This is a genomic window from Edwardsiella tarda ATCC 15947 = NBRC 105688, from assembly GCF_003113495.2.
GTDB classification, from domain to species: domain Bacteria; phylum Pseudomonadota; class Gammaproteobacteria; order Enterobacterales; family Enterobacteriaceae; genus Edwardsiella; species Edwardsiella tarda.
Genome location: NZ_CP084506.1, coordinates 2,992,796 through 3,220,373, shown reverse-complemented (window position 1 = coordinate 3,220,373; position 227,578 = coordinate 2,992,796). Strand labels below are relative to the sequence as shown.

217 protein-coding genes, 10 tRNA genes, 1 other RNA gene and 1 riboswitch (2 of these 229 cut by a window edge) are annotated in these 227,578 nt (G+C 57.7%); of the genes, 121 read left to right on the top strand and 107 right to left on the bottom strand.

What is annotated here, in order from left to right; translation table 11 throughout:
• From DCL27_RS14970 to epmB, 5 genes are all read right to left on the bottom strand, one after another.
• On the bottom strand, window positions 1-229 hold the 5' portion of the coding sequence (locus DCL27_RS14970) for a LutC/YkgG family protein (RefSeq protein WP_035600109.1). The gene continues 467 nt to the left of window position 1, outside the view; 229 of the gene's 696 nt are visible here — the first part of the coding sequence; its start codon is at window positions 227-229; the stop codon falls past the left edge of the window.
• Window positions 229-1,650 (bottom strand): LutB/LldF family L-lactate oxidation iron-sulfur protein, encoded by a 1,422-nt coding sequence (locus DCL27_RS14965; RefSeq protein WP_005281107.1) that lies wholly within the window; start codon window positions 1,648-1,650, stop codon window positions 229-231. Before DCL27_RS14965 ends, DCL27_RS14970 begins: the two co-directional genes overlap by 1 nt.
• Before the next feature lie 10 nt (window positions 1,651-1,660).
• Window positions 1,661-2,380: a (Fe-S)-binding protein gene (locus tag DCL27_RS14960; RefSeq protein ID WP_005296026.1), complete on the bottom strand. Its 720-nt coding sequence runs from the start codon at window positions 2,378-2,380 to the stop codon at window positions 1,661-1,663.
• 48 nt (window positions 2,381-2,428) lie between these two features.
• Window positions 2,429-3,982 carry an L-lactate permease gene (locus DCL27_RS14955; protein ID WP_035600098.1) on the bottom strand — a complete coding sequence of 518 codons (1,554 nt, stop codon included), beginning with the start codon at window positions 3,980-3,982 and terminating at the stop codon, window positions 2,429-2,431.
• Between the two features lie 281 nt (window positions 3,983-4,263).
• Window positions 4,264-5,292, bottom strand: coding sequence for an EF-P beta-lysylation protein EpmB (epmB, locus tag DCL27_RS14950; protein WP_228594441.1), 1,029 nt, complete (start codon window positions 5,290-5,292; stop codon window positions 4,264-4,266).
• Window positions 5,293-5,334: 42 nt separating this feature from the next.
• Between epmB and efp the strand changes: the two genes are divergently transcribed.
• Window positions 5,335-5,901: an elongation factor P gene (gene efp, locus DCL27_RS14945; protein WP_005281117.1), complete on the top strand. Its 567-nt coding sequence runs from the start codon at window positions 5,335-5,337 to the stop codon at window positions 5,899-5,901.
• Between the two features lie 189 nt (window positions 5,902-6,090).
• Window positions 6,091-6,408, top strand: coding sequence for a quaternary ammonium compound efflux SMR transporter SugE (gene sugE / locus DCL27_RS14940; RefSeq protein WP_035599398.1), 318 nt, complete (start codon window positions 6,091-6,093; stop codon window positions 6,406-6,408).
• Window positions 6,409-6,462: 54 nt separating this feature from the next.
• On the opposite strand, the gene frdD is transcribed toward sugE, so the two are convergent.
• From frdD to frdA, 4 genes are read right to left on the bottom strand one after another with little or no spacing between them, the layout of a single operon-like run.
• Window positions 6,463-6,819, bottom strand: coding sequence for a fumarate reductase subunit FrdD (gene frdD / locus DCL27_RS14935; RefSeq protein ID WP_005281123.1), 357 nt, complete (start codon window positions 6,817-6,819; stop codon window positions 6,463-6,465).
• A gap of 15 nt (window positions 6,820-6,834) precedes the next feature.
• Window positions 6,835-7,233 carry a fumarate reductase subunit FrdC gene (frdC, locus tag DCL27_RS14930; RefSeq protein WP_005296021.1) on the bottom strand — a complete coding sequence of 133 codons (399 nt, stop codon included), beginning with the start codon at window positions 7,231-7,233 and terminating at the stop codon, window positions 6,835-6,837.
• Between the two features lie 16 nt (window positions 7,234-7,249).
• Complete coding sequence (locus DCL27_RS14925; RefSeq protein ID WP_005281129.1) at window positions 7,250-7,984, bottom strand: succinate dehydrogenase/fumarate reductase iron-sulfur subunit; 735 nt, start codon at window positions 7,982-7,984, stop codon at window positions 7,250-7,252.
• The gene (gene frdA, locus DCL27_RS14920; protein WP_005281132.1) at window positions 7,977-9,776 is read right to left on the bottom strand and encodes a fumarate reductase (quinol) flavoprotein subunit; all 1,800 of its coding nucleotides are present in this window, start codon (window positions 9,774-9,776) and stop codon (window positions 7,977-7,979) included. The genes DCL27_RS14925 and frdA overlap by 8 nt, the downstream gene beginning before the upstream one ends.
• Before the next feature lie 421 nt (window positions 9,777-10,197).
• Between frdA and epmA the strand changes: the two genes are divergently transcribed.
• The gene (gene epmA / locus DCL27_RS14915) at window positions 10,198-11,175 is read left to right on the top strand and encodes an elongation factor P--(R)-beta-lysine ligase (RefSeq protein ID WP_005281140.1); all 978 of its coding nucleotides are present in this window, start codon (window positions 10,198-10,200) and stop codon (window positions 11,173-11,175) included.
• A 63-nt stretch (window positions 11,176-11,238) separates the two neighbouring features.
• On the opposite strand, the gene mscM is transcribed toward epmA, so the two are convergent.
• The 3 genes from mscM to rsgA all read right to left on the bottom strand — a co-directional run bounded on the left by mscM (window position 11,239) and on the right by rsgA (window position 16,690).
• Entirely contained in the window at window positions 11,239-14,556 is a 3,318-nt protein-coding gene (gene mscM, locus DCL27_RS14910) for a miniconductance mechanosensitive channel MscM (RefSeq protein ID WP_035599395.1), read from the bottom strand.
• A gap of 58 nt (window positions 14,557-14,614) precedes the next feature.
• Window positions 14,615-15,508 (bottom strand): archaetidylserine decarboxylase, encoded by an 894-nt coding sequence (gene asd, locus DCL27_RS14905; RefSeq protein WP_035599393.1) that lies wholly within the window; start codon window positions 15,506-15,508, stop codon window positions 14,615-14,617.
• A 138-nt stretch (window positions 15,509-15,646) separates the two neighbouring features.
• The gene (gene rsgA, locus DCL27_RS14900) at window positions 15,647-16,690 is read right to left on the bottom strand and encodes a small ribosomal subunit biogenesis GTPase RsgA (RefSeq protein ID WP_005296015.1); all 1,044 of its coding nucleotides are present in this window, start codon (window positions 16,688-16,690) and stop codon (window positions 15,647-15,649) included.
• A 151-nt stretch (window positions 16,691-16,841) separates the two neighbouring features.
• Here rsgA and orn point away from each other — a divergent pair, with 151 nt between their 5' ends.
• The 5 genes from orn to DCL27_RS14875 all read left to right on the top strand — a co-directional run bounded on the left by orn (window position 16,842) and on the right by DCL27_RS14875 (window position 18,012).
• Window positions 16,842-17,387, top strand: a complete 546-nt coding sequence (orn, locus tag DCL27_RS14895) for an oligoribonuclease (protein WP_035599391.1) — start codon at window positions 16,842-16,844, stop codon at window positions 17,385-17,387.
• Window positions 17,388-17,559: 172 nt separating this feature from the next.
• Window positions 17,560-17,635, top strand: a tRNA-Gly gene (locus DCL27_RS14890).
• A 47-nt stretch (window positions 17,636-17,682) separates the two neighbouring features.
• A tRNA-Gly gene (locus DCL27_RS14885) sits at window positions 17,683-17,758 on the top strand.
• A 51-nt stretch (window positions 17,759-17,809) separates the two neighbouring features.
• A tRNA-Gly gene (locus DCL27_RS14880) sits at window positions 17,810-17,885 on the top strand.
• Between the two features lie 51 nt (window positions 17,886-17,936).
• Window positions 17,937-18,012: transfer RNA gene (locus tag DCL27_RS14875), tRNA-Gly, on the top strand.
• Between the two features lie 293 nt (window positions 18,013-18,305).
• Here the strand turns inward: DCL27_RS14875 and queG are convergent.
• Complete coding sequence (queG, locus tag DCL27_RS14870; RefSeq protein WP_005281159.1) at window positions 18,306-19,448, bottom strand: tRNA epoxyqueuosine(34) reductase QueG; 1,143 nt, start codon at window positions 19,446-19,448, stop codon at window positions 18,306-18,308.
• Between queG and nnr the strand changes: the two genes are divergently transcribed.
• The 9 genes from nnr (at window position 19,447) to hflC (ending at window position 30,207) form a co-directional block, all read left to right on the top strand.
• Window positions 19,447-20,943, top strand: coding sequence for a bifunctional ADP-dependent NAD(P)H-hydrate dehydratase/NAD(P)H-hydrate epimerase (nnr, locus tag DCL27_RS14865; RefSeq protein WP_035598531.1), 1,497 nt, complete (start codon window positions 19,447-19,449; stop codon window positions 20,941-20,943). The two genes, queG and nnr, sit on opposite strands and share 2 nt — an antisense overlap.
• 30 nt (window positions 20,944-20,973) lie before the next feature.
• Window positions 20,974-21,438: a tRNA (adenosine(37)-N6)-threonylcarbamoyltransferase complex ATPase subunit type 1 TsaE gene (tsaE, locus tag DCL27_RS14860; RefSeq protein ID WP_035598528.1), complete on the top strand. Its 465-nt coding sequence runs from the start codon at window positions 20,974-20,976 to the stop codon at window positions 21,436-21,438.
• Between the two features lie 14 nt (window positions 21,439-21,452).
• The gene (gene amiB, locus DCL27_RS14855) at window positions 21,453-23,120 is read left to right on the top strand and encodes an N-acetylmuramoyl-L-alanine amidase AmiB (protein ID WP_109691560.1); all 1,668 of its coding nucleotides are present in this window, start codon (window positions 21,453-21,455) and stop codon (window positions 23,118-23,120) included.
• 16 nt (window positions 23,121-23,136) lie between these two features.
• Window positions 23,137-25,086, top strand: coding sequence for a DNA mismatch repair endonuclease MutL (gene mutL, locus DCL27_RS14850; protein ID WP_035598522.1), 1,950 nt, complete (start codon window positions 23,137-23,139; stop codon window positions 25,084-25,086).
• 14 nt (window positions 25,087-25,100) lie between these two features.
• Window positions 25,101-26,036 (top strand): tRNA (adenosine(37)-N6)-dimethylallyltransferase MiaA, encoded by a 936-nt coding sequence (miaA, locus tag DCL27_RS14845; protein ID WP_035594195.1) that lies wholly within the window; start codon window positions 25,101-25,103, stop codon window positions 26,034-26,036.
• A gap of 164 nt (window positions 26,037-26,200) precedes the next feature.
• On the top strand, window positions 26,201-26,512 hold the full coding sequence (hfq, locus tag DCL27_RS14840; protein WP_005281176.1) for an RNA chaperone Hfq: 312 nt from the start codon (window positions 26,201-26,203) through the stop codon (window positions 26,510-26,512).
• A gap of 98 nt (window positions 26,513-26,610) precedes the next feature.
• Complete coding sequence (hflX, locus tag DCL27_RS14835) at window positions 26,611-27,891, top strand: ribosome rescue GTPase HflX (protein ID WP_005281179.1); 1,281 nt, start codon at window positions 26,611-26,613, stop codon at window positions 27,889-27,891.
• Between the two features lie 58 nt (window positions 27,892-27,949).
• A complete protein-coding gene (gene hflK, locus DCL27_RS14830; protein WP_005296008.1) occupies window positions 27,950-29,206 on the top strand; it encodes an FtsH protease activity modulator HflK in 1,257 nt (418 codons plus the stop codon).
• The gene (hflC, locus tag DCL27_RS14825) at window positions 29,206-30,207 is read left to right on the top strand and encodes a protease modulator HflC (protein ID WP_005281184.1); all 1,002 of its coding nucleotides are present in this window, start codon (window positions 29,206-29,208) and stop codon (window positions 30,205-30,207) included. Before hflK ends, hflC begins: the two co-directional genes overlap by 1 nt.
• Window positions 30,208-30,680: 473 nt before the next feature.
• Here the strand turns inward: hflC and DCL27_RS14820 are convergent, their stop codons facing one another.
• Window positions 30,681-31,793, bottom strand: a complete 1,113-nt coding sequence (locus tag DCL27_RS14820; protein ID WP_035598519.1) for an acyltransferase family protein — start codon at window positions 31,791-31,793, stop codon at window positions 30,681-30,683.
• A 190-nt stretch (window positions 31,794-31,983) separates the two neighbouring features.
• On the opposite strand from DCL27_RS14820, the gene DCL27_RS14815 reads away from it, so the two are divergent.
• The 5 genes from DCL27_RS14815 to rlmB all read left to right on the top strand — a co-directional run bounded on the left by DCL27_RS14815 (window position 31,984) and on the right by rlmB (window position 37,671).
• Window positions 31,984-32,184, top strand: coding sequence for a DUF2065 domain-containing protein (locus tag DCL27_RS14815; protein ID WP_005281191.1), 201 nt, complete (start codon window positions 31,984-31,986; stop codon window positions 32,182-32,184).
• A 99-nt stretch (window positions 32,185-32,283) separates the two neighbouring features.
• Window positions 32,284-33,582, top strand: a complete 1,299-nt coding sequence (locus DCL27_RS14810) for an adenylosuccinate synthase (RefSeq protein WP_035598517.1) — start codon at window positions 32,284-32,286, stop codon at window positions 33,580-33,582.
• 338 nt (window positions 33,583-33,920) lie between these two features.
• Window positions 33,921-34,343 carry a nitric oxide-sensing transcriptional repressor NsrR gene (gene nsrR / locus DCL27_RS14805; protein WP_005281203.1) on the top strand — a complete coding sequence of 141 codons (423 nt, stop codon included), beginning with the start codon at window positions 33,921-33,923 and terminating at the stop codon, window positions 34,341-34,343.
• A 38-nt stretch (window positions 34,344-34,381) separates the two neighbouring features.
• Complete coding sequence (gene rnr / locus DCL27_RS14800) at window positions 34,382-36,832, top strand: ribonuclease R (RefSeq protein WP_035598514.1); 2,451 nt, start codon at window positions 34,382-34,384, stop codon at window positions 36,830-36,832.
• A 95-nt stretch (window positions 36,833-36,927) separates the two neighbouring features.
• Window positions 36,928-37,671: a 23S rRNA (guanosine(2251)-2'-O)-methyltransferase RlmB gene (gene rlmB, locus DCL27_RS14795; protein WP_005296002.1), complete on the top strand. Its 744-nt coding sequence runs from the start codon at window positions 36,928-36,930 to the stop codon at window positions 37,669-37,671.
• Between the two features lie 52 nt (window positions 37,672-37,723).
• Here rlmB and DCL27_RS14790 read toward each other — a convergent pair whose 3' ends face one another.
• Both DCL27_RS14790 and bsmA read right to left on the bottom strand, forming a co-directional pair.
• Window positions 37,724-37,999 carry a YdgH/BhsA/McbA family protein gene (locus tag DCL27_RS14790; RefSeq protein ID WP_005296000.1) on the bottom strand — a complete coding sequence of 92 codons (276 nt, stop codon included), beginning with the start codon at window positions 37,997-37,999 and terminating at the stop codon, window positions 37,724-37,726.
• A gap of 171 nt (window positions 38,000-38,170) precedes the next feature.
• Window positions 38,171-38,482: a biofilm peroxide resistance protein BsmA gene (bsmA, locus tag DCL27_RS14785; protein ID WP_035598511.1), complete on the bottom strand. Its 312-nt coding sequence runs from the start codon at window positions 38,480-38,482 to the stop codon at window positions 38,171-38,173.
• Between the two features lie 170 nt (window positions 38,483-38,652).
• On the opposite strand from bsmA, the gene yjfP reads away from it, so the two are divergent.
• Window positions 38,653-39,402 (top strand): esterase, encoded by a 750-nt coding sequence (yjfP, locus tag DCL27_RS14780; protein WP_035598508.1) that lies wholly within the window; start codon window positions 38,653-38,655, stop codon window positions 39,400-39,402.
• A gap of 45 nt (window positions 39,403-39,447) precedes the next feature.
• Here the strand turns inward: yjfP and DCL27_RS14775 are convergent, their stop codons facing one another.
• Entirely contained in the window at window positions 39,448-39,723 is a 276-nt protein-coding gene (locus DCL27_RS14775; RefSeq protein WP_005295997.1) for a YdgH/BhsA/McbA family protein, read from the bottom strand.
• A 300-nt stretch (window positions 39,724-40,023) separates the two neighbouring features.
• Between DCL27_RS14775 and rpsF the strand changes: the two genes are divergently transcribed.
• The 5 genes from rpsF to DCL27_RS14750 all read left to right on the top strand — a co-directional run bounded on the left by rpsF (window position 40,024) and on the right by DCL27_RS14750 (window position 41,960).
• Window positions 40,024-40,419 carry a 30S ribosomal protein S6 gene (rpsF, locus tag DCL27_RS14770; protein WP_005281225.1) on the top strand — a complete coding sequence of 132 codons (396 nt, stop codon included), beginning with the start codon at window positions 40,024-40,026 and terminating at the stop codon, window positions 40,417-40,419.
• 8 nt (window positions 40,420-40,427) lie between these two features.
• The gene (priB, locus tag DCL27_RS14765; RefSeq protein WP_005295993.1) at window positions 40,428-40,745 is read left to right on the top strand and encodes a primosomal replication protein N; all 318 of its coding nucleotides are present in this window, start codon (window positions 40,428-40,430) and stop codon (window positions 40,743-40,745) included.
• 4 nt (window positions 40,746-40,749) lie between these two features.
• Window positions 40,750-40,977, top strand: coding sequence for a 30S ribosomal protein S18 (gene rpsR, locus DCL27_RS14760; protein ID WP_000135199.1), 228 nt, complete (start codon window positions 40,750-40,752; stop codon window positions 40,975-40,977).
• Window positions 40,978-41,019: 42 nt separating this feature from the next.
• Window positions 41,020-41,469, top strand: a complete 450-nt coding sequence (gene rplI, locus DCL27_RS14755; RefSeq protein ID WP_005281230.1) for a 50S ribosomal protein L9 — start codon at window positions 41,020-41,022, stop codon at window positions 41,467-41,469.
• Between the two features lie 122 nt (window positions 41,470-41,591).
• On the top strand, window positions 41,592-41,960 hold the full coding sequence (locus DCL27_RS14750; protein ID WP_005281231.1) for a DUF488 domain-containing protein: 369 nt from the start codon (window positions 41,592-41,594) through the stop codon (window positions 41,958-41,960).
• Here the strand turns inward: DCL27_RS14750 and DCL27_RS14745 are convergent.
• Window positions 41,944-42,579, bottom strand: coding sequence for a LysM-like peptidoglycan-binding domain-containing protein (locus DCL27_RS14745; RefSeq protein WP_005281234.1), 636 nt, complete (start codon window positions 42,577-42,579; stop codon window positions 41,944-41,946). The genes DCL27_RS14750 and DCL27_RS14745 overlap by 17 nt on opposite strands.
• Before the next feature lie 249 nt (window positions 42,580-42,828).
• Between DCL27_RS14745 and DCL27_RS14740 the strand changes: the two genes are divergently transcribed.
• On the top strand, window positions 42,829-43,449 hold the full coding sequence (locus DCL27_RS14740) for a peptidylprolyl isomerase (protein WP_005281240.1): 621 nt from the start codon (window positions 42,829-42,831) through the stop codon (window positions 43,447-43,449).
• Window positions 43,450-43,509: 60 nt separating this feature from the next.
• Here DCL27_RS14740 and ytfE read toward each other — a convergent pair whose 3' ends face one another.
• Window positions 43,510-44,175 (bottom strand): iron-sulfur cluster repair protein YtfE, encoded by a 666-nt coding sequence (gene ytfE / locus DCL27_RS14735; protein ID WP_035600546.1) that lies wholly within the window; start codon window positions 44,173-44,175, stop codon window positions 43,510-43,512.
• A gap of 239 nt (window positions 44,176-44,414) precedes the next feature.
• Between ytfE and cysQ the strand changes: the two genes are divergently transcribed.
• Together cysQ and DCL27_RS14725 are read left to right on the top strand one after the other, a co-directional pair.
• Entirely contained in the window at window positions 44,415-45,155 is a 741-nt protein-coding gene (gene cysQ, locus DCL27_RS14730) for a 3'(2'),5'-bisphosphate nucleotidase CysQ (RefSeq protein WP_005281250.1), read from the top strand.
• A 354-nt stretch (window positions 45,156-45,509) separates the two neighbouring features.
• Window positions 45,510-45,716 carry a DUF1107 domain-containing protein gene (locus DCL27_RS14725; RefSeq protein ID WP_005295986.1) on the top strand — a complete coding sequence of 69 codons (207 nt, stop codon included), beginning with the start codon at window positions 45,510-45,512 and terminating at the stop codon, window positions 45,714-45,716.
• Window positions 45,717-45,773: 57 nt separating this feature from the next.
• Here the strand turns inward: DCL27_RS14725 and paeA are convergent, their stop codons facing one another.
• Together paeA and msrA are read right to left on the bottom strand one after the other, a co-directional pair.
• Window positions 45,774-47,123 carry a polyamine export protein PaeA gene (gene paeA, locus DCL27_RS14720; protein ID WP_005281256.1) on the bottom strand — a complete coding sequence of 450 codons (1,350 nt, stop codon included), beginning with the start codon at window positions 47,121-47,123 and terminating at the stop codon, window positions 45,774-45,776.
• A 274-nt stretch (window positions 47,124-47,397) separates the two neighbouring features.
• Complete coding sequence (msrA, locus tag DCL27_RS14715; RefSeq protein ID WP_216640850.1) at window positions 47,398-47,964, bottom strand: peptide-methionine (S)-S-oxide reductase MsrA; 567 nt, start codon at window positions 47,962-47,964, stop codon at window positions 47,398-47,400.
• 340 nt (window positions 47,965-48,304) lie between these two features.
• Between msrA and tamA the strand changes: the two genes are divergently transcribed.
• Genes tamA through DCL27_RS14700 form a run of 3 tightly spaced genes read left to right on the top strand, consistent with a single transcriptional unit; the run spans window position 48,305 to window position 54,167 of the window.
• The gene (tamA, locus tag DCL27_RS14710; RefSeq protein WP_005281265.1) at window positions 48,305-50,041 is read left to right on the top strand and encodes an autotransporter assembly complex protein TamA; all 1,737 of its coding nucleotides are present in this window, start codon (window positions 48,305-48,307) and stop codon (window positions 50,039-50,041) included.
• On the top strand, window positions 50,038-53,814 hold the full coding sequence (gene tamB / locus DCL27_RS14705) for an autotransporter assembly complex protein TamB (protein ID WP_005295979.1): 3,777 nt from the start codon (window positions 50,038-50,040) through the stop codon (window positions 53,812-53,814). The genes tamA and tamB overlap by 4 nt, the downstream gene beginning before the upstream one ends.
• Before the next feature lie 2 nt (window positions 53,815-53,816).
• A complete protein-coding gene (locus tag DCL27_RS14700; RefSeq protein WP_005281272.1) occupies window positions 53,817-54,167 on the top strand; it encodes a gamma-glutamylcyclotransferase family protein in 351 nt (116 codons plus the stop codon).
• 50 nt (window positions 54,168-54,217) lie between these two features.
• On the opposite strand, the gene ppa is transcribed toward DCL27_RS14700, so the two are convergent.
• Entirely contained in the window at window positions 54,218-54,748 is a 531-nt protein-coding gene (gene ppa, locus DCL27_RS14695) for an inorganic diphosphatase (RefSeq protein WP_005281275.1), read from the bottom strand.
• A 104-nt stretch (window positions 54,749-54,852) separates the two neighbouring features.
• Window positions 54,853-55,857, bottom strand: a complete 1,005-nt coding sequence (fbp, locus tag DCL27_RS14690; RefSeq protein ID WP_005281278.1) for a class 1 fructose-bisphosphatase — start codon at window positions 55,855-55,857, stop codon at window positions 54,853-54,855.
• 167 nt (window positions 55,858-56,024) lie between these two features.
• Here fbp and mpl point away from each other — a divergent pair, with 167 nt between their 5' ends.
• A complete protein-coding gene (mpl, locus tag DCL27_RS14685) occupies window positions 56,025-57,395 on the top strand; it encodes a UDP-N-acetylmuramate:L-alanyl-gamma-D-glutamyl-meso-diaminopimelate ligase (RefSeq protein ID WP_005281281.1) in 1,371 nt (456 codons plus the stop codon).
• 297 nt (window positions 57,396-57,692) lie between these two features.
• Here the strand turns inward: mpl and DCL27_RS14680 are convergent, their stop codons facing one another.
• Both DCL27_RS14680 and argR read right to left on the bottom strand, forming a co-directional pair.
• Window positions 57,693-57,971, bottom strand: coding sequence for a YdgH/BhsA/McbA-like domain containing protein (locus DCL27_RS14680; RefSeq protein ID WP_005295974.1), 279 nt, complete (start codon window positions 57,969-57,971; stop codon window positions 57,693-57,695).
• Between the two features lie 375 nt (window positions 57,972-58,346).
• Window positions 58,347-58,817: a transcriptional regulator ArgR gene (argR, locus tag DCL27_RS14675; protein ID WP_005281290.1), complete on the bottom strand. Its 471-nt coding sequence runs from the start codon at window positions 58,815-58,817 to the stop codon at window positions 58,347-58,349.
• 455 nt (window positions 58,818-59,272) lie between these two features.
• Here argR and mdh point away from each other — a divergent pair, with 455 nt between their 5' ends.
• Complete coding sequence (gene mdh / locus DCL27_RS14670) at window positions 59,273-60,211, top strand: malate dehydrogenase (RefSeq protein WP_005281293.1); 939 nt, start codon at window positions 59,273-59,275, stop codon at window positions 60,209-60,211.
• Window positions 60,212-60,270: 59 nt separating this feature from the next.
• Here mdh and DCL27_RS14665 read toward each other — a convergent pair whose 3' ends face one another.
• Together DCL27_RS14665 and ispB are read right to left on the bottom strand one after the other, a co-directional pair.
• Entirely contained in the window at window positions 60,271-60,555 is a 285-nt protein-coding gene (locus tag DCL27_RS14665; protein ID WP_005281296.1) for a helix-turn-helix domain-containing protein, read from the bottom strand.
• Between the two features lie 201 nt (window positions 60,556-60,756).
• Entirely contained in the window at window positions 60,757-61,728 is a 972-nt protein-coding gene (gene ispB / locus DCL27_RS14660) for an octaprenyl diphosphate synthase (protein WP_005281299.1), read from the bottom strand.
• A 259-nt stretch (window positions 61,729-61,987) separates the two neighbouring features.
• On the opposite strand from ispB, the gene rplU reads away from it, so the two are divergent.
• From rplU to cgtA, 4 genes are all read left to right on the top strand, one after another.
• A complete protein-coding gene (gene rplU / locus DCL27_RS14655; protein ID WP_005281302.1) occupies window positions 61,988-62,299 on the top strand; it encodes a 50S ribosomal protein L21 in 312 nt (103 codons plus the stop codon).
• An 18-nt stretch (window positions 62,300-62,317) separates the two neighbouring features.
• The gene (rpmA, locus tag DCL27_RS14650; RefSeq protein WP_005281305.1) at window positions 62,318-62,575 is read left to right on the top strand and encodes a 50S ribosomal protein L27; all 258 of its coding nucleotides are present in this window, start codon (window positions 62,318-62,320) and stop codon (window positions 62,573-62,575) included.
• A gap of 87 nt (window positions 62,576-62,662) precedes the next feature.
• Window positions 62,663-63,598 (top strand): DMT family transporter, encoded by a 936-nt coding sequence (locus DCL27_RS14645; protein ID WP_035594156.1) that lies wholly within the window; start codon window positions 62,663-62,665, stop codon window positions 63,596-63,598.
• 48 nt (window positions 63,599-63,646) lie between these two features.
• The gene (gene cgtA / locus DCL27_RS14640) at window positions 63,647-64,822 is read left to right on the top strand and encodes an Obg family GTPase CgtA (RefSeq protein ID WP_005281310.1); all 1,176 of its coding nucleotides are present in this window, start codon (window positions 63,647-63,649) and stop codon (window positions 64,820-64,822) included.
• Window positions 64,823-64,943: 121 nt separating this feature from the next.
• On the opposite strand, the gene pmrB is transcribed toward cgtA, so the two are convergent.
• The 3 genes from pmrB to dacB are packed head-to-tail and all read right to left on the bottom strand — an operon-like array spanning window position 64,944 to window position 68,116.
• Entirely contained in the window at window positions 64,944-66,014 is a 1,071-nt protein-coding gene (gene pmrB / locus DCL27_RS14635; protein ID WP_005281313.1) for a two-component system sensor histidine kinase PmrB, read from the bottom strand.
• Window positions 66,011-66,673, bottom strand: a complete 663-nt coding sequence (pmrA, locus tag DCL27_RS14630) for a two-component system response regulator PmrA (RefSeq protein WP_005281315.1) — start codon at window positions 66,671-66,673, stop codon at window positions 66,011-66,013. Before pmrA ends, pmrB begins: the two co-directional genes overlap by 4 nt.
• Before the next feature lie 9 nt (window positions 66,674-66,682).
• Window positions 66,683-68,116: a serine-type D-Ala-D-Ala carboxypeptidase gene (dacB, locus tag DCL27_RS14625; RefSeq protein WP_035600550.1), complete on the bottom strand. Its 1,434-nt coding sequence runs from the start codon at window positions 68,114-68,116 to the stop codon at window positions 66,683-66,685.
• Window positions 68,117-68,364: 248 nt separating this feature from the next.
• Here dacB and greA point away from each other — a divergent pair, with 248 nt between their 5' ends.
• Complete coding sequence (gene greA, locus DCL27_RS14620) at window positions 68,365-68,841, top strand: transcription elongation factor GreA (protein ID WP_005295955.1); 477 nt, start codon at window positions 68,365-68,367, stop codon at window positions 68,839-68,841.
• Window positions 68,842-68,986: 145 nt separating this feature from the next.
• On the opposite strand, the gene yhbY is transcribed toward greA, so the two are convergent.
• Window positions 68,987-69,280 (bottom strand): ribosome assembly RNA-binding protein YhbY, encoded by a 294-nt coding sequence (yhbY, locus tag DCL27_RS14615; RefSeq protein ID WP_005281323.1) that lies wholly within the window; start codon window positions 69,278-69,280, stop codon window positions 68,987-68,989.
• 130 nt (window positions 69,281-69,410) lie between these two features.
• Here yhbY and rlmE point away from each other — a divergent pair, with 130 nt between their 5' ends.
• The 18 genes from rlmE to DCL27_RS14525 all read left to right on the top strand — a co-directional run bounded on the left by rlmE (window position 69,411) and on the right by DCL27_RS14525 (window position 90,689).
• Window positions 69,411-70,037: a 23S rRNA (uridine(2552)-2'-O)-methyltransferase RlmE gene (gene rlmE / locus DCL27_RS14610; protein WP_005281325.1), complete on the top strand. Its 627-nt coding sequence runs from the start codon at window positions 69,411-69,413 to the stop codon at window positions 70,035-70,037.
• A gap of 56 nt (window positions 70,038-70,093) precedes the next feature.
• The gene (ftsH, locus tag DCL27_RS14605) at window positions 70,094-72,067 is read left to right on the top strand and encodes an ATP-dependent zinc metalloprotease FtsH (RefSeq protein WP_005281327.1); all 1,974 of its coding nucleotides are present in this window, start codon (window positions 70,094-70,096) and stop codon (window positions 72,065-72,067) included.
• A gap of 95 nt (window positions 72,068-72,162) precedes the next feature.
• Window positions 72,163-72,996, top strand: a complete 834-nt coding sequence (gene folP / locus DCL27_RS14600; protein WP_035600553.1) for a dihydropteroate synthase — start codon at window positions 72,163-72,165, stop codon at window positions 72,994-72,996.
• 6 nt (window positions 72,997-73,002) lie between these two features.
• On the top strand, window positions 73,003-74,340 hold the full coding sequence (gene glmM, locus DCL27_RS14595; protein WP_005281333.1) for a phosphoglucosamine mutase: 1,338 nt from the start codon (window positions 73,003-73,005) through the stop codon (window positions 74,338-74,340).
• A gap of 195 nt (window positions 74,341-74,535) precedes the next feature.
• A complete protein-coding gene (gene secG, locus DCL27_RS14590) occupies window positions 74,536-74,871 on the top strand; it encodes a preprotein translocase subunit SecG (protein WP_005295945.1) in 336 nt (111 codons plus the stop codon).
• A gap of 53 nt (window positions 74,872-74,924) precedes the next feature.
• Window positions 74,925-75,011, top strand: a tRNA-Leu gene (locus tag DCL27_RS14585).
• Between the two features lie 56 nt (window positions 75,012-75,067).
• Window positions 75,068-75,144 (top strand) — tRNA-Met (locus tag DCL27_RS14580).
• Between the two features lie 215 nt (window positions 75,145-75,359).
• Window positions 75,360-75,812, top strand: coding sequence for a ribosome maturation factor RimP (rimP, locus tag DCL27_RS14575; RefSeq protein WP_005295942.1), 453 nt, complete (start codon window positions 75,360-75,362; stop codon window positions 75,810-75,812).
• Window positions 75,813-75,833: 21 nt separating this feature from the next.
• Window positions 75,834-77,321, top strand: a complete 1,488-nt coding sequence (nusA, locus tag DCL27_RS14570; RefSeq protein ID WP_035597096.1) for a transcription termination factor NusA — start codon at window positions 75,834-75,836, stop codon at window positions 77,319-77,321.
• A 24-nt stretch (window positions 77,322-77,345) separates the two neighbouring features.
• Complete coding sequence (gene infB, locus DCL27_RS14565; protein WP_005281348.1) at window positions 77,346-80,051, top strand: translation initiation factor IF-2; 2,706 nt, start codon at window positions 77,346-77,348, stop codon at window positions 80,049-80,051.
• A 99-nt stretch (window positions 80,052-80,150) separates the two neighbouring features.
• Window positions 80,151-80,549, top strand: coding sequence for a 30S ribosome-binding factor RbfA (gene rbfA, locus DCL27_RS14560; protein WP_005281352.1), 399 nt, complete (start codon window positions 80,151-80,153; stop codon window positions 80,547-80,549).
• Window positions 80,549-81,511 (top strand): tRNA pseudouridine(55) synthase TruB, encoded by a 963-nt coding sequence (gene truB / locus DCL27_RS14555; protein ID WP_005281356.1) that lies wholly within the window; start codon window positions 80,549-80,551, stop codon window positions 81,509-81,511. Before rbfA ends, truB begins: the two co-directional genes overlap by 1 nt.
• Before the next feature lie 147 nt (window positions 81,512-81,658).
• Entirely contained in the window at window positions 81,659-81,928 is a 270-nt protein-coding gene (rpsO, locus tag DCL27_RS14550; RefSeq protein WP_005281373.1) for a 30S ribosomal protein S15, read from the top strand.
• A 256-nt stretch (window positions 81,929-82,184) separates the two neighbouring features.
• Complete coding sequence (gene pnp / locus DCL27_RS14545; protein ID WP_005295934.1) at window positions 82,185-84,308, top strand: polyribonucleotide nucleotidyltransferase; 2,124 nt, start codon at window positions 82,185-82,187, stop codon at window positions 84,306-84,308.
• A 121-nt stretch (window positions 84,309-84,429) separates the two neighbouring features.
• Complete coding sequence (nlpI, locus tag DCL27_RS14540) at window positions 84,430-85,314, top strand: lipoprotein NlpI (protein WP_005295931.1); 885 nt, start codon at window positions 84,430-84,432, stop codon at window positions 85,312-85,314.
• 178 nt (window positions 85,315-85,492) lie between these two features.
• On the top strand, window positions 85,493-87,409 hold the full coding sequence (locus DCL27_RS14535; RefSeq protein ID WP_005295928.1) for a DEAD/DEAH family ATP-dependent RNA helicase: 1,917 nt from the start codon (window positions 85,493-85,495) through the stop codon (window positions 87,407-87,409).
• Window positions 87,410-88,003: 594 nt separating this feature from the next.
• Window positions 88,004-89,335 (top strand): SLC5/6 family protein, encoded by a 1,332-nt coding sequence (locus DCL27_RS14530; protein WP_005281394.1) that lies wholly within the window; start codon window positions 88,004-88,006, stop codon window positions 89,333-89,335.
• Window positions 89,336-89,375: 40 nt separating this feature from the next.
• Complete coding sequence (locus DCL27_RS14525) at window positions 89,376-90,689, top strand: L-cysteine desulfidase family protein (RefSeq protein WP_035597099.1); 1,314 nt, start codon at window positions 89,376-89,378, stop codon at window positions 90,687-90,689.
• A 62-nt stretch (window positions 90,690-90,751) separates the two neighbouring features.
• Here DCL27_RS14525 and DCL27_RS14520 read toward each other — a convergent pair whose 3' ends face one another.
• Both DCL27_RS14520 and ubiU read right to left on the bottom strand, forming a co-directional pair.
• Entirely contained in the window at window positions 90,752-91,630 is an 879-nt protein-coding gene (locus tag DCL27_RS14520) for a U32 family peptidase (RefSeq protein ID WP_005281400.1), read from the bottom strand.
• Between the two features lie 11 nt (window positions 91,631-91,641).
• Complete coding sequence (ubiU, locus tag DCL27_RS14515) at window positions 91,642-92,637, bottom strand: ubiquinone anaerobic biosynthesis protein UbiU (RefSeq protein WP_005295922.1); 996 nt, start codon at window positions 92,635-92,637, stop codon at window positions 91,642-91,644.
• 285 nt (window positions 92,638-92,922) lie between these two features.
• Here ubiU and ubiT point away from each other — a divergent pair, with 285 nt between their 5' ends.
• The 3 genes from ubiT (at window position 92,923) to putP (ending at window position 95,755) form a co-directional block, all read left to right on the top strand.
• A complete protein-coding gene (gene ubiT, locus DCL27_RS14510) occupies window positions 92,923-93,444 on the top strand; it encodes a ubiquinone anaerobic biosynthesis accessory factor UbiT (protein ID WP_005281405.1) in 522 nt (173 codons plus the stop codon).
• Window positions 93,438-93,941, top strand: a complete 504-nt coding sequence (locus tag DCL27_RS14505) for a GNAT family N-acetyltransferase (protein WP_035597102.1) — start codon at window positions 93,438-93,440, stop codon at window positions 93,939-93,941. The genes ubiT and DCL27_RS14505 overlap by 7 nt, the downstream gene beginning before the upstream one ends.
• Before the next feature lie 329 nt (window positions 93,942-94,270).
• On the top strand, window positions 94,271-95,755 hold the full coding sequence (gene putP / locus DCL27_RS14500; protein WP_005281411.1) for a sodium/proline symporter PutP: 1,485 nt from the start codon (window positions 94,271-94,273) through the stop codon (window positions 95,753-95,755).
• On the opposite strand, the gene DCL27_RS14495 is transcribed toward putP, so the two are convergent.
• Entirely contained in the window at window positions 95,676-96,059 is a 384-nt protein-coding gene (locus DCL27_RS14495) for a GIY-YIG nuclease family protein (protein WP_071526328.1), read from the bottom strand. The genes putP and DCL27_RS14495 overlap by 80 nt on opposite strands.
• Window positions 96,060-96,146: 87 nt before the next feature.
• Between DCL27_RS14495 and DCL27_RS14490 the strand changes: the two genes are divergently transcribed.
• Together DCL27_RS14490 and DCL27_RS14485 are read left to right on the top strand one after the other, a co-directional pair.
• Window positions 96,147-96,599, top strand: a complete 453-nt coding sequence (locus DCL27_RS14490; protein ID WP_035594199.1) for a YhbP family protein — start codon at window positions 96,147-96,149, stop codon at window positions 96,597-96,599.
• A 19-nt stretch (window positions 96,600-96,618) separates the two neighbouring features.
• The gene (locus DCL27_RS14485; RefSeq protein WP_005295908.1) at window positions 96,619-97,263 is read left to right on the top strand and encodes an NAD(P)H-binding protein; all 645 of its coding nucleotides are present in this window, start codon (window positions 96,619-96,621) and stop codon (window positions 97,261-97,263) included.
• Window positions 97,264-97,270: 7 nt separating this feature from the next.
• On the opposite strand, the gene nrdG is transcribed toward DCL27_RS14485, so the two are convergent.
• The 11 genes from nrdG to DCL27_RS14430 all read right to left on the bottom strand — a co-directional run bounded on the left by nrdG (window position 97,271) and on the right by DCL27_RS14430 (window position 106,384).
• Window positions 97,271-97,735: an anaerobic ribonucleoside-triphosphate reductase-activating protein gene (nrdG, locus tag DCL27_RS14480; RefSeq protein ID WP_035597108.1), complete on the bottom strand. Its 465-nt coding sequence runs from the start codon at window positions 97,733-97,735 to the stop codon at window positions 97,271-97,273.
• A 53-nt stretch (window positions 97,736-97,788) separates the two neighbouring features.
• On the bottom strand, window positions 97,789-99,927 hold the full coding sequence (gene nrdD, locus DCL27_RS14475; RefSeq protein WP_005295902.1) for an anaerobic ribonucleoside-triphosphate reductase: 2,139 nt from the start codon (window positions 99,925-99,927) through the stop codon (window positions 97,789-97,791).
• Between the two features lie 422 nt (window positions 99,928-100,349).
• The gene (locus tag DCL27_RS14470) at window positions 100,350-100,637 is read right to left on the bottom strand and encodes a YqjK family protein (RefSeq protein WP_005281432.1); all 288 of its coding nucleotides are present in this window, start codon (window positions 100,635-100,637) and stop codon (window positions 100,350-100,352) included.
• Window positions 100,634-101,038 (bottom strand): phage holin family protein, encoded by a 405-nt coding sequence (locus DCL27_RS14465; RefSeq protein ID WP_035597111.1) that lies wholly within the window; start codon window positions 101,036-101,038, stop codon window positions 100,634-100,636. Before DCL27_RS14465 ends, DCL27_RS14470 begins: the two co-directional genes overlap by 4 nt.
• A complete protein-coding gene (locus tag DCL27_RS14460) occupies window positions 101,038-101,343 on the bottom strand; it encodes a DUF883 family protein (protein ID WP_005281437.1) in 306 nt (101 codons plus the stop codon). The genes DCL27_RS14465 and DCL27_RS14460 overlap by 1 nt, the downstream gene beginning before the upstream one ends.
• A gap of 274 nt (window positions 101,344-101,617) precedes the next feature.
• A complete protein-coding gene (gene mzrA / locus DCL27_RS14455; protein WP_035594201.1) occupies window positions 101,618-101,980 on the bottom strand; it encodes an EnvZ/OmpR regulon moderator MzrA in 363 nt (120 codons plus the stop codon).
• A 52-nt stretch (window positions 101,981-102,032) separates the two neighbouring features.
• Window positions 102,033-102,713: a DedA family protein gene (locus tag DCL27_RS14450; RefSeq protein ID WP_035597113.1), complete on the bottom strand. Its 681-nt coding sequence runs from the start codon at window positions 102,711-102,713 to the stop codon at window positions 102,033-102,035.
• A gap of 101 nt (window positions 102,714-102,814) precedes the next feature.
• Complete coding sequence (locus tag DCL27_RS14445) at window positions 102,815-103,279, bottom strand: hypothetical protein (protein WP_005281448.1); 465 nt, start codon at window positions 103,277-103,279, stop codon at window positions 102,815-102,817.
• Between the two features lie 191 nt (window positions 103,280-103,470).
• Window positions 103,471-103,860, bottom strand: a complete 390-nt coding sequence (gene crcB, locus DCL27_RS14440) for a fluoride efflux transporter CrcB (protein ID WP_005281452.1) — start codon at window positions 103,858-103,860, stop codon at window positions 103,471-103,473.
• 279 nt (window positions 103,861-104,139) lie between these two features.
• The gene (gene exuR, locus DCL27_RS14435; protein WP_005281457.1) at window positions 104,140-104,907 is read right to left on the bottom strand and encodes a transcriptional regulator ExuR; all 768 of its coding nucleotides are present in this window, start codon (window positions 104,905-104,907) and stop codon (window positions 104,140-104,142) included.
• A 181-nt stretch (window positions 104,908-105,088) separates the two neighbouring features.
• A complete protein-coding gene (locus DCL27_RS14430) occupies window positions 105,089-106,384 on the bottom strand; it encodes an MFS transporter (RefSeq protein ID WP_035597115.1) in 1,296 nt (431 codons plus the stop codon).
• 518 nt (window positions 106,385-106,902) lie between these two features.
• On the opposite strand from DCL27_RS14430, the gene uxaC reads away from it, so the two are divergent.
• From uxaC to DCL27_RS14410, 4 genes are all read left to right on the top strand, one after another.
• Window positions 106,903-108,312: a glucuronate isomerase gene (gene uxaC, locus DCL27_RS14425; RefSeq protein ID WP_005281461.1), complete on the top strand. Its 1,410-nt coding sequence runs from the start codon at window positions 106,903-106,905 to the stop codon at window positions 108,310-108,312.
• Between the two features lie 99 nt (window positions 108,313-108,411).
• Window positions 108,412-109,890 carry a tagaturonate reductase gene (locus DCL27_RS14420; RefSeq protein ID WP_035597117.1) on the top strand — a complete coding sequence of 493 codons (1,479 nt, stop codon included), beginning with the start codon at window positions 108,412-108,414 and terminating at the stop codon, window positions 109,888-109,890.
• A gap of 18 nt (window positions 109,891-109,908) precedes the next feature.
• On the top strand, window positions 109,909-111,399 hold the full coding sequence (locus DCL27_RS14415; RefSeq protein WP_035597173.1) for a UxaA family hydrolase: 1,491 nt from the start codon (window positions 109,909-109,911) through the stop codon (window positions 111,397-111,399).
• Between the two features lie 61 nt (window positions 111,400-111,460).
• Window positions 111,461-111,985, top strand: a complete 525-nt coding sequence (locus tag DCL27_RS14410) for a YgjV family protein (RefSeq protein ID WP_005281469.1) — start codon at window positions 111,461-111,463, stop codon at window positions 111,983-111,985.
• A gap of 47 nt (window positions 111,986-112,032) precedes the next feature.
• Here the strand turns inward: DCL27_RS14410 and sstT are convergent, their stop codons facing one another.
• On the bottom strand, window positions 112,033-113,274 hold the full coding sequence (gene sstT, locus DCL27_RS14405) for a serine/threonine transporter SstT (protein WP_005281471.1): 1,242 nt from the start codon (window positions 113,272-113,274) through the stop codon (window positions 112,033-112,035).
• 348 nt (window positions 113,275-113,622) lie between these two features.
• Window positions 113,623-114,591, bottom strand: a complete 969-nt coding sequence (locus DCL27_RS14400) for a TerC family protein (RefSeq protein WP_005281478.1) — start codon at window positions 114,589-114,591, stop codon at window positions 113,623-113,625.
• Between the two features lie 405 nt (window positions 114,592-114,996).
• Between DCL27_RS14400 and DCL27_RS14395 the strand changes: the two genes are divergently transcribed.
• A complete protein-coding gene (locus DCL27_RS14395; RefSeq protein WP_035597119.1) occupies window positions 114,997-115,914 on the top strand; it encodes a DMT family transporter in 918 nt (305 codons plus the stop codon).
• A gap of 13 nt (window positions 115,915-115,927) precedes the next feature.
• Here the strand turns inward: DCL27_RS14395 and DCL27_RS14390 are convergent, their stop codons facing one another.
• Window positions 115,928-116,908 carry a Gfo/Idh/MocA family protein gene (locus DCL27_RS14390; protein WP_035597122.1) on the bottom strand — a complete coding sequence of 327 codons (981 nt, stop codon included), beginning with the start codon at window positions 116,906-116,908 and terminating at the stop codon, window positions 115,928-115,930.
• Between the two features lie 55 nt (window positions 116,909-116,963).
• Entirely contained in the window at window positions 116,964-117,467 is a 504-nt protein-coding gene (locus tag DCL27_RS14385; protein ID WP_005295882.1) for a M48 metallopeptidase family protein, read from the bottom strand.
• A 76-nt stretch (window positions 117,468-117,543) separates the two neighbouring features.
• On the opposite strand from DCL27_RS14385, the gene rlmG reads away from it, so the two are divergent.
• Both rlmG and DCL27_RS14375 read left to right on the top strand, forming a co-directional pair.
• The gene (gene rlmG, locus DCL27_RS14380; RefSeq protein ID WP_035597125.1) at window positions 117,544-118,701 is read left to right on the top strand and encodes a 23S rRNA (guanine(1835)-N(2))-methyltransferase RlmG; all 1,158 of its coding nucleotides are present in this window, start codon (window positions 117,544-117,546) and stop codon (window positions 118,699-118,701) included.
• Between the two features lie 161 nt (window positions 118,702-118,862).
• The gene (locus tag DCL27_RS14375) at window positions 118,863-120,023 is read left to right on the top strand and encodes a pyridoxal phosphate-dependent aminotransferase (protein WP_035597128.1); all 1,161 of its coding nucleotides are present in this window, start codon (window positions 118,863-118,865) and stop codon (window positions 120,021-120,023) included.
• A 10-nt stretch (window positions 120,024-120,033) separates the two neighbouring features.
• On the opposite strand, the gene qseC is transcribed toward DCL27_RS14375, so the two are convergent.
• Both qseC and qseB read right to left on the bottom strand, forming a co-directional pair.
• The gene (gene qseC, locus DCL27_RS14370; protein ID WP_035597132.1) at window positions 120,034-121,398 is read right to left on the bottom strand and encodes a quorum sensing histidine kinase QseC; all 1,365 of its coding nucleotides are present in this window, start codon (window positions 121,396-121,398) and stop codon (window positions 120,034-120,036) included.
• Window positions 121,398-122,057: a quorum sensing response regulator transcription factor QseB gene (gene qseB / locus DCL27_RS14365; protein WP_005295876.1), complete on the bottom strand. Its 660-nt coding sequence runs from the start codon at window positions 122,055-122,057 to the stop codon at window positions 121,398-121,400. The genes qseC and qseB overlap by 1 nt, the downstream gene beginning before the upstream one ends.
• A gap of 213 nt (window positions 122,058-122,270) precedes the next feature.
• Between qseB and DCL27_RS14360 the strand changes: the two genes are divergently transcribed.
• Window positions 122,271-122,669: a YgiW/YdeI family stress tolerance OB fold protein gene (locus DCL27_RS14360; protein WP_005281507.1), complete on the top strand. Its 399-nt coding sequence runs from the start codon at window positions 122,271-122,273 to the stop codon at window positions 122,667-122,669.
• A gap of 57 nt (window positions 122,670-122,726) precedes the next feature.
• Here DCL27_RS14360 and DCL27_RS14355 read toward each other — a convergent pair whose 3' ends face one another.
• Window positions 122,727-125,159, bottom strand: a complete 2,433-nt coding sequence (locus DCL27_RS14355) for a formate C-acetyltransferase/glycerol dehydratase family glycyl radical enzyme (protein WP_109691559.1) — start codon at window positions 125,157-125,159, stop codon at window positions 122,727-122,729.
• A 4-nt stretch (window positions 125,160-125,163) separates the two neighbouring features.
• Window positions 125,164-126,063: a glycyl-radical enzyme activating protein gene (locus tag DCL27_RS14350; protein WP_035597175.1), complete on the bottom strand. Its 900-nt coding sequence runs from the start codon at window positions 126,061-126,063 to the stop codon at window positions 125,164-125,166.
• A gap of 144 nt (window positions 126,064-126,207) precedes the next feature.
• Between DCL27_RS14350 and fsa the strand changes: the two genes are divergently transcribed.
• On the top strand, window positions 126,208-126,870 hold the full coding sequence (gene fsa, locus DCL27_RS14345) for a fructose-6-phosphate aldolase (protein WP_035597139.1): 663 nt from the start codon (window positions 126,208-126,210) through the stop codon (window positions 126,868-126,870).
• A gap of 197 nt (window positions 126,871-127,067) precedes the next feature.
• Here the strand turns inward: fsa and DCL27_RS14340 are convergent.
• A tRNA-Ile gene (locus tag DCL27_RS14340) sits at window positions 127,068-127,143 on the bottom strand.
• A 135-nt stretch (window positions 127,144-127,278) separates the two neighbouring features.
• Here DCL27_RS14340 and mug point away from each other — a divergent pair.
• Entirely contained in the window at window positions 127,279-127,773 is a 495-nt protein-coding gene (mug, locus tag DCL27_RS14335; protein WP_035597142.1) for a G/U mismatch-specific DNA glycosylase, read from the top strand.
• An 88-nt stretch (window positions 127,774-127,861) separates the two neighbouring features.
• Here the strand turns inward: mug and rpoD are convergent, their stop codons facing one another.
• From rpoD to rpsU, 3 genes are all read right to left on the bottom strand, one after another.
• Entirely contained in the window at window positions 127,862-129,703 is a 1,842-nt protein-coding gene (rpoD, locus tag DCL27_RS14330; RefSeq protein WP_035597145.1) for an RNA polymerase sigma factor RpoD, read from the bottom strand.
• A gap of 235 nt (window positions 129,704-129,938) precedes the next feature.
• The gene (dnaG, locus tag DCL27_RS14325) at window positions 129,939-131,687 is read right to left on the bottom strand and encodes a DNA primase (protein ID WP_035597148.1); all 1,749 of its coding nucleotides are present in this window, start codon (window positions 131,685-131,687) and stop codon (window positions 129,939-129,941) included.
• Between the two features lie 190 nt (window positions 131,688-131,877).
• Window positions 131,878-132,093 carry a 30S ribosomal protein S21 gene (gene rpsU, locus DCL27_RS14320; RefSeq protein ID WP_005295814.1) on the bottom strand — a complete coding sequence of 72 codons (216 nt, stop codon included), beginning with the start codon at window positions 132,091-132,093 and terminating at the stop codon, window positions 131,878-131,880.
• Between the two features lie 213 nt (window positions 132,094-132,306).
• Here rpsU and tsaD point away from each other — a divergent pair, with 213 nt between their 5' ends.
• Window positions 132,307-133,332, top strand: a complete 1,026-nt coding sequence (tsaD, locus tag DCL27_RS14315) for a tRNA (adenosine(37)-N6)-threonylcarbamoyltransferase complex transferase subunit TsaD (protein WP_035597151.1) — start codon at window positions 132,307-132,309, stop codon at window positions 133,330-133,332.
• 22 nt (window positions 133,333-133,354) lie between these two features.
• Here the strand turns inward: tsaD and plsY are convergent, their stop codons facing one another.
• On the bottom strand, window positions 133,355-134,038 hold the full coding sequence (plsY, locus tag DCL27_RS14310) for a glycerol-3-phosphate 1-O-acyltransferase PlsY (RefSeq protein ID WP_035597154.1): 684 nt from the start codon (window positions 134,036-134,038) through the stop codon (window positions 133,355-133,357).
• Window positions 134,039-134,214: 176 nt separating this feature from the next.
• On the opposite strand from plsY, the gene folB reads away from it, so the two are divergent.
• Together folB and bacA are read left to right on the top strand one after the other, a co-directional pair.
• Window positions 134,215-134,580 (top strand): bifunctional dihydroneopterin aldolase/7,8-dihydroneopterin epimerase, encoded by a 366-nt coding sequence (gene folB / locus DCL27_RS14305; protein WP_005281654.1) that lies wholly within the window; start codon window positions 134,215-134,217, stop codon window positions 134,578-134,580.
• 36 nt (window positions 134,581-134,616) lie between these two features.
• Window positions 134,617-135,435, top strand: coding sequence for an undecaprenyl-diphosphate phosphatase (gene bacA, locus DCL27_RS14300; protein ID WP_035597157.1), 819 nt, complete (start codon window positions 134,617-134,619; stop codon window positions 135,433-135,435).
• A 25-nt stretch (window positions 135,436-135,460) separates the two neighbouring features.
• Here the strand turns inward: bacA and DCL27_RS14295 are convergent, their stop codons facing one another.
• The 4 genes from DCL27_RS14295 to DCL27_RS14280 form a co-directional block, all read right to left on the bottom strand.
• The gene (locus DCL27_RS14295) at window positions 135,461-136,708 is read right to left on the bottom strand and encodes a multifunctional CCA addition/repair protein (protein WP_005281658.1); all 1,248 of its coding nucleotides are present in this window, start codon (window positions 136,706-136,708) and stop codon (window positions 135,461-135,463) included.
• A 120-nt stretch (window positions 136,709-136,828) separates the two neighbouring features.
• Window positions 136,829-137,446 (bottom strand): TIGR04211 family SH3 domain-containing protein, encoded by a 618-nt coding sequence (locus DCL27_RS14290; RefSeq protein ID WP_005295807.1) that lies wholly within the window; start codon window positions 137,444-137,446, stop codon window positions 136,829-136,831.
• Between the two features lie 207 nt (window positions 137,447-137,653).
• Window positions 137,654-138,919 (bottom strand): inorganic phosphate transporter, encoded by a 1,266-nt coding sequence (locus DCL27_RS14285; RefSeq protein WP_005281664.1) that lies wholly within the window; start codon window positions 138,917-138,919, stop codon window positions 137,654-137,656.
• A gap of 22 nt (window positions 138,920-138,941) precedes the next feature.
• Window positions 138,942-139,622, bottom strand: a complete 681-nt coding sequence (locus tag DCL27_RS14280; RefSeq protein WP_005281666.1) for a TIGR00153 family protein — start codon at window positions 139,620-139,622, stop codon at window positions 138,942-138,944.
• Between the two features lie 150 nt (window positions 139,623-139,772).
• Between DCL27_RS14280 and DCL27_RS14275 the strand changes: the two genes are divergently transcribed.
• A complete protein-coding gene (locus DCL27_RS14275) occupies window positions 139,773-141,077 on the top strand; it encodes a CYTH domain-containing protein (RefSeq protein ID WP_109691558.1) in 1,305 nt (434 codons plus the stop codon).
• 69 nt (window positions 141,078-141,146) lie between these two features.
• Window positions 141,147-143,984: a bifunctional [glutamate--ammonia ligase]-adenylyl-L-tyrosine phosphorylase/[glutamate--ammonia-ligase] adenylyltransferase gene (glnE, locus tag DCL27_RS14270; RefSeq protein WP_080582821.1), complete on the top strand. Its 2,838-nt coding sequence runs from the start codon at window positions 141,147-141,149 to the stop codon at window positions 143,982-143,984.
• A 25-nt stretch (window positions 143,985-144,009) separates the two neighbouring features.
• Here glnE and DCL27_RS14265 read toward each other — a convergent pair whose 3' ends face one another.
• A complete protein-coding gene (locus DCL27_RS14265; RefSeq protein ID WP_005281671.1) occupies window positions 144,010-144,939 on the bottom strand; it encodes a Kdo(2)-lipid IV(A) acyltransferase in 930 nt (309 codons plus the stop codon).
• 105 nt (window positions 144,940-145,044) lie between these two features.
• Between DCL27_RS14265 and hldE the strand changes: the two genes are divergently transcribed.
• Both hldE and yjeH read left to right on the top strand, forming a co-directional pair.
• The gene (hldE, locus tag DCL27_RS14260; RefSeq protein ID WP_035597166.1) at window positions 145,045-146,478 is read left to right on the top strand and encodes a bifunctional D-glycero-beta-D-manno-heptose-7-phosphate kinase/D-glycero-beta-D-manno-heptose 1-phosphate adenylyltransferase HldE; all 1,434 of its coding nucleotides are present in this window, start codon (window positions 145,045-145,047) and stop codon (window positions 146,476-146,478) included.
• A 31-nt stretch (window positions 146,479-146,509) separates the two neighbouring features.
• Window positions 146,510-147,757 (top strand): L-methionine/branched-chain amino acid transporter, encoded by a 1,248-nt coding sequence (gene yjeH, locus DCL27_RS14255; RefSeq protein WP_005281674.1) that lies wholly within the window; start codon window positions 146,510-146,512, stop codon window positions 147,755-147,757.
• Between the two features lie 10 nt (window positions 147,758-147,767).
• Here the strand turns inward: yjeH and ubiK are convergent, their stop codons facing one another.
• Window positions 147,768-148,034 carry a ubiquinone biosynthesis accessory factor UbiK gene (gene ubiK / locus DCL27_RS14250; protein WP_005295796.1) on the bottom strand — a complete coding sequence of 89 codons (267 nt, stop codon included), beginning with the start codon at window positions 148,032-148,034 and terminating at the stop codon, window positions 147,768-147,770.
• 216 nt (window positions 148,035-148,250) lie between these two features.
• Window positions 148,251-148,407: riboswitch (FMN riboswitch) on the top strand.
• Window positions 148,408-148,521: 114 nt separating this feature from the next.
• Between ubiK and ribB the strand changes: the two genes are divergently transcribed.
• The gene (gene ribB / locus DCL27_RS14245; RefSeq protein ID WP_005295793.1) at window positions 148,522-149,181 is read left to right on the top strand and encodes a 3,4-dihydroxy-2-butanone-4-phosphate synthase; all 660 of its coding nucleotides are present in this window, start codon (window positions 148,522-148,524) and stop codon (window positions 149,179-149,181) included.
• A 91-nt stretch (window positions 149,182-149,272) separates the two neighbouring features.
• Here the strand turns inward: ribB and zupT are convergent, their stop codons facing one another.
• Window positions 149,273-150,040: a zinc transporter ZupT gene (gene zupT / locus DCL27_RS14240; RefSeq protein ID WP_005281677.1), complete on the bottom strand. Its 768-nt coding sequence runs from the start codon at window positions 150,038-150,040 to the stop codon at window positions 149,273-149,275.
• Between the two features lie 190 nt (window positions 150,041-150,230).
• Here zupT and ygiD point away from each other — a divergent pair, with 190 nt between their 5' ends.
• Complete coding sequence (ygiD, locus tag DCL27_RS14235; RefSeq protein ID WP_035597169.1) at window positions 150,231-151,016, top strand: 4,5-DOPA-extradiol-dioxygenase; 786 nt, start codon at window positions 150,231-150,233, stop codon at window positions 151,014-151,016.
• Window positions 151,017-151,157: 141 nt separating this feature from the next.
• Here ygiD and DCL27_RS14230 read toward each other — a convergent pair.
• The 4 genes from DCL27_RS14230 to rsmC form a co-directional block, all read right to left on the bottom strand.
• A tRNA-Leu gene (locus tag DCL27_RS14230) sits at window positions 151,158-151,244 on the bottom strand.
• A gap of 32 nt (window positions 151,245-151,276) precedes the next feature.
• Window positions 151,277-151,363, bottom strand: a tRNA-Leu gene (locus DCL27_RS14225).
• A gap of 35 nt (window positions 151,364-151,398) precedes the next feature.
• A tRNA-Leu gene (locus DCL27_RS14220) sits at window positions 151,399-151,485 on the bottom strand.
• Window positions 151,486-151,660: 175 nt separating this feature from the next.
• A complete protein-coding gene (rsmC, locus tag DCL27_RS14215) occupies window positions 151,661-152,704 on the bottom strand; it encodes a 16S rRNA (guanine(1207)-N(2))-methyltransferase RsmC (protein ID WP_035600578.1) in 1,044 nt (347 codons plus the stop codon).
• 173 nt (window positions 152,705-152,877) lie between these two features.
• On the opposite strand from rsmC, the gene DCL27_RS14210 reads away from it, so the two are divergent.
• The 7 genes from DCL27_RS14210 to tnpA all read left to right on the top strand — a co-directional run bounded on the left by DCL27_RS14210 (window position 152,878) and on the right by tnpA (window position 159,693).
• Entirely contained in the window at window positions 152,878-153,288 is a 411-nt protein-coding gene (locus tag DCL27_RS14210; RefSeq protein WP_005281680.1) for a DNA polymerase III subunit psi, read from the top strand.
• Entirely contained in the window at window positions 153,248-153,694 is a 447-nt protein-coding gene (gene rimI / locus DCL27_RS14205) for a ribosomal protein S18-alanine N-acetyltransferase (protein ID WP_035600575.1), read from the top strand. Before DCL27_RS14210 ends, rimI begins: the two co-directional genes overlap by 41 nt.
• Window positions 153,695-153,890: 196 nt before the next feature.
• On the top strand, window positions 153,891-155,480 hold the full coding sequence (gene prfC / locus DCL27_RS14200) for a peptide chain release factor 3 (RefSeq protein WP_035600572.1): 1,590 nt from the start codon (window positions 153,891-153,893) through the stop codon (window positions 155,478-155,480).
• A 224-nt stretch (window positions 155,481-155,704) separates the two neighbouring features.
• Entirely contained in the window at window positions 155,705-156,721 is a 1,017-nt protein-coding gene (locus DCL27_RS14195) for a patatin-like phospholipase family protein (protein WP_035600570.1), read from the top strand.
• Window positions 156,718-157,509, top strand: coding sequence for a metal-dependent hydrolase (locus tag DCL27_RS14190; RefSeq protein ID WP_005281685.1), 792 nt, complete (start codon window positions 156,718-156,720; stop codon window positions 157,507-157,509). Before DCL27_RS14195 ends, DCL27_RS14190 begins: the two co-directional genes overlap by 4 nt.
• Before the next feature lie 305 nt (window positions 157,510-157,814).
• Window positions 157,815-159,080, top strand: coding sequence for a NupC/NupG family nucleoside CNT transporter (locus DCL27_RS14185; RefSeq protein ID WP_172953290.1), 1,266 nt, complete (start codon window positions 157,815-157,817; stop codon window positions 159,078-159,080).
• A gap of 175 nt (window positions 159,081-159,255) precedes the next feature.
• Window positions 159,256-159,693 carry an IS200/IS605 family transposase gene (gene tnpA, locus DCL27_RS14180; RefSeq protein WP_115377641.1) on the top strand — a complete coding sequence of 146 codons (438 nt, stop codon included), beginning with the start codon at window positions 159,256-159,258 and terminating at the stop codon, window positions 159,691-159,693.
• Between the two features lie 61 nt (window positions 159,694-159,754).
• Here tnpA and DCL27_RS14175 read toward each other — a convergent pair whose 3' ends face one another.
• A complete protein-coding gene (locus DCL27_RS14175; RefSeq protein ID WP_005295777.1) occupies window positions 159,755-160,618 on the bottom strand; it encodes a YjjW family glycine radical enzyme activase in 864 nt (287 codons plus the stop codon).
• A complete protein-coding gene (locus DCL27_RS14170; protein ID WP_035597421.1) occupies window positions 160,590-162,140 on the bottom strand; it encodes a YjjI family glycine radical enzyme in 1,551 nt (516 codons plus the stop codon). The genes DCL27_RS14175 and DCL27_RS14170 overlap by 29 nt, the downstream gene beginning before the upstream one ends.
• A 407-nt stretch (window positions 162,141-162,547) precedes the next feature.
• Here DCL27_RS14170 and deoC point away from each other — a divergent pair, with 407 nt between their 5' ends.
• From deoC to DCL27_RS14140, 6 genes are all read left to right on the top strand, one after another.
• Complete coding sequence (deoC, locus tag DCL27_RS14165; protein WP_005295773.1) at window positions 162,548-163,327, top strand: deoxyribose-phosphate aldolase; 780 nt, start codon at window positions 162,548-162,550, stop codon at window positions 163,325-163,327.
• Between the two features lie 106 nt (window positions 163,328-163,433).
• Window positions 163,434-164,756 (top strand): thymidine phosphorylase, encoded by a 1,323-nt coding sequence (gene deoA, locus DCL27_RS14160; RefSeq protein ID WP_035597418.1) that lies wholly within the window; start codon window positions 163,434-163,436, stop codon window positions 164,754-164,756.
• A 98-nt stretch (window positions 164,757-164,854) separates the two neighbouring features.
• Window positions 164,855-166,078, top strand: a complete 1,224-nt coding sequence (gene deoB, locus DCL27_RS14155) for a phosphopentomutase (protein ID WP_005281691.1) — start codon at window positions 164,855-164,857, stop codon at window positions 166,076-166,078.
• Window positions 166,079-166,145: 67 nt separating this feature from the next.
• Window positions 166,146-166,871 (top strand): purine-nucleoside phosphorylase, encoded by a 726-nt coding sequence (gene deoD / locus DCL27_RS14150; protein WP_005281692.1) that lies wholly within the window; start codon window positions 166,146-166,148, stop codon window positions 166,869-166,871.
• A 213-nt stretch (window positions 166,872-167,084) separates the two neighbouring features.
• Entirely contained in the window at window positions 167,085-167,471 is a 387-nt protein-coding gene (cybC, locus tag DCL27_RS14145) for a cytochrome b562 (protein ID WP_035597415.1), read from the top strand.
• Between the two features lie 5 nt (window positions 167,472-167,476).
• Window positions 167,477-167,992: a cytochrome b/b6 domain-containing protein gene (locus tag DCL27_RS14140; RefSeq protein ID WP_035597413.1), complete on the top strand. Its 516-nt coding sequence runs from the start codon at window positions 167,477-167,479 to the stop codon at window positions 167,990-167,992.
• 30 nt (window positions 167,993-168,022) lie between these two features.
• Here DCL27_RS14140 and rnk read toward each other — a convergent pair whose 3' ends face one another.
• The 12 genes from rnk to DCL27_RS14080 form a co-directional block, all read right to left on the bottom strand.
• Entirely contained in the window at window positions 168,023-168,433 is a 411-nt protein-coding gene (rnk, locus tag DCL27_RS14135) for a nucleoside diphosphate kinase regulator (protein ID WP_035597411.1), read from the bottom strand.
• Window positions 168,434-168,609: 176 nt separating this feature from the next.
• A complete protein-coding gene (npr, locus tag DCL27_RS14130) occupies window positions 168,610-168,882 on the bottom strand; it encodes a PTS phosphocarrier protein NPr (protein WP_005281695.1) in 273 nt (90 codons plus the stop codon).
• 7 nt (window positions 168,883-168,889) lie between these two features.
• Window positions 168,890-169,741, bottom strand: coding sequence for an RNase adapter RapZ (gene rapZ / locus DCL27_RS14125; RefSeq protein WP_005281696.1), 852 nt, complete (start codon window positions 169,739-169,741; stop codon window positions 168,890-168,892).
• A 107-nt stretch (window positions 169,742-169,848) separates the two neighbouring features.
• The gene (gene ptsN, locus DCL27_RS14120; protein WP_005281697.1) at window positions 169,849-170,313 is read right to left on the bottom strand and encodes a PTS IIA-like nitrogen regulatory protein PtsN; all 465 of its coding nucleotides are present in this window, start codon (window positions 170,311-170,313) and stop codon (window positions 169,849-169,851) included.
• Window positions 170,314-170,430: 117 nt separating this feature from the next.
• On the bottom strand, window positions 170,431-170,718 hold the full coding sequence (gene hpf, locus DCL27_RS14115) for a ribosome hibernation promoting factor (RefSeq protein ID WP_024524583.1): 288 nt from the start codon (window positions 170,716-170,718) through the stop codon (window positions 170,431-170,433).
• Between the two features lie 21 nt (window positions 170,719-170,739).
• Window positions 170,740-172,209: an RNA polymerase factor sigma-54 gene (rpoN, locus tag DCL27_RS14110; RefSeq protein WP_005281701.1), complete on the bottom strand. Its 1,470-nt coding sequence runs from the start codon at window positions 172,207-172,209 to the stop codon at window positions 170,740-170,742.
• Window positions 172,210-172,335: 126 nt separating this feature from the next.
• Window positions 172,336-173,061: an LPS export ABC transporter ATP-binding protein gene (gene lptB / locus DCL27_RS14105; protein ID WP_005281703.1), complete on the bottom strand. Its 726-nt coding sequence runs from the start codon at window positions 173,059-173,061 to the stop codon at window positions 172,336-172,338.
• A 6-nt stretch (window positions 173,062-173,067) separates the two neighbouring features.
• Window positions 173,068-173,625 carry a lipopolysaccharide ABC transporter substrate-binding protein LptA gene (lptA, locus tag DCL27_RS14100; protein ID WP_005281704.1) on the bottom strand — a complete coding sequence of 186 codons (558 nt, stop codon included), beginning with the start codon at window positions 173,623-173,625 and terminating at the stop codon, window positions 173,068-173,070.
• The gene (gene lptC / locus DCL27_RS14095) at window positions 173,600-174,172 is read right to left on the bottom strand and encodes an LPS export ABC transporter periplasmic protein LptC (RefSeq protein ID WP_035597408.1); all 573 of its coding nucleotides are present in this window, start codon (window positions 174,170-174,172) and stop codon (window positions 173,600-173,602) included. The genes lptA and lptC overlap by 26 nt, the downstream gene beginning before the upstream one ends.
• Window positions 174,169-174,735: a 3-deoxy-manno-octulosonate-8-phosphatase KdsC gene (kdsC, locus tag DCL27_RS14090; protein WP_005297337.1), complete on the bottom strand. Its 567-nt coding sequence runs from the start codon at window positions 174,733-174,735 to the stop codon at window positions 174,169-174,171. The genes lptC and kdsC overlap by 4 nt, the downstream gene beginning before the upstream one ends.
• A 15-nt stretch (window positions 174,736-174,750) precedes the next feature.
• Window positions 174,751-175,737: an arabinose-5-phosphate isomerase KdsD gene (kdsD, locus tag DCL27_RS14085; protein WP_005281707.1), complete on the bottom strand. Its 987-nt coding sequence runs from the start codon at window positions 175,735-175,737 to the stop codon at window positions 174,751-174,753.
• Window positions 175,738-175,789: 52 nt separating this feature from the next.
• Complete coding sequence (locus tag DCL27_RS14080) at window positions 175,790-176,779, bottom strand: calcium/sodium antiporter (protein WP_005281708.1); 990 nt, start codon at window positions 176,777-176,779, stop codon at window positions 175,790-175,792.
• Window positions 176,780-177,055: 276 nt separating this feature from the next.
• On the opposite strand from DCL27_RS14080, the gene mlaF reads away from it, so the two are divergent.
• The 7 genes from mlaF to murA all read left to right on the top strand — a co-directional run bounded on the left by mlaF (window position 177,056) and on the right by murA (window position 181,899).
• The gene (gene mlaF / locus DCL27_RS14075; protein WP_005281709.1) at window positions 177,056-177,886 is read left to right on the top strand and encodes a phospholipid ABC transporter ATP-binding protein MlaF; all 831 of its coding nucleotides are present in this window, start codon (window positions 177,056-177,058) and stop codon (window positions 177,884-177,886) included.
• Window positions 177,876-178,658: a lipid asymmetry maintenance ABC transporter permease subunit MlaE gene (gene mlaE, locus DCL27_RS14070; RefSeq protein ID WP_005281710.1), complete on the top strand. Its 783-nt coding sequence runs from the start codon at window positions 177,876-177,878 to the stop codon at window positions 178,656-178,658. Before mlaF ends, mlaE begins: the two co-directional genes overlap by 11 nt.
• Window positions 178,659-178,662: 4 nt before the next feature.
• A complete protein-coding gene (gene mlaD, locus DCL27_RS14065; RefSeq protein ID WP_035597404.1) occupies window positions 178,663-179,199 on the top strand; it encodes an outer membrane lipid asymmetry maintenance protein MlaD in 537 nt (178 codons plus the stop codon).
• A 20-nt stretch (window positions 179,200-179,219) separates the two neighbouring features.
• Window positions 179,220-179,870 (top strand): phospholipid-binding protein MlaC, encoded by a 651-nt coding sequence (gene mlaC / locus DCL27_RS14060; protein ID WP_005281715.1) that lies wholly within the window; start codon window positions 179,220-179,222, stop codon window positions 179,868-179,870.
• Complete coding sequence (gene mlaB, locus DCL27_RS14055; protein ID WP_035597401.1) at window positions 179,870-180,172, top strand: lipid asymmetry maintenance protein MlaB; 303 nt, start codon at window positions 179,870-179,872, stop codon at window positions 180,170-180,172. The genes mlaC and mlaB overlap by 1 nt, the downstream gene beginning before the upstream one ends.
• Window positions 180,173-180,324: 152 nt before the next feature.
• Window positions 180,325-180,579 (top strand): BolA family iron metabolism protein IbaG, encoded by a 255-nt coding sequence (gene ibaG / locus DCL27_RS14050; protein WP_005281719.1) that lies wholly within the window; start codon window positions 180,325-180,327, stop codon window positions 180,577-180,579.
• Window positions 180,580-180,642: 63 nt separating this feature from the next.
• Window positions 180,643-181,899: a UDP-N-acetylglucosamine 1-carboxyvinyltransferase gene (gene murA / locus DCL27_RS14045; RefSeq protein ID WP_005281720.1), complete on the top strand. Its 1,257-nt coding sequence runs from the start codon at window positions 180,643-180,645 to the stop codon at window positions 181,897-181,899.
• A 106-nt stretch (window positions 181,900-182,005) separates the two neighbouring features.
• Here murA and degS read toward each other — a convergent pair whose 3' ends face one another.
• The 3 genes from degS to zapG form a co-directional block, all read right to left on the bottom strand.
• Entirely contained in the window at window positions 182,006-183,067 is a 1,062-nt protein-coding gene (gene degS, locus DCL27_RS14040) for an outer membrane-stress sensor serine endopeptidase DegS (RefSeq protein WP_035597399.1), read from the bottom strand.
• Window positions 183,068-183,164: 97 nt separating this feature from the next.
• On the bottom strand, window positions 183,165-184,481 hold the full coding sequence (locus DCL27_RS14035) for a Do family serine endopeptidase (RefSeq protein ID WP_035597396.1): 1,317 nt from the start codon (window positions 184,479-184,481) through the stop codon (window positions 183,165-183,167).
• 145 nt (window positions 184,482-184,626) lie between these two features.
• Window positions 184,627-185,019 carry a Z-ring associated protein ZapG gene (zapG, locus tag DCL27_RS14030; RefSeq protein ID WP_005281726.1) on the bottom strand — a complete coding sequence of 131 codons (393 nt, stop codon included), beginning with the start codon at window positions 185,017-185,019 and terminating at the stop codon, window positions 184,627-184,629.
• Window positions 185,020-185,258: 239 nt separating this feature from the next.
• Here zapG and zapE point away from each other — a divergent pair, with 239 nt between their 5' ends.
• The 5 genes from zapE (at window position 185,259) to sspB (ending at window position 188,939) form a co-directional block, all read left to right on the top strand.
• Window positions 185,259-186,377: a cell division protein ZapE gene (gene zapE / locus DCL27_RS14025; protein WP_035597425.1), complete on the top strand. Its 1,119-nt coding sequence runs from the start codon at window positions 185,259-185,261 to the stop codon at window positions 186,375-186,377.
• 261 nt (window positions 186,378-186,638) lie between these two features.
• On the top strand, window positions 186,639-187,067 hold the full coding sequence (gene rplM / locus DCL27_RS14020) for a 50S ribosomal protein L13 (protein ID WP_005281730.1): 429 nt from the start codon (window positions 186,639-186,641) through the stop codon (window positions 187,065-187,067).
• Window positions 187,068-187,081: 14 nt separating this feature from the next.
• The gene (rpsI, locus tag DCL27_RS14015; RefSeq protein ID WP_005281735.1) at window positions 187,082-187,474 is read left to right on the top strand and encodes a 30S ribosomal protein S9; all 393 of its coding nucleotides are present in this window, start codon (window positions 187,082-187,084) and stop codon (window positions 187,472-187,474) included.
• 335 nt (window positions 187,475-187,809) lie between these two features.
• Complete coding sequence (sspA, locus tag DCL27_RS14010; RefSeq protein WP_005281737.1) at window positions 187,810-188,451, top strand: stringent starvation protein SspA; 642 nt, start codon at window positions 187,810-187,812, stop codon at window positions 188,449-188,451.
• Window positions 188,452-188,453: 2 nt separating this feature from the next.
• On the top strand, window positions 188,454-188,939 hold the full coding sequence (sspB, locus tag DCL27_RS14005; RefSeq protein WP_005297348.1) for a ClpXP protease specificity-enhancing factor: 486 nt from the start codon (window positions 188,454-188,456) through the stop codon (window positions 188,937-188,939).
• 423 nt (window positions 188,940-189,362) lie between these two features.
• Here the strand turns inward: sspB and nanK are convergent, their stop codons facing one another.
• The 5 genes from nanK to DCL27_RS13980 form a co-directional block, all read right to left on the bottom strand.
• The gene (nanK, locus tag DCL27_RS14000; protein ID WP_035597391.1) at window positions 189,363-190,238 is read right to left on the bottom strand and encodes an N-acetylmannosamine kinase; all 876 of its coding nucleotides are present in this window, start codon (window positions 190,236-190,238) and stop codon (window positions 189,363-189,365) included.
• The gene (locus DCL27_RS13995; protein WP_005281747.1) at window positions 190,219-190,926 is read right to left on the bottom strand and encodes an N-acetylmannosamine-6-phosphate 2-epimerase; all 708 of its coding nucleotides are present in this window, start codon (window positions 190,924-190,926) and stop codon (window positions 190,219-190,221) included. The genes nanK and DCL27_RS13995 overlap by 20 nt, the downstream gene beginning before the upstream one ends.
• Before the next feature lie 167 nt (window positions 190,927-191,093).
• On the bottom strand, window positions 191,094-191,795 hold the full coding sequence (gene dsbI / locus DCL27_RS13990) for a protein-disulfide oxidoreductase DsbI (protein WP_005297354.1): 702 nt from the start codon (window positions 191,793-191,795) through the stop codon (window positions 191,094-191,096).
• Window positions 191,796-191,811: 16 nt separating this feature from the next.
• Complete coding sequence (locus tag DCL27_RS13985) at window positions 191,812-192,450, bottom strand: thiol:disulfide interchange protein DsbA/DsbL (protein ID WP_223931186.1); 639 nt, start codon at window positions 192,448-192,450, stop codon at window positions 191,812-191,814.
• A gap of 96 nt (window positions 192,451-192,546) precedes the next feature.
• The gene (locus tag DCL27_RS13980; RefSeq protein ID WP_228594440.1) at window positions 192,547-194,343 is read right to left on the bottom strand and encodes an aryl-sulfate sulfotransferase; all 1,797 of its coding nucleotides are present in this window, start codon (window positions 194,341-194,343) and stop codon (window positions 192,547-192,549) included.
• A 385-nt stretch (window positions 194,344-194,728) separates the two neighbouring features.
• On the opposite strand from DCL27_RS13980, the gene DCL27_RS13975 reads away from it, so the two are divergent.
• Window positions 194,729-195,712: a LysR family transcriptional regulator gene (locus tag DCL27_RS13975; RefSeq protein WP_035597423.1), complete on the top strand. Its 984-nt coding sequence runs from the start codon at window positions 194,729-194,731 to the stop codon at window positions 195,710-195,712.
• A 35-nt stretch (window positions 195,713-195,747) separates the two neighbouring features.
• Here DCL27_RS13975 and DCL27_RS13970 read toward each other — a convergent pair whose 3' ends face one another.
• From DCL27_RS13970 to DCL27_RS13960, 3 genes are all read right to left on the bottom strand, one after another.
• Window positions 195,748-197,166: an FAD-dependent oxidoreductase gene (locus DCL27_RS13970; RefSeq protein WP_047060463.1), complete on the bottom strand. Its 1,419-nt coding sequence runs from the start codon at window positions 197,164-197,166 to the stop codon at window positions 195,748-195,750.
• A 15-nt stretch (window positions 197,167-197,181) separates the two neighbouring features.
• Window positions 197,182-201,639: a glutamate synthase large subunit gene (gltB, locus tag DCL27_RS13965; protein WP_005281759.1), complete on the bottom strand. Its 4,458-nt coding sequence runs from the start codon at window positions 201,637-201,639 to the stop codon at window positions 197,182-197,184.
• A gap of 306 nt (window positions 201,640-201,945) precedes the next feature.
• On the bottom strand, window positions 201,946-202,206 hold the full coding sequence (locus tag DCL27_RS13960; protein WP_035599619.1) for a hypothetical protein: 261 nt from the start codon (window positions 202,204-202,206) through the stop codon (window positions 201,946-201,948).
• Between the two features lie 121 nt (window positions 202,207-202,327).
• Here DCL27_RS13960 and DCL27_RS13955 point away from each other — a divergent pair, with 121 nt between their 5' ends.
• From DCL27_RS13955 to mtgA, 4 genes are all read left to right on the top strand, one after another.
• Window positions 202,328-203,230: a TIGR01212 family radical SAM protein gene (locus tag DCL27_RS13955; RefSeq protein ID WP_005297361.1), complete on the top strand. Its 903-nt coding sequence runs from the start codon at window positions 202,328-202,330 to the stop codon at window positions 203,228-203,230.
• An 81-nt stretch (window positions 203,231-203,311) separates the two neighbouring features.
• The gene (arcB, locus tag DCL27_RS13950) at window positions 203,312-205,648 is read left to right on the top strand and encodes an aerobic respiration two-component sensor histidine kinase ArcB (protein ID WP_005281767.1); all 2,337 of its coding nucleotides are present in this window, start codon (window positions 203,312-203,314) and stop codon (window positions 205,646-205,648) included.
• 385 nt (window positions 205,649-206,033) lie between these two features.
• Entirely contained in the window at window positions 206,034-206,687 is a 654-nt protein-coding gene (elbB, locus tag DCL27_RS13945) for an isoprenoid biosynthesis glyoxalase ElbB (protein WP_035599616.1), read from the top strand.
• Window positions 206,684-207,415 (top strand): monofunctional biosynthetic peptidoglycan transglycosylase, encoded by a 732-nt coding sequence (gene mtgA, locus DCL27_RS13940; RefSeq protein ID WP_035599611.1) that lies wholly within the window; start codon window positions 206,684-206,686, stop codon window positions 207,413-207,415. Before elbB ends, mtgA begins: the two co-directional genes overlap by 4 nt.
• Window positions 207,416-207,456: 41 nt before the next feature.
• Here mtgA and dolP read toward each other — a convergent pair whose 3' ends face one another.
• From dolP to DCL27_RS13920, 4 genes are read right to left on the bottom strand one after another with little or no spacing between them, the layout of a single operon-like run.
• Window positions 207,457-208,047 carry a division/outer membrane stress-associated lipid-binding lipoprotein gene (gene dolP / locus DCL27_RS13935; RefSeq protein WP_228594439.1) on the bottom strand — a complete coding sequence of 197 codons (591 nt, stop codon included), beginning with the start codon at window positions 208,045-208,047 and terminating at the stop codon, window positions 207,457-207,459.
• Window positions 208,048-208,057: 10 nt separating this feature from the next.
• The gene (gene diaA / locus DCL27_RS13930) at window positions 208,058-208,648 is read right to left on the bottom strand and encodes a DnaA initiator-associating protein DiaA (protein WP_005297367.1); all 591 of its coding nucleotides are present in this window, start codon (window positions 208,646-208,648) and stop codon (window positions 208,058-208,060) included.
• A 47-nt stretch (window positions 208,649-208,695) separates the two neighbouring features.
• Complete coding sequence (locus DCL27_RS13925; RefSeq protein ID WP_005297370.1) at window positions 208,696-209,082, bottom strand: YraN family protein; 387 nt, start codon at window positions 209,080-209,082, stop codon at window positions 208,696-208,698.
• Complete coding sequence (locus tag DCL27_RS13920) at window positions 209,040-211,139, bottom strand: penicillin-binding protein activator (RefSeq protein WP_035599608.1); 2,100 nt, start codon at window positions 211,137-211,139, stop codon at window positions 209,040-209,042. The genes DCL27_RS13925 and DCL27_RS13920 overlap by 43 nt, the downstream gene beginning before the upstream one ends.
• Window positions 211,140-211,200: 61 nt before the next feature.
• Here DCL27_RS13920 and rsmI point away from each other — a divergent pair, with 61 nt between their 5' ends.
• Window positions 211,201-212,076 (top strand): 16S rRNA (cytidine(1402)-2'-O)-methyltransferase, encoded by an 876-nt coding sequence (gene rsmI, locus DCL27_RS13915; RefSeq protein WP_005281779.1) that lies wholly within the window; start codon window positions 211,201-211,203, stop codon window positions 212,074-212,076.
• Between the two features lie 19 nt (window positions 212,077-212,095).
• An RNA gene (gene rnpB, locus DCL27_RS13910) (RNase P RNA component class A) lies at window positions 212,096-212,474 on the top strand.
• 43 nt (window positions 212,475-212,517) lie between these two features.
• Here the strand turns inward: rnpB and DCL27_RS13905 are convergent.
• Window positions 212,518-213,225 carry a YtjB family periplasmic protein gene (locus DCL27_RS13905; protein ID WP_005281781.1) on the bottom strand — a complete coding sequence of 236 codons (708 nt, stop codon included), beginning with the start codon at window positions 213,223-213,225 and terminating at the stop codon, window positions 212,518-212,520.
• A 107-nt stretch (window positions 213,226-213,332) separates the two neighbouring features.
• Here DCL27_RS13905 and serB point away from each other — a divergent pair, with 107 nt between their 5' ends.
• Together serB and radA are read left to right on the top strand one after the other, a co-directional pair.
• Window positions 213,333-214,310 (top strand): phosphoserine phosphatase, encoded by a 978-nt coding sequence (gene serB, locus DCL27_RS13900; protein WP_035599605.1) that lies wholly within the window; start codon window positions 213,333-213,335, stop codon window positions 214,308-214,310.
• Window positions 214,311-214,455: 145 nt separating this feature from the next.
• Entirely contained in the window at window positions 214,456-215,841 is a 1,386-nt protein-coding gene (gene radA, locus DCL27_RS13895; protein WP_035599602.1) for a DNA repair protein RadA, read from the top strand.
• 57 nt (window positions 215,842-215,898) lie between these two features.
• On the opposite strand, the gene ettA is transcribed toward radA, so the two are convergent.
• Window positions 215,899-217,566: an energy-dependent translational throttle protein EttA gene (gene ettA / locus DCL27_RS13890; RefSeq protein ID WP_035604712.1), complete on the bottom strand. Its 1,668-nt coding sequence runs from the start codon at window positions 217,564-217,566 to the stop codon at window positions 215,899-215,901.
• A gap of 401 nt (window positions 217,567-217,967) precedes the next feature.
• Between ettA and sltY the strand changes: the two genes are divergently transcribed.
• Together sltY and trpR are read left to right on the top strand one after the other, a co-directional pair.
• On the top strand, window positions 217,968-219,887 hold the full coding sequence (gene sltY / locus DCL27_RS13885) for a murein transglycosylase (protein WP_181880790.1): 1,920 nt from the start codon (window positions 217,968-217,970) through the stop codon (window positions 219,885-219,887).
• A 104-nt stretch (window positions 219,888-219,991) separates the two neighbouring features.
• Window positions 219,992-220,324 carry a trp operon repressor gene (gene trpR, locus DCL27_RS13880; protein ID WP_005281790.1) on the top strand — a complete coding sequence of 111 codons (333 nt, stop codon included), beginning with the start codon at window positions 219,992-219,994 and terminating at the stop codon, window positions 220,322-220,324.
• Here trpR and yjjX read toward each other — a convergent pair.
• Window positions 220,294-220,863 carry an inosine/xanthosine triphosphatase gene (gene yjjX, locus DCL27_RS13875; protein ID WP_005281792.1) on the bottom strand — a complete coding sequence of 190 codons (570 nt, stop codon included), beginning with the start codon at window positions 220,861-220,863 and terminating at the stop codon, window positions 220,294-220,296. The two genes, trpR and yjjX, sit on opposite strands and share 31 nt — an antisense overlap.
• Window positions 220,864-221,027: 164 nt before the next feature.
• Here yjjX and gpmB point away from each other — a divergent pair, with 164 nt between their 5' ends.
• Entirely contained in the window at window positions 221,028-221,675 is a 648-nt protein-coding gene (gpmB, locus tag DCL27_RS13870) for a 2,3-diphosphoglycerate-dependent phosphoglycerate mutase GpmB (RefSeq protein WP_005281794.1), read from the top strand.
• 2 nt (window positions 221,676-221,677) lie between these two features.
• Here the strand turns inward: gpmB and robA are convergent, their stop codons facing one another.
• Window positions 221,678-222,562 (bottom strand): MDR efflux pump AcrAB transcriptional activator RobA, encoded by an 885-nt coding sequence (gene robA / locus DCL27_RS13865; protein WP_005281796.1) that lies wholly within the window; start codon window positions 222,560-222,562, stop codon window positions 221,678-221,680.
• A 200-nt stretch (window positions 222,563-222,762) separates the two neighbouring features.
• Here robA and creA point away from each other — a divergent pair, with 200 nt between their 5' ends.
• Window positions 222,763-223,251, top strand: a complete 489-nt coding sequence (gene creA, locus DCL27_RS13860) for a protein CreA (RefSeq protein WP_005281800.1) — start codon at window positions 222,763-222,765, stop codon at window positions 223,249-223,251.
• Window positions 223,252-223,318: 67 nt separating this feature from the next.
• On the opposite strand, the gene proS is transcribed toward creA, so the two are convergent.
• From proS to DCL27_RS13835, 5 genes are all read right to left on the bottom strand, one after another.
• Window positions 223,319-225,037, bottom strand: a complete 1,719-nt coding sequence (gene proS / locus DCL27_RS13855) for a proline--tRNA ligase (RefSeq protein ID WP_035600080.1) — start codon at window positions 225,035-225,037, stop codon at window positions 223,319-223,321.
• A gap of 84 nt (window positions 225,038-225,121) precedes the next feature.
• Window positions 225,122-225,826, bottom strand: coding sequence for a tRNA (N6-threonylcarbamoyladenosine(37)-N6)-methyltransferase TrmO (gene tsaA, locus DCL27_RS13850; protein ID WP_035600078.1), 705 nt, complete (start codon window positions 225,824-225,826; stop codon window positions 225,122-225,124).
• Window positions 225,823-226,245, bottom strand: coding sequence for an Rcs stress response system protein RcsF (rcsF, locus tag DCL27_RS13845; protein WP_035600076.1), 423 nt, complete (start codon window positions 226,243-226,245; stop codon window positions 225,823-225,825). Before rcsF ends, tsaA begins: the two co-directional genes overlap by 4 nt.
• A 110-nt stretch (window positions 226,246-226,355) precedes the next feature.
• Window positions 226,356-227,171 carry a MetQ/NlpA family lipoprotein gene (locus tag DCL27_RS13840; RefSeq protein WP_005281810.1) on the bottom strand — a complete coding sequence of 272 codons (816 nt, stop codon included), beginning with the start codon at window positions 227,169-227,171 and terminating at the stop codon, window positions 226,356-226,358.
• A gap of 72 nt (window positions 227,172-227,243) precedes the next feature.
• Window positions 227,244-227,578, bottom strand: the 3' portion of a protein-coding gene (locus DCL27_RS13835; RefSeq protein WP_005281812.1) for a methionine ABC transporter permease MetI. The gene runs 319 nt beyond the window's last position; the window shows 335 of its 654 coding nt (coding positions 320-654); the start codon falls outside the window, past its right edge; the stop codon is at window positions 227,244-227,246.

Genomic DNA, 227,578 nt, shown 5'->3' with positions numbered 1-227,578 from the left:
GGCGTAGCGCAGCCTGAGGGGCCTCGGCTACGCTACAACGCTCACAGTGCGCCAGCATGACGTTGCTGGCGACATCGATAAAGGCATCACAGCGCTGCTGCAGGCTCAACTCTGTCAGGCGAGTCTGGGCATAGTCGTTGATCGGTTGTGGGCGTGCTAGCGGGGTATGGCGCACCTCACGTCCGAGCTGGCTAGCGATGTTTGCCAGGAATGCATCGCGGGTATTCATCATTTCTTCTCCTGCGCCTGGTGCTGTTTAAACCAACTGCGGAAGCTCTCACCATCGGCTTGCGGTAGATCGCGCGCCTCGGTCCATTCGGCCAGCGCGCCGACGTTGATCGGCGCCTTTCCGCCCTTGATAAACCAGCGGGCGGCATGTGCGCCGGCGATCATCCCCACTTTCCAGATGGCGGGATGACTATTGGCATAAGTGAACAACCGGGTCGCGCGTTGCTCGGCGCGTGGGGGGAGTCCCGCCTCTACCATCGTGCGGCGGTGGCGTAGGATCAGTTGAGAGAGCGGGATCTTCACCGGGCAGACACTGTCGCAGGCGGTGCATAGCGAGCAGGCGTAGGGTAAATCCTTAAAGGCGGCATAGCCGCCGAGCAACGGCGAGATCACCGCCCCGATCGGGCCGGGGTAGATCGATCCGTAGCCGTGCCCACCGATGTGACGATAGGCCGGGCAGGTGTTCATGCAGGCGCCGCAGCGGATGCAGCGTAGTACCGAGCGGAAGGGAGAGGCGAGTACCGCCGAACGGCCATTGTCGACGATCACCAGATGAAACTCTTGCGGGCCGTCGAGCTCATCGGCCAGGCGCGGCCCAGTCAACCAGGTATTATAACCGGTCAACCGGGCACCGACCGCGCTGCGTGCCAGCAGGGTGATCAACACATCCACCTCTTCGAAGGTGGGGGCGATGCGCTCCATCCCCATCACGGCGATATGGGTAGGGGGCAAGGTGGTACACATCCTGGCATTCCCCTCGTTGGTTACCAGGCAGACCGATCCCGTTTCGGCGACGGCGAAGTTGCAGCCGGTGACGCCGATCTCGGCGCTGAGGAAATCTTGGCGGATCTTCTGGCGGATGAACAGTGTCATGGCCTCCGGGGTCTCCGGCCCGTCGTAACCCAGCGTCTCATGCAATACTCGCCGGATTTGATTACGATCCTTGTGGATCGCGGGTACCACCACATGAGAGGGCGGATCCTGATCGAGCTGGAGAATATACTCACCGAGATCGGTTTCCACGACCTGAATACCCGCCTCTTGTAGGACATGGTTCATGCCGATCTCTTCGGTGACCATCGACTTGGCCTTGACCACTTTCTTGGCGTTTTTGGCTTGAGCGACCTGCAGGATGTAGCGTGTGGCCTCCTCTTTCGTCTTGGCGAAGTAGACGTGACCGCCGTTGGCCTCGATTTTCTCCGACAGCTGATACAGGTAGGCATCGAGATTATCCAGGACATGGTCACGGATCTGTTCGGCGCGGTCACGCCACGCTTCCCAGTGGCCGAGTTCATCCACCATCTTCTGCCGGTTGGCACCAATGCGCTCCTGGGCATTAGCCACGGCTTTGCGCATCACGCTATCGTCCAATTGGACTCGGATGCGCTCCTTAAACTTCATTTCGCTGGTTTGTAGCGACATAGCATCCTCCTTAACGGCACATCAAGACTTCGGCGATATGCATCACTTTGACCGGCACCCCTTCACGCTGCATGCGGCCGCCAATATTGATCAGGCAACTGATGTCCGCGCCGATCAGGTAGTCCGGCTGGACCTCCATCATATGGCCGACCTTTTCCTTCACCATTTCGCCGGAGATTTCGGCCATCTTCACGGAGAAGGTGCCGCCAAAGCCACAGCAGGTCTCGGCATCGGCAAAGGGTTGTAGCTCCAATCCTTGTACATGATTGAGCAGGATCAGCGGCTCATCGCGTACCTTCATCTTGCGTAGCAGGCTACAGGAGGGGTGATAGACCGCCCGCCCAGGCAGGCGCGCGCCCACATCTTTAACGCCCAATGTATTGACGATAAAAGAGGTCAGATCCACCATCCGATTGGCGACCCGTTCGGCCCGCAGCGCCCAGTCGGGCTCGGCACTCAGGTAGGTGGGATAGCTCTTGACGGCATAGGTGCACGAACCCGCCGGCGAGATGATCGGATCGTCATTTTCCTCCAGCGCGCGGATCAGGTTTTTCATTCCGGGAATGGCGTCGGCGACATAACCGCCGTTGATGGCAGGTTGCCCACAACATCCCTGTTTTTCGGGGAAATGCACCGTACAACCCAGCTGCTCCAGCAGTAGTACCGAGTCGCGCGCCATGCGCGACTTGAGGACATCGCCTAGACAGGTGACAAAGAAGTTAACGTTCACGACGAAGGCTCTCCATTGTGTAATAGTAAAACATTTAAATTCAATCAATTAAGCCATGAAAAGGTAGTAAACCAGACCGACCTTCAACCCGAGGATCACGATATAGGCGCAGCAATATTTCAGGGTGCCAGACATGATGGCGCTGCCTTGCCCCTCCATTCGGGTGGCCGAGACGGCGATGGCGATGCTCTGCGGCGAGATCATCTTGCCGCCCGTTGCACCGGAGGTGTTGGCCGCCGCCAGCCATAACGGATCGACGTGTAGCCGCTCAGCCGCCATGGTTTGCAGTTTGCCGAACAGCACGTTGGAATTGGTGTCGCTACCGGTGACGAAGGTCCCCAGGGCACCGATGATCGGGGCGATGAACAGGTAGCCGCCGCCGGTGACGTCAACCAGGGTCTGCGCCAAGGTGGCGATCAGGCCGCTGACGTCCATGACGGTCGCCATGGCGACGATGGCGCAGATGGCGATGATCGAGTTCTTCAGTTGCCGTACGGTGGCGGCGAAGACACGGATCATCTGGCTGAAGGTCGCCCCTTGAATGAGACCACCGATCAGGGTTGCGATAATGATCAGTACGCCAGGGGTCGCGATCCAGTCGATCTTCAGGCGCAATGCATGGCCATCGGCGAGCGGGAAGGTGATTACGCTAGCGACCTGGGCGACGGTTGCGCGCAGGGTTGGGAACAACGGTGAACAGAGCAGAATGAAGATAAAGATCAGGATATAGATGGCGCAGGCACGCAGTAGTTGTGCGGCGGAGTAACGGCGACTCCCTGACAGATGAGCGCCGTCGATGCGGTACTCGTCGGCAGTTGCTGTGCGCCGGGCTTTCGCCATCAGGGTAACGACGATCAGGCTGACCAGGCTACCGGCGAAGGCGGGAAGTTCGGCGCCCAGTTTGATGGCCACCAGATACTGTGGGATCAAGGTCGCGATACCGCACATCAGCGTCAGGCCGACCATGCCACGCAGCGCTTTGACTCCACCGCCGATGATGGCGACGATGACGAAGGGCAGCAGGATATTAAATAACGCCAACTGGGCGATGATGGTACCGCTGAGGGCGGTGACGGGCAGATTGACTTGCTCGGCCAGGATCGACACGGGGATTCCGACGGCGCCGAAAGCGGTGGGAACAGTGTTGGCGACCAGGGAGGCGATGGCGGCCTTGAGTGGGTTAAAACCCAGAGCGATCAGGATACCGATAGGAATAGCGACGGCGGTGCCATAGCCCGCAGCAGCCTCGAGGAAACCGCCGAAGCACCACGCGATCAGTAACACTTGAATGCGTTTATCGTCGCTGACGGTGGCGAGTACATCGCGTAGGACATCCATACTGCCGGTCTTCAGCATCAGGTTATAGCTGTAGATGGCGCCGAGGATCACGATGATGATCGGCCACAATCCCTTTAATGCTCCATAGATCAATGCCGAGCCGAGCGTTTGTAATGGCGTATGCCAATACAGCCCGGTGACCGCTAGCGTCAGCGCCAAGGTGAGTAACACGGCGTAATGAATGGGGGTTTTGACTTTGAGGATCAGGATAATCATGACGACGAGCGGCAAGATCCCCAGTAGGAATGGTAGGTAAGCAGGCATAAATTTCCCTATCTAACTCAAGTTACTATTATTGGTATGATGATTTACTGCAATGTGGTTATAACGTAAATGACTGGTTAATGCACGTAGCTGGATCGCTTCAATTTAAATAGAAGTTAAAATTTATAGTGAGATTGGCAACTTAATGGATTGAGTTTAGTGTTTGTTGAGGTTTGGCGGATCAAGGCGAGAAGAGGCGGACAAGTAGCCCGCACAGGGTGGGGCGGGCTACATCATAGAGTAACGCGTCGGTGCGTTATGCTGGAGGCGATAACGAAGCGTTAGCGTTGACGCAGGTGCAGATCAAGTTGGGTTTTACTCGGTTCACCGCCGATCTCGCGCGTCAGGCGTGGAACTAGATAGCCAGATACCCGGGCCAAGAGTCCATGCATCAGAACACGTGCTTCGTCGTCCGGCACCATAAAGTGGGCTCCGCCCTGAACTCTATCCAGTACGTGCAGGTAGTAGGGGAGAATACCGGCGTCGAACAGCGCATTGCTCAGCGCGGCCAGGGTATCGGCATTATCATTGACACCACGCAACAGCACGCTCTGATTCAACAAGGTCACCCCGGCCTGTTTTAGCCGTTGCATGGCGGCGCTGAGCGCCTCATCGATCTCATTAGCGTGATTGATGTGGGTGACCAGTAGCATCTGCAGACGGGACTCGGCCATACGTTGGCATAGTGTCTCGGTGACACGCGCCGGGATCACCACCGGTAGGCGACTATGGATGCGTAGGCGCTTAAGGTGTGGCAACGACTCCAGTTGGCTGAATAGCCAGTCGAGCTCGTGATCTTTCGCCATCAGTGGGTCACCGCCGGAAAAGATGATCTCATCTAACTCTGGGTGTTCGCGGAGGTACTCGAGCGCACGCTGCCAGTTGGCGCGGGTCCCCTGATTCTCTTGGTAGGGGAAGTGGCGGCGGAAGCAGTAGCGACAGTTGACGGCGCAGCCCCCTTTGACCAGCAACAGCGCGCGGTTCTGGTATTTATGCAGCAGGCCGGGTACTACGCTATGCTGCTCTTCTAGGGGATCGGTGGAGAAGCCGGGCGTTTCGATAAACTCGGCGGCATCACTCATCACCTGGCGCAATAGGGGGGCCTGGGGATCGCCGGGGCGCATCCGACGAATGAAGGCACGTGGTACCCGCAAAGGAAACAGGCGGCGTGCCTCACAGCCCGCACGCCATTCGGGATGGTCGGCGAGGCTCAGTTGAGCCAGTAAGTCGGCGGGGTCGGTGACAACGTCGGCAAGTTGTTGCAGCCAATCTTCTCTCGGCTGCCCTTTTTGGGTTACAATATGTGCCATTTTTTTGGCTAAGCTACCAAGTAAATTATTCAGAGGGCCTTTATGGCAACGTATTCTAGCAACGATTTCCGCTCCGGTCTTAAAATCATGATGGATGGCGAACCTTACGCCGTCGAATCCAGTGAGTTCGTCAAACCGGGTAAGGGCCAGGCCTTTGCACGCGTTAAGCTGCGCCGTCTGCTGACTGGCAAGCTGATTGAGAAGACCTTCAAGTCCACCGATAGCGCCGAAGGCGCCGACGTGATGGATGTGAACCTGACTTACCTGTACAACGACGGTGAGTTCTGGCACTTCATGAACAACGATACCTTCGAACAGCTGGCTGCTGACGCCAAAGCCGTTGGCGACAATGCCAAGTGGTTGCTGGATCAGGCTGAGTGCGTAGTGACCCTGTGGAACGGCCAGCCGATCGCCGTTACTCCGCCGAACTTCGTTGAACTGGAGATCGTGGATACCGATCCGGGCCTGAAGGGTGATACCGCCGGTACTGGCGGTAAGCCGGCCACCCTGACCACTGGCGCAGTAGTGAAGGTGCCGTTGTTCGTTCAGATCGGTGAAGTGATCAAGGTTGACACCCGCTCCGGCGAATACGTCTCCCGCGTGAAGTAAGTCATCGTCACGATAAAAACCGCGCTAAGCGCGGTTTTTTTTCGCCGGTCACCTGCTGGTGCTTGGTTTTATCTTGTGCGCGAGGTAGGGTGACAAGGCTCACGGGGCCGCTACGGCTCCTCCTGTCACGGGACGTCCCGTGCAGGCCATTCCTCTCAGGGACGCCCCTGTCACGCGTTGGACCCTATCATGTCGTGGATTGTGTTGTTGATCGCAGGCCTCTTAGAGGTCGTCTGGGCTATCAGTCTGAAGTCTTCCCATGGATTTACCCGTCTGTGGCCCAGCCTCATTACTTTGGTGGCGATGGTAGCCAGCGTACTGCTATTGGCACATGCGATGAAAACCTTACCCGCCGGTACCGCCTATGCAGTCTGGACCGGCATCGGCGCCGTTGGCGCGGCGATAATGGGCATCATCCTACTGGGTGAGCCGGCTAGCCTGTTGCGTCTGTTGAGCTTGGCCCTGATCGTCGCGGGTATCGTGGGCCTGAAGCTGAGTAGCCTCTGATCGCAAGCCATAAAAAAAGCCTCCCGTAGGAGGCTTTTACTGTGCGAGGGCGGATTACAGGGTAAAGATCCCGATCAGCGCCACAACGCTCAGAATAGCGGCCAAGCCATAGAATACCCAGCTACCGGCCGGGACGTGGATCTTCAGGTCATGCATCATATGATGCAGACGGTGCAGACCACACCACAGCGGCAGGATGATCATCAGCAGCCAGAAGATACGGCCGATGATGCTCTGGCTGAAGCTCAGTGCGCGTTCGAAGGTCAGCGCATCCGGGAACATGCCCAGCGGCAACAGGATACCGACGATCAGGATCACGGCCGGGGCAAAGATGGCACCCCACATGCCGCCAGCGCCAAACAGGCCCCAGAAAACCGGCTCGTCAGAACGTTTGTACACTTTATTGTTCATCTGCTTTCTCCTCGGTTACAGCAGGGCCAGGCCCAGAACCACCACGGTTGCGACGATGGTGACAGCCCACAGCGCCTTAATGATCGGTGCCGGACCCATCTTCTCATCGTTGACCACGATGTTGGCCGCTTTCGGCGCCAGCTCAAACCAGGTCTTGGTATGCAGCACGGCCAGCAGCAGGGAGATGATATTCAGGACCAGTACCAGCGGGTTTTGCAGGAAAGCGACAAAGCTTTCCCAGCCAGCGGCCCCGTCTTTCAGCGAGAAGACGCCATAGATCAGCACGATGCTGAACCAGACGTTCTCCAACGCTGAACTCTCGCGCAGCATGTAGAACTTATAGAAACCTAGCTTTTGCCACCAGTTAGATGACATACCCCGCACATAGGGTTTGCGTTTGGTTGAAGTCGTCATTGCAATCGAGTCTCCCTTATTGCGGTTTCAGCATTGCGATCATGAAGTCTTTGGCACTTTCTACCTTGCCCTGCTGGATAGCCGCAGCCGGATCCACGTGTTTCGGGCAAACTTCTGAGCAATAACCGACGAAGGTACAGCTCCAAACACCGTTTTGGGTGTTCAGCACCGGCATACGCTCTTTCTTACCGTGGTCACGGTTGTCCAGGTTGTAGCGGTGAGCCAGGGTGATCGCGGCCGGACCGATGAACTCCGGGTTCAGGCCGAACTGCGGGCAGGCGGCATAGCACAGACCACAGTTGATGCAGCCGGAGAACTGATGGTATTTCTCCATCTCTGCCGGTGTCTGCTTGTTAGTCCCTTCTTCCGGTTTACGATCGTTACCGATGACATACGGCTTGATCGCTTCCAGGCTCTCGATAAAGTGGGTCATATCGACCACCAGATCGCGCTCGACCGGGAAGTTGGCCAACGCTTCAATGCGCATCCCGTTCGGGTAGTCGCGCAGGAAGGTCTTACAGGCCAACTTCGGCACGTTATCGACCATCATCCCGCAGGAGCCGCAGATAGCCATACGGCAGGACCAACGGAAGGAGAGGTCCGGCGCCAGATTGTCCTTCACATACAGCAGGGCATCCAGCAGGGAAGTGGTTTCGTCATACGGTACGTCATAGGTCGCGAAATGCGGCTCAGCATCCTGTTCCGGATTGTAGCGCATGACTTCCATTTTCAGGTTTTTCATCTCAGCCATTCGCTTTTTCCTCTTTCTTCTGCGCTTCCTGAGCTTCTGCGGCGGCACCGTATACACGTTGGGCCGGCGGCAGTTTGGTGATCTTCACATCGCTGTATTCAATGCGCGGTGCGCCACTTTCGTTGAAGTAGGTCAGCGTGTGTTTCAGGAAGTTCACATCATCACGTGCGGTACAGCCTTCATCCAGACGCTGATGGGCGCCACGGGATTCGCGACGGTTGATGGCGGAGTGAGCCATACACTCGGCGACGTTCAAACCATGCTCCAGCTCAATGGCATACAGCAGTTCGGTGTTGAATACGCTGGAGGTATCGGTGATCTTGACGCGTTTGAAGCGTTCTTTCAGCTCGGCCAGCTTATCGACCGTCTTCTGCATCAGGTCGGTGGTACGGTAGATACCGCAACCCTCTTCCATTGAGACACCCATCTCATCACGCAGGGTCGCCCAGTTTTCGTTGCCTTCCTGGTTAACCAGTGCCTTGAGGTTGCCCTCGATGTCTTTCACCTGTGCATCCAGTGCAGCGCCGTTGGCCGGAGTGGCCTGGAGTGCGTGCTGCATGGCGCTTTCACCGGCGACACGGCCGAAGACGACCAGTTCAGCCAGGGAGTTAGAGCCGAGACGGTTAGCCCCATGCAGACCGACAGAGGAGCATTCGCCGACGGCGAACAGGCCCTTGATGCGGGTCTCACAGTGCTGATCGGTTTCGATACCACCCATGGTGTAGTGTGCGGTCGGGCGTACCGGGATCGGTTCGTTGACCGGATCGACGCCGACGTAGGCCTTGGCCAGTTCACAGATGAACGGCAGACGCTCGCGCAGCTTTTTGGCGCCGAGGTGACGCAGGTCGAGGTACACCACATCGCCACGCGGGGTAGAGATGGTGCGGCCTGCACGCCATTCGTGCCAGAAAGCTTGAGAAACTTTGTCGCGCGGACCCAGTTCCATGTATTTGTTCTTCGGCTCGCCCAGCGGTGTTTCCGGCCCGAGACCGTAGTCTTGCAGGTAACGGTAGCCGTCTTTGTTCACCAAGATACCGCCTTCACCGCGGCAGCCTTCAGTCATCAGGATACCTGAGCCCGGTAGGCCGGTCGGGTGATACTGCACGAATTCCATATCACGCAACGGAACACCGTGCTTAAATGCCATCCCCATCCCGTCGCCGGTCACGATACCGCCGTTGGTGTTGTAACGGTAGACGCGTCCAGCACCGCCGGTGGCGAGAACGACCGCATTGGCGCGGATCTGCACCATGGTGCCTTCCATCATGTTGATGGCGACGAGGCCGCGAGCTTGCCCTTCATCTACCAGGATATCCAGCACGAAGTGCTCGTCGAAACGCTGGATCTGCGGGTATTTCAGTGAGGTTTGGAACAGCGTGTGCAGCATGTGGAAGCCGGTCTTATCCGCGGCAAACCAGGTGCGCTCGATCTTCATCCCGCCGAAACGACGGACGTTGACCGAACCGTCAGGCTTACGGCTCCACGGGCAGCCCCACAGTTCCAACTGGGTCATTTCACGCGGGCAGTTATGCACGAAGTGGTCGACGACATCCTGCTCACACAACCAGTCACCACCGGCAACGGTGTCATGGAAGTGGAAATCGAAAGAGTCATGAGCCTGAGTGACGGCCGCGGAACCGCCTTCCGCCGCCACAGTATGGCTGCGCATCGGGTAGACTTTTGAGATTAAGGCAATCTTCAGTTGAGGGTTGGCCTCGGCGGCGGCAATCGCTGCTCGTAAGCCAGCACCCCCAGCCCCGACGATGGCAAGGTCTGCGTTAAAGGTTTGCACTGCATTCCTCCGGGTGTTCAATGGTAAAGTAACATTTAAAAACAAAGAACCATTCCAGACTGCATATTAAAGAAAGGTAGCACATGGGTGGTCGCCGTCTTTAATGAAGCATGGGAATGGTTGTGTTTTTTAAGTTCGAATTCGAAAATTATACCCATATTGAAGTAGTGGAAAATTGATGTGGTTGGGTGTTTTATCCTTTTTAAGGCGGGAAAAAATAGCAAAACGTGATCTTAATAATGTTTCTGTCGTTATATTCTATTTTTAATATGTTTTATTTGCTTTTTAAGCCAATGTATATAGTTCGCTCAATAATCTATTAGTCACCTAGGCATCGGCGGCGCTCTCCCGCCACGAGCGCTGTCATCTATGACGAGAAGCGAGTAGACTGCCCATCCTGTTTTATTTCGGAGTTATCATCATGAGCGATACGGCAAGCTGGCAACCCAGTGCACCTGTGGCCAATTTGTTGAAACGCGCCAGTATCATGGCTACCATCCGGCGCTTTTTCTCGGATCGCGGCGTATTGGAAGTCGACACCCCGTCGATGAGTCAGGCCACGATCACGGATGTTCACTTGGTTCCCTTCCAGACCCACTTTGTCGGTCCCGGCGTGGCGCAGGGAATGACGCTGTATCTGATGACCAGCCCGGAATACCATATGAAGCGCCTGCTGGCTGCCGGTAGTGGGCCGATTTATCAGTTGTGCCGTAGCTTCCGCAACGAAGAGTCTGGTCGTTATCATAACCCGGAATTTACCATGTTAGAGTGGTATCGCCCGCACTATGATATGTATCGCCTGATGAATGAGGTCGATGACTTATTGCAACAGGTACTGGAGTGCGAGAGCGCCGAAACGCTCTCCTATCAACAGGCCTTTATTCGCCATCTGGATGTCGACCCGCTTTCGGCGGATAAAACGCAGTTACGCGAAGCGGCGGCCAAATTAGATTTAAGCAATGTCGCCGATAAAGAAGAGGATCGCGACACGCTGTTGCAGCTGCTGTTCGCCTTCGGCGTCGAGCCGCATATCGGTAAAGAGCGTCCGGCATTCGTTTATCACTTTCCGGCCAGTCAGGCCTCCTTGGCGCAGATCAGTACCGAAGATCATCGGGTCGCGGAGCGTTTCGAGGTTTACTACCGTGGTGTGGAGTTGGCTAACGGCTTCCACGAATTGACCGATGCCGACGAGCAACGTCTGCGTTTCGAGCAGGACAATCGCAAGCGCGCCGCGTTGGGCTTACCGCAACAGCCGCTCGATGAACATCTGCTGGCGGCGTTGGCCCATGGCATGCCGGATAGCTCCGGGGTGGCGTTGGGGGTGGATCGTCTGATCATGCTGGCACTATCGGCCGAGCGTCTCAGCGAGGTGATCGCATTCTCTGTCGATCGCGCCTGAATCCTCGATACGTTTAACGTAAGCTCCCACAACCCGCGCCGAGGCGCGGGTTTTTTATTGCCGCTATAAACCGCCGCTGTTGAAGGCGCGTGATGAGGCGCTACGCGCCGGGCGCAGCGAGTCGCGTCCGATCTGGATCGGTGGGAAGGGCAGTACCAGTTGGTGTTGGCGGTAGGCGGCCAGGATCAGCTGATGCAACTCATGGCGCAGCGGCATGCGGTGCGCCATCTCCGAGGCATAGATGCGCAACTCGAATATCTGTACCCCTTGCTGAATGTCGACCAGATAGGCCTCCGGCGGAGGAGTATCGAGTACCAACGAGCACTGCCCGGCGGCCTGGAGCAGTAACTCTGTCACCTGCTGGCTGTTGGCGCTGGCCTCGGCCGGCACCGTCAACACCACGCGAGTGATGGGATCGCTGAGTGACCAGTTGATGAACTGCTCCATGATGAAGGCCTTATTGGGTACGATGATCTCCTTGCGATCCCAGTCGGAGATGGTGGTGGCCCGGGTGTTGATCCGAGTGATGGTACCCGTCAGATCGCGGATGGTGACCGTATCGCCGATGCGGATCGGCTTTTCGAACAGGATGATCAGGCCAGAGATGAAGTTGCCGAAGATCTCTCCGAGACCAAAGCCCAGACCGACGGTCAGCGCGGCCACCAGCCACTGTAGCTTCGACCATTCGATACCCAGCAGCGAGAAGCCGATCAGCCCACCGACGATCATCAGCAGGTACTTGGTAATGGTGGTGATGGCGTAGCCGGTACCCGGGGTGAGATCCAGATGTTGCAGGAGTCCCAACTCCAGCAACGCGGGTAGGTTTTTCACCAGTTGGATGGTCACCAGGATCACCAGGATGGCGATCAATACGGCCCCCAGGGTGATCGGCTGCAGCGTTTCGCCGCCGACACCGTTGGCGGTCACATCCCACAGGCGGATATTCTCCAGGAAGGCGAAGGCAGAGTGTAACTCTGACCAGAGCCAGATCAGCGAGATCAGCGCGACCAGCGTCAGGATTGAACGCACCAGACGCAGCGATTGATCGCTGATGGCATCCAGATCCACCATGCTCTCTTCTGCCTCCTGGCTACCTTCAATCGCGGCGGGATGCAGGCCATCCTCCTCGTGACGACTCCGTTTCTCGAGCCGTTCGGCGCGCCGCTGCTTGGCGCGATCGAATGCGATGCGCCGGCGTTGGATTAACATCCAGCGCCGGATCACCGAGTAGATCATCAATAAACCGAACCAGATGGCGACGGAGGTCTCTAGGCGTGCCAGCAATACTTGGGCGGTGCCGAGGTAACCGAGCAGAGCGGCGAAGATCGCCGCCAGCGGCGCGCAGAGTAAGCCCCCCCATAGCAGGTAGTTCAGCAGATTCTCCCCCGAGTCGGCGCGGTTGAGGTAGAGCGGGATCCCGGCGCGATACAGGCTTGAGGTCAGCAGCAGTAGGGCGATACACAGCATGATAAAGCAGGCGCGTCCCAGGGTGGCGCTGAAGCTATGGTCAGCCAGATTGTTAAAGGTGACTACGGCCATCAGCAGCGGCACGATGATCCAGATAGACATGCGATAGTAGCGCATCGCCCGCCGTACCTGGCGCTCTCCCCAGCCGAAATGGACGATAAACAGGCCGTCGGGGCGGGAGAAGGCGGCGCTAATCATGAAGGCCCACAACACCGGTAGCGCGGCGCTGACGCCATCGCCGATGGCGACAGCCACCGGATAGGGCCAGGCATTACGTAGTCCATAGCCGAGTGCGGCCCACAGTACTGGCAGTGGCAGCGCCACCAAGATCGACCATAACAGGGTGCGTAGGGTCAGTGAGATATGATCCTGATTGACCTTGCCGACGCGCCCGGCGGCGCGGGCCATGAAGGCGCGGTAGTGACGGCGTGAGTAGATGCTGAAGCCCACCAGGAGTAGGGCGCCGCATAGTGGGAGTAGCGTGCTACGGTCGCTGACCATCATCAGCGCCGCCTGGCTGAGCTGCGCCAGGGTATCCAGCGATAGCAGACGATCCAGATCGCGTAGGGTGGTGAGCAGGTAGCCGAAGCCAACCGGATCGATGTCCGCCGCCCAGAAGAGGTAGCGATGGGTGGCTTCGCGTACCGCCGTCAGGGCATCGATCAACTGAGTATTGGCGACCTTGAGCTTGGTCAGCTCCAGGATCTGACTATCGCAGCCCGACAGCAGGGAATTCAGCAACTCACGCTGCATGGTGAGCTGCGGTGTCAGCAGGCGTTGTTGGGCGGTGCTGAGCGGCTCACCGTCGTTCTGCCGATACTGATCGGCCGGCGTCAGGTCGGCCAGTTGGCTCTCGTAGTGCAGGCGCTGTACGCGGAGGCGAGCCATATCGCTGTCGAGTTGCTGCGGTTTGGGCATCTCCGGCAGGCGTGCCAGGCGGTCGCGTAGCGTCTCACCGAGCGCCGGGGAGACGCTTAGCCATTGCGCCTGCTCGCGCAGGGTGTTTAGCGCCTGGCGCACCTGCTGGGTCTGCCCGGCGATGACGCGTTGGCGGGTGGCGATCTCATCCAGATGTTGTGCCTGTTGATTGAGATCGCGCGACAGGGTCTGGTTTTGCGTCAGCAGCATGATGATGGATTGCGGCAGGTTATCGCTCTGCTCCACCAGGCGTCGTGTCCGTTCCAACGCCTCTTCCGCCTCGCGTTGGCGTTGGCTGTTCAGGCTGTTGCGTAGCCCCTGTAGCTGCAGGTCGAGGCGCTCATGGCGTCTGCTCAACACCTCACTCTGTAAGCGTACTAACTCTTGCCGGTTGCTGGCCGACAATTGTTCCAGCTCCAGCTCATCGACCTGCGCCTTACGCGCGGCCACCTCGGCCTGGAGCTGGGCGGATTGCGCCTGAGAGAGGGCCGTTTCAGTGACGGTAAGTTCCTGTAGGCGGCGCTCGGCCTCGCTGAGTGCCTTGCGCGCCGAGGCTTGGCGCTGTACTACCTGCCCTAGGGAATCGCTGATGTCGCGTGCGCGATCTTGCTCCTGTTGCAGTTGGCGCGCCACCTCCAGCAGTTGACTGCTGATTTGCAGGATCTGCTGCTCCGCCTCGTCGGCAGGGGGCTGGATCGTGGGCGGCGGACTGCTTTCATCGCTCAACTGTTGGCGTAGCTCGCGGGTAAGGCGCGGGAAGTCGCTGATGGTCTTGCGGTACTGTTGGCTACGTTGTTTGGCGGCCTTCGCCTCGTCGATCCAACTCAGCGCACTCTGTAGCGCCTCGACGGTCTCGGTTTGGGCGGGAGCGTTTTTGGCGGCCTCGGCCTGTTTCAGATCGAGGGTGAGTTGGCGTTCGTTGAGCGTAGCCTGAGCGAGTATCGGCAGGCAGAATGCCAGCAGCCCGGTCAGGAGGAGACGGTGGATCAGGCGCATGGTCGACCCTCGCGATGGCATGACGAGCGGCGCGGCGTTTAACGCCGCGCCGAGATGGTTACTCTGTGGCGGGCTGTGCGGCGTGAGTCGCCGTGGGCACATGGCCCAGCTCGCGTCCCATCCGGGTGATGCTCCCTGCACTCAGGGCAGCGTCGAACTGGATACGCCCGGCGGCAAACAGGTTGATCACGGTGGAACCGAGTTTGAAGCGGCCCATCTCTTGCCCTTTCTTCAACGTGATGACACCGTCACCCTCGCTCGGGTAGGTCCAGCGACGGATGATGCCGGCCCGCTCCGGGTTGACGCAGCCGCTCCAGACGGTTTCGATGCTACCGACGATGGTGGCACCGACCAGGATCTGGGCTAGGGGACCGACAGCGGTATCGAAGATACAGATCAGGCGCTCGTTACGGGCAAACAGATTGGCGACGTTGGCGGCGGTCAGTGGATTCACCGAGAACAGATCGCCGGGTACATAGATCATCTCCCGTAGACGGCCATCACAGGGCATATGCACCCGATGATAGTCGCGCGGTGAGAGATAGGTGGTGACGAACTGGCCACTGGTAAACTCCTGTGCTAGTTGGTACTGGCCCGCCAAGAGCGCTTCGAGGGTATAATCGTGCCCCTTGGCTTGCAGCAGACGACCCGCCTCGATCGGCCCTAACTGGCTGATGGCGCCATCGGCGGGAAGCACCACGCCATCGTCGAACTCGGCAATTGGCCGCACGCCGTCGCGTAGCGGGCGAACGAAGAAGTCGTTGAAGGTCTTATAGTGCGCGGGATCGGGGTAAAGCGCCTCCTGCATATTGATGCCGTAGTAACGGGCAAAGCCCTTGATGACGCTCTGCGTCAGCCAGCCGCCCTGTTTGTCGGCGGCCCAACCCGCCAAACGGGTCAGCGCCTGTTTCGGCAGTAAATATTGCAGTTTGATTTTAATGCTATCGAGCACGTTAGCCTCTTTGTCCAACAAGATAGTCTACCGGCGGCCTGGTGTGCCGCCGGGTCGTACAGGGAGTCATAGCGCTTCGCGCAGCGCCGTGTTATGCCCCGCGTCCCTGATTAGGACGCTGGGGGAACGCCGACAGCGTTAATGGCCGCCGCCGGTAAAGTTCTTGCGCAGTTTAACCTGCGTCATGCTATCCAGAATACGATGATAGTTATCAAAACGCGTTTCGGCGATCTCGCCGCGCTCGACGGCCTCGCGCAACGCACAACCCGGATCGTTGTCGTGTTTGCAGTCGCGGAACTTACAGCTACCCAGGTAGTCGCGGAACTCAATGAATCCTTGAGTGATCTGCTCGGCATCCAGATGCCATAGGCCGAACTCACGGACCCCCGGCGAGTCGATCACGTCACCCCCATGGGGGAAGTGATAGAGCCGGGCTGCGGTGGTGGTGTGCTGGCCTAATCCCGAATTGTCGGAGACCGCGCCGACCTCGATCTGGCTCTCCAAGGCTGGCAACAGCGCGTTGAGCAGACTGGATTTCCCCACCCCGGACTGGCCGGCGAAGATGCTGATGCGCTGGGTGAGCAGATCTTGTAACTGTGCCATCCCCTCTCCGCTGTGGCTGGAGACCAGCACCACGCGGTAACCGATGTCGTGGTAGATGGCCATGGCCTCGTCGACGAACTCGCGCCCTTCGGCATCCAACAGATCGACTTTATTCAGTACGATCAGCGGTTCGACGGATAATGTCTCGCAGGCGACCAGGTAACGATCGATGATATTCAGCGAGAGTTCCGGCAGGATCGCCGAAACAATAACGATCTGATCGATATTGGCGGCGATCGGCTTCACGCCATCGTAGTAGTCTGGCCGGGTCAGTACCGAGCTACGCGGATGCACCGCCTCGACGATGCCCTTGCTACCCGCCTGCGTGGCAGGACGCCAGACCACCCGATCGCCGGTGACCAGCGACGGTAGGGTACGGCGGATGTTACAGCGCTGCTGAGTGCCATCTGCGGCCTCAACGTCGGCATGTTTGCCGAAACGGCTGACGACTACCCCCTCCTGGGTGTCACCGAACAGGGTATCGTCCAGCTCCACGCTAGGCTCCGTCTGTTGTAGACGACGCTGGTGGTTGGCGTGCATCCGCCGTTGCTGGCCGTGCGATAGTCTTTTTTTACTCAACTGCGCCTCACTCTCTTGGCTGCGGCACTGTGGCGATCGCCCACAGCGCGGAAAGTGTCTATGATACACGCTGGGCTGTGTCTCGCAATTGAGCATCATAACGATCGTCGTAGACACGCCGCACTAATTCATACTATTTGCCGGGGGAACTATGAGTGCAAGCGAAACACGTCTGATTTGGATCGATCTGGAGATGACCGGATTGGATCCCGAGCGCGACCGGATCATCGAGATCGCCACACTGGTGACCGATGCCGAATTAAACGTGTTAGCCGAGGGGCCGGTGATCGCGGTGCATCAAGACGACGCCCAGCTAGCACTGATGGATGAGTGGAACGTACGCACCCATACTGCTAGCGGCTTGGTGCAGCGGGTGAAGGAGAGCCGCTACGATGCGGCCGCCGCCGAGCAAGCGACGCTGGAATTCCTGCGCCAATGGGTGCCGGCGGGGGTCTCACCGATCTGTGGCAACAGTGTCGGCCAGGATCGCCGCTTCCTGTTCCGCTATATGCCCGAACTGGAACGCTACTTCCATTACCGTTATCTGGATGTCAGTACCCTGAAAGAGCTGGCGCGGCGTTGGAAGCCGGAGATTCTGGCGGGTTTCCACAAACAGAATACCCACCAGGCATTGGATGATATCCGCGAGTCGGTAGCCGAGTTGGCCTATTACCGTAGTAATTTTATTCGCCTGTAAGCCTATTTGCCGATAATGTGTACGCTGCGGCGCTTTTATCGGCAGTCAGTCAATTTATCTGACTTTTTCGTCTTGGGGGGCTTGCGGGAGATAAAAATCTCCGTATAATGCGCTCCCCGTACCGAGACGGAATTGTGAAGTTTTTCAGATGTAGGCCGTTCGGTTACGCGACGCGGGAATAGCTCAGTTGGTAGAGCACAACCTTGCCAAGGTTGGGGTCGCGAGTTCGAGTCTCGTTTCCCGCTCCAAATTTAGAAGGTCGCTGTGCGGCTGGATGAAAAAAAGCAGTACCATTGCGGGAATAGCTCAGTTGGTAGAGCACAACCTTGCCAAGGTTGGGGTCGCGAGTTCGAGTCTCGTTTCCCGCTCCAAACTTCAAAACACCATTACTGTTATGGTGTCGATGCCAGAAGCATCACTCTGCGGGAATAGCTCAGTTGGTAGAGCACAACCTTGCCAAGGTTGGGGTCGCGAGTTCGAGTCTCGTTTCCCGCTCCAAACTTCAAAACACCATTACTGTTATGGTGTCGATGCCAGAAGCATCACTCTGCGGGAATAGCTCAGTTGGTAGAGCACAACCTTGCCAAGGTTGGGGTCGCGAGTTCGAGTCTCGTTTCCCGCTCCAATTTTCTTCTTCGTTTTACCCTATCTCAAGCACATCATCACGATACTCTGCGCAGTCTGCAGTGATTGCTCATACTTCCATTAACAGAGTTATCCACAGGATTTCAGCCACCTCTTCGCCCCTTCGCTTGCGAGCAAAAAAGCATCAAGATTATAACAATTTGATTTATAAGTATAAAAATAAGCAAAAAATCGAGATATGGTTCACTTGCATTTGGCCTGAGGGTTGAATAACAACAAAATTTTATTTTTATACACAGCGGGTCTGTGTAGCTTGTTAGCATGCTCGCGTGACTAGGCGTCGCGCGGCAGCCCCTTCTCGACGGCACGGATCAGTCGACGTTGTTGGTTGCTGATGACCTCAACGTTGTGTGCGTCGCGTTTGGCTAACTGTTGCGCCAACGCCCAGTGAATGTGCTCATCAATGAGTGCACTGATCCCCAGGCGGCGTGTTAATAGCTCGACGATCTCGGCCGTGTAAGGTGCATTGCCCAAGGCGACGCTCAGGTTGCGTAACCAGCGCTGATAGCCGATGCGGCGGATGGGCGAGCCTTCCGTCATGCGTAGGAAGGTGGCCTCGTCCCAGGTGAATAGGGTGGTTAACGCGGGCGCGTGTAGCGCCGTGCGCGGCCGGAAGTCGGCCTCTTCGCTCAATGGCGCCTGGCGGTTCCAGGGGCAGATCATCTGACAATCGTCGCAACCATAGATTCGATTGCCGAGTAACGGGCGTAGATCCTCAGGAATGGCGCCTTCCGCTTCGATAGTCAGATACGAGATACAACGCCGTGCATCCACGGTGTATGGCGCGACGATGGCCCCGGTCGGGCAGGTGGTCATACAGGCGACGCAGCGGCCGCATTGGGCCTCTTGCGCCGTGTCGATAGGTAGCGGCAGATCGACCAAGAGCTCGCCGAGGAAAAACCAGGAGCCAGCCTGCGGATTGATCAGCAGCGAATGCTTTCCGCTCCAGCCGAGACCGGCCTTGGCCGCTAAAGGGCGCTCCAGTAGGGGAGCTGAGTCGACGAAGGGGCGGAAGCCGAGCGTGCCGCCGCAGTGCGCCTGAATCATTTCTCCCAATCGCTTAAGACGGCCACGTAGCACCTTATGGTAGTCGCGTCCCAAGGCATAGCGGCTGATGTAGCCGCGCATCGGATCGTTCAGCGTCGAGGCGAAGGCCGCATGGGGGGGCAGATAGTTCATGCGCACACTGATCACCCGTAGGGTTCCGGGCAACAGCTCGGCGGGGCGAGCGCGCATCATGCCGTGGCGCGCCATCCATGCCATCTCCCCATGATAACCTTGATCCAGCCACGCCTGTAACCGCGCCTCTTCAAGCCGCAAATCCGTATCGGCGATCCCGACCTGCTGGAATCCTAGCGATAGGCCCCATTGCTTGATATGTTGGGCTAACTGATGCAGATCGAGGGGATGAGTCATGATGGGCCATTCTTGCTACGGAAACGCCAGCAGTTTAGCACACTATGTCGCGCCAGCGGATTGGGTACGTGACGCAGAGCAGCACGCCGCGCAGGCGCACGGCATCACGCTGGCGGACCTGATGCAGCGCGCCGGTCAGGCGGCTTTTAATCGGATACGCCAATACTATCCCTGTGCACGTCACTGGCTGATCCTGTGTGGACATGGCAATAACGGTGGCGACGGGTATGTGGTGGCGCGCCTGGCGCGCGCCAGTGGCATTCACGTGACGCTGTTGGCTGTCGCCGGAGATGGGGCGCTCCCGATAGAGGCGCAGCAGGCGCGCACGCAATGGTTGCAGGCGGGCGGATGTGTACAGCCAGCCATGCTGCCGTTGCCGGAAGCAGAGGTGATCGTCGACGCCTTGTTGGGCATTGGTCTACACGCCGCGCCGCGTGCGCCCTATGATGGGTTGATCGCCGCGATCAACGCCCATCCCGCCCCGGTGGTCGCGCTCGATCTCCCCTCGGGATTGAATGCCGACACGGGCATTGCTCTCGGGGCCGTGGTGCAGGCCGAGCATACCCAAAGTTTTATCTGCCTGAAGCCGGGGTTATTGACCGGGCAGGCGCGCGCCGTGGTGGGGCAACTGCATTGCGACCCCCTCGGGCTCTCCGGCTGGCTGGCGGCACAGCGCTGGCCATGGCGTCGTCTGGATGGTCAGGATCTGGCGGGGTGGTTGCCGCCACGCTCGCCGTTGGCTCATAAGGGGGAGCAGGGGCGATTGCTGCTGATCGGCGGCGATCATGGCATGGGGGGGGCGATTCGTCTCGCCGGTCAGGCCGCGTTACGTAGCGGCGCGGGACTGGTGCGGGTACTGACGCGGGCGGAGCATGTCGCGCCGTTATTGGCGGCGTGTCCTGAGCTGATGGTCGAGGCGTGGAGTCCGGCGGCATTACACGAGGCGCTCGCCTGGGCCGATGTGCTCGCGATCGGCCCGGGATTGGGGCGGCGAGACTGGGGACGGCGCGCTCTGGCGGCGATCGTTGACTGTCAGCGGCCGATGCTCTGGGATGCCGATGCCCTTAACCTGCTGGCTGAAGCGCCCTCTACGGATGCGCGTCGGGTGATCACGCCGCATCCCGGTGAGGCGGCCCGCCTATTGGGATGCAGCATCGCCCAGATCGAGCGGGATCGGCCCGCCGCGGTATGCGCATTACAGCGGTGCTACGGTGGGGTCGCGTTGTTGAAGGGGGCGGGCACACTGATTGCCGATGGGACACGGCGTGCGATTGCTGATATTGGTAATCCCGGGATGGCAAGCGGCGGGATGGGTGACATACTCTCTGGTATCATTGGCGGTTTGCTGGCACAAAAGCTCCCGCTGTATGATGCCACCTGCGCAGGCGCTGTCGTGCATGGCGTTGCCGCCGATGTGCTGGCGCAGCGTGAGGGGACGCGCGGCATGTTGGCCAGCGATCTGCTGCCTGAGATCAGGCGTTGGGTAAATCCTTGAACTTGAACGACCAGAACGAACAATACAACTATGACAAGTCTCGTACTGCAACTGCCGGACGAAGCGGCAACCATCGCACTGGGCGACGCGCTGGCGCGCGCCTGTCACTCTGCCACTGTGATTTACCTGTATGGTGATTTAGGGGCGGGTAAGACCACCTTTAGCCGGGGGTTCCTACAGGCCTTGGGGCATCAGGGAACGGTGAAGAGCCCGACCTATACCCTGGTTGAGCCTTATCTGCTGACGCCGCGTCCGGTGTATCACTTCGACCTATATCGCTTAGCCGATCCCGAGGAGCTGGAGTTTATGGGGATCCGTGATTATTTTGCCCAAGATGCGCTGTTGTTGGTGGAGTGGCCGCAGCAAGGGATGGGCTTCCTGCCGGAGCCGGATATTACGCTGCACCTGACCTATAGTGGCGGCGCGCGCCAGGCGGTGATCGAGGCGCACAGCGTACATGGCCAGGCAGTGATGGCCGCCTTGGATCGGCAATAAAGGGACGGGCATTGATGAGGTTGTTGCAGCGGTTTTTGCGTTTTATCTTCCCCCTGACGCTGGGGTGGTGCCTGGCTACGATGGCCTCCGCCGCCCAGTTGACCAATATTCAGGTGAGCAATGGCGATCGCCAGGCGGTGGTCACGCTGAGCTTTAATGCCCCGCCACAATTGACTCAACGTGTCGTGCGTAACCCCGATCGAGTCTTAGTCGAGATCGCCGAGAGTAAGCGTATCACGGGCGGCTTGCCGATGCAGTTTAGTGGGGAGAACATGCTTAGCCGCATTCGTGACGGCGGCGAGCAGCGCGCGGGTAAAGTGTTACTGGTGTTCGATATTACGCAACCCGCCCGGGTCACGCTAAGCCGTAGTGGTCATCGGGCGGTCTTGACCCTTCGGGCGGAGGAGCGTGCCGCGCCTAAGCGCGCCAGCGCGGCGCCAGAGCCCGCCGCGTCGGGTAAGAATCCGTTCCATGCCCGTACCCGCCCGGCGGCACCAGCCCCGGAGGCGAGAGCGGCATCGACACCGGCGGTGCCGGTACAGACGGCCAAGAACCGAGGGCGCTATGATGGTTCCCGTATCGTGGTGGCGATCGATGCCGGGCACGGTGGTCAGGATCCCGGCGCCATCGGTCAGGGCGGACTCCGAGAAAAAGATGTCACCCTGGCGATCGCCCGCCGATTGCAGGGGCTGATGGACGAGGACCCGATGTTTCAGCCGGTACTGACGCGTAGCGGCGATTATTTCATCTCGGTGATGGGGCGTTCTGACGTCGCGCGGCGAGAGAAGGCTAACTTGTTGATTTCGATTCATGCCGATGCCGCGCCGAATCGCAGCGCGAATGGCGCCTCCGTATGGGTGCTCTCTAATCGGCGTGCCAATAGCGAGATGGCCGGCTGGTTGGAGCAACATGAGAAGCAGTCCGAATTGCTGGGCGGCGCCGGCGACGTACTGGCCAACAGTAATCAGGATAAGTACCTCAGCCAGACGGTCTTGGATCTGCAATTCGGCCACTCGCAACGGGTCGGCTACGACGTGGCAGTCCAGGTGTTGCGTCAGATGCAGAGCGTCGGTCGGTTGCACAAGCGTCATCCGGAGCACGCCAGTCTAGGTGTGTTGCGTTCCCCGGATATTCCCTCGTTGCTGGTGGAGACCGGCTTTATCAGTAATAGCGAAGGGGAGCGTCTGCTGGGGAATGGCCAGCATCAGGAGCGGGTCGCCCGCGCGATCTATCTGGGGGTACGCAGTTACTTTCTGGCGCACCCATTGCAAAATGGCCCAAAAGTGGAAAACCGGCCGCTGAAAGCCACCGCGGCCGGTAGCACCACCCGGGCTACGGCGACGACGCCGTCTGCGACACAGATCCATGTGGTACAGCGCGGCGAGACGCTGCTGGGGATCGCCAATCGTTACGGCTCGACCCTGAGCGGCATGATGCGGCTCAATAACCTGAAGAAAGAGGGGGTCTGGGTCGGTCAGCGTCTGAAGGTTCCGGCGCAGGAGCGTGCCGTCTCTCGCCCGGCGGCGAGTCGTGAGTCAGTGACTCATTTGGTGAAGCGTGGCGACACGCTGACGCGTATCGCCGCACAATATGGCGTCAGCATGGAGGCGATTCGCCAGGCGAATAAAATGAAGAGCGACGAGGTGCAGTTGGGGCAACGACTGCGCATCCCGTCGCGTTAACCCAAAGGATAGCGCTATGCCGATTCAGATCTTACCACCACAGTTGGCTAACCAGATTGCCGCCGGTGAGGTGGTCGAGCGTCCGGCATCCGTGGTGAAGGAGTTAGTAGAAAACAGCTTGGATGCGGGCGCGACGCGTATCGACATCGATATCGAGCGCGGCGGCGCTAAGCTGATCCGCATCCGCGACAATGGTGGCGGCATCGGTAAGGCGGAGCTGGCCTTGGCGCTGGCGCGTCACGCCACCAGTAAGATCAGTACGTTGGATGATCTTGAAGCGATCGTGAGTCTGGGGTTTCGCGGTGAGGCGTTGGCGAGCATCAGCTCGGTATCGCGACTGACCATGACGTCGCGGCCCGCCGAGCAGGCTGAGGCATGGCAGGCGTATGCCGAAGGGCGCGAGATGGCGGTGACGGTCAAGCCAGCAGCACACCCCGTGGGTACCACAGTCGAGGTGTTGGATCTGTTCTATAACACCCCGGCGCGGCGTAAGTTCTTGCGTACCGAGAAGACCGAATTCGCGCATATTGATGAGGTGGTGCGGCGTATCGCCTTAGCTCGCTTTGACATTACCCTGAGCCTCCAACATAACGGTAAGACGGTGCGTCAGTATCGAGCGGTACGGGAGGGGGAGGCGCATGAGCGTCGTTTGGCGGCTATTTGCGGTGCACCGTTTATACAGCATGCCTTGGCGGTGACCTGGCGGCACGACGATCTCTCCATTCACGGTTGGGTGGCGGCACCGCAAGGGATGCGTCAGATCGGCGAGCTACAGTACTGTTACGTCAATGGACGCATGATGCGTGACCGCCTGATCACGCATGCCATTCGTCAGGCGTATCAGGATCGGTTGAACGATGAGCATCAGCCCGCTTATGTGCTGTATCTGGAGATCGATCCGCGTCAGGTCGATGTCAATGTGCATCCGGCTAAGCATGAGGTGCGCTTCCATCAGGCGCGTCTGGTGCATGACTTTATCTATCAGGCGGTGGTCGAGGTGTTGCAGCAGGCGTCCCCGACTGCGCTGACGGCCGCTCCCGCTGCCGAACCCACGCTTAGGGAGGCAGAGCCTGCACCGCGTCGAGCGCTCGAAAACCGTGCCTCGGCGGGGGAGAACCGATTTACCCGACCCACGACGGAGGCACCCCTCGCACCGGCCCATGCCGTTACGCGTGGCGGAGCCACTCCGCGCCTGCCCGCCGGCGAGATTTTTCGTCGCCGGGAGGGCGAGCTTTATCAGCGTCTACTGGCGGCGGAGCGGGGGCCGGCCAGTCGTGCGCAGGAGGCCGCCGCGGCGTCATCGCCCGTCTTGACCTCGTCACCGACTCCGGCGAGTGCCGATGCGTCGCCGGTTGCGCCAAGTTTGTGTGTCGCCGATCGCTCCGAGATGACGACAGAGACGCTGGGACGCGTGTTGACCCTGTGCGCCGAGGGGATCGCCTTGACCGAGAGTCGGTCGGGGGTGGCATTGCTCAATCTCGACTATGGCCGCCGCTGCTTGTTGCGGGTACAGCTGTTACCGGCCGCGGATGAGGCGTTGAAGGCGCAGCCGTTGTTGATCCCGGTACGACTGACGCTGGAGGAGGCGGAGCGATGCGCGTTGCAGGCACAAGCGGGCCTGTTACAGCAGCTGGGTATCCAACTGACACTGGAGCGCCAGCATGCCTTATTACACGCGGCTCCACTGCCATTACGGCAACAAAACTTGCCGCGCCTGATCCCGCAACTGTTAGGCTACCTGGCGACGGCAGCGGCGTGTGATCTCGCGAGCGTGGCGACTTGGCTGGCCGATCATTGGCAGGGTGAGGAGGCGGAGAGATGGACACTGGCGCAGGCGGTACAGCTGTTGGCCGATCTTGAACGTCTTGCGCCCCAACTGGTAAAGTCGCCGCCCCTGGCGCTTTTGCAGCCGTTGGATTTACACCCCGCCGTGGCGCGATTACGCCAGGCGGAACAACCCAGTTGAGTAACGACAAGCAGATGCAGAAATTACCTCCGGCAATTTTTCTTATGGGGCCGACCGCCTCGGGCAAGACAGCGTTGGCTATGGCGCTGCGTGAGCGCTTTCCGCTGGAGATTATCAGCGTCGACTCGGCGTTGATCTATCGCGGCATGGATATTGGCACCGCTAAGCCTAGCGCAGAGGAGTTGGCGCGGGCCCCGCATCGACTGATCGATATTCGTGATCCGCTGCAGAGTTACTCTGCCGCTGACTTTCGCGCCGATGCGTTGCGTGAGATGGCCGAGATCACCGCGCAGGGGCGTATTCCGCTACTGGTGGGCGGCACCATGTTGTACTACAAGGCTCTGTTAGAGGGGTTATCTCCGTTACCGCCCGCGGATGCAGGCGTACGTGCGCGCATCGAGCAACAGGCGCGTGAACAGGGCTGGCAGGCCTTGCATCATGAGTTGGCGCGTATCGATCCTGTGGCGGCGGCACGTATTCATCCGAATGATCCACAGAGACTGAGCCGCGCACTGGAAGTTTTTTTCGTTTCGGGTAACACTTTAACTGAACTGACTCGCATTAGCGGGGAAGCGTTGCCTTATAGCGTCAGCCAATTTGCCATCGCGCCGTCGAGTCGTGAATTGCTGCACCAGCGTATCGCGTTGCGCTTTCAGCAAATGTTGGCGGCCGGATTTGAACAGGAAGCCCGTAAGCTATTTGCCCGGGGCGATCTGCATCCCGATCTGCCGTCGGTGCGTTGTGTCGGTTACCGCCAGATGTGGTCCTATTTGGCCGGTGAAATTGATTATGATGAGATGGTTTACCGCGGCATTTGCGCTACCCGTCAGTTGGCGAAGCGGCAGATGACCTGGTTACGTGGATGGGAGTCCGTGCAGTGGCTGGACAGCGACAAGCCCGCTGAGGCACTGGATTGCGTGGCACAGGTTGTTAGTGCATCGCTTGACTGATTGTGTACAATTGGGCTATGGCTGTGCGTTTGCTTGGCCTTTGTGAACCGGATAGTACACCGTGCGCATTTTTTACGCAGTTTATTTTGATTAGAACCATCGGGTTCTTAGTACTGAACGATTGTTATATACAACAAGCAACTAGCAAATAAGGAAAAGATAGAATGGCTAAGGGGCAATCTTTACAAGACCCGTTCTTGAACGCGCTGCGTCGTGAACGTGTCCCAGTTTCGATCTATTTGGTGAATGGTATTAAACTGCAAGGTCAGATTGAATCTTTTGATCAGTTTGTCATTCTGTTGAAGAACACGGTCAGCCAGATGGTCTATAAGCACGCGATTTCTACTGTGGTCCCTTCCCGTCCGGTGTCTCACCATAGCGGTAATGCGGGTGCAGGCAGCACGGGTAGCAGTAACTATCATCACGCCGGTCAGGCCGCTTCCCAGTCCACTCAGGGCAGCGATGACGCTGAATAAGGCGTATTGTTGGTCAGTCCCGTCGGGGAGCCGTGATGGCGAATCGTCATCTGCGCTCTCCGTTCTCATCGGACTATGCCGTTTGAGAGGTTTCTCCTTTGTTTGACCGTTACGAAGCCGGTGAACAGGCCGTATTGGTTCATATCTATTTTTCTCAGGAAAAAGATAGCGAAGATCTGAGTGAGTTTGAATCTCTGGTCTCCTCAGCAGGCGTGCAGGCGTTGCGCGTCATTACGGGTAGCCGTAAGGCACCACATCCCAAATACTTTGTTGGCGAGGGCAAGGCGCAAGAGATCGCCCAAGCTGTCGCCGAGACCGACGCCTCGGTGGTGCTGTTCGACCATCCGTTGTCGCCAGCGCAGGAACGTAACCTGGAGCGGCTATGTCAGTGCCGTGTCATCGATCGCACTGGGCTGATCCTGGATATCTTTGCCCAACGGGCACGTACCCATGAAGGTAAGTTGCAGGTCGAGCTGGCTCAGTTACGCCACTTAGCGACCCGCCTGGTGCGTGGCTGGACCCACCTGGAACGCCAGAAGGGGGGGATCGGCCTGCGTGGGCCGGGCGAGACGCAGTTGGAGACGGACCGTCGTCTGTTGCGCGATCGCATCCATTTGATCCTGGGGCGTCTGGAGAAGGTAGAGAAACAGCGCGAGCAGGGGCGCCGAGCACGAGTGCGCGCCGAGATCCCGACGGTTTCCTTGGTGGGGTATACCAACGCCGGCAAGTCGACGCTGTTTAATACCCTGACGACGGCCAGCGTCTATGCCGCCGATCAGCTGTTCGCCACGCTAGACCCCACCCTGCGTCGGGTCGAGGTCGATGATGTCGGGGCGACGGTATTGGCCGATACCGTCGGCTTTATCCGCCATTTACCGCACGATTTGGTCGCGGCCTTCAAGGCCACGTTGCTGGAAACCCGGCAGGCTTCACTTTTATTACACGTCGTTGATGCATCGGACGCGCGGGTCGATGAGAATATCAACGCGGTCAATACCGTACTGGCAGATATCGGGGCGGATGGCATCCCGGTGTTGTTGGTGATGAACAAGATCGACATGCTGCCGGACTTTGCGCCGCGTATCGATCGTGATGAAGAAAACCGTCCGTGGCGTGTCTGGGTATCGGCCCAGCAGGGCTGCGGGATGGATTTGATATTCCAGGCGTTAAGTGAACGTCTGGGCGGTGAGATCGCCAGCTATACGCTGCGTCTGCCGCCAGCGGCAGGGCGTTTGCGCAGCCGTTTTTACCAGCTTCAGGCAATCGAAAAGGAATGGATTGAAGAGGATGGCAGCATCGGACTCCAGGTCCGTATGCCGGTCGTTGACTGGCGTCGTCTCTGCAAGCAACAACAGGAATTGATAAGCTTTATCGTTTAGCAATTGCCTGCTAGATTGAGTCCTGAGGAACACCAATCAATGAAGAATGGAGCGAAGCATGGCGTGGAATCAGCCCGGTAATAACGGACAGAACCGCGACCCGTGGGGGAGCAGCAATAACAATGGCGGCAACTCCGGCGGAAACAATAATAAGGGGGGGCGCGACCAGGGGCCTCCGGATCTGGATGATCTGTTCCGTAAGATGAGTAAGAAGCTGGGCGGCCTCGGCGGAGGTAAAAGCAATGGCTCGGCGGGCGGCCCACGCTCATCGATCGGTGCGAAGAAGGTGGTCGGCCTCGCCGTAGCTGCCGTGGTGGTGATCTGGGCCGCCAGCGGTTTCTACACCATCAAGGAAGCGGAGCGTGGCGTCGTGACACGTTTTGGTAAGTTCAGCCATCTGGTGCAACCGGGCCTGAACTGGAAGCCGACCTTTATCGATGATGTTATCCCGGTGAACGTCGAGTCGGTGCGTGAACTGGCCGCCTCTGGGGTGATGCTCACCTCCGACGAGAACGTGGTGCGCGTCGAGATGAACGTACAATACCGGGTAACCAATCCGGAAGAGTACCTGTTTAACGTGACCAATGCCGATGACAGCCTGCGCCAGGCGACAGACAGTGCCCTGCGTGCGGTGATCGGCAAGTACACCATGGACACCATCCTGACGGAAGGGCGTACCGTTATCCGTAATGATACCCAGAAGGTGTTGGAGGAGATCATCCGTCCATACCATATGGGGATCACTATCCTGGACGTTAACTTCCAGGCCGCGCGCCCGCCGGAAGAGGTGAAGGCAGCCTTTGATGACGCCATCGCCGCGCGTGAGAACGAGCAGCAGTACATCCGTGAGGCAGAAGCCTACACCAACGAGGTGCAGCCGCGCGCCAATGGTCAGGCACAGCGTATCCTGGAAGACGCCAAGGCGTATAAGGACCGTACCGTGCTTGAGGCCCAGGGTGAGGTCGGGCGTTTCTCTCGTCTGTTGCCGGAGTATAAGGCATCGCCGGAGATCACCCGTGAGCGTTTGTATCTGGAGACCATGGAGCGCGTATTGGGTCAAACCCGTAAGGTGCTGGTCGACGACAAGAGCAACAACCTGATGGTGCTGCCGTTGGATCAGATCATGCGTGGTGGCGATAAGGGCGCGGCGCAGACGAGCGACAGCAAGGATACCAGCCTGATCCGTCTCAACCCGCCGCAGGCCAGTAACAAATCGGCCAGCAGTAGCAGCAGTAGCACGGATAGCAGCGTGATGGACCAGCGTCGCGTCAACGCTCAGCGTAACGATACCACTCGTCTGGGGAGAGATTATTAATGCGTAAGTCTTTGTTAGTGATTCTCATCGTCGTGCTGGTCGCGTTGTATGCTTCTCTGTTCGTGGTACAAGAAGGGCAGCGCGGTATCGTGCTGCGCTTCGGTAAGGTGTTGCGTGATGACGAAAATAAGCCGCTGGTGTATGCGCCGGGTCTGCATCTGAAGATACCGTTTATTGAATCGGTGAAGATGTTGGACGCGCGTATCCAGACCATGGATAACCAGGCGGATCGCTTCGTGACCAAGGAGAAGAAGGATCTGATCGTCGACTCCTATATCAAGTGGCGTATCAGTGACTTCAGTCGTTACTACCTGGCGACGGGCGGTGGCGATATCTCTCAGGCCGAGGTGTTGCTGAAGCGTAAGTTTAGCGACCGTCTGCGTTCCGAGATTGGTCGTCTGGATATCAAGGATATCGTTACCGACTCACGCGGTAAGTTGATGGAAGATGTGCGCAATGCATTGAACACCGGTACGGTAGACGATGCGGCGGCCCCGACCGAAGCCGATGATGCCATCGCCAGCGCGGCGGCGCGTGTGGCGCGGGAGACGAACGGCAAGGCGCCGGCGGTCAACCCGAACAGCATGGCGGCCCTGGGGATCCAGGTGGTGGATGTGCGTATCAAGCAGATCAACCTGCCGACGGAAGTCTCCGACGCTATCTACCAGCGTATGCGTGCTGAGCGTGAGGCGGTAGCCCGCCGTCATCGCTCTCAAGGGCAGGAGGAGGCTGAGAAACTGCGCGCCACCGCCGACTACGAGGTAACGCGTACCCTGGCGGAAGCGGAGCGTGAAGGGCGTATCATTCGGGGTGAGGGGGATGCCGAGGCGGCTAAGCTGTTTGCCGATGCCTTCAGTAAAGATCCCGACTTCTTCGCCTTTATCCGTAGCCTGAAGGCCTATGAGAATAGCTTTAAGGCTGGCCAGGATGTGATGGTGCTGCGCCCGGATAGCGACTTCTTCAAGTACATGAAGTCACCGGATGGTAAAGGCAGCAAGTAAGCCGAATTATGACACCGCGAAGGGATGCCCATGGGCATCCCTTTTTTATGCTCTGGCGTATACCGCGGCGAGGGGCGAGAAGGGGCGACAAGAGGCATCTGGGGCTTTATTTGTGGCCCGCTTGGGTAATGTGCGGCTTGGAGGGATTCTCCGCCCTGCAAGGCGTCAGTCGTCCTAGGGACGCTATCGTGATCAGCCTCAGCGCACATGAGGCCTCCACGTATAGTGATGACCTCCTTGAAGGTCCTCTTGCTAACGTGGTTTGGTTCGTCCGACAACTATTCGCTATCGCCCCCTCTTGCCCGTAGACATGCGTTTATTGCCGGGTTCACCCCGCGGCGTTGGGCGTGTTTGATGTCGCGACTATTCCCAACGAGTCGGCCATGTGGTAAGCGTGCCGGCGTGTTGAGGGGGAATGGCGCATAAAAAGGGATACCCGTAGGTATCCCTGATGATGATGCGAAGCCTAGTGGTCAGGCGGTGGGCAATTGCCCGACATTGCGGCGCAGCGTCTTGCTCATCAGCAGACGCTCGGTCTTCACCGCCAGGGGCTTAAACAGGACCGACAGGCGTTCGATGGCCACCAGTACGATCAGGTATAGGGCGATGGCCTGTGTGGCATTGAGTACCGACATGTCCAGATTGGCACTGAGGAAGATCACCACCACATGTTGCAACAGCATGATGATATAGGCGCGCGAGGCGAGGCTGAGCAGAACCTGACTGACCTGCGGCCGGCTGAGCCAGGGGTGCAGCAGCTGGTAGAGCGCCTGGACGATGAAGAAGAAAGCCACGGCGAACAACAGACTCACCGGCGCCAGGGGGAATAGCACCTCACGCACCGTCTGGTGGCTGAGATGTGCCCAGGTGACGCCGGCGGTGATCAACAACCCAGCCAGCAGCGCCAATGGGCGAGCGTAACGGGTAAACTGGATCTGCAGATGGATAAACAGCATCCCGAAGGTGAAGTCACTGATACGCACCTGCGCCGACCAATAGGGATTCGTGACGCGGGTATCATAGGCGGCCAGTGTGATGGCGACGGTAGCCAGCATGGTCCACATCGGGTAGCGTACCATAGCGCGGTAAATCAATGGTGAGATGGCATACAACAGAATGATGCACCCGATAAACCACTCCCCGGTGAAATAGACCGTCTTGATCTCATACACCCCGTGCAGGTAATGGTCGAAGCCGAGTACCGAGGGCAACATATCCAGCACTGATCGGCTACCGCTCGGCCCGACCTCGGCCAGCGGATTATTGGGGTAAATGAAGAAGGCGCTCAGTGCCAACAGCAGTAGCGCCATACCAAAATAGGCGATGTTGTAAGGGATCAACACCGAATAGACGCGTCGCAGGTAATACTCGCCGGCCGCATATTTGCGTAGCGACAGGTAGGCCAGCGCGCCCGAGATCATAAAGAAAAATGAGACACCCAATCGGCCGATGCCTGCGGTCAGATACTCACGCGGGAAGGTCAGCACGCTGCTGGTATCGAACATATAACTATAGTGCGAGGTGATCACGAAGAGCACCGATACGACGCGCAAAATGTCAAAGAAGTGGTTGCGCCCTGGTTTCATTTCGCCTCCTGAAAAAAGTTGGCGGATTATAGCGGATGTTATGCCATATTGGCTAAGGAGTGTTCTGAAAATTACGCCGTGCGTAGGCATGGCGGGCTAAGCACGTGGAGTTTGGCGTTCTGTGCTTCCAATTATAGAATCGCGCACCTTATTCAGACACTCGGCCCGAGGGGTCGTTCACGGGGGAAAGATGAATTCGACGATTTGGATGGCGTTGGCGCTGGTATTGGTAGTCGAGGGGTTGGGGCCAATGCTTTTTCCGCAGGCATGGCGGCGAATGATCGCCACCATGACGCAGTTGCCTGATGGATTATTGCGCCGTTATGGCGGTGGTCTAGTGGTTGCCGGGCTGGTGATCTACTACATGTTGCGTAGTCGCCTCGGTGGATGATATGTCAGACAAAATTTGCGCAATCGTGTGCGAAAAAGAGCTGAAAGCTGAAAAGTGAGATGGTAGAATCCATTTTTAACAACGTGGTGAATAGCTAAAATGGGTAAGAACGTCGTCGTACTGGGCACCCAATGGGGTGACGAAGGTAAAGGTAAGGTCGTAGACCTCCTAACTGAACGGGCCAAGTATGTTGTACGCTATCAGGGCGGGCACAACGCGGGCCATACGCTAGTCATTAACGGTGAAAAAACCGTTCTGCATCTGATTCCCTCAGGCATTCTGCGCGAAAACGTCGTCAGCATCATCGCCAATGGCGTGGTTTTGGCGCCGGACGCGCTGCTGCGTGAAATGACCGAGCTGGAAGCACGCGGTGTGCCGGTGCGTGAGCGCCTGCTGCTGTCTGAAGCCTGTCCGCTGATCCTGCCGTATCATGTCGCGCTGGACAATGCGCGCGAGAAAGCGCGTGGCGCCAAGGCCATCGGCACCACCGGTCGTGGTATCGGCCCGGCCTATGAAGACAAGGTCGCTCGCCGTGGTCTGCGCGTGGGTGATCTGTTCGATAAAGAGAGCTTCGCCGTCAAGCTGAAAGAGATTATGGAATACCATAACTTCCAGCTGGTGAACTACTACCATGTCGACGCCGTCGACTACCAGAAGGTGCTGGATGAGGTGATGGCGGTAGCCGACCTGTTGACCAGCATGGTTGTCGATGTCGCCGATCTGCTGAACAAAGCCCATCGTAACGGTGACTATGTGATGTTCGAAGGCGCCCAGGGCACCTTGCTGGACATCGATCATGGTACCTATCCGTATGTTACCTCCTCCAACACGACCGCGGGTGGCGTGGCGACCGGTTCAGGTATTGGTCCGCGTTGCGTGGATTACGTGCTGGGGATCGTGAAGGCGTACTCTACCCGTGTGGGCGCGGGTCCGTTCCCGACCGAACTGTTCGACGAGGTGGGTGACTTCCTGTGCGAGAAGGGTAACGAATTTGGCGCGACAACTGGCCGTCGTCGCCGTACCGGCTGGTTGGATGCGGTCGCCGTACGTCGTGCCGTCGAGTTGAACTCGCTGTCGGGGTTCTGCCTGACGAAGTTGGACGTGCTGGATGGTCTGGATGAAGTGAAGATCTGCGTCGGCTATCGTCTGCCGGATGGTCGCGAAGTGGATGTGACGCCACTGGCCGCCGAAGGCTGGGAAGGCATCGAGCCGATCTACGAAGTCATGCCGGGTTGGAAAGAGAGCACCTTCGGCGTGAAGAGCCGTGATGGCTTGCCGCAGGCGGCGCTGGACTACATCAAGCGTATCGAAGACGTTACTGGGGTACCGGTTGATATCATCTCTACCGGTCCGGATCGTGCGGAAACCATCGTTCTGCGCCATCCGTTCGACGCTTAAGCGCGTCGTACCGTCGTTAACAAACCGGCCTATGGGCCGGTTTGTTGTTTTCGCCTCCGCGTATCGGCTCAATCCTCGCCGATATCACTAAATAAATTAGTCGCTTTCATCTGGCTGGTTTATTATCCAGTATAGGTAGTCTCCCTAACGATTCAGGCACCTTGAGAACGTGTGTTGTTATGGAGTCTAGCCTAGTTCCCCTCCCTCGCCTCGCGCGATCTACCGTATCCGTGAGCGGTGGGGGCGTTCTCCTCGCCGTGACGAGGCGTGGTGGTGTACGCCAGGCCGACCCTTCTCCACGACTCACCGCCGATGCGGTGTGATAAATAGAGGTATTCGTGCAGTTAACCAGTTTTACCGATTTTGGCTTGCGCGCCCTGGTGTATATGGCCGCCTTGCCAGAGGGGCAGATGACCAGCATCAGCCAAGTGACGGAAGTCTATGGCGTGTCGCGTAATCACATGGTCAAGATAATCAACCAGCTTAGTCGGGCCGGCTTTGTCGCCGCGGTACGCGGTAAGAATGGCGGTATCCGCCTCGGGCGTCCGGCTAGCGAGATCCGCATCGGTGACGTGGTGCGTGAGCTGGAGCCGTTGACACTGGTTAACTGTTCGCAGTCGTTTTGCCATATCACGCCGGCGTGCCGGTTGAAGCCTGTGCTACAGCGTGCGACGGAAGCCTTCTTGGCAGAGTTGGATAAATGCACCTTGGCCGACCTGATAGAACATAACTCACCGCTTTATAAACTGCTGCTGGTCTAGTCCCGCGGCAGCATGCTGATGACAACGGAGGAACCCCAATGTCACAAGATCCCTATCTGGAACGCGAAGCCGAAAAATACGCCTCCCCGATCCCCAGTCGTGAATTTATTCTGATGCACCTGGCCAAGCGCGAGAAGCCGGTCAGCCGTGAGGAGCTAGCGCAGGAGTTAGCGCTGACCAGTGACGATGATCTGGAGGCGCTGCGCCGCCGACTACGCGCCATGGAGCGCGATGGGCAGCTGATTTTTACCCGCCGCCAGTGTTACGCCTTACCGGAACGTCTCGATCTGATCAAAGGTACGGTGATCGGCCACCGCGATGGCTTTGGTTTCCTGCGTTGTGAAGGGCAGAAGGATGATCTCTACCTGTCGCCGGAACAGATGAAGATGTGCATGCATGGCGACGTGATCTTGGCCCAGGTGACCGGCAGCGATCGGCGCGGGCGCAAGGAGGTTCGTGTCGTGCGCGTGCTGGAGCCACGTGCAGGCCTGATCGTTGGGCGTTACTTTACCGACGCGGGTACCGGGTTTGTGGTGCCGGATGATGGCCGCCTAAGCTTCGATATTTTGATCCCTGCCGAGGCGATCGCCGGTGCCCGGATGGGCTACGTGGTGGTGGTCGAGCTGACCCAGCGCCCAACGCGTCGGACCAAGGCCGTCGGCAAGATTGTCGAGGTACTGGGCGACAACATGGGGACCGGCATGGCGGTGGATATCGCACTGCGTAGCCATGAAATTCCTCATACTTGGCCGGAGCAGGTTGAGCGCCAGGTGGCCGATCTCAGCGAACAGGTACCGGAGGAAGCCAAGGTCGGGCGCGTGGATCTGCGCGATCTACCGCTGGTGACCATCGATGGCGAGGACGCACGCGACTTTGATGACGCGGTGTATTGCGAGAAGAAGCGTGGTGGCGGTTGGCGCCTGTGGGTCGCCATCGCCGATGTCAGCTACTATGTACGCCCCAACACCGCGCTGGACCACGAGGCGCGTAGCCGTGGTAACTCCGTCTATTTCCCCTCTCAGGTGGTACCGATGCTGCCGGAGGTGCTCTCCAATGGGCTATGCTCGCTTAACCCACAGGTCGATCGCCTGTGCATGGTATGCGAGATGACCATAGCCGCCAGTGGGCGCCTCTCCTCCTATAAGTTTTACGAGGCGGTGATGAGCTCTCATGCGCGTCTGACCTACACCAAGGTGGCGCACATCTTGGCTGGCGACCAGGAGTTGCGTGAGCACTATCATGCGTTGGTCAAGCCGCTAGAAGAGTTGCATGCTTTGTATAAGGCGTTGGATCATGCCCGTGAGCAGCGCGGCGGGATCTCTTTCGAGACGGAAGAAGCCAAGTTTATCTTTAACGCCGAGCGGCGCATCGAGCGCATCGAGCCGACGGTTCGCAACGACGCGCATAAGCTGATCGAAGAATGTATGATCTTGGCCAACATTTCGGCGGCGCGCTTTATGGAGAAATACCACGAGCCGGCGCTGTTCCGTATTCATGACAAGCCCAGCGAAGACCATGTGATGGCGCTGCGCACCGTCCTGGCGGAGCTGGGGCTCTCCCTGGGCGGCGGGACACAGCCGGAGCCGAAGGATTATGCGCTGTTGATGGATCAGGTCGCCGATCGTCCCGATCACGAGATGTTGCAGACCATGTTGCTGCGCTCGATGAAGCAGGCGGTCTACGATCCGGAGAACCGCGGCCACTTCGGGTTGGCGCTACAGGCCTATGCGCATTTCACCTCGCCGATCCGCCGTTATCCTGACCTGTCGTTGCACCGCGGCATCAAGTATCTGCTGGCGCGTGAGCAGGGGCGTACGGAGCGCTGGACACCGAGCGGTGGCTGGCACTACCACGTGGAGGACATGCTGCAGCTGGGGGAACACTGCTCGATGACCGAACGGCGCGCCGATGAGGCGACCCGTGACGTCTCCGATTGGTTGAAGTGTGACTTCATGCAGGACCACGTCGGTCAGACCTATGGTGGCATCATTACCAGCGTGACCGGCTTCGGCTTCTTTGTACGCCTGGACGATCTGTTTATCGATGGGCTGGTACATGTTTCGACGCTGGATAATGACTACTACCGTTTCGACCAAGTGGGGCAGCGCCTGATCGGCGAGTCCTCTGGGCAGGTTTATCGCCTGGGTGACAAGGTCGAGGTGAAGGTGGATGCGGTACATCTGGATGAGCGTAAGATTGACTTCGCGCTGATTTCGACGGCACGTGGTGTACGCGGCGCGGGCAAGACGGCGCGCGTCAAGGCGAAGCAGACCGCCAACGGTAAAGAGAAGAAGCCATCGCGTGCTGCACGACGCGGTGGTAAGATGCCGGCCAATTTTGAGCCAGATGGTGCTTTCCGTCGTGGCGATGCTGCGACGCCCGCCAAGAAAGGGAAGGGCAACGGCAAGAGTAAGAAGCCGTCGGCGCAGACGCGTAAAATTGCCGCCGCCACCAAGGCGAAGCGGGCACGCAACAAGAGCGCTGGCTAAGCCGGTGCGTCATACGGGCGGCTTGGCCGCCGCCCATCGACCCATCTAACGCCGGCCCCTTATGGGGCCGGCGATGAGTAATAAATCTGACGATTATGAGTGAAATCATTTACGGCATTCACGCCGTCAAAGCCCTGTTGGAGCGCGATCCGCAGCGTTTCTTAGAAGTATTTGTCATGAAGGGCCGCGAGGATCGTCGCCTGCTGCCGCTGTTACAACAGTTGGAGGAGGGCGGCATTCGGGTACAGGTCGCCCAGCGCCAATGGCTGGATGAGAAGGTGGAGGGTGCCGTACACCAAGGCATCGTGGCACGCGTCAAACCGGGCCGGCAATATCAGGAGAACGATTTGCCCGATCTGCTCGCCTCGTTGGATCATCCGCCATTCCTACTGATCCTCGATGGCGTGACCGACCCGCATAACCTGGGCGCCTGCTTGCGTAGCGCCGATGCCGCAGGCATCGATGCGGTGATCGTGCCGCGCGATCGCTCCGCGCAACTGAACGCGACCGCTAAGAAGGTCGCTTGTGGGGCGGCAGAGAGCGTGCCGTTGATCCGGGTGACCAATCTGGCTCGGACTATGCGCCTGTTGCAAGAAGAAAATATCTGGATCATCGGCACGGCCGGCGAAGCGGATCACTCGCTGTATCAGAGCAAGATGGCGGGCGCGATGGCGTTAGTGATGGGCGCCGAGGGCGATGGTATGCGCCGTCTGACGCGTGAGCATTGCGACGAATTGATCAGTATCCCGATGGCGGGAAGCGTGTCTTCGCTTAACGTCTCGGTCGCCACGGGGATCTGCCTGTTTGAGGCGGTTCGCCAGCGTAGCGCGGCGCGTTGATCGACGATGGGGCGCCGGCTTGCTGGCGCCCTGAGAGTCCGACGCCGCTCTCTTAGCGGTAGAGTGCCGCTGTTGCCCGCCATCCCATTTGCCCCTCCTCCTCGCGCATACTCAGGATCCGGTAGTAACTGGCGCCGCGCCGATCGGCTTGGTGCGCGATGGTGCGCTCCACATCCTGCGGATCGCCGAGAATACCTTGTAACGAGAGTAAGTCCATCTGGTTGAAATCGGTGACCTGATCAGCCTGCGCATACTCGGCCGATTGTGCAGCGGTACCGATCAGACCGATAGAGAGCAGTAATGATGTGAGTAGCGGAGAACGACTCATGGCACCTCCCGGTTCTAGCCCGTCCAGCGGGGGAACTTTGGCTGCGCGATACCTCCTCATACCACACCTAAGAGTGCGAACGCGGCCAAAAAATCTACACGACTGGTTTATAATGAAACAGCGGGTGTAGATTTTTATTGGCGTTATGTAAACTTTGTTAAAAACAGTCGATTAGCGGTAAAGCGTTGCCACGCTGTACCACTGCCCCGGTACCGACGTCTCCTGCAGCATCACGATATAGTAGTAGCGTGCTCCGGCGGCATCCGCTCGCTGCTGGATCACTTCCTGCACGTTCATCGGGCTGCCATATACGCTGGCAGTGATGTTCCACATCTTGCTCAATCCTTCGGTCTGGTCGCGGCGGAGCTCTTGGGCGTGGCCGGCGATCGGCGGCGGCGGCGGGAAGGGTTTACCCTCCATCACGCTGCAGGCGCTTAACAGCAGGGGCAATAGTAGGGCCAGAGTCAGTTTATCGATCTTCATGGGGTTTATCCGTCGGCTGAGAAAAGGGGTGAGGCTGCGATTATTTTAGCGCCGCTTGTCGGGGATTGCCCGGGGAAATCGGCGTCGCTGAGTGAGGTGCAGGAGACTTGCCTAGGCGACGGCTTCGGGCGATGATGCCAGCCTTATCTCTATTGCCTTGGAGCCAATGTATGGTGGAGATGTTCGAGCAGACGGTTGCCGGTATCCCTGTGTTGCATGCTGCGCCTGCGGGTCAGCGCGAGATGCCATTACCGACGATATTTTTCTATCATGGTTTCACCTCCTCGAAGGAGATGTACTCCTACTTCGGCTATGCGCTGGCCGCCGCCGGTTTCCGTGTACTGCTGCCCGAGGCCGATGGACATGGCCAGCGTTATGACGGTGATGCTCGTCGCCGCTTGGCTCATTTCTGGGATATTTTGCAGAGTAATATCGATGAACTCCCGCTGCTGTATGACCATTTCCAGAGCGCGGGTCTGATCCTCGATGGGCGTGTCGGCGTGGCGGGAGCCTCGTTGGGGGGCATGACGGCCTTGGGGGCCAAGGCACGCTATCCCTGGCTGCGCGCCACGGCCAGCTTTATGGGGTCGGGTTTTTACCTGTCGTTATCACAGCACCTTTTCCCCCGTGACTATCAACCGACGGAGGCGGATCATGAGTGGGTGCAGCAACGGGTCGCGGCACTTGCCGAGTATGATGTCAGCGAGCGCTTGGCACAGTTGGCGGATCAGCCGTTGCTGATCTGGCATGGGCTGGCCGACGATCTGGTCCCGGCCGATGAGAGCCAGCGCTTAGTCCAGGCGTTGGCGGCGCGTGATTTGATGGGGCAGGTTCGCTTCATCACCGCGCCGGGTATTGCCCATAAGATCACCACGTCGGCCTTGACGCAAGGCGTCGCATTTTTCCGTGAAAAGCTATGATGCAACGCCGCGCCAGATGGCGCGGCGGATGGGGAGGCGGGGACGTCAGTGATATAGCACGGCGCTGACGTGGATTTGCCCATTGGCAAGGGGTTCGTGGATGGCGATGATCTGATAGTAGGCGGCACCCTCGGTGGCGGCCTGCGCACGGATATCGGCCATAGCATCCTGCACGTTGATGACATCATGATTAACGCTGATGACGGCGAACTCTCGTGCCATCAGCGCGTTTCCCTGGTTGCCGCTAATCTCGCTGGCGGCGTTGGCGGTCACGCTCAGTCCGAGCAGACACAGCGTGAGCAAAAGGCGGGAGGTTTTCATCGGAGGCTCCTTACGGATCATATCCGTCGCGTTTATTGAGCATCGTCCTGATGAGTTGTGATGACTATCACGTTCTTGTCACCCATTTTTAATTCTAGCAGCTTTTCTACGCTTTTCCGGGGGCGTCGTACGCCATGGTCTACAGTGTGCCGTAATTAATTTGCACCATGGCTTGAGTTTCCTTGCTGTCGTCAGTATTATGACGCGTCATTTTTCAGCCGCCCACAAATACGTTCCTTGCCTCCATGGGCTGCGGCTGACCCCGACAGGAGGCTGAATAATCCGTAAGGAGCAATTTCGATGCGTCATTACGAAATCGTTTTTATGGTTCATCCTGACCAGAGCGAACAAGTTCCGGGCATGATCGAGCGTTATACTGGTGCCATCACTGGCGCAGAAGGCAAGATCCACCGTCTGGAAGATTGGGGCCGCCGTCAGCTGGCTTACCCGATCAATAAACTGCACAAAGCCCACTACGTTCTGATGAACGTTGAAGCTCCGCAGGAAGTGATCGATGAGCTGGAAACAAACTTCCGCTACAACGACGCCGTTATCCGCAGCATGGTTATGCGTACTAAGCACGCTGTAACCGAAGCTTCTCCGATGGTTAAAGCGAAAGACGAGCGCCGTGAGCGTCGCGAAGATTTCGCTAACGAAACCAGCGAAGAAACCGAAGCTGGGGATTCTGAAGAGTAATTGTCGCTATGACCGCTAATCGTCTGGTGCTGGCTGGCACGGTGTGCAAAGTCCCCATACGAAAGGTCAGTCCTTCCGGCATTCCTCACTGTCAGTTCGTGCTTGAGCATCGATCGCAACAGCAGGAAGCCGGACTCAGCCGACAAGCATGGTGCAGAATGCCCGTGATTGTCAGCGGAGAGGGATTAGTGGCAATAACCCACAGATTAACGGTCGGCAGCGCACTACGTGTGCATGGCTTCGTCAGTTGCCATATGGGCCGTAATGGCCTGAACAAGTTAGTGCTGCATGCCGAGCAGATTGAATTGATTGATTCTGGAGACTAGCCAAATGGCACGTTATTTCCGTCGTCGCAAGTTCTGCCGTTTCACCGCGGAAGGCGTTCAAGAGATCGACTATAAAGACATCGCTACGCTGAAAAACTACATCACCGAAAGCGGTAAGATCGTACCGAGCCGTATCACCGGTACCCGTGCAAAATACCAGCGTCAGCTGGCTCGTGCTATCAAGCGCGCACGCTACCTGTCCCTGCTGCCGTACACTGATCGCCATCAGTAATCGGCTGCGTTGTCAATTAACGACTTTTGAGAGGATAAGGTAATGCAAGTTATTCTGCTTGATAAAGTAGCAAACCTGGGTAGCCTGGGTGATCAGGTTAACGTTAAAGCAGGTTATGCTCGTAACTTCCTGGTTCCGACCGGCAAAGCTGTTCCGGCTACCAAGAAAAACATCGAGTTCTTCGAAGCTCGTCGCGCCGATCTGGAGGCCAAACTGGCTGACACTCTGGCCGCTGCCGAAGCCCGCGCTGCGAAGATCAATGAACTGGCCACCGTTACTATCGCGTCCAAAGCGGGCGACGAAGGTAAACTGTTCGGTTCTATCGGTACCCGTGACATCGCCGATGCAGTGACCGCTGCCGGTGTTGCTGTTGCGAAAAGCGAAGTTCGCCTGCCGAATGGCGTGCTGCGTACCCTGGGTGATCACGAAGTTCACTTCCAGGTTCACAGCGACGTATTCGCTCAGCTGAACGTGGTTGTTGTTGCTGAGTAATCAACTCTCGCAATGACCTGAAACGCCGGCCTTGTGCCGGCGTTTTGTTTTTTTAGCCTGCCACCCAGCGACCTCATGGCGTACACTCTGCTCTTAAATGGGCATCACGTGGAGGCAACATCATGGCACCGATCAGGCTGCTGCGGGTGTATGACGTTCAGGCACCCTTTCCCCCCCATACCTTTCTTACCGATCGTCTCTGGCCGCGCGGCATCGCAAAGGCACGCCTCGAGGGTGTCTGTTGGCTGAAGGCGGTGGCACCCTCGACGGCATTACGCCAAGCGTTTCATCATGCGACGTTGGATTGGCCGGGCTTTGTCGCGCGTTATCGGGATGAATTGGCGGCGGCGCCGGAGACCTGGCAGCCGCTGGTGCAATTGCTGCACCAGGGCGAGGCGATCACCTTGCTCTATGGCAGTCGCGATAGCCATTGTAATCAGGCCGTGGCGTTGCGCGACTGGTTGTTGGAACAGATCAAGGCAGACGCGTAAAACTGCCATCGAGGGTCCGGCGGAAGGTGACTTGTTGATTCGCCGTGGTCTCGATTTTCAATGCCTGGATCTGTCCTTGGGCGTTGTGGCGGATCAGGACATGTTGCCCGGCCTTGAGGTTGCTTAGTGGCCGATCCTCACCCTCGACGCGGGCCATGGCGAAGGCATCGGTGACATCGAGATTATGATCGCGTAGCAATTGTGCCAGGGTTTGTCCCGGCTGGATCAGATACTCTTGCCAGGCAGTCTGCTCCGGCGTGGGCTCCGCCTCTTGCAGTTCGGCTTGCATCGGTTCCGTGTCGACACTCCGTTCGACCGGGAAGGCGGATGGCGCAGGATCGGCTGCCGGCCACAATAGCGCCAGCAGCAGTAGGGTGGCGGCGGCGATGATCCCGCGACGGTGGAAGGCGGGTAATGGTGACATCCAGCCGAACTGATCCGGCAGGTGCCAGAGGGTAACGAGTTCCGTTCGGCCCCATTGCCAGCTACGCCGGAGATCATCGGGACCTACTCGTAGGGTGGGGCGGCTCAAGCGTGAGCGCAGACGTAACCATTGCGTCCGGCTGAAGAGTGCATCATAGCCGGGACTCTTACTCTTTTTGGGCGCAATTCTGCCCATGTTAACCTCACTCGCGTGATAGGCCGCGCCATCCGGGCCATACTCAGCCTAGTGGCTCCGAAGTGGCATAAATAGGATAACAATCCGAAAAATCACCGTGATCGCCAGAGATGGTGATGGCGACAATAGCGAGGCGGTCATTGTTTCTTTTTCGCTGACAAAAGTCACCCTTATCGCGACAACATTTTACCCATCGCAACGGCGCTGCTATGCTGCGCGTTCTACTTTCTGTGACGAAAAGGAAACATCATGTCGACCCCGGCTTTTGACAGTATAGAAGCGCAAGCAAGTTATGGTATCGGTCTTCAGGTCGGTCAGCAGCTCAATGAGTCTGGCCTGCAGGGTTTACAGCCGGAGGCGTTGCTGGCAGGTCTGCGCGATGCGATGGAAGGGAATGCGCCGGCAGTGCCGGTTGAGACAGTACATCGCGCACTGCGTGAGATCCATGAGCGCGCCGATGCGGTGCGTCGTGAGCAGCAGAAGGCATTGGCCGAAGCCGGTGAGCGCTTTCTCGCCGAGAATGCACAGCAGGACGATGTGACCGTGACGGAATCCGGTTTACAGTTCAAGGTGTTGAAGCAGGGTGAAGGCGCCATCCCCTCTCGTCAGGATAAGGTGCGTGTGCACTATACGGGTCGCCTGGTCGACGGTACGGTATTCGATAGCTCCGAGCAGCGTGGCGAGCCGGCGGAGTTCCCGGTCGGTGGCGTGATCGCAGGCTGGATCGAGGCGCTGAGCATGATGCCGGTCGGTTCTCGCTGGCAGCTGTACATCCCGCATCAGCTGGCCTATGGCGAGCGTGGTGCCGGTGCCGCGATCGCACCGTATAGCGCGTTGATTTTCGACGTCGAGCTGTTGGATATCCTCTAAGGGTTTCTGCCAGCGAGGAAACGGGGCCGGCGTGGTACGGCCCCGTTTTTTTTGGCCGTTTTAGCTACCCGCGAGCGCACGAGGAAACAGTAGATTATTTTCCAGGCTGATGTGCGCCATTAGGTCATCAACCAGCTCGTTAATACCGGCATATAGGGCTCGCCAGGTGGTACAAGCGCCCTGTGGCGGCGTCATGTTATCCGTCAGGAAGCGGATGACGTCGAGTAGTTCTCCTGCGTCACGATGCTCATGCTCCATGACCGAGATCGGTCCCTGGCAACGCGCTCCCTCCCCCTGTTCGATCAGCGGAAATAGAATACGCTCCTCCTTCATCATATGACTGTCCAACTCCTGGCGTAGTGAGTCAAGCTGCTTGGCCAACCCGCGCGGGCAGCCAACCTTATCGGCATGCACCTGTTCGACCTTCTGTGCCATCAACGCCAATTCGGGAAGCTGTTCGCGGTGGCGTTGATGATAACGGCTAACGATGAAGGCGGTCAGTTCCGCCAGGGGGGCCTGTTGCCAGTCTCGCTGAGTAGAGGGGTGGTGTTCCAACTCGGCCAGTTGACGCTCCAGGGCGTCTAAATCTAGAGCGTGACGGGCTGCCGCACGCTGAAGGGTTTGTTTACCGCCACAACAAAAATCTAATTGGTACTGGCGGAAGAGGCGTGTGGCACGAGGGATGCTGATGGCGAGTTCACCGAGCGGGCGATCGCGATAGGTCATGATGGACTCCTTAGGGTAATTGCATAAGTTGTATTTTAAATGCAATTTAGTTTCGATGCCATCCCTGTTGATGACGTGCAGTGAAATTGCCGTAGCATGGAGAGGAAATTACGCGGTACGCTGGCGTTTATTGTTGGTAAAACCGATGATGAACGGTATGGGTGCGTCCATACCGTCAGGCACGACGGAGGGTGAAAGGGCGTGTCATCGTCACGTTTAACTCAGAGGGAGGGAAGCGTATGTTAGAACAGGTGTGTCAGCTAGCGCGTGCGGCAGGTACAGAGATTATGGCGGTGTATCAGGGCTCGCAGCCGTTAGACTTGGCCTATAAGGGGGATGACTCGCCGGTGACGGCGGCCGATTTAGCGGCACATGCGCTGATTAAGCAGGGTCTGGCACAGATTGCGCCACACATCCCTCTGTTGTCAGAAGAGGCACCGCCGGCATGGGCACAGCGGCGTGACTGGCAGCGTTATTGGCTGGTGGATCCGTTGGACGGGACTAAAGAGTTTCTGCAACACAATGGCGAGTTTACCGTTAACATTGCCCTGATCGAGCAAGGTGTGCCAACGTTGGGTGTGGTCTATGTTCCCGTGAGCGGGGTACTGTATGCCGCCAGTGAGGGCAAGGCTTGGAAGGAGCTGGATGGCGTGCGCATGGCGATCAGTGTGCGCAATGTGGCGCCGCCGGTGGTGGTGATTAGCCGCTCGCATGGTGACGCGGAGTTGACGGACTATCTGCAACAGTTGGGTGAGCATAAGACGATGATGGTCGGATCATCGCTGAAGTTCTGCCTGGTGGCGGAAGGTGCGGCTCAGCTTTATCCCCGCTTTGGGCCGACGCATGTTTGGGATACCGCGGCGGGTCATGCCATCGCTCAGGCGGCAGGCGCTCAGGTACGTGATTGGCAAGGTAAAACGTTGGACTACACACCGGCCGAGTCGTTGCTTAATCCGGGATTCCGCGTCTCATTATATTGATACCGTCTACGCTCGGCGTGCTCCCCTCGCTGAGGGGCGAGACGCGCCGGGCAAGTGTCGCGCCCAGGGCTACCCTTGTGCGCTTTCCTTCTCGTCGCGCCAATCGGTGCGACAGTGAGATATTCCGATTTTCCTCTAGAAAGCGCGATTAACGATATATAAATATAAAAAATCCTATTACTTTTTGCATACCATTCTGTCAGCTAAGGTAAATTTAGCGAAATATTCGGCTCTGTTTGCACTAATCATAGGTAAAGCTGTCTATAGTTAACGTCCATCGTGCGCTGCGCTCGTGTGCCGTTTTGGCAGAGGAAAGGTTGCCTTACTACGAGCGTGATAGAGGGAGAAATAAAAATGAAAATCTTTCAGCGGTATAACCCGCTGTTGGTCGCTAAATACGTCAAGACGCTATTTCGTGGTCGTCTTTACATTCATGGTATCGGCGCCTTTGAATTTGATATGGGACGTATTCTGTTGCCGAAGGTACGTGATAAACGCCATCTCAGTGTGATGTCGGAGATTAACCGCCAGGTCGTGCGCCTACAGGCGGAGATGGCCTGAGGCGCAGTCAGTCAGATTGCGTCGAGAGGAGAGTGAGGCGGCCATGCCGCCTGCAGATTATTTTACTGCCGGTTGAGAGGATTCGCTCTCGTTGCCCGCTTCGTCGGGCTGGCTGGCGGGGAGACGCTCCGCGAGGCGCGTGACCAGCAGCTGATCGATCTTATAGCTGTCGATATCCACTACCTCGAATTTATACCCCGCGTATTTGACCGCGTCGGTACGTTTCGGGATCTTGCGCAGCATATACATCATGAAACCGCCGATGGTTTCGTAGTTACTGGACTGGGGAAACTCCTCGATATCCAGTACGCGCATCACGTCATCGATCGGGGTGACGCCCTCGACCAACCATGAGTTTTCGTCACGGGCAATGATTTGCTCCTCCTGCCCTTGGCCGACCAGATCGCCCATCAGGGTGGTCATGACATCATTGAGCGTGATTACCCCGACCACCAAGGCATACTCGTTCAGGATGACGGCAAAGTCTTCCCCCGCATTCTTAAAGCTTTCCAACGCTTCGGAGAGTGTCAGGGTATCCGGCACGATCAACACGTTACGGATTTGCACTCCACTGCTGAGCACCAGACTCTGGTTGCCGAGTACACGGTTAAGCAGATCCTTGGAGTCGACATAACCCACGACGTGGTCAATGGCGCCATCACAGACTAAGAACTTGGAGTGAGGATGGGTCGATACCTTCTCCTTGATGCCCTCTTCGCTCTCGCTCAGGTCGAAGTAGATGATGCTCTCACGCGGTGTCATCGAGGAGGGAACAGTACGTGACTCTAGCTCAAATACATTCTCGATGATCTCGTGCTCTTGCTTACGCAACACACCGGCCAGCGCACCGGCCTCGACCACGGCATAGATATCGTCTGGGGTAATATCATCCTTACGCACCATGGGGATCTTGAACAGGCGGAAGATGAGGTTAGCCAGGCCGTTAAAGAACCACACCAACGGGCGGAACAGTAACAGGCAGAAACGCATCGGGTTGACAATCCGTACGGCCACCGCTTCGGGGGATATCATACCGATGCGCTTCGGTGTCAGGTCGGCGAACAGGATGAAACTGCCGGTGACTAACACGAAGGAGCAGATAAAGCTGGCTTGTTGGGAAACATCCAGCGGCATAAAGCGGTCGAACAACAGGCGAAAAGTCGGCGAGAACGCGGCATCACCGACGATACCACCGAGGATGGCGACGGCATTGAGGCCGATCTGCACCACGGTAAAGAAGTAGCCGGGCTGCTCTTGTAACGCCATGACGCGCGCCGCGTTGATATCGCCCTCGTCCGCCATGGTTTTCAGCTTCATCTTGCGTGAGGCGGCCAGAGATATTTCCGAGATCGAGAAAAAGGCACTGATCGCGATCAGTATAATAATCAGTAAGATACTGTTTAACATAATCTATCCGTATTAACCGGGAACGGTCCGGGAGGCCGGAAAGGCGGTGTGACGCCATCAGGAATATTGTGTATTGGGGCCGGTAGAGGATCCCCCCGGAGTTTACCGGGTTGTATCATCAAACCCGGGTCAGACAGCGCGCCAGATCGGATGGCTGGGCGCAGTATGACCCGGTTAGTATAGCAGGAGCAACAAGCAACCAGCTAGTGGTGAAAATCTACCCGTTAGCTATCTAACTCTTTGCTATGGCACTGATTAGGAGGGCATCTTCCTCTTATTCGGGTAGACATACGCCGATGCCGCCCAAACCACAATACCCTTGCGGGTGCTTATACAGGTACTGTTGATGTTCCTCTTCGGCATAGTAGAAGGGGCCCGCGGGCGTGATCTCGGTCGTAATGGGGCGGAGATCGCCCGCCTGCCGCATCGCCTGAGTAAATCGTATACGGCTGTCCTGCGCGGCTTGCTGCTGCTGTGGCGTCAGCGGGAATAACGCCGAACGGTATTGGTTACCAATGTCGTTGCCTTGGCGCATGCCTTGAGCTGGATCGTGGTTTTGCCAGAATAGGCGCAGCAGCGCCGGGTAGTCGATATGCGCCGGATCGAATACCACGCGTACCGTCTCGGCGTGACCGGTTTGCCCGCTACAGACCTCGCGATAGGTGGGGTTAGGCGTCAAGCCACCGCTGTAGCCAGCGGCGGTGCTATATACACCAGGCTGTTGCCAGAATAGGCGCTCAACCCCCCAGAAACAGCCCATAGCGAAGAGCGCCTCTTCCATACCGGCAGGGACGCCGTACAACGCATGGCCGTTAACCGCATGCTGTGGGGTAATGATCATCGCTTGGCTACGTCCGGGCAGCGCCTGGGCGGGGGTCAGCGGTAAGCTATCGTGATCGTTGTGCAAAATATCCTCCAAACGCTAATAAATAGGCAGTTGAACGGCGAAAAATCTGAAAACGTACACGGAGCCGTCATCTATGAGAGGTTAATCGTTGTATTGTGGAAAACAGTCTAATCTCGAATAATCATGATTTTCCTGTTTCGTTGTATCCCACGCCGGCTTTGCGCACAATATGTCCGCATGAGTACGCCGTAGGAGGGGAGCCTGCGCCTAGGCCAGCGCGCGGAAGTTCAGCGGTGGAAAGAGTGTTAGCGTTAAGTTTACTGCGGGAGTTTGCATGCCACGATTGCCTAAGGTTGGCCTACTGTGTCTATTATTGGCCGCGCCATTGGCGCATGCCGCACAACTGAAGTTGGTGGTGGAGGGATTAAGCGGACGGCTGCAAAAGAATGTGAATGCCACGCTGTCGACCATCGCGGAGGATGAGATCAGCAACGATGGCCGTTTTCGGGTGCGTGCCGCGGATGCGATTCGCCAAGGTTTACGCGCCTTGGGTTATTTTCAGCCCACGATCGAGTTCTCCTTTCGTCCGGGATCGGCCTTCTCGCGCCCGCAATTGATCGCTCAGGTGACGCCGGGTGAACCGGTGCGCATCGCCGGCGTGAATGTGCGTATCCGGGGGGAGGCTAAGGATGATCCCACCTACCAGGCGTTACTCGCGTCATCCTTGCCCCCCATTGGCAGTGTTCTGGACCAGGGTGACTACGATAGTCTCAAGAGTGCCCTGAACTCGCTGGCGCTGCAGCGTGGCTATTTCGACGCCACCATGCCGGTACACCAGCTCGGAGTCATCGAAGATCAGCATAAGGCCTATTGGGACATCGAATTCGACAGTGGGCCGCGTTACCGCTTCGGTGCCGTGCAGTTCAGCGGCTCGCAGATCCGCACGCCCTATTTACAGAATCTACGTCCCTTCAAGCAGGGCGACTATTACAATGCCGGCGACTTGGCCAAGTTCAGTGGCAATCTGTCGGCGACCAACTGGTTTAACTCCGTGGTGGTCTCACCCGATTTTAAAGCGGTCGGGGCGGATCATAGCCTGCCGATGCAGGCGGTGGTAACGCCGCGCAGCCGTAACATGGTCGATCTCGGGGGCGGCTATGCCACCGATGTCGGCCCACGGCTTAAGCTCGGTTGGAAGCGTCCCTGGACGAACTCCTATGGCCATAGTCTCGATACCTCGCTCAATCTCTCCGTGCCGGAGCAGACAGTGGACTTCAGCTATAAGATCCCGCTGCTGAAGAATCCGCTGGAGCAGTACTACCTGGTGCAGGGCGGTTTTCAGCGTACCGATCTGAATGACACGGAGTCTGACTCGACGACCCTGAATCTGGCGCGTTATTGGGATCTGTCCAGTGGTTGGCAGCGCGGGATCAACCTGCGTTGGAGCCTCGATCACTTTACCCAGGGTAATACCACCGAGACCACCATGCTGCTCTATCCCGGTGTCAGCGTAAACCGGACCCGTTCACGCGGCGGCTTGATGCCGACCTGGGGCGATACGCAGCGTTACTCGTTAGAGGTCTCCAACATGAGCTGGGGATCGGCGGTCGATTTCGCGGTGATCCAGGCGCAGAACGTCTGGATCCGTACCCTGGCGGAGAAACATCGTTTCGTGGTGCGTGGTAATCTGGGGTGGATTGAAACCAATGATTTTAATAAGGTTCCTCCTTCTCTACGTTTCTTCGCCGGCGGCGATCGTAGTATCCGCGGCTATAAGTACAAGTCGATTTCGCCCAAAGATAGCGAGGGTAAGTTGACCGGGGCCTCACGCTTGGTGACCGGCTCGTTAGAGTATCAATACAATCTGAGCGGTAAGTGGTGGGGCGGCGCTTTCATCGACTCCGGTGAGGCGGTCAATGACATTACGAAGAGTAATTTTCACACCGGTACGGGGGTCGGGCTGATTTGGGTCTCGCCGGTCGGCCCGATCCGGCTCAACTTAGCCGTACCGGTCGGCAGTGAGGATAAACACGATTTGCAGTTTTACATCGGACTGGGGCCTGAGTTATGAGGCTGTATAACATCTCGCGCTATGTGTTGATGGCGTTATTGGGGCTACTGCTGTTGCTGGTGGCGCTGTTGGGCGCGCTGATGACCCAGAGCGGATTACACCTGGCACTCAATGCCGCTGCCCGCTGGGTTCCCGGTTTGGAGATTGGCCGTGTGGAGGGGGGCTGGCGCGATCTGACCCTAAGCGATGTCGGCTATAAGATGCCGGGCGTGGCCGTACAGGTTGGGCAGTTTCATCTGTCGCTGGATATGGGGTGCCTGAAGCAGAGCGAACTCTGCCTGAATGTGCTGAGCGCACAGCGGGTCCGGGTCGATGTGAATACACAGGCGTTACCGCCGAGCGAGCCGCAAGTGGCGCCGGCGCAGCCATTGGGGCGCTTAAGCACACCCTACCCATTACTGGTGCGTCTGCTGCGTCTCAATGATGTGCAAGTTAATGTGGATGGGACGGCTATTGCCTTGACGTCGCTCCGTAGCGGGGCGGCCTGGCGGGAGCAGCGTGTGAGCGTGTTGCCGAGCCATATTCAGGGGCTGCGCATCGTATTACCGCCAGATAGCGCATCACCGCCGCCGCCTCCGTCTCATCAGCCGGGCACACGACAGACCATGCCTGAGCCATTGGGCGAGACGTTGACGGCGTTGTTCGCACGTCCCTTGTTGCCAGCCCTAAGCGGATTGGATCTACCACTGGATGTGGCGATCAGCCGTATCTCGGCGGAGCAGGTACAGATCCGGGCGGCGAGCGAGGTAGATATCTCCTCGCTGGAGTTGCGGGCGGCCGTGGACCAACAACGTCTGACATTGCATACCCTGAAGATCCTGGCGAAACAAGGGGCGTTGACGGCACGGGGTAGCGCACGCTTCAGCGGCGACTGGCCGCTGGATCTACGGTTGAACGCGAGCGTCAATCAGGCGCCCTTGACGGGAGAAAAGCTACGTTTGGCACTCTCCGGGGCGTTGTACGGCACGCTGGCGCTTGACGCCAACCTCTCAGGCCCGCTGCGGGCAACCTTGCAGGGTGAGACCCAACTGGCTAAGGCGGGGTTACCGTTGTCGCTGGCACTCGATAGTAACGCTCTACGCTGGCCATTGAGCGCGACGCCGGATTACCAGGTTAATGCGTTGAAGCTGCGTCTCGCTGGGAGCGCGCACGATTATCGCCTGCAATTGAGCGGAGATTTCAGGGGTAAGGGGCTACCCGATGCCCGTGTCGACCTAAAGGGGAACGGCAATGAGCGGCAGTTTACCCTGAGTAAACTACAGCTGGCGGCGTTGGATGGTCAGGCGGAGGTACAGGGGGTGGCCGACTGGAGCAAGGCGATCAGTTGGCGCGCCAATCTGACACTGGCGGGGATCAATACCGGTCGCCAATGGCCCGAGTGGCCCTCGAAATTGACAGGCAAGCTGGAGACGCGCGGTAGCCTGTACGGCGGGAGTTGGCAGTTAAACGTCCCCCAGTTGCAGTTGGCAGGGCGGATTAAACAGAATGTGGTCGATGTGCGCGGTCAGTTGCGCGGTAACCAGGCCGGGCAGTGGCAGATCCCGCAGTTGCATATTGCGCTGGGGCGTAACCGCATCGACATTAATGGCGATCTGGCGGAAAAGCGCTGGTCACTGGATGCGCGCATCGATGCTCCACACCTGGATGGTACCTTGCCGGGCTTGGCCGGTACGGCGCGTGGCATGCTGAAGCTGCGCGGCGATAGTCAGGCGCCGCAGTTATTGGCCGATCTACAGGCTAACGGGCTACGTTGGCAGGAGCTGACCATTCGGCGCCTGGCGTTGTTGGGGGATGTACGCTCCGATAAGCAGATCCAAGGAAAGGTGGATCTGCGGGTGGATCAGTTGCAGCAGGGTGAGATCGCCATAAGCCAGCTCACCCTACGTGCTGGGGGGGATGAGCGCCAGCACCGCCTCCAGTTGGTGGTGCAGGGGACCCCGCTCGCCGGCCAGCTGACGCTGAACGGTAGCCTGGCGCAAGATAAGCGTAGCTGGAGTGGCACCCTGACGAATACCGACTTTACCACCCCGGTTGGGGAGTGGCGTCTGACTCGCCCGATCGCCCTGAACTACGGTGTCGCGAAGCAACAGATGGCCATCGGCCCGCACTGCTGGGCTAACCCTCATGCCCGATTGTGCGTGCCGCAGACCATTGAGGTCGGGGAAAGCGGTCATGCCAGCCTGGTGTTAGAGCGTTTCGATCTGGCGATGTTGCAACCCTTCTTGGGGCCGGATACCCATCTGAGTGGGGGCTTTACAGGGCGAGCGCAGGCGACCTGGCAGGCGGGGCAAGGGTTACCACAGGCGCGTATCACGTTGAAGGGCGATGGGGTCAACATTACGCAGAATGTACAGGGCAATAAGTTACCGATCACCCTGAGTCAGGCGACGCTGGAGGCGACGTTGGCGCAGGGGCAGGCACGGTTAACCTGGCTGCTCGGCATCGCCGGCAATGGTCAGCTGCGCGGCGACGTGCGTGTCGCCAATTTACTGGGCGCGCGCAACCTGTCCGGTAATATCGACATCGATCGTTTCTCGTTAGCGTTGTTAAACCCGGCCTTGATGAAAGGGGAGAAGGTGCAGGGGATGCTGAACGCCGCGCTGCGCTTGGGGGGGACGACGCTGCATCCACAGTTATATGGCCGCCTGGCGTTGGAGGGGGTAGATATCGATGGACAATTTATGCCGATCGATGTCACCGATGCCAACCTGGCGATCAACTTTGTGGGGATGAGCTCGACCTTGCAGGGGGTGATCAAGACCTCTCAGGGCCAGTTGAATCTGTCGGGTAACGCCGACTGGCGTAATCTGAACGCCTGGCGAGCCAGCATCGCCGCCAGCGGGACTCGTCTGCGAGTAACGGTACCGCCGATGGTACGCCTCGATGTCTCGCCGAACATCGTGTTCGACGCGTCACCGAATCAGCTGTCGCTCAATGGACGCGTGGACATTCCTTGGGCGCGTATCACGGTGCAAGAGTTACCGGAGAGTGCAGTCGGCGTCTCATCCGATGAGGTGATGCTGAATAATGCCCATCAGCCGATCAAGCCCGTGACCGCCTCGATTCCGCTGCATACCGATCTGACCATCGCCATCGGCAACAATGTGCGCCTTTCGGCCTTCGGTCTCAAGGCGGCGCTCAAGGGCGAGTTGAAGGTGATTCAGAACCAGAATGGCCTGGGACTGAATGGTCAGATCATGATCCCGCAGGGGCGGTTTGCCGCTTACGGCCAGGATCTCTTGATCCGTCAAGGAGAGTTGCTGTTCGCTGGCCCTCCGGGTAATCCGCTACTTAATATCGAAGCAATACGTAATCCGGAGTCGACGGCGAACGATGTTACGGTAGGCGTTCGTGTCACGGGACTTGCCGATCAACCGAAACTGGAAGTATTCTCAGATCCGGCAATGTCACAACAACAAGCCCTATCATATCTATTGCGTGGCCAAGGGTTGGATAGCACCGGCGCGGACAGTAATGCGATGACGTCGATGTTGATCGGTCTAGGCGTCGCGCAGAGTGGTAAGCTGGTGGGTAAAATCGGCGAAACCTTCGGCGTGAGTAATTTGACGTTGGATTCACAAGGGGTGGGTGACAGTTCTCAGGTCGTGGTCAGCGGTTATGTTCTGCCGGGGCTACAGGTGAAGTATGGCGTGGGGATCTTCGATTCACTGGCCACGCTGACGTTGCGTTACCGCCTGATGCCGAATCTGTACCTGGAAGCGGTGTCTGGCGTGAATCAGGCACTTGATCTGCTCTATCAGTTTGAGTTTTAACCATGCGAGTGATTGTCTACGGAAGTCTGCGCCGTAAGCAGGGCAACAGCCACTGGATGACCAATGCCACCTGGCTGGGCGATTATGTACTGGAGGGCTACGAGCTGTATGATCTGGGCCATTATCCAGCGGTAGTACCCGGTGAGGGGAGGGTCTATTGCGAAGTGTATCGCATTACCTCGTCGATCTTGGCGGAGCTGGATGAGCTGAAGAGTAACAGTAAGGATTATCGGCGCGAGTTGATTAAAACGCCGTATGGCGTCGCCTGGATCTACATCTATCTCAACGAGGTGAGTGGATTGCCGCGTATCGCTAGCGGTGATTGGCTAAAGCGTGATGATGAGGTAGCGTGAGGAATAAAAAACACCGCCATGAGGCGGTGTTTTTTTAACACGTTAAGCGATTACTTGTTCTTAGCGCGTTCGAAAGAGGCGATGATCTCGGCCTTGGCTGCATCGGCGTTATCCCAGCCGTCAACTTTGACCCACTTACCTTTTTCCAGATCTTTGTAGTGTTCAAAGAAGTGGGCGATCTGGGCACGCAGTAGTTCCGGGAGATCGTTCACATCTTTAATGTGATCATACTCTTTGGTCAGTTTGCTGTGCGGAACGGCGACCAGCTTGGCATCTTCGCCCGCTTCGTCGGTCATCTTCAGCACGCCGACCGGGCGGCAGCGGATCACAGAACCTGGCTGCAGCGGATACGGAGTCGGGACCAGCACGTCAACCGGATCGCCGTCCAGAGACAGGGTGTGGTTGATGTAGCCGTAGTTGCACGGGTAGAACATGGCGGTAGACATGAAGCGGTCTACAAACAGGGCACCAGTGTCTTTGTCGATTTCATATTTGATCGGATCGGCGTTAGCCGGGATTTCGATCACTACATAGATATCTTCCGGCATATCTTTACCGGCCGGGACGTTGATCAAGCTCATGTCGGTTTCCTTTCATCAAACCAGAAATGGAGTGACGGCTATTATAGCCGCCACTCCACAAATGAACAGAGTATGACGCGTAATGCGCCTTGTCTGGCGCGGGATTATTCGTCGGGGAATTGGTGCATGAAATGTTCGGCATCGTCGACCATTGCGCTGCTGCCGACAAAGAAAGGACAACGCTGGTGCAGGTGGTCTGGCTCGATATCCAGAATACGACGGAAGCCGTCGCTGGCTTTGCCTCCGGCCTGTTCGGCCAAGAATGACATCGGGTTGCACTCATACAGCAGACGCAACTTACCCTGCGGATGGCTAGCGGTGCTTGGGTAGATGTAGATGCCACCCTTCAGCAGGTTGCGGTGGAAATCGGCGACCAGCGAACCGATATAGCGTGAGGTATAGGGGCGTTGTGTCTCGCTATCTTGCTCTTGACAGTATTTGATGTACTTCTTCACGCCCAACGGGAATTTGATGTAGTTGCCTTCGTTGATGGAGTACATATTGCCATTATGTGGGAAGCGCAGACGCTCGTGGGAGAGGCAGAATACCCCCAGCGAGGGATCGTAGGTGAAGGCGTGTACCCCATTGCCGGTGGTATAAACCAGCATGGTTGAGGAGCCATACACCACATAGCCTGCCGCGACCTGGCGGTTGCCTGGCTGGAGGAAGTCTTCACGCGTCACCGGCGTGCCGCTTGGCGTGATACGGCGATAGATAGAAAAAATAGTTCCGACAGAGACATTGACATCAATGTTGGAGGAGCCGTCCAGTGGATCCATCAGCACGACATATTTAGCATTATTGGCCCGGTCACCCTCGAAGATGACGATGTCATCCTCCTCCTCGGAGGCGATCCCCGCCACTTCGCCACGCGCCTTCAGTGCCGCCTTGAGTTTCTCGTTGGCGTACAGATCAAGCTTCATCTGTACTTCACCCTGAATATTTTCAACGCCGCTGGCACCGATGATATCGACCAGCCCCGCCTTATTGATATCGCGGTGGATGATTTTGGCGCCCAGTTTTATTGCGGAGAGAAGAGCGGTAAGCTCACCAGTAGCGTGAGGAAAGTCCTGCTGTTTTTCGACGATAAACTCGCCTAGCGTTTTCATGTCACATTTCCTGATTGTGAGGAGTAGCGATTTTTTTTACAAACCGCCAACGTTTTCGCAGCGTATTTTAGCTAATGTATCGGGGCATTCCTAGGCAATTTCCTTTCGCCGACGCGGGAGTCAGCGTTAGAATGTGAACTAAATCAATGCAATCAACTGGAAGTATTATGCGCATTCATATTCTTGGAGTCTGCGGCACGTTTATGGGCGGGCTAGCCTTGCTGGCGCGTCAGCTGGGGCATGAGGTTACCGGGTCAGATGCCAACGTCTACCCACCGATGAGTACGCTATTGCAACAGCAGGGTATCACTCTGTTGGAGGGCTATGATCCTGCCCATCTGGATCCGCAACCGGATCTGGTGATCATCGGGAATGCGATGGCGCGCGGCAACCCGTGTGTTGAGGCGATCCTAGAACGCAACATTCCTTACGTCTCAGGCCCGCAGTGGTTGCATGATGAAGTTTTACGCCATCGCTGGGTGATCGCGGTTGCGGGCACGCATGGCAAAACGACAACGGCCGGGATGGTAAACTGGATCCTGGAAGCGTGCGGTTATCAACCTGGTTTCGTCATCGGTGGCGTGCCGGGAAACTTCGAGGTATCGGCGCGCCTGGGCGATAGCCCATTCTTCGTTATCGAGGCGGATGAGTATGATTGTGCCTTCTTCGATAAACGCTCCAAGTTTGTTCACTACTGTCCGCGCACGTTGATTCTGAATAACCTGGAGTTTGATCATGCGGATATTTTCGATGATCTCCGGGCGATTCAGAAACAGTTCCATCATTTGGTACGCTTGGTTCCGGGCAAGGGGCGGATTATTTCGCCGGCGAACGATGCGAACCTGAAGCAAGTCCTGGCTATGGGCTGTTGGAGCGAGCAGGAGCAGAGTGGCGAGGGGGCGGCTTGGCATGCACAAAAACTGTCGCCAGATGCCAGCCACTTTGTCGTGACCCTGGATGGCGAACGTGTCGGCGAGGTGCAGTGGTCACTGGTGGGTGAACACAATATGCATAATGGGCTGATGGCGATCGCCGCCGCTCGCCATGTCGGCGTTCCGCCTGCCGAGGCGTGCCGGGCGTTGGCCAGCTTTATTAATGCGCGTCGCCGCCTGGAGTTGCGTGGCGAAGCCTATGGCGTCACTGTCTACGACGATTTCGCCCATCACCCGACGGCGATCTTGGCTACGTTGGCGGCTTTACGCGGCAAAGTAGGCGGTACGGCACGTATTTTGGCGGTGTTGGAACCGCGCTCGAACACCATGAAGATGGGCGTGTGTAAGAATGAGTTGGCACCGGCGTTGGGGCGGGCAGATGAGGTCTACCTGTATCAGCCGCAGCATATTCCCTGGCAGGTGGTTGAGGTGGCTGAGGCCTGTGTACAACCGGCACATTGGAGTGCCGATCTCGATACGTTGGTCGATATGATCGTCAAGAATGCGCAGCCGGGAGACCATATCCTCGTGATGAGCAACGGGGGATTCGGCGGTATTCATGAACGCCTACTGCAGGCGTTGGCGCAGAAAGGGGCTCAACACTAAGCGTCGCCCCTCGTGAAAGAGAGGGTGTAATGAGAAAGCACAGCCTAGGCTGTGCTTTCTTTCTATTGTATTGCCCACGGAAACGGACGTTTAGCCGCGTGCCTGCCAATCGGTTTTGGCTTGGCCCGATGGTTGGCGGCGTTCAATCTCACCAGCGTGGCGAAGAGCGCATGTTAAGGTCTTTCATCTGCCTGTTTAGCGCGTTATCACGGCCATCGGCGATGTAAACGTTTTTTACTGCTAGCATGGCGAGATGCGGCGGACGGCGTTGTGGGGGCTCTGCGTTATAGCGGGGCCTTAGCGGTAAATCAATGCAGTAGCATGGTAGCTTCCATCGATCCGTTCTTCGATGATATGAAAGGCGCTGGCACCCTGCAGGCGCGCTTTGGTCGCTAACTGTTGGCCGATGTCGGCTTCAGTACCATCTAACCCGGCGACGCTGATCACCCCAATAGGTTGTAGGTGGTTGGCCTGTGCGGTGTTGATCTCCTTGACCTGTGCTGTGTCGGCGGCAACGCCGGCGAAAGAGAGTACGGAAAGGGTGCATAGGGTGGCGATAGCCATTTTAATTTTCATTGTGTTACTCCTCTGCTTTGGCATGTAGCCTGGTTAAAAATGTGATTTATCTCTCATTACGCAGTATATACTAATAACCGATATTATTAATACCATGCTAATCATCCCTTATGTTATTTTTTGGTTTTCTATCTATGGGATAGATCCTAATGGACTAAATAACGCCGGAAAAAAGAACAGCAATTAAAAAAAGCAATTAATAACAATGAATTATTGATTTTTGCTAAAAATGCGTTCGCTGTTTAGTGACCTAGGCTGACAAGGTGTGAGATCGCGGAGAGGATGAAGTGCGCAGGGGGCGGGTGTAAAAAAGCCCGACGAGCGGGCTTGTTGTGCACATCGCATGAGGCACGGCATCACGCCGTGCGTGCGCGTTTAGAGCTCTTGTTCGAATAACGCTAAGATCGCCGTGTAGAGTTGCTCAACACTGAAGCCTTTCGCCGGGGTGGTAAAGATGGTGTCGTCACCGGCGATGGTACCGAGGATACCTTCAGATTTCCCCAGTGAGTCCAGTAGGCGGGCGATCAACTGGGCCGCGCCCGGACTGGTGTGGATCACTACGATGGCGTCGTTATGATCGACATCGAGTACCAGATTCTTCAGCGGGCTGCTGGTGGTGGGGACCCCGAGCTCGGCTGGCAGGCAATAGACCATCTCCATTTTGGCATTACGCGTCCGTACGGCGCCAAATTTGGTCAACATGCGCGAGACTTTGGACTGATTGATGCTATCGAAGCCTAACTCTTGCAACGCTTGGACGATCTCGCCCTGAGAGCTGAACTTTTCCTCTTTCAGCAGCGCCTTGAATGCCTTGGTCAGGTCTTCTTGTTTCGTCGTGTTTCGCATTCTTCACCGTAAGGTAGCTATAGACCCTATCATTATGCATATTTTTGAATTTTTATGCAATTTTGTCTGTAAGTAAGCGTGTCATCACTGGCAGTTCAGCACGAAGTGGACGAATCCTAAAGGCGCTGTGCCAGGGGAAATAGGGAAAAAGAGAGCGACCGCACGGAAAAAGTAAATGAAATGTTATTAATATGATGTTGTTGTAATGTGAATTATCGTACGGATGTAATGCTGGAGTGAATAATAGGAGATAGCAGCAGGATCGCGCTGACGATTTGTTGCTATATCTTTCATCATTAAACCCTTTTTCCCATAAACATTGCAGCAGAGCATGGAATTAGTGTGTCAGCTCGCAATCTGAGTGTTAACAGATTGTTTTTTATAGAGTGATCAACTAAGGTGCTAAGCAGTGCATTCACGGCATTCTCCATTTAAATAGTAACAAGGAGTATAGAATGAAAGTTGCGGTTCTCGGCGCGGCGGGTGGCATTGGCCAGGCGCTCGCTCTTCTGCTTAAGACACAGCTGCCTTCAGGTTCAGAACTCTCTCTCTATGATATCGCGTCGGTAACGCCGGGCGTTGCTGTCGATTTGAGCCATATTCCGACGGCAGTCAAGGTGCGCGGTTTCGGTGGTGAGGATGCCTCTCCTGCCCTGGAAGGGGCGGATATCGTCTTGATCTCTGCTGGTGTGGCACGTAAACCGGGGATGGACCGTTCCGATCTGTTCAACGTTAATGCTGGCATTATTCGTAATCTGATCAGTCAGGTGGCGCGCGCCTGTCCGAACGCCTGTATCGGTATCATCACCAACCCGGTGAATACCATGGTGCCGATTGCGGCAGAAGTATTGAAGAAGGCGGGTGTCTACAACCCGAGTAAGCTATTCGGCGTGACCACGCTGGATATCATTCGCTCTAACACCTTCGTCGGCGAATTGAAGAACCTGGATCCGGCGACCCTCGATATTCCTGTGATTGGCGGGCATTCCGGCGTGACCATTCTGCCGCTGCTGTCTCAGATCCCGGGCGTCAGTCTCACTGAGCAAGAAGTGACCGATCTGACGAAGCGTATTCAGAACGCGGGCACCGAAGTCGTGGAAGCCAAGGCCGGTGGCGGATCGGCGACGCTGGCGATGGGTCAGGCGGCGGCACGTTTTGCGCTCTCCCTGGTCCGCGCCATGCAGGGCGACGAGAATGTGGTCGAATGCGGCTATGTCGAGAGTGAGGGTGAGTATGCCCGTTTCTTCGCTCAGCCGTTGTTGCTGGGTAAAGAGGGCTTGGTACAGCGCCTGAGCATCGGTACGCTGAGCGCCTTCGAACAGCATGCATTGGAGAGCATGTTGGATGTGTTGCGTAAGGATATCGCGTTAGGCGAAGACTTTATCAATAAGTAAATCTGACTTATGCAGCGACGAAACCGCAGGCATCGCCTGCGGTTTTTTTATGTCGAGGATTACGTTTTTCGTTTGCTCAGCACATCGCGGATCAGGCTCTTACGATCGAGCAGCTCGTGTGTGACGGGATCGTAGTAACGGCTAGGCCAGATCTTGCTGGGATGGATTTCTAGCGCATCGGCGATCAACCATTCACCTTTGGGCCAGGCGCGCGTCAACGCGTTGGCGAGGGTGGAGCTGGAGAGGCCAGCATTGCGTGACACTTGGGTGAGCGTCAGTTTGCGTTTATGCAGAGCGGCGATGATTTCGGCGGGGTGCCAATCTTCCGGAATTGTTTTTTTCATCGGTGGTTTCCTTATCACTGGACATACCTTCATGGTATCGGCGTTTGAAAAACGCACTATCACTATCTAAAAACCACGCTTTCTTTTCAATTAATTTCTAACTTATGCAGTTAATGGAAAGTTAGAATTGTGATTTTGTATACAGAGCAGCATGAAAAAAGAAAGGCGCCGAAGGGCGCCTGTGCATTTTTTGGAAATTTTTTAGAATGTTCTATTGACGGATAAGTTGGCGAGACCGATCAATGCCTGCTTATAGGGAGAGTCGTCGAGCACGGCTAATGCCGCGATGGCCTTGTCTGCCTCTTCTTCGGCACGACGGCGGGTATAGTCCAGTGAACCCACCTGTTGCATGGTCTCCAGCACCGGATCCAGCAGATGGCGACCATTGCCCTGCTCGATCGCCTGACGGATCATGGCGGATCGCTCGGGAGAGCCGTGACGCATGGCATGCAATAGCGGCAGTGTCGGCTTGCCCTCGTTGAGATCATCACCGGTATTCTTCCCGAGCGTAGCCCCATCGGCATCGTAATCGAGCAGATCATCGATCAGTTGGAATGCGGTACCGAGATAGCGCCCATAATCCTGTAGCGCGAGCTCCTGATGTGTATCGGCGCCAGCCAAGATAGCGGAGCATTGGGCGGCGGCTTCGAACAGGCGAGCGGTCTTGCTGTAGATCACCTGCATGTAATTCTCTTCGCTGATATCCGGATCGTTAACGTTCATCAGCTGCATGACTTCGCCTTCGGCGATGACATTGGTCGCGGCGGACATCAGCTCCAGGATGCGTAGTGATTGCAGGCTGGTCATCATCTGAAAGGCTCGGGTGTAGATGAAGTCGCCGACCAGTACGCTGGCGGCATTACCGAAGGCGGCGTTAGCGGTGGCTTTACCCCGTCGCATATCCGATTCATCGACGACATCATCGTGCAGGAGTGTCGCGGTATGGATGAATTCGATGAGGGCGGCGATGGTAACATGGCGATCCCCCTGGTAGTGGAGCGCACGCGCCGCCAGTACCGCGATCATCGGACGGATCCGCTTGCCGCCGCCGCTGATGATGTAATAGCCAAGCTGGTTGATGAGCGTGACGTCCGAGTTTAACTGGTGAAGAATTTTTGCGTTAACATCCGCCATATCCTGCGCGGTTAACTCAGTAATTTTTTCTAAATTCATTGTTTTATATCAACTGTGTATGGATGTCCCGCCAGGTGGCAGCCTTTGCCAAGCTGCCATGGGCAGCCAACTATAGTATGATTGTACTTGAAAAATGATTTAGATAAACGGCGGGGAGGGAACTGTGTTTTTTTTCTTCTTTTCCCCTGATTCTACCCTTGTCTTCTGAATGATTTTTGCGTAGAATTCGCGCCCTATTGTGAATATTTATAGCGCGTATTGGACAACGAGCCATGCGTGCGGAAATGCGGAGTTTTATATGTACGCGGTTTTCCAAAGTGGTGGTAAACAACACCGAGTAAGCGAAGGTCAAACCGTTCGCTTGGAAAAGCTGGACATCGCAACTGGTGAAACTGTTGAGTTTGACCAGATTTTGATGGTCGCTAACGGCGAAGACATCAAGATTGGCGTTCCTTTTGTTGCTGGCGGTAAAGTTAAGGCTGAAGTCGTTGCTCACGGTCGTGGCGAGAAGGTGAAGATCGTCAAGTTCCGTCGCCGTAAGCATCATCGTAAACAGCAGGGTCACCGTCAGTGGTTCACTGATGTGAAGATCACTGGTATCAGCGCTTAATTTTAGGAGAGCGGATTAATGGCACATAAAAAGGCTGGCGGCTCCAGTCGCAACGGTCGCGATTCCGAAAGCAAACGCCTGGGCGTAAAACGTTTTGGCGGTGAATCAGTTCTGGCAGGCAGCATCATCGTTCGTCAGCGCGGTACCAAGTTCCACGCTGGTAACAACGTTGGTTGCGGTCGTGACCACACTCTGTTCGCTTTGGCTGACGGTAAAGTTAAGTTCGAAGTTAAAGGCCCGAAAAACCGTAAATTTATCAGCATCGTTGCTGAATAAGTTTTTCGCGTCCTGAAAGATGTAAGGCCCCGCAATACTTTGCGGGGCTTTTTTGCGTTATAAAGACAGACGGTGGCAGGGATGGTCATGGAGAATAAGCAGAGTGCGGCCTTAGGCATCGCGTTGGCATTGACCACCGCTGTTTTCTGGGGGGCGTTGCCGATCGCCATGAAGCAGGTTTTACCTGATATGGCCCCCGAGACCATTGTCTGGTACCGCTTCACCATGGCCGCCATCGGGCTGGGTGGTGTGCTGTGGTTACGCGGTCAACTGCCACCGTTAGCCTCGCTACGTCAGCGGCGTTGGTTATTATGGCTCACGGTCGCTACGGCAGGGTTGCTGGGCAACTTTATTCTGTTCAGCACCTCGTTACAGTATCTGAGCCCGACCACTTCGCAGGTGATCGGGCAGCTTTCCCCGGTCGGCTTGATGTTTGCCAGCGTACTGGTGCTGAAAGAGCGGATGCGACCGGCGCAGGCCGTCGGGGCCGCCTTGCTGATCGCTGGGTTGATCTTATTCTTTAATACCAGCCTGGCAGAGATTCTGACTCGGCTGACGGATTATACCCTTGGCGTGCTGCTTGGCATGGCCGCCGCCGGGGTCTGGGTCTGCTATGGCATCGCGCAGAAGATACTATTGCGTCGCCTGGCCTCGCAGCAGATCCTGTGGCTGTTGTATGCTTTATGTGCAATCTGCCTATGGCCATTGGCGCATCCCGAGCAGATTTACCGACTGAGTACCTGGCAACTGGCCTGTTTGTTATTTTGCGGGGTTAACACGCTGGTTGGCTATGGCGCATTGGCCGAGGCGATGGTGCGCTGGCAAGTGGCGAAAGTGGGGGCGATAGTGACGCTTACTCCACTGTTTACACTGATGTTTTCTGACATTCTGGCGCTACTCTGGCCAGCGACTTTTATGGCGCCCTCGCTGAATGCGGTGGGCTATATCGGCGCCGTCGTGGTGGTGGCCGGAGCCATGTTTTCTGCGATAGGTCACCGTTGGTGGCCGCGCCAACGCAGATAAACCGGGCTGCCAGCGGGCGGTTCGGTCACTGATTTACGGAGACAGTAGATGAAATTTGTAGATGAAGCCGTGATCCACATCGAAGCAGGTGATGGTGGCAATGGCTGCGTCAGCTTCCGTCGCGAGAAATATATCCCTAAAGGGGGTCCGGACGGCGGTGACGGTGGTGACGGCGGTGACGTATACCTGCTGGCCGATGAGAACCTGAACACCCTGATCGACTATCGTTTTGAGAAGTCCTTCCGCGCCGAGCGCGGCCAGAATGGCCAGAGTCGTGACTGCACCGGGAAGCGTGGCCAGGATGTGACGATCAAGGTGCCGGTCGGTACTCGTGTGACCGATGTCGATACTGGCGAAGTATTGGGCGACATGACGCGCCATCAGCAGAAGCTGTTGGTCGGCAAGGGAGGCTGGCATGGCTTGGGCAACACCCGCTTCAAGTCATCGGTCAACCGTACGCCGCGCCAGAAGACCAATGGTACGCCGGGGGACAAGCGCGATCTGAATCTGGAGCTGTTGCTGCTGGCGGATGTCGGCATGCTGGGGCTGCCGAACGCCGGTAAATCGACCTTCATTCGCGCCGTCTCTGCCGCGAAGCCCAAGGTCGCCGACTATCCGTTCACGACCTTGGTACCGAGTCTAGGCGTGGTGCGCATGGATAGCGAGAAGAGCTTCGTCGTCGCGGATATCCCGGGGCTGATCGAAGGGGCTTCCGAAGGGGCCGGTCTGGGTATCCGTTTCCTGCGCCACTTGGAGCGCTGCCGCGTGTTGTTGCACCTGATCGATATCGCGCCGATCGACGAGTCCGATCCGGTCGAAAACGCCCGCGTGATCATCGGTGAGCTGGAGAAGTACAGCGAGAAGCTGTCTCAGAAGCCGCGCTGGCTGGTGTTCAATAAGGCTGACCTGCTGACACCGGAGGAGGCGAAGGCGCGCGCTCAGGCTATCGCCGATGCGCTGGGCTGGGAAGGTGAGCACTATCTGATTTCGGCAGCCAACCGCGAAGGGGTGAATGCCCTGTGCTGGGATGTGATGAACTTCCTGGAGGCGCACCCGCGTGAGGCCGAGGCCGACGAAGAGAAAGAGAAGGCCAAGAAAGCCGAGTTCATGTGGGATGACTACCATCGTGAGCAGCTGGAACAGGCCGAGAGCGAGTGGGAAGAGGAGGATGACGATTGGGATGAGGACGACGACGAAGGCGTCGAGATCATTTACCAGCGTTAATACGCCACCATCCTACCGACAGGGTCGCCATCTGGCGGCCCTGTGTCATTTTGGCTGGTGCGTTGAGGCGCCCTCTGGGGCCAACTGAGCGCCTCTGTGGCGTGATGGCGAGTTGAGTCGCCTAATAGTCCTGTAAGGTGCGTGGTAGTTGGCAACGAGCATTGAGTCCTGGTCCGGGACGATTATTACGTAAGCTGAGTTGCCCCTTATGGAGCTGGAGTACGCGTACCACGATATGCAGCCCTAAGCCGCTGCCGCCAAAGCGGCGATCCAAACGGTGGAAGGGTTCGGTGAGTTCATTGGCGCGTGACTCGTCGATCCCCGGCCCGCCGTCGATCACCTGGAGGGTGCAGTCGCGTCCACTGGGATCGCTGGCGACCCGCAGCACGATATCGCTCTGTTCGGGGCTGTAGCGATGGGCGTTTTCCACGAGGTTGCGCAGCATGAGGCTCAATAGCATCGCATCGCCATGCATCGGTAACTGGGGGGGGATCTCCAGCACCAAGCGCTGGCGGCGTTGGGCGAGCATTTCCCGCAATGCGTGTTGTTGTGGCCGAATCACGTCGGCGATCAGATCTAAGCGTGGATAGTGGCCGCCAGCGAAGTCTTGCCCCGTACGGGACAGCATCAACAGCTGTTCTACCGTCGCCATCAGCTGATCGATGCGCTGCACCAGCATCGCGGCCTGCGCGACGCCATTCTGCTCCATCAACTCCAAGTGCAGGCGTATACCCGCTAATGGGGTACGCAGCTCGTGAGCCGCATCTGCGGTAAAGAGGCGTTCCTGACGCAGAGTATGCTGTAAGCGGGCGAACAGATGGTTGAGCGTTCGGGTAACGGAAGTGATTTCGACCATCTTGCTGTCGATGTCGATGGGCGTCAGGTTGCTGGGCGAGCGTTTCTCCAGACGCGCCTGGAGCTGATTGAGCGGGCGTACGATCCAACTGACGGCCAGTGCCGAGACCAGCAGAGTGATGCTCATCATCACCAGCGAGGGGATCAGTAGGGCCGCGATGGCCTCGCGGATCTCCTTGTCGACATGGGCATTACGCGCCTTAGCGCTGAGGGTTTCATTAACCAGAAAACTGATTTGCTCTCGGCTCTCGTGCCAGAGCCATAATGCGCTGACGAGCTGAGTGATCAATAAGATCAGCGCCAACATGATGAGCAGATTGCGCCGCATGCTGATCATGGTGCCTTTTCCAGCCGATAGCCGACCCCACGCAGAGTCTTGATCCGTTCGCGCCCCAGCTTACGCCGTAGATTATGGATATGTACTTCCAGCGAATTGGAGCTGAGCTCGTCCTGCCAGGAGTAGAGATCTTGCTGTAAAACCTCACGGCTGATGGTTTGTCCCGCGCGGGTCATCAGGCGGGCTAGGATAGTGAACTCCTTGGGGGTAACCTCCAAGGCTTGGTTATTACAGCTGACCTGATGGTTGGAGAGATCGAGGCGAATGTTATCGACCTGGAGGATATTGTCGCACAGCCCTTGCATCCGGCGGATCAGGGCACGTGTACGTGCCAGCAGCTCGGCCAGGGCGAAAGGTTTAACCAGGTAGTCATCGGCACCGGCATCCAAGCCTGCGACCCGTTCACCGACGGTATCACGCGCCGTTAGGATTAAGACCGGGGTAGCAATCCCATCGCGGCGCCACTGACGTAGCGCACTGCCGCCATCCATATCGGGTAGTCCGAGATCGAGGATAATCAAGCTGTATTGCCCGCTCTGCAATAGCCCGTTGGCCTCGGCGGCGCTGCCGGCGCAGTCGCAGGCATAGTTTTCTCGCCCCATCGCTTGCGCCAACCCTTGCTGGATCAACGTGTCGTCTTCGACGATCAGGATCTTCATACGGCCCCGTCAGTTATTACGGTAGATGTCACGGTATAGTCGACTCTCGAAGCGCACCAGTGGCTGACGACGGGTACGTTGATCTTGGGGGGGGACGGCATAGCCCGACAGATACTGGACGAAGGCCATACGTTGGCCACTGGCGGTGGTGATAAAGCCAGCGAGGTTATAGACCCCCTGCAACGATCCGGTCTTAGCCGACACCTTGCCATCCACACCCGCCTCATGCAGCCCGCCACGGTATTGCAGCGTGCCATCGTAGCCGGCCAGTGGCAGCATGCTGATGAAGTTTAGTTGGTTATCATTTTGCGCAATGTATTGCAGGACTTCCATCATGGTGGCTGGGGAAATCAGGTTATGGCGTGACAGGCCCGACCCGTCGACCACGACGGAGTTGCCCAGATTGATCCCTGCCTTCTTGCGTAAGATTTGACGCACCGCATCCGATCCGGCCCGCCAGGTTCCCGGCACGCCGAAATAGCTGTGACCGATGGTGCGGAAGACGGTATCGGCAATCATGTTGTCCGATTTTTTTAGCATGATGCGCAGCAGATCATGCAGCGGAGCCGACTGGGTTTGTGCCAGGATGGTCCCCTGCGGCGTCACCTGGGTTTCGCGCCGTAGATGGCCGCTGATATCGATGTTAGCTTGTTGCAACTCTGCCTTGACGATTGCACCGGCATAGGCCGCGCCATCCTGTACGGCGAAGGCTAACGGTAGCGGGTCGGCGCGCTGGGTCAGGCAGCCGGTCAGGGTATAACGGTTCAGCTCCCCGGGGACGACATCCAGCTCGCAATACTGCGCCTCGGCGGAGCCACGCGCGAGGGTTTTGACCTCGCTGAACATGTGGACCGGGTAGTAGGAGGCGACGCGGATAAACGCCCGCTCGCCCGCCTTCGGCGCGCTATAGAGCGAGACGGAGAAGCAGTTCCGATCGACGATGGCGGCGGCGGGCGGCGCGCTAAAGCATTGGGTCAGGTCGTTCCACGGCCAACCCGGTGCCTTATCGTGACTCGCAAACACCGAGGTATCGATAAAGATATCGCCCCGGATCCGCTCAACTCCCTGTTTCTTGAGGGCGGCGACCATATTGCGGATCTGTTGGCGGCGTAGGGTCGGATCGCCATCGAAACGGACGACCAGATCGCCGTTAAGGGTGCCGTCGCTGATTTGCCCCCGACTCTCGAACGTGGTGGTGAAGCGGAAGTCTGGCCCCAGTTGCAGCAAGGCGACCAAGCCGGTAATCACCTTCTGGGTACTGGCCGGCAATGCCATCTGTTGCCCGTGATAATCGATGGCCGGCGTCGTGGCGCCGACTTTTTGCACCAGCAGCGCCAGATTCGTGCCATCGGGCAGGTATTGGGTATAGTCCTGCACTGGAGTCGCTTGGCTGCTAAACGCCAGCATACAGGCCAGTCCGCTCAGTAATCGTGAAAATCGCATAGTCCCAAGGAAGCCGATAGTTGAGGGTGATGTGTAACGTGCCTGCCATACTAAGGCGCAATGCGGGTCAAAGTAAACGATGATACTTCGCCGACTCTAGGCTAGAATGGCCGGCAAAAGACAGAATTGTGCCTGACCGGGATCTTGTTTCTGGCCAGGTTTATTTTGTGTGGCGTCGAGCCGAACGGTGGGGGATAAGACCGCCGGAGGCGGGCGCCGGTAAAGCAGATTTCGAGGTGACTAAAACAATGAATCAGATTCCGATGACGTTGCGCGGTGCAGAGAAACTGCGTGAAGAGTTAGATTTTTTGAAAGGGACTCGCCGTCCGCAGATCATTGCGGCGATCGCAGAGGCACGCGAGCACGGCGATCTGAAAGAGAATGCGGAGTATCACGCGGCGCGTGAACAGCAAGGGTTTTGTGAAGGGCGTATTCAGGAGATCGAGGCGAAACTCTCCAATGCGCAGGTGATCGATGTCACTAAGATGCCAAACAATGGGCGGGTGATCTTCGGTGCGACCGTTAGCGTGGAAAACGTGGATACGGAAGATCAGCAAACCTATCGCATCGTGGGTGATGATGAGGCGGACTTCAAACACAATCTGATTTCAGTCAATTCACCGATCGCACGTGGCTTGATCGGGAAGGAAGAGGGTGAGGTTGTGACGATCAAAACGCCGGGTGGCGAGGTCGAATACGAAATCCTGAAGGTCGAGTACCTCTAGGCCTTGCTCGCGTGTGACGTGACGCTGTGTGGCATCGCGGAACGGCGCCCAGTGTAAAGATAGGAAAAGGCCGCGTTGCGGCCTTTGCTATATGCTGAGAAAGCACGGCTTTCTGTGTTATATCTTTTCTTTATACGAAAAGAGATTAACGCGGTAAACTGATCTTACGCTCTTCGCTTGGGCGGTAAATCACCAAGACGTTACCGATCAGTTGCACGTTACACGCACCGGTTTCACGGACGATGGCGTCGGCGATCAGGGTTTTGGTTTCGCGCTCTTCAGCGGCGATCTTTACCTTGATCAGCTCATGGTGCGCCAGCGCCTGTTCAATTTCTGCGAGCACCCCTTCAGTAAGGCCGTTCGCGCCGAGTTGCACAACAGGCTTCAGCGAATGGGCCAAGCTTTTCAGGTGCTGTTTTTGCTTGTTAGTCAGATTCATCGTCTTTTTTGCTTAGGTTGGGATTGAAAACGGTACATTCTAGCGCCATCTCAGCATTATCACCAAATCGGTCTTGCGCCGTTGTGGTGTTTTCAAAGCAGATGAACCTGTAATTTAGTGAGTATTAAAGATGGGTAAAAAACGTTCAGCCAGTTCGAGTCGCTGGTTACAGGAACATTTTAGCGATAAATATGTGCAACAAGCACAGAAAAAGGGGCTACGTTCGCGTGCCTGGTTTAAACTGGACGAGATCCAGGGGACAGATAAGATCTTTCGGCCGGGTATGACCGTGGTGGATTTGGGCGCCGCGCCCGGGGGATGGTCACAGTATGTGGTCACACAAATCGGCGATAAAGGTCGGGTGATTGCGTGCGATCTTTTACCTATGGATCCTATCGTTGGCGTCGATTTCCTCCAGGGCGATTTTCGTGATGAATTGGTGCTGGCGGCGCTGATGGAGCGAGTGGGTGATGCCAAGGTGCAGGTGGTGATGTCTGATATGGCACCCAATATGAGCGGCACCCCTTCCGTAGATATTCCGCGTGCCATGTATCTGGTTGAATTGGCGTTGGAAATGGCCAAAGATGTTCTGGCACCCGGTGGTAGTTTTGTGGTGAAGGTCTTTCAGGGAGAGGGATTTGACGAGTATCTGGGCCAGATCCGCTCCCTGTTTACGAAGGTGAAGATTCGTAAGCCTGAAGCTTCGCGTGCGCGTTCGCGCGAAGTGTACATCGTAGCGACAGGGCGGAAACTGTAGTACCCTAACGCTGTTTGTTAACACAGTTGTAAAAAGAGGTTAATCCCTTGAGTGACATGGCGAAAAACCTAATTCTCTGGCTGGTCATCGCGGTAGTGCTGATGTCGGTTTTCCAGAGCTTTGGGCCCAGCGAATCAAATAGCCGCAGGGTGGACTACTCGACGTTCCTGACCGAGGTTAACCAGGATCAGGTGCGCCAGGTCAGCATTGATGGGCGTGCGATCAACGTTACCAAGAAGGATGGTAATCGTTATACCACCTACATTCCGATTAATGATCCGAAACTGTTGGATTCTCTGTTAACCAAGAATGTAAAAGTGATCGGTGAGCCGCCGGAAGAGCCGAGCCTGCTGACGTCGATCTTTATCTCTTGGTTCCCGATGCTGTTGCTGATCGGTGTCTGGATCTTCTTTATGCGCCAAATGCAGGGCGGCGGCGGGAAAGGCGCCATGTCGTTCGGTAAGAGTAAGGCGCGCATGTTGACGGAAGATCAGATCAAAACCACCTTTGCCGATGTGGCCGGTTGCGATGAGGCCAAAGAAGAGGTCGGCGAGTTGGTAGAGTACCTACGTGATCCGAGCCGTTTCCAGAAGTTAGGCGGCAAGATCCCCAAAGGTATCCTGATGGTGGGGCCGCCGGGGACCGGTAAGACCTTGCTGGCCAAGGCGATCGCCGGTGAGGCGAAGGTACCCTTTTTCACGATTTCTGGTTCTGACTTTGTCGAGATGTTTGTCGGCGTCGGTGCCTCTCGTGTACGTGACATGTTCGAGCAGGCTAAGAAGGCGGCACCGTGCATCATCTTTATCGATGAGATCGATGCCGTGGGCCGTCAGCGTGGCGCAGGTTTGGGCGGCGGTCACGATGAACGTGAGCAGACCCTGAACCAGATGCTGGTCGAGATGGATGGCTTCGAAGGCAATGAAGGCATCATCGTTATCGCCGCCACTAACCGTCCAGACGTGCTGGACCCGGCGCTGCTGCGTCCCGGTCGTTTCGACCGTCAGGTCGTGGTTGGTTTGCCGGATGTGCGTGGTCGTGAGCAGATCCTGAAGGTGCATATGCGCCGAGTCCCGTTGGCAACGGATATCGATGCTTCGGTGATCGCGCGTGGTACGCCGGGCTTCTCCGGTGCCGATCTGGCTAACCTGGTTAACGAGGCGGCGTTGTTCGCTGCACGTAACAACAAGCGTGTCGTCTCGATGGTCGAGTTCGAAAAGGCCAAAGATAAGATCATGATGGGGGCTGAGCGCCGTTCCATGGTGATGACCGAGGCGCAAAAAGAGTCAACGGCCTACCATGAAGCCGGGCATGCGATCATCGGTCGTTTGGTCCCGGAGCATGATCCGGTGCATAAGGTGACGATTATTCCGCGCGGCCGTGCATTGGGCGTGACCTTTTTCCTGCCGCAGGGTGACTCCATCAGCTACAGCCGTCAGAAGCTGGAAAGCATGATCTCTGTCGCCTACGGCGGTCGTCTGGCCGAAGAGCTGATTTACGGTACCGAGAATGTCTCTACCGGGGCATCACAGGATATCAAGCAGGCGACCACCATTGCCCGTAACATGGTGACTCAGTGGGGCTTCTCCGAGAAGTTGGGGCCGTTGCTGTATGCCGAAGAGGAGGGCGAGGTCTTCCTCGGCCGCTCTGTCGCTAAGAGCAAGCACATGTCCGACGAGACGGCGCGTATCATCGACCAAGAGGTCAAGGCGCTGATCGAACGTAACTACCAACGTGCTCGGCAGTTGCTGGTCGATAATATGGATATCATGCATGCCATGAAGGATGCGTTGATGAAGTATGAGACCATCGATGCACCGCAGGTCGATGATCTGATGGCGCGCCGTGAGGTTCGCCCACCGGCAGGCTGGTTGGATGAGCAGGCTAACCGCCAGGCTCAGGCTCAGCAACCTGCAGCGCAGGCACAACCTCAGCCGACGGCGGCCCCGGCAGAGCCGACGACGCCCGCGGAAGATAACAGCACGGTACGCAGCGACGACGATCGCGATCAACATAACGGTGGCGAGAAGTAATTCCGCATACCGCTACGCAACAACCCCGGCTTGCCCGGGGTTTTTTTTTGCGTTCCAATATCCTCTCTGATTTTTCTTTGCCAAAGGTGTTGCCGATGCTGCTCAGGTCTCGCGATCTTACCCTCAATCTCAATTATCCCCAGGTGATGGGGATCTTGAATGTTACCCCCGACTCCTTCTCCGACGGTGGGCGTCATAATGTGTTGGATGCCGCATTGCGCCACGCCGAGTCGATGATCATGGCGGGCGCCACCATTATCGATGTCGGCGGTGAGTCGACGCGTCCCGGTGCCGCCGAGGTGAGTACGGAGGAGGAGCTGGCGCGGGTGGTGCCGGTCGTCGAGGCGTTGACGCAGCGCTTCGAAGTTTGGGTTTCCGTTGACACCTCGAAGGCCGCCGTGATCCGCGCTTGTAGCGCCGCGGGAGCCGACATGATCAATGACATCCGTTCGCTGAGTGAGCCGGGAGCCTTGGCGGCGGCGGCCGAGAGTGGGCTACCGGTCTGCCTGATGCATATGCAGGGGGAGCCGAAGAGCATGCAACAGAGCCCACAGTATGACGACGTGGTGGCGGAAGTTGACGCCTACCTTACGGCTCAGATCGCGCGCTGCGTGGCCGGGGGGATCGCGCGCGAACGCCTGATCCTCGATCCCGGTTTTGGCTTCGGCAAGAACTTGACGCATAATTACCGCCTTCTGGCTCACCTGGCGCACTTTCACCACCACGGTTTGCCACTCTTAGTGGGGATGTCCCGCAAGTCGATGATCGGGCAATTATTGAATGTGCCTCCGTCCCAGCGGATTGCCGGCAGCGTCGCGTGCGCCGTGATTGCCGCGATGCAGGGAGCGCAGATTATCCGTGTGCACGATGTGCGTGAGACCGTCGACGCCATGCGCGTGGTGGAAGCCACACTTTCAGCGAAGGAATAAAAGCAAATGAGTGAACGTAAATATTTTGGTACCGATGGCATTCGTGGCAAGGTGGGCAGTAATCCGATAACTCCTGACTTTGTGCTCAAGTTGGGTTGGGCGGCAGGCAAGGTCTTAGCGCGTCATGGCTCACGCAAGATCATCATCGGTAAAGATACGCGTATCTCCGGTTATATGCTGGAGTCGGCGCTTGAGGCAGGGCTGGCGGCGGCCGGTCTCTCGGCCGCCTTCACCGGGCCGATGCCGACGCCAGCCATCGCCTACCTGACGCGTACCTTCCGCGCCGAGGCAGGCATCGTCATCTCCGCCTCCCATAACCCTTACTATGATAATGGGATTAAGTTCTTCTCCATCGACGGTACCAAGTTGCCGGACGAGGTCGAGGCGGCGATCGAGGCCGAGTTAGAGAAGCCGCTGACCTGTGTCGAATCGGCGGAGTTGGGTAAGGCCAGTCGTATCGTAGATGCGGCCGGTCGTTACATTGAATTCTGTAAGAGCACCTTCCCGAACGCCTTGAGCCTGAACGGATTGAAGATCGTCGCCGACTGCGCCAACGGTGCGACCTACCACATTGCACCGAATGTGCTGCGTGAGCTGGGAGCGGAGGTGATCACCATCGGCACCTCGCCGGACGGGATGAACATCAATAAAGAGTGCGGGGCGACGGATGTCCGTGCCCTGCAGGCGCGTGTCGTCGCCGAGCAGGCGGATTTAGGGATGGCCTTTGACGGTGACGGTGATCGTCTGATCATGGTCGATCATCAGGGTAACAAGGTCGACGGCGATCAGATCCTGTATATCGTGGCGCGCGAGGCGCTGCGCCAGGGTAAATTGCATGGCGGCGTGGTGGGCACCTTGATGAGCAACATGGGATTGGAACTGGCATTGAAACAGCTGGGTATCCCCTTTGCGCGGGCCAAGGTGGGCGACCGTTATGTGTTGGAGACCCTGCAAGAGAAGGGATGGCGCATGGGCGCGGAGAATTCCGGCCATGTTATCATTCTGGATCAGACGACGACCGGGGATGGTATCGTCGCGGGCCTGCAAGTGTTGGCGGCGATGGCGCGCAATCACATGAGTCTGGCGGATCTGTGCAGCGGTATGACCCTGCTGCCGCAGGTGTTAGTCAATGTGCGCTTTGCCGGGCAAAACGATCCCTTGCAGGATGCCGCGGTGCAACAGGCCTGTGTCGAGGTTGAACAACAACTGGCCGGTCGGGGGCGGGTATTGCTGCGTAAGTCTGGCACCGAGCCGTTGATCCGCGTGATGGTCGAGGGCGAGGAGCTGGCGCAGGTGACGCGTTTAGCCGAGAGCATCGCGGCGGCGGTGAAGGCGGTCGGCTGACGACCTGTGGCGGAAAAAACGGCATCAGGCGCACCTTTTGCCGCTTTTTCCGCCAATCGCATCGGCGAGGAAAATTTACCCTTGCGCCCTCTAACGGCATTGGGTAGTATTCACACCCGCTTCAGTGGATGTTTTATCCATGGGTTCGATGGAAGCTTTTGACTGCGGATGGGCCGCAAGGAATCAGGTACGACTATGTATGAAGCTCTTTTGGTAATTTTCCTGCTGATCTCTGTGGCGTTGATCGCCCTGATCATGTTGCAGCAGGGTAAAGGTGCTGACATGGGCGCTTCATTCGGCGCAGGCGCCTCGGCGACGCTGTTTGGTTCCAGCGGTAGCGGCAACTTTATGACCCGTACGACGGGCATCCTGGCGACGCTGTTTTTCGTGCTGAGCCTGGTGTTGGGCAACCTGAGCGGTCATCAGAATAAGCAAGGCAGTGAGTGGGACAACCTGGGTCAGCCTGTAAAGACTGAACAGCCGGCTAAACCGGCCGCACCGGCTACGCCGAGCAGCGATATCCCGAACTGATCGTTCCCGCAGTGAGTTTTGCCATGATGCGTCTGGCGTCATGGTACCTAAATGCCGAGGTGGTGGAATTGGTAGACACGCTACCTTGAGGTGGTAGTGCCCAATAGGGCTTACGGGTTCAAGTCCCGTCCTCGGTACCAATCCTAGATATGTTGTTTTTTCTACGCTGTTAGAGTAGAATTCGCCACGATTCGGACGCGGGGTGGAGCAGCCTGGTAGCTCGTCGGGCTCATAACCCGAAGGTCGTCGGTTCAAATCCGGCCCCCGCAACCAATTTCCTTCAGTATCTATTTTCAAATATACTGTTAACGCAGAGCCTCGGGCCGCGAAGTATCATTTGAAAAATATACTTGCGAGACTGGCTTCGAATCCCGCTTGGCGGTATATAGGGTCCAGTTGCATAAAGCCCCGATTATTCGGGGTTTTTTGTTATCTGACAACAGAATCACTGGGCTATAAGGCCCTTTTTTTATGTCTTGGGGGTGGGCTTGTCCACATTAGAGCAAAAATTAACAGAGATGATTACGGCGCCGGTCGAAGCCCTGGGCTTCGAGCTGGTCGGGATTGAGTTCATCCGTGGCCGCCATTCAACGCTGCGAATCTATATCGATAGTGAAGAAGGTATCACTGTTGATGATTGTGCTGATGTTAGCCACCAGGTCAGCGCCGTTCTTGACGTAGAGGATCCGATTTCAGTCGCCTATAACCTGGAAGTCTCCTCGCCGGGGATGGATCGCCCGTTGTTTACCGCCGAACATTACACCCGTTTTCTGAATGAGGAAGTGACGCTGGTATTGCGGATGGCGATGCAGAATCGTCGCAAGTGGCAGGGTGTCATCAAGGCGGTAGACGGCGAGATGATTACGGTCACGGTTGATGGCAAAGATGAAGTGTTCGCGCTGAGCAATGTCCAGAAAGCGAACCTGGTACCCCACTTTTAACGTTCGGATGAGGCAACTAGGATGAATAAAGAGATTCTGGCTGTTGTGGAGGCCGTTTCCAACGAAAAGGCGCTGCCGCGCGAGAAGATTTTTGAGGCGCTGGAAACCGCGCTGGCTACGGCTACCAAGAAAAAATATGAGCAAGAAATCGATGTGCGCGTTGCCATCGATCGTAAATCTGGCGACTTCGATACTTTCCGTCGCTGGCTGATCGTCGAGGAAGTGACCCAACCGACCCGTGAAATTACGCTGGAAGCGGCACGCTTCGAAGATCCGGCGTTTGATCTGGGCGACTATGTTGAAGATCAGATCGAATCTGTCACCTTCGACCGTATCACTACCCAGACCGCTAAGCAGGTTATCGTGCAGAAAGTGCGTGAGGCCGAGCGGGCGATGGTCGTGGATGCCTTCCGCGAGCACGAAGGTGAAATCGTCACCGGGGTGGTGAAGAAAGTTAACCGTGACAGCATTTCGCTGGATCTGGGCAACAACGCCGAAGCGGTGATTGGCCGTGAAGACATGTTGCCGCGCGAAAACTTCCGTCCGGGCGACCGTATCCGTGGCGTGCTGTACGCGGTGCGTCCAGAAGCGCGTGGCGCACAGTTGTTCGTCACCCGTTCCCGTCCGGAGATGCTGATCGAGCTGTTCCGCATCGAAGTGCCGGAGATCGGCGAAGAAGTGATCGAAATCAAGGGCGCCGCTCGCGATCCGGGCTCTCGTGCCAAGATTGCCGTGAAGACCAATGACAAGCGTATCGATCCGGTCGGTGCCTGTGTCGGCATGCGTGGTGCACGCGTGCAGGCGGTCTCTAGCGAACTGGGCGGTGAACGTATCGATATCGTGCTGTGGGACGATAACCCGGCACAGTTCGTCATCAACGCGATGGCACCGGCGGATGTCGCCTCCATCGTGGTCGATGAAGACAAGCACACCATGGATATTGCCGTAGAGGCCTCCAACCTGGCTCAGGCTATCGGCCGTAACGGTCAGAACGTCCGTCTGGCGTCTCAGCTGAGCGGCTGGGAGCTGAACGTGATGACGGCGGAGGATCTGCAGGCCAAACATCAGGCTGAGGCTCACGCCGCCATTGATACCTTTACCAAGCATCTGGATATCGATGAAGAGTTCGCTACCCTGCTGGTCGAAGAAGGCTTCTCCACGCTGGAAGAGCTGGCTTACGTACCGGAGCGTGAACTGCTGGCGATCGATGGCCTGGATGAAGAGAGCGTCGAAGCACTGCGTACCCGTGCCAAGAATGCACTGACGACGCTGGCGCTGGCGCAGGAAGAGAGCCTGGGCGACAACAAACCGGCGGACGATTTGCTCAATTTGCCGGGCATGGAGCGTAGCGTCGCCTTTAAACTGGCCGCACGCGGAGTGTGCACGCTGGAAGATCTTGCCGAGCAGGGCGTCGATGACCTGACCGATATTGAAGGCTTGAACCATGAGTCAGCGGGTGAGCTGATCATGGCGGCGCGTAATATCTGTTGGTTTGGCGATAGTGAATAATGAACTGTAGCAGGAAGGAACAGCATGGCAGAAGTAACGGTAAAATCACTGGCAGCAGAGATCCAAACTTCGGTTGAGCGCCTGGTACAGCAACTGGCTGATGCAGGTATTAACAAATCACCCGACGACTCTGTGAGCCCCCAGGAACGTGAAGCGCTGCTGGCTCATTTAAATCGTGAGCACGGTGGATCTTCCGGTAAACTGACGCTACAACGTAAGACGCGTAGCACGCTGAGTGTCCCAGGCACCGGCGGTAAGAGTAAGTCAGTGCAGATTGAAGTCCGCAAGAAGCGCACTTATGTGAAGACCGACGCTGCGGCCCTCCAGGCGGAAGCCGAGGCTCAGGCGAAGCGCGAAGCGGAAGAACAGGCGAAACGCGAGGCTGAAGAGCAGGCTCAGCGCGAGGTGGCCGAACAGGCCAAGCGCGAAGCCGCAGAGCAGGCCAAGCGTCAACAAGAAGAACAAGCCAAACGTGAGGCCGCTGAAAAAGCTAAGCGTGAAGCAGCGGAAAAAGAAAAAGTGACCAACCAACATACCGACGAAAAAACTAAAGCTGCGCAGGCGGAAAAGGCCAAGCGCGAAGCTGAAGCCGCTGAACTGAAACGCAAGGCAGAAGAAGAAGCGCGCCGTAAGCTGGAAGAAGACGCCCGTAAGGTGGCTGAAGAAGCCCGCCGTATGGCCGAAGCCAACGAAGGCAAGTGGACCGAAAACGCCAGCGAAGAAGATAGCAGCGATTACCACGTGACCACCTCTCACCACGCTCGCGAAGCGGAAGATGAGAACGATCGCCAGGTTGAAGGCGATCGCCGTGCCCGCGGTCGCGGTGGCAAAGCGGCCAAGCAGAAGAAAGGCAGCAAGCTGTCCGAATCTAAGGCCGATCGTGAAGAGGCCCGTGCGGTCAACCGCGGCGGCAAAGGTGGTAAGCGTAAGCCGAGTACATTGCAGCAGGGCTTTACCAAGCCGGCTCAGGCCGTTAACCGTGACGTGGTGATCGGCGAAACCATCACCGTGGCCGAACTGGCTAACAAGATGGCGGTGAAAGGTTCCCAGGTCATCAAGGCGATGATGAAGATGGGCGCGATGGCGACCATTAACCAAGTCATCGACCAAGAGACCGCTCAGCTGGTCGCGGAAGAGATGGGTCACAAGGTGATCCTGCGCCGTGAAAACGAGCTGGAAGAGGCGGTCATGAACGATCGTGATACCGGTGCTGCCGCAGAGCCGCGTGCGCCGGTCGTGACCATCATGGGTCACGTTGACCACGGTAAAACCTCACTGCTGGACTACATCCGCTCTACCAAGGTAGCGGCGGGTGAAGCGGGCGGGATCACCCAGCATATCGGTGCGTATCATGTTCAGACCGATAACGGCATGATCACCTTCCTGGATACGCCGGGGCACGCTGCGTTTACCGCGATGCGTGCACGTGGTGCTCAGGCGACCGATATCGTGGTTCTGGTGGTGGCGGCCGATGACGGCGTGATGCCGCAGACTATCGAGGCGATTCAGCATGCCAAGGCGGCCGGTGTTCCGTTGGTCGTGGCGGTGAACAAGATCGATAAGCCAGAAGCCGATCCGGATCGTGTGAAGAACGAACTGTCCCAGTATGGCGTCATGCCGGAAGAGTGGGGCGGTGAAGCCCAGTTCGTCCATGTTTCCGCGAAAGCAGGGACCGGTATCGACGAGCTACTGGACGCCATCTTGCTGCAGTCCGAAGTGCTGGAGCTGAAAGCGGTGCGTAATGGCATGGCCAGCGGCGTAGTGATTGAATCCTTCCTGGACAAGGGCCGTGGCCCGGTGGCGACGGTGCTGGTACGTGAAGGTACGCTGCACAAGGGCGACATCGTGCTGTGTGGCTTCGAGTATGGCCGCGTGCGTGCCATGCGTGACGAGCTGGGCCGTGAAATCACGGAAGCCGGTCCGTCCATCCCTGTCGAGATCCTCGGTATGTCCGGTGTGCCGGCGGCGGGGGATGAGGCGACGGTGGTGCGTGACGAGAAGAAAGCGCGTGAAGTGGCGCTGTATCGTCAGGGCAAGTTCCGCGAAGTCAAACTGGCACGTCAGCAGAAGGCCAAGCTGGAGAATATGTTCTCCAACATGGTCGAGGGCGAAGTCTCCGAACTGAACATCGTGCTGAAGGCCGACGTTCAGGGTTCTGTCGAAGCGATTGCCGACTCTCTGCGTAAGCTCTCCACCGATGAAGTGAAGGTGAAGATCGTCGGCTCTGGCGTAGGCGGTATTACCGAAACCGACGCCACGCTGGCCGCGGCATCCAATGCCATCCTGTTAGGCTTCAACGTCCGTGCCGATGCCTCTGCGCGTCGCGTGGTGGAAGCGGAAAACTTGGATCTGCGTTATTACTCCGTCATCTATGATCTGATTGACGAAGTTAAACAGGCGATGAGCGGCATGTTGGCGCCGGAATACAAGCAGGAAATCATCGGCCTGGCCGAAGTCCGCGATGTGTTCAAGTCTCCGAAGTTTGGCGCCATCGCTGGCTGTATGGTCACCGAGGGTGTGGTCAAGCGTCACAGCCCGATCCGTGTCCTGCGCGAAAACGTGGTGATCTACGAAGGCGAACTGGAGTCCCTGCGTCGCTTCAAAGATGACGTCAACGAAGTCCGTAACGGTATGGAATGTGGTATCGGTGTGAAGAACTACAACGACGTCCGTCCGGGTGACGTGATCGAAGTGTTCGAGACCATCGAAGTGAAACGCTCTATCGACTGATTCAGTCGCGCCGCCCTTGTCGGGGCGGCGAGTAAGCGTTAGCACAGCATAAAGCTAATCGGGGGGCTCAGGCCCCCCTGTTTGTCTGGAGAAACGATCATGGCAAGAGAATTTAGCCGTACTCAGCGCGTCGCACAGGAAATGCAGAAAGAGATCGCCATTATCCTGCAACGTGAGGTCAAAGATCCGCGTGTTGGCATGGCGACGGTTTCCGGCGTCGAGGTTTCACGCGATCTGGCCTATGCCAAAGTCTTCGTCACCTTCTTGAACGATGGCGAGCCGGAGGCGGTGAAGGCGGGTCTGAAGGCGTTGCAGGATGCCTCAGGCTTTATTCGCATGTTGCTGGGTAAGGCGATGCGCCTGCGCGTCGTACCGGAATTGACCTTTTCCTACGACTCCTCCCTGGTCGAAGGGATGCGGATGTCCAATCTGGTGAGTAACGTGGTGAAAGACGATGAGGCGCGTCGGACGGCGGCCGATCGTGACGAGGAGGCGTAATGTCCCGACCTCGTCGTCGCGGCCGTGATATCAACGCCGTTCTGCTGTTAGATAAAGGGCAGGGGATGTCCTCGAACGATGTGCTGCAAAAAGTGAAGCGCATCTATAACGCCAATAAGGCGGGTCATACCGGTGCGTTGGATCCGCTCGCCACGGGCATGTTGCCCATCTGCTTAGGCGAGGCGACCAAATTCTCCCAGTTCTTGCTGGATGCGGATAAGCGCTATCGGGTGGTTGCCCGCCTAGGGCAGCGCACCGATACCTCTGACGCCGACGGTCAGGTGGTGAGCGAGCGTCCTGTGACGTTCGACGAGGCAGCGTTGGCGCAGGCGTTAGCGGGATTCCGTGGCGCAGGACGCCAGGTGCCGTCGATGTACTCGGCCCTCAAGTACCAGGGGCGGCCATTGTATGAGTATGCTCGCCAAGGGATCGCCGTACCGCGTGAAGCGCGCGACATCACCGTATATGAGTTGCGCTTTATCCGCTGGGAAGGGGATGAGTTGGAGCTGGAGATCCACTGCTCTAAGGGAACCTACATTCGCACCATCATCGATGATTTGGGTGAGGTGTTGGGGTGTGGGGCCCATGTCATTGTGTTGCGTCGTCTGCAAGTCTCTGGTTATCCGAGCGAGCGCATGGTGACGCTGGAGCAGTTGCAGGCGTTGCTGGCGCAGGCTGAAGCGCAGGGGATCGCGCCGCGTACGTTGCTCGACCCGCTGTTGCTGCCGATGGATACGGCCGCCGCGCATCTGCCGGAGGTGAACCTGTCCGAGCTGGTTGCGGGTTACGTGCAGCTCGGTCAGGCGGTTCAGACGCCGGGCCTGCCGCCGCAGGGTATGGTGCGCATCACCGTCGGTGAGTCACGCTGCTTTATCGGTGTCGGTGAGGTGGATGATCAAGGTCGTTTGGCACCACGTCGTATGGTCGTGGCGTCACGTCTTTCCGAAGACGATCCGCGCTGATCCTCGCGCCATGCCAAGTGTGCTAGGAATCGGCTGATTTCTTGCCAAGGGTCAGGGCGCAGAGTAGAATGACGCGGCTAATACATTGGGTTGCTGAATTAGAGATTGGCGCCCGTTTTTTAAACTTTTTAAATTTGGAGTTCTATAATGTCTCTAAGCGTTGAAGCGAAAGCTAAAATCGTTGCTGAGTTCGGTCGTGATGCTAACGACAGCGGTTCTACCGAAGTGCAGGTTGCTCTGCTGACCGCGCAGATTAACCATCTGCAGGGCCACTTCGCCGAGCACAAAAAAGATCACCACAGCCGTCGTGGTCTGCTGCGCATGGTTTCTCAGCGTCGTAAGCTGCTGGACTACCTGAAGCGTAAAGATGTAGCACGTTACTCCAGCCTGATCGAGCGTCTGGGTCTGCGTCGCTAATCTAACGATTTTCTGAAGTAAAGGGGCCTACGTTGGCCCCTTTCTTCTAGGAAGCAACGGAAAATCAGGTTAATGTATTGCCGTTGCAGACAAAAAGGTGTAACCGGCCTGCTTGTTACAGAGGTTCGCGCGGCTAATGCAAGCTGCCGTTGGATGCGGCAGCTTGCCTTAGTCGCGAGAATGTAGCAAAGCCACCGGTTATAGAAGGGCGCTATTCTTTGGAATGGCGCGTTGCTTAACGAAAAGGAAAATGACTTTGTTGACGCCAACCGTTCGCAAATTCCAATACGGCCAGCATACCGTTACGCTGGAAACCGGCATGATGGCTCGTCAGGCTACCGCAGCCGTGATGGTCACCATGGATGACACCGCGGTATTCGTCACCGTGGTTGGGGCAAAGAAAGCCCGTGAAGGTCAGGACTTCTTCCCGCTGACCGTTAACTACCAGGAGCGTGCCTACGCTGCCGGTCGTTTCCCTGGCGGCTTCTTCCGTCGTGAAGGGCGCCCGGGTGAGGGTGAAACCCTGATCGCACGTCTGATCGACCGCCCGATCCGCCCGCTGTTCCCAGAAGGCTTCCTCAACGAGGTGCAGGTCGTGGCGACGGTCGTTTCCGTGAACCCGCAGGTTAGCCCGGATATCGTGGCGATGATCGGTGCCTCCGCGGCCCTGACGCTCTCCGGTATTCCGTTCAACGGCCCGATCGGCGCCGCACGCGTCGGTTATATCAACGATCAGTATGTACTGAACCCGACTCAGGATGAGCTGAAACAGAGCCGTCTGGATCTGGTCGTGGCCGGTACCGACAACGCTGTATTGATGGTGGAATCTGAAGCAGATCTGCTCAGCGAAGATCAGATGCTGGGTGCGGTGGTCTTCGGCCACGACCAGCAGCAGGTCGTCATCGAAAACATCAAAGCGCTGGCCGCCGAAGTCGGTAAGCCGCGTTGGGAGTGGAGCGCGCCGGAAGTGAATACCGCGCTGCAACAGCGCGTAAGCGAAATGGCCGAAGCGCGTCTGGGTGAAGCCTACCACATCACCGAGAAGCAGGCGCGTTACGCTAAAGTTGATGAGATCAAAGAATCTGTCATCGCCGATCTGCTGGCGGAAGATGCGTCACTAGACGCCGGTGAAATCAGCGACATCCTGGGTGCACTGGAGAAATCCGTGGTGCGTGGCCGTGTCCTGCGTGGTGAGCCGCGTATCGATGGTCGTGAGAAAGACATGATCCGTGCGTTGGACGTGCGTACCGGTGTGCTGCCGCGTACCCATGGCTCTGCACTGTTTACCCGTGGCGAAACGCAGGCGTTAGTGACCGCGACTCTGGGCACCGAGCGTGACGCACAGAATATCGATGAGCTGATGGGCGAGCGCACCGACCGTTTCCTGCTACACTATAACTTCCCGCCGTACTCTGTCGGTGAAACCGGGATGATGGGCTCGCCGAAGCGCCGCGAAATCGGCCATGGTCGTCTGGCTAAGCGTGGCGTGTTGGCAGTGATGCCGTCTCAGGAAGAATTCCCGTACACGGTGCGTGTGGTCTCCGAGATCACCGAATCTAACGGTTCTTCCTCTATGGCCTCTGTCTGTGGTGCCTCTCTGGCGCTGATGGATGCCGGGGTACCGGTGAAAGCCGCCGTAGCGGGTATCGCTATGGGTCTGGTGAAAGAGCAGGACAACTTCGTCGTTCTGTCTGACATTCTGGGCGATGAAGATCACCTGGGCGACATGGACTTCAAAGTGGCGGGTAGCCGCGATGGCGTTACCGCGTTGCAGATGGACATCAAGATCGAAGGCATCACCCGCGAAATCATGCAGGTGGCACTGAACCAGGCTAAGGGCGCGCGTCTGCACATCCTGAGCGTCATGGAGCAGGCCATCAATGCACCGCGTGGCGACATCTCTGAGTTTGCACCGCGTATTCACACCATCAAGATCAATCCTGAGAAGATCAAGGATGTGATCGGTAAGGGTGGCTCTGTGATCCGTGCGCTGACGGAAGAGACGGGCACCACCATCGAGATCGAAGATGACGGTACCGTGAAGATCGCGGCGACCGACGGCGATAAGGCAAAACACGCGATCCGTCGTATCGAAGAGATCACCGCCGAGATCGAAGTGGGCCGTATCTACCAGGGTAAAGTGACTCGTATCGTTGACTTTGGTGCCTTTGTCGCCATCGGTGGCGGTAAGGAAGGGCTGGTTCACATCTCCCAGATCGCCGATAAGCGTGTGGAGAAGGTAACCGACTACCTGCAGATGGGTCAGGAAGTGGCTGTTAAGGTGCTGGAAGTGGACCGTCAGGGCCGCGTTCGTCTGAGCATCAAAGAAGCCAACGCCTCTGCCACAGCGGGTCAGGATGCACCGGCTGACGCAGAATAATACGCGTTTAGTATTACGGCTTCCCCTTAGTGGGAAGCCGTTTGTTACACTGCCGCAGGATGTGGTAGTACCTTGATGGATGATAGGACGTTTATCCGTGTTGGTCTTCGGGAGTTGGGAAATGAAGCCTATCTTGCGCTGGTGTTACGTTGCGACAGCAATTTTGCTGGCAGGATGCAGCAACGCTGATTGGCGTAAAAACGAAGTACTGGCTATCCCGTTGCAGCCCTCGTTGCAGCAGGAGGTAATGCTGGCGCGCATGGAGCAAATTCTTGCCAGCCGAGCATTAACGGATGATGAACGCGCACAGCTTCTCTATGAGCGCGGAGTACTGTATGATAGTCTCGGACTGAGGGCTCTGGCGCGTAACGATTTCTCGCAAGCGTTAGCCATCCGTCCTGATATGCCAGAGGTTTTTAACTATCTGGGGATTTATTTAACGCAGGCTGGCAACTTTGATGCCGCCTATGAAGCGTTTGATTCTGTACTAGAGCTTGATCCAACTTACAGCTATGCGCGTTTGAATCGCGGTATTGCCCTGTATTACGGTGGGCGATATGCGCTAGCGCAAGATGATCTGCAGGCGTTTTATCAAGACGATCCCAACGATCCGTTCCGGTCGTTATGGCTTTACCTGGCTGAGCGTGAGCTAAACCAGGAGCAGGCGCTCGAGGCCTTGAGCCAGCGCTACAATAAGGCGAACCGGAGTCAATGGGGATGGAATATTGTCGAATTCTACCTGGGCAAAATCAGCGAAAAGACGCTGATGGAACGCTTACAGGCGGATGCAACGGATAACACTTCGCTCGCTGAGCATCTCAGTGAAACTGACTTCTATTTAGGTAAACATTACCTGAGTCTGGGGGAGAAGAGCAGTGCTTCGGCATTGTTCAAACTGACGGTGGCCAACAACGTTCATAACTTTGTTGAGAACCGTTACGCACTGTTGGAATTGGCCCGCTTGGGTCAAGAGCAAGACGACATACCAGAATCGGACCAGCAATAAAGCTGACGAACATTTTTATTCTTAAATCATTGATTTAATCGTCCTTTACGGGCGAGGTTTTTTTGTTCGTCATTTCTTCTAATTTGAGCCGGTTCACACTTTTCAATGAAAAATGTTGTTCGTTTTCTAGACGAGTTATGCAGACTGGCCGCCATTGCACATCATGAGGCACGTTTACATGGCTGAGTTCGAAACCACCTTTGCTGACCTGGGGTTAGCTGCACCTATTATTGAAGCCCTGAATGATTTGGGCTATGAGAAGCCGTCACCGATTCAGGCGGCCTGTATTCCTCACCTGCTGAACGGGCGCGACGTGCTGGGCATGGCGCAGACCGGCAGCGGTAAGACCGCGGCGTTTTCACTGCCGCTGTTGAACAATATCGATCCCTCGCTGAAGGCACCGCAGGTGCTGGTGTTGGCACCGACCCGCGAATTGGCGGTACAGGTTGCCGAAGCGATGACCGATTTTTCTAAGCACCTGCACGGCATCAACGTCGTCGCCCTGTATGGCGGCCAGCGTTATGACGTTCAGTTGCGCGCCCTGCGTCAGGGGCCGCAGATCGTGGTCGGTACGCCGGGCCGTCTGCTGGACCACCTCAAGCGTGGCACGCTGAGTCTGGCCAGTCTGCGTGGCTTGGTACTGGATGAAGCCGACGAGATGCTGCGTATGGGCTTTATCGAAGACGTAGAAACCATCATGGCGCAGATTCCGGCGGAGCATCAGACCGCACTGTTTTCTGCCACCATGCCGGAGGCGATCCGCCGCATCACTCGTCGCTTTATGAATGAGCCGCAGGAAGTGCGCATTCAGTCCAGCGTGACCACTCGCCCGGACATCAGCCAGAGCTACTGGACGGTGTATGGGATGCGTAAGAATGAGGCGCTGGTACGCTTCCTGGAAGCGGAAGACTTCGATGCTGCCATCATCTTCGTCCGTACCAAGAACGCCACCCTGGAAGTGGCCGAAGCGCTGGAGCGTAATGGCTACAGCAGTGCGGCACTGAACGGTGATATGAACCAGGCGCTGCGTGAGCAGACCCTGGAGCGTCTGAAGGATGGCCGTCTGGATATCCTGATCGCGACCGATGTGGCCGCACGTGGCCTGGACGTCGAGCGTATCAGCCTGGTCGTTAACTATGATATTCCGATGGATGCCGAGTCTTACGTTCACCGTATCGGCCGTACTGGCCGTGCCGGTCGTGCCGGTCGTGCGTTGCTGTTCGTCGATAACCGCGAGCGTCGCCTGCTGCGCAACATCGAGCGCACCATGAAGCTGACGATTCCGGAAGTGGAACTGCCGAACGCCGAGCTGCTCGGCACGCGCCGTCTGGCCAAGTTTGCCGCCCGTGTCCAGCAGCAGCTGGAGAGCAGCGATCTGGATCAATACCGTGCGCTGTTGGCTAAGCTGCAGCCGGAAGAAGAGCAGGATATGGAAACGCTGGCAGCCGCCTTGCTGAAGATGGCCCAGGGTGAGCGTCCGTTGATCCTGCCGCCGGATCCGGTGATCGAGCGTCGTCCGCGTCGCGAGTTCCGCGATCGTGATGATCGTGGTGGTGATCGCTTTGCCCGCCGCGAGCGCGACAGCCGCGATAGTCGCGACGGTGGTGATCGTCCGCGTCGTGAGCGTCGCGATGTGGGTGAGATGGAGCTGTATCGTATCGAAGTGGGTCGTGACGATGGCGTCGAAGTTCGTCACATCGTGGGCGCTATCGCCAACGAAGGCGATATCAGCAGCCGTTACATCGGTAATATCCGTCTGTTCGGTTCTCACTCTACCATCGAGTTGCCGAAAGGTATGCCGGGTGATCTGTTGACGCACTTTACCCGTACTCGCATCCTGAACAAGCCGATGAACATGCAGTTGATCGGCGATGCCCCGGCGCGTGAACAGCGTCGTGAGCGTACTGGCGAGCGCAGCGATCGTGGTGAGCGCCGTAGCTTCGGCGGTGGCCGTGATGGCGAACGTCGTGGGGGTTTCGGTGGTCAGCGTCGTTTCTCTGATGACCGTCGTGGCGATCGCGGTTTTAACCGTGATAACCGTAATGCCCGCTCCGATGATAACGGCCACAGCCGTCGTCGTTTCAATGATGCATAAGCATCTAGCCTGCTAGATGATAAGGCCAGCCCTCGGGCTGGCCTTTTTATTATCGATACCCAGTAAAGCACTAGTTAATCATTCTGATCGATAGTGTTTTTTTATATAAAAACAGAGTTATTGACTAAAGTGTGCGCTTGGTCGCCAAAAAATTGCGATCAACAACACATTTTTATTTATGCTGGCGCGTCATCTTGTTAGCGTCTGTTTCCCTCCCCGCTGTTCACTACTCGCTGAAAGACACGATATATCAATGCATTATTTGCATATTACGTGTTTGTATAAAAAATAATTTTACCTTTTGCCATTTGTGTAGGTAAATATTCAAGATAATTCCCTTTTTAGAGAAAAGTTTTTATGTAGACCGCTATCGCAGAGCGATGAGTTGAAAATTTTTTCTCCCGCAAGCGCGTTATGATCTCGCCACAATAATAGATCCTGCACCCGATGATGTTATTGCGCCATCGCCCTGCTGCGCGGCATCCGACTCTGTAAATGATAACGATGATAATTCTCTACAGGCGGCTCCGAGACGGCAGAGGCAGGCTGTGATTTGCCGTGGATCCCGCCGCTTACTGGCAAGTGAGAGCGACGATGGAAACGACACAAGCAAGCAGTGTGGTAATGAGCGATATACCCGTTTCGGCGCGAGGCGGCATGAGCGAACGTGAATGGCGTGAGGCGACGCGTTTCGACAGCACCGATGTGGGGTGGGTCATCATGAGTATCGGGATGGCGATCGGCGCGGGGATCGTCTTCTTACCGGTTCAGGTCGGCCTAATGGGGTTGTGGGTCTTCCTGCTTTCGTCGGTGGTGGGCTATCCGGCGATGTACTTGTTTCAGCGCCTGTTTATTAACACCTTGGCCGAGGCGCCAGAGTGTCGCGACTACCCGAGTGTGATCAGCGGCTACCTGGGAAAGAACTGGGGCATTCTGTTGGGGGCGCTCTATTTTGTGATGTTGGTGATCTGGATGTTCGTCTACTCGACGGCCATCACGAACGACAGTGCCTCGTACCTGCATACCTTTGGCGTGACCGAGGGGCTGTTATCGGACAACCCCTTCTATGGTTTGGCGCTGATCTGTGTGCTGGTCGCCATCTCATCGCGGGGTGAGCAGCTGCTATTTAAGCTCTCCAGCTTCATGGTGTTGACCAAGCTGCTGGTCGTCGCGGCGTTAGGTGTAGCGATGGTGGGAATGTGGCATCTGTATAACGCCGGCGCGTTGCCGCCGTTAGCATTGTTGATCAAGAACGCGGTCATTACGCTGCCGTTTACCTTGACCTCGATCCTGTTCATTCAGACGCTCAGCCCGATGGTGATTTCGTACCGTGCGAAGGCGAAGTCACGTGAGGTTGCCCGCTACAAGGCGCTGCGGGCGATGAATATCGCCTTTGGCATCCTCTTTGTCACGGTCTTCTTCTACGCCGTCTCATTCACCTTAGCGATGGGGCATGACGAGGCGGTGAAGGCCTATCAGCAGAATATTTCTGCTCTGGCCATCGCGGCGCAGTTTATTGATGGTGGTGCCGGAAATTGGGTCACGGTGGTGAGCGTCATTCTCAATATCTTCGCCGTGATGACCGCGTTCTTTGGCGTCTACCTAGGCTTCCGGGAGGCGACTCAAGGCATCGTGATGAATCTATTGCGGCGTGTTTTGCCGCCCGAGCGTATTAACGCGCGTTGGGTTCAGAACGGCATCATGGTCTTTGCCGTCTTGCTGGCGTGGGGGGCGATTATCCTCAATGCGCCGGTGTTGAGTTTTACCTCGGTATGTAGCCCGATCTTCGGCCTCGTGGGGTGTCTGATCCCCGCCTACTTGGTGTACCGAGTGCCGGCGCTGCATAAGTATAAGGGCGTCTCCCTATGGGTGATCATCGTCACCGGGCTGTTGCTGTGTATTTCACCGCTGCTGGCCTTTTCCTAAGGGATGACGCGCGACTCGTTTCTCGATAAAGGGCTGAACTATGAATAACACATCCAATCCTTGCGATAACGCGCTGTTGTGGGATGAGTTTATCCGCGCAGTCCGCCAGGAGGTCAAACCGGCGGTGGGCTGTACCGAGCCAATCTCGCTGGCGTTGGCCGCTGCGTTGGCCGCTCGCCAACTGGCTGCGCCAGTCGAGCGTATCGTATGCCGCGTCTCACCTAACCTCATGAAGAACGGTATGGGGGTCACGGTACCTGGCACGGGGATGGTGGGCCTGCCGATCGCGGCGGCGTTGGGCGCGCTAGGCGGTGATGCCGACGCGGGGCTGGAGGTGATCAAGCATGCCTCCGCCGAGGCGATCGCGGCAGCTAAAGCATTGCTCGCCGCCGGGCAGGTGAGTGTGGGAATGGAGCAGCCTTGCGAGCAGGTGTTACTCGCTTGCGCACGCGTCTATGCCGGTGAGTCGTGGGCCGAGGTGACTATCGCGGGCGACCATACTCGGGTGATTCGCGTGGAGCATAACGGCCAGCTGATCTTCGCTGCCGATGGCGTCGGCGAGGCGAGCGAGGCGGGCTACTGCTTGGCGCGCGCTTCGTTGCAGCAAGTCTACCGTTTCGCCTGTGACGTGCCACTGGCGCGAATCGCCTTTATCTTGGATGCGGCCGAACTGAACGGCGCGCTGTCGCGTGAGGGGCTGCGCAGCCGCTATGGTCTGCACATCGGCGCTACGCTGGCCCAGCAGCGTGAGCGTGGCCTGCTCTCTCACGATCTGCTCAGCGAGATCATGATCCGTACCTCGGCGGCTTCTGACGCCCGCATGGGGGGGGCGGTGTTGCCGGCGATGAGTAACTCCGGCTCCGGCAATCAGGGGATCACCGCGACCATGCCGGTGGTGGTGGTAGCCGAGTATCTCCAGGCTTCTCAGGAGCAATTGACGCGGGCATTGATGCTGTCGCATCTGACGGCGATCTATATCCATAGCAAGCTGCCAGCGTTATCGGCCTTGTGCGCCGCCACCACGGCGGCGATGGGGGCGGCGGCGGGCATTGCCTGGTTGATCGATGGGCGTTATGAGGCGGTAGCGATGGCTATCGGCAGCATGATCGGTGATGTCAGTGGCATGATTTGTGATGGCGCCTCCAACAGTTGCGCGATGAAGGTCTCCACCAGCGCCAGTGCCGCCTTTAAGGCGGTGTTGATGGCCTTGGATGACAGTGCGGTAAGCGGCAATGAGGGCATCGTGGCGCACGATGTGGATCAGTCGATCGCCAATCTATGTGCCTTGGCGAGTGGCGCGATGCGTCAGACGGATACCCAGATCATCGAGATTATGGCCCGTAAGGCGTCCTGATAAGATAACGGGTGGGGGAGTGATGTCGCGGGCGCCGAGTGCGCCCGCGTTGCGTTGTTAAGCTAGGCTTGCAGGGTGAGCCCGGCGAGTTGGAGCCAGTAGCCGTTGCACTCCTCCTGTTTATCTAAGGTGAGTGGGGCGTCTCCCCGCTCGTTAGCCCGGAAGCGGCGCAGCATGTCTAGCGTGTCGATACCTTGTGGCGAGAGGCGCACCACATCGACCAATCCTTGCATCTCATGCAGATGATTTCCCAAGTTATAGCAGTTACCGCTCAGGGTCTGGATGCCGTTAAGCACGAAGACCTGCTGTTGTTCTTGTGACAGCACGCGGCGCCCCTGTGGATAGTGTTGACAGCAGGTCTCGCATTCATCTTTGGGGAGGTTTTCGGCGCGCGCGGTAAAACAGCGTGCGGAGTAGGCGAGCGGTAAATGACCATAGGCGAAGACTTCGATCTCGAAACGTCCCGCGATACCGAGCTGCTCACACTGTTGGCGTATGTTGCGTAGCCAGTCGCGCGATAGCTCCACCGGCATGCACCAACGCACCATCCCTTGGCGTAGCAATAGACGTAGGGTGACGGCGTTGTAGCAGTTGAGCGCCGGTCCGGCGACGAAAGGCAAGCGGCGCTCGGCGGCTAAATTGACCGCCGCCAGATCGTTGGCTTCGATGAGGAACTCGCCGTTCTCTACATAGCGGCGTAACTCGCCGAGCTCGGAGGGTGCCTGAATCAGTGCCAAGGTGGAGAGCACCACCTGCTTGCCGCTTGCGGCCAGCGTTTTGGCCAGCGCTAACCAGTCACCGACCTTGAGTGCCCGTCGCTTGCTGCATACCGTTTCGCCCAAATAGATGATGTCGGCCTCGCTGTCGGCGGCGGCCTGATAGAATGTCTCCAGACTGGCCGCAGGCCAGCCGTAAAGTACCGCGCCGAGCGCATATTGCATGGTGGGACTCCTTACTGCCAGCGACGATGATAGGCGCCGAGGGTGGTTTGTACCCCCTCGGACACGGCGTCGAGCGCATCCATCCAGGCGCGCTCGGGGGTGAAGCTCTCGGGAGCCTGGCGGCAACGATCGATCGCCTGGCGCCACACGCGGGTTACCTGGCTGACGTAGGCCGGGCTGCGTTGCCGCCCCTCGATCTTGACCGAGGCGATGTTGGCCGCCATCAATTCCGGCAACAGGGCGAGGGTATTCAGACTCGTCGGCTCCTCCAGCGTGTGATAGCGCACGCCATCCACCAGATAACGGCCCTTACACAACGTTGGGTAGCCGGCGTTTTCACCGTTAGCGTAACGATCGATCAAGACATCGTTGAGCCGTGACTCCATGCCCTGAGCCGTCTGTTGCCAGCGTACAAAGCGGGCCGGGGAGCAGGCACCGACGGTATTCGGTGACTCACCGGTCAAGTAGGAAGAGAGGTAGCAGCGCCCCTCGGACATGATGCAGAGGCTGCCGAAGGCAAACACCTCCAGCGGCACCGGGCTGGTTCGCGCCAGCTGTTTGACTTGATGCAGGGAGAGCACGCGCGGTAACACCACGCGTGCTACGGCGAAGTGACGTTGATAGAAACGAATCGCCTCGTCGTTCGTCGCAGAGGCCTGCACCGATACGTGGCGTTCGATATGGGGGTAGCGCTCGGCCGCGTACTCCAGCATCGCCAGGTCGGCCAAGATCAGCGCGTCGGCACCCAGTTGTGCGGCCATATCCACCGCTCGTTGCCAGCGTGCATAGCCGTCCGGATGCGCGAAGGTATTGATGGCGATGTGCAGTTTACGACCATGGCGTCGTACATAGTCGTGCGCCTCCTGGAGCCGTTTCTCATTAAAGTTGAGACCGGCGAAGTGGCGGGCATTGGTATCGTCTTTCAATCCAATGTAGACGGCGTCGGCGCCGTTATCCACAGCCGCTTTGAGGGCGGGCAGATTACCGGCGGGGCACAGCAGCTCCATATGCGATTTCCTGAGATGGGCCACGGGATACTTCCCTTGGCGCGTAGTAAGGATCGGAGACGCCGCCCTGCTGGCGTCATCGTTATCGCCGCTCATTCTAGATAAGACGTTATGTAGTTGTTTTGACTTGAGGCAGTTTCTGACGTGTTGATGGTCTGTTACCAAATAGCGTAGGCTCGGCGCATTAGTCCGTGACATCGATGGGGCTTTTTGTTGATATAAGACGCAGTCTAGCTGGCCGGATATGGCAGAATAGACGCTATCTGATCAGAAGGAGTCACCGCGGTGTTGGAACAATTGCGAGCACGGATCGTGCGTCAGGGGCCGGCATTGTTGAGCCTGCCGTTAAAAATTACGCCGTTTGCTCTGCAACGGCAGGTGTTGGAGCAGCTGCTCGCTTGGCAGTTTCGCCAAGCGCTAGCGGAAGGCGAACTGGCGTTTCTCGATGGGCGTTGGTTACAAGTCGAGGTGCGTGACCTCGGGTTGTGTTGGTGTGTCACGGCGGAGCAGGGGGGCTTGCGCGTCAGCCGCCAACAACCGGCGGATGTGACCTTCAGCGCGGATGCCAACGATCTGATCCTGATCGCGGCCGGTAAAGAAGATCCCGACACGCTGTTTTTCCAGCGTCGCCTACGTATCGAAGGCGATACCGAACTGGGGCTGTATGTGAAGAATTTGATGGATGCTATCGATGTGGAGTCGATGCCGACACCGTTACGCATGGTATTGATGCAGCTGGCCGACTTCGTCGCTGCGGGACTCCAGGAGGGCACGTCGACGCGCGCGCGTGCGGTAACCACATGTTGATCCGGGCGGAGATCCCTGTCGATGCCCCGGGCATTGAACGGTTGCTCCGGGCGAGCTTTCCGAGTCGTGCCGAGGCCGAGTTGGTGGCGCATCTGCGCGAAGATGGCCTATTGACCTTGGGCGTGGTGGCGACGGATGACGAGGGTGGGGTGATCGGCTATGCCGCCTTCAGTCCGGTAACGGTCGCCGGTGAGGAGTGTCAGTGGGTGGGCTTGGCGCCGCTGGTGGTGGACGAGGGCTATCGTCGCCAGGGCATCGGCGAGCAATTGGTCTATGAGGGGCTGGATACGCTGAATGAGTTCGGCTATGCCGCTGTCGTCGTATTAGGTGATGTACACTACTACCGCCGTTTTGGCTTCGTCAATGCGGCTGAGCATGGGCTAAGTTGTCGTTGGCCGGGCTGTGAGGCGAGTTTTCAGGTCTATGCCCTGGCTCCCGACGCGTTGGCTCAGACGCGTGGGCGCATCGAATACGCTGCACCGTTCGCTCGCTTTTAAACGATGACGGCGGGCGCTGCCCCGCCGCCTATCTTCTGAACGCTTGTCGTTCTTCCCTGCTGGGTCTATCATGCATCCCCCCGCGTGCCGACTGGTACGCGGACGAGTAGCCTTGCCTGCTCCACGCATTTATCGCTATCTTCTGCGCTTTTCTCCGCGCCTGATCGCGTATTGGGCGTTTCACTGTTGCATCGCACTATGCATGCCGGGTTTAGCGCCCTGGCGGGCACGATACCAGGCGTGCCTTGTCTGTCGTCTAATGCCGTGGACAGCGCCTCTTTTCACAACAAAAAAAGCGGTGCATGACACCGTGATGACAGGGGTACAGGATGAGTGTTAATACACCGACACTAATCACTTTTCTGATTTATATCTTCGGCATGATCCTGATCGGCCTACTGGCCTATCGTGCCACCAATAACTTTTCTGACTACATCCTCGGTGGACGGCGCTTGGGTAGCGTGGTGACTGCGTTATCGGCCGGGGCCTCGGATATGAGTGGTTGGCTGCTGATGGGGCTACCGGGCGCGGTGCTGGTCGCCGGGTTATCGGAGAGTTGGATCGCTATCGGGTTGGTGGTCGGCGCCTACCTCAACTGGCGTATCGTGGCGGGACGTCTGCGGGTACACACCGAACTGAACAACAATGCCCTGACGCTGCCGGATTACTTCACCCAGCGTTTCGAAGATAAGCAGCGTATTCTGCGCTTGATCTCCGCGCTGATCATCCTGGTGTTTTTCACCGTCTATTGTGCCTCCGGCGTGGTCGCTGGTGCCCGACTGTTTGAGAGCACGTTCGGCATGAGCTATCAGAGCGCGCTGTGGGCCGGTGCGGCGGCGACGATTGCCTATACCTTCATCGGCGGTTTCTTGGCGATAAGCTGGACGGATACCGTACAGGCGACGTTGATGATCTTTGCCCTGATCCTGACGCCGGTGATGGTGATCGTCAGTGTCGGCGGCTTCGATGATGCGATGCATGCCATTGCTCAGCAGAGCCCGGCCTACCTGGATCTGTTCCGTGGCCTGGATTGGGTGGCGATCATCTCGCTGATGGGCTGGGGGCTCGGTTATTTCGGTCAGCCCCATATTCTGGCGCGTTTTATGGCGGCGGATTCACATCACACCATTCGTAAGGCGCGTCGCATCAGCATCATCTGGATGATCTTCTGCCTCGGCGGCGCGGTGGCGGTCGGTTTCTTCGGTATCGCCTTCTTCTCTACCCACCCCCAACTGGCGTTGGAGGTGCATGAGAATAAGGAGCGGGTGTTTATCTCGCTGTCTAAGCTGCTGTTTAACCCTTGGATCGCCGGTATCTTACTGTCGGCTATTCTGGCGGCGGTGATGAGTACTCTGAGCTGTCAGTTGCTGGTTAGCGCCAGCGCGGTGACCGAGGATCTGTATAAGGCGTTTCTGCGTAAGCATGCTAACCAGCGCGAGCTGGTGATCGTCAGTCGTAGCATGGTGATGCTGATCGCGCTGATCGCCATAGCGCTGGCGGCCAATCCGGATAACTATGTGCTCGATCTGGTCAGCTATGCCTGGGCCGGCTTCGGTGCCGCCTTCGGCCCGGTGATCATCATCTCCCTGCTGTGGCCGGGGATGACACGCAATGGCGCCTTGGCCGGTATGCTGGTGGGGGCGGTGACGGTGGTGCTCTGGAAGCAATATGCCTGGTTCCACCTGTATGAGATCATTCCGGGCTTCGTGTTGGCCTCGCTGGCCATCATCGTGGTTAGCCTACTGGGCAAGGGACCGTCGCCGCAGATGCGTGAACGTTTTGCTCAGGCGAATCGTATTTATCTGACGAAGTAAGTTGGCCATTGTCGGCTAACCATTGCCACGGAGAGAGAGGCTGGTCGCTGACCAGCCTCTCTTTTTGTTTTTTACTCAACCGTTTGATTCGGTACTCTACGCGTAGCGCCTCGCCATGTGCCGTGATGGCGGCCTGGAATACCAGTGTCAGTGGTCCCTTGCCACGCAACGCCTTGGCGCCGCGTCCACTCTGGTGCTGTGCAAGACGGCGTGCGATATCGGTGGTGATTCCGGTATACAGTGCGCCCGTCGCCGTTCGCAAGATATACAGATACCAACGATTATGCGTTACAGTGTCAGTCATGGATGTGTCCTGCGAGGGAGTATGATGAGTGTCAGTTTACGCGACGAGGGTGTCGAGGACGAGCCTCTGCGTGGCGATAGGTCGGCGCTGACCTCGGACGACGATCTGGCCGCAATCCGGCATTTTTTGGCGCGGCAACATGTGGTGACACTGGCTACCGGTCAGGGCGAGGCCGTGTGGTGTGCCAGCTGCTTTTATGCCTGGGATGAGGCCTCCATGACCCTGTATCTGTTGACCTCGCCCCAGTCGCAGCATGGTCAGTTGATGTTGGGCAATCCATGGGTTGCCGGGACCGTGGCGCGTCAGACGCGTAATGTGGCGCAGATCCAGGGTATTCAGTTTCGTGCACACATCGCCCGCTTGGCGGGAGAGGATGAGGCACGGGCGCGGCGTCGCTACTATCGTCGTTTCCCATTGGCCCGGCTACGGCCGGCACCGATCTGGGCGCTGCGACTGATGCAGGTCAAGATGACCGATAATCGTTGTGGCTTCGGTCATAAGCGTCATTGGCAGCGCCAGGATGGAGAGCGCGTATACTGAGAAGGGGGAGGAACAACCGATGAACGTATTACTGCTTGGTGCGACTGGTCTGATTGGGCAGACATTATTGGCGTTATTGGAACAGGAACCTCGTGTCTCACAGATTTATGCGCCGACTCGCACGGCGTTGCCGTCGTCCGCTAAGTTGATCAATCCGGTGGAGACGGATATTTGCCGTGCGATGCTGGCTTGGCAGGGTCCATGTGACGTTGCTTTTTGCTGCTTGGGGACGACCCGCAAGGAAGCCGGTAGTGATAGCGCGTTTCGTTATGTCGACTATTCGCTGGTGGTGGAATGCGGTGAGGTGGCGCTGCAACATGACTGCCAGCATTACGTGGTAGTGAGCGCGCTGGGTGCGAATCCTCAGTCTCCTTTCCTTTACAGCCGGACTAAGGGTGAGATGGAGAAGGCGCTTGAGTTGCAGGCGTGGCGTCGCTTAACGCTGTTACGCCCCTCATTGCTTCAGGGGGAGCGAGCGAAACCACGCCTACTGGAGCAGCTCTCCGAGCCATTCTTCCGTTTATTACCGGAGAAGTGGCGTGCGGTAGAGGCTGATAGCGTGGCGCGAGCCATGCTGCATTGTGCGTTGCATCCCGCGCCTTACCGTCTACAGATCCTGGAGTCGGAACAGCTTGCACGGCTCGCGGAGTGTTGCGACGCCTAAGCACGCGTTAACGCAGATAATGAACGACCTGATTGCTACTGCCCCGCCAGATCAGCATGGGATCTTTTAGCGCCTGAACGAATTTACCGTCGACCAAGACGTTGATCAGATCCACGATGGCCTGTTGTTCGGCGTTCAACTCATCCAGACGATAGCCGGTCCAGATCCAGATATCCTTGCCGGGGCATTCGGCGCGGACTCGCCGCACCAACTGGAGGATCGCCGCCGTATTGTTGGGGTGGAGCGGATCGCCCCCCGACAGCGAGAGGCCTTGCCGCTTGATGCGCTGATCCTGGAGATCGGCGATGATGCGATCTTCCATCTCCGGCCCAAAGGGCACGCCGGAGTCTGGGCGCCAGGTACTTTTGTTATAACACCCCGGGCACTGGTGAACACAACCGGCAACGAATAGTACGCAGCGTGTGCCGGGGCCGTTTACCACATCGACCGGGTAGTATTGATGGTAATTCATGGCGTGTTGTCCTGCGCGTGACGCCAGCGGCGGGCTGGCGTCACGCGACGCGGTTAACCGATTTGACCGTTATTCAGGTGTTTGATGCGGCGCTTCACTTCTTCCTGCTTGCCCGCATTGAACGGACGCGCATCCGGGCTACCGAGATAGCCGCATACCCGGCGGATTACCGAGGCTTTGGCGGAGTCGTGGTTGCCACATTTCGGGCAGCTGAACCCTTTGCTGGTACAGGCGAATTCACCGGTATAACCGCACTCATAACATTCATCGATCGGCGTGTTGGTGCCGTAATAGGGCACGCGTTGGTAGCTATAGTCCCAGACATCCTCCAGCGCCTTCAGGTTGTGCTGGAGATTGGGATATTCGCCGTAGCAGATGAATCCCCCGTTAGCCAGCGGCGGATAGGGCGCCTCAAAGTCCAGCTTATCGTATGGGTTGACCTGCTTTTCCACATCCAAGTGGAAGCTATTGGTGTAGTAGCCCTTATCCGTCACACCTTCTATCACGCCGAATTCGGCGGTATCGAGACGGCAGAAGCGGTCACAGAGGTTTTCGCTCGGCGTGCTATACAGGCTGAAACCATAACCGGTCTCTTGTTTCCAGGTATCGGTCGCCTGACGCAGGCGCTCGACGATGGCGATAGCCTTGGCGCGCAGTGTTTCGTCATCGAAGAGATGCGTCTTGGTACCGAACAGGGCGTTGATGGTCTCATGGATGCCGATATAACCCAGTGAGATAGAGGCCCGGCCATTTTTAAAGATATCGGCGATATTGTCGTCGGCTTTCAGACGCACACCACAGGCACCTTCCATATACAGGATCGGCGCCACACGAGCCTTGACCCCTTCCAGGCGAGCGATACGCGTCATCAATGCCTTGCGAGCCAGCTCCAGCCGGCGGTCGAGCAGTTTCCAGAAGGCGGCTTCGTCACCCTTGGCCTCCAGTGCGATACGCGGCAGGTTCAGGCTGATAATGCCCAGGTTGTTACGCCCATCGTGGATCATTTCGCCATTCTCCTCGTAAACACCGAGGAAACTGCGGCAACCCATCGGTGTCTTGAACGAGCCGGTAACCTTCACGACTTGATCGTAGTTGAGAATGTCCGGATACATCCGCTTGCTGGCGCACTCTAGGGCCAGCTGCTTGATATCATAGTTCGGATCGCCCAGCTTGTGATTGAGCCCGTCGCGGATAGCGAACACCAGCTTGGGGAAGACCGCGGTCTTGCGGTTTTTGCCCAAACCGGCGATGCGGTTCTTCAGGATCGACTGCTGGATCATACGGGACTCCCAGCTGGTGCCCAAACCGAAGCCGAAGGTGACAAACGGCGTCTGGCCGTTGGCGGTATGCAGGGTGTTTACCTCATACTCCAGCGACTGGAATGCGTCATAACACTCTTTCTCGGTACGGGCATGGGCGTAGCTTTCTACATCCGGGATATTCCACTGCTCGGCGATCTGGCGGTGCTTCTCGAAGCTGGCCGTGACGAACGGAGCCAGCACTTCATCGATGCGGTTAATGGTGGTACCGCCATAGATATGGCTAGCCACTTGAGCGATGATCTGAGCGGTGACTGCGGTGGCGGTAGAGATGGATTTGGGTTGCTCGATCTCCGCATTCCCCATCTTGAATCCATTGGTCAGCATCCCCTTCAGATCGATCAACATGCAGTTGAACATCGGGAAGAAGGGAGAGTAGTCGAGATCGTGGTAGTGGATCTCGCCACGCTCATGCGCCTGTACCACGTCGCGTGGCAGTAGGTGTTGCTTGGCATAATGCTTCGCGACGATACCGGCCAGCAGATCGCGCTGAGTCGGGATCACCTTACTATCTTTGTTGGCATTTTCGTTGAGCAACGCCGGGTTGCTCTGTTCGATTAAGCCACGGATATCTTGATTAAGGCGGCCGCGTTGTTCACGAGCGACGTCGCGGTCATGACGGTACTCAATGTAGGCGCGTGCAAGCTGCTTGTAGTCGCCCGCCATCAGCTGGTTCTCTACGGCGTTTTGGATTTCGTTAATATCGACACGTTCGCGATCGGCCATCTGCATAGCGACTACGCGGGCAACGGTTGCGCAGTAATCGGCATCATCTACGCCAGCAGCCTGCGATGCGCGCAGCACCGCTTCCTTGATACGCTGTTCGTTGAAGGGCACCTGACAACCGTCCCGTTTAATCACTATAGGTTTCACCGTTTTTTGCTCCTGTGATTGTGGTATGTATGGCATCCGTTAACCATCTACCGGTTATCCACAACACGAAGCCGCGTGCGATAAGGCTTCACGCGGCACATGTGGATGCTTTGTGGATAACTACTATATGTAGTTGCTGTCTTGAGTTTCGGACACTATATATGGGAATGAGGATTTTATAAAGCAAATTTGATTGACCTAAATCAAGGATTTTTAGCTTCGGTAGAATCGCTATACAGAAGGTGATTTAGCCCCTTTTTTCACTGAGAAATAGTGAGTGTGAGTATAAGAAACGTGCTAACAATCACTTCATATCCTCCCCACTGGGGTGTCATGTGCGGAAGCGTAAGGATCCTGCGGTCTATGTTATTGAGGACGAGAGCCGGTATCGGCACGCTAATGCCGAGGGAGAGCGGGGACGATCAAGGATAGAAGGTGCGCCGAGCGAGGCGTAGTGCGCTCCATAGGGCGACGACGCGTCTGGCGCCCCCCATGAGACGCGAAGGGTGACGCGCCGCATAGACGGCGATCACGCCACCGAGCAGAGAGAGAGGACGACGTAGACGCCATAAAACGCCGAGGCTGCGATCAAGACGCTGGCAGAGTTGCTCGGTATGCATGACCTCACGGTGAAGATCCAGACGCTGTAGCGCGATCTGTTGCAGTAGCAACGCCTTTTCGTCGGCCAATGCCTGGCGATGACGATTCATGGTTTCTCCTTGCGCTCAAGCAGTTGGCGATCGATCGCCAGTTGGTTGCGCGTGGCGGAGAGCAAGGTCGAGCGACGTGCTTTGCTGAGCGTCCAGCATGCGCCGATGATAGCGAACAGGAAGAGTACTGCCGTGGCGATCCCCAAGGCTAAGAGCCGATAGTTGGGATCGACCGCCCAAAACAGGAACACCAGTAGACTCATCAGTGCGAAAGCGGTGAACAGCAAGGTGACGCCAGCCATGAGCAGCAGCTGGATCAGGTTTGCCTTCTCCTCTTCCAACTCGACCACCGCCAGACGTAGGCGGGTTTCCGCCATGCCAGCCAGCAGGGTGGCGACACGCCGGACGCTACCCAGGATCCCGGGGGTGGAACCCTGGGCAGAGGATGACTCGCCGACCATTAGCGACGAGCCAACAGTACGCCGAGTACCACGCCCACGGCAGCGCCGATGCCGACACCGGTCCACGGGTTGTCACGCACGTAGTCATCGGCACGACCAGCCATTTCGCGGGTCTGGGTGGCGACATTCTCGCCGGCCTGGCTCAGACGCTCGCGGCTGTTGTGCAGTGCATCGTGTGCACGGGCCCGCAGTTTTTCCAGTTCGGCCTTGGGTTTATCCGTGGATGAGTTGAGGACATCTTCCAGCGCGTCAGCCAGAGATTTTAGCTCGGCACGCAGATGTTCAGCGGTGGAATCGTTAGCCATTGTTACGCTCCTTCACGTTACTGACATGGACTTTCAACATAGCTGGCTTTTAGGGAGAGTGCAAAGGGTATGGCGGGTCAACAGCCTGTAATAATTTGGCTTTATCGTAAAATATTGCAGACAGTTTAGGCGTACTCTCGCTATCCCTGGCAGATAGTGTGGCATCGCCAGGCGGGGCGCCGGATTTAGCGCGGCCTCTTAGGTTAACGGGTGCTGGAGCGGGGCGTACAGTGGGGGAATCGGAGGTGGGACGCTTCAGCGTCCCACCTCGGTATCAATGGTCGTTGCCACCACTGTAGGAGAGTGCCTCACCAGCTCGCTCACTCCGATGAAATAGCGAGCGATGTAGGATCTTGTCGGCGATGCTGTAGCCGGGGGGCAGCTCACGCAGTAGAACTTGCAAGGCCAGAGAGTGCTGCTCTGGGCGCGCCAGTCGTACGACCAGGCCATCGCGATCCGGTGTAATACTGGCGATGTCGATGCCATTCTCATCCAATTTTTGATAGACGAAGAAGCCGTCGGGCGTCGCCAGGCCGCTATGGGTCGCGCGGATCTGGAGCGATACCTCTTTATGGCTCAACTGCGGTAGGATCACCGCCGCTAGCGCCGCGACGATAAATAGCAACAGGCCTAACAGACGTTTCCAGCCCCAGCGAGTTATGCATGGCGGTTGATATGCCTGGCTCACGTTATTCCCTCGGGCCTTTGCTGCTAGGCTGGCGATGTTTTTTCCGCCACAGCACCAGCAGTGATCCGCCCAGGCCAAAGATCAGTAGGACCAGTGGCAGTAGCATCAGCAGGTTCATCAGTTGATCTTCATAGCGTAAAAACAGCGGTGTTTTACCCAAGATGTAGCCCAGCGTGGTGAGGATCAGTACCCACAGCAATCCGCTGGCCCAGTTGAAGAACTGAAAGCGAGCCCCGTTTAGCCCCGATAGCCCGGCGATTAATGGCAATAGGGTGCGTACAAACGCCAGAAAGCGGCCGATCAATAGGGCGGCGAGGCCATGGCGATGGAATAGCTGATGGGCACGCTGGTGGTAGTGCGAGGGGAGATGCGATAACCATTTTTGTACTAGGTGGGTATTACCCAGCCAACGTCCCTGCAAGTAGCCGAGCCAGCAGCCTAGGCTGGCCGCAGAGGTGAGCACCAAGAGCGTCAGCGGGAAGTCCATCGTATCGCGGGCGATCAAGACCCCAACCAAGATCAACAGGCTATCGCCTGGCAGAAAGGCGGCTGGCAGTAGACCGTTTTCCAGAAACAGGATCACGAAAAGAATGCCGTAGATCGTCCATACCAGCGCAGGATTCGCTAGCGTTTCATAGTCCTGATGCCACAGGGCAGTAATGAGTTGTTGAATAATTTCCATCACGAATTCCTAGCAGAGATTGCGGAGGGAACGCTTACCGCTTCAGCCAATACGAGCGGAGGAGCTCGTGGCCAACGTTCGCCTCATATAACACCATGAGTTTAGGCGAGCGCGGGATGATAGGTCACTTGGCCGCGATACAGGATGTTGCTTTCTTTCCAGCCTCCTAGCCGATGATGATGAGGAGGAAGCTGGAGAGTACGCAGCAGAATGCGTGATAGGCGGGCATCATCGCCGTCGTAACCCGACGCTTGGGGCGTATAGGGACGGCGTGTTTCCGGTGGCGCCATGTCTGGTGGGATGACGCCATTGCGTTCAGCTTCGCTGCCGCCGCATTGATGCGAACGGATCAGCGCGCTGATCTTCCGGTTGTGCTGGATGCGACGCAGGCAGAGATTGCCAGCCGGCTCACGATAATCGGCGTGGTATCCTGCCGTATTACATGGGAGCGGGGCGAGGGGAAGCGAGACCGTGGCCTGATAATGCCATGCCCCCATCTTGCCGATGGCCGTAGCGGCCCAGCAGAGAAGCAATAGCAATAAGGAGGCAGAGGTTACACGCTTCAATATTTTGTCGTTTCCAGATACAGACAGAAAAACAGGCGCTCACTTTAGCAAAATCGTTGACGCTGAAACAGCCCAAAATAGGGATTTATCGGGTAATTTTGCGCAATTTATACACTATCCGCCCGCCAGTTTTGTAGGACAAAATCGCTGGAACAGACTGATAAAGCGGACTTTCTCCCGACTCTCCCATTTTACGCACTACGAGACATGAGCAGATAGTAACCGGCGCTGACGGCAGCCATGCACAGGATCAGGTTGAGTAGCACGTTCACCATCGCTTTCAGCCAGAACCCCTCGCTAAAGAGGGCAAAGGTATCGAAAGAGAAGGTCGAGAAGGTCGTCAATGCACCGAGGAAGCCGACCCCGATCAGCGGACGCCAGTGTGGCGCAATCAACGCGCCGCTATTCAGCATGGAAACCAGGGCACCCATGATGAAACAGCCGATGACATTGACGGTGAGGGTGGCATAGGGAAACGCGTTACCAAACCAGGAATTGAACCAATTGGTGATTTGGAAGCGGCTGATGGCGCCGAGTGCGCCGCCACAGGCGACGACTAACAGTGTGAGGCCATAATTCATGGCGGACTCCTTTACAAACCTAAGTTATGGGGGAATGCGCAGGCCACGGGAAACGAACAACGCCGGGCAAGCGCACGCCCCGCCGATGACGGAGAAACGCGTCGTTTTGCCAGGCGTCATCAGCGCGGGGCAGGGAGCAGCGAAAGCGGACGTGATGACCTATCTCGACTGACTCTCGGTTATCCCCGGCGGTTTTTAATCCATCTCATGAATTAAGGGTGGAACACCATCACCTAGAGATATTATAGGAGCCTATTTATGTCGGATACAATGGGGGCGTTATTTATTGCCGTTGGCGACGGCGTCTAGATGCACCACCGGGTTCTCGGCGAATAGGTAGCGGTCGACGTTGAACTCGAAATCATCGGTGGTCGCGTGGAACAGCATCTGCTTGGTATTTTCCAGATGCTGCCACATGGCGATCTTCGCACCATACGGATCTTTGCGGATCAACGCCTTGAGGATCTTATCGTGATCTTCGCACCAGCTTTCGATCGATTTATCATCGATATGCTCATGCAGCTTTTGCCAATAGGGGTTATGAATGCGCTGGCTCCACATCTTCTCGACGATGGTAGCCATGGCGCTATTCTGTGTCGCCAGCGCGACCTGGACATGGAATTTGAGATCCCACTCCGAGTCGCGGAAGCGGTCTTCCTGGCGAGCACGCTCCTGGATCTCCATCAGCGCGACGATATCCTGCTTGGTGACCTGTGTCGCGGCGAACTCGGCGACATTACTCTCGATCAACTGACGAGCCTGTAACAGTTCGAATGGCCCGGCGCTGGCAAACTCGATAGCCGTATCTGGCAGGATCAGCGATTTGGGCTGGTTGCTGATCACGTGGATGCCGGAGCCCTTACGCACTTCAACATACCCTTCGACCTCTAGCATGATGATGGCCTCGCGCACCACGGTGCGGCTGACATCCATCTCCTCGGCGATGAAGCGCTCGGCGGGGAGTTTATCGCCGACAGGGTAGACGCCGCCCTCAATGCGTTGTTTCAGTTCGGCGGCCAGCTGTTGGTAGAGTCTCGTGCATTCCATATTCGTGCTCGGTTAGAGGGTGAAGACGCAGGCGTCGAGTAACTCGACGTCATGATGCGAGTTGTTATACCACTTTTCACCGTGTTGTCACTAGCCGCAAGCGTGTGGAGTGTGACCCTCCGCGAACAAAATGACAGGGGCTAAGAACCCGCCTAGTGGCGGGTGTTTAGCGCAGAAGAGATTAGGCGTTAGCGTTAGCGGGTTGAGGGCGCGGTAAGGGGTCGTTCGCGTTACGATTCTGTAGTACCGTCCAGATGACCAGCGCACCAAGCAGATCAAAGACGGCCAAGCAGGCGAACAGCGGGCTGAATCCGATCGTATCGGCCAGCGCGCCGACCACCAAGGCAAACAGGGTGCTGGCCGTCCAGGCCGCCATCCCCGTCAGGCCGTTGGCGGTCGCCACCTCATTACGGCCAAAGACGTCAGAGGAGAGGGTGATCAGCGATCCCGAGAGAGCCTGGTGAGCGAATCCTCCGACACATAACAGGGCGATGGCGATATAGGGACTACTAAACAGGCCGATCATCCCAGGGCCGATCATTAACAGCGCGCCTAGCGTCACCACCAGTTTACGCGAGACGATCAGGTTAACCTTGAGGTACTTCTGGAACAGTGGCGGCAGATACCCCCCAACGATGCAGCCTAAATCGGCGAACAACATCGGCATCCAGGCGAACATGGCGATCTCTTTCAGATTGAATCCATAGGCTTTAAACATGAATAACGGGATCCAGGCGTTAAAGGTCCCCCAAGCCGGTTCGGCAAGGAAACGCGGCAGCGCGATGCCCCAAAACTGGCGATTGCGTAGGATCTGCCAGGCCGACATGCGCTCGGCGTTACCGCTCTGATGTTGTGCCTCTTGGCCGCTGAGGATGTACTGGCGTTCCTCCTCACTGAGGCGCTTTTGATCTTTGGGCTGTTTGTAGAAGATCAGCCAGCCAATCGCCCAGGCCAGGCTTAGGACACCGGTGATGATGAACGCCATCTCCCAGCTGTGTACCATGATCGCCCATACGACTAACGGCGGCGCGATCATCCCTCCGATGGAAGAGCCGACGTTAAAGTAACCGACGGCAATTGAGCGCTCTTTGGCGGGAAACCATTCCGAGGAGGCCTTGAGACCGGCCGGGATCATCGCCGCCTCGGCCATACCAACCGCGCCGCGCGCAATGGCCAGACCACCCCAGCTATTGGCCAATGCGGTTCCCATACAGAACAGTGCCCACAATAAGGCAAATACCGCGTAACCAATTTTGGTACCCAATAAATCCAGTACATAACCGGCGACCGGTTGCATGATGGTATAGCAGGCAGAGTAGGCGGCGATGATATAGGAGTACTGTTGTGTGGTGATGTGTAACGTATCTTCCAGTGCGGGTGCGGCGACGGCGACGGCGTTGCGCGTCAGGTAGCCTAGAACCGTCCCGATGGTCACCAGGCCGATCATGTACCAGCGCAATCCTTTGATTTTACGCATTTAAACTCTCTCCCCCGTTTCATGATTTAACCATGTCGCTCGCCGTTTAGGCATAAGACGGCCTAGCCCCTTGGCGGAGCCAAGGGTGCGATGGTTAGCGTGTACTCCTGCTACCAGGAATGATGGCGCACACCAGCAATCCACTACACCCTGACAGTGGCGTAGTGATGAGACGGATAATCTCGCTATGGCGTACTTGCTGAATATTGGTCAAACCACAATGGGCTAAATTGGTTGACACTCAGCCGAGTTACTTCGACGGCTAAGATAACTTGTCATACAGATTCAAAGATTGAGAGCTATCACAAAAACCATAATTGGATTACGGAATAATGATCATCATAATTTATGGAATCTATCTCTGGCTGTACTGATGCTTTTCTCGTCACGTCATGACGTTTTTTGTCATACAGTCCGCAAAGCTGGATAAAGTTCTGGACTAACTTTTAAATTGGTGTGATAACTTTCGCCAGCGCACCCCCGAGCGAGTGCATCCACCGCATCTGAGGAACCCGATTATGTCTCAGTTTTTGACCGAAGATTTTTTGCTTGATAGCGAATTCGCCCGCCGCTTGTACCATGATTATGCGGCAGAACAGCCTATTTTCGATTATCACTGCCACCTTCCTCCGGAGCAGATTGCCGAAGATTATCGTTTCAAAAACCTGTATGACATCTGGTTGAAAGGCGACCACTACAAGTGGCGCGCGATGCGGACCAATGGGGTAGCAGAACGTTTCTGTACTGGCGATGCGAGCGATCGTGAGAAGTTTCAGGCCTGGGCGGAGACGGTGCCGCATACTATTGGTAACCCGTTATACCATTGGACCCACCTTGAACTACGTCGTCCGTTTGGGATCCGCGACACTCTGTTATCCGGTGCGACGGCGGAGGCTATCTGGACGCGATGCAATCACTTATTAGCCGATGAGGCGTTTACGGCGCGTGGAATCATGCGTCAGATGAATGTGAAGATGGTGGGGACCACCGACGATCCGATCGATGATTTACGTCACCATCGGGCGATCGCCGCCGATAGCAGTTTCACCACCAAGGTATTACCTAGCTGGCGTCCGGATAAGGCGTTCAATATCGATGCCGCTATTTTCCCAGAGTATATGGCTAATCTGAGCGCGGTAGCGGATGTCGACATCACGCGCTTCGCCGATCTGTGCCAGGCGCTGAAGGTGCGTATGGATTACTTCGCCGAGCAGGGGTGTAAGGTCTCCGATCACGCCTTGGACGTGGTGCTGTATGCCGAAGCCGATGAGGCCACACTGGATGCGATCCTGGCGCGACGCCTGAGCGGCGCTGCGCCGAGCACAACGGAGATCGCCCAGTTCAAGACGGCGGTGCTGTTGTTCCTTGGGGCAGAGTACCGGCAGCGCGGTTGGGTACAGCAGTATCACATCGGCGCGTTACGTAACAACAATACGCCGATGTTTGAACGCCTGGGGCCCGACATCGGCTTCGACTCGATTAACGATGCGCCGGTCGCTCAACCGCTTTCCCGTCTGTTGGACGCCCAAAGCCGTAACGGTGGCTTGGCGAAGACCATCTTGTATTGCCTGAATCCGCGTGACAATGAGGTCCTGGGCACCATGATTGGTAACTTCCAGGGAGAAGGCCTACCGGGCAAGATGCAGTTTGGTTCTGGCTGGTGGTTCAACGATCAGAAAGATGGTATGCAGCGTCAGATGACCCAGTTGGCTCAGTTGGGGCTGCTGAGTCGCTTCGTCGGGATGTTGACGGATAGCCGCAGTTTCCTCTCCTATACCCGCCACGAGTATTTCCGCCGCATCTTGTGTCAGATGATCGGCCGTTGGGTGGAGCAGGGCGAGGCACCGGCCGATATCGCGCTGTTGGGCGAAATGGTCAGAAACATCAGCTTCGATAACGCCAAGCATTACTTCGCCATCGAACTGTAATCATCGCGCAGATCTCGGCTACGGCGGCGTCGTAGCCGATTCCCATTGATTGTCGCGGGCCGCCGCAGGGCGGAGGGCCTGCTATTGAGGTAGTTCCTGATGCAAACCCTGAATCGTCGCAACTTTCCCGGTCGTCGCCACCCCGATAGAGTGATCCAGTTTGGCGAGGGCAACTTCCTGCGCGCCTTCGTCGACTGGCAGCTAGACCTGCTGAATGAGCACACCGATCTGGATGCTGGCATCGTGGTTGTACGGCCGATCGATAGCGATTTCCCCCCCTCGCTGAATAGCCAGGATGGCCTGTATACCACGCTGGTGCGCGGTCTGGATGAACAGGGGAAGGCGGTCGCCACACGGCGTGTGATCCGTAGCGTTAATCGCGAGTTGAACGTCTACCGGGAGTTCGATCAGTTCCTGGCGTTGGCGCATGATCCCAACATCCGCTTTGTCTTCTCTAACACGACCGAGGCGGGCATCAGTTATGCCGAGCAAGATCGTCTCACGGACGCCCCTCCTTCCAGTTTTCCAGCCAAGCTGACCCGTTTGTTGTACGAACGCTTCTGTCATTTTGCCGGTGCGGCGGATAAAGGGTGGATCGTGTTGCCCTGCGAGCTGATCGACTACAACGGCGAGGCGTTGCGTGAGCTGGTGTTGCGCTATGCCGAGCAATGGGCCTTGCCCGCCGATTTCTACCAGTGGCTGTGTCAGCACAATACCTTCTGCTCCACACTGGTCGATCGCATCGTCACCGGTTATCCACGGGAGGAGGCGGCGATGTTGTGTAGCGAGTTGGGTTACCAGGATGGTTTCCTCGATAGTGCGGAGTACTTTTATCTGTTCGTCATCCAGGGGCCGCAGTGGCTGGCGCAGGCGCTACGCCTGGATGCCTACGCTGCTACGCAGATGCCGTTGAACATTCGAATCGTGCAGGATATTCGCCCTTATAAGGAGCGTAAGGTAGCGATTCTCAATGGCGCTCACACCGCGTTGGTGCCGGTGGCCTACCTGGCGGGGTTGGATAGTGTCGGTCAGAGTATGGATGATGCTCAAGTCGCAGCCTTTGTGGAGCAGGCCATCTCCCAAGAGATTGTCCCGCAGCTCGATCTACCTCGCGAGGAGTTGAATGCGTTTGCGGCGGCGGTACTTAGCCGTTTCCGTAACCCTTATATTCAGCATCAACTGCTGTCTATCGCCCTTAACGGCATGACCAAGTTCCGCACGCGCATCCTGCCGCAGTTGTTGGCTTATTGCGCCGAACAGGGGCGCCCCCCGCTCCGCCTGAGTTTCGCCTTAGCCGCCCTGATCGCCTTCTATCGCGGCGAACGCGATGGGCAGCCTTATCCACTGCAGGATGATGCCTATTGGTTGGCCTTTTACGCCGACGGTTGGCAGGCGGTACGCGAAGGGCGTCAGAGCCTGGACGAGCTGGTCGCGGCGGTGTTAGGCGACCAGGCGCATTGGGGGCAAGATCTCAATCAGGTGCCGGGATTGGCGCAACAGGTCAGCTCGGCGTTACAGGCTATCGAGCGGCAGGGCATGCGTGCGGCGCTGAGCGCCTTGTCGGTATCTTGCGGTTAAGGGAACGAGCCAATGTCTATGCAAAGCATTATTCAGATCCATCCTCAAGATAACGTGGCGGTTGCCCTGCGTGACCTAGCCTGTGGCGAGACGATTACCTGCGATGGCATTGAGTTGACGCTGCGTGCGGCGATCGCGCGCGGACATAAGCTGGCCCTATGCGATCTGGCGCCGCAGGAGATGATCATCAAGTACGGCCTGCCGATCGGCCACGCCTTAGTGCCGATCGCCGCCGGTGATCACGTGCATGCCCAGAACCTGCGTACCAATCTCAGCGATCTGGACGACTATCAGTACCAGCCCGACTTTGTCGCACCGACGACGCAACCGGCGGATCGTGCGATCGCGCTGTATCGTCGCGCCAATGGTGAGGTGGCGATCCGCAACGAGCTGTGGATCTTGCCGACCGTCGGCTGTGTTAACGGCATGGCGCGTCAGATGTTGCAACGTTTCCTGCGTGATAACGAGGGGGCGCCGGGGATCGATGGCGCTCATCTGTTTAGTCACACCTTCGGTTGCTCACAGTTGGGCGATGATCACCTGAATACCCGTACCGTGTTGCAGAACATGGCGCGTCACCCCAACGCCGGTGGCGTGCTGGTGGTGGGACTGGGGTGTGAAAACAACCAGATCGCCGCCTTCCGCGAGACGCTGGGCGACTACGATCCGGCGCGGGTACGCTTCCTGATCTGTCAGCAGGAGGAGGATGAGGTGGAGGCCGGTGTGGCGCAATTGCAGCAGCTGTATACGCTGATGCAAAGCGACCAGCGTCAGCCGGGGCGGCTGAGCGAGCTGCGCTTCGGTTTGGAATGTGGCGGCTCTGATGGCTTCTCGGGGATCAGCGCCAACCCGCTATTGGGGCGCTTCTCCGACTATGTCATCGCCCACGGAGGTACCAGCGTGCTAACTGAGGTGCCGGAGATGTTCGGTGCCGAGCGCATCTTGATGAGCCGTTGTCGCGATGAGGCCACCTTCGCCAAGACGGTGACCATGGTTAACGATTTTAAGCGTTACTTTATCGACCATCGTCAGCCGATCTATGAAAACCCCTCACCGGGTAACAAGGCTGGCGGCATCACTACCCTGGAGGAGAAGTCTCTGGGATGTACCCAGAAGGCCGGTCAGAGCCATGTGATGGATGTCTTACGTTACGGTGAGCGCCTGCGTACGCCGGGGCTGAATCTGCTCAGTGCGCCGGGTAATGACGCCATCGCCACCAGCGCGCTGGCCGCCGCCGGCTGCCATATGGTGCTATTCAGTACCGGACGCGGCACGCCATACGGTGGTTTCGTGCCCACCGTTAAATTGGCGACAAATAGCCCGTTAGCGCAGAAGAAGCCGCATTGGATCGACTTTGACGCCGGGCAGTTATTGCAGGGCAAGACGATGGATCAGCTGCTGGAGACGTTTATCGAGCTGATCGTCGCGATCGCCGAGGGTGAGCCGACCTGTAACGAGAAGAACGACTTTCGCGAGCTGGCGATCTTCAAGAGCGGTGTCACGTTGTAATGGGTCATCACGTGTCGCCAGGGGCGCCGTAGGGCGCCTTCCATCCTGAAGGAATCAGGACATGAACAGTGCGTATCTGTTTGCCCAGGGGGTGGGCGTTGTCGCCTTTCTGGTCGGTATCACGACCTTCTTTAATCGTGACGAGCGCCGTTTTCGCCTGCAATTAGCCTTGTACAGTTCCATCATCGGTGTGCATTTTTTCCTGATGGGGGCCAGTACCGCCGGTATGAGTGCCGAGTTGAATGCGATCCGTTCGGTCGTCGCAACGCGTACGCGTAACCTGTGGGTGATGGTTCTGTTCATCGTACTGACCTTGGTGCTGGGGGTCGGCGAGTTGCAGCATCCGCTGGAAGTGCTGCCGATCGTCGGCACCATCGCCAGTACTTGGGCACTCTTCCGTTGCCGTGGTTTGACGACGCGCTGTGTGATGTGGTGCTCGACCGCCTGTTGGGTGATCCATAATCTGTGGCTGGGATCGCTAGGGGGGTCACTGATCGAGGGGAGCTTTCTCTTGGTCAATGGTTATAACATCGTGCGTTTTTACCGCATGCAGCGGCGTGGTATCGACCCTTTCCGCAGCGAGTAAAGCGAAAAACGGGCGCCATTGGCGCCCGTTGTCGATATGGCTGGCGGTTAACTCAACTCGGCGGAGGTTTGACCCGCAGGGGCCTCGGCCGCCTGGCAGGCCGCCGCAGTAAACAGCACGTCGGTGGAGGAGTTAAGCGCGGTCTCACAGGAGTCCTGCAATACGCCGATGATAAAGCCGACGGCGACGACCTGCATGGCGACATCGTTACTGATGCCGAACAGGCTGCACGCCAGTGGGATCAGCAGCAGTGAGCCGCCCGCGACCCCGGAGGCGCCGCAGGCACAGATCGCCGCGACCAAGCTCAGCAGTAACGCGGTCGGCAGATCGACGGTGATGCCCAGCGTATATGCCGCGGCTAGCGTCAATACGGTGATGGTGATCGCGGCCCCCGCCATGTTAATGGTGGCCCCCAGCGGAATGGAAACGGAATAGGTATCCTCGTTCAGCTTGAGCTTCTTACACAGCTCCATGTTCACCGGGATATTGGCGGCAGAGCTGCGCGTAAAGAAGGCGGTCAGGCCGCTTTCGCGCAGGCAGGTGAAGACCAGCGGATAGGGGTTGCGGCGGATCTTCCAGAAGACGATCAGGGGATTGAGCACCAGTGCGACCATCAGCATGGCGCCGACCAAGACCATCAGCAAGTGGGCATAGCCCCACAGCGCATCGAAGCCCGTTTCGGCCAGGGTGGAGGCGACTAAGCCGAAGATACCCAATGGGGCGAAGCGGATCACGACGCGGACGATAAAGGTCACGCCATAGGAGAGATCGCCGACCACGCGTTTGGTGGTATCGGAAGCATGGCGTAACGCCACCCCCAGGCCGATGGCCCAGGCCAAGATCCCGATGAAGTTGCCGTTAGCCAGCGCGCGGAAGGGGTTATCCACCACATTCAGCAGCAGCGTCTGGATGACCTCGACGATGCCACCCGGCGGGGTGATATCGTTGTTGTGCCCGACCAACGCCAGCTCGGAGGGGAAGAGGAAACTCATGACTACCGCGACCAACGCGGCAGCAAACGTCCCGAGCAGATACAGCAGCACGATGGGACGCATATTGGTCTTCTGCCCTTTGCGGTGATTGGCGATGGAGGCGGCGACGAGAATGAAGACTAGCACCGGCGCGACGGCCTTCAGCGCACTGACGAACAACGTCCCCAGCAGACCGGCGGCGACGGCCGCAGAGGGGGAGAAGGAGGCCAGTGCGATGCCCAAGATGAGCCCCACCATGATTTGCCCGACGAGACTACCGCGCAGGATAAAGCGCATAAACCCGGATTGTCTTTCCATAATCGATTACCTACTTGTTATATTTTTGGATTGCCTCTCTGGCAACCTGTAACTAAATGTGTTTGCTACCCCAGTATAGGGAAATCGACTCAATAGGGAACGACGAATTTATAAAATTCTGCTGGCGCCGTCGAAAATTAACAAAAAAATTACTTTTAATGTATTTTTTTCACTAATTTGTGAAAAGGTGCGCAAAAAAGCCAACCTCGCTCACATCGGCAAAAACAGGTGTCAGGATAAGAAACTAAAAAAATAGCAATAACCAACTATTACTCTATTTCATTATGGTGAAAGGCAGTGGGTTTGGCGGGGGAAACGCTCCGGCGTAGCACACCGGAGCATCGGCCATCAGCGGGGGGAACGCGTTGCGCGACGATGGTTAACCCAGGCGTTGATCAGCAGGGTCAGCGCCAGGATCCCGGCAACGGTCGCCAACGAGACGGCGATCGGAATGTGATAGAAGTCGATGATCAGCATCTTGATCCCAATGAAGGTCAGGATCGCCGCCAAGCCATACTTCAGCAGGGAGAAGCGTTCGGCGACGCCGGCCAGTAGAAAATACATGGCGCGCAGGCCGAGGATGGCGAAGAGGTTGGAGGTGAGCACCAGGAACGGGTCGGTGGTCACGGCAAAGATCGCCGGGATGCTATCGACGGCGAAGATCACGTCGCTCAACTCGACCAGGATTAGAACCAGCAGCAGCGGTGTCGCGAATAACACCCCATTGCGGCGAGTGAAGAAGTGCTCACTCTCGATACGGTCGGTCATGCGTAGATGGCGGCGTAACCAACGTACCAGTGGACGATCGCCGAGGTCACCCTCGTCGTCATGGCTCATGGCCATCTTGATACCGGTGAACAGCAGGAATGCGCCAAACAGATACAAGATCCACTGGAATTGAGTCACCAGCCAGCTACCGGCGAAGATCATCACGGTACGCAAGATGATGGCGCCCAATACGCCATAGACCAATACCCGGCGTTGCATGCTGGCCGGTACCGCGAAGTAGCTGAACAGCATCAACCAGACGAAGACGTTATCGACCGCCAGCGCCTTCTCGATCAGGTAACCCGTGAGGAAGGCCAGCGCCTGTTGGTCGGCGACCTCACGCCCCAACGTTTCACTGAGGTAGAGCCATAGACCGGCGTTAAACAGTAGAGCCAAGCTGACCCAGACCAGCGACCAGGCGGCGGCTTGGCGCATGGTCATGGCCTGAGCGCCACGGCGACCCTGCAATAGCAGGTCGATGGCCAGCATGATGACGATGATCAGGGCGAAGCTCCCCCACAACCACGGGGTGCCGACAGAGTTGAGCATGGAAGAATCCTTTAATGGTTAATCGGCCGATGGTGTCGGAAGGCGAACCGCGGCTGTGCATTTATTAACCATGCATTGCAGACACCTCGCCTTCCGGCAAGGTCTCACTTACAACGCAGTCATCGGCGGGAGCCGATGAGGTTGCCCGGTAACCGGGTGCAGTTACGCACCGTAATGACGATTAACCGGCAAATTAGAAGTTACTCCCCTTTGCTGCGCAGAAAATAATGCAAAATGTGTCAGCGGTCAATCCCTGTCCAGCGTCATACGCGATACTTAGCTATCAGAACGGCGTTATTCAGATCAAGATGGCATAAGCAATGCCGGTTGCAGCCATGCAACACGGGGCTGAAGCCGTTATAGTGAGCCGTTAATTGAAGAGATAAGCAGAACGGTGGCGATGTCATGGCAGTTGCAAGAAAAACTAACCCCCTGGCGATCGGTGGCCTGATCGCTCTGACGTTGATCTGGAGCTACAGCTGGATTGCGATGAAGCAGGTGACGCTGTATATCGGCGCCTTCGACTTCACTGCGTTGCGGTGTATCTGCGGCGCGCTGTTGCTATTGCTGGTGCTGCGCCTGCGTGGACGTGGCATGCGGCCGACGCCGTTTGGCTACACCCTGGCCATCGCGTTGCTACAGACATGCGGTATGGTCGGTTTGGCACAGTGGGCGTTGATGAGCGGTGGTGCCGGCAAGGTCGCGATCCTCAGTTACACCATGCCGTTTTGGGTGGTGATCATGGCAGCCCTGTTTCTGGGCGAGCGGATGCGCCGGTTGCAGTATGGCGCGATTGTGGTCGCCGCCGTCGGTCTACTCTTGGTGTTGCAACCTTGGCGCCTGGATTTCTCTTCATTGCAGAGCGCATTGCTGGCGGTACTCTCGGGGATCAGCTGGGGCGCGAGTGCGATTGTCGCGAAACGCATGTACGCCCGTTATCCCGGCATCGATTTGTTGGCGTTGACCACCTGGCAGATGCTGTACGCCGCCGTGGTGATGAGTGTCGTGGCTTGGCTGGTTCCGCAGCGTAGCGTGGATTGGCAACCCTATGTATTTTGGGCATTGGCCTATAGCGCCATTCTGGCAACGGCATTGGCGTGGAGCCTGTGGTTGTTCGTATTGAAGAGCCTACCCGCCGGGATAGCCAGCCTGAGTACGTTGGCGGTACCGGTCTGTGGCGTGCTGTTTTCCTGGTGGCTGCTGGGGGAGAATCCGGGGCCGGTGGAGGGCAGCGGAATCGTCTTGATCGTGTTAGCGTTGGCGGCGATCAGCATCAAAAAATCGGGGCCACAGGCGCACAGTACCCGTCACGGGCGCCGCTAGTGGCCCCGTGTCGTCAGGCGTGATCGGCGGGGAAGACTACACCGGTCTGGCGGCGGATCTCATCCAGCAGGCGGGCGGTGCAGAGGGCACGCGCGACGCCGGCGTGGGAGACGTTGCCCTCACGGATCAGGCGGGCGAAGTGCTGCGCCTCATACTCCATGGTATTTTCACCCTGCCACACGCCGATCTCCTGCGCGACGCCGCCGCGCGGTATGAGCGTGACTCGCTGGCATTGGGACAGGTGCTCGATCACCAGGCTGCCCTCTTCTCCCTGGATCTCGCTGGCTAGCGCCGAATCGCTGACTTTGGAGTGGAACAGCAAGGCTTCGAAGCCGGGATAGTTCATGACGACGTGACCGTGGGCATCGACGCCCGATTCCAGTAGCGTGGCTCCGGCACTGATCCGTTGCGGTTCACCAAAGAGCGCGACGCCGCTGGCCAGGCAGTAGAAGCCAATGTCCATGATGGAGCCATTGGAAAACGCCGGGTTAAAGGTATTCGGATTCTCGCCATTCAGATAGCGTGGATAGCGCGAGGAGTACTGACAGTAGTTGAGGAACGCCTTACGCAGGCGACCGAGGCGTGGCAGCGTGCGGTGTACCACCTCGAAGTTGGGCAGATAGGCGGTCTTGAAAGCCTCAAACAGCACCACGCCATTGGCGCGCGCGCAATCAAAGGCACGTTGTGCCTCGGCGTAGTTCGAGGCGAGCGGTTTCTCGCAGATGACATGCTTACCGTGGCTCAGCATCAGCAAGGTCTGCGGGCAGTGTAGGGCGTTGGGACTGGCGACGTAGACGGCATCGACTTCGTCGCTACGGGCTAACGCCTCGAGACTGTCGAAGCAGCATGTCGCTCCGTAGTCGGCGGCGAAGGCGCTGGCCTGCTCCAGGCTGCGTGAGTAGACGGCGCTGAGGCGGTACTGGCCACAAGATAGGGCAGCATCGACAAAACGCCGGGTAATCCAGTTGGTTCCGATGATGGCGAGGCGGATCATGGCAGTCTCCCTAAGGATAAAAATTATCCATCAGGCTAGCATATTCATTACGCGATCAATATACGTCTCCCTCAACATCAAGGCAGGTGAGGTAGAGGCGAGCGTCGAACTCTAACTGGTGGTAGTCCGGCTCCATATGGCAACAGAGACTGTAGAACGCCTTATCGTGGTTTTTCTCGCGTAGATGGGCCAACTCATGTACCACGATCATGCGCAACAAGGGTTCAGGGGCCTGACGAAATAGCGTGGCGATGCGGATCTCCGCCTTGGCCTTCAGACGACTACCTTGTACGCGAGAGATGGCGCTGTGTAATCCCAGCGCCTGCTGGATCACCTGGATACGGCTATCGTACTGCACCCGGCTGAGCGGGGAGGCGTTACGCAAATAGCGGTTCTTGAGCGCCATGACATAGGTATACAGGGCGCGATCGGTCGTGATGTCGTGGCGCTGGGGATAACGTTGCCGCAGTGTCTGTGCCAGGCGGCGTTGCTCGATCAGGGTGCGCACCTGTGCCAGCAGGGGTTCCGGATAACCGGCAAGGTAACTCAGGGACGTCATTTCGCCCTCCTTCAGGTACAATAGTGGACTATTGTACTTGATGCCCGCCGTCGGCGGGCGATTTTGCGGAGGGGCGATGAGCCAACTCGAATCCAGCGCCGGTTGTCCGGCCATCACCGACCTGACGCTGGAGCGTTTTCCCCGTCAGTCAGACGATCCGTCCCTACAGGCTTGGGAGGCCGCGGACGAGTATCTACTGCAACAGATCGATCTGACCAAGGCGCAGGGGCGTCCGGTGATCATTTTCAACGATGCCTTCGGGGCATTGGCCTGTGCCCTGCATGCGTGGCGTCCCTATTCCGTGAGTGACTCCTATGTTAGCCAGCTGGCGACGCGCCATAACTTACAGCTCAATGGGCTGGATGAAGAGGCGGTGACCCTGTTGGACAGCCTGAGCGCCTTGCCCGACGCTCCGGGACTGGTGGTGATCAAGCTGCCTAAGATGCTGGCGCTGTTGGAACAGCAGCTGCATGCGCTACGCGCGGTGGTGACACCGGAAACGCAGATTATTGCCGCGGCGAAGGCGCGCGACATCCACACCTCGACGCTACAGCTGTTTGAGTCGATCCTGGGGGATACGCATACCTCATTGGCTTGGAAGAAGGCACGCCTGATCCATTGCCAGGTAGCGCCGCGTCAGCCGACACCGGCGCCGGCGACCACCGTTTGGCCGTTGGATGAGACGGACTACATGATGCATAACCATGCAGGGGTGTTCTCTCGTACCGGCCTCGATATTGGTGCCCGCTTTTTCCTGCAACACCTACCGGAGGATCTACAGGGTGAGGTGGCCGATCTGGGGTGTGGTAATGGGGTGTTAGGGTTGATGGTATTGCACCGTTGCCCGCAGGCGCGGGTGCTGTTCGCCGATGAGTCCTATATGGCGGTGGCCTCGTCCCATCTTAATGTGCAGCACAACCGCCCACAGGACCTGGAGCGCAGTGAGTTCTGGGTCGGCAATGGTCTCGCTGGCCGTGAAGGCGGCTCGTTAGATGCGGTGCTGTGTAACCCACCGTTTCATCAGCAGCACTCCATCACCGATCAGGTGGCCTGGGATATGTTCGTCGCCGCGCGACGTTGCCTGAAACGCAACGGAGTGTTGTATATCGTCGGGAATCGTCACTTGGATTACTACCAGAAACTGCGTCGTTTGTTCGGCAATTGCACCACCTTGGGCATGAACCGTAAGTTCGTGGTGCTCAAGGCAGTGAAAACGGCTAACACACCACGGTAAATGAAATATAAAGTCACTTTTTGTGCATAATTATTGGTAGCGATATGTTTTTACGCTATGCTGCGTAGCGGCGCTATTTGCCTACCGTTGCCGATAATTCTTCCGCTTCACGTCGTCGTGCTAACCGTACGGCGTGGGGCGGACACGAAAAGGACTTTGCCATGGATCGTAGAACGCTACTCAAGTCTTCCGTTGCCCTGTTCGGGGCCCTGTCGTTATCCGGTCCGCTCGGCCTTGCTCGGGCGCAAGCGACGGGCGAGCGTCCGCTCGCCGCGCCAGATGCCGCCCATCCGCTGGCCTTAAACTTCAATGAGAATGCTCTGGGCATGTCGCCGCAGGCGCAGCAGGCCATCGTGACGGCGTTGCCCGGTGCGTTCCGTTATCCCGATGCGGCACGCGAGGCGTTGATCGCCGCGTTGGCCGAGACATTGGCGCTGACGCCGGCACATATTTCCCTAGGCAATGGCTCTTCGGAGTGTATCCAGGCCGTGCTGCAGTCTCAGGCGCTCGCGGCGCAGCGCCAGGGGAAGGCGGTGCAGCTGGTGGTGCCGGACCCCACCTTTAATTATGCCGAACTGTATCTGCGTCCGTTGGGCGTCGAGGTGGTTAAGATCGGGTTGGACGCACAGCTGGCCTTCCCGTTGGCAGAGATGCAACGCCGTACGCGTGACTTCAAGGGGCTGTCGTTGGTGTATCTGTGCAACCCGAATAACCCGACGGCGACCATCACGCCCGCCGATCAGTTGGCGGCGTGGATCACCCAGGCGCCGCCGGACACGTTCTTCGTCATCGATGAGGCCTATGCCGAGTTTGTGAGCGATCCGGCGTTTCGCAGCGCCATCGAACTGGTGCAGGCCGGGCATGAGAATCTGTTGGTGACGCGCACCTTCTCTAAATTGTATGCCTTGGCGGGGTTGCGCATCGGTTATGGTGTGGCGCAACCGGCGGTAGCCGCACAGAGCGAGGCGCTGATGTCGCTGGATAACACCAACACCGCCGGCGCCGTTGCCGCGTTGGCCTCACTACAGGATCGGGCGTTTGTGGCGCAGAGTCGCAAGAATACCGATCTCGCGCGTCAGATCGTCTGCGCGGCGTTGGATGAGTTGCAGCTGCCCTATCTACCATCGCAGGCTAACTTTATCTTCCACCAAGTGAAGGGGGACGCCGCGGATTACCAGGCGCGGATGAAACAGCATCACATCCTGGTGGGGCGCCCCTTCCCGCCATTGAACAACTGGAACCGCTTGACGTTGGGGACGCCGCAGGAGATGCAGCAGTTTGTCACCCAATTGCATGCCTTCCGTCGCCAGGGCTGGGTCTAAGTGCCAGCGCCTACCAATGGAGGGTGACTTGGAAGCCGCCGCCCGGCGCATGGGCGAATTGAACTCGCATACCGTGCAGGGTCGCGATCTGGCGCACAATGGACAGTCCCAGACCGCTGCCGGTTTTCTCCTGGCCGGGAGGGCGATAGAAGCGCTCACCCAGGCGCTGTAGTACCTCGTCATCGACACCGCTACCGTTGTCTGTCACTTGGAGGCAGCGACTATCCAGCCGCAGAGTGACCTGGCTGCCTGCCGAGCTGTAACGGATGGCGTTATCCAGCAGATTACGCAGTAGCAGGGAGAACAGCAGTGGCTGGATTTGGCGGCTGACGTTGGTGTCCTCGACACAGAGGGCCAGGGTGACGCCCGCGGCATGCGCCCTCGCATCCATCTCGATAACCGCCTCTTGCAGCATCTCGGCCAAGGGGCGCGACTGCACATCGTTGAGTTGTGCCAGCGAATCCAGGCGCGACAGCGTTAATAGCTGATCGACCAGGCGCGTCGCCCGATCGATACCTTGATCTAACTGGCTGAGTGCGCGTTGACGTAATGCGGCATCATCTTGCGCCAGCTGAACTACCTCGGCCTGGACGCGTAACGCCGCCAGCGGTGTGCGCAGCTCGTGGGCGGCATCGGAGGTGAAGCGGCGTTCACGTACCATCTGGGCGGTGGTGCGCGAGAAGAGGGTATTGAGCGACTCGACGACCGGCCACACCTCGCTGGGAATGGCGCCACGTGCCAAGGGTGTCGCATCATCGGGACGGCGGCGGCCCAGGGTGGCCGCGAGGCGGTGTAATGGCGCCAGCCCGCGGCTGATCACGATCAGTAGTAAGATCACCATGATCGGCAACGCCACCAGCCAGGGAGCCATCTGCGCGGCGACGATACTCAGCGCCATGTCGTCACGGTAGTCCCACTCTTGCCCGACCAGAATGCGGTAGCGGCCGTCCGGGGTGGTCAGCCAGAGTAGGCGCCAGCTGTCATCATCGTTGTTGAGATAGCCGTCGGTGAAACCATCACGCCGATAGTTGTAGACCAGGTTATCGCCATTGTCGCCGTCGTTGAGCAACATACGGCCATCGGCGCTGAAGATGGCGAAGGCCAAGGCATCGTTATCTTGATCTCCCCGGTGTTTACGCAAGAGATCATGGCTTTGTGGTAGTTGGATCGGGGACTTCAACTGGCTGAGATCGAAAGCCAGCAGGCGTTTGGCGAACAGCATCTGCTGGGTATCGAACAGCTCATTCAAGGCCGCGCGAGTCTGATACCAGGCCAAGGCGCTGGCACTGCTCCATACCAGTAGCACCAGGATGAGAAAACCGCCGGTTAAGCGGGCGCGCAGGCTATGTGCCAGGCGGCGTGGCAGATGCAGCATCAGGCGTCTCCCAGGGTATAGCCCACGCCATGGACGGTTCGGATAAACGCGCTGCCCAGCTTACGCCGCAGGTGGTGAATATGAACCTCGACCGCATTACTGGAGACATCGCCCTCCCAATTGTAGAGCTTCTCTTCGATGAGACTGCGCGGTAGCACGCGACCGGCGTTACGCAGCAGCAGCTCCAGCAAGGCAAACTCTTTCGGCTTCAAGAGTAATGGGGCGCCATCCAGGGTGGCGGTGAGACTCAGCGGATCGAGGGTGACCGCTCCGTGGCTTAGCTGCGTCTGGGTTTGCCCATGGTTGCGCCGTATCAGCGCCTGTAACCGGGCGGCGACTTCAATCAGCGCGAAGGGCTTGCAGAGGTAGTCATCCGCGCCCTGCTGCAACCCGGTAACTCGTTGCTCCAAGGCGTCTCGAGCAGTAAGGATAAGCACGGGTTCAGCATGCCCCGCCTCGCGCCAGCGACGTAGGATCTCCAACCCATCGATCCCAGGCAGGCTGAGATCCAGGATGACGGCATCGTAGGGGGCGGCATCTAATGCCGCCAAGCCTTGGTTACCGTCACTGAACCAGTCCAGCGTAAAGCCCATCTTACTGAGGCCGGCCTTGATGCCATCGCCAATCAAGCGATCGTCTTCGATTAACAGTACGCGCATAGTGTCATCTTCGTTTGGGTTTTGCGCCCGATTTAACCGTGTGGCAAACCTTTTGTACAGCACGGTGATGGGAGAAGTGAAGTCTGTTAGCGCTAGCTGGAATAATTGAGCGCTAGAATCAATACTTAAGATCTTGTTAAGGACTGTTTGGTGTAATGCACACATCGGCAGTTGGCGAGACTGCTTTCTGAATTCCATCACGGGAGTATAACAATGAAAAAAAGTGCGGCGATTGTTGCTATCTTGGCCCTGTGCAGTGCACCGGTTTTCGCTCAGACGGGTGGCTTCTCTGGCCCGGGTGCGGCGCAACAGACCCAGACTACTCAGCAAGGCGGCTTTGTCGGCGGTCAACAGGCGGTCACCACCATCGCGAAGGCGAAAGAGATGAGTGACAATAGCTGGGTGACCCTTCAGGGGCATATCGAACAGCGTGTACGCGGCGATCACTATACCTTCCGTGATGCGAGTGGCACCATCGAAGTCGAGATCGATCATAAGTACTGGAACGGTCAGACCATCACCCCGCAAGATAAAGTGGAGATCCAAGGGGAAGTCGATAAAGATTGGAGCACCACGAAGATCGACGTGAAACGTCTGCATAAGATGAATTGATCGAGCGGTTAACGCTTACGGTAAACGGCACTGTCCAACGGACAGTGCCGTTTTTCTTTACAGCACGTGCTCGGTACGGGCGATGATGTCGTCTTGAGTATCCGGCGACAGCGCTGTGAAGAAGGCCGAATAGCCGGCGACGCGTACGACCAGATCGCGGTAGCGCTCCGGGTGCGCCTTGGCATCCAGCAGCGTCTCGCGCGAAACGATGTTGTACTGTACGTGCCAGCCTTGATGGACCTCAAAGAAGGTACGTAGCAACTGCATCAGTTTCTGGCGATCGCTTTCATTCTCCAGCGTGTCCGGGTTCAGTTTTTGGTTGAGCAGCACCCCGCCCAAGATGGCCGAGGTGGGCAGCTTACCTACCGATCCCATCACCGCCGTCGGTCCGAGACGGTCGGTACCCGATGCTGGGCTAGCACCTTCGGCCAACGGTGTGTGCGCCTTACGGCCATCGGGGGTGGCCAGGGTAGCGGCTCCGAAGGGGACGTTGGCGGAGATGGAGGAGGTGCCTGCATAGTAACCACCGCCGATGGGACCTCGTCCATGGCGAGGGTTATGGTAGTGAGATAACTCGTCAATATAGTAGCCATAGGCCTGCACCAGCAATACATCCACGCTATCGTCATCATTGCCATATTTGGGTGCACCATTGACCAGGCGTTGGCGTAGCTGTTCGTGCTGCGGGCCGTCAAAGTCTTCTGCCAGTGCGCGTGCCAGTGCCTGTTGGCTGATGCGTCGCTGTTCAAATACCAGCTGCTTCACCGCCGCCAAGCTATTACCCAGATTGGCGATACCCACCTGAAGGCCCGACACCCAGTCATAGTGGGCACCGCCCTGTTTGATACTCTTGGCGCGCTCGATGCAGTCATCCACCAACGCGCTGCACAAGATATCGTGAGCGTTCTCCTCCAGCACCGTGTCCACCACATATTCGATCTCGATAGACTTGCGCGTGTAGTAACGAATTTGACGCTCCCAGGCGGCCATGACCTGGGTAAAGTCGCTAAAGTTCCCCTGTGATAATGCTTGTGTCTGCGGCAGGAAAACGTGACCGCTGGTGGCGTCTCTTCCACTTTCGAGCGCCGCCAGCATGACACGGGCGAAGTTGATAAAGCTCATCCCGGTACAGCGGTAGCCCCACTTGCCAGCGACGGCGGTTTCGATACAGCCGATGGCGGCATATTGGTAGGCATCCTGCGGTGCGACCCCCAGCGCGATAAAGGCGGGGATGACGATCTCATCGTTATTGAAGGCTGGCATACCGAAGCCACAGCGTATCACCTGGGTGCAAGCATCGAGAAAGTCATCGCTGATCCCGGCATGGTAGCGCACGCTCAAGTTAGGTTGAGTGGAGCGTAGTCGCCCACAGGATTCGAGGATGGCATAGGAGAGCGGGTTGACGGCGTCCTGGGGCACGCCGGCGACCAGGTTCTGCCCGCCGATGGTGACATTCTGGTACAGCGGACTGCCGGCGGAGGCCTTAGAGTGCGTGCCGGAGCGGATCTTGTTGATTTCGAGCAGCTTCAGCCAGCAGCCTTGCAGTAGCTCGATGGCCTGTTCACGGCCGAGGGTCTGCTCCAGCTCGACATCACGGCGATACCAGGGATAGAGGTACTGATCCATCCGACCAAAGGAGACGGAGTGGCCGTTGGATTCGATCTGCAGCAGCAGTTGGATGAAGTAGCACAGTTGCAGCGCTTGCCAGAAGGTCTGCGGTGGGCGGTGGGCGATGTGTTCACAGCCGTCGGCGATGGTGAGCAGTTCGCTGCGCCGTTCGGCTCGTGGCTCATCGATGATCATGCGTCGGGCCAGGGCGGCGAAACGCAGGCAGTGCTGGCTAACCGCCTCGAGCGTGATGTCGACGGCCTTGAGGAACTGTTCGCCGTGCAGATCGTCCAGTTGGGTCAGATCGATGCGGCGGCGGCGCGCGGCAACCCGCTCGCGCAGCCCATCCAGCCCGATATCCAGCAGCAGTGGATAGTTGACGGCCAGATGCGCGTCGCCGGAGGTCATGTTGCCTTCGGCCTTGATGATCCCGCTGGCTAGTAACGCCTTCTGCTCATCGGTGAACATGCCGTAGCAACGATCCTGCACGGTTTGCCCCCGCCACCAGGGGCAGAGGCGGTGCAGTACGGCCTTGTCCTGTTCGCTGACGCTGAAGCCGGCGCCAGGGCGATCGGCCAGATCATCAATTTCCTGCTCGATCCAACTGACCGTGTACTCCGGGAAGATCGGTGCGGCACGCAGGCGGCTGGCCTGATTGCCGACGATCAGCTCGTCGTGATCGATCCAGATGGTGCGGCGAGCCAGGTGCTCCGCCAGCGCCAAGGCGCGTCGCACCGGGAGCGGTTTGTCCAGATGACGCTGGTAGGCATCGGTATAGTGCTGGGCTCGTTCGGTACAGATGGGCGGCGTGACGATGTTGATCAAGGCCGCTTTATGCGCCCGGATACGTGCGCTCAGAGTGTTCAGGTGCAGAGTGGTCATGGTGTTATCCTCCCAGTGTCACGCTCAGGCCGCGTTGGCTCGCATAGTGGCGGGCCGCATCCAGCAAGGCGGGATCGTTTAAGGCCTGTTCCGGCGCCAGGTAAGGCCGACCGAGCAGGCGGTACTTGTTGCGCCCCAGGGTGTGGTAGGGCAGGAAATGGATCGCACTGATGGTCAGTTCGTCGGCGGCGAAGTCGACGATGCGTTGAATATCATCGAGAGCGGCGTTGAAGCCAGGGATCACGGGGACACGTAATATCAGCGTCTTTCCACTGGCGGACAGGCGGCGCAGGTTATCCATGACGCGTCGTGCGCTGCCGCCGGTCCAGGCACGAAAGCGTGCCGAATCCACCTGTTTGAGATCGGCCAGAAACAGATCTGTCCAGGGTAACGACGGCGTCAGATAGCGCCAGGGAACGTGTAAACAGGTTTCGACCGCGGTATGGATCCCCGCTTGGTAGCAGCGGCGTAACAACGTTTCGGCTAACCGCGGCTGCATAAACGGTTCCCCGCCGGAGAGGGTGATTCCACCGCCACTGCGTTGATAGAACGGACGATCGCGTTCGATCTGCGAGAGGATCGTCTCGGCGGAGATCTCCTCGCCGCAGACGGTTAACGACTGGCTGGGGCAGCAGTCGCGCAACGCCTCAATGGCGGCGGCATCCGCGTGCTCGCGGTGTAGCGAGATCGCCTGCCCGGCGCGTAGCGCGACGGCGGGGGCGGCATCCTGACACTGTGTGCACGCCGCCAGACAGCTCCGGGCGTCATACAGCAGTTCCGGGCTCCGTAGCAAACTTTCCGGGTTCTGGCACCAACGGCAGGCGAGTGAGCAACCCTTGAAAAAGATCACGGTACGGATCCCGGGACCGTCGTGCGTGGAGTAACGCTGAATATTAAAGATCATCATCAAGACCCCGCAGTTCTTCTTACGAAGATTTAATAACTTTCGAACGAAAGTTGACTTGATGTTAATCAATAATTGCTGCGCTTTCCACCGCTATACTGCACAAAAATTAGTCTTGCCTCATCCTCGATTAAGGACATCCGCATGGAACTCTATCTCGACAGCGCCGATTGTGCGCTGGTACAACGTCTGGCCCGCATCCTGCCGCTGGCCGGGGTGACCACCAATCCCAGCATCATCGCCCGTAGTGGTCAGCCACCGTCTCAGGTGTTGCCGCGCTTACACGAGGCGCTCGGGGGACGCGGACGTCTGTTTGCTCAGGTGATGGCGTCTGATGCCGCGGGCATGGTGCGGGATGCGCATGCGTTACGCGCCATCATCGCCGATCTGGTAGTTAAGGTTCCGGTCACGGCGGAGGGGTTGGCGGCGATCGCACAATTGAAGCAGGAGGGGATCCCGACGCTAGGAACCGCCGTGTATGGGGCAGGGCAGGGACTACTGGCGGCGTTGGCTGGCGCCGACTATATCGCGCCATATGTGAACCGCCTCGATGCGCAGGGTGGTGATGGGATCAAGACGGTTGAGGAGTTGCAGCACCTGCTGACGCTACACGCGCCACAGGCAAAAGTACTGGCCGCTAGCTTTAAGCATGCTCGTCAGGCGTTGGACTGCCTGCTGGCCGGTTGCCAAGCCATTACCCTACCACCGGATGTCGCCGAACAGTTCATCACCACGCCGGCGGTGACGGCGGCGGTGGTGCAATTTGAACAGGATTGGCAGGCGGCTTTCGGACGTCGTAGCCTGTAGCGGTGGTCTTGCCTATTCAGTGTGTCGTGTGAGAGCACTCACCTAAACGTTCTGCTGGCAGTGTCGATGGATCCTTTTAGGGTCATCGCGAGGGCGGCGCAGAAAATTCACCGCCATTTTATCGCCACTCATTATTAGCCAACAAAAAAGCCACCCGGTTAGAGGTGGCTTAAATGACTGAATCTAAAGCTAAAATTTGGTGGCCCCTGTTGGGTTTGAACCAACGACCAAGCGATTATGAGTCGCCTGCTCTAACCACTGAGCTAAGGGGCCGAGTGGCGGGGATTATAGAGTAAATCACAGGGAGAGATCCAGTGCCTATACGGCGCCCGCCGCTTTTTTGAACATGGCTAGCCCTTTGTAATTACGATAAGATTTGTGTCAGTCGGTTAACAGTAAGGCGCTGTGATGAGTAGAGATATTCTGGCTCCAGGGTTGCGAGTCGTGTTTTGTGGCATCAATCCGGGTTTAAGTTCGGCCCATACGGGATACCATTTCGCGAATCCGCATAATCGCTTCTGGCAGGTAATCCATCTGGCGGGCTTTACCGAGCGCCAACTGACGCCGCCTGAGGAGGCGCATCTCTTGGATACCGGCTGTGGTATCACGGCGCTGGTGCAACGCCCGACGGTGACGGCGGCAGAGTTGACGGCGGCCGAGTTGCATACCGGCGGGGAGGCGTTACGGGCGAAGATACAACATTACCAGCCGCAGGCGTTAGCGGTGTTGGGCAAGCAAGCGTTCACCCAGGCGTTTGGTGTCCGTCGACCTGCCTGGGGGCGGCAAGCGCAACCTATCGGCGAGAGTGAGGTCTGGGTATTACCGAATCCGAGCGGTCTGAACCGGGCGACGCTGCCGGAGTTGGTCGCCAGTTATCAGGCGTTATACCAGACGTTGCGTTAGAGGTTTGTGTCATGCTGGCGCGTGGCGTGGTATCAAAAGAAACCCCCGGCGATGGCCGGGGGTTGATAGAAGGATAAGGAGGGAGCGATTAATCGTCCAGGAAGCTGCGCAGGACTTCGGAGCGGCTTGGATGACGCAATTTACGTAGCGCCTTCGCCTCGATCTGGCGGATACGCTCACGGGTGACGTCGAACTGTTTGCCAACCTCTTCCAGGGTGTGGTCGGTGTTCATGTCGATACCGAAGCGCATACGCAACACCTTGGCCTCACGGGCCGTCAGTCCAGCCAGCACGTCGCGAGTGGCGGAACGCAGGCTCTCCGAGGTGGCGGAATCCAGTGGCAGTTCCAGCGTGGTGTCTTCGATAAAATCGCCCAGATGCGAATCTTCATCGTCACCGATCGGGGTTTCCATCGAGATCGGCTCTTTGGCGATCTTCAGCACCTTACGGATCTTATCTTCCGGCATCATCATGCGTTCGGCGAGCTCTTCCGGCGTCGGTTCGCGGCCCATCTCTTGCAGCATCTGGCGCGAGATACGGTTGAGTTTGTTGATGGTCTCAATCATATGCACCGGAATACGGATGGTACGCGCCTGATCGGCGATGGAGCGGGTGATCGCCTGACGAATCCACCAGGTGGCGTAGGTCGAGAACTTATAACCGCGACGGTATTCGAACTTGTCGACCGCCTTCATCAGGCCGATGTTACCTTCCTGAATCAGATCCAGGAACTGCAAGCCACGGTTGGTGTACTTCTTGGCGATGGAGATAACCAGACGCAGGTTGGCCTCGACCATCTCTTTCTTGGCGCGGCGCGCCTTCGCCTCACCGATGGACATGCGGCGGTTGATATCTTTGACCTGCTCGATGGTCAGACCGGTCTCTTCTTCGATCTGATGCAGTTTTTGCAGGCTGCGCTCGACCTCTTCACGCATATCCTTGAGCTTCTCGCCCCAAGGCTTGCCCATCGCCAACGCGGCTTCGAACCAGGTAATGCTGGTTTCGTTACCGGTGAACAGGGTGATGAAGTTTTTCTTCGGCATCTTGCTCTGCTCGACGCACAGCTTCATGATCAGACGCTCTTGGCCACGCACGCGATCCATCATTGCACGCATGTTATTCACTAGGTAATCGAATTGCTTCGGTACCAGGCGGAATTGCTTGAAGATTTCGGACAGGTTTAGGATCTCTTCCTGTGCCTTGGCGCTGCTGCGGCCCTCGGCCTTGATGGCCAGACGCGTCTTCTCATACTGCTCACGCAGTTCGATGAATTTCTGCCGAGCGAGCTCTGGGTCGATGCTGTTATCGTCGTCGCTGTCGTCGCCGTCTTCATCATCCTCGTCTTCATCATCGTCGTCGTTCAGCTCTTCTTCCGGCAGCTCGGAACCCACGTGGGTCGCGGTCGGCGCCATATCTTCTTCGGCGTTAGGATCGACGAAACCGGTGATCAGATCAGAGAGACGCGCTTCGCTCGCCTCGACGCGATCGTACTGCTCCAGCAGGTAGGTGATGGCCTCCGGATACTCGGCGACAGAGCACTGCACCTGGTTGATACCGTCTTCGATTCGCTTGGCGATATCGATCTCACCTTCACGGGTCAGCAGTTCGACGGTACCCATTTCACGCATGTACATGCGTACCGGGTCGGTGGTACGGCCAATTTCGGATTCGACGCTAGACAGAACCTGTACCGCCGCCTCGGCGGCGTCTTCGTCGGCAATGTTTTCCGCCAGCATCAGGTCATCGGCATCCGGTGCTTCTTCCATCACTTGGATGCCCATGTCATTAATCATTTGGATGATGTCTTCGATCTGATCGGAGTCGACGATATCTTCCGGCAGATGGTCATTGACCTCAGCATAGGTCAGGTAGCCTTGCTCCTTGCCCTTGGTAACAAGAAGTTTGAGCTGTGACTGCGGGTTTTGCTCCATAAGACGGTATCCACACTTCAGAGTTTTAATTGGTGTTGGTCGGATTATCTATGCCAGCCAACGATGCTTAAGGCCCGAATCATCAGGACCGTACGCGGGTTACTTTCATTCGTCGCCGCTCCCCGGTATTGCGGCATGCAGGCGTTACATCCTGCGTGGTATCGGCAATCAAGCCGCTAAATTTATGATTATGTCTAATCACCGCCTCTCTTTAGGAGCCGGTGTCTGTTATGCATTAATGCTTTTTGGCTAACGCCTCGTTCAGTGAACGCACCTCTTCGCGCTCTGCGGGCGTCAGACCCTCGGTTCTGGCGCGGGCGATCAGATGTTCCAGCCGTTGTTCCAGCACGGCATCATATAGGCTGCCAAGCGTGTCGACGAAAGTCTCGAGCACCATTGGCTCTATGATCATGTGGTTCCATGTTGCTAATGTTTCAAGTTGTGGCGCATATTTATTATCGCGATACAACTCAAGCAACTGTCCGGTGCTCAGCCCCGGTTGTGCCAGACAGGTTTCCACCAGTTCGATAAACAGGGGTAGGCCCGGCAGCGCGTGTTGGCGCAATCCCTCTAGCGTCGGCACTTCGCTGGCTAACGCCGGATTTTGCACCAGCAATGCTATTAGTATACGCATAGTCGTCGGTTTTAACCTGGGCGGCTGATAATTCTTTACCGCCGGGTTGCGCTGTGGTAGCAGCTTTTCCAACTGACTATCGTCGAGTATTCCCAACTTCTGGCCGAGCGCCTGGCGCAGATAGAGGCGCAGTGTTTCTCCGGGCACCTGGCCGATGAGGGGCAGCGCGAGGGCGCTGAGCTTGGCCCGGCCATCCGGGGTGCTCAAGTCGACCTGCGGCAGCAGCGTATCGAACAAAAAGGTCGACAAAGGATGCGCCGCATTCATGCGTTGCTCGAAAGCATCGGTTCCCTCTTTACGCACCAACGTATCGGGGTCTTCGCCATCGGGTAGAAACATAAACTTCAGCTGGCGACCATCGCTCAGGTAGGGCAGCGCGGTCTCCAGTGCACGCCAGGCTGCCTCGCGCCCAGCGTTGTCGCCATCGTAGCAGCACACGACGCTGTCGGTATGGCGGAACAGCAACTGGATGTGTTCGGCGGTGGTGGAGGTTCCTAGCGAAGCAACAGCATAGTTGATGCCATACTGTGCTAGGGCGATGACATCCATATACCCTTCGACCACCAGCAAACGCGCTGGTTGTGGCGCGTGCTGTAGTGCCTCATACAGGCCGAATAGCTGGCGGCCTTTATGGAAAATCTCTGTCTCGGGCGAGTTGAGGTACTTGGGCGTACCGTTACCCAACACGCGACCACCGAAGGCGATCACCCGCCCGCGTTTGTCGCGGATAGGGATCATGATGCGGTCGCGGAAACGGTCGTAACTGCGGCCGTTATCGTTATTGACCAGCATCCCGGCATCGTTGAGCGCGAGACGCCCGGCGGCTTCGCGGCCAAAACGCTTCAGGGCATTATCCCAGCCCGGCGGCGCATAGCCGATAGCAAAGCGATCCATGATGGCCTGGCTCATCCCGCGCCCGGCGAGGTAGCTCTGCGCCTGTGTCGCACCTGGTTGACGCAACGCCTGCTGATAGTAGCTGCACAGCCCCTCCATCAACTGGTAGAGATTCTGGCGCTGATGGCGCTCCATCTGACTCGGCCCATTACCGGACTCATAGGGCACTTCCAGCCCCGCCATGGTGGCTAACTCTTCAATGCTTTCGACAAACTCGAGCCGATCATAGTTCATCAAAAAGTCGATGGCGTTGCCGTGGGCACCGCAGCCGAAGCAATGGTAAAACTGTTTGTCCGCGTTGACGGTAAACGAGGGCGTCTTCTCGTTATGGAATGGACAGCAGGCATGGTAGTTCTTCCCCTGCTTCTTGAGTTTCACCCGCGCATCGATCAGCTCGACAATATCGGTTCGAGCCAAGAGATCGTTGATAAATACGCGTGGGATTCGTCCAGCCATAAGCCCTTTACAGTGGTTGTTTGCCGGGTGGCTCCCTAGGGGGAGGAGGGCAAACAGTTTTACAGCCTCTAAACGAGAACAAGCCGCGCATTCCTTTCGGAAGGCACGGCCTTCATATGTCATTGCCCGTGCGATACCAACAACGACATGGTCTGTGACCTACTGGCAAGCGGGAAAAAACCCGCCGCGGTTAGTACAGACGAGTACGGCGTGCGTTTTCGCGAGCCAGTTTCTTGGCGTGACGTTTAACCGCAGACGCTTTAGCGCGCTTACGTTCGGTGGTCGGTTTTTCATAGAATTCACGACGACGAACTTCAGCCAGGATGCCTGCTTTCTCGCAGGAACGTTTGAAGCGACGCAGAGCTACGTCGAACGGCTCGTTTTCACGTACTTTAATTACCGGCATGTGCCTCTCACCTCGATAAAAATCGGTCTTTTCGCTGGCCATCTGCCAGCTGTTCAAAAATGGTGCGGAATTTTAATCCGAACAGCACCCGATTGTAAAGCGCTGTCTCATCCTTCAACGGCGTTGGGCCGCAGTAAGAAAGCGAAGTAGTATAGCAGAATTGTGCTATTATGCGCCACTTTGAGTTGTTAAGAACGAGTTGTTGGAGCCGTCATGCGTATTCTGGGGATCGAAACCTCCTGTGATGAAACCGGTATCGCCATTTACGACGATGAAAAAGGGATCCTGGCCAATCAGCTATATAGCCAGATTAAACTGCATGCCGACTATGGCGGCGTGGTGCCGGAGTTGGCATCGCGTGACCATGTTCGTAAGACCGTACCGCTGATCCAGGCGGCGCTGCGTGAGGCGGGGCTGACTCCCACCGATCTGGATGGCGTGGCATATACCGCCGGACCCGGACTGGTGGGGGCGTTATTGGTGGGCGCCACCGTCGGGCGTGCGTTGGCTTTCGCCTGGGGGCTCCCTGCGGTACCGGTACATCACATGGAAGGGCACCTGTTGGCGCCGATGTTGGAGGAGACGCCGCCGGCGTTTCCCTTCGTTGCGTTATTGGTCTCCGGCGGTCATACCCAATTGATTAGCGTCACCGGTATCGGTGAGTATCGCCTATTGGGCGAGTCGATCGATGATGCGGCAGGCGAGGCCTTCGACAAGACCGCTAAGTTGCTGGGGCTGGATTATCCCGGTGGACCGATGCTATCGAAGATGGCGCAGCAAGGCGTCGCGGGCCGTTTTGTCTTTCCGCGCCCGATGACCGATCGTCCGGGGTTGGATTTGAGCTTCTCGGGTTTGAAGACCTTTGCCGCCAATACGATCCGCGCCAATGGCGATGATGCACAGACGCGTGCCGATATCGCACGAGCCTTCGAGGATGCGGTAGTCGAGACGTTGGCGATCAAATGCCGCCGAGCATTGGAGCTGACGGGCTTCCAGCGCCTGGTAATGGCCGGTGGCGTGAGCGCCAACCGTGCGTTACGCGAGCGTCTGGCGCAGATGATGCAGCAGCGTGGCGGGGCAGTATTCTATGCGCGGCCAGAGTTTTGCACCGACAATGGCGCGATGATCGCCTATGCGGGGATGGTGCGTCTGAAGAGCGGGGTCGATGCCGACCTGTCAATTACGGTGCGTCCACGTTGGCCGTTGGCCGAATTACCGCCGGTGAATGCGCCCGGTTAACCCCTTCGCTCGCGTCGCCGTCTCAGCGCGCCGCGGGCGGCTCCTGGTCATTATCTTGATCTTGCGGCGGGGTTTTATCCGATAGCGGCGGCACCTGGTCGCTGCGCTGGCCTTTGGCGCCACGTCGCCAAATCTTCCCCTCTTTCCCGCGCCATAGCCGTTGGATGTTGTCATGATGACGCATCAAAATCAGGCAAGAGAGCATCGCCACGGGGAAGGTGAACTGGGGTTTAAACCACCAGACATAGAAGGGGGCGATGAGCGCACTGACGATGGCGCCAAGGGATGAGTAACCACTGAGCAATACCGTCAGTAGCCAGGTGCCGACCATCAACCCGGTCAGATCCCAACCGATAGGGGCGATGGCACCGAAGGCGGTCGCCACCCCCTTGCCGCCGCGAAAATGGAAGAAGACCGGGTAGATATGGCCGAGACAGGCGGCGATGGCGGTCAGCCCGAGATAAAAGGGCGATACGTCCAGTTTATACGCCAGCCAAACCGGGATCATCCCCTTCAAAACATCGAAGATCAGAACGGCGCCGGCGGCTAACTTACCACCGATGCGTAATACGTTGGTCGCTCCGGGATTACCAGAACCATTTTCCCTCGGGTCGGGGAGACCGGCCGCTTTGCAAACCAGAATGGCGCTGGAGATGGAGCCGCACAGGTAGGCGAAAATAATCATGCCTAACGCAGTCGCACTCATTGATTCAGCTCCGTCTTATTGATAGGAAAATTCAGGGTGTTGAACCACCTACGCTCTGTGCCGCCTCTCTACTCCGTAGAGGGATTAGTACGCGACAGCGTTGGATATCTGTGGATAATACGCACATTCTACAAGAAGTGGTATCCGCAGCAGGGTAAAAAAACGGGAATCGCGTGATGGACATCGTATTTATCGAAGGGTTGACGGTGGTCACAACCATCGGGGTATTTGACTGGGAACAGACGATCCGCCAGAAGTTGGTGTTTGATGTTGAGCTCGGTTGGGATAATCGCCGGGCCGCACAGAGCGACGATGTTGCACACTGCCTGAGTTACGCCGAGGTCAGTGAGGCCATCCTGCAACACGTCGAGCCGAATCGTTTCGCGTTGGTCGAGCGTGTGGCCGAGGAGGTCGCCGCCTTGCTGCTGGCGCGTTTTAATAGCCCGTGGGTTCGTCTGCGGGTGAGTAAGCCGGGCGCCGTTGCACAGGCGCGCAACGTCGGCGTGCTGATCGAACGTGGTCACCGTCCAGCGGTTAACTAACTGTCATTAATCAATCACTGCAGGAAATGAGTACATATGGAGCTGTATACGCTGTTTAATGCGTTTATCCTGGGTATCGTCGAGGGGTTAACCGAGTTTTTGCCGGTGTCATCGACTGGGCACATGATTATCGTTGGCCACTGGCTAGGCTTTGAGGGAGATAAAGCCAAAACGTTCGAAGTGATCATTCAGTTGGGATCGATTCTGGCGGTGGTCGTGATGTTCTGGCGCCGCCTGTTCGGCTTGATCGGGATCCATTTCGGTCGGCCACCGCTACATGAAGGACGTAGTCAAGGACGGTTAAAACTGGGTCATATCCTGTTGGCGATGATACCGGCCGTACTGTTAGGGCTACTGTTTCATGACTTTATCAAGACGCTGTTTACCCCGCTAACGGTGGCGTATGCCTTGGTGGTGGGGGGACTGTTACTGCTGGCGGCGGAGTGGCTCAAGCCCGCGCAACCGCGCGCGGTGGGACTCGATGATATCACCTATCGCCAGGCCTTTATCATCGGCTGTTTCCAGTGCTTAGCGTTGTGGCCGGGGTTCTCTCGTTCCGGTGCGACCATCTCTGGCGGCATGCTACTGGGCGTCAGCCGCTATGCAGCCTCGGAGTTCTCCTTCATCCTCGCGGTACCGATGATGTTGGGAGCCAGCGCATTGGAGCTGTATAAGAGCCTGCCTTACCTGTCTTGGGGCGATCTGCCGATGTTCAGCGTCGGCTTCATTACTGCCTTTGTGGTCGCGCTGATCGCCATCAAGACGTTCCTCAACGTGATCAAGCGCATCTCCTTCGTTCCTTTTGCCATTTATCGTTTCGTGGTGGCGGCGGCGGTCTACGTTCTGTTCTGTTGAGCCGACGTCTAAGGATGGGCCACGCTTAGGCGTTGCCCATCCCACTCTCTTCTTGCGCGGCCTTCCACGCCTTCAACGCCTGTAGACGGCGTTGCTGCAACTCTTCGCGGATCGCCGCCCCCTGGAAGCCATCGGCCACCACCTCACGTACCGCCACCTGTGCGACCGCCTGATAGGCGGCCCGCAGATAGTCGCCTTGTGGGTAGGCATTCTCCTCCAGTCCGGTACGGCCACGCGCATCCGCCTCACTGCATAAGATCATCTGTTGCAAGCGCTGGGGACGGCGCCAGACATCGATGCTATCCAACAGCTTAAGCAGGGTGCTGGGGCGCAGGCGATCGACCGTATGGATCAGATCGTGATACTCGGCGACCAGCACGGCCAGATCGCGCAGTGGATTCGGGATCCGCAGACGTTGGCATAGCTCGCGTACCAGGCGTACGCCCGCCGGGCCATGGCCGTGATGATGAGGCCAGAAATTGGGATTAGTCAGTCCCTTACCGACGTCATGGGTGAGCGCGGCGAAACGTACGGCGAGATCCTCGCTCAGGCGTGTCGCCATCGCCAGGGTGAGTAGGGTATGGATGCCGGTGTCGATCTCCGGGTGCCACTTGACCGGTGCTGGCACGCCAAATAGCCGGTCGATCTCGGGGAACAGAATGGCCAGCGCGCCACAGTCGCGTAGCACTTGGAAGTAGACTTGTGGCGCGGGGCCTGCCAACGCCTTCTCCGTTTCTAACCAGACCCGCTCGGCGGTAAGGTGGTTTAGCTCCCCCTGTTGTGCCATCTGCCGCATCAGTTCCAGGGTCGGTTCGGCGACCCGAAAGCCAAGGGAGAAGAAGCGGGCGGCGAAACGTGCGACGCGCAACACGCGCAACGGGTCTTCGACGAAGGCGGGAGAGACATGGCGTAGCCAGCGTTGTTGCAGATCGTCTAACCCACCGTAAGGATCGATGAGCCGCCCAGTATCGTCCTCCGCCATGGCGTTGATGGTCAGATCGCGTCGTAGCAGATCCTGTTCCAGGGTCACGTCTGGCGCGAAGTGAGTGGTAAAGCCGGTATAGCCTTGTCCCGCCTTACGTTCGGTACGCGCCAAGGCATACTCCTCCTTGCTATGCGGATGGAGAAAGACCGGAAAGTCCTTGCCAACTTGTTGGTAGCCCTGGGCGAGCAGGCACTGTGGCGTCGCACCCACCACCACCCAGTCGCGGTCGTGTGTGGTGAGATGCAGGTATTTGTCGCGCACGGCGCCCCCGACCAGATAAATCTTCACGTGCAAACCTCGGTATACAGTCGGTTAATTGTTAATTTCATGTTACTGCAAGCGTTCGGTAACGGCAATCGATGCCGGGTGAGAACGACGACGCCGCAGAATGCGGCGTCGGAGTGAGACTTAATTCATCCAGCGCGTTTTCTTACGGCTGGGCAGTAGGCGTGGGAGTAGCAAGCCCAGCAGTAAGCCTGCGCCAGCGACGCCCCCGCCATACAGGAACCACTGCAGGATGATAGCGCGTTTCTTGTCATCCAACTGCGAGTTGAGGGCACCGAGGCTCTTCTGGGCATTGCTCAGCTGTTGACGCAACTGCTGATTTTCCGCCTGTAGACGGGCGATGGTGTCGTCGCTACCCGCGACTTTGCGTTGCATCTCGGCGGTCTTTTGCTGCCACTCGCCATCGATATGGCTGAGCTTGGCGGTCAGGGCGCTGAGTTGCGATTCTAGCTGGGGCACGCGGGTGCGTAGGCTAGGCTGATTGCTGAGTTGATCGAGGGGAAGCCAGACATTGCGCCCCTTGCCATCGCGGATTTGCGCGAACTGCGTCTGCTGATTCACGCCCAGCAGTGTCACTGGATCGCCGGCGTTGATGGTGCCGACGATGCGGTATTGGTTGCCGGGGCCGCTATGAACATAGGTGCTGAGCGCGTCGGAAATGAAGCGTTGCTCGTCGGCATGGCTCTGGAAAGCCAGGCAAAGGCCGAGCAAAGGGAGGAGGAGGCGGCAGAATTTATGCATAGCGGAAATCAGTTCATTTAGTGAATAAATTGGCCTGATAGTAAGGGCAAGTGTACGGTGAGGCAATGAAAAAACTGAAAATGGGAACTCTCCGAGCTGTCATGGCGCGGCGTGGCCTTCGCCAGCGTGTGTAGGGACAAAAAAACCGGCCAGCGCATTATGCTCTCTGGCCGGTTTGTTGTGCTTTATCGGCAGATAGTGAGTCGATTAGCCGAAGATGGCTTGTAGCAGATAAAACAGCACGATGGAGAGCGCGGCTCCGGCAGGTAGGGTGATGATCCAGGAGGCGACGATATTACGCACCACGTTCAGATTGAGCGCGGCGATACCACGGGCGAAGCCCACGCCCAACACCGCGCCAACCAGCGTTTGTGTGGTCGAAATGGGCAGGCCGGTGCCGGAGGCGATCACGACCGTCGAGGCGGTGGCGAACTGGGCGGCGAAGCCACGGCTTGGCGTCAGATCGGTGATCCCGGTCCCGACGGTTTCCATCACGCGACGCCCCATCAGCGCCAGGCCGACGACGATACCGATACCACCAAGCGGCAGGATCCACCAGACGATGGGGGAGGTGCCGGCCAGTACGTTCGGCTCGCGCACGATGGCGACGATGGCTGACAACGGCCCGATGGCATTGGCTACATCGTTGGAGCCGTGAGCGAAGGCCATGGCGCAGGCGGTAATGACCATCAGTAGGCTGAATACGCGCTCGACACCGCGGAAGTGATCCTGCTCGTCGGCGTCATCGGTAAAGGATTTGCGTGATAGGTAGAGATAGCCGCACACCATCACCAACAGCGAAACCAGGATAGAGATCAGCCAGGTTTCTCCATCGGTCAGATGCAGGCCGACATGTTTTAGCCCCTTCTTGATGGTCACCAGGGCGATCACCAACGCGGTCAGGAACATATAGACCGGGCCGAAGCGGCGGGCGTTAGCGAACGGGTTGTCGGTGTTGAAGATGAGACGTTGGGCGCTAAGGAAGATGCCGTAGGCGACGACGCCGGAGATTAATGGCGTGATGATCCAGCTACCGACGATGCCTTTTACGCCGCCCCATTCGACCGCTTCCGGGCCGATAGAGACGCAGGCAAAGCCGATAATGGCGCCGATGATCGAGTGGGTGGTGGAGACCGGCCAGCCCATCAGGGAGGCGAGGATCAGCCAGATCCCGGCGGCCAGCAGCGAGGCCATCATCCCGAAGACCAATGTCTGCGGATGGCCGGCGAAGGCGCTGGTATCGATGATACCGCTACGGATGGTTTGCGTGACTTCGCCACCGGCCAGATAGGCCCCGGCGAATTCGAAGATCATGGCGATGATGATCGCCTGACGGATGGTGACGGCGCGCGCGCCGACGGAGGTACCCATGGCATTAGCGACGTCATTGGCGCCGATACCGATAGCCATCAGCAAGCCAAAGAAGGCCGCCACCATAATCAATAATGTGCCGTGGTTGGCAATGATTTCCATCTATTGTGTCCGTGTGTGGTAATTAACTTCGGGCCAGCATCAGTTCCAAGCGGGAACCAACGCGCAAGGCTTTGTCGGCCAACCCGCCGACCCACTCGATGATTTGGTAGAGAAACATAATATCGACCGGGTTCAGTTCACCCTCGAGGGTGAGCAGCGCCTGGCGTAATAGGATCTGTAAATGATCGGTATCGTCTTCGATGTGATCCAACTCCATGACCATCTGTTCGACCAGATCGGCTTCGCGGCCGCGGAACCCGGTTTCCAACAGCTCATCCATCTCATGGATGACCTTATTGGATAGGGCGGTGGCATCCAGACAACGTTGCAGGTAATTCATGAAATCTGCCTGCATCGCGTGCGGGATCTGCAGACGGCGACCGATGACGCGGCCGGCGATATCCTTGGCACGATTGGCTAAGCGATCCTGCTGTGTCACTAGCTCCAGCATGTCGCCGCGATCGACCGGAAGAAACAAACCGCGTGGTAATTTCAACCGGATTTCACGCTTTAGCGTGTCAGCCTGTTTCTCCAGATTGGAGATCTGTTCGCGCACGCTTTGCGCCTGATCCCATTGCTGCTGCGCGGTGGCGGCGAAGAAGGGGATGAGTAGGCTACAACATTCGTGCACGCGACTGGCGTGCTCTTGCAGGGGTTTCAGCGGAGACTTGGCAAACAAGCCTAAAATAGTATTTACTGGCATCACTCATGCACCTTAAATTGATGGTTTTCTGCGCATAGTTCGTCAGAAAGGTGCGCATGGTAACTGATGTGTCCTACATTGGACACAGTTTTTACATTTTTTCCCGAGCAATATCTCATACCTCGGTAAAACCTTAATATGACAGAAAAAATGACCGTGGAAATTGAACTGAAATTCATCGCACTTCCTAGCGCCGCACAGGCATTACCCGCCAGCCTAGCGCAATGGCCGCTTCAGCATACGCCGCCTCAGGCGTTGAGCAATATCTATTATGAGACGGAACGGCAGACTTTGCGTAGTTATGACATGGGGTTACGTATCCGTGGCTGCGACGGACGCTATGAAATGACGCTGAAGACTGCCGGTAGCGAGTTTGGCGGTCTACATCAACGCCCAGAGTATAATATTCCGTTGGAGCACCCTGAACCCTGTTTAACGCTGTTGCCAGCCCAGGTTTGGCCGCAGGCGTGCGATCTCGATGCCTTACAAGCGGCGCTACAACCGCTGTTCAGCACCGACTTTACGCGCGAAAAGTGGGTGGTCACTTACGGGGCGAGTCAAATTGAAGTAGCGCTCGACCAAGGCGAGATCCGCGCGGCAGGACGGAGCGAGGCACTGCACGAGATCGAGCTGGAGCTGTTGAGCGGCGAGCGTACCGATCTGTTCGCTTTTGCCGAGCAATTGTTGGCGCTAGAGGGCGTGCGTTTAGGCTGTTTGAGCAAGGCGGCACGTGGCTATCGTCTGGCGGCTGGTGCCCCGGCGCTACGCGCGCAGCCATTCGCTTCGCTACGTCCGGCGGCACGCGCCAGCGTCGAACAGGGACTGTCTGCCGCGCTACGCCATAGCCTGGCACACTGGCAGTACCATGAAGAGGCGTGGTTGCGCGGCGATGCCGCCGCGCGAGGTGGGGTGCAGGAGGCGTTGGCGGCAGTGCGCCAGTGTCTGACGCTCTTTGGTGGCATCGTGCCACGTAAGGCGAGCACGGCGTTGCGCGCCGGAATCGGCGCATTGGAGTCTCGTCTCGCCGAGGCGGATTGCTCGGCGGCGGCATGCTGCTATAGCCATGACTCTCTGACGACTCAGTTAGCGCTTACTCGCTGGGTGGCCGAGGCGGGTTGGCGTCCCTTCGTCGACGCGGCGGGTCGCGACAAACTGGCCGGCTCATTCAAGCGTTTCGCCGATATCATGTTGGGGCGTTGCGGCGCGGAGTTGAAAGCGTTATTTGCCCATATCCATCATCCTCAGGAGTACCAGGATAAGCTGGGGCGCCTACAGCACCAGATGTTGGCGGTACGCCTGTTAGGCGGTGCCTATGAGAGCGAGGCGGTGGATGCTTATCTGATGCCCTGGCAGGCGTTAGCGCACACCATCGCCCAAGGGGCGGACGCGTCATTGACGGCGGCCTGTCATCAAGCCTTGCATCAACCGGCTTTCTGGCGCAACGGCGCGCGCTAAACCTAGTCCTCTATGTCGCCGTCTCCGATGGCGGCGCATTGAGTCATGCTATCACGCAAAGGAGTGAGTATGTCCGAGTTTCGGGAGATGCCGGCGCGGTTGCGCGACCAGGGTGAGCGCCAGGCTGCGCGCTTATCGGCTGTCGCGCCGTCGGCGTTGTCAGTACTGGCGTTGAGTGACTTCATGACCGATGCGTTTGTCGCGCATCCTGCGTGGTGGCAGCGCTTGCAAAGCCAAGCGCCGCAGGCGACGGAGTGGCAGCAGTATGCCGACTGGCTGGCGCAGGATCTCGCTGCGGTGCAGGATGAGGCGGCATTAATGACGGTATTACGCCTGTACCGTCGTCAGATGTTGGCGCGTATCGCCTGGATGCAGAGCAGCAACCAGGCCGATTGCCAGCAGACGCTGACTCAGCTCAGCGTCTTGGCCGAGACCTTGATCATTGGCGCGCGTGATTGGCTCTATGCCCGCTGCTGTCAGGAGTGGGGTGTGCCGTGCAACGAGGTCGGCGAGGCGCAGCCCCTATTGATCCTCGGGATGGGTAAGTTAGGGGGCGGCGAACTGAATTTCTCCTCCGACATCGATCTCATCTTCGTTTACCCACAGGGGGGACATACCCGCGGCGGTCGGCGCGAACTGGATAATGCCCAGTTCTTCACCCGGCTGGGACAGCGGCTGATCAAGGCGCTGGATCAGCCGACGGTGGAGGGGTTCGTTTACCGGGTGGATATGCGTCTGCGTCCTTTTGGCGATAGCGGCCCGCTCGTGCTGAGTTTCGCCGCCTTGGAGGACTACTATCAGGAGCAAGGGCGCGACTGGGAGCGTTACGCCATGGTCAAGGCCCGCCTGCTGGGCGATGGCCAGGATCGCTATAGCCAGGAGCTGTACAGTCTGTTGCGTCCCTTCGTCTTCCGCCGCTATATCGACTTCAGCGTGATTCAGTCACTGCGCAATATGAAGGGGATGATTGCGCGCGAGGTGCGTCGCCGGGGGCTGACAGACAATATCAAACTCGGCGCCGGTGGTATTCGTGAGATCGAGTTCATCACTCAGGTCTTCCAACTGATCCGGGGGGGGCGCGAGCGGGCATTGCAGCAACGTGCACTGCTACCGGCATTGGCGGCGATCGGTCAGTTGGGATTGCTGACCCCGGAGCAGGTGGCGACGTTACGTGATGCCTATCTTTTTTTGCGCCGCCTGGAGAATCTGCTGCAGGCGATCAACGATGAGCAGACCCAGACCTTACCCGCCGATGCGCTTAATCGTGCTCGCCTCGCCTACGGCATGGGGTTAGCGGATTGGGCACAATTGCAGCAGGCGTTACAGACGCGGATGTCAGCGGTGCGAGCCATCTTCAACGCCCTGATCGGGGAGGATGATGGCGAGGAGGAGAGTGCCGCTGATGCGGCCCTGCATTTTGCGCCATTGTGGCAAGAGAGCCTGGAGGCCGCCGAGGTGGCACGGCTGATGCCGCAGTTGGATGATGAGGAACGGGCGCGTCTGCAGCGCGCCCTGGCCGATTTTCGTCACGATGTGGATAAGCGTACTATCGGCCCGCGTGGACGTGAGGTGTTGGCGACCCTGATGCCGGCGCTGTTGGCGCAGGTGTGTGTCCGCGACGAGGCGTTGACGTTGTTGCAACGTTTGATCCCTCTGCTGCTCAACATCGTGACTCGCACCACCTATTTGGAGCTACTGATGGAGTATCCGGCGGCGCTGAATCAGTTGATCCGCCTCTGCGCCGCCTCGCCGATGTTAGCCGATCAGTTGGCGCGTTATCCGCTGTTGCTCGATGAATTGCTCGATCCCGCCACCCTGTATCGACCCGTCGCCCAAGAGGCGTACCGTGATGAGCTGCGTCAATATCTGTTGCGTATCCCGGACGATGAGGAGCAGCGTCTGGAGGCGCTGCGCCAGTTTAAGCATGCACAGCAGCTGCGTATCGCCGCCAGCGATATTGCCGGTGTATTGCCGGTGATGAAGGTCAGTGATCATCTGACCTATCTGGCAGAGGCGATGATCGATGCGGTGGTGCAGCAGGCATGGGAGCAGATGGTGGCGCGTTATGGCCAGCCGATGCACCTGGTTGGCCAGAGTACACGCGGTTTTGCCGTCATCGGTTATGGCAAGCTGGGGGGATGGGAGCTGGGTTATGGCTCCGATCTGGATCTGGTGTTTCTACTGGATTGCCCCGTGGAGGTGATGACCGAGGGGCCGCGTAGTATCGACGGTCGCCAGTTTTATCTCCGTCTGGCACAACGCATCATGCACCTGTTCAGCACGCGTACCGCCTCGGGGATCCTGTATGAGGTCGATGCGCGGCTGCGTCCCTCCGGCGCCGCGGGGATGCTAGTCAGTACCCTCGAGGCCTTCGGCGACTATCAACGTCATGAAGCCTGGACCTGGGAACATCAGGCATTGGTTCGCGCCCGGCCGGTCTATGGCGATGAGGCGATGCACCAACGTTTCGCCGCCATTCGTCATGAGATCCTCTGTCGTCCCCGCGAGGGAGCATCGTTGCAACGTGAGGTGCGCGAGATGCGCGCCAAGATGCGAGCTCATCTGGGGAGCCGTCACGCTGAGCACTTCGATATCAAGAGCGATGCTGGCGGCATTGTGGACATCGAGTTTATCGCCCAATATCTGGTGTTGCGTTATGCGGCGACGCAGCCACGCCTGACGCACTGGTCGGACAATGTGCGTATCTTCGAGCTGATGGCGCGCTATCAGATTATGACGCAGGAGGAGGCGGCGGGGTTAACGCAAGCCTATGTCACCCTACGCAACACCTTGCATCACTTGGCGTTACAAGCGTTACCGGGCGTGGTGGAGGCGACACGCTTTAGTGCCGAGCGGGCGCGGGTGGCGGCAAGTTGGCAGCGTTGGTTGGGCGGGGACGACGCCTGAGGTAGGGCCGTCCCATAACGGTCGATTAGTAGCGTGAGGGCATGCCTGGTGGGCAGGTCTTGAAGCGGCGATGGAGCCACATGTATTGCGTCGGCGCCAGCATGATCTCGCGCTCTACGATGCGGTTCATGTAGCTAGCCGCCGCATACTGATCGTCGAGCGGAAAGTCCTGGATCATCGGTTGGATATACAGGGTATAGCCGCTGTCATCCGCGTTACGTACCGGGGTGAAGGGGAGGATGGTCGGCTTACTCATACGAGCCAGGATGTAGCTGCCGGTGGTGGTGGCGGCTTGCTCGACGGCGAATAACGGTACGAAGACACTGCTCTTGGGGCCGTAGTCGTGATCCGGCGCGTACCAGACGATCTCGCCCTCTTTCAATGCGCGGATCATCCCCTTCACATCGCGTCGATCGATCATATATTTGTTGGAGCGTAACCGCCCCCACGTCTGGAGCCAGTCGAGTACGGGGTTGTCGTTGGGACGATAGACCCCGACGCCGGGATTCTGCATGCCGAAGATACGCGCCCCCAGCTCTAGGGTGAGAAAGTGCATACCGATTAAAAGGATGCCTTTACCCGCATCGAGGGCTTGCTGCATGTTGTCATCGCCCTCAATCTTACACCAGCGGCGGATACGCCAATCCGGCCAGAACCAGGCCATCCCGGTTTCGATCAGCGCCATGCCGACCGATTCGAAGTTCTGCTCGAGCCAGCGTTCACGTTCACTCTCCGCCATCTGCGGAAAACAGAGCTCTAGGTTGCGACGGGCAACCTGGACGCGTTTCTTTAAGAAGCGCATCGACAGTTTCCCCAGTCTCTTGCCCAGGCGGGAGAGCCAGGGATAGGGTAGTAGCATGATCAGATAGAAGATCCCGATCCCGAGCCAGGTAAGCCAATAGCGGGGATGCAACATGCTGCGCCGAAACTGTGGATAAACGTGATTGTCTGCCATAACGCTCGTTCAAGGGGCCTCAAAGATAGATTTAATGGCTAGTGTAATTGATATTGAGGGGATTGTGATAATATTGCGCCCATCTTGATACGTAGGAGTCTGGGGATGAAAGTAACCCTGCCTGATTTTCGCCGCGCCCAAGTGATGGTAGTGGGCGATGTGATGTTGGATCGTTACTGGTATGGGCCAACCAGCCGGATCTCGCCGGAAGCACCGGTGCCCGTGGTCAAAGTGGAGACCATTGAAGAGCGCCCCGGCGGCGCGGCCAACGTGGCGATGAACATTGCCTCGCTGGGTGCCGGAGCCCGTCTGGTGGGGTTGACTGGCGTCGATGATGCCGCCCGTGCTTTGGCTGAGCGTCTGGCAGAGGTCAATGTGGCCTGTGACTTCGTCGCGGTGCCGAATCAGCCGACCATTACCAAGTTGCGTGTGCTGTCGCGTAATCAGCAGTTGATCCGTCTGGACTTCGAAGAGGGATTCGGTGGTGTCGACCCCGAGCCGATCTTTGCCCGTATCCGTCAGGCGTTACCCCAGTTGGGCGCCCTAATCCTATCCGATTATGCCAAGGGAGCCTTGGCCGCGGTACAGCCGATGATCCGCCTGGCGCGTGATGCCGGTGTGCCGGTCTTGATCGATCCGAAAGGTACCGACTTCGAACGCTATCGTGGGGCGACGTTGCTGACACCGAACCTCTCCGAATTCGAGGCTGTCGTTGGGCGTTGCCAGAGCGAACAGGAGATCGTCGAACGTGGTCTGGCGTTAATGGATCGCTTCGAGTTGACCGCACTGTTGGTGACGCGTTCCGAACAGGGGATGACGCTCCTACAGCGTGACGTTCCGCCGTTGCATATGCCGACGCAGGCGCAAGAGGTGTATGACGTGACCGGCGCCGGCGATACGGTGATCGGTATGTTGGCGACGGCCATTGCCGCCGGTACCTCGCTGGAGGAGGCGTGCTTCTTGGCTAACGCCGCCGCAGGCGTGGTGGTCGGCAAGCTGGGGACCTCCACCGTTTCGCCTATTGAGCTAGAGAACGCCATCCGCGGTCGTGCCGACACCGGCTTTGGTGTGATGTCACAGGAAGCGCTAAAGGCGGCGGTACTCAAGGCGCGTCAACGTGGCGAGAAGGTGGTGATGACCAATGGGGTGTTCGACATTCTTCATGCCGGTCACGTTTCTTACCTGGCGAACGCGCGTAAGTTGGGCGATCGCCTGATCGTCGCCGTCAACAGCGACGCGTCGACTAGCCGTTTGAAGGGGCCAGAGCGCCCGGTTAACCCGTTGGCACAGCGTATGTTGGTACTGGCCGCACTGGAGTCCGTCGACTGGGTGATCCCGTTCGAGGAGGATACCCCGCAGCGTATCATCGCCGAGATCCTGCCCGATCTGCTGGTGAAGGGGGGGGACTATAAGCCCGAGGAGATCGCGGGGGGCCGCGAGGTGATCGCCGCTGGTGGCGAGGTCCGCGTCCTGAACTTTGAAGATGGCTGCTCGACGACCAATATCATCAATACCATCCGTCAGAACCCGCACGGCTAAGGTGTCGCAGACAGCTTAGCAGGATAGCATCGTGGCAACATTAAAGCAGGAGTTAGGGTTGGTGCAGGGCGTTGGTTTGCTCTCCACCTCCCTTTTGGGCACCGGGATCTTCGCGGTTCCGGCGCTGGCGGCCCAAGTCGCCGGCACAGGGAGTCTCTGGGCCTGGCCGTTATTGATCGTCTTAGTCTTTCCCATCGCCATCGGCTTTGCCGGATTGGGGCGCCACTTCCCGAGTGCAGGTGGCGCGGCGCACTTCGTCGGTAAGGCGTTTGGCCCACACATGGCACGGGTTACCGGTTGGTTATTCCTGTCGGTGATCCCCGTCGGGCTGCCCGCCTCGCTACAGATTGCGGCCGGTTTCTGGCAGGCGATGTTCGGCTGGCAGGGGGGAAGCCTGTTGGCGGTAGAGTTATCGACACTGTTGGCGGTATGGCTACTGGGGACGCGCGGCGCGGGGTCGAGCGCGAATTTACAGACGCTGATCGCCGTGCTGGTGGTGTTGCTGATCGCCGCCATCTGGTGGCGTGGCGGGATCACCCCGGCGACGATCCCCTGGCCGACGGCGCAGCAACTCGCATTATCTCCCCTTGCCGCAGCCCTGGCGGTGATGTTCTGGTGTTTCGTCGGTCTCGAAGCCTTCGCGCATTTGGCAGCGGAGTTTCGTCATCCCGAGCGTGACTTCCCACGGGCTCTGTTGTTGGGGTTGTTGCTGGCAGGCGTGGTCTATTGGGCCTGTAGCGTGGCGGTACTCTACTTTCATGCCTACGGAAGTGGCCGAGAGGCGGCGGCATCGTTGCCGGGGATTGTGGTGCAATTGTTCGGTCGGCAGGCGTTGTGGATTGCCTGTGTGATCGGCTATTTGGCGTGTTTTGCCAGCCTGAATATCTATATTCAGAGTTTCGCTCGCCTGGTATGGACTCAGGCACAGGAGCGTCCCGCGAGTCGTCTGGCTCGGCTTTCGACACGGCAGGCGCCGGTCAATGCGCTGACGGCGGTGGTCATCTGCTGCCTCGTGTGTTCGTTGGCTATCTATCTGAGTGATCTGGCGCTGGATGCGCTGATCGTCTACGCCAATGGCGTCTTCATCATGATCTATCTGTTGTGCATGCTGGCAGGATGTCGCCTGTTGCGCGGGAAGGCGCGCATGATGGCGGTGATTGGCGCTGGGCTATGCGTGTTACTGCTGTTGATGGTCGGGGTGAAGAGCCTGTATGCGCTGGGAATGCTCGCCTTATTGACGCTGTTGTTACCACGCCGCGTTCGGCGGCGCAGCGTATGAGGGGCAGGCGTTAGGCCTGCTCTTCTTCATCCCGCGAGAGGCGATTCTCCAGCGCGGCGACGCGTTGTTCCAGTAACGCCAGTTTTTCCCGGGTACGCAGCAACACTTGGGTCTGGACGTCGAAGTCTTCGCGATTAACCAGATCTAAGCGGTTAAGCTGCGTCTGAAGGATCTGGCGGATCCGTTTCTCCATATCGTCACCGAACTCGCGTAGTCCTTTCGGCATGGATTGATGCACCTGACGGGCAATCTGTTCAATTTTCTTGGGATCAATCATGGTGCGTTCCTTGGTTTTTACGGCAATCATGCGGTAGTGGATACGTTACCGTAGTGTTATCTCAGATGCCAGTAGGGCAGGCGATTATCGCACGCAATCGCTTGTCCTGGATGATAAATGTTCGTTCTTGCACCCTACTCTGTGGCTTTGTGAGCGAACGCCAATAATCGACGATGACGATTGCTCGCTATTCGCTTTGGCGTTATAGTCATTTCGCTTACTTCTCAGGGCGGGGTGAAAGTCCCTACCGGCGGTAAATCGGTACGCAGTGGCGTCACCGAAAGCCCGCGAGCGCTTGCATTACGATGCAAGGTCAGCAGATCCGGTGTAATTCCGGGGCCGACGGTTATAGTCCGGATGGGAGAGAGTAACGACATCTGCCGGGGTGAACCCGCTCGCGTTATTTTGTCCGTGCCTCTGGCACGAGCTGCTCCTCAAATTGCCCTGATTCTGGTAATTCATACAACTATTGATGAGGTTTTTTACCATGAATCAGACTCTGCTTTCCGATTTCGGTACCCCAATGGAGCGCGTGGAACATGCGCTATCTGCACTGCGCGCTGGCCGTGGCGTCATGGTGCTGGATGATGAGAATCGTGAAAACGAAGGCGACATGATCTTCGCCGCCGAAACCATGACCGTTGAACAGATGGCGATGACCATTCGTCACGGTAGCGGCATCGTCTGCCTGTGTCTCACCGAGGCGCGTCGTCAGCAGTTGGATCTGCCGATGATGGTGAGTAATAACACCAGCCACTATGGTACGGCATTTACCGTGACCATCGAGGCGGCAGAAGGGGTGACGACCGGGGTTTCCGCACGCGATCGTCTGACCACGGTACGCGCGGCGATTGCCGATGATGCCAAGCCGAGCGATCTGCACCGTCCTGGCCATGTGTTCCCGTTGCGTGCGCGTCCTGGGGGAGTATTGGTACGTCGTGGCCACACCGAAGCGACCATCGATCTGGTCGCGCTGGCCGGTTTCCGCCCGGCAGGGGTGCTATGCGAATTGACTAATGATGACGGTACGATGGCCCGCGCGCCGCAGGTGGTGGAGTTTGCCCGCCAACATAATATGCCGGTGGTGACTATCGACGATCTGGTGGCTTACCGCCAGGCGCATGAGTCCCAGGAGCAGGCGAGCTAATCGTCACCGCGCAGAGTCATAAAAAAAGGGATAGCCACTGGCTATCCCTTTTTTGTTACGCCTCCCGCGAGGTGAGAGGACGATGCGCTGATCATAACGGCGTCGTCTGTAGCAGGGCTAGACTGAGTCCCATGACCGTGATCCCACACAGGACACCACGACTGGGGTTATTCTGAGGGTCGATCTCCCTAGCCAGCGGCATCAACTCATCCACTGACAGCGCCACCATGATACCGGCAACCAGAGTCATTATCGCCGCCATACCTATGGGCGAGATGGCGGGGCCGAGTACCGCGTAAGCCAGTACCCCGCCGAGGATTTCTGCGACACCGGATAGGCCTGCCCAGCCGAAGGCACGCAGGCGTGAACCGGTGGCGGCGTAGACCGGCCCGGCGACGGCGAGCCCTTCAGGAATGTTATGGATGGCGACCGCCAATGCGATCCCCATGCCCAGCTCCAGATCGGCGCTGGCGGTGACATAGGTCGCGATACCCTCGGGGAAGTTATGTAGGCTGATCCCCAAGGTGAGGAGTAGGGCGGTGCGTTTCAGATTGCGTGGCGCCGCGCCGCCTAGCGGAACCATGTCATGGGCGTGATTGTGCGGTAGTAGGCGATCGAGCAGGAAGTACCCCACCAAACCAAGAATAAACATACCGTACCCCAGCAAAGGCGGCATGCCTGGCGTAGCCAGCGCGGCGGGTAACATCTCCATCAGAGAGATCAGCAGCATGATCCCGGCGGCGAAGCCGAGTGAGAAGGCTAAGACTCGGTTAGAGGGTTTTCGGCCGATAATCGCAAGGAGGGCACCGACGGCAGTCGCGGCACCAGCGAGCAGCGTAAGGAGCAAGGGGATGGACATGGGCACACTCTCCAAAAATGATAATGATTTTCATTATTTATTAAGTGTGAATAAAAGTAAATATTGGTGATCATGTTATACACAATCCCACTGATTGTCTGTGCCTATTCTATTCTTGCCAGAGAGTGCTTAGCTCAGCCATGTCGCTGCCACCGCTTGATAAGTGTGGGGGCGTTTGAGGAGAGTCGCGATGTATGATGCCCCGATGCCTGCACTGTTTCTGGGACACGGTAGCCCGATGAATGCCTTAGAGGAGACCCCCTTTAGCGCACAATGGCGACGTCTTGGTATTGCGTTGCCTCGTCCGCGTGCCATCGTGGTGATCTCCGCCCATTGGTGTACGCGTGGGCTATGGGTTACGGCCATGGCGCACCCCCGTACCCTGCATGACTTTACCGGCTTCCCGCCGGCGCTGGCGGCGTTGAGCTATCCGGCGCCGGGGAGCCCCGCATTGGCGATGGAGCTACAGACGTTGCTGGCGGCGGATTTCCCGCTGGCGTTAGATCGACAAGCATGGGGATTTGACCATGGCGCCTGGAGTCTGTTGTTGCATCTCTATCCTCAGGCCGATATTCCGCTGGTGCAGCTTAGCCTGGATCTGACACAACCCCCCGCATACCACTATCGCTTAGGGCAAGCGCTGGCGGTATTACGGCGCCGCGGTATCCTGTTGTTGGGAAGCGGTAACGTGGTACATAACCTACGCACTCTGCGTTGGCAGGCGTTCGCGCCTCCCTATCCTTGGGCGTTACGTTTTGAGCGTTTCGTACGGGATAACCTGTCGCAGCAAGGCTGTGAGTCACCCCTCGTGCAGTTTGCGCGTCATCCCGATGCCGCGCTGGCTAACCCGACCCCCGAGCATTTCTTGCCGCTATTAACCGTGTTGGGCTGTTGGGACGGGAGAGAGCGGCAGCAGGTGTTCGATCTGGGGATCGTGATGGGATCGTTGAGTATGTTGTCATTGCAGATCGGTTGAGGGGCCTGAACGAGGGGGAACGTACTTGAGACGGCGAAAAACGAAAATAACTGACCAGAAAGCTGCAGTAGAGAGTTCAAATAAACGTGTAAAGATAATTGAGGGATTACGAGAGCATATCGGGAGAGAACAACCAAGAAGTGGTGCGAAGAGAGGGACTTGAACCCTCACGTCCGTTAGGACACTAACACCTGAAGCTAGCGCGTCTACCAATTCCGCCACCTTCGCACACGGGTGTATCGATTGTCGCTCGTCGGCTTTGGTGCGAAGAGAGGGACTTGAACCCTCACGTCCGTTAGGACACTAACACCTGAAGCTAGCGCGTCTACCAATTCCGCCACCTTCGCAAGGTGCCGTCAAAGCGCAATCAATCGTGGTTATGTGGTGCGAAGAGAGGGACTTGAACCCTCACGTCCGTTAAGACACTAACACCTGAAGCTAGCGCGTCTACCAATTCCGCCACCTTCGCATACCGTTGCGTTACTACGGGAGTAACGTAACCACGGAGGCGAATTCTAGAGATTTTCGTCGCGGCGTCAACAGTTATTTGCCGAATCTTCCGCGTTCGATGTAAATTTGGCCGTCTTCGCCATCTTTTCGCCGTTCAACTGCGAAAAAAAGGCCGGCAGTGCCGGCCCAGGGGCTTAGCGGCGGCGACTATGTTCTAGCGCCGGGCGGTCGAGGATGGCGGAGTAGACCTTGAATTTCCCGGTCTGGGCAACCACTTCATGGCGACCAAAGATGGCGTCGAGTACCTGCGGATACGGCAGAAAGGCATTGGCGACGATGCGTAACTCGCCACCTAATTGTAGATGGCTGATCGCTCCCCGGATCAGGGTCTGTGCGGCCAATAGGCTGGTCTGTACCCCATCGTGGAAGGGCGGGTTGGAGATGATCAGATCGAAGCGACCGTCGATGTCGGAGAAGACATTACTGGCGATCACCTCGCCCGGGATGTCATTCTGCGCCAGGGTTTGGCGGCTGGCGGCCAGCGCGGCGGCGTTGACATCACACAGAGTAAGGGTGGTCTCTGGTGACATGCGAGCGATGGCGGCGGAGAGAACCCCGGCACCGCAGCCGACGTCCAGCACGCGTCCTTTGAGGCCGTGGGGCAGCGAGGAGAGCAGCAGATGGCTACCGATATCCAGGCCATCGCGGCTGAAGACGCCCGGTAGCGTGGCGATGTGTAACGAACCGGTGTGGTAGCTCATCCACCAGTCAGCCAGATCGAAGGTGACCGGCTGAGTGAGTTGGCCATGGTACAGGCCGCAGCGACGCGCGCTGTCGATTTTGCTCAGCGTCACCATCTCGGCGCATAGTTCTTCAGCGCTGCGTACCCCGGCGCGGTTTTCCCCGACGATGAACACCTCGCACTCCTGCGGTAGCACCGATAGCAGCTGGGTGAGTTGGAATAGGGCTTCGGGTTTGCTCTTCGGCCAATAGTACAGCAGGGTATCGATACCGGCGACGAACGCCTGCGGCGCTTCCAAGGCGAATAGACAGCGCTCGCCCATGGTGGATTGTAGCGCCTGCCAGTGGTGATACTGGCTCGTGTGGGCGCGTACCTCGAGGGCATCAAACTGCGCAGGCAGCGTATCCTGTAGATCGCCGGCGAACAGGACGCGGCGTGAAGCCAATTCTTCGCTATGGCGCAGTATGACTTCGCTGGCCGGGGTAAAAGCGGACATGACACAAAACTCCTCTATGGGCTGACCGGCGATTATAAAGCTTTCAACGGGGTTCTGAAACTCGGCATCGTCTGTCATGGATGGTAGCGGGGCCGGGGGTTTGTTAGCATAGTAGCCAGACAGGCATCAACGAGTTCCCCGGCGCCGTACGGCGCAGATGAGGTAGGAGTAGTATGGTTTCGCGACGCGATCGACTTTTACAGCAGCTTGGCGTGACGCAGTGGGTGTTACGCCGTCCGTCGCTATTGCGTGGCGAGGTCGCCATTACGCCATCGCCCCAGACACGGCTATTGATCGTGTCACAGGCCCCCTTGTCGCCGGATGATCTGTTGTTGTGCGATATTCTGCGTGCGCTGTCGCTGACGGCGGAGCAGGCGGTGATCCTGACCCCGGAGCAGTATGAGACGCTGGACCAGCGCCAGCATTACCTCTGCTGGTGGTTGGGCGATGCCGCTCCGGCAGAAGCGCAACTGCACACCTCGGCGCTCAGTGCGCTTTATCATAACCCCGGCGCCAAGCGCGCCCTATGGCAGCAAATTTGTCATGAGCAACACCATTTCTTCCCTGACCTCGGCGGACATTGACGCCGCCTACGGCGTGGAGTGCGCCAGCCACGCCTTTCCCTGGACGCGTAATACTTTTGTCGGTAACCAGGGTGAGCGTTACTACAATCTGAAGCTGGAGTCCCAGGGACAGTTGGCGGCTTTCGCCATCACCCAGGTGGTATTGGATGAGGCGACGCTGTTTAATATCGCGGTCGCCCCCGCCTTTCAACGTCAAGGGCTGGGGCGCCAGTTATTGCTGCGCCTGATCGATGATCTGACGGATCGGGGTGTGGTGACCCTCTGGCTGGAAGTCCGCGACTCCAACCAGCCCGCGATCGCCTTGTATCAGGATCTGGGCTTTAACGAGGTGTCGCTGCGGCGTAACTATTATCCGACCGCCGATGGGCGCGAGGATGCGCGTATCATGGCGTTACCGCTCGGTTAGCGAGGGCTCTGACGGCTCGCTCCGGCTGTTTCTCGCCTCTCCTGTGCGATTGGCCTACGAAAATTGCGCGTTGTCTAACCTGGATAAATCAGGGAAAATGGCGCGCTTATGACCCATTTACTCCTGTGTTGCCCACCGATAGACGCCGTTAGCTCGTGTCGGCGGGCAGGGCAGCTCAAATACAGAACAGAAAATCATGTCGCCAAGTGAATACGCTCGCGAGGTCGCTAAACGGCGCACCTTCGCTATCATCTCGCACCCCGATGCCGGTAAAACGACCATCACCGAAAAAGTGTTGCTGTTCGGACAGGCGATTCAGGTCGCCGGGACCGTCAAGGGCCGAGGATCGAGCCAGCATGCCAAGTCTGACTGGATGGAGATGGAGAAGCAGCGCGGGATCTCGATTACCACCTCCGTGATGCAGTTTCCGTATCACAACTGCCTGGTGAATCTGTTGGACACCCCGGGGCACGAAGACTTCTCCGAAGATACCTACCGTACCCTGACGGCGGTGGACTGTTGCCTGATGGTGATCGATGCCGCCAAGGGCGTCGAGGATCGTACGCGTAAGCTGATGGAGGTCACGCGTCTGCGTGATACGCCGATCCTGACGTTTATGAACAAACTCGACCGCGACATCCGCGATCCGATGGAGTTGCTGGATGAGGTGGAGAACGAGCTGAAGATCGCCTGTGCGCCGATCACTTGGCCAATCGGCTGCGGTAAGCTGTTTAAGGGGGTCTACCATCTGTATAAGAATGAGACCTACCTGTATCAGAGCGGTAAGGGACATACCATCCAAGAAGTCCGGGTAATTAAGGGATTGGATAACCCGCAGTTGGACGAGGCGGTGGGCGACGATCTGGCGGCGCAGTTGCGCGAAGAGCTGGAGTTGGTGCAGGGCGCCTCGACCGAGTTCGAACAGGAGGCCTTCCTCAACGGTCAACTGACCCCGGTCTTCTTCGGGACCGCGCTGGGTAACTTCGGTGTGGATCATATGTTGGATGGCCTGGTTGCCTGGGCCCCCGCTCCGATGCCGCGGATGACCGATGTGCGCGAAGTCAGCGCCGACGAAGAGAAGTTCAGCGGCTTCGTATTTAAGATCCAGGCCAACATGGATCCTAAGCATCGCGACCGTGTGGCCTTTATGCGCGTGGTCTCCGGGCGTTACGACAAGGGGATGAAGCTGCGCCAGGTGCGTACCGGTAAGGATGTGGTGATCTCTGATGCGTTGACCTTTATGGCCGGCGACCGTGCCCATGTGGAAGAGGCCTACCCGGGCGATATCATTGGCCTGCATAACCATGGCACCATTCAGATCGGCGACACCTTCACCCAGGGTGAAGAGATGAAGTTCACCGGTATTCCTAACTTTGCGCCGGAGCTGTTCCGCCGTATTCGCTTGCGCGATCCGCTTAAGCAGAAGCAGTTGCTGAAGGGGCTGGTGCAGCTCTCCGAAGAGGGGGCAGTACAGGTCTTCCGTCCGCTCACCAATAACGATCTGATCGTCGGCGCGGTCGGTGTGCTGCAGTTCGATGTGGTGGTGGCACGCCTGAAGAGCGAGTACAACGTCGAGGCGATCTATGAGTCGGTCAACGTGTCTACCGCCCGCTGGGTCGAGTGCGACGACGCCAAGAAATTCGATGACTTCCAGCGTAAGAACGAGCAAAACCTGGCACTGGATGGCGGCGATAACCTGGCCTACATTGCGCCGACCATGGTCAACCTCAACCTGACACGGGAGCGCTACCCCGAGGTGCGTTTCCGCCAGACGCGCGAACATTGATCGTTTCGCCGCTAGGCGAACGCTTAATGCATACAACGGGCCGTCAGGCCCGTTGTGCTATGCGCGATGACACGGTGTTAGCCAAAGCGGACAGAATATGAATATTTCCTCGCCTGGCTGGACTTATTCCGTCTCCTTATCCAAGGTATGCTTAACGGATGGACGTAGTGTGTGCCTACGTGGGTACATGCGTTCCGTTCGATCGTGTCGTGATGAGGTGCAACGTGGGATACCGAATACCTATTACCCTGGGAAATATTGAACCCTTAGCTTATAAGCCTTATCGCCCGGGGAAGATCGCCCTCGTCTGCGAGGGGGGCGGTCAACGGGGCATTTTCACCGCGGGTGTCTTGGATGAGTTTCTGCGTGCGCGTTTCAACCCCTTCGATCTCTATCTGGGGACCTCCGCCGGCGCACAGAACCTGTCCGCCTTTGTCTGCGGTCAGCCCGGTTATGCCCGGCGAGTGATCACCCGCTATACCACCCGCATCGATTTCTTCAACCCATTGCGTTTTGTACGCGGTGGGCATCTGATCGATCTCGATTGGCTGGTGGATCGAACCCATCACGACATGCCATTGGCCTTTGAGCGGGCCGAACGCATGCTGGGCCAGCAGCGCCAGTTTTACATGGTCGCCAGTCGCAGCGACGACTTTCGCGCGACCTACTTTCCAGCGCGGCGTGACGATTGGTTGCAGGTGATCAAAGCCAGTAGCGCCATTCCCGGTTTCTATCGCAGTGGCGTGGAGTTGGACGGCGAGACTTACCAGGATGGCGGCATCAGCGATGCCATTCCGGTACGTGAAGCTTACCGTCTGGGGGCGGATACCATTGTGGTGGTGCGTACCGTGCCGTCGCAGATGTTCTATACCCCCCGCTGGGTCAAGCGGATGGAATCGCTGCTTAGCGAGAGCAGCCTACAGCAGATGGTGCGTATGATGCAGTACCACGAGAAGAGCTACCGTCGTACACAGCGCTTTATCGAACAGCCACCGGGTCACTTGCGTATCTTTGAGATCTATCCGCCCAAGCCCTTGGCGAGCCATGCGCTGGGTAGTACGGTGGCGGCGTTGAATACCGACTACCATTTGGGGCGGCGCTGTGCCCGTTATTTTCTGGCGGCGGTCGGCCATTGGTTGCTGCCGCGTGAGTTGCCGGCCCATGCCCATGGCCCGGTGCGACAGACGCCGGCTGCGGTTCCGTCTGCGGTGTATGCGCCGCGAGTGGAAGTATCGGCATGACGTTGCCCTGCCTGATCGATACGCACTGTCACTTCGACTTCGCCCCCTTCTGCGGTGATGTGTCGGCGAGTCTGCAACGAGCCCGTGCGGCGGGTGTGCAGGCGATCATCGTGCCCAGCGTCGCCGCCGATCGTTTCGCTCAGGTGCTGGCGCTGGCCCATGCTCACCCGATGCTGTATGCCGCCTTGGGACTTCATCCCTTATATGTCGAGCAGCACTGCGATGAGGATGTGGCGCGCTTGGAGCTGGCGTTGGCGCAGCGCGATCCGGCGATCGTCGCCGTGGGCGAGATCGGGTTAGATCATTATGATCCGGTGCAGCAACCGGCACGCCAGTTAGCGCTGCTGCAGGAGCAGCTCAGCTTAGCCCAACGCTATGAACTACCGGTGATCCTACACTCGCGTCGTAGCCACGACCTGTTGGCGCAGACACTGCGCCGTCGCCCATTGGCGCGAACTGGTGTAGTGCATGGCTTTTCCGGTAGCCTCTCCCAGGCCGAGGCCTTCGTCCGGCTTGGTTATGCCATCGGGGTCGGCGGCACCATCAGCTATGAGCGGGCGAAGAAGACGCGTGCCGTGATGGCGACCTTGCCGTTGCATGCCTTGGTATTGGAGACCGATGCCCCGGACATGCCGTTGGCGGGTTTCCAGGGCCAAGCCAACCGTCCTGAACAACTGGCGCGTGTCTTTGCAGCCCTCTGCCAGTTGCGCCCAGAGTCTCCCGAGGCGATCGCCGAGGCGTTGTATCGTAATACGCAACGGTTATTCAGCTTGCCGTCACGCGCCTGACCGGTTCTCATTCATCAGCGGATAGCCGCTGAGGTCATCTCCCTCCTTAATTTTGCAGATTTTTTGCACACGCAAACGAGTAAATGATGTGATACGCATCACCTTTTAACAATTTAACTTGCTTCAAGTTGTATAAATTTGTGAGCAATGCGCGCAAATAACCGCATAGCCCCGCTATAATCCGCCCGCCGGCGATGGGCCCCCTCCTGTTTTTTGCCTGGCACCAGGAGACGGCTTGCGCCATTGGGCGTGTAAGCCTTTTATCAAAGACTCACACAACAGGGATAATAACCATGCAACTTTTAATGGGTGTGGTGGGAATGGTCTCGCTGATCTTACTCGGCGTGCTGCTTTCCAATAACCGCCGCGCTATTCGAGTGCGCACCGTGGCGGGTGCCTTTGCGGTTCAGGTGTGCCTCGGCGCCTTCGTGTTGTACGTGCCGGCAGGGCGCGACATGTTGGGGGCGATGTCTAGCGGCGTAGCAAACGTTATCGCCTATGGCAATCAAGGTATTTCCTTCATGTTCGGCGGGTTAGTGTCCGACAAGATGTTCGAAATGTTCGGTGGCGGTGGCTTCGTCTTTGCCCTGCGCGTCTTGCCCGTTATCGTCTTCTTCTCCTCGCTGATCGCGGTGTTGTACTACCTGGGCATCATGCAGTTGGTGATCCGTATCCTGGGCGGTGCGTTGCACAAGTTGCTGGGGACTTCTCGTACCGAGTCACTGTCGGCGACGGCCAACATCTTCGTCGGCCAGACCGAGGCACCGTTGGTGGTGCGTCCCTATGTCGCGACCATGACGCAATCCGAATTGTTCGCGGTGATGTGTGGGGGGTTAGCCTCCGTCGCCGGTTCGGTACTCGCCGGTTATGCGCAGATGGGGGTACCGCTGGAGTACCTGATCGCGGCCTCCTTCATGGCGGCGCCGGGTGGCCTGTTGTTCGCTAAGCTGATCGTGCCGGAAACCGAGCAGACCCATGACCGTGAGGATGCCAGTGCGCTGGTGGCTGCCGAAGATCGTCCGGCTAACGTGATCGATGCTGCGGCCTCGGGTGCGGCGTCCGGTTTGCAGTTGGCGTTGAACGTCGGCGCAATGTTGTTGGCCTTTATCGCCTTGATCGCCTTGCTGAATGGCATGTTAGGGGGGATCGGTGCATGGTTTAACTACCCGCAGCTCTCTATGGAGCTGATCCTGGGGTGGCTATTCTCCCCGCTCGCCTTCCTGATTGGTGTTCCGTGGAGCGAGGCACAGGTTGCCGGCTCTTTCATCGGCCAGAAGCTGATCGTTAATGAGTTTGTGGCCTATATGAATTTCGGCGAATACTTAAAGCCGGATGCGGATGTCGCGGCGGCAGGCCTGCAGGTACTGTCGACGCATACCAAGGCGATCATCTCTTTTGCCCTGTGTGGCTTCGCTAACCTCTCCTCGGTCGCGATCCTGTTGGGTGGGCTAGGTAGCATGGCACCGAAGCGTCGCCATGACATCGCGCGTTTCGGCCTGCGCGCCGTGGCGGCCGGTACCCTCTCTAACCTGATGAGCGCGACCATCGCCGGTTTCTTCCTGGCGTTGTAAGTCGCGTCTTGACGGACAAAACCACCCCGGCCCACGGTCGGGGTGGTTTTTTTATTGTCAGCTTTAAACCACCTCCTCGGGAGGTGGTGATTGTCCCTGTGAGGCTATAGCCTGAAGGAAGCCCATGCCAGAAAATTCCAGCTTACTCACCACAAGTAAGAAGGAAATCACTGACATGAGCAGTTATAGAAGTTCAGCACATGTATTCTGGCGTTGCAAATATCACTTGGTGTGGACGCCAAAGTATCGCTACAAGGTTTTAACAGGGGCGGTAGGTAAAGAGCTTTATCGCTCAGTTTATATACTTTGCAATATGAAAGATTGTGAGGTACTTGAATTGAATGTTCAGACAGACCATGTTCATCTTGTCGTGATGATCCCACCGAAACTCTCGATCTCAACGCTGATGGGCGCCCTGAAAGGGCGCACAGCTATTCGTCTCTACAACAAGTTTCCGCATATACGAAAGAAGCTGTGGGGTAATCATTTTTGGGCGAGGGGATACTTTGCAGACACAGTTGGAGTGAACGAAGAAATTATCAGACGCTACGTGAGGCATCAGGATAAGAAAGATCAAGAATACGAGCAGCAAATGGCGTTATTACAGGATTAAAACGAACAAGGCCCCCTTTTAGGGGGCCCCATTTAAAGCCACCTCTTCAAGAGGTGGATTTTTACAGATACAGCGCCGGGCGGATCACGCGTGTCACACCACGAACGGCTAACGCCTCGGCTAGCCGCTCAATCGCTTCCCGATCGGCTCGGCGCCACGCCGCCGCCGGGCCATAGACGCCGTGGGGGTGAAAGGCATTCAGGCGTACGGGGACTTCACCGAGCGTCAGGATGAACTCGGCTAGCGCGTCACAGTGGTCGAGGTAGTCGCTGTACTGTGGGATAACCAATAGACGTAATTCCGCTAGGCGATGTTGCTGGGCTAGCCAGCGGATGCTCTGCAGGATGCGCCGATTGCCGCGCCCGGTCAGCCAACGATGTCGCTCGTCTCTCCACGCTTTCAGATCGACCATGACGCCATCACACCAAGGGAGTAGTCGCGCCCAACCACTCTCTGCCAATTCACCATTGCTGTCGACCAGGCAATTGAGCCTTTGCAGCAGTGGATCTTGCCGAATCGCCTGGAATAACGCCTGCAGAAAGGGTAACTGCAGCGTCGCCTCACCGCCACTCACGGTGAGACCATTGATGAATGGCGCTTGGCGGCGTAACTGTAGCAAGACCTCCTCGACACTCAGGGAGAAAGCCATCGGACTGGCTTGGTGCGGGCAACGTTGCAGGCAGGTGTCGCACTGCTGGCAGCGAGACGCATCCCAGACCACCCGCCCGTCACACAGACTGAGGGCCTGGTGTGGACACGTCGCGATGCAGAGGCCGCAGTGATTACAATGGCCGATGGTGTAAGGATTGTGGCAGCTGCGACAACGCAGGTTACAGCCCTGTAGAAACAGCACCAAACGACTACCCGGCCCATCGACGCAGGAGAAGGGCAGGAGCTTATTGACTAAAGCGCATCTGCTGCTCATGGCTGATCACCCGTGCGCGTCGTTCCAACATGCCGCTATTACGAGCAGCCTCCTCAGCCAGCCAAGTGGTATTCAGGCGTGACCCCTCGCGCTGAAAACGCTCCAGGTCGGATTTTCGCACCATATAGCCCGTGACGCGTACCAATTCGCTACCCGCAACGTTGGCGGTGAACTCACGCATCCCGACGGAAAAGGCGCCCAGGCAGAGTTGCATCAGTGCCTGGGGATTACTTTGCACGGTGGGATCCAGCGTCAGGATATCGCTGATGCCGGCGGGGTAATAGGCATGATGCGGGGCGACAGTCAGCAGGTGGCTGACGGGATCCGGTTCTTGACCGTAGGGCAGGCGAGCTCCGGGGGTAGTACCGCGATCGCTGCTGATGCCCGATTGAGCATGCAGTAGGGCATGCTGCCGCCAGGCGTGGCGCAGGGGTGTCGTCTCGACAAAATCCGCGAGCCAGGCGCTGATGCGGTAAGCCAAGGCATTGGCCTGTGCATCTTGGCCATAGTGCAGCGCCGTTCCCGCCTGCTGAGTAAGGATCTCGACCGCCTCGGCGAGGGCGAAGATACCGAACATTGGCACGAAACGTGCCGGATCGATCAGCCCCTCTCGTACCAGGAAACTCTGGCTAAAGAAGTGAGAGCATTCGAACAGGAAGTCGGCGCGGGCGTTGAGGATGGCGATTTGCCGTTGGCAGTAATCGGGCAGGGTACGTTGAAAGAAGTCCTCTTCCCCTTGGCTACGTAGCGCGACCTCTTTTAGGTTCAGGCGCACCAGCGTACTGCCGCCCCCAGCCAGTGGCAGTGAATTATAACAACTGACGATGCCATAGCCGCCCGCTGTGAAGATCTTATCATGTAGCGCGGCATTGGCGATATGTGGCTTGGCGCAGTGACAGATGTTCTCGATGGCGTGTTGTAGACAGGCGTTGGAGGTGAGGTCGGGATGGTAGAGGAGCGTTAGATTGGGCGTGACCTGCGCGAGCTCGGCGTCGACGCGTAAGAAGAGGCGTGTTAACAGGTTATCCGACGGCCCCAGGTTGGCATGCATAAAGGCATCGGGAAAAGTGCGATCCAGATAACGCCAAAATCGTTTTATACGGATATATAATTCGTTTTCTGTTAAAATTCCAACATACGGTAGTAATAGTTGATCTAAATGCCCCAAAAATACCGGCATGGATGTGACGGATGGGACATGGTGATACAGAATAACCAGCATGGCGAGGGCGTCATCGAAGTCTTGCGCCGGTTCGAGCTCCAGCCAAGTCGAGCCTTGAGCGAGGAAACGGGCGTAGTCCGGCAACACGTAACGTGGCTTGTAGGGGGCATGGCCTTCAAACATGTCACAGATGACGCCTTCCTCCAACGCCTGCCGAGCATCGTCGGGCAGGGGTGGATAGGGCAGGTGATTTTCCGCCTCCAGCGCTAAGAAGTGGCGCTTCTGTTCGGGAGAGAGGTGGGGATCGCAGGCGATGGCCATGCCGCGTTGGCGTAGTGTGCTATCGATGATCTCAGACATAGTTGCAACCGTTAATGATGGTGATGGCAACCAGATTACGAATAAGTGGGCAGGAGAGGATTGATCCGCCTCGCAGCTGACTGAGTTTATGGATCACCAGGATAATAATTGCGAGCTATTTGTGATCGCCATCGCATATGTATCGATAATGTTGCATTTGGATTTTCATCTAATGTGACATTGAACACAAATATGACGGAGGTTTTGTGTTCAAATCATCACACCAGAAGGGCTTTGTGCGGTGAGAAGGATCTCAGTGTCATCCGGCGCATCCGGGTGTCTCTTCAGGGAACCAAGTCCGCTCGCCAACGTGTGGGATAACTTGACGGTGTAGACCGTTAGCACCTCCGTCCCCGTTTTTTTTGATTGAACCGGCATGGGCCGCGTTCAGCCAGTTGGAGAGTATTATGACCGAGTTACAAACTGCCGCTCAGCGCGCACTGCGCCTGATGGATCTCACTACCCTGAATGACAACGATACCGATGAGAAGGTGATCGCGCTGTGTCATCAGGCTAAAAGCCCGGCGGGCACCACTGCCGCGGTATGTATTTACCCTCGCTTCATTCCGATCGCGCGTAAGACCCTGCGTGAACAAGGAACGCCTGAAGTCCGCATCGCGACGGTGACCAACTTCCCACACGGCAATGATGATATCGAAATCGCGCTGGCGGAAACCCGTGCGGCGATCGCCTATGGCGCCGACGAAGTGGATGTGGTCTTCCCGTATCGTGCATTCATGGCGGGGAATGAGCAGGTGGGCTTCGATCTGGTGAAAGCCTGTAAAGAGGCCTGTGCCGCGGCTAACGTACTGCTGAAAGTGATCATCGAAACCGGTGAGCTGAAAGAAGAAGCCCTGATCCGCAAGGCCTCAGAAATCTCTATCAAGGCCGGCGCCGACTTTATCAAGACCTCGACGGGTAAGGTACCGGTCAATGCGACCCTGGAGAGCGCGGAGATCATGATGAGCGTGATCCGTGACATGGGTGTGGCACAGAGCGTCGGCTTCAAGCCTGCCGGTGGCGTGCGTACGGCGGAAGATGCCGCACAATACCTGGCACTCGCCGATCGTCTGTTGGGTGAGGGCTGGGCCGATAGCCGCCATTTCCGCTTCGGTGCCTCTAGCCTGCTGGCCAGCTTGCTACAGACCTTGGGTTATGACGCCAAGGGTACCGGTAGCAGCTACTGATGCCCATTCAGGTCGCTGCGGCGGCCTGATCACGATGAACAGCTTTTACCTCTGAGGGATCGCGTAGACGATCCCACTCTAACAATCGGCTTAACAGGGGGTTACCTTGTTTCTAGCACAAGAAATTATTCGTAAAAAGCGCGACGGCCACGCATTGAGCGAGGAGGAGATCCGCTTCTTCGTCAATGGTATCCGGGATAACACCGTTTCGGAAGGGCAGATCGCCGCGCTGGCGATGACCATCTTTTTTCATGATATGACGATGGCAGAGCGTGTCGCCTTGACCATGGCGATGCGTGACTCAGGGAGCGTGTTGGATTGGCGCGCACTGCATCTGAATGGCCCGATCGTCGATAAGCATTCGACGGGGGGCGTGGGTGACGTTACCTCATTGATGCTGGGGCCGATGGTCGCGGCCTGCGGCGGTTATGTGCCGATGATCTCCGGGCGTGGCTTGGGACATACTGGCGGTACGCTGGATAAGCTAGAATCTATACCAGGCTTCGATATCTTCCCGGACGATAGTCGTTTCCGTAGCATTATTGCTGATGTCGGCGTCGCGATTATCGGGCAGACTACCTCACTGGCACCGGCAGATAAGCGTTTCTATGCGACACGCGATATCACGGCCACCGTGGACTCCATTCCGCTGATCACCGCCTCGATTTTGGCGAAGAAACTGGCGGAGGGGTTGGATGCCTTGGTGATGGACGTGAAGGTCGGCTCTGGCGCCTTCATGCCGACTTTCGAGCTATCTGCCGCGTTGGCCGAGGCTATCGTTGGGGTGGCTAATGGGGCTGGCTGCCGTACGACGGCGTTGCTGACCGACATGAACCAGGTGCTGGCTTCCAGCGCAGGTAATGCGTTGGAGGTGCGTGAAGCGGTACAGTTCCTGACGGGCGAAGCCCGTAACCCGCGCCTGTTCGAGGTGACCATGGCGCTGTGTGTCGAGATGTTGATCTCCGGTAAGTTAGCCGCCGATCAGGATGAGGCTCGCAGTAAGCTGCAGGCAGTCCTGGATAATGGCAAGGCGGCCGAGGTCTTCGGGCGCATGGTAGCCGCACAGGGGGGGCCGCTTGACTTCATTGAGCATTATGACCGCTATCTGCCGCAGGCCGTGTTGAGTAAGCCGGTATTTGCGGAACAAACTGGTATTATCACGGCGATGGATACTCGGGCGCTGGGAATGTCCGTCGTCGGTCTGGGTGGCGGTCGTCGCCAGGCCAGCGATAGCATTGATTACAGCGTGGGGCTGACTGAGATGGTTCGCCTGGGCGATAAGGTAGACGCGCAGCGTCCGTTGGCCGTGGTGCATGCTCGCGATGAGACGAGCTGGCAACAGGCCGCCGAGGCGGTGCGGGCGGCGGTGACGCTGGGCGAACATGCGCCTGAAGCGACGCCGGTGGTGTATCGCCGTATCACCCAGTAGAGGTTAAGCCAATAGCAAACCGAGTCTGATGATTTTGGCCCGTTCGTGCGTCTCGAGACGCCGGGCGGGCGCTTGGCGCGTAAGCGCGGGAGAGTAAGATGAAACGTGCATTTATCATGGTTCTGGATTCCTTTGGCATTGGTGCGGCCAAGGATGCGCAACGCTTTGGTGACGAAGGGGCCGATACCCTGGGACACATCGCCAGTGCGTGCGCTCGCGGTGAGGCTGACATCGGGCGTAAAGGACCGCTGCATCTGCCCAACCTGTGCCGTCTGGGGCTGGGCAAAGCTGCCCAAGAGTCCACCGGACGCTTCCCTGAGGGGTTAGACGAAAACGCGGAGATCATCGGCGCTTATGGTTATGCCAACGAGCTCTCCTCCGGTAAAGATACGCCGTCAGGCCATTGGGAAATCGCGGGCGTGCCGGTGCTGTTCGATTGGGGTTACTTCCACGAGCATCAGAACAGCTTCCCGCAGGCACTGCTGGATACCCTGGTTGAGCGCGCTAACCTGCCGGGCTACCTGGGTAACTGCCACGCCTCTGGCACCGTGATCCTCGATGAGCTGGGCGAGGAGCACATGCGTAGCGGCAAGCCGATTTTCTATACTTCTGCCGACTCGGTATTCCAGATTGCCTGCCATGAAGAGACATTCGGGCTGGAAAGACTGTATGAATTGTGCGAGATTGCGCGCGATGAGCTGACCAAAGGTGGCTATAACATCGGGCGCGTCATCGCGCGGCCGTTTATCGGTGATAAACCTGGTCAGTTCCAGCGTACCGGTAACCGTCACGATTTGGCGGTAGAGCCGCCGGCACCGACCATGCTGAAGAAGCTGGTGGATGAGAAGCAGGGCGAGGTGGTCTCCATCGGTAAGATCGCCGACATCTATGCCAATGTGGGTATCACCAAGAAGGTGAAGGCGACCGGCATCGATGCGCTGTTCGACGCGACCTTACAGGAGATGCGTCAGGCGGGGGACGATACTATCGTCTTCACCAACTTCGTCGACTTTGACTCCTCCTACGGCCACCGTCGCGATGTCGCCGGTTATGCCGCGGCGCTGGAGCTATTCGACCGTCGCCTGCCGGAGATGTTGGCGCTGGTGCAGCCGGATGACATTCTGATCCTGACCGCCGACCACGGTTGCGATCCGACCTGGCACGGCAGCGATCATACACGTGAGCATATTCCGGTACTGGTTTACGGCCCGAAGGTCAAACCGGGCTCCCTCGGTGAGCGTGATACGTTTGCCGATATTGGCCAGACGGTGGCTCAGTATTTCGGTCTGTCGCCGATGGCTTACGGTAAACCGATGTTTTAATTATTAACGCCACCCCCTGTTGGGTGGCGTTTTCCCGTCTATTGCGTTAAAGAGAAGGATTAAACTTATGGCTACGCCGCACATTAATGCTGAAATGGGTGATTTCGCCGACGTCGTTTTGATGCCGGGCGATCCGCTGCGGGCGAAACATATCGCAGAAACCTTTTTGCAGGATGTTCGCCAGGTAAACAACGTCCGCGGTATGCTGGGCTTTACCGGGACCTATAAGGGGCGCAAGATCTCTGTGATGGGCCACGGCATGGGGATCCCCTCCTGTTCCATCTATGCCAAAGAGCTGATCACCGACTTCGGTGTGAAGAAAATCATCCGTGTGGGCTCCTGTGGCGCGGTACGCATGGACGTTAAGCTGCGCGACGTCGTGATCGGTATGGGCGCCTGCACCGACTCTAAGGTGAACCGCCTGCGCTTTAAAGACCAGGACTTTGCCGCCATCGCTGACTTTGACATGGTGCGTAATGCCGCTGATGCCGCCAAGGCGAAGGGCATCGATGTGCGCGTCGGTAACCTGTTCTCCGCCGATCTGTTCTACTCCCCGGATCCGACGATGTTCGACGTGATGGAGAAGTACGGCATCCTGGGTGTCGAGATGGAAGCGGCGGGGATTTACGGCGTGGCCGCCGAGTTTGGTGCTAAGGCGCTGACTATCTGTACCGTATCCGACCATATCCGTACCCACGAGCAGACCAGTTCTGCCGAGCGTCAGACGACCTTCAACGACATGATCGAGATCGCGTTGGAATCCGTTCTGCTGGGCGATAAAGAACAAGCATAAGACGCTTGTCGGTGATAAATCCTGTATTAAGGGGCCGTATGGCCCCTTTTTTATTGACCGTTTTAAACGGCTAGCGTGAGCGCTAGTTTTTTATATCTTTCGCAATGATAGGTCATACCGCATAGATTGTGTCGTGTCGGCGCTTGCCTCTTTTCCCTATCCTTATTATGTTTAATAGCGTGACTAAATGTTAATAAAACGTGGGGAAGAGAGATGCGGAAGACAGTATTGGCCTTGGCGGGCTTGGCGATGATGGCGAGCAGCGCATGGGTTCAGGCGGCGAGCTTGAGCGAAGACATGGACAGCATTAACCTGAATTACCGTCAGGCGCAGCAAGCCACGACGGCGCAGGATTTTAAACAGGCGTTGACGGCGATGCGTAGCGCCGCCGAGGCCGCTAAGAGCGAGACACCGCCTAAGTTGCAGGGGCAGGCGGCCGATAGCGCAGAGATGAAAGATTATCGCCATGGCTTGGATATCTTGATCGGTCAGATCGATAAGGCCGAGAAACTGGCGGATGCCGGCCAGTTGGATCAAGCCAAGAGCGAGGCGCAACAGATGTTGCAAACTCGCAATACCTACCATAGAAAGTATCGTTAAGCCTGATGCGTTGGGATGCGGTCGTCCGCCTGAGGCACTGGAGCGTGGCTCTGGGCTTCCTGCTTAATCGTCTGTATCTGACGGTCCCTGGTAGCCTTTGGCATCGGGGTATCGGGTTGACGGTGGCAGGGCTGGTGCTGTTACGCTTGCTGTGGGGCGTGACATTCGCACGCGGCCCCGCGCGCCTATCGGCCTTCATCCCAACGCCGCACAGCCTGATACAGCATTTACGCGAGCTGCGTAGTCGAACGGTGCCGCAGACCCTGCACCATAATCCGTTAGGCGCCATCGGCATCTGGCTAACGTGGTTGCTACTGTTGTCTATCGCCTTGACGGGCTGGGGGCAGGGGAGCGCGTTGGCTTGGCGCTGGCCGCTAGACCTGTGGCATCTCTGGTTAATCGAGGCGTTGACGGCGGTGGTCTGCGTGCATGTCCTGGCGGTGATCGCCATGTCAGTCTGGCTACGTCGTAATCTGATCGCCGCCATGTTGCCGGGGCGTCGGTACGGGCTGGATGAATGAGGTCGGCCAGCCGTTTCCGGCTGGCCGCGCTTATCGGTGTAACTCACCGGCCGCTTCGGGCTGATACAGCAACGCCAAGACTTCGATATGCGTCTGGCTGCCGTTGGGTAAGTGCCAACGGATAGCGTCGCCGACGCGTAGGCCGAGTAGTGCCGCACCGATCGGCGCCATCACCGACAGGCCATCCTCTGCGTCGTTCGGTAGATGGGGATAGATCAGAGTACGAACATGTTCTTCGTTACTGCTTAAATCGCGGAAGCGCACCCGGCTGTTCATGGTGACGACATCGGTCGGCATGGCTTCAGGTGCCAGCAACTGTGCGCGATCAAGCTCTTCATTTAATGCCTGGGCGATGGGTTGGTTAGCGAACTCTGGGCGTTCTAATAGCCTGTCGAGGCGTTCCGCGTCCAATTCATTGATGATAATCGCAGGTCGGGACATGATTCTCTCCATGATGTGACGCAGCGTTGCGTCCTGTCTCGTCACAAAATAAAACCCTCACCGTCCCGGCATGGGCGGTGAGGGTCGCACCTTGACGATCATAGTAAGCTCACTCAGGGTTTTAAAGAGAGCGAGCTCACAAATCGGCGAGTGATCACCTGCCAGACGGCAGAAGATTATTCTTCGTCGAAGCCGGCGTTAAAGAGGGAGACAACCGCCTCCAACGCCTGCTGTTCATCCGCACCCGAGGCTTGGATTTCGATCTGGCCGCCTTGTGCCGAGTCCAGCATCAGTAATGCGATGACGCTGTTGGCCTCGGCCTCGACGCCATTTTCATTACGCAGGGTGACGGTGGCATCGAACTCTTGCACCAGCTCGAATAGTTTCATCGCCGGGCGGGCGTGCATCCCCAGACGGTTCTTTATTTCGACAGTTTGTCTCACGCTCATGGCCGGCCTATTTGCGTTTCTCTAGTGTACGATGGCGTGACTGCACGTTCTTGCCGCGCGAGCGGAAGTAGTCGGCCAGTTGCTCGGCGACATAGACCGAGCGATGCTTGCCGCCGGTACAGCCGATGGCGACGGTTAGGTAGCTACGGTTGTTGTTCTCCAGCGCCGGCAGCCACTGCTCTAAATAGCTGCGGGTCTGATAGATGAAGTTATGCACCTCGGTGTGGCGGTCGAGGAAAGCCGCCACCGGTTTATCCAGGCCGGTCATCGGGCGTAGCTTGGGATCCCAGTGTGGATTCGGCAGGAAACGCACGTCGAAGACATAGTCGGCATCGATGGGAATACCGTGCTTGAAGCCGAAGGATTCAAACACCATCGTCAGCTCACGCTCGCGTTTACCCAGCAGCCGGGCACGTAGCATTTCTGCCAGCTCATGCACCGACATCTCCGAAGTATCGATGATCAGATCGGCGCGTGAGCGCAGGGGCTCCAGCAGCTCGTTCTCCTGATCGATGGCGTACTCCAGTGACAGATTCTTGCTTGATAATGGATGTAGGCGTCGGGTATCGCTGTAACGGCGGATTAATGTGTTGCGATCGGCGTCGAGAAATAGCAACTGGGGAGAGAAGCTCTCAGGCAGATTGTTCATCGCCTTATCCAGCACTTCCGGTGACTCAGGCATGTTACGCACGTCGATACTAACCGCCGCCGAGGTTTCACGGGTAGCCAGCGTACGCGCCAGATCGGGCAGTAGCTCGACCGGTAGATTATCGACGCAGTAAAACCCCATATCCTCCAAGGCACGTAAGGCCACGGATTTCCCTGAGCCGGAACGGCCGCTGACAATCATCAGCACCATATGACTACTCCCCTGTTGTTGTTATTACCTGGCTCGTTATCACCTGCCTGTGATTCATACTATCAAGCTCGGGTGGCCAGAGATAGCATGGCATCCGCCAGGTCGGATCACTCGGTGATGATCTGGTATAGCTCGTCATCGCTTTGTGCCGCGCGTAGGCGACGACACACGCTCTTATCCGCCAGTTTCTGTGCCATCAGAGAGAGTGTCTGCAGATGGGTTTTACACTGATCGGCCGGTACCAGAAGCGCGAATAACAGATCGACGGGTTGATTATCGATGGCGTCGAAGTTGATGGGTTGATCGAGGTGGATAAAGACGGCGATGGCTCGCAGGGTATCCTCCTCAAGCTTGCCATGGGGAATGGCGATCCCATTGCCGATCCCGGTGCTCCCCATGCGTTCTCGTGTCAGAATGGCGTCGAACACCACCTGAGTCGGCAGGTTGAGTTGGGCGGCAGCCAGCTCGCTGATGATCTCCAGCACACGTTTCTTGCTGGCACAGTGGACGGCGTTGCGTGTGCATTCCGGAGTCAGCACGACGCTTAAAGGCATAGTTAAGTCATTACTCATGGTGTTTTTTCAAAAAAAGCTGCTGTGTGCCTCGACCGCTGCCTTAAAGGCTTAAACGGCCTGTCCCGGAGGGCAGGCCGTCGGTCGCTAGGCTGGCATGCCAGCCTGAAGGCAGTGTTAATGTTGTTTTAGTTTATCTTTATGTTTATTCAACTGGCGCGCCAGTTTATCTATCAGCACATCAATGGCGGCATACATGTCTTCCTGCTCGGCGGAGGCGTGCAGCTCGCCACCATTGATAAACACCGTCGCTTCGGCGATGTGATCGACCTTTTCAATACTGAGGGTGACGTTGACCTGATTGATCCGGTCAAAATACTGCTCAAGTTTGGCAAATTTCTCGCTAACAAACTGACGAATAGCGTCAGTAATTTCAAGATGGTGTCCAGTAATATTGAGCTGCATCATGTCTTCCTTCTCGGTTAGTCACACCAGCTGTTTACGCTGATTGGACGGTGGAATGGACAAAGACTCTCGGTATTTTGCGACAGTACGCCGGGCGACCATGATACCCTGATCCGCCAAGAGAGTGGTAAGTTTGCTATCACTCAGCGGCTTCGCCGGATTTTCTGCCGCGATCAGTTTCTTCACCAGCGCTCGGATGGCCGTGGAAGAGGCCTCGCCGCCGTCCTCGGTGCTGACATGGCTGGAGAAGAAATATTTCAGTTCAAAGATTCCGCGCGGGCTGTGCAGAAACTTCTGCGTAGTCACGCGTGAGATCGTCGACTCGTGCATTTCGACCTGTTGAGCGATATCTGCCAGCACCATCGGCTTCATCGCCTCCGGCCCGTGCTCGAAGAACGCTTGCTGCTGCTCCACGATGCAACGCGACACCTTCAGCAGGGTATCGTTACGGCTCTCTAGACTCTTGATCAGCCACTTCGCCTCTTGCAGATTGCTGCGAATGAACTGGCTGTCGCTGTCGTTACGCGCCTGAGTGCCCAGCGCGGCGTAATGTTGGTTGATACGCAGGCGCGGGACGCTGTCCTGATTGAGCTCAACCACCCAGCGTTCCTGATGTTTATGCACCAGCACGTCGGGGATGACATAGTCAGACTCGCCGGTATTGATGGAGAGTCCCGGCCGCGGGTCGAGGCTCTGGATCAGTTGCATCGCCGCCTTGAGCACCTCTTCTTTTAGCTTAGTCGAACGCATCAGATTTCGGAAATCGTGATTACCCAACAGATCGAGGTGGCGATCGACGATGCTACGTGCCTCGTTAAGATAGGGGGTGTCGTCGGCGAATTGCGAGAGCTGGACCAGTAGGCAGTCGCGCAGATCACGCGCGGCGACACCGACCGGATCAAAACGTTGGATGCGCTTGAGGACGGCCTCGATCTCCTCCGGTAGGACGCGATCGTCCCCCAGACTCTCGAGGATCTCCTCCAACGAGGCGCTGAGATAGCCGGTATCGTCGACGGCATCGACGATGGCGGTAGCGATGGCCAGATCGGTATCACTGAAGGGGGTCAGTTCGACCTGCCACATCAGATAGTCCTGCAGCGTTTGGGTCGTCTCTCCCTGAAACACGGGTAACTCGTCGTCATGATAATCCGTTCCCGTGCCTGAGGGGGTGCCAGCGGTATAGATCTCGTCCCAGCTGGCATCCAGCGGCAGCTCGTCCGGCATCTCACGTTGCTCCAACGCCTCGCGGCTATCCAGTGGATCGGCATCATCGCGTGTGACGACATCCTCCTGTGTATTCTCGCGAACGACGCCGTCGTCGCCGGCTTCCTCATTGGGATCCAGTTGTTCCAGCAGAGGATTGCTTTCCAACGCCTGCTGGATCTCTTGCTGTAACTCCAGCGTCGAGAGCTGCAACAGGCGAATGGCCTGTTGCAGTTGGGGCGTCATGGCCAACTGCTGGCTGAGTCTGAGTTGCAAGCCTTGCTTCATAATCGCGCGTTCTGTTCCTTGATTGCAGACAGTGGTGGCCGGAGGGAGACGCGGGGGCCTCCTGCGGCGAGAATGTAAAGAGCCGCAACGCCCCGACACCCGCGTATCCGCCAGGTGTCGTGCCCGTTACAAGCGGAACTCTTCACCCAGATAGACGCGTTTCACCTGTTCGTTTTCCAGAATCTCACTGGGGGAGCCATGGGCGATTAAGTTACCCTGGCTGACGATATAGGCACGCTCACACACGTCCAGCGTTTCGCGCACGTTATGGTCAGTGATCAGCACGCCCAACCCACGATCGCGCAGGTGTTCGATGATCTTCTTGATGTCGATGACCGAGATCGGGTCGACCCCAGCAAAGGGTTCGTCTAGCAAAATAAACTTAGGATTGGCCGCCAGCGCGCGGGCGATCTCCACACGACGCCGTTCACCGCCAGAGAGTGATTGCCCGAGATTCTCACGCAGATGGGCGATGTGGAACTCTTCCAACAACTCATCGGCGCGATCGGCGCGCTGATTGGCATCCAGATCGTCGCGGATCTCCAACACGGCCATCAGGTTATCATAGACGCTGAGGCGGCGGAAAATCGAGGCCTCCTGCGGTAGATAGCCGATGCCGCGTCGGGCGCGGGCATGCAATGGCAGTAGACTGATATCCTCGTCGTCGATGATGATGTTACCCGCATCGCGCGGTACGATCCCGACCACCATATAGAAGGTGGTGGTCTTGCCGGCACCGTTCGGACCGAGCAGACCGACGATCTCGCCGGAGTTAACCGTCAGACTGACGTTTTCTACCACCCGACGCCCTTTATAGGATTTGGCCAGGTTTTGCGCAATTAATCGTGCCATAACGAATCAGTTACTCTTCTTCTGGGGGGCCGGTTTAGCGGTGCCCTTATCCTGCAATTGCGACGGCAGCAGGACGGTGGTCACACGCTTGCCCTTGTCGCTGAAGGCCTCCATCTGCTGCTGTTTCACCAGATAGGTAATACGGTCGCCCTCGATATTGCTGTCGAGTTGCGTCAGGACGGCATTGCCGGTCAGGATGACATAGTCTTTCGCCAGTTCATAGCGCAGCTTCTGGCTGTGACCTTCGACGGGCTTGCCGTTGTCCTGCATCTGGTAGAAGGTTACCGGATTACCATAGGCCTCGACGATCTCTTTACCTTGCTCGCCGTTAGGTCGGGTGACGACCACTTTGTCGGCGGTGATCTTAATGGTGCCTTGGGTGACGATGACATCGCCGGTAAAGGTGGCGACATTCCCCTGCATATCCAATGACTGCTGCATGGAGTTGATGTGGATCGGCTGATCGGTATCGCCGGTGACGGCCAATGCCGAGGCGCTGGCCGTTAACAGCGAGGCGGCAAGGATCAGATCACGCAGTTTAAGGGTGCTTGCTTTGAATTTCATAATAGGTGTTTACCTTGTCAATCAACCGTGCCGTTTTATCCCGCATGTTGCCGCGCACCTTCAATCCATGAGAGGTGAAATTACTGCCGTACAGGGTTACTTCATCATCCGAACTTATGTCCTGAGTCACCAGATTAACCTGGGCATTATCGGTGGTGATCCGTTCCAGTTGCGAGGTCGGGGTCAAACTATTGACCTCTACATTACCGTAGAGATACAGCATATTATCTTTGGTCAGCTTCGCGCGATCGGCGCGTACCGACCAGGTGGCGACCGCTTGGGGATCGAAGGTGGTCAATACTGGCCGGGTGAACCACGTCACCCCCTGCTCGCTGTAATGTTGTACATCCTGGGCGACCAACTTATAGCTCAGCTTACCGCTGGGATCATAGACCACAGTCAGTGTATGTTGGCTTTGATAGGTTGGTTGCGAGGGATCGCTGACCGAGGGCGCATCGCTGGGCGTGTTATCGGCCATATTCCAGCCGATCAACGCCAACGCGATGAGGGTCAACAGGGCGATGAGCCAGCGTTTACTTCGACTCATATCGACAACCCCTGGGCCTGATCCAGGCGCCCCTGCGCGTGCAGGATCAGATCACACAGCTCGCGCACGGCACCGCGTCCACCGGCGATACGGGTCGTATAGTGCGCACGCGGTGGAAGGAGTGGGTGCGCATCGGCGACGGCGACGGCGAGGCCGACACGTGCCATGACCGGCCAATCGATCAGGTCGTCACCAATATAGGCGGCCTGATCCGGCGTGAGCTGCAGATCGGCGAGGATGCGCTCAAAGGCAATCAGTTTATTCGATTGCCCTTGATACAGATGGTTGATGCCCAGCGTCGCGGCACGGTCGGCGACCAATTGGGAACGGCGCCCGGTGATGATGGCCACATTGATACCCTGGGTCACCAGGCAGCGAATGCCATAACCATCGCGCACATTGAACGCCTTAAGCTCTTCGCCCTGGTTGCCCATATAGATCAGCCCGTCGGACAGCACACCGTCCACGTCGCAGATCAGGAGACGGACCTGAGCGGCGCGCGCCATGACATCGGCGGAAACCGGCCCATAGCAGGTGGCAATCGGGGTGGTAGTGTGTGGCATGAAAGCTCCGTTTGTTCAGACTACGCCGGCGCGCAGCATATCATGCATATGCACCACGCCAAGCAGTTGATCGTTTTCCGCGACCAGCAACGAGGTAATATGGCGATCTTGCATCAGATTGAGGGCTTCGACAGCCAGTGCCGTCGGCCGGATGCGGATTCCACCGCGGGTCATCACATCGGCAATCTTGGCGTCATTCAGGTTGATTCCCATGTCGAATATACGGCGCAGGTCGCCATCGGTAAAGATCCCCTCGATATGGGCATCGGGACCACAGATTACCGTTAAGCCGAGATTCTTGCGGGTGATCTCCAGCAGCGCGTCACGTAGGGACGCCGCCGGATTGACGGTCGGTACCTCATCACCGCTGTGCATGATATCGCTGACACGTAGGAGTAACTTGCGTCCCAGTGCGCCGCCGGGGTGTGACATAGCGAAGTCTTCCGCGGTGAAGCCGCGCGCTTGTAATAACGCCACGGCGAGCGCATCGCCCATCACCAGCGTCGCGGTGGTGCTGGTGGTCGGCGCTAGCCCCAGCGGACAGGCCTCTTGCGGCACACGGATACACAGGTGGATGTCGGCCGCCCGTCCCATGGCGCTCTCTGGGTTGTTGGTCATGCAGATCAGGGTGACATTTTGTCGTTTCAGCACCGGGATCAGGGCCTGGATCTCTTGAGACTCTCCCGAGTTGGAGATGGCCAATACGACATCGCGTGCTTCCACCATGCCCAGATCGCCATGACTGGCCTCGCCAGGATGGACGAAAAAGGATGAGGTACCGGTGCTGGCCAGTGTGGCTGCTATCTTGCGACCAATATGACCGGATTTACCCATCCCCATCACGACCACCTTGCCGCGACAGCGGAGCATGGCCTCACAGGCTTGGACAAAGTCTTGGTTAATGAAGTGATCCAGTTGCGCGAGTCCTTCACGCTCGATACGCAGGACTTCTTTACCCGCCTGCTGGAAATCAAAACCCGGCTGAAACTCCGTATGTGACATTTTGTTTTCTCACGTCTGGCAAAACCACTGACTCGGCGGACTCTGCCGGGAGTCAATCCCAATAAAATATCAGCGAAGGCTGCGTATACAGCAGCACGACATAGGCGATGAAACCGCCTAGCAACAGTGCGCCAGCCGGACGGCCGATGCTGTGCCGGCGGCGTAGGCACAATAGCGCCAGTATCAGGGTGACCGCTAACATGGTCCAGTAGTCACGCCCGAAGGCGGCGCCATCGATCTGCGTGTCGTGTGAGCCGATCAACGCAGGTATACCCAATACCATTAGAATATTACAGGTATTGGAACCGATGATATTACCCAAAACAATGTCTTGCTCACCTTTTATCGCACCGGCTACGGCTGTCGCCAGTTCTGGCAGGCTGGTACCGATGGCAATCACCGTCAGGCCGATGGTCAGCTCACTGACGCCAAGATAACGCGCCAATACGCTGGCGTTATCGATCACCATGCGTGAGGCGAGCGGTAGAATGATCACGCCAAGCGCCATCCATAACAGGGCAACCGGTAAACTGGTGCCGCGTGGGAGTTCGGCGATCTGTTCGCGGGCGTAACTGTCCCCCTCTCCAGACATTGCCTGATGCGCTATTTTAAGCATCATCCATAAGAATGCGGCGAAAAAGGTCACTAAAATAACACCATCAATGCGATTAAGCTGATTGTCATACAGTAAAAAACCGCACAATATAGTGGCCCCCAGAGTAAGGGGTAGTTCACGGCGTATGAGGGTAGAACGCACGGAAAGCGGGCGGATCAAGGCTGCACAGCCAAGAATGAGCAAGATATTGGCGATGTTCGACCCCAGAACGTTGCCGACGGCCGTGTCGATCTGATTGTGCATTACTGCACTCAGCGAGACGGTTAATTCGGGTAAGGATGTCCCTATGCTGACGATGGTCATGCCGATGACCAGCGGAGCTACACCTAACGCATGCGCGACGGCTGCCGCGCCATATACCACGCGGTCTGCGCCATAAACTAAGAGTAGTAAGCCGATGAGCAGTAGCAAGGTGGCGAGCAGCATGCTGAATCCTTGAGTAGAGTAAGTCCGGACGTCGGTGTCCGGTCCGGCTAAACGAAACGGACGAAAGGCTGCTAGCAGCCCGCCGATGCCGCTAACAGTAAGCGATACGCTTAATTTTGACGGTAGGCGGGATAAAAGTAAAACTTATGCTGCCCTAAGGCTGGAGTTTGGCCCGATGCGTGCCAAATTGACGAAAAAATAGCACTAATCGCCGAGAAAAAGCATTGGATTATGTTTTGCTTGGGTTAGCTAACCTATAACCAGGAATCATTGTGGATGAATCATCAGGAAAATAATCTGGTGGATATCCGCGGGATGAGTTTTAGCCGCGGAAATCGCCCGATTTTTACCGACATCAATCTCACCGTTCCGCGAGGCAAGGTGACGGCCATCATGGGGCCGTCGGGGATCGGTAAGACCACCTTGCTGCGCCTGATCGCTGGCCAGCTACGCCCCGATTGCGGGGAGATCTGGTTCGATGGCGAGAATATTCCAGCGCTCTCCCGTCGCCAATTGTTTGCGGCACGTAAGAAAATGAGCATGCTGTTTCAGTCTGGCGCGCTATTTACCGACCTCAGTGTCTTCGATAATGTGGCCTTTCCCTTGCGTGAGCATACCCGCTTGCCGGAGACGCTGTTACGTACCGTCGTGCTGATGAAGTTGGAGGCCGTGGGCCTACGCGGCGCCGCTGATCTGATGCCGTCCGAACTCTCCGGTGGGATGGCGCGTCGTGCCGCCTTGGCGCGCGCCATCGCACTCGATCCGCAGATGATCTTGTTCGATGAACCGTTCGTCGGTCAGGATCCGATCACCATGGGGGTGCTGGTTAAGCTGATCGATGAGCTTAACCATGCCCTAGGAATCACTTGCGTGGTGGTCTCACACGATGTCCCCGAGGTGCTGAGCATCGCGGATCAGGCTTATATCGTGGCCGATCAACGGGTGATTGCTCATGGCGATCGCCAGGCACTGCGCGATAATCAGGATGCGCGGGTACGCCAATTCCTCGATGGTATCGCCGATGGGCCGGTGCCTTTCCGTTACCCAGCGGGTGACTACCGCCGGGCCTTGTTGTCTTCAGGAGAGAGCGCCTCACATGTTGCTTAATGGACTGGCGTCGTTAGGACGCCGCGGGATCAATGTCTGTGCCGCCTTTGGCCGTGCCGGCTTGATGCTGTTTAGCGCGCTGGTTGGCCGCCCAGAGCCAGCCAAGCAATGGCCGCTGCTGCGCCGTCAGCTGTATAGCGTGGGGGTGCAGTCGCTGTTGATCATCATGGTGTCCGGATTGTTTATCGGCATGGTGCTGGGGTTACAGGGATATCTGGTGCTGACCACCTACAGCGCGGAGGCCAGTCTGGGGATGATGGTCGCGCTGTCGCTGCTGCGTGAGTTGGGGCCGGTGGTCACCGCCTTGCTGTTCGCCGGGCGCGCCGGATCGGCGCTGACGGCCGAGATTGGCTTGATGAAGGCGACGGAGCAGCTTTCTAGTCTAGAGATGATGGCGGTCGATCCTCTGCGGCGTGTCGTGGCGCCTCGCTTCTGGGCGGGGGTGATCAGCATGCCGTTGCTGACGGTGATCTTTGTCGCCATCGGTATCTGGGGTGGCTCGGTCGTCGGTGTCGATTGGAAAGGCATCGACGCGGGCTTCTTCTGGTCGGCGATGCAGGGGGCGGTGGATTACCGTACCGATCTGTTGAACTGCCTGATTAAGAGCCTGGTGTTCGCCATCACGGTGATGTGGATCGCCTTATTTAACGGCTATGATGCCATCCCCACCTCCGCCGGGATTAGCCGTGCGACGACGCGCACCGTTGTCCACTCTTCACTGGCGGTTCTGGGGTTAGATTTTGTGCTGACGGCACTGATGTTTGGGAATTGAGACGATGCAAACGAAAAAAACTGAAATCTGGGTCGGCCTGTTTATGTTGATCGCCCTGTGTGGCGCGGTATTCCTTTGCCTACAAGTGGCCAACGTGAAGTCACTGGGCAATGAGCCGACCTATCGCCTGTATGCGACCTTCGATAATGTCGGTGGCCTTAAGGCGCGCTCACCGGTGAAGATCGGTGGGGTGGTGATCGGGCGCGTCGCGAACATCTCGTTGGATCCGCAGACCTATCTGCCGAAGGTCGCGATGGACATCGATACGCGTTACAACCATATTCCGGACACCAGCTCGTTGGCGATCCGGACCTCAGGCTTGCTGGGGGAGCAATTCCTGGCGCTCAACGTCGGCTTCGAAGATCCGGAGATGGGGACGGCTATCCTGAAGGATGGCGGTACCATCCAGGACACCAAGTCCGCCATGGTGTTGGAGGATCTGATCGGTCAGTTCTTGTATAAGAGCGGCGGCGACGAGAAGAATAATGCCGCTGATCAATCACAGCCGGCGGCGAGTGCGCCGGTGTCTGTCGCCCATTAATCACGACGAGGAAGTCTGTTATGTTAAAACGTATTGTGATGGCCGCGTTGTTGTGCGTGACGCCTTGGTTCGCCGCTCAGGCCGCTAGCACGCCGACGCTAGATCAAAGTAACCCCTATACACTGATGAATCAGGCCGCGGCGCGTACCTTTACGCGCTTAAAAGATGAGCAGCCTCGCATCAAGCAGGATCCCAACTACCTGCGTACCATCGTGCGCGAAGAGCTGATGCCCTATGTTCAGGTCAAATATGCCGGCGCCCTGGTGCTGGGACAGTATTATCGTAGCGCCACGCCGGCGCAGCGCGATGCCTACTTCAAGGCGTTTCAAAGCTACTTGGAGCAGGTGTATGGTCAGGCGTTAGCGCTGTATCATGGCCAGCACTACGAGGTGGCGCCGGAGCGCCCGCTGGGGGATGCTACCATCGTCACCATTCGCGTCACCATCCTGGATAATCAAGGTCGTCCGCCGGTGCGCCTCGATTTCCAATGGCGTAAGAACAGCCAGACCGGCCATTGGCAGGCATTCGACATGATCGCGGAAGGGGTGAGCATGATCACCACTAAGCAGAATGAGTGGGCGGCCCTGTTACGCGAGAAAGGCGTGGATGGCCTGACGCAGCAACTGATCACGTCGGCCAAGCAACCCATCACCTTGGACAGTAAGCAGTGATGCAGCAAGATGCGTTGCGTTGGCAGCGCGATGGCACGATCCTGCGCCTGCACGGCGAGTTGGTGTGTGACGCGTTAGGGGCGTTTTGGCGCCAGCGCCAAGCCCTGTTTCAGGGGATTAACTGCCTGGATATCAGTGGGGTGACGCGGGTGGACTCGGCGGGGTTAGCGCTGCTGCTGCATGTGCAGAATCTCTGCCCGGGAACTCCGCTCCCCCTGCGTGGCGTCAGCGATCGCCTGCATACGTTGATCGCCTTATACAACCTACATGAGATCGTGTTGTGTGAGAGTGATGTTAGCTAACGCTAGGTAATCACAGGTAATAGTGACGAAGCCCCCGACACCGGCGTGAATGGGGGCTTTTCACTATTTCAGCCGGCGTAAGTTTCCTCTAATATGTACCCCCTAAACGCTGCCTATCGATAGGCTGGATAACCGGAAAAGAGTCGAACGCCATGGACAACGATCAAATCAAAGACGTGCTGATGAACGCATTGGCCCTGCAGGAAGCCCATGTCACCGGGGACGGTAGCCATTTTCAGGTTATCGTCGTGGGTGAGCTGTTTGCCGGCATGAGCCGGGTTAAACAGCAACAGGCGGTCTATGCTCCGCTGATGGAGTACATCGCGGATAACCGCATCCATGCGCTGACTATCAAGGCCTATACCCCAGAGCAGTGGCAGCGCGACCGTAAACTGAGCGGTCTATGATTTTGCGTCGTCGGCCTCAGGGCGGGCGGCGAGCGATAACTGATTAAGCGAGAACGCGATTAAATGGATAAATTTCGTTTGCAGGGGCCGACCCGTCTGGACGGTGAGGTGACGATTTCCGGTGCGAAGAATGCTGCGCTACCGATCTTGTTTGCCGCTCTGCTGGCCGAGGAGCCGGTTGAGATCCAGAACGTGCCGAAGCTGCGTGATATCGATACCACCATGAAACTGCTCAGCCAGCTGGGCGCCAAGGTGGCGCGCAATGGTTCGGTACATGTCGACGCCAGCAACGTCAATGAGTTGTGTGCCCCCTATGAGTTGGTGAAGACCATGCGTGCCTCTATCTGGGCGCTGGGGCCGCTGGTGGCGCGCTTTGGCTATGGGCAGGTCTCTCTCCCGGGCGGCTGCGCCATCGGTGCTCGTCCGGTCGATCTGCACATCTCCGGGCTGGAGCAGCTAGGGGCGGAGATCCGCCTGGAAGAGGGGTATGTGAAGGCCTCGGTTCAAGGGCGTCTCCGCGGAGCGCATATCGTGATGGATAAGGTGAGCGTCGGTGCCACCGTGACCATCATGAGCGCGGCGACCTTGGCCGAAGGAACGACGGTGATCGAGAACGCCGCGCGTGAGCCGGAGATCGTCGACACGGCCTGTTTCCTGAATACCTTGGGCGCTAAGATCAGCGGTGCCGGGACTGATCGTATTACGATTGAAGGGGTCGCGCGTCTCGGTGGTGGGGTCTATCGTGTCCTGCCGGATCGTATCGAAACCGGTACGTTCCTGGTTGCCGCCGCCGTTTCTCGTGGGCGTGTGGTGTGCCGCCATACCCGTCCCGATACGTTGGATGCGGTGTTGGCTAAGCTGCGTGAGGCTGGGGCCGATATTGAAGTCGGCGACGATTGGATTTCACTGGATATGCATGGCCAACGTCCGAAGGCCGTGACTATTCGCACCGCACCCCATCCGGGTTTCCCGACCGATATGCAGGCTCAGTTCAGCCTACTGAACTTAGTGGCCGAGGGGACGGGCGTGATCACCGAGACGATCTTTGAAAACCGTTTCATGCACATCCCCGAGTTGATCCGTATGGGCGCGCACGCCGAGATCGAAGGCAATACCGCCATCTGTCACGGCGTAGAGACGCTTTCTGGTGCTCAGGTGATGGCGACGGATCTGCGAGCTTCTGCCAGTCTAGTGATCGCGGGCTGCATCGCGCAGGGTACCACCCTGGTCGATCGCATCTACCATATCGATCGTGGCTATGAGCGCATTGAAGAGAAGCTGAGCGCCATGGGCGCCCAGATCGAGCGTATCGGCGAGTAACGCGCGCGCTGGCTTTTCGCTAGGCGAATAACGAGCCCTCCGCCCCGATGGGACGGAGGGCTCGTCACATTATGCGTCGGAGGGCGGAGGCGCTGACCATGAGCCGTCAGTCGACGTTGGGGAACTCGGCGATGGTGACGTTGAGTGTCAGGCGTTCGCCGTTGCGCATGATGGTGACCGGCACCACGCTGCCAGGCCGAATCTCGGCAACCTGATCCATGGTTTCCGTCGCACTGATCGCCGGCTTGCCGTTGACGTTGAGTACAATATCGCCGGGGCGGATACCCGCCTGAGCCGCTGGACCATTGCTGGCCACGTTGCTGACGATGATCCCCTGAATACGCTCCGAACTGGCCGGTTGACTGCGTATCGGCACGATTTCTCGCCCGCTGATACCAATGAATCCACGGATCACCCGGCCATCACGGATCAGCTTATTCATGATCTTGGTCGCTAAGGCGGTGGGAATAGCGAAGCCGATCCCCTCCGGGGTCTCACCATCGTTGCTCTTATCGAGCGAGAGGGTGTTGATGCCAACCAGTTCGCCGAGTGAGTTGACCAATGCGCCACCCGAGTTACCGTGGTTGATGGAGGCATCGGTCTGTAAGAAATTCTGGTGGCCGTAGGTACTCAGCCCGACACGCCCGGTCGCGCTGATGATCCCTTGTGTGGTGGTCTGGCCGATATTATAGGGGTTGCCGATAGCCAGAACGACGTCGCCGATATGGGGCACCCGTTTCGGGTTGATGGTGATGACCGGGATGTTGTTGGCCTGGATCTTCAGGACCGCCAGATCCGTTAGGGTGTCGGAGCCGACCAGCATGGCTTCGAACCAGCGCCCATCTTGGAGTGCGACCACGATCTGATCGGCGCCGCTGACCACATGTTTATTGGTCAGGATGTAGCCCTTGGCATCCATGATCACCCCGGAGCCCAGCGTCTTAATTGCCAATCCGCTATTGTTGCCGCTCATGCTGCCGTTGTACACATTGACTACCGCGGGTGCGGCCCGTTTCACTGCGGCGTTATAGCTGATCGGTTGCTCTTCGAACGTCGCCTCGCTGAAGAGGGAGAGTAACCCGTGCGGGCGCAGAGAAGGGAGGGCAATCATTAACACGATCGCCACGAGCAGGCCAAGCAGAGTGGAGCGTAGCAGTTTTACCAACATGATTATCGACGTAGCGTAAAAGGATGGCGTCAGAATAGCAGAGAAAGGGAGGGCGGGGCAGCGTTCCCCCGCCAAATTTGTGCAAAGAATCAGCGTCTCAACGCATCAACAGGTACAGCACCTGACCCTCGCGAATGATATGCAGGGCGATCACCGGGGGATCGGTGGCCAACGCCTGGCGTAACGCGTTGATCGTCGGCGTGCGGATACGGTTGACACCGATGATCAGATCCGCTTTATGTAGCCCGGCTTGGGCGGCGAGGGAGCCTTTTTCCAGCGTATCGATCAGGATGCCCGCTCTCCCGGCGAAACTCCCTGCGCTAAGGGTGGTGCCCTGGAGTGCGGGGGTGAGATTCTCCCCCGCGACGCTGGCCAGGCGGCGGTTATCGAGTGTCACGCTGACATTCAAGGGCTTACCGTTACGTAGCAGCCCGATCTGTAACGTGGTTCCAGGGGCGACGGAGCCAATCTTGGCCCGCAATTCGGCGAAACTGCTGATCGGTGTGCCATTGAGTGAGAGCAAGATATCCCCGGCCTTAATACCAGCCTTGGCGGCGGCCGATTTGGGTAACACCTCGTTGACGAAGGTGCCGTGTGGGGTATCCAGATTAAAGGCTTTAGCCAGATCTGCCGTCATGTCTCGCCCGCGAATGCCAAGCACGCCACGTTTGACTTCACCGTATTTGATCAGCTGGTCGCTCAGGTTACGCGCCATGTTGCTGGGGATGGCGAAGCCGATGCCGATATTACCGCCAGACGGCGCCAGAATCGCGGTATTAATCCCCACTAACTCCCCCTTCAGATTAAGCAACGCGCCGCCGGAGTTGCCGCTGTTAATTGAGGCGTCCGTCTGAATGAAGTTCTCCAACCCCTCGCGCTGCAACCCGCTGCGTCCTAGCGCCGAGATAATGCCTGCGGTTGCGGTTTGTCCCAAGCCAAAGGGATTGCCGACAGCGACGGCGAAATCGCCGACGCGCAGTCGATCGGAGTTGGCCAGCTTAATCTCCGTCAGATCACGGGCGTCGAGCAACTGCAGTAGGGCAATATCCGACGCGGCGTCGCGCCCGACCAGGCGTGCCGAGTATTCACGCCCATCCTCCAATTGCACCCGGATGCGGCGAGCGGCGTCGATGACATGGTTATTGGTGAGGACATAGCCTTTAGCGGCATTGATAATCACCCCGGAACCGATCGCCTCGAAGGGGCGAGTATGACCACGGCGGGTCGCCTGATCGCCTTCAACGTAGATGCTGACGACCGCCGGTAGGACCTTGGCTAACATCGGCGCTAAGCTGGGGAGTGGCTGGCCGTTGACGGCGGCCGGCAGTGTCGCCTGGGCAAGGTGTGGTGTCCCCAGCGTGAGGCCTAGGCTGAGGGCGAGCGTGCAAAGAAGCGGGGAGAAGCTGCGGGTCATGGCACCATCCTACAAGCAACGGCGGAAGAAGCAGGAAGGCGAGCGGACGCGTCATGGCGCCGCGCCGCCTGATATATCGCACGGCGCGGCGGCGGAGCTCACACGCACCGTATGATCCGCGCCATGCGCTGGCGCGGAGATGTGCTTAATCGTGGCGATCGGCGCGCAGTAGGCCTGAAGCCCCTTCAGAATAGTCGCGTGGCGGGATCTCGACCGGCGCCTGATCGTTATCCGCCTCGGTCAGGCGATAGCGGAACGGATTATCGTGCGCAGGCATGTCCGGCAGTAGGTTATTTGAGCTGGTGGCCATATGCTGATACAGCTGGCGATAGTCTTTCGCCATGTTGTCGAGCAACTCCGCGCTACGGGCGAAGTGGTTGACGAGCTCCTGACGGTACTGATCAAGATCGGTTTTACTCTTTTCTAATTCATCTTGCAGCGCCTGCTGTTGGCGCAGTTTACGGTTGCCGAAGCGCATGGCTAACGCCCCGATGATGAGGCCGACAACCAAACCAATAAGCGCATACTCCCAAGTCATAATGACTCCTATTGTCTAAACGATCCTGCTCGCCTGGTGGCGAGATTACCGGGGAAGAGAATCCGGACGACATCTTACCGATACCCACACTATAACCGCTAACCTTGTCGGAGTGGAATCCCGTAACCATTTTGCATATGGTTATGGCTAATCGAAGAGTGAACACCGACGCCCGAGCATCGTCGGGTGTGTCCCTCGTCACCCAGTTCAAGGAACGTGTCACGATGTCAGCGTCTTCTTTGTCGAGAGCTACCCCTCTGGAGCGTTATCGCGCTGCTCTCGCTGCCGGCGACTATCAGGCCGATGCGGCCCAGCGCCAGGCTATGGAGGTATTGGAGGCGATCCATCAGCAATGGGTGGCACGTTGGCGGCAGGCACCTACGCCGAACTGGCGTCAGCGCTTGCCTCGCTGCTTAGGCGGCGGCGCCACGCAGTTGGCGCCGATCATGGGGGTATATCTGTGGGGGGGCGTGGGACGCGGGAAGACCTGGATGATGGATCTGTTTTTTGATGCCTTGCCCGGGGAGCGTAAGCTACGTCTGCATTTTCACTACTTTATGCAGCGTGTGCAGGCGTCACTGGCCGCCAAGCAAGGGCAAGGAGACCCATTACTGCTGGTGGCGGATGAGTTTAAGCATCAGGCCGATATCCTTTGTTTCGATGAGTTTTTTGTTTCCGATATCTGTGATGCGATGTTGCTTGGGACGTTGCTACAGGCGCTATTTGCTCGTGGTGTCACGCTGGTGGCCACCTCCAACGTCGTACCGGATCAGCTCTATCATAACGGTTTGCAGCGGAGCCGCTTCCTGCCCGCCATCGCTCAAATTCAGCGTCATTGCCGGGTGTTGAATGTGGATGGTGGAATCGACTACCGCCTGCGCACCCTGACGCAGGCCCATCTCTATCTGACTCCACTGGGTGCGGCGAGTGAACGGGCGATGGCCGCGCTGTTTCTACGCCTGGCCGGTCAGGAGGGGGCGGTGGGGGGCTCGTTGGAGATTAACCATCATCCGTTACCGGTGCTACGGCGCGTGGATGGCGTGATCGCGCTGGATTTCGCTGCGTTGTGCGAATCGGCGCGTAGCCAGTTAGATTACATGGTGTTAGCTCGAACCTACCATACCGTGCTGTTACATCGCGTTAAGGCGATGGATGGTGATCATGAGGAGAGTGCACGGCGTTTTTTAGCGTTAGTGGATGAGTTTTACGAGCGGCGCGTCAAACTGATCATCAGCGCCGAGTGTGACATGTTTACCCTGTATCGCGGTGAGCGCTTGAAGTTTGAGTACCAGCGTTGCCTGTCGCGTCTGCAAGAGATGCAGAGTGAGGACTACCTGCGTCTGCCTCATCGTGGTTAAATGGCGTATCCGGCCGTGCTGCCCGTGTCTCTGGCGAGAAATTACGTCAGCGGTGCGAAAAAGCGATCGATCTTTCAAGCCGACTTCTCTATAATCTCGCGACCCCACGTTACAACAAAGTTTTTTTCCCAAAAACTTTATGTGCCGGCATGGCTCTATTCGAAGGGGTAGGTTTGCTGGACGATGGTCGTGTGAACCTCAACACTGAAAATCGAAGCGTTGTGTTCACCAACGTGTAACTAAAAATTGGGTAAGCTTTTAATGAAAACTTTTACAGCTAAACCAGAAACCGTAAAACGCGACTGGTATGTTGTTGATGCTACCGGCAAAACTTTAGGCCGTTTGGCAACTGAACTGGCTCGTCGCCTGCGCGGCAAGCACAAGGCGGAGTATACCCCGCATGTGGATACTGGTGATTACATCATCGTTCTGAACGCAGAAAAAGTTGCCGTAACCGGTAACAAGCGTCTGGACAAGAAGTATTTCCACCACACTGGCCACATCGGTGGTATCAAAGAAGCGACCTTTGAAGAGATGATTGCTCGCCATCCTGAGCGTGTAATTGAAATCGCGGTTAAAGGCATGCTGCCGAAAGGCCCGCTGGGTCGTGCAATGTTCCGTAAACTGAAAGTTTACGCGGGCAACGAGCACAATCACGCGGCGCAGCAACCGCAGGTTCTGGACATTTAATCGGGATATAGGCAATGGCTGAAAATCAATACTACGGCACTGGTCGCCGCAAAAGCTCCGCCGCTCGCGTATTTATCAAACCGGGTAGCGGTAAAATCGTTATCAACCAGCGTTCTCTGGAACAGTACTTCGGTCGCGAAACTGCCCGCATGGTAGTTCGTCAGCCGCTGGAACTGGTCGACATGGTTGAGAAATTGGATCTGTACATCACCGTTAAAGGTGGTGGTATCTCTGGTCAGGCTGGTGCGATCCGTCACGGTATCACCCGCGCTCTGATGGAGTACGATGAAACTCTGCGCTCTGAACTGCGTAAAGCTGGCTTCGTCACTCGTGACGCTCGTCAGGTTGAACGTAAGAAAGTCGGTCTGCGCAAAGCACGTCGTCGTCCGCAGTTCTCCAAGCGTTAATGGCTTTCTGCTTCGGCAGATCCTTAATGCCAAAAAACCCGGCTTTGCCGGGTTTTTTTATTGCAGCTAGCGCTCTTCTCCGCCGCTGTAAAGCATTTGATCGATGAAATCGCTATCAACTCCCCACAAGTACGCCAATTTCTGGTAGACTAACCTACACTTTTGTATCCTGTTGCAACGTATAAATTTTGAGCGCCGCAGGTCTGGGTAAGTCGATGTTTTCACTACCCAACTTTTTGGTGTGCGTCATTGTGCAACGGGTGTTGCGCGTCGCTCTGTGTGGGGCCTGACGGGCATCTATTCATACCGTTTTCTAGATAAACTTGGAGGTTTTCATGGCTGTCGCTGCCAACAAACGTTCGGTAATGACGCTGTTTTCCGGGCCGACCGACATTTTTAGCCATCAAGTACGCATTGTCTTGGCTGAGAAAGGTGTCAGCGTCGAGATCGAGCAGGTAGATATGGATAATCTGCCGCAGGATCTGATTGACCTCAACCCTTACCGTACGGTCCCGACGTTGGTTGACCGCGAGCTGACGCTGTATGAATCCCGTATCATCATGGAGTACCTGGATGAGCGCTTCCCGCATCCGCCGTTGATGCCGGTTTATCCGGTGGCGCGTGGTGAGAGCCGTTTGTTCATGCATCAGATCGAGCGTGACTGGTATTCCCTGCTGCACAAGATCGAGAAAGGTAGTGCTCAAGAGGCCGAGGCTGCACGCAAACAGCTGCGTGAAGAGCTGCTGGCTATCGCGCCGGTCTTCGTCCAGAAGCCGTTCTTCATGAGCGATGAGTTTAGCCTGGTCGATTGCTACCTGGCTCCGCTGTTGTGGCGTCTGCCGGTGTTGGGTATCGAGCTGAGCGGCGCTGGCGCCAAGGAGCTGAAAGGCTACATGACGCGCGTCTTTGAACGCGATGCCTTCCTGGCATCCCTGACTGAAGCAGAGCGTGAGATGCGCCTGCATACCCGAGGCTGATGATGGAACTGTCGCAAATGTCTCCACGCCGTCCCTTTCTGCTGCGAGCCTTTTACGATTGGTTGCTCGACAACCAGTTGACACCGCATCTGGTGGTGGATGTGAACAGTGCCGGTGTGATGGTGCCGATGGAGTATGCCCGCGACGGTCAGATCGTGCTGAATATTGCCCCACGTGCGGTCGGCGCGTTGGAGCTGGCCGATGATGCGGTACGTTTTAACGCGCGTTTTGGTGGTGTGCCACGTCAGGTCTATGTGCCGATGGCGGCCGTGATGGCGATTTATGCGCGTGAAAATGGGGCCGGTACCATGTTCGAGCCGGAGGCAGCCTACGATCAGGATGCTGAGTTAGCGCAGGTGGCTGAGAGCGACGAGGAGCCGGCGATGACCCTGATCGAGGGCGAAGGCCCGTCGATCGAGGAGGATGACGGCGGTGATGAACCGACGCCGCCGCCGCGAGGCCGTCCGGCGTTGCGCGTGGTGAAGTAACCCGCGTAAGCATAGGTCGTTGCAGAGAGACCGGGGGCTGTGCTCCCGGTTTTTTTATGCGCTGTAGGAAATCGATAAAAAAGTGTGATGCTCCGCGAGGGGGCGCGGCGCATCACACGTCAAAGAGGATGGTGCTCGCGCGGCAGTGTGCATCTGCTGCTCGTCACCGTACTGCACTTATCTATTCTCTTCCCTGAGCGTGTCGTGGTGTTACTGCGCCATGACGTTCCGAATGGGGTCTGGCCGATGGCCGCGGCCACCGATTTTATCTGGTTTGCGGGGCGAAATATCCCCCATACTCCCGGCGTTAACTCGCGAGCCTAGGGAGGCGATAGGGGGACGCATCAGCGATCGACGCCTTCGTTCTGATCAGGCCGATGCTCACTCGAGCTGCCAGGGTGAAATCGATACGCGCTTTACTCACTATATTGTTTCCCTATGGCTCCAGAGGGCTGCCCCGATCAATCCGGCATCACGCCGGTGATGCGCCAGAGAGAGCGTGGCATGATAAGCCTGTGGCATCTGGTACAGATGATGTTGGACCTGCTCCAGATAACCCGATGCCAGCCCGACGCTACCACCGAGCACCACACGCTGTATATCTAAGGTGGCGCGTAAGTCGGCGATCAACTGAGCGATCGTTTGTGCCGAGCGATCCACTAGGCGGCGCGCCTGATCGTCGCCCGCCGCCGCATATTGGAAGATGGCGCGCGCGTCCAATCCAGCCAGCATCCCCTGCGCTGCCGCCGCAATGGCTCGTCCTGAGGCGATAGCTTCGACACAACCGATGCGCCCACAGCCACAACGCGGCCCAGCTGGATCGGCCAGCGTGTGCCCGAGATGGCCGGCGAAGTCGCCATGGCCGACTCGTAGCCGACCATCGAGCACGATGCCGCCGCCGACACCCGTCGAGACGGTGATGAAGGCCATATCCTGCCCGGCAGGTGTTAGGGCGAGATATTCCGCCCAAGCGGCGGCTTGCGCATCGTTCAGCAGTTGGCAGGGTAAACCGCTGAGGCGTTCGATGCAGGCCTGCAGCGGGAAACGATTTAGGCCACCTAGATTAGCGGGATTCAGGGCGGTCAATACACCCTGGTGGATGATCCCTGTGGAGGCGACGGCCACTCGTTGTGCCTGCCCATGGTAGTGGGCTAATAACTGGCCTAATGCCATCTCCAAGGCGCGGGGATCGCCCTTGTCTGGCGTCATGACTTCGAGGCGCTCGCTGAGCTCCCCCGTGTTGTTAACCAGCGCGCTGGCGAGTTTGGTCCCGCCGAGATCAATGGCCAGAATAGTCATGTTGTGTTTCCGCTAAGAGGGCCTGACAGTACCACTGACAGATATGTTCGATACGGGTGATCGCCGAACCGACGGTGACAGCCCAGGCACCCTGTGCGAGCGCCTGAGCGGCTTGCGCCGGGGTGTTATAACGTCCCTCTGCGATGACCCGGCATCCGGCTTCACTTAGGGCGGCAACCAGCGCCAGATCGGGTGCGCTCGGTGTCGGCTCGGAGGTGTAGCCGGAGAGCGTGGTACCGATGAGATCGCAGCCGAGTTGCTGGCACGCGAGGCCATCCTCTAGGCTGGAGCAGTCGGCCATCGCCAGACAACCGTGCGCATGGACTCGTTCCAGCAGAGCCTCACGGCTCACCGGGCGTCTGCGCTGGGTACCATCGAAGGCAATAATATCGGCGCCGGCCTGCGCCAAGGCATCGACATCGGCCAGGAACGGTGTGATGCGTACTGGGGAGTCATCCAGATCGCGTTTGAGGATAGCGATGATCGGCACGTTGACGCAGGCCCGTACGGCGTGCAAGTTGGCGATGCCTTCGATGCGTAGCGCGGCGGCGCCAGCTTGCACGGCGGCGCTGGCCATGGCGGCGACAATCTCCGGACGATCCATCGGGCTAGCCGGGACCGGCTGACAGGAAACGATTAAGGCGCCATTGCGCTCGATGTTCTGCTGTAGTGTGGTGAATACCGACATAGACCCTCACCTTGTTGGTATGTGTAAACTGCGCTCCATATGAATTTATTATACGGAGTAATGCTCCATCAAGGTGAAATAGAAGGAAGCGTGAGTCGCATCAAACTATCGCCGGTGATTGTTGCTCAGGAGAGGAGTAAACGGCGGAGTGAAACTCCGCCGCTAGATTAACGTGGGGTAGAGGGAGAATGGCTGGCGGCCGCAGTACGTGTACGCCACAGATGGATCCCCCAGGCCAGGGTCATGATCGTCAGGATCGCGAAACAGAGTGCGAACGCCAGGAAACAGGCCTGGGCCATGTTCATCAGCTTCATCGATGGGATCAGATACCAGCCATCGGCCTGGACATACATATCGATAAACCAACGCTGCACACCGTCCAGGCTGACGCCTTGGGGAACCATTGGTGCGTCGTAGCCACAGTCGCCTGTCGGCTTGAACCAGGAAGGGGACCAGTCGGCTAGCGGTAGCCCAAAAGGAAAGTGAGGCTCGGCCGAGCAACCCTGTACGCCGAATAAGGCATCAGGACTGTGCACCGCGTGGTGGATGGCATTCAGCTTAATGGAATATCCCATGCCGATCACCGTGCCATAGAAGGCGGCGAGGCAGCCAAACAGCTTCAGAAGCAGGTTGCGGGGATTGATGGCCGCGACCAACCCTCCTATTACCATTACCAGCATGGCGAAGCGGATGTAGACGCACTGTTCGCAGGGCGCCATGTACAGGTAGATCTGAAAGAAGGCGTGTGCCAGGACGACCAAACCGCCCATCACCAGGGCCATCAGTAGCCACAGGAAACGCCGATCTTGCCAACGAACCAAGGTTGTCAGTGGATTTCGGCGCAGATCATGCCACAGTGTTGCAAACATAGCGTCCCTCCTTAGGCTATTTAGCGGCCAGCTCGTTGACCAACGCGGCCATCGAGTCGATAGACTTGATACTCTTGGTCATGATCAGGTACTTACCGTTGACTACATAGGCAGGGACGCCTTGGATCTTGGCGACATCATAGGCGGCGCCTTTCCACTCGGCTAAGGTTTTCTGCACCGCCGGATCGTTGCGGCCTTGCTCCAGCTCGGCCTGGCTCAATCCGGCGGCCTGGAGCCCAGTCTGGATAAAGGCCGCCGGATCCTTGCCATCTCCCCAACGCTCTTTCTTGTCGTGATAGGCGGTGTAGTAGGCAAACTTGGCCTTCTTGAATTGAGACGCCTCATCAAAAGTAGAGAGACCGGCGGCGCGATCTTTATTCAGCAGCACGGCGAACAATTCGCTTGCCTGTGGGCCATAGACTCCCTTGGTATCCAAGTGATAGGGTTCGAAGCGTACTACCCCTTTTACTTTCTCCACCACCGGCCCGGTCACCGCCTTGTCATACTTGTAGCAGAAGGGACAGTCGTAGCTAAAGACCTTGATTAGGGTACCCTGTGCATTGGGGATTGGCTTGTCAAGCACCACATAATCGGTGCCTTCGCTGAAGGCACTCGCGCTGAGGGAACAGGCTAGCAGGGCGCTGCCGAGCAGCATGCTGAGTGAATGCTTAGTCAGAGTGATACGCATGATGGATACTCCTTTCCTCATAGAGATGACTCGCGTACGCCCTGCGGGACGTACGCGGCGGCATTACAGAAACAGTCCCTGCGGACGGATGGGTAGTGCGCGATAATGTGTCTGGTTGGGTTTATCGGATAGCACATCCAGTTCGACCTTGACCTCTTTGGTCTTATGGTCGATCTCATTCAGGCGCCCGATGGTGGGTTGGCCAGCTTCGAATAGATTGGTGGATCCACCAAAACTGAACATGGTGTCGCGATCCGGCTGATACTCGACGATCGAGGTGATCGGGTTGTACCACTCGTAGCCGCGATCCTTACCGTATTCCCAGACCTGTTGCACCGTCATATTTTTCTCATCGATCTTGTACTCGACGATACGTGAGTATTTCATAGTGGGCAGCGCCGGTTGCTCCAGGTGGCGGCCATCACCATTGTCGAATACCGTCAGCGTCCCTTTCGGCGACAGCCAGGCCGTGTGCTGGGTATAGACGAAGTCGAAGTCGCTGTTGTCGCATACACCTTTCGCATTACACGCCAGTGGCTTATTTTTCGCATCGACCGGCTTGAGTAGCTTGCTGGACAGTTGTTCATTCCATCCCTCTGCCGGCGCCAGGATCCACTTCACCTGCTTGTCACGCCCGATCTTGACGACTCCCTGATGGCGGGAGGAGAGGATGATGCTATCGTCCTTAGGATCATAGGCGATGGAGTTGACGTGGGCCCAGTTGCGCCCCGGGCCGACGCCCAGCGCGTCACCGAACGGGGTATCTGGCTCTAGCTTGGCTTGCTGCCCGGCGTGGTTCAGGTCGACGTTAACGCACACCGCGCCGGCATCGAGAGCACCGAGCAGGCTGTCACGCAACGGGTCGAGGATGAGGTTGAGATCCCACACGTCGACGACGCGGCCGGACTTATCCACCTCTAAGATATGGTCGCGCACGGTGTGGGCCCGCTGGCCATCTTCCCGCAGGTAGTTACGCTTGCCGACACGTAGCAGCACGGTACCTCGTGGGGTCTCCACCGATTCGTGGGTCGCATCCAGGTAGCCGCGCGGCAAGCGGTGATTATTTAACACCTGACCTAGCATATCGAACTCATACCAGCGTTGCCCCTGAACGGCGGTGAAGGTACCGCGAGGGGTCTCGCGGATCCCCATCAGGTAGCCGCGCCGATTGACGTCTACGTCATGAGCGCTATACAGCGCATCCTGATTGAGCCACCAGCGATATTCTCCCTGAGTATCGACAATGAAGGTAAAGGGGGCGATGTCGAAGGGCAGCGAGCCGGCGGCAGGATTCGCGTCGAGTAAGCCAGCATTCTTATCTTTTTCTCCGCTCCAGTGTAAATCGGAGCCTTGCGGTGTAAAGGTATGGCTATTCACTAGATACAGGCGATCTTTAAAATCTGGCGCGACTTTTACCACTTTCACCTGTTGTAAATCGCTGAGTGAGCGGTTGTCCATATATTTATTAACGATGGCAGATGTCCGAATGATATAGTCATCTTTCTTGGTTTTTCCTGCCAAACTGTATTCGATGGTGACCTTATTATCGTGTTTTTGATACAGACCAAAAATAGGGATGGCATCATAGGTCAGTAAGGATTGTTGGCCGACCGGATAACTGATTGCGACACCATTCTTCCCTTTTCCATGCACCGTAACTTTGACGTTGGAGAGGGTTTTCCCGTTGAGGTTGATGAGGGCGGTTAAGGGAGCGTTACCATAGGGATCGACGACGACAGAACCGAGATTTCCGACGGCGGGTGCGGCTGGCATGCCTGCGGCTTGCAGGTTGAGGGAGAGGGTGCCGATGGCCAATGCGATGGCGCCGACGATCAGGCCTCTTTTGGTTGTACGCAGCATAGTATTCTCCTAACGTTGCAATAATCCATGTTGATCCTCAGAGGAGGGGCGGGCGAATTGACCCTCCGCGCTATCCCAAAAGGGGAATTTGCTATGACCTGGCATACGCCTAGGTCATCAATCAGGCGATGATAAATGATACGCGAGTTCGATTAATTACATGGCGCAGATGATTATTATGCAGGAGAATATATTATATGATTTTAATTTTAATGGTATTACACTAGCTTGTATTTTCCTAATTGATTAAAAGAACAGTGGCGTCTCGCGGCCTGATAAGAATAATTTGATGATAGTCACGTAATTTAATTCGGTAATGATTTCTTTTATAAAGATAGTAGGTTATCTGTAGAGGGAGATAAATGCTTATTTCCGGATAATGATCATGCGTAAATTGAATAATGTCGCGGTGGACAGTGAATTGCTCGCTTTATTTCGTGCGTTGGCGGAAACCGGCTCGCTCTCACAGGCGGCGACGCGCATGGGGATGAGTCAGGCGGCGGCCAGTCGCGCATTGACCAAGTTGCGTGCCATCTTTCAGGATGCCCTGTTTGTCAAAGGGGGGTATGGCATGCAGGCGACCGCCCGGGCACACGAGCTGATGCCGCGGGTGACCTGTGCGTTGCAAGCGCTCGATCATCTGACGACGCCCTATCAGTTTGACCCGCAGGCGTTGCAACGCACCCTATCGCTTGGCGCGGTAGATAACGGCGTCTGGATGATCTTCTCGCGCGTGGTGAAGGCGTTGTTTCAGCAGGCACCTCAGGCACGGATCGCCATCTTGCCGATCGGTGATGATCTCTTCTCCAGCCTGAAATTCGGCCGTATGGATCTGGCCATCTATCCGTTGATCGAGCTACCTGCCGACTTTCATGAAGTGAATCTCTTTCGGACGGAGATCGTCTGCCTGGTACGCCGTGAACATCCGCTAGCGCGTCAGTTACGGCGTGGAGAAGCACCAACGCTGGCGCAGATCAATGCCTATCGCCGCCTGCAGATCAGTCTGCATGACGGCGCGCCGGGGGCGGCGGTGGGCCATCCTTTGACCGGTCCGCAGGCGGAATACGATGTTGCCATGTCGGTACCTTACTTTCTGGCGGCGCCGATGATCCTGACGCAGACCGACTTTGTCCTGGCGCTGCCGTTACAGACCGCCCGCTACTTTGCCGGGATGGCGGAATTGACGATCCTACCTTATCCCAGCGCGGCCAGCCCCTTCTACACCCGTCTGATCTGGCACCACCGGGTGCATCACGATCCGGCGATCGAATGGTTACGTGATCTGTTTTTGCGTTTCGCCGGTGAGGAGCAGGCGGCGGGCGAGAGTATGGCGTGCCAACAGGCGACGGTATGTAGCGAGCCGGGATGAGAGGGCGGCGGTTTAGCCGCCCTCTGCGGGGAGGATTAACACCCGAGATAGGCGAGAATACCCTGTGCGGCTTGGCGCCCTTCGGCGATCGCCGTTACCACCAGGTCAGAGCCACGTACCGCATCGCCACCGGCGAAGATCTGCGGATGGCTGGTCTGGTAGGGGTAGTCCCCCTGTGCACTGGCGAGGATCCGTCCCTGAGGATCGCGGGCCACATCGTGAGCCTCTAGCCAAGGGAGATCGTGCGGGCGAAAGCCGAATGCTAAGAGTACCGCGTCGGCCGCCAGCGTGATCTCCGAACCGGGGATAATGCGTATCGCGCGCCGTCCCGTAGCATCGGCTTCAGCCAGTTCGGTCTGCGCCATGCGCACGCCACAGACTCGCCCGGCGGCGTTGGTTTCGATGGCCAGCGGCTGGAGGTTGAAACGGAACTCGGCTCCCTCCTCGCGCGCATTCTTCACCTCACGGCGTGAGCCCGGCATGTTCGCCTCGTCGCGACGGTAGGCACAGGTCACCTGTGTGGCGCCTTGGCGTAGGGCGCTACGCACGCAATCCATGGCGGTATCGCCGCCGCCGAGCACTACCACGCGCTTGGCCTGCATCGAAATATAAGGGGTCTGAGCCTCTTCCGGATACCCCATAAGATGGCGGGTGTTGGCGATCAGGTAGGGGAGGGCGGCGAGTACGCCCGGCGCCTGTTCATTGGCCAATCCTCCGGGCAGCGCGCGGTAGGTGCCGACGCCGAGAAATACGGCGTCATACTCCTGCAGCAGCTGTTCCAGCGCCACATCACGCCCGATCTCGCAATTCAGATGGAAGCGGATACCCATGGCGCTGAAGATTTCGCGCCGGCGTATCATCACCTGCTTCTCTAGTTTAAAGGCTGGGATACCGAAGGTCAGTAGGCCGCCGATCTCCGGGTGGCGGTCAAAGACATCGGCTTGGACGCCACTGCGGGCCAGCACATCGGCACAGGCGAGTCCGGCAGGCCCCGCACCGATGATCGCCACTCGTTTGCCACTGGGCTGGACGTCGCCGAGATCGGGTTGCCAGCCTTCGGCCAGAGCCTTGTCGGTAATATAGCGCTCGATACTGCCTATGGTGACGGCGCCGAACTCGTCGTTCAGGGTACAGGCGCCTTCACACAGGCGATCTTGTGGGCAGACGCGGCCACATACCTCGGGTAGGCTATTGGTTTGATGCGCCAGCGCGGCCGCCTCGTGGATGCGCCCCTCGTTGGCCAGCTTCAGCCAGTTGGGGATGTAGTTGTGCAGCGGACAACGCCACTCACAGTAGGGGTTGCCGCAGGCGAGACAACGGTCGGCCTGCGCCTGCGCCTGGCTGTCGGAGAAGGGCTCATAGATCTCGACAAACTCACCCTGCCGCTGTTTTAAAAGCTTTTTCGGCGGATCGATGCGTTGTAGGTCAATAAACTGGTAAACATTCTGACTCATGGTTTCTCCGCCTCCTTATTGGGCCTGAACACGCAGCTCGGCTGCGGAGCGACTACGGTGTCCCAGCAACGCTTTCACGTCACTGGACTTGGGTTTGACCAGGACGAAACGCGCAGCCCAGTGTGGCCAGTCGGCCAGAATCGCCTCGCCGCGTCCTGAGCCGGTCAGCCGGACATGCTCGGTGATCATTCCGCGCAGATGCTCCTCGTGGATCGCCAGATCGGCCATGCCCAATACCTCGACCAACTCTGCGTTGACGCGTTTACGGAATTCGCCATCTTCGTCGAGGACGTAGGCGAAGCCGCCCGTCATCCCGGCACCGAAGTTGATGCCGGTGCGTCCTAGGATACAGACGATGCCCCCGGTCATATATTCGCAGCCGTTATCCCCGATCCCCTCGACAACCGTGAGGGCGCCGGAGTTACGCACGGCGAAACGCTCGCCGGCTCGTCCGGCGGCGAACAGCTTCCCGCCGGTGGCGCCGTACAGGCAGGTGTTACCGATGATACTGGCCTCATGGCTGCGGAAGGCGGATCCGACCGGTGGCCGGACGACGATCCGTCCGCCCGCCATTCCCTTGCCGACGTAGTCGTTAGCGTCCCCCGTCAGCGTCAGCTCGACGCCGGCGGCGTTCCATACGCCAAAACTCTGGCCGGCGGTCCCGTTAAATTGCAGCTTCAGCGGTGCGCTGGCCATGCCCTGTTCCCCGTAACGCTCGGCGATGGCGCCGGAGAGCGAGGCGCCTACCGAACGGTCGGTATTATGGATGTCGCAGAACAGGGTGCGTCCCTGGCGGTTGGCGATATTCTCCTCTAGCTGGGAGAGCAGGCTCTGATTGAGCTGGCCCGCGTCGAAGGGGGGATTACCCTCGGTGCAGTACAGTGCCTTGCCTGGATGCGGTGTGGCCGTCTCCAGCAGTGGTGCCAGATCCAGGCGACTCTGCTTGGCGGTGATGCCGTCGAGTGTCGTCAGTAGATCGGTACGCCCGATGAGGTCCACCAGGCGGCGGACGCCGAGTTGCGCCATCAGCTCCCGGGTCTCACGGGCAATAAAGTGGAAGTAATGGCTGACGCGCAACGGTAGGCCATGGAAATGGTCGCGACGTAACTTCTCATCCTGAGTTGCGACCCCAGTCGCACAGTTATTCAGGTGGCAGATGCGGAGATACTTACAGCCCAGGGCGACCATCGGCCCGGTGCCGAAGCCGAAGCTTTCTGCACCGAGGATCGCCGCCTTGACGATGTCGACGCCGCTCTTCAGGCCCCCATCGACCTGGAGGCGGATCTTATGGCGTAAGCCGTTGGCGACCAGTGCCTGTTGGGTCTCCACCAGGCCCAGTTCCCAGGGACAGCCGGCATGCTTCACCGAGGAGAGCGGGCTGGCGCCGGTGCCGCCATCGTAGCCGGCGATGGTGATCAGATCGGCATAAGCCTTGGCGACCCCAGTGGCGATGGTGCCGACGCCCGGTTCGGAAACCAGCTTGACGGAGATCAGGGCACGCGGGTTGACCTGCTTGAGATCGAAGATCAGCTGCGCCAGATCCTCGATCGAGTAGATGTCGTGATGAGGAGGGGGGGAGATCAGTGTGACGCCGGGCACCGAGTAGCGCAGCTTGGCGATATAAGGGGTAACCTTATCGCCGGGCAACTGACCGCCTTCACCTGGCTTGGCGCCTTGTGCCACCTTAATCTGGATCACGTCGGCATTGACCAGGTAGGCCGGGGTAACGCCGAAGCGTCCAGAGGCAACCTGCTTGATGCGAGAGACCTTATCGGTGCGGTAGCGCGCCGGATCTTCGCCGCCCTCGCCGGAGTTGGAGAAGCCGCCGAGACTGTTCATCGCCTGGGCCAACGCCTCGTGCGCTTCGGGGCTCAGGGCACCGATGGACATGGCGGCGGTGTCAAATCGTTGGAAGAGGCCCTGCTCCGCTTCGACCTGCGCCAGATCGAGCGGTTGCGCGGCGGGGCGCAGTGCCAGCAGATCGCGCAGCGTGGCTACCGGGCGGTGATTGACCAGCTCTGCATAACGCTGATAGTCCTGGTATTCACCGCTGTTCACCGCCTGTTGTAGGGCACGCACCACATCCGGGTTATAGGCGTGATATTCGCCGCCATGCACATACTTCAACAGGCCGCCCTGTTCCAAGGGCTGGCGAGCTAGCCAGGCACGGCGCGCCAAGTTGTGTAGGTCTTGTTGGAAGTCGCTGAAATCGGCACCGCCGATACGGCTGACGACGCCGGGGAAACAGAGCGCACAGATCTCGGCGTGCAGCCCGACGGCCTCGAACAGCTTGGAACAGCGGTAAGAGGCCACCGTCGAGATGCCCATTTTGGACATGATCTTGTACAGCCCCTTGTTGATCCCATTACGGTAATTCAGCATCACCTGGCGGTAGCTGCGGGTGATAGCCCCGCTATCCACCAGTTTGGCCAGCGTTTCATAGGCCAGATAGGGATAAATGGCGGTGGCGCCGAAGCCGAGCAACACGGCGAAATGGTGCGGGTCGCGAGCGCTGGCCGTTTCGACGATGATGTTGGCGTCGCAACGCAGGTTCTGCTCCACCAGGCGCTGCTGTACGGCACCGACGGCCATCGGGGCGGGGATCGGCAGGCGCTGTATGCCGATGGCGCGATCGGAGAGCACTAGCATGACGGCGCCCTGGCGTACCCGGCGCTCGGCCTCCTCGCACAGTTCGGCGATGGCTTGGCGTAGATCGCGCTGTTGCGGGTCGAAGGTAATGTCTAGCGTCTCGGCGCGGTAGTACTCCTCGTCTTGTCCGGTCAACTGAACGAAGTCGGAGTAGAGCAGCACTGGCGACTTGAAGTTTAAGCGGTGCGCCTGGCCTTCCGCCTCGCAGAAGACGTTCATTTCGCGCCCGATGCTGGTGGAGAGCGACATGACGTGCGCCTCACGCAGCGGATCGATCGGGGGGTTGGTCACCTGCGCGAATTGTTGGCGGAAATAGTCATAGATCAGGCGTGGTCGGCTGGAGAGCACGGCGAATGGCGTGTCGTCACCCATCGAACCGGTGGCCTCTTGGCCATTCTCCCCCAGAACCTGCACGATCTGCTCGATCTCTTCGCGGCTGTAGGCAAACTGTTTCTGGTAGCTAAGCAGCGTGCGGTCATCCAGGGTGCGACTGCCGACCTGATCGTCAGGCAGATCCTCGAAGGGGATCAGGCGGCGTACGTTCTTCTCCATCCACTCGCGGTAGGGGTGGCGGCTCTTCAGATCGTCGTCGGTCTCCTGCGAATGGAAGATGTGGCCGGAACGCGTGTCGATCACCATCAGTTCGCCGGGGCCGACGCGCCCTTTTTCGACCACTTCATCGGGTTGGTACTCCCAGATCCCGACCTCCGAGGCGCAGGTGATCAGCTTATCTTTGGTGATCACATAGCGCGCCGGGCGCAGGCCATTGCGATCCAGGTTACAGGCGGCGAAGCGCCCGTCGGACATCACGATGCCCGCCGGACCATCCCAAGGCTCCATGTGCATCGAGTTAAAATCGAAGAAGGCGCGCAGATCGGGATCCATATCCGGGTTGTTCTGCCAGGCCGGCGGCACCAGTAGACGCATGGCGCGCACGATGTCCATCCCCCCGCTGAGTAGCAGCTCTAGCATGTTGTCCAATGAGCTGGAATCGGAGCCGCTTTCGTTGACGAAGGGGGCCGCATCGTGCAAATCAGGGATCAGTGGCGTCTTGAATTTATAGGTTCGTGCCCGTGCCCATTGACGGTTACCGGTGATGGTATTGATCTCACCATTATGGGCCAGATAACGGAACGGCTGCGCCAGCGGCCAACGTGGTACGGTATTGGTCGAGAAGCGTTGGTGGAACAGGCAGATGGCCGATTCCATGCGCAGATCAGCCAGATCACGGTAGAAGCGCGGTAGATCGGCCGGCATGCACAATCCCTTGTAGATGGTCACCAGGTTGGAGAGGCTACAAACATAAAAGTCGGGATCGTGGATACGTTTTTCGATGCGCCGCCGAGCGATAAACAGGCGGCGCTCCAGATCGCGCGGTCGCCATCCGGCTGGCGCGTTGATAAAGATTTGCTCGATACGTGGCATCGAGGAGAGGGCGATCTCGCCGAGCACCTCTTGATTGACCGGGACTTCACGCCAACCGACGATGGAGAGGGTTTCGTTCTGTAACTCCTCTTCGACGATGCGCTGTGCGTCGCGAGCCTGTTCGGCGTCACGGCTGAGGAACAACATGCCGACAGCATAGTTTTTCGCCAGACGCCAGCCACGCTCTTCCGCGACCATGCGCAGGAAGCGATCAGGTTTCTGCAATAATAGCCCGCAACCATCACCGGTTTTTCCGTCGGCCAAGATAGCGCCGCGGTGTTGCATGCGGGCTAGGGCGTGGATGGCGGTCCGCACGACCTTATGGCTCGGTTCGCCTTCGATATGGGCAATCAGGCCGAAGCCGCAGTTATCCCTTTCGTGGGATGCATCGTACAACATATTCAGTGAACCTCCCCAAGCTCTGCGTACCCCGCCGCTGAGCGCGGCAACCTGTGACGGGCAGAGCCCCCGTACGCTTGCGCGGGAGATCCGCCCGCCGGGCAGCCGCTTGCATCAGTATTCACAAGCAAGCTGTCGCTCGTTACGCGGGGGACATAAATAACCGGATGACTGTGATGTTGTGCCGCACGGATGGTTATTGATTTTATTTCCGGCGGCTTTTCAACTTATCGGGAAAGATTTCTCAGGTCAAATGTGGGGTATATCACAGTTTAATGTGGCGTTTTTTGAATCATCACATTGATTTTAAAATAAAAATAAGGTTGGCGCGTCAGGCGCGTTCTGTGTGATTACCCCATTAATCGTTAAACGTTGGTCACTATGAAATCCCACCAATGAGGCCATGCTATGCTGCTGAATGTTGATTGAGTAGAGTAAAATTTCAAAAATTAATGCAATAGCGATGATTAATTTTGTTTTTGGTTTGATGAAATATTCTACCGCCATGACTGTTTTTTGGCCGAGAGTTAACGTTTTTGGCATTGAATATGCAGTCATTTTTTTCATCGCCGTACTCATCGCTCTCTCGGGCGGTACGCGACATCGGCAGGTGGGGGGCGCGGAACGCCGTGGTGCAGCGTATACTAGTCCGCTTTGCCAGCGGGTGAGATGGGGCGTGTAGTCGATTATGCAGTTGCAGCAATTAGTGAATATGTTCGGTGCCGACTTGCAGCGCCGCTACGGAGAAAAAATCCATAAACTGACCTTGCACGGTGGCTTCAGTTGCCCCAATCGTGACGGTACGCTCGGTCGTGGGGGCTGCACCTTTTGCAACGTCGCCTCCTTTGCCGATGAGCAGATGCAGCAGCGCAGCATTGCCGAGCAACTGGCGGCACAGGCGCGTAAAGTGAATCGCGCCCGGCGTTATCTCGCCTATTTTCAGGCCTATACCAGTACCTATGCCGAGGTTTGTATACTGCGTCAGATGTATCAAGAGGCGCTCCAGCAGGCGGATATGGTGGGGTTGTGCGTGGGAACGCGTCCCGACTGTGTGCCGGAAAGTGTACTCGACCTATTGGCGGAGTACCGTGATCAGGGGTATGAGGTCTGGTTGGAGTTGGGATTGCAGAGTGCCCACGATCGCACCCTACACCGCATCAACCGTGGGCATGATTTTGCCTGCTACCAACGCACCACGCGCGCCGCACGCGCACGCGGACTGAAGGTTTGTAGCCATCTGATCGTCGGCTTACCCGGCGAGAGCCATACGGATTGTCTGGCGACGCTACAACGGGTGGTCGAGACCGGTGTTGAAGGGATCAAGTTGCATCCGTTGCATATTGTCAGCGGTAGCGTGATGGCCAAGGCCTGGCAGGCCGGGCGTCTGCCAGCATTGACGCTGGATCAGTATGTACACACGGCTGGCGAGATGATCCGCCACACGCCGCCAGAGGTGATCTATCACCGTATTTCCGCCAGCGCGCGCCGTCCGACGCTGTTGGCGCCGCAATGGTGTGAGAACCGTTGGACGGGCATGGTGGCCATCAACGATTATCTGCTGTGTCATGGCGGTCAAGCCTCGGCGTGCTAACGCGCTAACCCGATTGCGCCCAACCCCTTAGCGCCGGTTTTACGGTATGATTAAACCGTGAAAACTGCCGGGGAGTGCAAGATGAAACAAATTCGGGTATTAGCCCAGTATTACGTTGATTTAATGGTAAAACTCGGGCTGGTGCGCTTCTCCATCCTGTTGGCTTTAGCGTTAGTGCTGTTGGCGATGGTGGTGCAGCTGGCCGTGACCATGTTGTTGCGCGGCCAGGTGGACAGTATCGACGTGGTACGTTCGGTATTCTTCGGATTGTTGATCACCCCGTGGGCCGTGTATTTCCTCTCGGTGGTGGTGGAGCAATTGGAAGAGTCGCGCCAGCGTCTGAGCAAGTTGGTCAATAAGCTCGAAGAGATGCGCCACCGTGACTTGCAGCTGAATCAGCAGCTTAAGGACAACATTACCCAGCTCAATCAAGAGATCGCCGATCGCGTCAAGGCCGAGGAGGCTCGTTTGCAGGTGCTGGACACCCTCCAGCATGAGATCGATCAGCGTGAACTGGCCCAGGTCGAACTCGAGCAACAGTCCGCGCTGTTGCGCTCCTTCCTCGACTCCTCCCCAGACCTGGTGTACTACCGCAACGAGAACGGTGAGTTTTCCGGCTGCAACCGCGCCATGGAGCTGTTAACTGGCAAGAGCGAGAAGCAGCTGATCGGCCTGACGCCGCGCGATGTGTACGATGAGGATATCGCTCAGAAGGTGATCGAGACGGATGAGAAGGTATTTCGCCACAATGTCTCGCTGACTTATGAACAGTGGCTGGTCTATCCTGATGGGCGCAAGGCCTGCTTCGAGCTACGTAAGGTGCCATTCTACGATCGCGTCGGTAAGCGTCATGGCCTGATGGGCTTCGGGCGCGATATTACCGAACGTAAACGCTACCAAGATGCGTTAGAGAACGCGAGCCGCGATAAAACGACGTTCATTTCAACCATCAGCCATGAATTACGTACCCCGCTGAACGGCATCGTCGGTCTCAGCCGTATCCTGTTGGATACTGAGTTGAATGATGAGCAACTCAAATACCTGAAAACCATCCATGTCAGCGCCATCACTCTTGGTAATATTTTTAACGATATCATAGAGATGGATAAGCTTGAGCGCCGCAAGGTTCAGTTGGACAATCAAGAGATCGACTTCACCGGTTTCCTGACGGATCTGGAGAATCTCTCTGGCCTACTGGTGCAACCGAAGGGATTGAATTTTACGCTGACGCCGGAGGCGGGTCTGCCGCATAAGATCATGGCGGATGGCACCCGTTTGCGTCAGATCCTCTGGAATCTGATCGGTAACGCGGTCAAGTTTACGCAGCAGGGGGGGGTCAGCGTGCGCGTCTGGCGTGAGCCGTCGGATAAGTTGTTCTTCGAGGTGCGCGATACCGGTATCGGGATCCCACGCGATGAGCAAGATAAGATCTTCGCCATGTATTACCAGGTGAAGGATCGCAACGGCGGCAAGCCGGCCACGGGGACCGGTATCGGTCTGGCCGTCTCCAAGCGTCTGGCCCAGGCGATGGGGGGCGATATCGTCGTCAGCAGCGTGGCGGGCGAAGGCGCTTGCTTTACCCTGAGTATCCGGGCGCCATTGGTCGCGGAGGCACTCAGTGAGCCGCAGGACGATGAGGAGATGCCGCTGCCGGCGTTGCATATTCTGCTCGTCGAAGACATCGAGTTGAACGTCATCGTAGCGCGCTCGGTGTTGGAGAAGATGGGGAATAGCGTGGAGGTCGCGATGAGCGGTGCCGAGGCGCTCTCCATGTTCGATCCGCAGGAGTACGATCTGGTGCTGTTGGATATCCAGCTACCGGATATGACCGGCCTGGATATCGCCCGTACCCTGTGCCAACGCTACGGTAAGGCCGCGTTACCACCGCTGGTGGCACTGACAGCCAATGTATTGAAAGATAAAAAAGAATATCTGGATGCCGGTATGGATGATGTGCTGAGTAAGCCGCTGGCTGTTCCGGCGTTGACGGCGGTGATCCGCCGCTTCTGGGATAGCGAGCCTGAGGCAAAATCCACGGCGGCGGGCGTCACAGCGCACGACTCCGGTGAATTGTTGGACACCGAAATGTTGCAGCAGTATCTCGATCTGGTTGGGCCGCAACTGATCGATCAGAGCCTGGCGGTTTTCGAAAAGATGATGCCGGGTTATCTCTCGGTGTTGGAATCCAATATGACCGCGCGCGATCAGAAGGGGATCACCGAAGAGGGGCACAAGATCAAGGGGGCCGCCGGATCGGTGGGATTACGCCATCTGCAACAACTGGCACAACAGATCCAGACGCCGACCTTGCCTGCCTGGTGGGATAACGTGCAGGAGTGGATCGAGGAGCTGAAGCAGGAGTGGCGCCACGATGTAGACGTGCTACGTGACTGGGTCGCTCAGGCGACAAAAAAATGACCCCGACGGAGTCGGGGTGCGCAACGACTGCGCCAACACCAGGGAAAATGGTTAGCTACGCATAGTTGATGAGAGAAATTATCAAGAAAAGGTTTGCGTAACTAGAGCGATTCGGTTCGACGCACAACATTGTCAACATACCAACAAGTTGATGATGAATGTTAGTTCATTCATTTAAATGTGTGATGCATTTTGTTTTTTACCAATACAAACCGTCAATATGTTGACTTACTTAGAATTAGTTACTAGTGAGAACGATGACGTCACTTGGGGCTAAAAAGGTAAATAAAATCGAATAGTTCATCAGCGTTAATGCTAACGGTGGCGTTCTGTGAGCCGGGCGCTAACGCGATGAACGCACGTAACCGGTGAGTGAGGAGAAGCGATGAAACGAGTTGGCGTAGTACTCAGTGGCTGTGGTGTGTTCGATGGCAGCGAGATCCATGAAGCGGTATTAACGTTGCTGGCGTTGTCTCGTGCCGGCGCACAGGCGGTATGTTTGGCGCCGGATCGGGAACAGACGCAGGTGATCGATCATCGGAGTGGGGAGGCGGTTGCAGAGCGGCGCAATATGTTGGCCGAAGCGGCGCGTATCGCTCGGGGTGAGGTGACCCCCTTGGCACAAGGGGATGCCAGCCAACTGGATGCCTTGATCATTCCGGGGGGCTTCGGTGCCGCGAAGAACTTGAGTAGCCTGGCAAGCGATGGGGCGGCGTGCTGGGTGGATAGTGATCTGCAACGCTTGGTCAGGGAGCTGCATCAAGCCGGTAAACCGCTAGGCTTTATCTGTATCGCGCCGGCGCTATTACCCAAGTTGCTGGGGGCGCCAGTGCGAGTGACTATTGGCAACGATGCGGGAACCGCCGCCGTCATCGAGGCCATGGGGGGGCAGCATGTTGCCTGCCCGGTGGATGAGATCGTGGTGGATACGGCACAACGCGTGGTGACCACACCGGCCTATATGTTGGCTGGCTCGATTACCGAGGCGGCGCAAGGGATCGACAAGCTGGTGGCACAGGTGCTGGAAATGACTCGATGAGGGAAACCGCGACGCTGCGCCGCGTTGGGCGAGGTGTGCGGCGCTGGTGCGGGCGCGCGTGTGTTGCGTTGATCGGGATGTGGCTCACCGCCCTATTGTTGTTCGCCATTCTACCGGTGCCTTATTCGGCGGTGATGATACAACGTCAGATCGGCGCCTGGCTGGAGGTGGATTTTAGTTATGTCGCTCATCAGCGTTGGCGGCCGCTTTCGGCGATCTCGCCGGAGATGGCCTTGGCGGTGATCGCCGCCGAAGATCAGAAATTTCCTCAACACTGGGGATTCGATCTGGGCGCCATCGAGCGGGTATTGGATCGTGCCGATGAAGGGCGTCGGCCATTGCGCGGCGCCTCGACGCTCTCTCAACAAACGGTAAAAAATCTGCTGTTGTGGGATGGCCGTAGCTGGTTACGTAAGGGGTTGGAAGCGGGCCTCACGTTAGGTGAGGAGTTGCTGTGGAGTAAGCGTCGTATATTGACCGTCTACCTGAATATCGTCGAGTTCGGTCCGGGTATCTTTGGGGTGGAGGCGGCAGCCCAGCATTACTTTCATAAGCCTGCCAGCCGCTTGACGGCTAGCGAGGCCGCGTTGTTGGCGGCGGTACTCCCCAATCCGCACCGTTTTCATGTCCAGGCTCCCTCGGGTTATGTCTGGCAGCGTCAACGCTGGATCCTGCGGCAAATGCGTCAATTGGGGGGAGAGAGCTTCCTGCGGCGTAATGATCTGTAGCGCTTGCTACGCCCCGCGTTGGCGGGGCGTAGCGGGGAGGGTTACTTCAACAGCGTAAAGGCGGTAGTGACGTGTTTCACACCGCTGACGCGGCTGGCGAGCTGTGCCGCCGCTTGCCCTTCTTTCGGGGTGACCAGACCTAACAGGAAGACCTCGCCATTTTCGGTGGTGACCTTCACGTTGGTCGACTTCACCTGATCGCTGGCGAGCAGTTGAGAACGCACCTTGGTGGTGATCCAGGCATCGGCCGAGGCGGTCCCCAGACTGACGGGATTCCCGCGTCGAATCTCATTGTAGACCGCTTTGGTGCCTTCGACGCCCATGGCAATCTGCTTGGCGCGGTTGATCAGTTCTTGGCTCGGTGCCTGCCCGGTCAGCAGAGCCTGGCCTTGATAGGCGGTGACCACCACACGCGCCTCTTTCTTCAGCTGTGCATCTTTGCTCAGGGCATTGGAGATACGCGCCTCGAGCGTACCATCGTCGACTTGTGTACCCACGCTACGCGGATCGCTGGCGGCCTGCGTTGCCATAGTGGCACTGCCGATCACGGCGGCAACACAGCCTTGCAAGAGCAACGCGCTGAGAACCAGCAACAGGGGGAAACATCGGGTTAGGGGAAAACGCATCGTCATGACGACTCCTTCAGTCAGCCTGATGAGGGAACAGGGTGTTATCGATTAAATCGCACAGGCAATTGACGGTCAGCATGTGCATCTCTTGAATGCGGGTGCTGCGATGGGATGGAATGCGGATCTCCACATCCTGCTGCCCCAGCAGCCCAGCCAACTCGCCGCCATCATAGCCGGTCAATGCCACGATGGTCATATCGCGCGTCACCGCCGCCTCGACGGCCTTCACGATATCACGGCTGTTGCCGCGGGTGGAGATGGCCAACAGGACGTCACCGGCATGCCCGAGGGCACGCACCTGTTTGGCATAGATCTCATCGTGGAGGCGATCATTGCCTATCGCGGTTAAGACCACGCTATCCGCATTAAGTGCGATCGCCGGCAGGCTAGGGCGCTCGGTTTCAAAACGGTTGATCAGCGTGGCGGCGAAATGTTGAGCGTTGGCCCCCGAGGCTCCGTTACCGCAGCACAGAATTTTATTACCGTTGAGTAGCGACTGCACCAAGGTCATTGCCGCGCGGGAGATGGCATCAGGCAGGGCCTCGGCGGCGGCAATTTGAGTTTGAATGCTTTCAGTAAAACAGCCTTTGATTCTTTCCAGCACGGTAAGTATCCATTGATTCAGAAAAGCCTGAAAAGCGAGCATGCGCTTCAGACAAATGCATTGGGCAGCCATTGTAACTGCCCGCCGGTGATTGCCAAAACGTCAAAACGGCAGTCTGCCGTTTCTAGGCTCTGATTGTGTGCCGCCAGCCAATGGGCGGCGGCGCGTAATAGGCGTCGTTGCTTGCCTCTATCGACGCTAGCCGCGGCACTACCGTAACGGTCAGAGCGGCGGTAACGTACCTCAACGAACACCCAAGTCGCGCCATCGCGCATGATCAGATCGATCTCACCGCCAGGTAGGCGCACATTCGCGGCGTGAAAACGCAGCCCGGCGCGCTCCAGATAGCGGCGCGCATGCCGCTCATGGTGCGCGCCGATCTGCGACGTGCTTACTGTACCGGGACGATGCTGCCCTGTTGGTACTGTAGCCATGGCAGTTTCCGCTGGATGACGCAGTCCGAGTTGGCGCTTAGCATCCCGGTCGCGCCCTTGACTTGGAAGCCGGGGATCTGACGCATCTGGGTAAAGTGGTTCGCCAGCGTCCATGCGTCGGCCCCCATGGCGTATAGGCGCATCAGCGAATAGTCGTTGCGGTACTGAGCCGGGGCCTGTTGCAGGATGGCGGGATCGCTACCGGCCAGCAACGGAATATCGCTGAACTGTATGCCTTCCATCTCTAGGCGGTAGTCGGGACCGGCCCCAGCCTGATAGCTGCGTGAGCTGGCATATAGCCCGATGCCGTTATGGGTCCCATTAGCCAGGTCGATCATCGGCTTGATTAGCGTCAGCTCGGCCGGGGTGGCGATGATGTAAACCGCGTCCACATTGCCACCACTCGCGGCAGGCGGTTGCGCCGGTGCCGGGATGGTTAGGCCTGCGATGGTGACCGAGGCGGACTGGGCGGGAGCGACCATGACCGGTTGCCCGGTCAGACGGATACCCGTACCGCCGTTGATGGTACTACGCAATTCGGCGCTGGAGCCAAAGGTCTGTTGCAATACCGTTCCACCTCCGAGGGATTGCCACTCACTGGCGAATGCCTTCGCGACGCGATCCCCCAGCGGAGTGCGTGGGATCAGCAGTAACGGCGTGCGTTTACCCTGGTCCCAGATGTGGCGTGCGGCATCGCGTGCTTCATCTTCGGGTGATAGCGCGAAGTAACAGATATTGGCCTGATTCTTGACCTGCTCCGGCTGATTGAGCGCCAGAATATTCAGGGGTGTAGAGAGGCTGGCGAGTTGCTCGACGTTGTTCTTTAACAGCGGACCGACCACCAGGCTGGCGCCGCCTTGCTGTGCCTGAGCCAATAGCGCCGGCAATGGGGTCGTGCTGGTGTCATACACTTGGATATGGGCGTCGGGGTTGCCGGGGCTGACGCTAGGGGCGACGGGATCGCCTGCCGCGTCCAGTTGCGGTTGCGCTGCCGCTACGCTGGCGTCGCTAGGCGCCGCTGCCGCGCTAGGCGTATCGGTTGTGCCGCTCTGTGCGCTAGGGCTGACGGCACCAGCGGCGTTGACGTCCGCGGGTGCTGGCGTACTGCCTGTCGCCGCCGCCGGTGTAGCCGAGACGGCACCGGATGCTGCCGTCGCGCCGCTAACTGGTGTGGCCGCTGCACTTTGGCTGAAGGCGCCATTCTTTGCCGCGTTGAAGCCAGCCTCGATGGCATCGGAGAAGGCCTTCGCCTGACCATTCAGAGGCAATAGCAAGGCGATGTTCGCGGTGGAGGCTGCTTGTAGGTGCAGAATGTTATCCAGGGCGGAGGGCAGCAACGCCGCCGCCGGGTTGTTAGGGTAACGCGTCTGCCAGTCCTTAATCGCCGCTTTAAGCAGCGCCGGATCTTGGCGGTTATCTTGATATAGACGTAGTAGATCCAGCCAGCCGCGTAGGACATCCTCGTTGGCATTGATCACCATGCCGTTGAGATCGGCCTGGCTAAGCCCACTGAGCGCCGCCCAAGTCGCGTCGATGTTGGCCTTACGCTGGGCATCTTGCGTCAGTAACGGTTGCAGCGCGATGTAAGCACGGAGTTGCGCCAGCGTGGTTTTTCCCGATGTCGCGGCGATCAGCGCCTGGTAGTAGCGTTGTTGCTGCACTGGGGTGAGTTGGCTGACATCCAGCTTGGCGAGCAGTGCATTGGCCTGTTGCGGCGCCTGGCGGGCGATCGCCAACTCGGCGCCGACCAGTTGTTGTTCCTGGCGTTGCGCCTCGCTCAGTTGTTGCGGTAATTGGCCATACAGTTCGGCCGCCTGGGGCAGTTTTCCTTCGCGCAGCAATGCACGAATGGCAAGTAATTGCCAATCAGCCTTGCTATCATCGCTACTTTGCTGCATCTGCTGCAAATAGTAGGCGGCGGATGCGGTTGCCTCGCTCTGAACGGGGGCCGGCGGCGTGGTGGATTCGCGCCCGGCGCAGGCGGCCAATAACATGGCGGCCAGAACCAGCGGGATGAGGCGTCCGGACTTGGTGCGGACAGTGATTGAGGAAAGCATACTGTACCCAGTGAATTTTTTTCAGAATGCTCAATATTAAATCGACAAACCGGATGAAACAATGAATCAAAACGATCAGGCTGCCATTTCTGCAGCGACGCTGTATGTGGTGCCGACGCCGATCGGTAACCTTGGGGACATTACCCAGCGGGCGTTGGCGACACTGAAGGCGGTCGATTTGATAGCGGCAGAGGATACCCGTCATACGGGAATGCTGTTACAACATTTTGCTATCAATGCGCGTTTCTTCGCATTGCATGACCATAACGAACAACAGAAAGCCGATCTGTTGATCGACAAGTTGCGTGCCGGACAGAGCATTGCCTTGGTATCCGATGCCGGCACACCGCTGATCAATGATCCTGGCTACCATTTGGTTCGTCGTTGCCGTGAGGCGGGGATTCGCGTGGTCCCCTTACCGGGCGCCTGCGCCGCGACTACCGCGCTGTGTGCGGCCGGGGTACCCTCGGATCGTTTCTGCTATGAAGGCTTCTTGCCTGCCAAGAGCAAGGCGCGACGCGATCGTCTGCGCGCTCTGCAGCAGGAGCCCCGCACGCTGATCTTCTATGAGTCGACGCATCGTCTGCTGGAGAGTCTGGAGGATATGGTGAGCGAGCTGGGTGGCGCGCGCTATGTGGTGCTGGCGCGCGAGCTGACCAAGACCTGGGAAAATATTCATGGTGCGCCGGTCGCACAACTGTTGGCCTGGGTGCGCGAGGATGAGAATCGGCGTAAGGGTGAGATGGTACTGATCGTCGAGGGCTATCAAGCCGACGAGGAGGCCTTATCCCCCGAGGCGCTGCGTACATTGGCCTTGCTCCAGGCGGAGCTACCGCTGAAAAAGGCGGCGGCATTGGCGGCCGAGATCCACGGCGTGAAGAAGAATGCGTTGTATAAATACGCACTCGCGCAGCAATCAGGTGACAACGACGCCTGAATAGCCTATCATCCGCGCCGGAGTTGACCAGACAGTCGCCGCTGTGTCGTCGTCCCTTCGGGGAGACGGGCGCAGGGGAGGAAAGTCCGGGCTCCATAGGGCAGGGTGCCAGGTAACGCCTGGGGGGCGTGAGCCCACGACAAGTGCAACAGAGAGCAAACCGCCGATGGCCCGCTGCAAAGTGGGATCAGGTAAGGGTGAAAGGGTGCGGTAAGAGCGCACCGCGCGGCTGGCAACAGACCGTGGCACGGTAAACTCCACCCGGAGCAAGGCCAAATAGGGGTTCATAAGGTACGGCCCGTACTGAACCCGGGTAGGCTGCTTGAGCCAGTGAGCGATTGCTGGCCTAGACGAATGACTGTCCACGACAGAACCCGGCTTAACGGTCAACTCCCTCCATCTAAAAACCCCGCTTCGGCGGGGTTTTGCTTTTTGGGGCGCTTAGGGGCGTGAGCTGGGCGATGGGGGCCTTGGGACATCCGCCGGCGATTCCTCCACCGAGCCCGTCTCGTTGCCATCCTGCGTCTGCGGTTCCTCGATCGGGACGTTAGCCGTCAATAGATAAGAGGACTGCTGCCAACGGCTGCGCTGTGTCTGTAACAGGGTGCGCGCCAGGATGATGCCGATGGCCAGCGCCAGCAGTATCATCAGCCGTAGCAGGTTGGTGGTGTTATCGACCTGCTGTGACTCGGTGGCCAGTACATGCGTATCCAGCGTCAAGCGTAAGAAGCCGAGCGGGCCATCGTGGCCGTCGATCGGTTGGACGATCTGATGATTAAAGTAGCTGCCCGCCCGTTGTCCATCCAACGCCAAGCGATCACGTACCTTGATGCGCTCCCCGGCTTGTGCCACCAACGTCCCGTTTAGGGCGTAGACACTCGCGTCCAGGATACGGCTATGGCGGGTCAGCCCCTCAAGGATCGGCGCGATGCGTTTGCTGTCCGGCGAGTCATCATTCATAAACGGTGTCAGGCGGGCGGCGACCTGTTGCGCCAGGGTTTGCGCTAACTCGCCGACCTGATCGAGCCTTGCCCGTTGATGGCTCAGACTAAAGTAGGATGCCCCCTGCAGCAAAATGACTAATAATGCTAAGCAGATCAGAACGATAGCTGTCCTATGCAGGCGGAAGCGAAGTGTGGCCTTAACCATGGAGAGATCCTGTACACCGGTAATGACTTTATGTTGCCAGAAGCCTTAACGATAGGATAGCTTGAGGCTCGGTTTTGACGCATGGATGGTGTTTGAGAGGAGTGGTTATGCCCAATAGTCTTACCTTTTGCGATCTGCCCGCGGAGATCTATCGCTGGCCCGGCCTGCCGTTGTCGCTGAGTGGCGATGAGGTGATGCCGTTAGATTATCGTGCCGGGCATACCGGGTGGCTGTTATATGGGCGTCATCTGGATAAGGCGGCGTTGCATGCCTTTCAGCGCCGGTTGGCCGCGCCGATGGTGGTGGTGGCGGCATGGTGTATCGAAGATTATCAGGTGGTACGCCTCGCCGGCACGATGCCGCCACGTGCGGCAGCGATCGCCATGGAGCAGGGCTTCGATGTGGCGGTGCTCGGTCGTCTGCCTCACCTGCGTTCACCGGGCCTGTTAGTGATGGATATGGACTCTACCGCCATCACCATCGAATGTATCGATGAAATCGCGCGTCTGGCCGGTGTGGGGGGCGAGGTGGCAGCGGTGACCGAACGTGCGATGCGTGGTGAGTTGGACTTCGCTGCCAGCCTGCGGCAGCGTGTCGCGGCGTTAGAGGGGGCCGATGCCGCCATCCTGCAACGCGTGCGTGAGGGGTTGCCACTGATGCCGGGGCTAACTAGCCTGGTGCGTAAACTGCAAGCCTTCGACTGGCATGTGGCGATCGCCTCGGGCGGTTTCACCTACTTTGCCGATCACTTGCGTGAGCGTTTAAACCTGCACGCAGCGGTGGCAAACGGACTCGAAGTGCGTCATGGACGCCTGACGGGGCGGCTGGAGGGGCGTATCGTGGATGCGCAATGTAAGGAGGACACCCTGTGTGATCTGGCGCAGCAACTCGGCACTCCTCTGGCGCAGACGGTGGCCATCGGCGATGGCGCGAATGATTTGAAGATGATCCAGCGCGCGGGATTGGGTATCGCCTATCACGCCAAACCTTGTGTGTACGAACGCGCGCCGATGGCCATTCGTCACGCGGATCTGATCGGCGTGTTGTGTGTGTTAAGCGCGACCCTGAAACACGAAGAGCGTTAACAGCTGTATGCATTCACAGTATTTTCATCCATTTCTTGCTACACTGAGCCTCTGTGCTGGCACGGCGAGTCCGGGAAAGCGAGTGTGGTGTCCAGCTAGGGCGTGACGTGGCACGGTGGTGTGAACAGTAATAAGGAGAGTGGCGGTGGCGAAGGCGGTAAAACGAGCTTTTGTCTGTAACGAGTGTGGGGCCGACTACCCGCGTTGGCAGGGGCAGTGCTCGGCCTGCCAAGCGTGGAACAGTATCAGCGAGGTGCGGCTAGCGGCGGCACCGGCGGTGCGTGGGGCTCGCCTCTCCGGTTATGCCGGCGATGCCGGCGGCCTGAGCAAGGTCCAAAAACTGTCGGAGATCAGCCTGGAGGCGTTGCCACGCTTCTCCACCGGTTTCGTCGAGTTTGATCGCGTCCTGGGGGGTGGTGTGGTGCCCGGTAGCGCCATTCTGATCGGCGGGAATCCCGGCGCCGGTAAGAGTACTCTGTTGTTGCAGACCCTGTGCCGTCTGGCGCAGCAGATGAAGACTCTATATGTCACCGGCGAGGAGTCGTTGCAACAGGTGGCGATGCGCGCCCATCGTCTCGGTTTGCCGACGGAGGGGCTGAATATGCTGTCGGAGACCAGCATCGAACAGATTTGTCTGATCGCCGAACAGGAACAGCCGAAGCTGATGGTTATCGACTCGATCCAGGTGATGCACATGGCCGATATTCAGTCGTCGCCCGGTAGTGTGGCCCAGGTGCGTGAAACGGCGGCCTATCTGACGCGCTTCGCTAAGACGCGCGGGGTGGCGATCATTATGGTTGGCCATGTGACCAAGGATGGCTCGTTGGCCGGGCCGAAGGTCTTGGAGCACTGTATCGATTGTTCGGTACTGCTCGATGGCGACGCCGACTCGCGCTTCCGCACCCTGCGCAGCCACAAGAACCGCTTCGGTGCGGTCAACGAGTTGGGGGTGTTTGCCATGACCGAGCAAGGGCTGCGTGAGGTCAGTAATCCCTCGGCCATCTTCCTCAGCCGCGGCGAGGAGATCACCGCCGGTAGCTCGGTGATGGTGGTCTGGGAGGGAACCCGTCCCTTGCTGGTGGAGATTCAGGCGCTGGTCGATACCTCGATGATGTCTAACCCGCGCCGGGTGGCGGTGGGATTGGAGCAGAACCGGCTGGCGATTCTGCTGGCGGTGCTGCACCGTCACGGTGGGCTGCAGATGGCCGATCAGGATGTGTTCGTCAACGTAGTCGGTGGGGTGAAGGTGGCGGAGACCAGCGCCGATCTGGCGTTGCTGATGTCCCTGGTCTCCAGCCTACGAGATCGGCCCTTGCCACAGGATCTGGTGATCTTTGGGGAGGTGGGGCTGGCGGGCGAGGTACGCCCGGTGGCGAGCGGTCAGGAGCGTATCATTGAGGCGGCAAAACATGGCTTCCGCCGAGCGATCGTGCCTCATGCCAACGTGCCGAAAAAGGCCATCCCCAACATGACGGTCTACGGGGTGAAGAAGCTGTCGGACGCCTTGGATATTCTGCAAGACTTGGCCTGATAGTCGCACCATAAATAAGGGCTCCCGTGGGAGCCCATTTGTCGATCAGACCGCCGCTTACTTGGTGATCTTCTTGTACTTGATGCGGTGCGGCTGCAACGCCTCGGCGCCTTGGGTGCGCTTCTTGTACTCTTCGTATTCCGAGAAGTTACCTTCGAAGAACTCAACACGCCCCTCATCCTGGTAGTCGAGGATATGGGTGGCGATACGGTCGAGGAACCAACGGTCATGCGAGATCACCATCGCGCAGCCCGGGAACTCTAACAGGGCGTTCTCCAGTGCACGTAGAGTCTCGACATCCAGGTCGTTGGTCGGTTCGTCGAGCAGCAGCATGTTGCCGCCGACTTGCAACAGCTTGGCCAAGTGCAGGCGACCACGCTCACCGCCAGACAGTTCGCCGACGCGTTTACCCTGATCGGTGCCCTTGAAGTTAAAGCGGCCGACATAGGCACGGCTGGCGATCTCGAAGTTACCGATACGCATGATGTCTTGCCCGCCGGAAACCTCTTCCCACACGCTTTTCTTATCATCCATCGCATCACGGAACTGATCGACAGAGGCCAGCACCACGGTTTCGCCCAGGGTGATGTCGCCGCTGTCCGGTTGCTCTTGCCCGGAGATCATACGGAACAGGGTCGATTTACCGGCGCCGTTCGGACCGATGATGCCGACAATGGCACCCTTAGGTATGGCGAAGGAGAGGTTATCGATCAGTTGACGATCGCCGTAGGACTTGGACAGGTTGCTGACCTCCAGCACCTTGTCGCCCAGACGCGGTCCCGGCGGAATAAACAGCTCGCTGGTTTCGTTACGCTTCTGGTAGTCGGTATTATTCAGCTCCTCGAAGCGCGCCAGACGGGCCTTGCCCTTAGACTGACGCCCCTTGGCGCCCTGACGCACCCATTCCAACTCTTTCTCAATGGATTTACGACGAGCGGCTTCGGCGGAGGCTTCCTGCGCCAAACGCTGATCTTTCTGCTCCAGCCAAGAGGAGTAGTTCCCCTCCCACGGAATGCCTTCGCCGCGGTCCAGCTCCAGGATCCAGCCGGCGACATTGTCCAGGAAGTAACGGTCGTGGGTGATGGCGACCACGGTACCTTCGTAGTCGTGCAGGAAACGTTCCAGCCAGGCGACGGATTCGGCATCCAGGTGGTTGGTCGGTTCGTCGAGCAGCAGCATGTCGGGCTTTTCTAGCAGCAGACGGCAGATGGCGACGCGGCGACGCTCCCCCCCGGAGAGGTTGGCGATCTTGGCATCCCAGGCCGGCAGGCGCAGGGCATCGGCGGCACGCTCCAACTGGTTGTCCAGGTTGTGACCGTCGTGGGATTGAATGATGGCTTCCAGCTCACCCTGCTCTTTGGCCAGCTTGTCGAAATCGGCATCCGGGTCGGCATACAGCGCATACACCTCGTCCAGACGGGTCAACGCCCGCTTAACTTCACCGACGGCTTCTTCCACCGCCTCGCGTACGGTCTGCTCCAGATTAAGTTTTGGCTCCTGCGGTAGGTAGCCGATCTTGATCCCGGGTTGTGGGCGAGCCTCCCCTTCGATCTCGGTGTCGACCCCTGCCATGATGCGCAGCAGGGTGGATTTCCCCGCACCGTTCAACCCCAGCACGCCGATTTTGGCACCCGGGAAGAAACTGAGGGAAATATCTTTCAGGATGTGACGCTTCGGCGGGACGATTTTGCCGACGCGGTTCATGGTATAGACGTATTGAGCCACGTTGCTCTGAGCCTCTTGTTATCGAATGGATACGCTGCGGATCGCTATTGGATGCGGAGTGTATCCCGTTCATCTTCGGATAACAACGACCCGCGGACAGCGTGTAATACAAAGCGCGAGTATAGCGTGATACGCGTGGTTTTCCTTGTGATCGCTAGCGGTTTTACTCGAAATCGCCGCGATTGGCGACGTAAGGGGTAAAAATGAGGGACTCATGGGGGGATCCCCGGCGGAGTGTGGGTGTAAAAGAGTGCAAGAATACCAGGATGCACGGAATGCTTTGCTACAATCGCTGTCATAGAATCTCACAGGGTCTCCCTCCTTACATCCTGTAGGGGCGGTTATCATCCGGATCGCGTGCGGAGCGCGAGAGTCAGTAAGGGAAAGAGAACATGGTCATGGTGGGCAATTGGCGCTATTGGAGCGTCGGCGTGTGCCTGGTGTTGGGCGCGGCATCCGCGTCGGCAGACTCAATCGATGCGCAGCGGGCGCGCTATCAACAGATTAAGCAGGCCTGGGATAATAAGCAGATGGCGACGGTCGATCAGCTGATGCCGACACTGCGCGATTATCCGCTCTATCCTTACCTTGCCTACCGAGCACTGACGCAGGATCTCTCTCAGGTCAGCGCGCAGCAGATTAAGCTGTTCTTGCAGCAATACCCCACCCTACCGCCGGCGCGCAGTCTGCCGGCACGTTATGTCAACGAGTTGGCGCGCCGGGAGGATTGGATCACTCTGCTGGCGTTCAGTCCTCAGCCGCCTCAGCCTGTGGCGGCGCGTTGTAATTACTATTATGCCCAATATGCGACGGGTCATGCGGCTCAGGCTTGGCAAGGCGCACAGACGATCTGGCTGAGTGGTCAGTCGCTACCCGCTAGCTGTGACAAGCTGTTCGAGGCGTGGAAAGGGGCGGGCGGGCAGAGTAGTCAGGCGATTTTGGCGCGTCTGCGTCTCGCGCTGGAAAAAGGCAATAGCGGGCTGGTGAAATACCTGTTGCAACAGTTACCCGCCAACTACCAGACGCTGACCCGTTCGCTGACGGCGCTTCAGGCGGATCCTCGCCAAGTCGAGGCGTTCGCACGCGCAGTGTCCCCGAGTGACTTTAGTCGTGACGTCGTGGAGGCCGCTTTTACCTCGCTGGCGCGTCAAGACGCCGATGCGGCGCGCGATAGGTTACCGACACTGGTGCGCTTGCAGCATATTCCGGCCCCTCAACGGCAACGCATGGAGGAGACTATCGCCTGGCGTTTGATGGGGAGCGATGCCAGTGTGGCCGATGGCCGTTGGCGTGATGCGGTGATCCGCCGTAGCCACAATAGTGCGTTGTTGGAGCGCCGTCTGCGGATGGCGCTAGGCTCGGGTGATAAAGCACAGGTGCGCGAATGGCTGGGGCGTTTACCGGCCTCGGTACGCGATAAGGACGAGTGGCGCTATTGGCATGCGGTAACGTTAATCGATCAAGGTAAGCGCAGTGAGGGAGAGGGGATACTGCGCGCCTTGACCACCCAGCGCGGCTTCTATCCCATGGTGGCGGCCCAGCGCCTGGGGATTCCTTATCCGTTACAGGTGGCGCGCGCGCAGCGCCCCGATGCCGCGTTGGCGCAAGAGCCGGCGATCGCGCGAGTCCGTGAGTTGATGTATTGGAACATGGACAACACCGCGCGTAGTGAATGGAATGCCTTGGTAGCGAGTAAGCCGCGCCCGCAGCAGGAGGCGTTGGCGCGTTATGCGTTGGAGCAGGGATGGGCCGATCTCAGCGTGCAGGCGACGATCGTCGCCAAACTGTGGGATCATCTTCAGGAGCGCTTCCCATTAGCTTGGCAGCAGGACTTCCGTACGGCGACGGACGATAAGGGGATCACCCAGAGTTACGCCATGGCCATCGCGCGTCAGGAGAGCGCCTGGAATCCCGAGGCGCGCTCCTCGGTCGGCGCCAGTGGCCTGATGCAGCTGATGCCGGCGACGGCCCAGCATACGGCAAAGATGTACAACGTGAGTAGTTATCAGAACAGTAGCCAGCTGCTTGACCCTAAGACGAATATCGATCTGGGCACGCGTTACCTGGAGTATGTATTCCAGAGTCTGGGACGTAATCGTATTCTGGCCAGCGCCGCCTATAATGCCGGACCTTCTCGTGTGAATACCTGGTTGGGGAATAGCGCGGGGCGGATAGATGCGGTGGCCTTTATTGAGAGTATCCCCTTCTCAGAGACGCGTGGCTATGTGAAGAATGTACTGGCCTATGATGCCTACTATCGTCACTTTATGCATCGTCCAGATAAGATCTTGACGGATGGCGAATGGGAGCGGCGCTACTGAGTGAGTCGTATGGGCGGGGACGCCCGCCCCTACATCCCTATGACGCGCTATGATATGCTTGTACTCGTTAAATAGTTCAGCCGCAGCCAGAGGTAGCACAGACAATGACCAAGATAAGCGCCACGCCGGAACAGGCACCGGCTCAGCAGGATGACTGGCAACGCTTTATACAGTTGTTGCAGCAGGCCTATCAAGAGGGGTGGCAGGCACCCATGTTGCAACTGTTCCTCACCCCAGATGAGCGTGATGCGTTGGCGACGCGGGTACGTATCATCGAAGAGTTGCTGAAGGGAGAGATGAGCCAGCGCGAGCTAAAGAGCCAGCTAGGCGCTGGCATCGCCACGATTACTCGGGGATCTAACAGCCTGAAGTTGGCCTCCCCTGATTTTAAACAGTGGTTGACGCATCAACTGCTGACGGAGGAGAAGTCGGCATAGTCGCCAGATGGCATAGCGAGAGGCGCTGGGTGGTAGCAGGGGGCTAATGCGGCCAAGGCCAGTAACAGGGCGTGGTGGTAGACACGGGTACGACTGAGCCGCCCTTGGGTCAGGACGCCGATAGCGCCTTCGCGCCGATTGATGTCATCGATACCACTCAGACGGCGCATTTCCTGGCCTAACGAGTTTCCCTGGCGGATGCCCGCCATGATGGCCTCTGGCAGCAGCAGACTGGCCGAGCGTGCCTCGCCCCGATGATGGCGGTTTTCGACCGTCATCCAGGCGAAGGTCATATTATCCTCAATCCCTGCCTCGATACCGACCCAAAAATCCGCCTCGGGACGGAGCTGACGAGCGCAGATCACCCGATGACGCGCACCGCTGCGCGTTTGTGTGCTACCTAACGGCTGTTCCGGCACGCCGCTGTCGACTTCGATCCCCTCGATGCGGTATTGTCCGGCGCCAACGGTATCGTCAAACGCCAAGGCAATGGCCTGAATTTTGGCCGGATTGGTGGTCGCGGCGATAACATGATACATACGATTCCGGTTTCCTTAATGAGGCGGTGGTACGGCGGCGGCGCGCGCGCGCCACGTCGACCTGGGTGCGTGTGCCACGGGACATCGCCGAGAGTAGGGGTCGGCTAATCCCGGCCTGTAAGCGCAGTTGTGGCTGGAGACGGCCTAGTATAGGTAAAAAAGAGATGAGACAGGTATACCTTATTCGCCACGGTGAGACTGAGTGGAATGTGCAGCGGCGTATTCAGGGGCAGTCCGATAGCCCGTTGACCATGATGGGGGAGCAGCAGGCCCGCCAGGCCGCCGCACGTCTGCGCCAGATGGGCATCACCCATGTGATTGCCAGCGATCTGGGGCGCACCCAGCAGACGGGGGCGATCATCGCCGATGCCTGTGGCTGCCCGTTGACGCTGGATGCGCGGTTGCGTGAGCTGAATATGGGCGTGTTGGAGTCGCGTCTGCTCGCCTCGCTGACGCCGCAGGAGGAGCAGTGGCGTCTGAGTATGCTGGATGGCTCGCCCGATGGTTGTATTCCGCAGGGCGAGCGCATGAGTGAGCTGGGGGCTCGCATGCGGCAGGCGTTGAACGACTGTTTGGCACTTCCTGAGGGGAGTCGGCCCTTACTGGTTAGCCACGGCATCGCGTTGGGCTGCCTGTTGTCCACCCTCTTAGGGCTTCCCCCCTATGCGGAGCGGCGTTTGCGCCTGCGCAACTGCTCGCTGTCGCGAGTGGATTACCAGCAGAGCGCCTGGCTGGCATCAGGTTGGGTGGTCGAGACGGCGGGGGATGTCGAGCATCTGACCCGACCGTCGATGGATGAAGTGTTGCGTTAAGATCAGATCGCGTGGCGGATGGGGATCAGATACTCGCAGTGAATATTCTTCGGTGGACGCTGAGCGGAGTCCACCAAGGGGTAGAAACGTTCGATATCATAGCCCCGCCGCCGGGTGAGGTTCAGCGTCGGCAGGACGCTCCCATACAGATCGATGATAAAGTCCTGGAAGTGTTCGGTCGGCCCCTGATAGCTAAATTGTACATACTCGCCGCCCGCCAATTGAATCGGCTGGACTTCACGGGTGACCTGTTTCGGTAACAGATGCGGTTCCAGTGCGGTGGTGTAGAAGATCGTCTGCTCGTCATCCTTCTCTTGACTGGGGTGGGCGTGATGGAGCCCATACAGTACCGGAGGAATATCGCGGATATCTTGGACGGCGTGTAAAAAATCGCGCCAAAATTGGGTGCGTAACTCGGTACGTACCCGACTGATTTGCTCCAGGGTGCAGGTGTAGCTCTGTGTTACCCCGACCAGAGAGAGGTTGGGCTGGGTGACGAATTTCGGCGTCGGCATGGTGTACCCTTCCAGCCGGATCGGTGGCCGCATGCCATAGGCGTGCCACTCTTCGGCGCGACGGTAGAGCGCCGGCGTCTGATTGAACTGTTTTTTAAAGGCGCGGGTGAAGGTTTGTTGCGAGTCGAAACGGTACTGTAAGGCGATGTCGAGAATCGGGCGGCTAGTCAGGCGTAGCGCGGCGGCAGCCTTGGAGAGACGGCGTGCTCGAATGTAGGCGCCGATGGCCTGCCCGGTAATATCCTTGAACATCCGCTGTAAATGCCATTTAGAGTAGCCGGCTTTGGCCGCCACGTTGTCGAGAGTCAGCGGGTGGTCGAGGTGCCCTTCTAACCAGTGTAACAGGTCATGAATAATATCGGCCTGATCCATAAAGCTTCCTTAATGCGGTGGTAGACATCGATTGCAGTAACTCGGGAAATGCAATCCTGATCCGGCGGCATGTGCTGATTGCAATACGTACTAAGGGCAAGCAGTATAATAAAAAAACGGCGTGTTATCCTTTCTATTTAACACGTTAGCCGCCACTAAACTAATAACGCAAGTTATTATAAAATTTTAGAGGTAATGTAGTGAATAAATATTTTGTTGGCTTATGTGTCGCGTTGACGACATTTTTAGCTGGCACGGTACAGGCCGAAGAGATCGGATCCGTCGACACCGTGTTTAAACTGTTCGGTCCTGATCATAAAATCGTGGTCGAGGCGTTCGATGATCCGGACGTGAATAATGTGACCTGCTACGTTAGCCGGGCTAAGACGGGGGGGATTAAAGGGGGGCTAGGCTTGGCCGAGGATACCTCCGACGCCGCCATCTCGTGTCAGCAGGTTGGGCCGATCACCCTGAGCGAAAAGATCCGCAATAAAAAAGCGGATGGCGAAGTGGTGTTTCGTAAGCGTACCTCTCTGGTTTTTAAGAAGTTGCAGGTTGTACGTTTCTATGACAGTAAACGTAATGTACTGATTTACCTCTCTTACTCTGATCGTGTCGTCGAAGGATCGCCGAAAAATGCGATCAGTGCGGTCCCCGTGATGCCGTGGAGCGCACCCGTCCAAGGCTGATAAGCCATCAAGAAAAAACAGGCCGACGAGGTCGGCCTGTTGGTACGAGTTAGAGGTGAATGCCCACTCAGCGTGCGATCTGCGCCAGCAGGAAGGCTTCGATCTCATCCAGGCTGATCATTAACTTCTCACCGTCGCGGCGGTATTTGTATTCGACTTCGTTGTTGTCGAGGTTGCGATCGCCGATGACGATGGTGTGCGGGATACCGATCAGTTCCATATCGGCGAACATCACACCCGGACGCTCTTTCCGGTCATCCAGCAGAACTTCGATTCCCTTGAGACGCAGTGCGTCGTACAGGCGCTCGGCAACGTCTTTCACGCGGAAAGATTTGTGCATATTCATCGGCAGGATGGCAACCTGGAACGGCGCGATAGCATCCGGCCAGATGATGCCGCGTTCATCATGATTCTGCTCGATGGCGGCGGCGACTACACGTGTCACCCCGATACCGTAACAACCCATGGTCATCAGCTGGTTACGACCATCTTCACCCTGTACGGTGGCGTTGAGCGCCTCGGTATATTTCGTCCCCAGTTGGAAGATATGACCGACTTCGATACCACGCTTAATCAGCAGGGTACCGTGGCCGTCCGGGCTCGGATCACCCTCGACGACGTTGCGAATATCGGCGACCTGCGGCAGCGCCACGTCGCGCTCCCAGTTGATGCCGAAGTAGTGTTTACCATCGATGTTGGCACCGGCGGCGAAGTCACTCATCGCGGCGACGGCGCGGTCGACGACGATCGGTAACGGCAGGTTCACCGGCCCCAGGGAGCCCGGCCCGGCATTGACCAGCGCGCGGATTTCCGCCTCGTTGGCGAAGGTCAGCGGCGTGGCGACCAGCTCCAGTTTCTCGGCTTTCACTTCGTTCAGCTCATGATCGCCACGAACCAGCAGGGCGACCAGAGTATGACCGCTCTCTTCGGCCGCATGGACCAGCAGGGTCTTAACGGTCTTCTCGATCGGTTGGTTGTGTTGCTCAACCAGCTCGGCGATCGTTTTGGCGTGCGGCGTGTCGACCAGCTCCATCGCCTGCGTGGCGGCGGCCCGCGCGGCGGTCGGTGCGATGGCTTCGGCCAGCTCGATATTGGCGGCGTAGTCGGAGTCGGTAGAGAAGACGATATCGTCCTCGCCGCTCTGCGCCAGCACCTGGAACTCATGGGAGGCGTTACCCCCAATGGAGCCGGTGTCGGCTTGTACGGCGCGGAAGTCTAGGCCCATACGGCTAAAGATGCGGCTGTAGGCGGCATACATCGCGTCGTAAGTTTCCTGCAAGGACTCCTGGGTCGTATGGAAGGAGTAGGCGTCCTTCATCAGGAATTCGCGAGAACGCATTACGCCGAAGCGTGGGCGAACTTCGTCGCGGAACTTGGTCTGGATCTGGTAGAAGTTCAGCGGTAACTGCTTGTAGGAGCTGATCTCATTACGAACCAGGTCGGTGATCACCTCTTCATGGGTCGGGCCGAGTACGAACGGACGCTCGCCGCGATCGACGAAGCGCAGCAATTCCGGGCCATATTGCTCCCAGCGGCCGCTTTCTTGCCACAGATCGGCCGGTTGAACGACCGGCATTGAGACCTCGATGGCACCGGCGTAATTCATCTCTTCACGCACGATGTTTTCAACTTTGTTCAGCACACGCAGACCGGTCGGCAGCCAGGTATACAGGCCGGATGCCAGTTTGCGGATCATCCCGGCGCGCAGCATCAGCTGATGGCTGACGACTTCCGCGTCGGCGGGGGTCTCCTTGAGGGTGGAGAGCAGATATTGGCTAGTACGCATGAGTATGGTTCCGTTCGAACGAGCAAAAAAAGTAGTCTAGTTTACCAGTGCCGGCGGGGCGTCAAAAGGGAGGAGGATGATTTTCTAACGCTCATCTAATCCAATAACCTCACAGACGCCATGTTTGACCCGCCAACGCAGGTTGAAATCTAAGAGATGTACCGCATATACCCGATCTTCATCCGCCGCGTGTCGATAGGCGGGACGGGGATCTTGTGCCAGGACTTGGCGGATAAAGCGAGCCAAATGCGGGTAATTGCGTTGATGCTGGGTGATCTGAGCCTCCGCCTCTGGCATGAAGACGACCGGCATATCTGCCGCCGGAGCCTGTTGGGCAAAGCCAGCCTGAGCCTGCGGCTGGCTCTCGGCGAAGGGGAGATAGGGTTTGATGTCGAGTACCGGGGTGCCATCGACCAGATCCAGGCTGCCCAGACGTAGGCGTACGCCGTTATGGGTCTCGATCCCCTGCAACTCAACCAGTGACATACCGATAGGGTTGGGACGGAAGGTCGAGCGGGTGGCGAAGACGCCGACGCGGGTATTTCCCCCCAGGCGTGGTGGACGGACGGTCGGTCGCCACCCGCCAGCCATCGTTTGGTGGAAGACGAAGATCACCCATAAATGGCTGAATCCTTCCAATCCTCGCACGGTATCGGCCTGATTGTAGGGCGGTAACAGCTCGAGTTCGCCGCCACCATCGCTAATCAACCCAGGTTGGCGTGGAATGGCGAACTTCTCTTTGTAGGGCGAATGGATGACGCCTATTGGTGCGAATTGAAACGTATTCATTGCGCTGACGAGGTAATGTTCAGGGCCGAACCCGTACAGAGCGCTTGGCGATAACAGCCGTTGGCCTGCTCAAGCAGTTGGCAGCTATGCAAGAGTACGGCGTTGGCCTTTAACTGCGCCGCCTTATGCAGCATACGCTTCTTGGCCGTGCTGAGGCTGGGGGGCGTGTGGTGTGGGCGGCTCTGGCAGACGCTGCCACTCACCTCGCCGAGGTCGCGGAAGGGCTTGCCGAGCAGCGCCTCTGCATTCTCATAGAGCGCGATGGTGGGTTGGCGCACCGCCGCTGCTCGCGGCGTGGTAACAGTTTCTGGCGTTTTGTCTGCGGTCGCAGGCGTGATCGGCGCGGCTTCGCGATGCAGCAGGGAGCAGCCACTCAGTGTCATGCTGGCCGTGAGCAGACATAACGGTAATGCACGCATGGAACAGGTCCTGGTATTGATGAGATTGGGGAGTATTGAATCAATCTATAACGGAAATGACAAGATGGGCGCATGGCCCATCTTGGCTAAGGGAGAGAAATGGGGGGAAATTACCAGCCTTTAACGGCGCCGCCGTTAAAGATTTTGTTAGCCGCGTTATACACTTCGTCAGATTGATAGGCTTGAACGAATTTTTTCACATTCTCGGCATCTTTATTGTCTTCACGCGCCACGATCAGGTTAACGTAAGGGGAATCTTTCCCTTCAACGAAGATGCCATCCTTGGCCGGAGTCAGGCCAATCTGGCTAGCGTAGGTGGTATTGATGACCGCCAGGGCGATCTGGTTGTCGTCCAGCGAGCGCGGTAACTGTGGCGCTTCCAACTCGACCAGCTTCAGATGTTTCGGGTTCTCGGTGATATCCAGGACGGTCGGCAGCAGACCGATGCCATCTTTCAGCTTGATCAGACCCACTTTTTGCAACAGCAGTAATGAGCGACCCAGGTTGGTCGGGTCATTAGGAATGGCGATCTGGGCGCCGTCCTGCAGCTCGTCCAGCGACTTAATCTTCTTAGAGTAGCCAGCGATCGGATAGACGAAGGTGTTACCGACCGACACCAGCTTATAGCCGCGATCCTTGATCTGCTGATCGAGGTAAGGCTTATGCTGGAAGGCATTGACGTCGATATCGCCCTTACTCAGAGCTTCATTGGGTAATACATAGTCGTTAAAGGTCACCAGTTCGACGTTCAGGCCATACTTATCCTTCGCCACTTTCTGTGCGACTTCCGCGACTTGCTGTTCGGCGCCGACGATGACCCCGACCTTGATATGATTGGGATCCTTTTCCTCTTGACCACAGCCGGCCAGTGCCAGCGTGCCGAGCAATGTACCGACCAGTGCTAAAGACTTGAACTGAATTGACATAGCATATCCTTCTGTATGTGATGGTGTGTTGCGCACTTTTGTCAGCGCATCGCTTTATTATTGCCTGGCTTCTTATTTACGGCTGATGGTCTTGACCAGACGGTCGCCGCTGAACTGGATCAAATACACCAAAATGACCAGTAATACTAATACTGTATTCATCACTGTCGCGTTATAACCGATATAACCATATTGGTAACCGATCTGCCCCAAACCGCCCGCGCCTACGGCGCCGCCCATGGCGGAATAGCCGACTAAGGTAATCAGGGTGATGGTGGCTGCGTTGATCAGACCCGGTAATGCCTCTGGCAGCAGGATTTTACTGATGATCTGCATGGGCGTGGCGCCCATGGCGCGTGCGGCTTCGATCAGGCCACTCGGGATCTCCAACAGCGTGTTTTCCACCA

Bases quoted from the DNA above. Each gene is read 5' to 3' on its own strand.
- DCL27_RS14965 (WP_005281107.1), bottom strand. From the start codon at position 1,650: ATGTCGCTACAAACCAGCGAAATGAAGTTTAAGGAGCGCATCCGAGTC.
- DCL27_RS14955 (WP_035600098.1), bottom strand. From the start codon at position 3,982: ATGCCTGCTTACCTACCATTCCTACTGGGGATCTTGCCGCTCGTCGTC.
- epmB (WP_228594441.1), bottom strand. From the start codon at position 5,292: ATGGCACATATTGTAACCCAAAAAGGGCAGCCGAGAGAAGATTGGCTG.
- efp (WP_005281117.1), top strand. From the start codon at position 5,335: ATGGCAACGTATTCTAGCAACGATTTCCGCTCCGGTCTTAAAATCATG.
- sugE (WP_035599398.1), top strand. From the start codon at position 6,091: ATGTCGTGGATTGTGTTGTTGATCGCAGGCCTCTTAGAGGTCGTCTGG.
- frdD (WP_005281123.1), bottom strand. From the start codon at position 6,819: ATGAACAATAAAGTGTACAAACGTTCTGACGAGCCGGTTTTCTGGGGC.
- frdC (WP_005296021.1), bottom strand. From the start codon at position 7,233: ATGACGACTTCAACCAAACGCAAACCCTATGTGCGGGGTATGTCATCT.
- DCL27_RS14925 (WP_005281129.1), bottom strand. From the start codon at position 7,984: ATGGCTGAGATGAAAAACCTGAAAATGGAAGTCATGCGCTACAATCCG.
- epmA (WP_005281140.1), top strand. From the start codon at position 10,198: ATGAGCGATACGGCAAGCTGGCAACCCAGTGCACCTGTGGCCAATTTG.
- mscM (WP_035599395.1), bottom strand. From the start codon at position 14,556: ATGCGCCTGATCCACCGTCTCCTCCTGACCGGGCTGCTGGCATTCTGC.
- orn (WP_035599391.1), top strand. From the start codon at position 16,842: ATGAGTGCAAGCGAAACACGTCTGATTTGGATCGATCTGGAGATGACC.
- nnr (WP_035598531.1), top strand. From the start codon at position 19,447: ATGATGGGCCATTCTTGCTACGGAAACGCCAGCAGTTTAGCACACTAT.
- queG (WP_005281159.1), bottom strand. From the start codon at position 19,448: ATGACTCATCCCCTCGATCTGCATCAGTTAGCCCAACATATCAAGCAA.
- tsaE (WP_035598528.1), top strand. From the start codon at position 20,974: ATGACAAGTCTCGTACTGCAACTGCCGGACGAAGCGGCAACCATCGCA.
- amiB (WP_109691560.1), top strand. From the start codon at position 21,453: ATGAGGTTGTTGCAGCGGTTTTTGCGTTTTATCTTCCCCCTGACGCTG.
- mutL (WP_035598522.1), top strand. From the start codon at position 23,137: ATGCCGATTCAGATCTTACCACCACAGTTGGCTAACCAGATTGCCGCC.
- miaA (WP_035594195.1), top strand. From the start codon at position 25,101: ATGCAGAAATTACCTCCGGCAATTTTTCTTATGGGGCCGACCGCCTCG.
- hfq (WP_005281176.1), top strand. From the start codon at position 26,201: ATGGCTAAGGGGCAATCTTTACAAGACCCGTTCTTGAACGCGCTGCGT.
- hflK (WP_005296008.1), top strand. From the start codon at position 27,950: ATGGCGTGGAATCAGCCCGGTAATAACGGACAGAACCGCGACCCGTGG.
- hflC (WP_005281184.1), top strand. From the start codon at position 29,206: ATGCGTAAGTCTTTGTTAGTGATTCTCATCGTCGTGCTGGTCGCGTTG.
- DCL27_RS14820 (WP_035598519.1), bottom strand. From the start codon at position 31,793: ATGAAACCAGGGCGCAACCACTTCTTTGACATTTTGCGCGTCGTATCG.
- DCL27_RS14815 (WP_005281191.1), top strand. From the start codon at position 31,984: ATGAATTCGACGATTTGGATGGCGTTGGCGCTGGTATTGGTAGTCGAG.
- DCL27_RS14810 (WP_035598517.1), top strand. From the start codon at position 32,284: ATGGGTAAGAACGTCGTCGTACTGGGCACCCAATGGGGTGACGAAGGT.
- rnr (WP_035598514.1), top strand. From the start codon at position 34,382: ATGTCACAAGATCCCTATCTGGAACGCGAAGCCGAAAAATACGCCTCC.
- rlmB (WP_005296002.1), top strand. From the start codon at position 36,928: ATGAGTGAAATCATTTACGGCATTCACGCCGTCAAAGCCCTGTTGGAG.
- DCL27_RS14790 (WP_005296000.1), bottom strand. From the start codon at position 37,999: ATGAGTCGTTCTCCGCTACTCACATCATTACTGCTCTCTATCGGTCTG.
- bsmA (WP_035598511.1), bottom strand. From the start codon at position 38,482: ATGAAGATCGATAAACTGACTCTGGCCCTACTATTGCCCCTGCTGTTA.
- yjfP (WP_035598508.1), top strand. From the start codon at position 38,653: ATGGTGGAGATGTTCGAGCAGACGGTTGCCGGTATCCCTGTGTTGCAT.
- DCL27_RS14775 (WP_005295997.1), bottom strand. From the start codon at position 39,723: ATGAAAACCTCCCGCCTTTTGCTCACGCTGTGTCTGCTCGGACTGAGC.
- rpsF (WP_005281225.1), top strand. From the start codon at position 40,024: ATGCGTCATTACGAAATCGTTTTTATGGTTCATCCTGACCAGAGCGAA.
- priB (WP_005295993.1), top strand. From the start codon at position 40,428: ATGACCGCTAATCGTCTGGTGCTGGCTGGCACGGTGTGCAAAGTCCCC.
- rpsR (WP_000135199.1), top strand. From the start codon at position 40,750: ATGGCACGTTATTTCCGTCGTCGCAAGTTCTGCCGTTTCACCGCGGAA.
- rplI (WP_005281230.1), top strand. From the start codon at position 41,020: ATGCAAGTTATTCTGCTTGATAAAGTAGCAAACCTGGGTAGCCTGGGT.
- DCL27_RS14750 (WP_005281231.1), top strand. From the start codon at position 41,592: ATGGCACCGATCAGGCTGCTGCGGGTGTATGACGTTCAGGCACCCTTT.
- DCL27_RS14745 (WP_005281234.1), bottom strand. From the start codon at position 42,579: ATGGGCAGAATTGCGCCCAAAAAGAGTAAGAGTCCCGGCTATGATGCA.
- DCL27_RS14740 (WP_005281240.1), top strand. From the start codon at position 42,829: ATGTCGACCCCGGCTTTTGACAGTATAGAAGCGCAAGCAAGTTATGGT.
- ytfE (WP_035600546.1), bottom strand. From the start codon at position 44,175: ATGACCTATCGCGATCGCCCGCTCGGTGAACTCGCCATCAGCATCCCT.
- cysQ (WP_005281250.1), top strand. From the start codon at position 44,415: ATGTTAGAACAGGTGTGTCAGCTAGCGCGTGCGGCAGGTACAGAGATT.
- DCL27_RS14725 (WP_005295986.1), top strand. From the start codon at position 45,510: ATGAAAATCTTTCAGCGGTATAACCCGCTGTTGGTCGCTAAATACGTC.
- paeA (WP_005281256.1), bottom strand. From the start codon at position 47,123: ATGTTAAACAGTATCTTACTGATTATTATACTGATCGCGATCAGTGCC.
- msrA (WP_216640850.1), bottom strand. From the start codon at position 47,964: ATGATCATTACCCCACAGCATGCGGTTAACGGCCATGCGTTGTACGGC.
- tamA (WP_005281265.1), top strand. From the start codon at position 48,305: ATGCCACGATTGCCTAAGGTTGGCCTACTGTGTCTATTATTGGCCGCG.
- tamB (WP_005295979.1), top strand. From the start codon at position 50,038: ATGAGGCTGTATAACATCTCGCGCTATGTGTTGATGGCGTTATTGGGG.
- DCL27_RS14700 (WP_005281272.1), top strand. From the start codon at position 53,817: ATGCGAGTGATTGTCTACGGAAGTCTGCGCCGTAAGCAGGGCAACAGC.
- ppa (WP_005281275.1), bottom strand. From the start codon at position 54,748: ATGAGCTTGATCAACGTCCCGGCCGGTAAAGATATGCCGGAAGATATC.
- fbp (WP_005281278.1), bottom strand. From the start codon at position 55,857: ATGAAAACGCTAGGCGAGTTTATCGTCGAAAAACAGCAGGACTTTCCT.
- mpl (WP_005281281.1), top strand. From the start codon at position 56,025: ATGCGCATTCATATTCTTGGAGTCTGCGGCACGTTTATGGGCGGGCTA.
- DCL27_RS14680 (WP_005295974.1), bottom strand. From the start codon at position 57,971: ATGAAAATTAAAATGGCTATCGCCACCCTATGCACCCTTTCCGTACTC.
- argR (WP_005281290.1), bottom strand. From the start codon at position 58,817: ATGCGAAACACGACGAAACAAGAAGACCTGACCAAGGCATTCAAGGCG.
- mdh (WP_005281293.1), top strand. From the start codon at position 59,273: ATGAAAGTTGCGGTTCTCGGCGCGGCGGGTGGCATTGGCCAGGCGCTC.
- DCL27_RS14665 (WP_005281296.1), bottom strand. From the start codon at position 60,555: ATGAAAAAAACAATTCCGGAAGATTGGCACCCCGCCGAAATCATCGCC.
- ispB (WP_005281299.1), bottom strand. From the start codon at position 61,728: ATGAATTTAGAAAAAATTACTGAGTTAACCGCGCAGGATATGGCGGAT.
- rplU (WP_005281302.1), top strand. From the start codon at position 61,988: ATGTACGCGGTTTTCCAAAGTGGTGGTAAACAACACCGAGTAAGCGAA.
- rpmA (WP_005281305.1), top strand. From the start codon at position 62,318: ATGGCACATAAAAAGGCTGGCGGCTCCAGTCGCAACGGTCGCGATTCC.
- DCL27_RS14645 (WP_035594156.1), top strand. From the start codon at position 62,663: ATGGAGAATAAGCAGAGTGCGGCCTTAGGCATCGCGTTGGCATTGACC.
- cgtA (WP_005281310.1), top strand. From the start codon at position 63,647: ATGAAATTTGTAGATGAAGCCGTGATCCACATCGAAGCAGGTGATGGT.
- pmrB (WP_005281313.1), bottom strand. From the start codon at position 66,014: ATGATCAGCATGCGGCGCAATCTGCTCATCATGTTGGCGCTGATCTTA.
- pmrA (WP_005281315.1), bottom strand. From the start codon at position 66,673: ATGAAGATCCTGATCGTCGAAGACGACACGTTGATCCAGCAAGGGTTG.
- dacB (WP_035600550.1), bottom strand. From the start codon at position 68,116: ATGCGATTTTCACGATTACTGAGCGGACTGGCCTGTATGCTGGCGTTT.
- greA (WP_005295955.1), top strand. From the start codon at position 68,365: ATGAATCAGATTCCGATGACGTTGCGCGGTGCAGAGAAACTGCGTGAA.
- yhbY (WP_005281323.1), bottom strand. From the start codon at position 69,280: ATGAATCTGACTAACAAGCAAAAACAGCACCTGAAAAGCTTGGCCCAT.
- rlmE (WP_005281325.1), top strand. From the start codon at position 69,411: ATGGGTAAAAAACGTTCAGCCAGTTCGAGTCGCTGGTTACAGGAACAT.
- ftsH (WP_005281327.1), top strand. From the start codon at position 70,094: ATGGCGAAAAACCTAATTCTCTGGCTGGTCATCGCGGTAGTGCTGATG.
- folP (WP_035600553.1), top strand. From the start codon at position 72,163: ATGCTGCTCAGGTCTCGCGATCTTACCCTCAATCTCAATTATCCCCAG.
- glmM (WP_005281333.1), top strand. From the start codon at position 73,003: ATGAGTGAACGTAAATATTTTGGTACCGATGGCATTCGTGGCAAGGTG.
- secG (WP_005295945.1), top strand. From the start codon at position 74,536: ATGTATGAAGCTCTTTTGGTAATTTTCCTGCTGATCTCTGTGGCGTTG.
- nusA (WP_035597096.1), top strand. From the start codon at position 75,834: ATGAATAAAGAGATTCTGGCTGTTGTGGAGGCCGTTTCCAACGAAAAG.
- infB (WP_005281348.1), top strand. From the start codon at position 77,346: ATGGCAGAAGTAACGGTAAAATCACTGGCAGCAGAGATCCAAACTTCG.
- rbfA (WP_005281352.1), top strand. From the start codon at position 80,151: ATGGCAAGAGAATTTAGCCGTACTCAGCGCGTCGCACAGGAAATGCAG.
- truB (WP_005281356.1), top strand. From the start codon at position 80,549: ATGTCCCGACCTCGTCGTCGCGGCCGTGATATCAACGCCGTTCTGCTG.
- rpsO (WP_005281373.1), top strand. From the start codon at position 81,659: ATGTCTCTAAGCGTTGAAGCGAAAGCTAAAATCGTTGCTGAGTTCGGT.
- nlpI (WP_005295931.1), top strand. From the start codon at position 84,430: ATGAAGCCTATCTTGCGCTGGTGTTACGTTGCGACAGCAATTTTGCTG.
- DCL27_RS14535 (WP_005295928.1), top strand. From the start codon at position 85,493: ATGGCTGAGTTCGAAACCACCTTTGCTGACCTGGGGTTAGCTGCACCT.
- DCL27_RS14530 (WP_005281394.1), top strand. From the start codon at position 88,004: ATGGAAACGACACAAGCAAGCAGTGTGGTAATGAGCGATATACCCGTT.
- DCL27_RS14525 (WP_035597099.1), top strand. From the start codon at position 89,376: ATGAATAACACATCCAATCCTTGCGATAACGCGCTGTTGTGGGATGAG.
- DCL27_RS14520 (WP_005281400.1), bottom strand. From the start codon at position 91,630: ATGCAATATGCGCTCGGCGCGGTACTTTACGGCTGGCCTGCGGCCAGT.
- ubiU (WP_005295922.1), bottom strand. From the start codon at position 92,637: ATGGAGCTGCTGTGCCCCGCCGGTAATCTGCCCGCCCTCAAAGCGGCT.
- DCL27_RS14505 (WP_035597102.1), top strand. From the start codon at position 93,438: ATGTTGATCCGGGCGGAGATCCCTGTCGATGCCCCGGGCATTGAACGG.
- putP (WP_005281411.1), top strand. From the start codon at position 94,271: ATGAGTGTTAATACACCGACACTAATCACTTTTCTGATTTATATCTTC.
- DCL27_RS14495 (WP_071526328.1), bottom strand. From the start codon at position 96,059: ATGACTGACACTGTAACGCATAATCGTTGGTATCTGTATATCTTGCGA.
- DCL27_RS14485 (WP_005295908.1), top strand. From the start codon at position 96,619: ATGAACGTATTACTGCTTGGTGCGACTGGTCTGATTGGGCAGACATTA.
- nrdG (WP_035597108.1), bottom strand. From the start codon at position 97,735: ATGAATTACCATCAATACTACCCGGTCGATGTGGTAAACGGCCCCGGC.
- DCL27_RS14470 (WP_005281432.1), bottom strand. From the start codon at position 100,637: ATGAATCGTCATCGCCAGGCATTGGCCGACGAAAAGGCGTTGCTACTG.
- DCL27_RS14465 (WP_035597111.1), bottom strand. From the start codon at position 101,038: ATGGTCGGCGAGTCATCCTCTGCCCAGGGTTCCACCCCCGGGATCCTG.
- DCL27_RS14460 (WP_005281437.1), bottom strand. From the start codon at position 101,343: ATGGCTAACGATTCCACCGCTGAACATCTGCGTGCCGAGCTAAAATCT.
- DCL27_RS14450 (WP_035597113.1), bottom strand. From the start codon at position 102,713: ATGGAAATTATTCAACAACTCATTACTGCCCTGTGGCATCAGGACTAT.
- crcB (WP_005281452.1), bottom strand. From the start codon at position 103,860: ATGAATTATGGCCTCACACTGTTAGTCGTCGCCTGTGGCGGCGCACTC.
- exuR (WP_005281457.1), bottom strand. From the start codon at position 104,907: ATGGAATGCACGAGACTCTACCAACAGCTGGCCGCCGAACTGAAACAA.
- DCL27_RS14430 (WP_035597115.1), bottom strand. From the start codon at position 106,384: ATGCGTAAAATCAAAGGATTGCGCTGGTACATGATCGGCCTGGTGACC.
- uxaC (WP_005281461.1), top strand. From the start codon at position 106,903: ATGTCTCAGTTTTTGACCGAAGATTTTTTGCTTGATAGCGAATTCGCC.
- DCL27_RS14420 (WP_035597117.1), top strand. From the start codon at position 108,412: ATGCAAACCCTGAATCGTCGCAACTTTCCCGGTCGTCGCCACCCCGAT.
- DCL27_RS14415 (WP_035597173.1), top strand. From the start codon at position 109,909: ATGCAAAGCATTATTCAGATCCATCCTCAAGATAACGTGGCGGTTGCC.
- DCL27_RS14410 (WP_005281469.1), top strand. From the start codon at position 111,461: ATGAACAGTGCGTATCTGTTTGCCCAGGGGGTGGGCGTTGTCGCCTTT.
- sstT (WP_005281471.1), bottom strand. From the start codon at position 113,274: ATGGAAAGACAATCCGGGTTTATGCGCTTTATCCTGCGCGGTAGTCTC.
- DCL27_RS14400 (WP_005281478.1), bottom strand. From the start codon at position 114,591: ATGCTCAACTCTGTCGGCACCCCGTGGTTGTGGGGGAGCTTCGCCCTG.
- DCL27_RS14395 (WP_035597119.1), top strand. From the start codon at position 114,997: ATGGCAGTTGCAAGAAAAACTAACCCCCTGGCGATCGGTGGCCTGATC.
- DCL27_RS14390 (WP_035597122.1), bottom strand. From the start codon at position 116,908: ATGATCCGCCTCGCCATCATCGGAACCAACTGGATTACCCGGCGTTTT.
- DCL27_RS14385 (WP_005295882.1), bottom strand. From the start codon at position 117,467: ATGACGTCCCTGAGTTACCTTGCCGGTTATCCGGAACCCCTGCTGGCA.
- rlmG (WP_035597125.1), top strand. From the start codon at position 117,544: ATGAGCCAACTCGAATCCAGCGCCGGTTGTCCGGCCATCACCGACCTG.
- DCL27_RS14375 (WP_035597128.1), top strand. From the start codon at position 118,863: ATGGATCGTAGAACGCTACTCAAGTCTTCCGTTGCCCTGTTCGGGGCC.
- qseC (WP_035597132.1), bottom strand. From the start codon at position 121,398: ATGCTGCATCTGCCACGCCGCCTGGCACATAGCCTGCGCGCCCGCTTA.
- qseB (WP_005295876.1), bottom strand. From the start codon at position 122,057: ATGCGCGTACTGTTAATCGAAGACGATCGCTTGATTGGCGATGGCATC.
- DCL27_RS14360 (WP_005281507.1), top strand. From the start codon at position 122,271: ATGAAAAAAAGTGCGGCGATTGTTGCTATCTTGGCCCTGTGCAGTGCA.
- DCL27_RS14355 (WP_109691559.1), bottom strand. From the start codon at position 125,159: ATGACCACTCTGCACCTGAACACTCTGAGCGCACGTATCCGGGCGCAT.
- DCL27_RS14350 (WP_035597175.1), bottom strand. From the start codon at position 126,063: ATGATCTTTAATATTCAGCGTTACTCCACGCACGACGGTCCCGGGATC.
- fsa (WP_035597139.1), top strand. From the start codon at position 126,208: ATGGAACTCTATCTCGACAGCGCCGATTGTGCGCTGGTACAACGTCTG.
- mug (WP_035597142.1), top strand. From the start codon at position 127,279: ATGAGTAGAGATATTCTGGCTCCAGGGTTGCGAGTCGTGTTTTGTGGC.
- rpoD (WP_035597145.1), bottom strand. From the start codon at position 129,703: ATGGAGCAAAACCCGCAGTCACAGCTCAAACTTCTTGTTACCAAGGGC.
- dnaG (WP_035597148.1), bottom strand. From the start codon at position 131,687: ATGGCTGGACGAATCCCACGCGTATTTATCAACGATCTCTTGGCTCGA.
- rpsU (WP_005295814.1), bottom strand. From the start codon at position 132,093: ATGCCGGTAATTAAAGTACGTGAAAACGAGCCGTTCGACGTAGCTCTG.
- tsaD (WP_035597151.1), top strand. From the start codon at position 132,307: ATGCGTATTCTGGGGATCGAAACCTCCTGTGATGAAACCGGTATCGCC.
- plsY (WP_035597154.1), bottom strand. From the start codon at position 134,038: ATGAGTGCGACTGCGTTAGGCATGATTATTTTCGCCTACCTGTGCGGC.
- folB (WP_005281654.1), top strand. From the start codon at position 134,215: ATGGACATCGTATTTATCGAAGGGTTGACGGTGGTCACAACCATCGGG.
- bacA (WP_035597157.1), top strand. From the start codon at position 134,617: ATGGAGCTGTATACGCTGTTTAATGCGTTTATCCTGGGTATCGTCGAG.
- DCL27_RS14290 (WP_005295807.1), bottom strand. From the start codon at position 137,446: ATGCATAAATTCTGCCGCCTCCTCCTCCCTTTGCTCGGCCTTTGCCTG.
- DCL27_RS14285 (WP_005281664.1), bottom strand. From the start codon at position 138,919: ATGGAAATCATTGCCAACCACGGCACATTATTGATTATGGTGGCGGCC.
- DCL27_RS14280 (WP_005281666.1), bottom strand. From the start codon at position 139,622: ATGCCAGTAAATACTATTTTAGGCTTGTTTGCCAAGTCTCCGCTGAAA.
- DCL27_RS14275 (WP_109691558.1), top strand. From the start codon at position 139,773: ATGACCGTGGAAATTGAACTGAAATTCATCGCACTTCCTAGCGCCGCA.
- glnE (WP_080582821.1), top strand. From the start codon at position 141,147: ATGTCCGAGTTTCGGGAGATGCCGGCGCGGTTGCGCGACCAGGGTGAG.
- DCL27_RS14265 (WP_005281671.1), bottom strand. From the start codon at position 144,939: ATGGCAGACAATCACGTTTATCCACAGTTTCGGCGCAGCATGTTGCAT.
- hldE (WP_035597166.1), top strand. From the start codon at position 145,045: ATGAAAGTAACCCTGCCTGATTTTCGCCGCGCCCAAGTGATGGTAGTG.
- ubiK (WP_005295796.1), bottom strand. From the start codon at position 148,034: ATGATTGATCCCAAGAAAATTGAACAGATTGCCCGTCAGGTGCATCAA.
- ribB (WP_005295793.1), top strand. From the start codon at position 148,522: ATGAATCAGACTCTGCTTTCCGATTTCGGTACCCCAATGGAGCGCGTG.
- zupT (WP_005281677.1), bottom strand. From the start codon at position 150,040: ATGTCCATCCCCTTGCTCCTTACGCTGCTCGCTGGTGCCGCGACTGCC.
- ygiD (WP_035597169.1), top strand. From the start codon at position 150,231: ATGTATGATGCCCCGATGCCTGCACTGTTTCTGGGACACGGTAGCCCG.
- rsmC (WP_035600578.1), bottom strand. From the start codon at position 152,704: ATGTCCGCTTTTACCCCGGCCAGCGAAGTCATACTGCGCCATAGCGAA.
- DCL27_RS14210 (WP_005281680.1), top strand. From the start codon at position 152,878: ATGGTTTCGCGACGCGATCGACTTTTACAGCAGCTTGGCGTGACGCAG.
- rimI (WP_035600575.1), top strand. From the start codon at position 153,248: ATGAGCAACACCATTTCTTCCCTGACCTCGGCGGACATTGACGCCGCC.
- prfC (WP_035600572.1), top strand. From the start codon at position 153,891: ATGTCGCCAAGTGAATACGCTCGCGAGGTCGCTAAACGGCGCACCTTC.
- DCL27_RS14190 (WP_005281685.1), top strand. From the start codon at position 156,718: ATGACGTTGCCCTGCCTGATCGATACGCACTGTCACTTCGACTTCGCC.
- DCL27_RS14185 (WP_172953290.1), top strand. From the start codon at position 157,815: ATGGGTGTGGTGGGAATGGTCTCGCTGATCTTACTCGGCGTGCTGCTT.
- tnpA (WP_115377641.1), top strand. From the start codon at position 159,256: ATGAGCAGTTATAGAAGTTCAGCACATGTATTCTGGCGTTGCAAATAT.
- DCL27_RS14175 (WP_005295777.1), bottom strand. From the start codon at position 160,618: ATGAGCAGCAGATGCGCTTTAGTCAATAAGCTCCTGCCCTTCTCCTGC.
- DCL27_RS14170 (WP_035597421.1), bottom strand. From the start codon at position 162,140: ATGTCTGAGATCATCGATAGCACACTACGCCAACGCGGCATGGCCATC.
- deoC (WP_005295773.1), top strand. From the start codon at position 162,548: ATGACCGAGTTACAAACTGCCGCTCAGCGCGCACTGCGCCTGATGGAT.
- deoB (WP_005281691.1), top strand. From the start codon at position 164,855: ATGAAACGTGCATTTATCATGGTTCTGGATTCCTTTGGCATTGGTGCG.
- deoD (WP_005281692.1), top strand. From the start codon at position 166,146: ATGGCTACGCCGCACATTAATGCTGAAATGGGTGATTTCGCCGACGTC.
- cybC (WP_035597415.1), top strand. From the start codon at position 167,085: ATGCGGAAGACAGTATTGGCCTTGGCGGGCTTGGCGATGATGGCGAGC.
- DCL27_RS14140 (WP_035597413.1), top strand. From the start codon at position 167,477: ATGCGTTGGGATGCGGTCGTCCGCCTGAGGCACTGGAGCGTGGCTCTG.
- rnk (WP_035597411.1), bottom strand. From the start codon at position 168,433: ATGTCCCGACCTGCGATTATCATCAATGAATTGGACGCGGAACGCCTC.
- npr (WP_005281695.1), bottom strand. From the start codon at position 168,882: ATGAGCGTGAGACAAACTGTCGAAATAAAGAACCGTCTGGGGATGCAC.
- rapZ (WP_005281696.1), bottom strand. From the start codon at position 169,741: ATGGTGCTGATGATTGTCAGCGGCCGTTCCGGCTCAGGGAAATCCGTG.
- ptsN (WP_005281697.1), bottom strand. From the start codon at position 170,313: ATGAGTAATGACTTAACTATGCCTTTAAGCGTCGTGCTGACTCCGGAA.
- hpf (WP_024524583.1), bottom strand. From the start codon at position 170,718: ATGCAGCTCAATATTACTGGACACCATCTTGAAATTACTGACGCTATT.
- rpoN (WP_005281701.1), bottom strand. From the start codon at position 172,209: ATGAAGCAAGGCTTGCAACTCAGACTCAGCCAGCAGTTGGCCATGACG.
- lptB (WP_005281703.1), bottom strand. From the start codon at position 173,061: ATGGCACGATTAATTGCGCAAAACCTGGCCAAATCCTATAAAGGGCGT.
- lptA (WP_005281704.1), bottom strand. From the start codon at position 173,625: ATGAAATTCAAAGCAAGCACCCTTAAACTGCGTGATCTGATCCTTGCC.
- lptC (WP_035597408.1), bottom strand. From the start codon at position 174,172: ATGAGTCGAAGTAAACGCTGGCTCATCGCCCTGTTGACCCTCATCGCG.
- kdsC (WP_005297337.1), bottom strand. From the start codon at position 174,735: ATGCCACACACTACCACCCCGATTGCCACCTGCTATGGGCCGGTTTCC.
- kdsD (WP_005281707.1), bottom strand. From the start codon at position 175,737: ATGTCACATACGGAGTTTCAGCCGGGTTTTGATTTCCAGCAGGCGGGT.
- DCL27_RS14080 (WP_005281708.1), bottom strand. From the start codon at position 176,779: ATGCTGCTCGCCACCTTGCTACTGCTCATCGGCTTACTACTCTTAGTT.
- mlaF (WP_005281709.1), top strand. From the start codon at position 177,056: ATGAATCATCAGGAAAATAATCTGGTGGATATCCGCGGGATGAGTTTT.
- mlaE (WP_005281710.1), top strand. From the start codon at position 177,876: ATGTTGCTTAATGGACTGGCGTCGTTAGGACGCCGCGGGATCAATGTC.
- mlaD (WP_035597404.1), top strand. From the start codon at position 178,663: ATGCAAACGAAAAAAACTGAAATCTGGGTCGGCCTGTTTATGTTGATC.
- mlaC (WP_005281715.1), top strand. From the start codon at position 179,220: ATGTTAAAACGTATTGTGATGGCCGCGTTGTTGTGCGTGACGCCTTGG.
- mlaB (WP_035597401.1), top strand. From the start codon at position 179,870: ATGCAGCAAGATGCGTTGCGTTGGCAGCGCGATGGCACGATCCTGCGC.
- ibaG (WP_005281719.1), top strand. From the start codon at position 180,325: ATGGACAACGATCAAATCAAAGACGTGCTGATGAACGCATTGGCCCTG.
- murA (WP_005281720.1), top strand. From the start codon at position 180,643: ATGGATAAATTTCGTTTGCAGGGGCCGACCCGTCTGGACGGTGAGGTG.
- degS (WP_035597399.1), bottom strand. From the start codon at position 183,067: ATGTTGGTAAAACTGCTACGCTCCACTCTGCTTGGCCTGCTCGTGGCG.
- DCL27_RS14035 (WP_035597396.1), bottom strand. From the start codon at position 184,481: ATGACCCGCAGCTTCTCCCCGCTTCTTTGCACGCTCGCCCTCAGCCTA.
- zapG (WP_005281726.1), bottom strand. From the start codon at position 185,019: ATGACTTGGGAGTATGCGCTTATTGGTTTGGTTGTCGGCCTCATCATC.
- rplM (WP_005281730.1), top strand. From the start codon at position 186,639: ATGAAAACTTTTACAGCTAAACCAGAAACCGTAAAACGCGACTGGTAT.
- rpsI (WP_005281735.1), top strand. From the start codon at position 187,082: ATGGCTGAAAATCAATACTACGGCACTGGTCGCCGCAAAAGCTCCGCC.
- sspA (WP_005281737.1), top strand. From the start codon at position 187,810: ATGGCTGTCGCTGCCAACAAACGTTCGGTAATGACGCTGTTTTCCGGG.
- sspB (WP_005297348.1), top strand. From the start codon at position 188,454: ATGGAACTGTCGCAAATGTCTCCACGCCGTCCCTTTCTGCTGCGAGCC.
- nanK (WP_035597391.1), bottom strand. From the start codon at position 190,238: ATGACTATTCTGGCCATTGATCTCGGCGGGACCAAACTCGCCAGCGCG.
- DCL27_RS13995 (WP_005281747.1), bottom strand. From the start codon at position 190,926: ATGTCGGTATTCACCACACTACAGCAGAACATCGAGCGCAATGGCGCC.
- dsbI (WP_005297354.1), bottom strand. From the start codon at position 191,795: ATGTTTGCAACACTGTGGCATGATCTGCGCCGAAATCCACTGACAACC.
- DCL27_RS13985 (WP_223931186.1), bottom strand. From the start codon at position 192,450: ATGCTGCTCGGCAGCGCCCTGCTAGCCTGTTCCCTCAGCGCGAGTGCC.
- DCL27_RS13980 (WP_228594440.1), bottom strand. From the start codon at position 194,343: ATGCTGCGTACAACCAAAAGAGGCCTGATCGTCGGCGCCATCGCATTG.
- DCL27_RS13975 (WP_035597423.1), top strand. From the start codon at position 194,729: ATGCGTAAATTGAATAATGTCGCGGTGGACAGTGAATTGCTCGCTTTA.
- DCL27_RS13970 (WP_047060463.1), bottom strand. From the start codon at position 197,166: ATGAGTCAGAATGTTTACCAGTTTATTGACCTACAACGCATCGATCCG.
- gltB (WP_005281759.1), bottom strand. From the start codon at position 201,639: ATGTTGTACGATGCATCCCACGAAAGGGATAACTGCGGCTTCGGCCTG.
- DCL27_RS13960 (WP_035599619.1), bottom strand. From the start codon at position 202,206: ATGAAAAAAATGACTGCATATTCAATGCCAAAAACGTTAACTCTCGGC.
- DCL27_RS13955 (WP_005297361.1), top strand. From the start codon at position 202,328: ATGCAGTTGCAGCAATTAGTGAATATGTTCGGTGCCGACTTGCAGCGC.
- arcB (WP_005281767.1), top strand. From the start codon at position 203,312: ATGAAACAAATTCGGGTATTAGCCCAGTATTACGTTGATTTAATGGTA.
- elbB (WP_035599616.1), top strand. From the start codon at position 206,034: ATGAAACGAGTTGGCGTAGTACTCAGTGGCTGTGGTGTGTTCGATGGC.
- mtgA (WP_035599611.1), top strand. From the start codon at position 206,684: ATGAGGGAAACCGCGACGCTGCGCCGCGTTGGGCGAGGTGTGCGGCGC.
- dolP (WP_228594439.1), bottom strand. From the start codon at position 208,047: ATGACGATGCGTTTTCCCCTAACCCGATGTTTCCCCCTGTTGCTGGTT.
- DCL27_RS13925 (WP_005297370.1), bottom strand. From the start codon at position 209,082: ATGGCTACAGTACCAACAGGGCAGCATCGTCCCGGTACAGTAAGCACG.
- DCL27_RS13920 (WP_035599608.1), bottom strand. From the start codon at position 211,139: ATGCTTTCCTCAATCACTGTCCGCACCAAGTCCGGACGCCTCATCCCG.
- rsmI (WP_005281779.1), top strand. From the start codon at position 211,201: ATGAATCAAAACGATCAGGCTGCCATTTCTGCAGCGACGCTGTATGTG.
- DCL27_RS13905 (WP_005281781.1), bottom strand. From the start codon at position 213,225: ATGGTTAAGGCCACACTTCGCTTCCGCCTGCATAGGACAGCTATCGTT.
- serB (WP_035599605.1), top strand. From the start codon at position 213,333: ATGCCCAATAGTCTTACCTTTTGCGATCTGCCCGCGGAGATCTATCGC.
- trpR (WP_005281790.1), top strand. From the start codon at position 219,992: ATGACCAAGATAAGCGCCACGCCGGAACAGGCACCGGCTCAGCAGGAT.
- yjjX (WP_005281792.1), bottom strand. From the start codon at position 220,863: ATGTATCATGTTATCGCCGCGACCACCAATCCGGCCAAAATTCAGGCC.
- gpmB (WP_005281794.1), top strand. From the start codon at position 221,028: ATGAGACAGGTATACCTTATTCGCCACGGTGAGACTGAGTGGAATGTG.
- robA (WP_005281796.1), bottom strand. From the start codon at position 222,562: ATGGATCAGGCCGATATTATTCATGACCTGTTACACTGGTTAGAAGGG.
- proS (WP_035600080.1), bottom strand. From the start codon at position 225,037: ATGCGTACTAGCCAATATCTGCTCTCCACCCTCAAGGAGACCCCCGCC.
- tsaA (WP_035600078.1), bottom strand. From the start codon at position 225,826: ATGAATACGTTTCAATTCGCACCAATAGGCGTCATCCATTCGCCCTAC.
- rcsF (WP_035600076.1), bottom strand. From the start codon at position 226,245: ATGCGTGCATTACCGTTATGTCTGCTCACGGCCAGCATGACACTGAGT.
- DCL27_RS13840 (WP_005281810.1), bottom strand. From the start codon at position 227,171: ATGTCAATTCAGTTCAAGTCTTTAGCACTGGTCGGTACATTGCTCGGC.